The organism is Vibrio sp. RM-69-4 (assembly GCF_024743775.1).
Taxonomy (GTDB): Bacteria; Pseudomonadota; Gammaproteobacteria; order Enterobacterales; family Vibrionaceae; genus Vibrio; species Vibrio anguillarum.
The window spans coordinates 57,672-288,357 of sequence record NZ_JAMQXI010000076.1; the positions used below are offsets into that span (position 1 = coordinate 57,672).

The following is a 230,686-nucleotide window of genomic DNA, read 5'->3' on the forward strand; positions in this document are numbered from 1 at the left end:
AACCCACTCATTTAAAAGAGAGGGATGGTAAAGGGTTTGCAGTCGTTGGCTATGGCAAAGTGGGGGGCTGGGAGTTGGGCTACAATTCCGATCTTGATATCGTGTTTCTCCATGACTGCCCAGTGGATTGTTACACTGATGGCGCAAAAGAGATTGATGGCCGTCAGTTTTATTTGCGCTTAGCCCAGCGCGTGATCCACATTTTTGCCACTCGTACCGCCTCTGGTATTTTGTATGAAGTTGATACTCGTTTGCGCCCGTCCGGAGCGTCCGGTTTGTTAGTTAGCCCCGCTGAAGCGTTTGATGAATACCAGCGCAATGAAGCGTGGACGTGGGAACACCAAGCCTTAGTTCGTGCCCGAATGATTTATGGTGATGAGCCACTGCAACAGGCTTTCCATCGCACCCGTCATGAGATTTTGTCATTGGCAAGAGATGAAACCAAGCTCAAGCAGGATGTAGTCGCGATGCGGATAAAAATGCGCGATCATTTGGGGGGAAAGAAAAGTGGCCGTTTTATGCTTAAACAAGATGCTGGTGGCATCACTGATATTGAGTTTTTAGCTCAATATCTAGTGCTGCGTTTTAGTCATGAAAAGCCAAAGTTGACATTTTGGTCAGACAACGTGCGAATTTTTGAGTCACTACTGAACCAAGGTGTGATGGACAAAGAACAAGCGCAGGCTCTCACCGATGCCTATACTTCGATGCGCAATCAGATCCATCATCGAAACTTGCTTAACTTGGATGCGGATGTTGACGAAAGTAAGTTTGTTGACCTGCGAAAACGAGTCACAAACGCTTGGCAGCAGTGGCTAGGTTGAGTGTTTTAGAGACTCAATGAGCTGTGTTACACTCAGCGCAATAACAAAAATTGGAGATCCACAATGAAACCAATCCTACCTGACTACAATGATGCAGGTGTATTGATTATTGGCGATGTGATGCTTGATCGCTACTGGTATGGCCCAACCGGTCGCATCTCACCAGAAGCCCCCGTTCCTGTAGTAAAAGTAGAGAATAGCGAAGAACGTCCAGGCGGCGCGGCAAACGTTGCAATGAACATTGCTTCGCTGGGCGGTCATGCGCACATTGTTGGTTTAACTGGCGTGGATGAGCCTGCTAACGTTCTGACTGAAACGTTAACAGCGTTGAAGGTGAGTTGTGATTTTGTTGCTCTGCCAAATTATCCAACCATTACAAAATTACGCGTGCTAAGCCGAGGCCAGCAACTGATCCGTTTGGATTTCGAAGATAAGTTTGAGAACACCGATCCAGAACTGATTTTATCTCGCATGGAGCTGGCGTTACCGAAAGTGAAAGCGGTGATCTTGTCCGATTACGCTAAAGGTGCATTAGAGCATGTGCAGCAATTGATCCAAAAAGCACGTGCAGCCAACGTTCCCGTTTTTATCGATCCTAAAGGAGCCGATTTCGAACGTTATCGTGGCGCAACATTGCTCACACCTAACATGTCTGAATTTGAACAGGTCGTAGGCAAAGTAAAAACAGAGCAAGAGCTAGTAGAAAAAGGCTTTGCCTTGATTGAACAGTTTGATCTTGGCGCACTCTTGGTGACTCGCAGCGAACATGGCATGACACTGTTACAACGCAATCAGAAGCCATTCCATTTACCAACATTAGCCAAAGAAGTGTATGACGTAACGGGCGCGGGAGATACGGTGATTTCAGTGTTGGCGGCATCAGTTGCAGCAGGTAAACGACTTGATGAAGCGTGTGCATTAGCCAATGCGGCGGCGGGTGTTGTGGTTGGTAAACTGGGCACGTCAACCGTATCAACCATTGAACTAGCGGAAGCGGTTCACGGTAGCAAAGATACTGATTATGGTGTCATCAGTGAACAAGCCTTAATTGATGCGGTAAAAGTGGCTCAAGCTCAGGGCGAAAAGGTGGTGATGACCAATGGTTGCTTTGATATTTTGCATGCAGGACATGTTTCTTATCTTAACCACGCAGCCAAATTGGGCGATCGCCTGATTGTCGCGGTCAACACGGATGAGTCGGTTAAGCGTTTAAAAGGCCCAGGTCGCCCAGTCAATACAACGGATCGCCGCATGGCGGTACTGGCTGCATTGGGCGCTGTCGATTGGGTGGTTCCTTTTTCTGAAGATACGCCACAGCGTTTGATTGCGGCTGTACTACCTAACTTACTGGTGAAAGGTGGTGACTATAAACCTGAAGATATCGCTGGTGGTGAAGAAGTGATTGCTGCGGGTGGAGAAGTCAAAGTGTTGAACTTTGAAGATGGTTGCTCAACCACAGAAATTATTGAAGCGATTAAAGGCGGCAGAGGCTAACATCGCGCCATATCCTTTGGCATTTTGTATAAAATGAGCCAATCGCTACAAAAAAGCCGCTGAAAATTCAGCGGCTTTTACTTTTAGCTGTCTGCTTTTAAGCCAGCGTTGATATCTAAAATATCTTGCTCGCTCAATGTGCCTACCGCTTGACGCAATTGCAGTACGCTCAGTACATAGTCATAACGTGCGTTAGAGAGATTTTTATTCGCATCGTAGAGACGGCGCGTTGAATCAAGCACATCAACAATAGTTCGCGTACCGACATCAAACCCTGCTTCGGTCGCTTCCAGTGCTGATTTCGCTGAAATAACTGATTGTTCATAAGCACGTAAAGCGCCAATAGAGGCATTGATGTTGTTGTTAAATGCGCGTACATCTTTCACAACGCTGCGATACGTTTTTTCTAAATCTTGGCTTGCAGCAACGTACGCAAATTCAGCTTGTTTGGTTTGCGAAGTGGTTTTTCCGCCAGTGTACAATGGCACCGCAAGGTTAATACCGACATTAAAATCGTTATAATCTCCTTTAGAAGAGCCGCTGTTATTATTACTTTCATCACCGTACTTGTAGCCGCCATCAAGAGTCAGTGAGGGTAAGTGCCCTGAACTTGCTAATGAAATATTATCTTTCGCGACATCTTGAGCAATACGAGCGGTCAGCAAAGAGAGATTTTTCTGTTGGGCTTCTTCAAGCAGAGCATCAATCGGCTGTGTTGTTTTGCTGGCTGAAAAACGATTAGTATCCAACACACTTAAATCAGAATGTTCTTGCCCGGTAATTTCACGCAAGGTTTCATAACTATTAGTGAGGCTATTTTTTGCCAAAACTTCATCAGCAAGCACGCCATCGTATTGCGCTTGTGCGTCATGCACGTCAGTAATTGCAGAAAGACCGACTTCAAAACGTTGTTTCGTTTGCTCTAATTGACGAGCCACTGCCGCTTTTTCTGCACGGACAAATGCCAAGTTATCTTTGGCGCGAAGCACTTCAAAATAGGCTTGTGCAACGCGTAAAATCAGACCTTGCTGGGTAGCCGCATAGGCAGAATCCGCTTTGCGTGCATTCTTTTCTGCCGTGTCTAAAGAAACCCAACTTGAACGTTGATAAAGCTGCTGAGAGAAACTGATGCCTGCTGTGAGCTTATCACTTTCGCGTGCATCAATATCACTGCGGTTGATATTGTAACCAGCGGTCAGGTTGATTTGTGGTAACAGATCGCCACGGCTAGATGTTACCGCTTCAAATGCAGCATCACGTTGAGCAGCAGAGCTCAGTAACTGAGGATCATTTTCTTTGGCTTGATTATAGATTTCAGTAAGAGTATCCGCCCATACTGAAGAACTCAGGCTGCCTAATGCTGCGCTGATGAATAGTGGAAGCAGTTTTTTCATTGGTCCTATTCCCTGCCTTAATATGTAAGAAGGTTACTTTTAAGGAGTTTAACTTAAATTGGTGGTAATTCACTCGAAACTTTGCACTTTTTTACACATAACTGTCCATCTGTGCAATAAAATTCGATGCTCGTTTAAAAATAAATATAAAATTTATATAAAAAGTTGAGCAATATCCTTGGTGATGGATGAATTCCATGATTAAACTATGAGATTCACTGAGCGAGGTTTCAAATGCAGCAGTCTGACAAACAGTACAACATTTTTACGCCCCAAGATGTGGAGGTCATTTCAAAAGAAACACTGTTCCAAGGTTTTTTCCGCATGGTGAAATACCGCTTTAAACACAAGTTGTTTGAAGGTGGATGGAGTGAGGAGATTGAAAGAGAAATGTTTGAAAGAGGTCATGCTGCGGCTATGCTTCCTTATGATCCTGCGCGTGATGAAGTCGTGATTATAGAGCAAATTCGAGTTGGAGCACTAGAGCACGCCCATCCTTGGCAACTGGAGATTATTGCTGGAGTCATCGACCCTAATGAAACGTCCGAGCAGGTTATTCGTCGAGAGGCGATGGAAGAGGCGGGAATTGAAGTGAACCGAATCGAAAAAATTAGCTCTTATTATCCATCATCTGGTGGATGCTCTGAATTACTCGACGTCTTTGTTGGTGAAATCGATGCAACGCAAGCTAAAGGCGTACATGGGCTTGACTATGAAGGTGAAGACATCAAAGTTCATGTCATGAGCCGTGAAGAGGCTTACCGCTTAGTGAAAAACGGCCAAATTGAGAATGGTGCCTCAATTATCGCTTTACAATGGTTAGAGCTAAACTATCAACAGTTACAATTGCAATGGCAGAATTAGCATTGAAAAAACCATATCACGTTGATTTATCGGAACTAATGCGTGTGTACGAAACTAACTACGCGAAATTGAACGCTTTGTTACCAAGTCAGCCGAGCGTGGGTGACTTACGCTGTTATCAGGCTGCTCAAATGACCTATCAATTACAAGTGCTAGAGGTCACAAAGTACACAACTTTAGTGGAGATTTGTCAGAGTGATGACGTTTCAGTATTTCCATTACCGTCGATGTCTGTCAGGCTTTACCACGATGCACGTGTTTCCGAAGTGTGTGCAAGTGCGCGGATAAATCAGATCAAAGCTCGCTATGATTACCCGAATGAACAAATGATGCAAAAAGATGAGAAAGCGCAAATCAATCGCTTTTTAGGCGATTGGCTTACTTTCTGTTTAAAGTACGGGATTAGCCGAGCTCCAATTTAGTCTTCGTCATAGATGAAAATTAGTCATTCAATTTGGATTAATAAATTTTGAACGTGTCGCCAACTCTAGACAATTCAGACAGCATCAAGCTGCTACAAATTACCGATACGCATCTGTTTGCGCCGGATGATGGCAGCCTGTTGAGTGTTAATACGGTAGATAGCTTTCATGCTGTTGTGGCAGAAATTTGCGCACAACATGTTGAATTTGATGCAATTCTAGCCACGGGCGACATCTCGCAAGATCATAGTGCTGAGTCTTATCTTCGTTTCTCTCGTGGTATTTCCTCATTAGAAAAAACTTGTTTTTGGCTTCCCGGTAATCACGACTTTAAACCTAATATGGGCGCCGTATTCCCGTCAGAGCAGATTCAACAGTCGGAGCATGTATTACTCGGTGAACACTGGCAGATGGTGATGCTCGATTCTCAAGTGGTGGGCGTACCGCACGGACGGCTGAGCGATCAACAATTGGCTTTACTTGACGAAAAATTATCGACGCACCATCAGCGACACACCTTGATTGTGCTGCATCATCATCCTCTATTGGTGGGGAGCGCCTGGCTCGATCAACATAGCCTTAAAGACAGCGATGCTTTTTGGAATATCGTCACGCAACATCGCAATGTGAAAGCCGTCCTGTGTGGTCATGTCCATCAAAATATGGATAAACTCCATCACGGTGTCAGAGTGATGGCCACTCCCTCGACCTGTGTACAATTTAAGCCCAATTCAGATGATTTTGCTTTGGATCGCACTTCCCCAGGATGGCGTGAATTGACGCTATCTGCTGATGGTCAAATAGAAACTCAAGTCAAACGTTTAGCTAACGGCGCATTCCAACCGGATTTTAACGCTAATGGATACTGAGATGCCTACTCGTCAACCTATGCTGCTTTATATTCACGGCTTTAATAGCTCTCCGCTGTCGCACAAAGCACAAGTGATGGTGAAGTATTGCCAAATGCAGCGTCCTGATATCAAAGTGATGGTGCCTAAGTTACCCAGTTTTCCCGCGCAAGCTGCGGAATATCTACTTGATCTTATTCATCAACATCAAGATCAATATCGTATTGCGCTGGTGGGGAGTTCATTAGGCGGGTATTTGTCTATTTGGTTAAACCATTTGTTTGGTTTTCGTGCCGTGGTGATAAACCCAGCAATCAAACCGTATGAATTATTGGTCAATTTTTTAGGCGAACAAGTCAACCCCTACACGCAAGAGCACTATCGGCTAGAGGCGAAACATATTGAAGAGCTCAAAGCATTAGAGGTTAAAATTAATGACGTCACGTCATTTTGGTTGTTGCAACAAATGGGTGATGAAGTCTTAGATTACCGTCAAGCCGTCGCTAAATTGGCGGGAGCAAAACAGACGGTTGAATTTGGCGGCGATCATAGTTTTGTGAACTTTGAGCGATATCCGCGACAAATCATCGAATTCCTAGATCTCTGACCGATTCATTGAGGGGGGAGTCATAATTTTACCTGTAACTTACTTATCTCGCTTGACATAAGCAAGGCTCTTCCAGACTATGTTCTATCTATACTTTTGCAGTTTGTAATGCTGAAAAAATCAGCGTTGTTGTCGTTAATTAATCACAAGCACATCATTGATAAACTGCCGAAAAAGTAACGAATCATTTATCTATAAAAGCATTCCGTATTATGACTGAACAATATAATGCTGGGGCCATTGAAGTTCTTAATGGTTTAGAACCAGTACGTCGCCGACCTGGGATGTATACGGACACCGCGCGACCTAACCATTTAGGCCAAGAAGTTATCGATAACAGTGTCGATGAAGCGCTAGCCGGATATGCCTCCAAGGTACAAGTTATTCTCCACGCAGATCAATCACTTGAAGTGATCGATGATGGGCGTGGTATGCCTGTTGATATTCACCCTGAAGAGAAAATATCAGGCGTTGAGCTTATCTTCTGTAAATTGCATGCGGGTGGTAAGTTTTCAAACAAAAGCTACCAGTTCTCCGGTGGTTTACATGGGGTAGGTATTTCCGTAGTGAATGCCCTATCCAAGCGTGTGGAAGTGACCGTTCGCCGTGATGGGCAAATCTATGAAATGGCGTTTGAGCACGGTAATAAAGTCGAGGAATTGACGGTAACTGGCACCTGTGGTCGTCGCAATAAAGGGACAAGTGTCCACTTTTGGCCCGATACCAGCTACTTTGATTCGCCTAACTTTTCAGTGACTCGCCTAATCAATAATTTGCGCGCTAAAGCGGTACTTTGCCCGGGGCTCGAGATCACCTTTAGTGATAAGGTTAACAATCTTGAGCACCGTTGGTACTACGAAGACGGCCTAAAAGATTATCTCGCAGAAGGTGTAAAGGGCTACACCTTATTGCCCGAAGAGCCATTTACGGGTGAGTTTGTCGCTGAAACTGAAGCGGCCAACTGGGCAGTGATTTGGCTACCTGAAGGTGGTGAGATGATCACTGAAAGCTATGTTAACTTAATCCCTACCGCACAAGGTGGTACGCACGTTAACGGCTTACGCCAAGGGTTGCTCGATGCGATGCGTGAATTCTGTGAATTCCGCAACCTGTTGCCGCGTGGCGTTAAGTTAACTGGTGAAGATGTCTTTGACCGCTGTTCTTATGTGTTGTCGGTTAAGATGCAAGACCCACAGTTTGCAGGGCAAACCAAAGAGCGCCTTTCTTCACGTCAAACCGCGGCTTTTGTTTCAGGTGTGATAAAAGACTCCTTTAGTTTATGGCTGAATGAAAAACCACAACTCGCTGAATTACTTGCCGAAGTGTGCATAGCCAATGCGCATCGCCGCATGCGAGCCAGCAAAAAAGTGGTACGGAAAAAAATCGCATCAGGCCCCGCGCTCCCCGGTAAACTGACCGACTGTTCAGTACAAGACCTGAGCCGCACGGAAATCTTCTTTGTCGAAGGGGATTCAGCAGGAGGCAGTGCTAAGCAAGCGCGCGATCGTGAATTTCAAGCGGTTATGCCACTGCGTGGGAAAATTTTAAATACGTGGGAAGTGTCGGCAGACCAAGTGCTGGCTTCACAAGAAGTGCATGATATCTCTGTTGCGCTTGGGATTGATCCTGATAACGACGATCTCGATGGATTGCGTTACGGTAAAATCTGTATTCTCGCAGATGCGGACTCTGATGGTTTACATATTGCCACCTTGCTCTGCGCCTTATTTACCAAACATTTCCGAGCACTAGTCAAAGCGGGCCACATTTTTGTTGCTATGCCTCCTTTGTATCGGATCGACTGCGGCAAAGAGGTCTTTTATGCACTCGATGATGCTGAAAAAGAGGGCATTTTAGAGCGACTTAGCCAGAAAAAAGCCAAAATCAACGTCCAGCGATTTAAAGGTTTGGGTGAAATGAATCCGCTTCAATTGCGTGAAACAACGATGGATCCAAACACGCGCCGCTTGGTGCAACTGACCATTGATGATGCTGAAGCAACGGATGAGATGATGGACATGTTGCTAGGTAAAAAGCGTGCAGATGACCGCCGCGCATGGTTGCAACGTTATGGCGATATGGCAGAGGTGCAATAAATGTCAACTGAAATAACCTTTGATGGTGTTGAGAAACTGCCGCTGCGTAAGTTCACTGAAGACGCCTATCTCAATTATTCGATGTACGTCATCATGGACCGCGCACTGCCTTATATTGGCGATGGTTTAAAACCGGTACAGCGACGTATTATTTATGCGATGTCGGAGCTTGGACTCTCGGCGTCAGCCAAGTACAAAAAATCAGCGCGTACCGTTGGTGACGTGCTCGGTAAATACCACCCGCACGGTGATTCGGCCTGTTACGAAGCGATGGTATTAATGGCACAACCCTTTTCTTACCGCTATCCACTGGTGGATGGTCAAGGTAACTGGGGTGCTCCGGACGATCCAAAATCCTTCGCGGCGATGCGTTATACCGAAGCGAAACTGTCTAAATTCGCTGAAGTTTTACTGGGTGAGCTTGGACAAGGCAACGTTGATTGGCAGCCTAACTTTGATGGCACAATGCAAGAACCCCAAATGCTGCCGGCGCGTTTACCTCATATTTTGCTCAATGGCGTCACGGGAATTGCGGTGGGCATGGCGACCGATATTCCACCACACAATGTGCGCGAAATTGCCGATGCGACGATTCACCTGATCGATAACCCGGAAGCGCAACTGCATGATGTGATGCAGTACGTGCAAGGGCCAGATTATCCGACCGAAGCGGAAATTATTTCACCCAGAATTGAAATTGAGAAAATATATCGCTCAGGTCGCGGCAGTATCAAAATGCGCGCGGTTTGGCATAAAGAGGGTAGTGATGTTGTGATCACAGCATTACCTCATCAAGTCTCAGGCGCTAAATTGCTCGAACAAATCGCTAACCAAATGCGCGCGAAGAAATTGCCAATGGTTGAAGATTTACGCGATGAATCGGATCATGAGAACCCTACGCGTATTGTTATTGTGCCGCGTTCTAACCGCGTAGATTGTGACTTGTTGATGAGCCACTTGTTCGCATCAACCGATCTAGAGAAAAGCTTCCGTGTTAACTTGAACATGATTGGCTTAAACAATCGTCCTGAAGTGAAAGGTTTAGTGACCATTCTTTCTGAGTGGATTGAGTTTCGTCGCACCACGGTTCGCCGCCGCTTACAGTACCGTCTTGATAAAGTCATGGCGCGTTTGCACATCTTGGAAGGTTTGCTCATTGCTTATCTGAATATTGATGAAGTGATTGAAATCATTCGTACTGAAGATGAACCGAAAGCGGTATTGATGGCCCGGTTTGGTATTAGTGCTATTCAAGCCGATGCGATTTTAGATACAAAACTTCGCCACTTAGCCAAACTTGAAGAGATGAAGATTCGTGGTGAGCAAGATGAGCTTGCCAAAGAGCGCGAAAAATTAGAGCAGTTGCTTAGTTCTGAGCGTCGCTTGAACACATTGTTGAAGAAAGAGATCAAAGCGGATGCTGAGAAGTACGGTGATGATCGCCGTTCACCACTGATTGAGCGTGCTGAATCTAAAGCGTTGACTGAGCGTGACCTTGTGCCAAGTGAAGCGATCACCGTTGTGCTTTCGGAAAAAGGCTGGGTACGTCATGCCAAAGGGCATGATGTGGATTGCCAAAGTTTGAGCTACAAATCCGGCGACCAGTATTTGGCTCATGCTTGTGGTAAGAGCAATCAACAGGTCGTATTCTTGGGTAGCGATGGTCGAAGTTATTCGCTTGAAGCTCACTCGCTACCTTCGGCGCGCAGCCAAGGTGAACCGATTACGGGTCGTCTCAACATCACAGAGGGCTCGTCTATTCGCCAAGTAGTGATGGGGGAAGAGGAGCAACTCTGGTTAGTGGGCTCTGATGCCGGTTATGGTTTTGTGTGTAAAGGTGGTGAACTGCTGTCGAAAAACCGTAGTGGTAAAGCCTTAGTTAATTTGCCTGAGAACTCAGAGGTAATGACGCCGCAGGCCATCGGTAATTTGGAGTCTGATGACATTTTAGCGATCACGAATCAGGGCCGAATGTTGCTATTCCCAATCAAAGATTTACCACAGCTAACCAAAGGCAAAGGCAACAAAATAATCAATATTCCTGCGGCTAAGTCCAAAGAGCGTGAAGAGTTTGTGTCACACTTAATCTCCTTGCCTCAAGGAGCGGCTATTACGCTCTATGCCGGCAAACGCAAACTTGGTTTAAAAGCCAGCGATCTAGAAAACTTCCGTGGTGAGCGTGGACGTCGAGGTAGCTTACTGCCGAGAGGGTTACAACGTGTTACTGCGATTGAGATTGAATCAGAACTTAGTGATTCAGATCTTGAGCAAGAGTAAAAGTCTATAAATAAAAGCCCCCTTCGTGAGTTGGGGGCTTTTTTATGTCTCTTTGTTTTGTTTTTGGTGGCTTAGTTTTATTCGCGTAGGTCTTCAACAATTGTCACGGGAAGTGTCATCTCTTCACCCTTACGTAAGATGAGCACATCGACAACGGTACCTGGGCGCAAGTCAGTGACAATTTCCATCACACTCTTGCGACCATTAATTTTTTTACCGCCAATTTTTAGAATAATGTCCCGCTCTTTAAAACCAGCCGTTTCCGCAGGGCCATTGGGGTCAATGCCCAACACAACTATGCCGCCAATATGTTCACTGCCAAGTAGGCGAGATGTTACTGGAGTAATATCTTGCCCATCAATACCGATATAGCCGCGAATCACGCGTCCATCAGCAATGATTTTTTCCATAATGGTATTGGCTAATTTGTAAGGAATCGCGAATGATATACCATCGGTTTTCATTTCAGTTGCTTGTTGAAACGAAGCCGTGTTAATACCTACCAGCTCTCCTTGAGTGTTGACCAAAGCTCCACCTGAATTGCCTTCATTAATGGCCGCATCAGTTTGGATGAAAGCTTGACGTCCATCGGTACTGACTGATGAACGTTCAGTGGCAGAAATGATACCAAAAGTAGTGGTTTGTCCAAGGTTGTATGGATTGCCAATGGCCAGTACCACATCGCCAACTTTCACCGAGTAATTGGGATTTTGTGGAATAACGGGAAGGTTCGTTCCTTCGATTCGCAAAATTGCGATATCCGTGCGTCGATCTTTGCCTACTAATTGCGCTGCTGCGAGACGGCCATCTTGTAAGGCCGCTACGATTTGGTCGGCTTGGGCTACTACGTGATAGTTAGTAATGATGTACCCTTTCTCGCTCACAATCACACCAGAACCTAACCCTTGAATCGACAGTTTACTGCGATCGCTTTCGGTGTATTTTTGGTTGTAAATATTGACTACAGCAGGTGCGGCGCGGCGAACGGCTTGGTTAAACGAAATTTGCAAAGAGAGCGCATTGGGAGACTCTTCGGCCGCGATTTGCGGGAGAACATTTGAACGTAGCGAGGGAACCGCTAGTAAAATAACAATAGCAGCGAGAAGCCCAAGCCCCACTGAACGAAGTAAAAAGTTAAGCATATCTTCCCCAAACAAAACCCGCTATATACTCAGCTTATTTTACACCTGAGCTTGAGAGAGGAAGAATAGCACTACATGATTGAATAAGAAAAGGGCAGCATTTAAATGCTGCCCTGATCACTCGACAAGAGATTCTCACTAATTAGCGAATAACCAAGTAAATAGTTCTATCACCTCGTTGGATATTCAGCGCAAGTATGCTCGGCTTTTTCTCCAAAATTTCGCGTAATTGTGCGAGGTTTTTCACTCGTTGGCGGTTAACACCAATGATGATGTCCTCTTTTTGTAGTTGATACGCTTCTGCCGCTGACCCTTTCTCTATAGCAGTCACTTTAACGCCAGCGATTGGGTCTTGATCCGTCGTATTGGTCAGTGCCGCACCAGTCAACCCCGAGTGCAGTTGCTCTGCTTTGGTTGTGGTGTTGTTTTCACTCAAGGTTACGTCGAAGGTTTTGCTTTTACCATCGCGGATAACATCGATTGTGATTTTTTTACCTGCACCTAATGTTGCCACTTTGGCTCTTAATTCGTTGAAGGTAGAAACGTTTTTTCCATTAATAGCTGTGATGACATCACCCGCTTTGATCCCTGCTTTATCGGCGGCGCTATCTTTGATAACTTGGCTAACAAACGCCCCTTTACTTGACTCATAGCCTAGCGCTTCAGCCAGTTCAGAGGTTATTTCCCCCCCTTGAACGCCGAGCACTCCACGTTTTACCTCACCAAATTCTAAGATCTGTTCGGTCAAGTTTTTCATCATATTTGATGGTATTGCAAAACCGATCCCAACGTTGCCACCATTCGGCCCAAGAATCGCGGTATTAATCCCAATCAATTCACCATTGAGATTGACTAAGGCACCACCAGAGTTGCCACTGTTAATCGCGGCATCGGTCTGAATAAAGTTCTCAAAGTTTTCAAGATTAAGTCCACTTCGTCCTAGCGCAGAAACAATGCCGGAAGTCACCGTTTGACCAAGACCAAACGGGTTCCCGATCGCGACAGTGAAATCACCTACACGCAGTTTGTCTGAATCCGCGATACGAATTTGGGTTAAATTTTTTGCTTTTTTGAGTTTGATCAGCGCGACATCGGACATTTTATCGCCACCGACGAGCTCCGCATCGTATTCTCGGCCGTCGTATAGTTTGACGCGAATCTTATCAGCGCCATCGATGACGTGATAATTAGTCACAACATAACCTTTGTCTGCGTCAGTAATGACACCAGAGCCTAATGCTCTAAATGGCCGCTCTTGCGATTGGTCGATTGGGAAGTCAGGACCAAAGAAAAATCGAAACTGCTCGGGTAAACGTTGATGGGAGACTTGAGTTCCCTCAACTGAGATACTCACAACCGCCGGTGTCACTTGCTCTAGCATCGGTGCTAAGCTCGGCAATGGCTCACCACTGACAGAAAAGGGTAGCGCTGCCATTGCGGGTAGTGGGGTGATGATTGAACTTAAACTTAACGATAGAGCGGTTAAAAGAAGTAAAGGTTTTTTCATCATAAGCTCCTTTGGAATAACTGTGTTCGAAGTTTAATATTTGTACGAAAGACAAAACTTCAACACTCTCGTGAGGTTTATGACTCAAAAACCTTTATAAAGTTCATGAATTCAGATTAAACGGCTTTCACCTTAACCACGTCTGCAGAATGAATGATCTCTTTTTTAGGGGTATTAAAAAGCCCTGTTGCGCCATTGGCATAATCTTTCGGTGGCTGTTCCAAAATGTCATCGTTGCTTTTCTCTGTATCATTATGCAGAGCGATTTTTTTGATAAATGGGTTATCTTGCTCTGGCATATTCGGCAGAATTTCGGACGATGTTTTGGCCATGTGTTGATACAGTTTTGTATAATCTTTACCTAGGGTATCGAGTATTTCTGCCGCTTGAGCAAAGTGATCCGACAATTCTTGGCGTTGTTGTTCCAAACTAAATTTCGCGTTATCTAATTCTTTTTGTAGAGACTTTTGGTTTTTATATTGAGGCGTAGTCAATCGTGAAATGACCATTCCCAACACGGCCCCTACTAGCAAGCCTACAATGGCATATATCCAAGGCATAACAGCTCCTTATTGTTGTTATTTAACATGTTTTTTACCTGTTGGTTACACACGTCGCTTGGACATGTTACTATGACTGCTCTAGCCAATAAAGCGAAATACACGAAATAGCAGTTTCCATTTTCTTTAGTGCAGTAGGCGGTCATGACACCAAAACAGCGATATGAACACGATGTAAAAAAACTCGGTTTTCAACGAGACTCTGCTCAAGAAAGCGCCGTCGATGCGCTGGATTTACTCTACCATCAGTTTCAGGATTATCTTAACCAACCAGTTAAGCCCTCCGCGGTTTGGACCAAATGGCTTGGTCGCCAACCTGAACAGCCTAACTTACCTAGAGGGCTCTATTTTTGGGGCGGTGTCGGGCGAGGAAAAACCTATCTAATGGATACGTTTTTTGAGGCTCTGCCAACCACTTGCAAAATGCGAGTGCATTTCCACCGTTTTATGTACCGAGTTCATGATGAGTTGAAGGCGCTGGCTGGAGTTGAAGAGCCTTTAGAAAAGGTTGCCGATATTTTTAAGTCTGAAACGGAAATTATCTGTTTTGATGAATTTTTTGTATCAGATATTACCGATGCGATGATTTTGGGTACCTTGTTTCAAGCACTGTTTAAGCGCGGTATTATCTTAGTGGCGACATCGAACATTCCACCGCACGACTTATACCGCAACGGCTTGCAGCGAGCACGCTTTCTCCCTGCAATTGCTTTGATTGAATCACACTGTCATGTGTTGAACGTCGATAGTGGCATTGATTATCGCTTAAGAACATTAGAGCAAGCGGAAATTTACCACTATCCATTGGATGAAGCAGCAAGCCACAATTTACAACATTACTATCGGCAATTGGTTGGTGACGAGAAAAAAGAAGCACGCAGTGAGATTGAAATCAACCATCGCACCCTCCCTGTTGTAAAGGCTAGTGATGGTATTTTACATGCGACATTTGAACAGTTATGCCAAACGGCGAGAAGCCAAAACGATTACATTGAGTTGTCCAAAATTTACCATACAGTACTGTTGGCTGATGTGAAGCAAATGGATCGCGCCATCGATGATGCAGCGCGGCGTTTTATTGCGTTGATTGATGAATTTTACGAACGACATGTAAAAGTAATTATCTCCGCCGAAGTGGCGCTGGACGATCTGTATCTGCATGGGCAACTTGAGTTTGAATTCAAACGTTGTCAGTCGCGGTTAATTGAAATGCAAAGTCATGAGTATTTATCAAGGGAACATCTGGCCTAGCTCAATCCGAACACTTTTAAAGCAAAATAAAAAATTCGTGATTTTGTTCAAAAAGAGGTGATTTTTTCTACTGACTTCCCTATAATCCTGCGACCCACCGTTACTGCAGGCCTGTTTCTGTGAAACGAGAGGCCGAGAGAAACCAAACGCTCGAAGGGGCAACTTTGGACTCTTAGACAGTGGGGGCATTTTAATGCTCCTTTTAGTGTAAATTTTATTTAACGGGTTATTATTAGCATGAAAACTTTCGTTGCTAAACCAGAAACTGTAAAACGCGACTGGTATATCGTAGACGCTGAGGGTAAAACTCTAGGTCGTCTAGCAAGTGAAATTGCATCTCGCCTACGTGGCAAACATAAAGCTGAATACACTCCTCACGTGGACACTGGTGATTACATCATCGTTGTAAACGCTGAGAAAGTTACTGTAACTGGTAACAAAGCAGCAGCTAAAACTTACTACCGTCACACTGAATTTCCAGGCGGCTTAAAATCAATCACTTTCGACAAGCTGATTATTCGTAAGCCAGAGATGGTTATTGAGCTAGCGGTTAAAGGTATGCTACCACGTGGTCCTCTAGGCCGTGCTATGTACCGTAAGCTGAAAGTTTACGCTGGCGCTGAGCACAACCATGCTGCTCAACAACCAAAAGTACTAGACATCTAATTGGGGATTTCGAAAATGGCAGAGAATCAATACTACGGCACTGGCCGTCGCAAAAGCTCAGCTGCACGCGTTTTTATTAAACCAGGCAGCGGCAACATTGTAATCAACAAGCGTAGTCTTGATGTTTACTTTGGTCGTCCAACTTCTCGCATGGTTGTTAAACAACCTCTTGAGCTAGTTGAACTAACTGAGAAACTAGATCTATACATCACTGTTAAAGGTGGTGGTATTTCTGGTCAAGCTGGTGCTATCCGTCACGGTATCACTCGCGCTCTAATGGAATACGACGAATCACTACGTCCTGTTCTACGTGCAGCTGGCTACGTTACTCGCGACGCTCGTTGCGTTGAACGTAAGAAAGTTGGTCTGCGTAAAGCACGTCGTAAACCACAATTCTCTAAGCGTTAATCTTTTTTCAAAAGATTCGCTTCCAGTGTTACTGGATTGTGGTTCAAAAGCCCGGTATTTATACCGGGCTTTTTGTTTTTTGGTGTTAGCAAACACTCATTTTTTTAATCACATCATTTGGTTGTTGCTCTTTAATCTTCCTTTTGTGACCTCACGTGCGATTTACTTCACGAATGTTACGAAAAGGTAGCTTTATCTTGTCAAAAAGTAGGGTTTTATTTATGATTTGCCATCAAATAAATACAACTAGATTCGTATTTTGTTAGCCATGCTCTTGATAAGCGGAATAATAATAATCCACAGGGAGCAAATGGGAGAATGTTTGGATGAGCAATGCGCCTTTAAATAACGGTCGCAGACGTTTCTTAACCGCGACAACAGCCGTTGTCGGAGGGTTAGGAGCCGCTGCTGTCGCCGTTCCTTTTATTAAATCTTGGAACCCAAGTGCCAAAGCCAAAGCGGCTGGAGCCCCCGTTGAAGTTGAAATCGGTAAACTTGAAGAGGGGCAAATGGTTCGTGTTGAGTGGCGAGGAAAACCTGTTTGGGTTGTTCGTCGTTCTCAATCAGTGGTCGATGGGCTAAAAGATATCGAAAACCAACTTCGAGATCCTCAATCGGATGAGCAGCAGCAGCCTAATTATGCGCAAAATGCTTATCGATCGATTAAACCTGAATATTTCGTTGCTGTGGGTATTTGTACTCACCTTGGCTGTTCACCTACTTATTTGCCTGATTCTTTTAGTGAACAAGTTCAAGGGGTTAAATCTGGTTTTTTCTGTCCTTGCCATGGTTCGAAATTTGATATGGCGGGTCGAGTTTTTCAAGGTGTTCCGGCACCACTAAACTTGGTTATCCCTCAATATATGTATCTTAGCGATACTCGTATTGTCATAGGATTAGATGAGACCGGGGAGGCTGCATAATGCAAGTTTTACTTGATTGGGTAGAAAAGCGTTTACCTGCAATGAACGCTTACAAAAAACACCTATCTGAATATCCAATGCCGAAAAACTTTAACTTTTGGTATTTGTTTGGATCGTTAGCCATGTTGGTTCTTGTTAACCAACTGCTCACTGGCGTGTGGCTAACCATGAACTATGTGCCATCAGGTGAAGGGGCTTTTGCATCTGTTGAATACATAATGCGTGATGTTGAGTATGGTTGGTTACTGCGCTATATGCACTCCACTGGCGCTTCAGCTTTCTTTGTGGTGATTTATCTACATATGTTCCGTGGCTTAATTTACGGTTCCTATCAGAAGCCTCGTGAACTGCTATGGCTATTTGGCATGCTGATCTTCTTAGTGTTGATGGCCGAAGCCTTTATGGGATACTTGCTACCATGGGGACAAATGTCCTACTGGGGAGCGCAAGTTATTATCTCTTTGTTCGGTGCAATCCCCGTTATCGGTGATGATTTAACTCTATGGATACGTGGTGACTACGTTATTTCAGGTGCCACTCTGAACCGTTTCTTTGCACTGCATGTGATTGCTTTACCTATTGTTTTATTGTTGCTAATTGTTCTCCATATATTAGCACTGCATGAAGTCGGCTCTAATAACCCTGACGGTATCGAAACCAAAGTACCAAAAGGGTCGATGGGCGATGATTATAAAACGCAGTTTAAATTTCACGACTACTACACCAAGAAATACGACATCATTGATTCGATTCCATTCCATCCTTACGGGACAGTGAAAGATCTTATTGGTGTAGCCGGTTTCTTAATCCTGTTCTGTTATGTGTTGTTCTTTAACCCAGAGATGGGGGGCTACTTCCTTGAGCCGCCTAACTTTGAAGCGGCAAACCCACTAAAAACGCCAGCACACATCGCACCTGTTTGGTATTTCACGCCTTTCTATGCAATTTTACGTGCTGTTCCTGATAAGTTAATTGGTGTGGCTGCGATGGGTGCATCGATTGTGGTGTTGTTCTTATTGCCATGGCTGGATCGTTGTAAGGTTCGTTCTTACCGTTATCGTAGTAAGTTCCACTTAATCAATATTATTCAGTTCACTATCTGCTTTATTGCGTTAGGTGTTTTAGGTGCGTTACCTGCGACAGCCACTTACACAATGCTTGCACGTATATTTAGCGTTGGTTACTTCATGTTCTTTGTTTTGTTGTTCTTCTACAGCAAAAATGAAGCAACGAAACCATTACCAGAGAGGGTGACATTTAAATGAAAAAGTGGATTGTAATTTTGTTTGCAATGCTGCCATCTCTTGCTTTGGCAGCTGGCGCAAATGTACATTTAGATAAAGCAAATAATGATTTAACAGATCAAGCATCACTGCAGCATGGTGCAAAGCTATTCATGAACTACTGTTTTGGTTGCCACTCAACTCAGTACCAGCGTTATGAGCGTGTAGCGAATGATTTGAATATTCCCTCGGATTTGATGAAAGAGAATTTGATTTTTGATCCGAATGCCAAAATTGGTCAACTGATGGAGAATGCGATTCCAGATAAGTCGGCAGCGAAATGGTTTGGTGCACCACCACCAGATTTAACGCTTGTGGCTCGTGTTCGAGGAACAGATTGGTTGTATACTTACCTTCGTTCATTTTATGCCGATCCTAGCCGGCCCTTTGGCGTAAACAACATCGTATTCCCAAGTGTCGGTATGCCTCATGTGCTTGAAGAGCTACAAGGGATCCCACAACCAGTTTATGGTACTCATCTTGTCAATGGCGAGGAAGTCAAGGCTGTTATTGGTGCCGAGTCTGATGGAACGGGTGAGCTGAGCCAAAGTGAGTATGATCAAGCGGTCCGTGACATTGTTAACTTCCTTGAATATTCAGCAGAACCAGTCAAGCTTGAACGTCAAACTTTAGGTTGGTGGGTAATGGCATTCCTTGTGCTATTTACTATCGTGGTTGTTCTATTGAAGAAAGAATATTGGCGTGATGTGCATTAATTGTGCTACCATGCGGCGTTAATTTCTAATTTTTAGAATCTTCAATGGAGGCTTGGCCTCCATTGTTTTTATATCTGTAAGTGTGCTGGAGGGCTCCATGGCTGTAGCTGCCAATAAACGTTCTGTGATGACGCTATTTTCGAGTGCATCTGATATGTATAGTCATCAGGTACGTATTGTTCTAGCGGAAAAAGGTGTCAGTGTTGAAGTAGAATTAGTTGATGAAACCAATCTGCCAGCTGACCTTATTGAGCTAAACCCATATAAGACAGTACCAACGTTAGTTGATCGTGAGCTTGCTCTTTATGACTCAAAGATCATCATGGAATACCTAGATGAGCGTTTCCCTCATCCACCGCTGATGCCTGTTTATCCTGTGGCTCGTGGTAATAGCCGTTTGATGATTTACCGTATTGAGAAAAACTGGTACTCACTGGCTGAGAAAGTCGTGAAGGGTAATGCGGAAGAGTCAGAAGCAGCTCGTAATAAATTACGCAATGATCTGCTTACTCTTGGTCCTGTGTTCGCGGAATACGAATATTTCATGAGTGAAGAGTTTAGCCTCATTGACTGTTATTTAGCTCCATTACTATGGCGCTTACCTATTTTGGGTATTGATCTGATTGGTCCTGGCTCTAAAGAGCTTAAAGTATATATGAATCGTGTTTTTGAGCGTGATTCATTCTTGGCTTCTTTAACAGAAGCTGAACGTGAGATGCGTTTAGTTCGTTAAGGCAGTTTGATGGATATCTCTCAAATGACTCCTCGCCGACCTTATATGCTTAGAGCATTTTATGATTGGCTATTAGAAAATGAATTGACTCCTCATGTTGTTGTGGATGCTACTCTTACGGGTGTACGAGTGCCGATGGAGTTTGTGCAAGATGGACAAATTATCCTTAATCTTGCCCCAAGAGCGATAGGTAACCTTGAGCTTGGCAATGAAGCGATTACGTTCAATGCTCGCTTTGGCGGACGTCCTCATTCGGTCATAGTGCCTTTGTACGCAGTACAAGCTATCTATGCACGTGAAAACGGTGCAGGTACTATGTTTGAACCTGAAGAGGCCTATATCCCTTATCTAGAAGCGGGCATAACAGAGGAATCTGAACAAGAGCCGATGTTAAGCGTTGCTTCTCAAGAAGATGAGGAATTATTAGAGACTCGAGCACAAGAAACCTCTCGGCCGAAGGGAAAACCAAGCTTAAGAGTTATTAAGTAACTCATTTTCACACATTAAGCAGTCATGATCGAAAAAGCAGCGATATTCGCTGCTTTTTTTCTAAAAAAAAACAAAGGATAACCGAGGTTATTCGCTGTATTGAAATGCCTTAATCACCTGTTTTACGCCTGATATGTTTCGGGCAATATCACTGGCTAGATTAGCCTGTTCTGCCGAGACATAGCCAAGTAAAAATACTTCTCTATTTTCTGTGATTACTTTGATTTTGATTGTGTTCAGTTCAGAATTGGCCAACAGCGCTGATTTTACTTTAGTCGTAATCCAACTGTCGTTACTGATTTCGCCAATTGATAAAGGCGCTTTTATTCTGACTTGATTATGAATGGTTTTGACCCCTTTTGTCTCACGTGCTTTATTTTCAAACTCATTGAGTAATCCGGAGTTTTCAGCTTGTCCCATCAACACGACAATCCCTTGATAAGAACTGGCCGTAATGCGAGTTTTTCCGTTAAAGGGGGCTTTATTGGCGATACCTGCTACTTCAAATTCGATGTTATTATCATTCCAAATTTCTTGAGTGGTTCGAGGGTCTGTTACTAGGCTCGCTGTTGTTGCCGCGCCAGCAAGAATAACTCCTGCACAACCTGATACAGCAAAGCTCAACAGTAGAATGAGTGAAAGTTTTAATCTATTCATTGTCTATTCTTCATGAGAAGGGAAAAGGACTTGATCAATCAAGTCACATAAGCAGTGTAGGGTGACCATATGAACTTCATGGATTCGAGCCGTCCGCTGCGAGGGGATGCGGATCTCCACATCATTTTCACCTAGAAGACCAGCCATTTCTCCACCGTCTTTGCCTGTGAGAGCGATAATCGTCATATCACGAGTCACAGCCGCTTCCATCGCTTTAATGATGTTTTTGCTGTTACCACTGGTTGAAATAGCCAACAAAACATCACCAGGTTGACCAAATGCACGTACCTGTTTCGAGAATATTTCTTGGTAGTGATAGTCGTTAGCAACTGCGGTTAACGTAGTATTGTCTGCGGTTAATGCAATGGCGGGTAAACTCGGACGTTCAGTTTCAAAACGGTTCAGTAAGCAAGAAGAAAAAAGCTGGGCATTGGCCGAAGAGCCACCATTACCGCAGCAGAGAATTTTATGACCGTTAAGTAGCGTTGCCACCATGGCTTGTGCAGCATGCGTGATCGCATGGGGTAGTGCTTCAGCAGCCGCAATTTGAATTTGGATGCTTTCGGTAAAACTGTCTTTAATGCTGTCGAGCATCGTTTATCCTTGAGTTATTGCGTTTTTAATCCACTCAATGTGGTGCACATCTTGGTGGATGGCGATCACATCGAAACGAAAATCGGTGTCATAGGGCGATAGGCCATGTTTCAGTAGTCATAAATTCGCGGTTTTCATCAACTTTGCCATTTTTGCGGTAGTAACCATTTCTGCGGCATGCCCATGACATTGGTTTTTTCTGTATTTAACCTCTACGAACACTAAGGTGTTTTTATCTCGCATAATGAGGTCGATTTCACCGACTTTGGTATTGAAGTTTTGTTCAATAAAAGCCAAACCACAACCTAATAAATAGTGTTTGGCTGCAGTTTCATACTGTTGACCAACTGCGCGGCGACTAAAGAGCGCCATGCACCGCCCAACTGATCTCTCTCTGTACCACGCATTGCTCATCAATACTTAATGTGCCTGTTTTGCCATCGATACTATACCCCTCGACGACTTTCATTTGTGGTAACTCAATCATTAACTGATAAGCATCCATACCTAATGCTTGTAAGCGTCGCTCGCTATTGGAGTTCTTTGGCCACAATTGGTTCATTTCATTATCCAGCATTGAATTGGGATGAATGAGTAATGGAATATCGCTATAAGTTACACCAGAGAGGTCTTCATACTGTGTGTTACCACTGTTACTACGAGAGTTTGAGAACAGTTTAGGTGGCTTAGTGTCAGGGTTAATTGCGACCTCGATAAAGGGTTTAATTAAAGTCAATTCTGCGCTGTTAGCCACGATATAAACCGAATCGATATCACGACGACTGCGGGGCAGGCTTTGTAAATCAATACCCATCAACGCATCCATTTGCGCGATATTTTGTTGGCTATCTTGCAGACCAAATACTGAGTTAATGTTGCGTTGCAATTGACGCTTATCACCAAATAGGTTCACCGATACTTTATTCTTGCTGTATTTTTGCCATTCTGCGTTAAACGCTTCTACTACACGCTGGCCGTAATTACCTTGAGGAGCGAGTATTAAAGGGTACTGATAGCCTTGGCTAAACAGATACTTAGCGGCTTGTTCAACCTCTTGCTCTGGCGAAAGTGCAAGATAGCAAGTGTTAGGATGATCTTCAATTTGGTCTGGAATATTCAACGCCAGCGTAGGGATAGAAGCTAAGCGTGCTTGTTGAAGCTTATGTAGATTCTCGATGTTCTCTTTGATGAGTGGCCCAACAATGAAATCAATGTTTTTTTCAATCAATTGCTTGTCTATGAGCGCGGCGTCTTCGGCATTGGTATCAATCACAGTCAAGGTAGCATTGAGGTCACGGTTACGGTCATTCATCATCGCCATGATAAAGCCATCACGGATCAACTGAGCTTGCGTGGCAAACTTTCCTGAAAGAGGAAGTAACAACGCGGTGTTAGTGGGCTTGATGATTTCCAGCGCTAAAACATCTTGTATCGCTTTAGGCGTATAACGAGCCGCTGGGTGATTGCTGTTTTCCGCAAGCCATTTTTCGAGCGTATTCTTCAACTGCGGAATATTACTATTGAGCGTTTTCATATATACAGCCAGTTGTAGCCAGCCATCGAGCACGTTTTCGTTAGGCTCTGGATTTAATTGGGTAATTTCACGTTCGCTATAGTGATTGAAATTGAGCCAAATTTGATCGGCAATCGCCTCTTGCTCGGCATCATCAACGTAAGTGCTTAATGCAATAAGCTCCCTACTTGAATCAAAAGGGCGGCTGAGCGCGGTAAAAATATCGGCGCGCATTTGATGGTATTGAGCCCATGTTTCAGGGCTTAGCTTCCACCAAGCCTGAAAATTAAGCTGAGAGAGCGCTTGTGAAAACTGTTCCGCATTACTCAACAACTGCGCCTTAGCCATTTGCCATTCAGCTTGTTGCGCTTCAGAGAGCGACTGTTTGGCTAAGCGCATAATCAACAGTTGCGCTTGTTCGCTGTTGTTTTCGTTAATGGCGGCTTTAAGAGCCATGATCAACCAATCATTTTGCAGTGAACCTTGGCTACTATCTGCTTGCATCAAGTAAGTTTGCGCTGACTTGGTAGGATCTTGCGTAATATCGACTGAGGTGGGCGTCGACGGTGAAGACGAACACGCCGCCAAAGCCATTGCTAATGCAACGGGCGTGAATAAGCGTGGTACACTGAGTCTCGGATGGTTCTTCATAGCCATGAGTTCTTTCGTTATTCCGTGTAAAATTGTCTCTATATTAATCGTTGAAGTGATGGTAAACAAATGACAGATAGCAAAACCTTGCCAGCAGAGATCCCAACTCTCTACATTGTTCCTACGCCAATTGGCAATTTGGGTGATATTACCCAGCGAGCCATTGAAGTACTCTCAAGTGTTGATGTTATCGCTGCGGAAGATACACGCCATACTGGCAGACTTCTCGCTCACTTCAATATCCAGACTAAAACCTTTGCCTTGCATGATCACAACGAACAGCAAAAAGCACAAGTGTTAGTCGATAAATTATTATCAGGGCAATCTATTGCGTTGGTTTCTGATGCAGGAACGCCACTGATCAGTGATCCAGGGTACCATCTTGTCAATCAATGTCGTCAAGCTGGTGTGAGAGTTGTGCCACTTCCGGGCGCCTGTGCTGTGATTACTGCGCTCAGTGCATCAGGCTTGCCTTCTGATCGTTTCAGTTTTGAAGGTTTTTTGCCGCCGAAAAGCAAAGGGCGTAAAGATAAATTCCTAGAGATCGCTAAGGCTGAACGCACCTGTATTTTTTATGAGTCACCACACCGAATTAGCGAATCACTGCAAGATATGTTAGCTATCTTAGGGCCAGATCGTAACGTGGTGCTAGCCCGCGAGCTCACCAAAACCTTCGAGACGATTCAAGGTTTGCCGTTAGGCGAACTGATTAATTGGATTAATGAAGATGAGAACCGCAAGCGTGGTGAAATGGTGTTACTGATCCATGGTTACAGAGAAAGCGTGGACGATAGCTTGCCGGACGAAGCATTGCGCAGTTTAGCGATTTTGACAAAAGAGCTGCCTCTGAAAAAAGCGGCCGCATTGGCGGCTGAAATTTATAACCTTAAGAAAAATGCCCTTTATAAGTGGGGGCTTGAAAACCTATCTGCTTAATTAGCCAGCGGCATCTTGATGTTTTAAATCGATGGATAATTAAACGCTTAAGCGTGAATTAAACACAGAAGTTGTTTGAGCCTAGACAGTACCTATCTTTCTCTATACAATCCGCCCTCGGAGTTGACTGGGTAGTCGCTGCTTCATTGATGTCCTTTAGCCTTGTGTTGGGGAGACTGATGGAGGGGAGGAAAGTCCGGGCTCCATAGAGCAGGGTGCCAGGTAACGCCTGGGGGGCGAAAGCCTACGACAAGTGCAGCAGAGAGAAGACCGCCGATGGCCCAATTTCTTCGGAATGGGCACAGGTAAGGGTGAAAGGGTGCGGTAAGAGCGCACCGTGCGTCTGGCAACAGTTCGTAGCAAGGTAAACTCCACCCGGAGCAAGACCAAATAGGCTTCCACATTGCGTTGCTCGCGTAAGGAAGCGGGTAGGTTGCTTGAGCCAGTGAGTGATTGCTGGCCTAGACGAATGGCTACTGCCGCGCAAGCGGAACAGAACCCGGCTTATACGTCAACTCCACCTATTGCAGACCCATCATAACTCTTGCGGTTATGATGGGTTTTTTGCTTTTTATTGACGAAAATTATTTCGTAAGCACTAAACTTAGCGCAATATCACGTGATGCCAACGTCAAGTGGTAGCGATGCGGCGTTAAATCAGTAAACTGAATACTTGCGCCGTAGCCGATTGCTATATTTCAGCTTTAGCCCGATGAGAAAACGATGACTGAACCTTTTCAACACATTTCTGTACTACTGAATGAATCCATTGATGGCCTTGCTATCAAACCAGACGGTATTTATATCGACGGCACGTTTGGCCGTGGTGGTCATAGTCGTACAATTCTCTCTAAGTTGGGTGACAATGGTCGGCTTTACAGCATAGACCGCGATCCACAAGCGATTGCTGAAGCTGGAAAAATTAACGACCCGCGTTTTACTATCATTCATGGCCCATTCTCTGGCATGGCACAATACGCTGAGCGCTACGATCTGGTTGGGAAAGTGGATGGAGTGCTACTTGATTTAGGCGTTTCCTCGCCGCAGTTGGACGATGCCGAGCGCGGGTTTAGTTTCATGAAAGATGGCCCGCTTGATATGCGTATGGACCCGACGTCAGGGATCCCTGTCTCGCAGTGGCTTGCGCAAGCCGATTTGGACGACATTACTTGGGTGATTCGTGAATTTGGTGAAGACAAGCACGCGCGCCGTATTGCCAAAGCGATTGTCGCTTACCGTGAAGACGATGAAAAAGAGCCTCTGACGCGCACCAGTCAATTGGCTAAACTGATTTCAGAAGCTGCGCCGAAAAGCTTTAAAGAGAAAAAACACCCGGCTACGCGCTCATTTCAAGCATTTCGTATCTATATCAATAGTGAATTAGAAGAGATCGACACTGCATTAAAAGGTGCAGCCAAGATTTTAGCCCCACAAGGGCGCTTATCGGTGATCAGTTTCCATTCGCTTGAAGATCGCATGGTCAAACGCTTTATTCGTAAAGAGAGTAAAGGCCCAGAGGTTCCACATGGTTTGCCGTTAACAGAAATACAAATTCAGGCATTGGGCTCAGCCAACTTAAAACCAGTTGGGAAAGCGATTATGCCAACTAAAGAAGAAGTGGAACTCAATCCCCGCTCACGCAGCTCAGTATTACGAGTTGCTGAAAAACTGTAGTCCATGTCTAAGTCGCCGCCTAACTTAACCAAACTGATTGCACTTGACCTGTTTACGGTGGGTCGAGTGCCGCTTATTTTGTTAATGTTAATTTTTGCCAGTGCGATGGGAGTGGTGTTTATTACCCATCATTCTAGGCAGGCGATTTCAGAAAAAGATCAAACCTTAGTTGAGCGCGAGCGGCTCGATAATGAATGGCGTAACCTCATTCTTGAGGAAACGGCCCTCGCAGAACATAGCCGCGTGCAGAATCTTGCCAAACAAGAGCTGGAAATGAAGCGACCTGATTCTGATAAAGAAGTGGTGATTACGCTCAAATGAAAAAAAACAAAGACAAAGCCCAAGCGGCACCTCGTCAAGAAAAAGCGACATCTCCTATTTTGATCCGTTGGCGATTCTATCTCATCCTCTTTTTTGTATTCGTTGCTTTCGCTTTATTGGTTGGGCGTGTTGCCTTCATCCAAATTATCGAACCGGATAATTTGATCCGCGAAGGGGATATGCGCTCTGTCCGAGCCAAAACCTTGCCATCGGCACGCGGAATCATTTCAGATCGTAATGGTGAACCTCTCGCAGTCAGTGTTCCTGTTGATGCAGTATGGGCTGATCCTGTGGCTATTTTTAAAGCCGGCGGCTTAGTTGAACGTGAACGTTGGTACGCACTGGCTGATGTGTTAGGCATTAAGCGCAGTGAGCTGCTGAAAAAAATTGAAGAGAACCAAACCCGCCGTTTTATCTATTTGCAGCGTCAAGTGAGCCCTGCAATGGCCAATTATATTCGCGAACTTAAATTAGCGGGTGTGGGGCTCAAGGCCGAATCTCGCCGTTACTATCCAGCCGGTGAGGCGAGTGCGCACTTAATTGGTGTGACGGGCATCGATGGCCACGGTTTAGAAGGGGTTGAGCGCAGCTATGATAAATGGCTGACGGGGGAAGCTGGCAAACAGGTGATCCGCAAAGATCGGTATGGCCGAGTGGTGGAAAATATCTCGCTTGAAGAGCGTGAAGAGGGCAAGCCACTGGCGTTGACCATTGACCAACGTTTGCAAGCGATCGCCTTTCGTGCGGTCAAGCAAGCTGTAGCGGACTATCGTGCCACTTCGGCATCGGCCATTTTGCTCGACGTGAAAACGGGTGCAGTATTAGCGATGGTTAACGCCCCTTCATACAACCCCAATAACCGTTCCGATTGGCAAAGTTTTAAAATGCGTAACCGCGTGATCACGGACGCCTTTGAACCGGGCTCAACTGTTAAACCTTTTGTAGTATTGGCCGCGCTTGAAAATGGCGTTGCAAATGACAAAATGGTGATAGATACAGGGAATGGCATCATGCAAATCGGCGGCAGTCGAGTGCGTGATACCTCAAAAGTCGGCAAAGCCGATTTAACCTTAATTCTGAAAAAATCGAGTAACATCGGAGTGGCTAAGCTGGCGCTTGAAATGCCTCTCGAAGCCTTATTAGGTATGTATACCTCTGTAGGGCTTGGTGAAATGTCCGGTTTAAACCTCGTCGGTGAGACTTTGGGTATTTTCCCGAATCGCCGCCGTTGGTCACCGTTTGAAATTGCCACCTTGGCATTTGGCTATGGTTTGTCAATTACCCCCATTCAGTTGGCTCATGCTTATGCTACTTTAGGCAATTTAGGTCAGTACCAACCAATCCATATTATTGACAGCAACCAGCAAGATTTGTCACGCCAAGTGGTTGATAAAACTAATGCTAAGAAAGTGTTGGAAATGTTAGAAACCGTTACCCAACCCGGTGGCACAGCAACTCAAGCCGCGGTTCCGGGCTATCGTATTGCGGCCAAGTCAGGCACTTCGCGCAAAGCGATTGCCGGCGGTTATGGTGATGAATATTTTGCTTACACGGCAGGAGTGGCTCCAGTGAGCGACCCTCGAGTCTCGTTAGTGGTGATGGTGAATGAACCTCAAGGTGACTTATATTATGGCGGCTCCGTTGCCGGCCCTGTCTTTGCCGAAATAATGAAAGGAGCGTTGCAGATCCTCAATGTCGCTCCTGATGAAAATCGATTCCAAAAATAATTAAGAGAGAAGCACAATGACGCCGAGTATGTGTTTACAAGATCTCATCGCCCCTTGGCTTGACCTCGATGGCCATTCTATTTCAACGTTGTCGGTGACTCGTTTAGTGCTCGATAGCCGTAAAATATCACCCAATGATACCTTTATTGCAGTGGTCGGCCATACCATCGACGGAAGGCAGTTTATTGATAGCGCCACTCAAGCTGGGGCGAATCTGGTATTGGCTCAAGCGTGTGAGCAGTATCTGCATGGTAGTATGGCTACCGTCAATGGCGTGTTAGTGATTTACCTTGCTGATCTAAACCAACATCTATCTCAACTGGCATCGCGGCTTTACCGCTCGAAGACCAGTACGTTGATTGGGGTTACGGGAACCAACGGTAAAACCACCATTACTCAATTAATCGCGCAGTGGATTGACTTGTTAGGCGAGAAAGCGGCGGTGCTGGGTACTACGGGGAATGGTTTTCTCAACCATTTACAGCCTGCCGCCAATACCACAGGTAATGCCATTGAGGTCCAAGAAACACTCTATCAATTAGCGCAGCAGGGCGCTCGCTATACTGCGCTGGAAGTCTCTTCGCACGGATTAGTTCAAGGGCGAGTTCAAGCACTGAAGTTCGCTGTGGGCGTGTTTTCTAACTTAAGCCGCGATCATCTCGATTATCATGGCACCATGGAAGAGTACGCCAAAGCAAAGCTCTCCTTATTTACCGCTCATCACTGCCAACACGCTGTCATTAATGCCGACGATGCGGTGGGTGCGAGTTGGTTAGCACAGCTGAAAGCACCGATTGCCGTCTCTTTAAAGCAGCAACCGCAATGCGCTAAAGCGCTGTGGGCGAGCTCGGTCTCTTACAGTGATAATGGTATTTCATTAACCTTCGACGGCTACTATGGTCAAGGTGAATTGAGCGTGCCGTTGATTGGCGAATTTAACGCCAGCAATCTTCTACTCGCTTTTGCCACTATGCTGACTTTAGGTTTTGATAAACAAGCCTTGATGACAACGGCTTCTCAACTGCAGCCAGTCTTAGGGCGAATGGAGCTCTTTCAAGCGCCAAATCGTGCGAAGATCGTCGTCGATTATGCACACACGCCTGATGCTTTGGAAAAAGCACTATTAGCACTTCGCGTTCATTGCCAAGGTCAGCTATGGGCGATTTTTGGTTGTGGTGGCGACCGTGATAAAGGCAAACGCCCGATGATGGCCGAAATTGCAGAGCGCTGCGCCGATAAGGTCATTTTGACCGACGATAACCCTCGTAGCGAAAAACCGGCAGACATTGTGCAAGATATGGTGGCAGGGCTTGAGTTTGCAAGTCGCGCACACGTTGAACACAATCGTTACGCTGCCGTGCAATACGCCCTGCAACATGCTGATCAGCAAGACATCATTTTATTGGCAGGCAAAGGGCATGAAGATTATCAAGTGATGGCCCATCAAACTATCCACTATTCGGATCGCGAAACGGCGCAAACCTTACTGGAGATAAGTGCATGATAGAAGTCTCTTTACAGCAATTGACGCACGTTTTGCATGCACAATTGGTTGGTTGTGATGTCACCGTGTCTGAGGTCTCGACCGACACGCGTCAAATCAAACCCGGTGCGCTCTTTATTGCCTTGGTCGGTGATAAATTTGATGCTCATGAGTTTGCTGCACAAGCGGTTGCGTCTGGTGCAAAGGCGTTATTGGTTCAGCGCCCTTTGGCGGTTTCGGTTCCTCAACTGGTGGTCACCGACACCAAACTGGCGTTAGGCCAGCTTGGCGCTTGGGTTCATCAACAGTGTCAAACACCGACTGCTGCGATTACAGGCAGTTGCGGTAAAACCACAGTCAAAGAGATGGTGGCAAATATTTTATCAGCCAAAGGGCGCGTGCTCTTTACTGCTGGCAATTTTAATAATGATATCGGCGTGCCGCTCACTCTGCTTCGCTCTGATCTTAATGATGCGTATGCGGTGATTGAGTTAGGGGCGAACCATATTGGTGAAATTGCTTATACCACCTCTTTAGTGAAGCCGGATGTCGCATTGGTGAACAATGTTGCCGCGGCGCATCTGGAAGGTTTTGGCTCAATTGAGGGTGTAAAACAGGCGAAAGGTGAAATTTATCAAGGCCTTGCTTCAGGTGCGACAGCCATTATTAATTTAGAAAGCCACGGTGGTGAGCGGTGGAGTGCTATTTTAGCGGACAAAACCGTTAAAACCTTTTCCAGCCGTCAAATGGCAGATTTTTACGCCCGTGGTATTAGGCTTAATGAACAAGGTGAAGCTCGGTTTGAAATGATCACACCCGTCGGTCATATTGACATTGGGCTCAATATTGTGGGTGAACATAACGTTTCCAATGCGTTGGCGGCGGCGGCATTAGCCATTGAGTTGGGTGCAAATCTTGAAGAGGTGCAGTACGGACTTGCGCATCTAGCTCAGGTGAAAGGGCGTGTTGATGTCACCCAATTGAGCACGACTGTGAAACTGATTGATGACAGTTACAATGCCAGTGTTCCAGCGATGAAAGCGGCGGTTGATCTACTTAACACTTTCTCTGCAAGGCGTTGGTTAATTTTAGGTAATATGGCTGAGTTGGGCGATGAAAGCCTTGCACTTCATCGTCAAGTCGGTGAACATGCTGCACCATTCCAGTTTGACTATGTCCTTACTTACGGTCGCGATGCAAAAGTGATCAGTGACCTATGCCATGGCCTCCATTTTGAAAGCCATGCGGACATGATTGCTTATATCGAGCAGCAATTATCACAATTCGATCAAGAGTCTCATACCTTACTCGTCAAAGGTGCAAACAGTGCGGGTATGAGTAAAATTGTGGCTGCTCTCAAGGAGAAATACTCATGATTATTTGGCTCGCGGATCTACTCCAGCCATACTTCTCTTTTTTTCGTCTGTTCGAATATCTCTCATTTCGGGCCATCGTCAGTATTTTAACCGCACTTGCTCTGTCGTTATGGATGGGGCCGCGCTTGATTAAACGTTTGCAACTACTGCAAATTGGTCAAGTAGTGCGTAACGACGGTCCAGAATCACATTTTAGTAAGCGCGGTACGCCAACCATGGGCGGAGTGATGATCCTCGCCTCTATCATTATTACCGTACTGCTGTGGACTGATCTCTCAAACCCTTACGTGTGGGCTGTACTCGCGGTGCTGCTTGGTTATGGCGTCGTCGGTTTTGTGGATGATTATCGCAAAGTGGTGCGTAAAAACAGTGATGGATTGATCGCGCGCTGGAAATACTTTTGGCAGTCGGCCATTGCGTTGATAGTGGCGTTTGCTCTCTATGCACATGGCAACGATACCGCTGCTACTCAGCTTGTGGTGCCTTTCTTTAAAGATGTGATGCCGCAACTGGGTTTGCTCTACATTGTGCTGACCTATTTTGTCATCGTCGGAACCAGTAACGCGGTGAACTTAACCGATGGTCTGGATGGTTTAGCCATCATGCCGACGGTTTTAGTTGCTGCCGGTTTTGCTGTGATTGCATGGGCAACTGGGAACGTCAATTTCGCCAGTTATCTGCATATTCCTTATGTTCCTTATGCCTCAGAGCTAGTGGTGGTGTGTACTGCAATTGTGGGGGCCGGTTTAGGTTTTCTGTGGTTCAACACTTATCCTGCACAAGTCTTTATGGGCGATGTGGGTTCACTCGCTCTAGGCGGTGCACTCGGTACAATTGCGGTGTTGGTTCGTCAAGAGTTTGTGTTAGTGATCATGGGCGGCGTGTTTGTGATGGAAACCTTGTCGGTGATTTTACAAGTCGGTTCCTACAAATTGCGTGGTCAACGCATTTTCCGGATGGCGCCTATCCATCACCACTATGAATTGAAAGGTTGGCCAGAACCACGTGTGATCGTCCGTTTTTGGATTATCTCAATTGTGTTGGTGTTAGTGGGTTTGGCTACACTAAAAGTGCGCTAGTGATAGAGCAAAACGGCGTTGAATGGAATGAAGATGGATCGTTGGCAAACTGTTAATAATGTGGTGGTCGTGGGGCTCGGTATGACGGGCCTCTCGGTGGTGAACTACCTTTTGAGTTTAGATCGCTCGCTCACGATTAAGGTGATCGACACGCGGGACAACCCGCCAGGTCGAGAACATTTAAGCTCGCAAGTTGAGCTACATTGTGGCAGCTGGAACCAAGCTTGGTTATTTGACGCTGACCTGATTGTTACCAATCCGGGCATTGCTTTAGCTACGCCAGAGATTCAACAGGCGTTAGCGCAACATATTCCCGTGGTGGGCGATATTGAGCTCTTTGCTTGGCAGGTGGATAAGCCTGTTATCGCTATCACCGGATCCAACGGTAAGAGCACAGTGACGGATTTAACCGGAGTGCTTGCTAAAGCTGCTGGGGTTAAGGTTGCCGTTGGCGGCAATATTGGTGTGCCTGCTTTAGATCTACTTCAGCAAGAGGCCGATCTTTATGTGCTGGAGCTCTCAAGCTTCCAGCTAGAAACGACCTCAAGTTTAAAACTCGTCTCTGCTGCCTTTCTCAATCTGACAGAAGATCATATGGATCGCTACGATGGTATGGAATCGTATCGCCAAGCTAAATTGCGCATTTTTAAGTATGCGCAAGCGGCGGTCGTGAACGCCGATGATAGCCAGACGGAACCTCCCTCATTTTCAGGTCACATCGCACGTTTTTCCGTTGAACATGACGCGGACTATTGCACGCAAATGATTGATGGCAAATCGTTCTTAGTGGCGAAAGGCACGCCATTGTTAGCAAGCGAAGAACTCAGCTTAGTGGGACGACACAATAGTGCTAACGTGCTCACTGTGCTCGCACTGCTCGATTTGGCGGGTGTTGATTACTCATCTGCGCTTGATGCATTGAAATCTTACCGCGGGCTGACACATCGTTGTCAGGTTGTTGCTGATAATCACGGCGTAAAATGGGTCAATGACTCGAAAGCGACCAATGTCGCAAGCACTCAAGCGGCGTTGTCGGGGTTAAATTGCCAAGGGATTTTGTATCTGCTTGTGGGGGGCGTTGGCAAGGGCGCTGATTTCTCGCCATTAGCACCGATACTAAAAACATTGAACGTAAAACTGTGCTGTTTTGGCGTTGACGGTGGGCAATTCATGCCACTGCATCCATCGGCTCAGTTCTATTCATCGATGGAAGAGATTATCGTATCGATCAAACCGCAGCTGCGTCGTGGTGATATGGTGATGCTCTCGCCTGCTTGTGCCAGTTTTGATCAGTTTAAAAACTTTATGGCCAGAGGTGACGCCTTTGCCGAGCTTGCGCAGCGTTACGCTTAATCAACAGGAAATTGCATTTTGTCCTTTTCAAGCCTCATCAAAATGACTCGTCAATGGTTTCAGAGCCAAGCGCCTGAAGCCTTGTTTGATCGTCAATTGGTATGGATTGCTTTAGGTTTGATGCTGACTGGGCTTGTGATGGTGACATCGGCTTCGTTTCCTATCAGTTCGCGTTTAACGGATCAACCGTTTCACTTTATGTTTCGTCACGCCATTTTCTTGATGCTGGCCATCGTGACATCGAGTGTGGTGTTGCAAGTGCCAATGAAACGTTGGATGCAATACAGCTCGGTGCTACTTGGCGTCTCTTTTATGCTGCTGATTGTGGTTTTGCTCGCGGGCAAATCGGTCAATGGTGCCTCGCGTTGGATCCCTTTGGGGTTATTTAACCTGCAACCTGCTGAGGTCGCGAAACTGTCACTGTTTATTTTCATGGCTGGTTACTTAGTTCGTAAACAAGATGAAGTGAGGCAAACCTTTTTTGGTGGTTTCATGAAACCGATTATGGTGTTTGGAACCTTGGCTATCTTGCTACTTGGTCAGCCAGATTTGGGAACCGTGGTTGTGATGCTTGTGACTCTGTTTGGTATGCTGTTTATTGCTGGGGCCAAACTGTCACAATTTATTGCGCTCATGGTGGCTGGAATTGTTGCGGTAATCGCACTGATTGCGGCAGAGCCTTACCGTATTCGCCGTGTAACTTCATTTCTTGACCCGTGGGAAGACCCGTTTGGCAGCGGTTATCAATTGACTCAATCTTTGATGGCCTTTGGTCGTGGAGAGTGGTTTGGTCAAGGGCTTGGTAACTCGATTCAAAAGCTAGAGTACTTACCTGAAGCGCACACTGATTTCGTATTTGCAGTGCTGGCTGAAGAGCTCGGTTTTATTGGCGTTGTACTGGTTCTACTGCTGATTTTTAGTCTAGTGCTTAAAGCGGTGTTTATCGGTAAAAAAGCCTTTGAGCATGATCAGCAATTTGGTGGCTATTTGGCCTTTGGTATTGGAATTTGGTTTGCATTCCAAACACTCGTCAATGTGGGTGCTGCAGCGGGTATGGTGCCGACTAAGGGCCTAACGCTGCCCTTGATCAGTTACGGCGGTTCAAGCTTAATTATTATGTCGGTTGCGGTGTCGATCTTATTGAGAATTGATCATGAATGTCGACTCAAAGATCGCAATCGAGTGTCTATAGAAAAAGAATCCAATGATAAACAATAAACGTTTAATGGTTATGGCTGGTGGCACGGGGGGACATGTTTTTCCCGGTCTCGCTGTGGCTAAACAGCTCCAACAGCAAGGTTGGGAGATCCGCTGGCTAGGGACTGCGGATCGGATGGAAGCAGAATTAGTGCCTAAACATGGTATTGAGATCGACTTTATTCAGGTCAAAGGTTTACGTGGCCAAGGCATAGGGCGTTTGCTGAAAGCGCCTTTTCAAATTGTGAACGCGATTTTTCAAGCGCGTCGTTATTTGAAGCAGTGGCAACCTGATGCGGTGCTCGGCATGGGCGGATACGTCAGTGGCCCCGGTGGCGTGGCAGCGTGGTCTATGGGAATTCCCGTTGTGCTTCACGAGCAAAATGCCGTAGCAGGGTTAACCAACCGTTGGCTTTCGAAAATTGCCAAACGCGTATTTCAAGCCTTCCCCGGAGCCTTTACTGAGGCGCAAGTCGTAGGTAATCCTGTACGTCAAGATGTCGCTACATTACCTGCACCGCAAGTACGCTTTGCTGAGCGAAATGAACCGATCCGCATTCTCGTGATGGGCGGCAGCCAAGGTGCGCAGATTCTCAACCGAACTTTGCCTGACGTACTAGCTGTGCTTGGCGATAATTACCAAGTTTGCCATCAAGCAGGCAAGAATAATCAACAGTCGGTTGAGCAAGCTTATCGCGCGCTTCAGATCAAAAATGCACACGTTACTGAGTTCATTGAGGATGTGGCTGGCGCTTATGCGTGGGCTGATTTACTGGTGTGCCGCTCGGGAGCATTAACGGTTTCTGAAGTGGCAGCGGCCGGTGTTGGCGCTATATTTATCCCTTTTATGCATAAAGACCGACAGCAAGCGCTTAACGCGGATCACTTAGTCGCTTGTGGTGCGGCCAAAATGATTGAACAGCCGCAGCTCACAGTAGAAAAACTAGCGCAAGAGATTGCTTCTCTTGAGCGTCATGATCTGCTGTTGATGGCGCAACAAGCGCGTGCAGCCGCACAACTGGATGCTGATAAAGTCGTTGCCGACGCTATCATCGCACTTACCCAATAACGAGAAATTTTTCATGACCATTAAACATACTCAAGATTTAGCTCAAATCCGTGCCATGGTGCCAGAGATGCGCCGCGTCAAGTGTATTCACTTTGTCGGTATTGGTGGGGCGGGAATGAGCGGAATTGCAGAAGTATTGCTCAATGAAGGCTACCAAATTACCGGCTCTGATCTTGCTTCCAACCCTGTGACTGAAAGATTGGCAAGTAAAGGGGCTATCATTTATATCGGTCATCAAGCCACTAATATTGAACTCGCCAGCGTAGTGGTAGTCTCTACTGCAATCGATGAGCTAAATCCTGAACTGAAAGCGGCGCGTGAGCGACGCATTCCTATTGTTCGTCGTGCAGAAATGTTGGCGGAATTAATGCGTTTTCGTCATGGCATTGCGGTGGCTGGTACGCATGGTAAAACAACGACTACGGCATTGGTTACGCAAATTTATTCTGAGGCTGGTTTAGATCCTACGTTTGTTAATGGCGGGTTAGTCAAAAGCGCCGGCACCAATGCGCGTTTGGGCTCAAGTCGAATTTTGATTGCTGAAGCTGACGAAAGTGATGCTTCATTCCTTCATCTTCAGCCTATGGTTAGTATCGTGACCAACATCGAAGCGGATCACATGGATACGTATGGCGGTGATTTTGAAACGCTCAAACAGACCTTCATCGATTTCCTACACAACCTGCCATTTTATGGTCAGGCGATATTATGTATTGATGATCCTGTTGTGCGTGAAATCATTCCACGTATCAGCCGTCAAGTGATCACCTACGGTTTTGCCGATGATGCAGATGTCAGGATTGAGAATTACCATCAGCAGGGGCAACAAGGCCAGTTTACGGTCGTCAGACAGGGACGAGCCAATCTGGATATCACGCTTAATATTCCAGGTCGTCATAATGCGCTTAATGCCTCCGCGGCTATTGCAGTGGCAACGGAAGACGACATCAGCGATGAAGCGATTTTAAAAGCGATGGCGAGCACCCAAGGTACGGGACGTCGTTTTGATCATCTGGGCGAATTTGATACGGGCAATGGGGTTGCGATGCTCGTTGATGATTATGGTCATCATCCGACCGAGGTGGGCGTGACTATTAAGGCGGCGCGTAGTGGTTGGCAAGAAAAACGGCTAGTGATGATTTTCCAACCTCATCGCTACAGTCGAACTCGCGATCTGTATGATGATTTTGCCAATGTACTGGAGCAAGTCGATGTGCTGATCATGCTCGATGTCTATGCAGCAGGAGAAAAGCCGATTGCGGGAGCCGATGGTCGATCGTTGTGCCGAACGATACGCAGTCGCGGTAAAATTGATCCTATTTTTGTTCCCGACAGCACCATACTGCCTTCGATTCTGGCTAATGTATTACAAGATGGTGACCTTGTGCTGACGCAAGGTGCTGGGGATATCGGCAAGGTAGCGAAACATTTAGCGGGACTCGAACTGAATATCAGTAAAATGCAACAGGTTTAATTTAAATGGCTTATTTGTGTATCAATATTGAATAACATGGTATCCAGTCCAGATTTATTACTTTCAATGTTTGATACTTTCAGCGACCTCAGTATAATCCGGAGGTTAAAGTCAGTGCTTTTACCTCTATTGTGAACCAAATAGGGCATGCGATTGCGATTTAGAAACAGGAACATCAGGCTTTGTTAATGAATGTGTTCGATGAAAGCCGAGCTGTGTCCCGTTCGCCACTCATAAAAGATCACGCCGCTGGCGCTATTTTTTTATTTGTGGTGTTGTTGCTGATAAGTTCACTCATTTATTCAACACTCAGTTGGATGTGGGACGAACAGAGGCTACCGCTTTCAAAAATTGTTCTACAAGGTGACTTGCAATACGTATCTTCGCTAGATGTGCAGCGCGCTTTTGCTCAGTTGGATCATATCGGTACTTTCATGTCGCAAGATATTAACGTACTTCAATCGAGTGTACAGGTCATCCCGTGGGTGGCCCATGCATCGATTCGTAAACAATGGCCTGACACAATAAAAGTGTTTCTGACAGAGTATAGAGCGGTAGCGATTTGGAATGGCAACGCTTTGTTAGACGGATATGGCACGGTATTTAATGGTGATATTGGTCAATTGAACGGCGATAGAGTGAAACTTTATGGCCCGCAAGGAACCAGTCACGAAGTACTGGATGTTTGGAATAAAACGAACCCTAAGTTTCAATCATTAAACTTAAATATATCGTCACTGTTACTCAACGATCGTCGAGCGTGGCAAATAATTTTAGATAATGGCATCCGCTTAGAGTTAGGTAAAGAATCACTAGATGAGCGAGTTGCACGTTTTATTTCGCTGTATAAGAATTTAGGTAATAAAGCTGAACAAGTTAGCTATATCGATCTTAGATATGATACAGGAGCCGCAGTAGGTTGGTTCCCTGAACAAGAAGCACAAGAGAGTAAAAATGACTAAGACCGCTGATGACAACATTATTGTTGGTCTTGATATAGGCACAGCCACCGTGTCAGCTTTAGTCGGTGAAATACTGCCTGACGGTCAAATTAATATTATTGGCGCTGGTACGAGCCCATCCCGTGGGATGGATAAAGGGGGAGTTAACGATCTTGAATCGGTCGTTAAGTCTGTCCAAAGAGCGGTTGACCAAGCAGAATTAATGGCGGAATGCCAAATTAGTAATGTGTTTCTCTCTCTATCTGGGCGACATATTGCGAGCCGTATTGAAAAAGGCATGGGAACTATTTCGGATGAAGAAGTTTCTCAAGAGGATATGGATCGAGCGATTCATACCGCCAAATCAATAAAAATTGGGGAAGAGCAAAGAATATTGCACGTCATTCCTCAAGAATTTACGATTGATTACCAAGAGGGAATTAAAAACCCGCTTGGTTTATCAGGTGTGCGCATGGAAGTGAGCGTGCATCTTATTTCTTGTCATAATGATATGGCGAGAAATATTATCAAAGCGGTAGAACGCTGTGGTTTAAAAGTTGAACAACTGGTTTACTCTGGTTTAGCGGCAAGTAATGCAGTTATTACGGAAGATGAGCGAGAGTTAGGTGTGTGCGTGATTGATATAGGCGCAGGCACTATGGATGTTGCTATCTGGACCGGTGGTGCGTTACGACATACTGAAGTGTTTTCTTATGCAGGAAATGCAGTAACCAGTGATATTGCTTTTGCGTTTGGCACACCAGTCAGTGATGCTGAAGAGATTAAAGTAAAATATGGCTGTGCGCTGAGTGAATTGGTAAGCAAGGATGATACCGTTAACGTCCCAAGTGTAGGAGGAAGACCTTCGCGAAGTTTGCAAAGACAAACCTTGTCGGAAGTGATTGAACCTCGCTACACTGAATTAATGGGATTAGTTAACCAAACTATAGATACTGTCCAAGACAAATTGCGCAAAAATGGCATTAAACACCATTTAGCGGCTGGTGTTGTTTTAACTGGCGGCGCTGCGCAAATTGAAGGTTTGGTTGAGTGTGCGGAACGCGTTTTTCGCAATCAAGTTCGCGTAGGCAAGCCTTTAGAGGTGAGTGGCCTTACAGATTACGTAAAAGAGCCGTATCATTCTACGGCGGTTGGTTTACTTCATTATGCGAAAGAGAGCCAAATTAATGACGACACGGAATACAGCGAACCGAAACGCCAATCCATGTCGAGCTTAATTGGTCGTTTGCGTAACTGGATACAAAAAGAGTTTTAACCTGAGTTGCAGGGAAAACGGAGATAACACATGTTTGAACCGATGATGGAAATGTCTGACGATGCTGTAATTAAAGTCGTTGGAGTTGGTGGTGGTGGCGGTAACGCTGTTGAACACATGGTGCGTGAGTCCATCGAAGGCGTGGAATTCATCAGTGTCAATACCGATGCGCAAGCACTTCGTAAAACAAGCGTAAGTAGCGTCATTCAAATTGGTGGTGATATCACTAAAGGTTTGGGTGCTGGTGCAAACCCGCAAGTTGGACGTGATGCAGCTCTAGAAGACAGAGAAAGAATTAAAGAAGTTCTGATGGGTGCCGATATGGTGTTTATCGCAGCTGGTATGGGCGGTGGTACAGGTACAGGTGCTGCTCCTGTTATTGCAGAAGTTGCCAAAGAACTGGGTATCTTAACCGTAGCGGTTGTCACTAAACCTTTCAGTTTTGAAGGAAAAAAGCGTTTGGCATTTGCTGAGCAAGGTATTGAAGAATTGTCAAAACACGTTGACTCTTTGATTACCATTCCTAATGAAAAACTACTGAAAGTGTTAGGTCGTGGTATTACCTTACTTGAAGCATTTGCGAGTGCGAATGATGTGCTTAAAAATGCAGTACAAGGTATTGCAGAGCTAATTACACGCCCAGGCATGATTAACGTGGACTTTGCTGACGTACGTACTGTGATGTCAGAAATGGGCCACGCGATGATGGGTAGTGGAGTAGCTCGCGGCGAAGATCGTGCAGAAGAAGCGGCAGAGATGGCAATTTCTAGCCCTCTTTTGGAAGATATTGATCTTGCAGGCGCTCGTGGCGTGTTGGTCAATATTACTGCTGGTTTGGATATGCGACTAGACGAATTCGAAACCGTCGGTAATACTGTTAAGGCGTTTGCTTCTGACAATGCGACAGTTGTCATCGGTACTTCGTTAGATCCTGATATGGCAGACGAAATTCGCGTGACTGTTGTTGCAACGGGTATTGGCAATGAGAAAAAGCCAGACATTACTTTAGTTGCAGGCGGTAAAGCCAAAGTCGCACCAGCAGTTCAGCCACAAATGGTTCAACAAGCAGCGAAAATCGAAGAAAAAACGGCACAGCCTTTGCAAGAAAGAGCAGAAGTGAAACCGCAATCAGCATCGTCGTCAACTGTTTCATCTTCTTCCGGTGCAAGTCAAAATACGGCACCGAAAGCAGATAAGGAAAATGGATATCTTGATATCCCAGCATTTTTACGTCGTCAGGCTGATTAACAATTAGACATAATTTGACACTGTTCAAAATTATGGTAGCATTCGCGGTCGGTGCTTTACCGACCGTGTTTTGTCGCACTGACATAGAGGCAAGTAGATGAGCAGACAACGAACTCTGAAAGAAATAGTGAAAACAACTGGGGTGGGCTTACACTCTGGTCGTAAAGTCACATTAACGCTTCGCCCTGCTGCTGCAAACACTGGGATCATTTACCGCCGTACTGATATCAATCCTCCAGTAGACTTCCCTGCGGATCCTGAATCTGTTCGCGATACCATGCTATGTACTGCTTTGGTCAACGATGAAGGTATTCGTATCTCTACTGTTGAGCACTTAAATGCAGCATTAGCGGGCATGGGAATCGACAACGTTATCATCGAAGTTGACGCACCTGAAATTCCTATTATGGATGGTAGTGCTAGCCCATTTGTTTACTTGCTACAACAAGCAGGCATTCAAACGCTGAATACACCAAAACGTTTTATTCGAATTAAGAAACCAGTTCGATTTGAAGATGGTGATAAGTGGGCGGAACTTGTACCCCATAACGGTTTTCGTATGGATTTTGAGATTGACTTTCAACATCCTGCTATCGATTCTGATGAACAACGCATGGTGTTTGATTTTTCCTCGCAAGGTTTCGTCAAAGAAATTTCAAGAGCTCGTACTTTTGGTTTCATGCGTGACATTGAGTACCTACAATCGCAAAACCTCTGTTTAGGTGGTAGCTTTGATTGCGCCATCGTATTAGATGAATACCGTATTCTTAATGAAGAAGGTTTGCGTTTTGCCAATGAGTTTGTCACTCATAAAGTATTGGATGCCATTGGTGACTTGTACATGTGTGGTCATTCCATTGTGGGTGAGTTCCGTGCTTATAAATCAGGCCATGGTTTAAATAACCAGCTACTGCGTGCGGTCTTAGCCGACCAAGAGGCGTGGGAATGGGCTACTTTTGAAGAAGAAGTTGGCTCTCCAGTGGCGTTTGCTGAACCAAATATGGTTCTCGCTTAATCGCAATTTTTAAATAAAAAGGCCAGACAACTGTCTGGCCTTTTTATTTGTACTAATTCATTGATGACGCTTATTTGGGCCTAGCCAATTTCGCTAAATTTTCCAAACGTTTTTTGACTTTAGGGGAAGCGCTACTCGCCACCATCAGTAATGCCTGGGCCGTATTTTCAGATAGTGGTGGGCGAGCGACCGTTTCTTTTTCTTCTTTCATACCACGATTACGATAGAGCGCTGGGTTTATCTTGAGCTCAATGCTGATCAATTTGGCAAATCCTTGGTTGCGTAACTGATTCAAAATGTGTAATCGGTCATAATCAAGCTTCATTTTTATTGATGCACTGGCCACTTCAACGATTAAGTGACCACCGCGCACATTAGCGGCTCGGACATGATCGGCCGTTCCTTTAGGAAGCAACTTATTGAGCACTTTATTTAAAGCGAGGATCTCGGTGGCATGTTGCTGTATTTTCTTTAGAGATGAATCGCTGATCAGCTCTTTCGTTAACGTGGGACGGTGATCGCGCATGGTGTCTCCCTCTTAAGTTGCCATTCAATTCTATTGTGGTGCCTATGATGCGTATAGTAATAAATCCATGTTATTGCTTAAACAGTGCTCAAAAAGCGTAAAAATATTAAGTGTGCTTCAAACAAATAGTTTTGCTATTGGTTGTTGCCGCAAAAATTCCTTACACTATGCGTTACATAATTATTTAATACCTTGAAAATAAACCTCACCGTCACAATATCTGTGATACATGATTTATCTCAGTATCCTTAGTTCAAAACTGGTAGAGACTGACGGCATTAAGAGTAGATCGAAAACGATCTAATAAAGAGAGATTCCTGACACATGATAACTAAGCTACTGACAAAGGTTATTGGCAGTCGCAATGACAGAACGCTGCGCCGCCTTAAAAAAATTGTCAAAGAGATCAACAGCTACGAGCCTACTTTTGAAGCACTAACTGATGAAGAATTAAAAGCCAAAACGGTTGAGTTTCGTCAACGTTTAGAGCAAGGTGAAACCTTAGACCAATTACTTCCTGAAGCATTTGCCACCGTGCGTGAAGCGTCCAAGCGCGTATATGGTATGCGTCACTTCGACGTACAGTTGATCGGCGGTATGGTTCTCAACGCGGGTCAAATCGCAGAAATGCGCACTGGTGAAGGTAAAACGTTAACCGCGACTTTACCTGCGTATCTCAATGCCTTGCCTGGCAAAGGCGTGCACATTGTTACTGTCAACGATTATCTTGCTAAACGTGACGCAGAAACAAACCGCCCACTGTTTGAATTTTTAGGCATGACGGTCGGTATTAACGTACCCAATATGCCACCACAAGAGAAAAAACTTTCTTATCAAGCCGATATTCTTTACGGGACCAATAACGAGTTTGGTTTCGATTACTTACGCGACAACATGGCTTTCCGTAAAGAAGATCGTGTACAGCGTGAACGTTTCTTTGCCGTAGTCGATGAAGTAGACTCGATTCTTATTGATGAAGCGCGAACGCCGTTGATCATCTCGGGTCCTGCAGAAGATAGTTCTGAGTTGTACATCCGCATTAATACCCTCATTCCACTTCTGCAAAAGCAAGATAAAGAAGATTCTGAAGAGTATCGTGGTGATGGTCACTACACGGTTGACGAAAAATCAAAACAAGTTCATTTGACTGAAACGGGTCAAGAATTTGTTGAAGAGTTGATGGTGAAAAATGGTTTGATGGAAGAGGGCGATACTCTTTATTCACCCACGAACATTAGCTTACTTCACCACGTCAATGCCGCATTGCGTGCGCATGTGTTATTTGAGAAAAACGTTGATTACATCGTGACAGAAGAGGGCGAAGTGGTCATCGTTGATGAGCACACTGGCCGCACTATGCCAGGTCGTCGTTGGTCTGAAGGTTTACACCAAGCTGTCGAGGCGAAAGAAGGTGTTAAAATCCAAAACGAGAACCAGACTCTTGCGTCGATCACCTTCCAAAACTATTTCCGTTTATACGAAAAACTTTCTGGTATGACGGGCACTGCCGATACCGAAGCGTTCGAATTCCAATCGATTTACGGTTTGGAAACCGTGGTGATCCCAACCAATAAACCTATGGTTCGTGATGATATGCCTGATGTGGTGTATCGCACTGAAGCTGAAAAATTTGCGGCGATCATTGAAGACATCAAAGCGCGTGTTGCAAAAGGTCAACCAACCCTAGTCGGTACGGTTTCGATTGAGAAATCTGAACTACTTTCTAATGCGTTGAAGCAAGCTAAAGTGAAACATAACGTGCTTAACGCGAAATTCCATGAAAAAGAAGCAGAAATTGTAGCGCAAGCGGGTATTCCGGGCGCGGTGACGATTGCGACTAACATGGCAGGTCGTGGTACTGATATTGTATTGGGCGGCAGCTGGCAGGCACAAATTGAGCAGCTAGATAATCCAACACAAGAGCAGATCGATGAGATCAAAGCGAAGTGGAAAGAGGTTCATAACCAAGTGTTAGCCGCTGGTGGTCTGCACATTATTGGTACTGAACGCCACGAATCTCGTCGTATCGATAACCAGTTACGTGGTCGTTCTGGTCGTCAAGGGGATGCGGGTTCTTCACGTTTCTATCTATCGATGGAAGATTCACTGCTGCGTATCTTCACCTCAGATCGTATGGCAAGCCTTATCCAAAGTGGTATGGATGAAGGTGAAGCGATCGAAAGTAAGATGCTTTCTCGCTCGATTGAAAAAGCACAACGTAAAGTCGAAGGACGTAACTTTGATATTCGTAAACAGCTTCTTGAATACGATGATGTTGCTAACGATCAACGTAAAGTAGTTTATGAGCTGCGTGATGAGCTCATGGAAGCAGACGATATCAGCGAAATGATTGAGCAGAATCGTCAAGATGTTCTGACTTCCGTTATTGACGAATACATTCCACCACAATCACTTGAGGATATGTGGGATGTTAAAGGATTGGAAGATCGTTTGAAAAACGATTTTGATTTAGAGCTGCCATTACAGCAATGGCTAGATGCTGATGATAAATTGTACGAAGAAGCGCTGCGCGAACGTATTCTTGAACAAGCGGTTAGTGTGTATCGTGAAAAAGAGAAAGCAGTTGGGGCTTCTGTTCTGCGTAATTTTGAAAAATCGGTCATGCTACAAACTCTGGATACCTTGTGGAAAGAGCATCTAGCGGCGATGGATCATTTGCGCCAAGGCATCCACCTACGTGGCTACGCGCAGAAAAACCCAAAACAAGAGTACAAGCGTGAGTCATTTGAGCTGTTTGAAGAACTACTGAATTCTTTAAAAACCGATGTGATTACTATCTTGTCGAAGGTGCGCGTACAGCAGCAAGAAGAAGTTGAACGTATGGAAGCACAGCGTCAAGCACAGGCGGAAGAAGCCGCGCGTCGCCAACAGTTCCAGCACCAAAGTGCCGACAGTTCGGTTGCAGATGAAGCTTCTGAAGATCAAGGGCACCAGCCTATGGTTCGTGAAGAGCGTAAAGTTGGTCGTAATGAGCCTTGCCCTTGTGGTAGCGGTAAAAAGTACAAACAGTGCCACGGACAGATCAACTGATCCCTTGAATGATCACCCCAAGAGTCGCTTAGGCGACTCTTTTTTTAACTCAATATTTCTCATCTTTATTTTCTAGGTTGGGAAGTCGGCGAATCGGAGTCTTTATGAAACGTGTTCATATTGTTGCGGCTATTATCTTCAATAGCGATAAATCAGAAATTTACATTACCAAACGACTAGATCATCTTCACAAAGGCGGTTTTTGGGAGTTCCCTGGCGGCAAAGTTGAAGCGGGAGAAACGATTGAACAAGCCATTTTCCGCGAGCTAGATGAAGAGATTGGTATTCATATTACTGAGCAATCTCCTTACCAATACCTTGAGTTTGACTATTCAGACAAGTCCTTAACTTTTGATTTTATTTGCGTGACACAATTTGATCATCAGCCGTATGGTAAAGAAGGGCAGCAAGGAGAATGGGTAGCGGTTTCTGAGTTGGCAAACTATTCATTTCCTGAAGCCAATACGCCCATCGTCGAGCGCGTCATGAAAGAGTTTGCCTAAGTCGCTAGCCACCACAAGCAAATGTTGATAGTTTACAGAAACACCTTGAACGAAGAGAAACGATGCAAGCTTAAGCTGATGTCGTCACAATGGAGAATAACGCAATGGTGAGAATTGCGATTGCAGGAGCGGCGGGTCGAATGGGCCGCAATTTGGTGAAAGCCACTTATCAAAATAACCATGCTCGAGTGGGTGCGGGCTCAGAGCGTCCTGAGTCCTCGTTGGTTGGTGTTGATATCGGTGAGTTATGCGGTGAAGGGCGATTTGATATCGCGTTGGTGGATAACCTAGAGAATGCCGTAGATAACTTCGATGTCATCATTGATTTTACAGCTCCTGTGAGCACCTTAGCCAATATTGAGTTATGTAAAAAACACGGTAAGAAGCTAGTGATTGGCACAACGGGCTTTTCTGAAGCAGAAAGAGCACAAATCAATGCTGCCGCACAACAGATTGCGATTGTCATGGCTCCTAACTACAGCGTTGGGGTTAACCTTGTTTTCAAATTGCTTGAAAAAGCGGCTAAAGTGATGGGTGATTATTGTGATATTGAGATCATTGAAGCCCACCATCGTCATAAAGTGGATGCTCCGTCAGGAACCGCAATTGGCATGGGAGAGGCGATCGCTAATGCTATGGGTAACCAACTGAGTGACGTTGCCGTCTATGCGCGAGAAGGTATTACCGGTGAACGTACTAAAAATGAGATTGGTTTTGCTACGATTCGTGCTGGCGATATCGTGGGTGAGCATACCGCGATGTTCGCTGATATCGGTGAACGTGTAGAAATCACCCATAAAGCGACGGATCGTATGACTTTTGCCAATGGTGCAGTGAGAGCGGCGGTTTGGCTTGCTGATAAACCTGCGGGTTTTTATAGCATGACTGACGTGTTAGGTTTGAACGATCTTTGATTACATAATTATGCGTCAGTGTTTGCTGGCGCATCTTTGTTACACCTCTTTTTACCGATTTAATTATCTCTCTTTATTTTCACTTTACTGACTTACTTTTGTTGTATTTTTAGTTGGTATTGCTTTCTTTTTGTTTTAGATCTCTGAAATTGTACTTATTCTCTGCTTGATTAACGTTTGCGTGATTTTGTTTATCGTTGATTGTTTAAAATGCATCAAAGAGTTTCAGTTTGCTGATTCTAATTCCTCCATTCTCATTTTTTTACTCATCAAACCTATTTTTTTACTGTCTTAGGTTCTCTTTTTATCTCTAACGCTTTAAATGTTGCCTTAATTTATTATGAAATGTTGACAGTAATCATGGTGGTCATTAGAATACCGCCAATTTGTCTAAATCACCCTATGGCGCGACTCTATGGCCTTAAGGAAGACAGATTTGCAGTTTAATTTATATTTTTTGCATTTTTATTCTGGAGGTTGTCTTGAGTAAGTCAGCACTGTTAGTCCTAGAAGATGGGACGGTGTTCCACGGTGTATCCATTGGCGCTGATGGAATATCCGTTGGTGAAGTCGTCTTTAATACCTCGATGACGGGGTACCAAGAAATCCTCACTGATCCTTCCTATTCTCAACAAATCGTTACTCTTACTTACCCCCACATAGGCAATACCGGAACCAATTCCGAAGACGAAGAATCCTCTTCTATCCATGCACAAGGCCTTGTGATTCGCGATCTCCCTCTTATCGCTTCTAACTTCCGTAATGAACTTTCCCTTTCTGACTACCTTAAATCACAAAATATTGTGGGCATTGCCGATATCGACACGCGCAAGCTAACGCGCATTTTGCGTGAAAAAGGAGCTCAGAATGGCTGCATTATGGCAGGTGACCATTTAGATGAAGCATTGGCGCTAGTAAAAGCCAAAGAGTTCCCCGGTTTAAAAGGAATGGATCTTGCGAAAGAAGTTACAACAAAAGAAGCGTACCAATGGAAACAAGGTTCGTGGACGCTCGAAGGTGGACTTCCTGAAGCGAAAGATGACAGCGAGTTGCCCTATCACGTTGTTGCCTACGATTTCGGTGCAAAGCGCAATATCCTCCGTATGTTGGTTGACCGAGGATGCCGCCTAACTGTGGTACCAGCACAAACCTCGACTGAAGAAGTTCTAGCGCTGAAACCTGATGGTGTCTTTTTATCAAATGGTCCTGGCGACCCAGAACCATGTACTTATGCGATTGAAGCAACCAAAGTGTTCTTAGAGAAAGGACTGCCTATTTTTGGTATCTGTTTAGGACATCAAATTTTGGCATTGGCGTCTGGTGCAAAAACAGTAAAAATGAAATTTGGCCACCATGGCGCGAACCATCCAGTGAAAGACTTGGATCGTAATGTAGTGATGATTACGGCACAAAACCACGGTTTTGCTGCTGATGAAGCAACGCTGCCTGTCACACTTCGTGCAACGCACAAATCGCTATTTGATGGTTCACTACAAGGAATTCACCGCACCGATAAACCAGCCTTTAGCTTTCAGGGACACCCTGAAGCGAGTCCTGGCCCGCACGATGCCGCCCCTTTGTTTGACCATTTTATTGAACTAATTAAAAAGCACACAGCGTAATTCGGAGTAGTAGACAATGCCAAAACGTACTGACATTAAAAGTATTCTAATTCTAGGTGCTGGCCCGATTGTAATCGGTCAGGCTTGTGAGTTTGACTACTCTGGCGCTCAAGCATGTAAAGCCCTGCGTGAAGAGGGTTACCGAGTGATTTTGGTCAACTCGAACCCTGCCACTATTATGACTGACCCAGAGATGGCCGATGCGACTTATATTGAGCCTATCCATTGGGAAGTCGTGCGTAAAATCATCGAAAAAGAGCGCCCAGACGCGGTATTACCGACCATGGGTGGTCAAACCGCATTGAACTGTGCACTTGAACTGGAAAAGCATGGTGTTCTGGCTGAGTTTGGCGTTGAGATGATTGGCGCAACGGCTGATGCGATTGATAAAGCGGAAGATCGTTCTCGCTTTGATAAAGCGATGAAGTCAATCGGCTTAGCTTGTCCTCGCGCTGATACTGCAAAAACGATGGAAGAAGCTTACCGCGTTCAAGAGATGGTGGGTTTCCCTTGCATTATTCGCCCTTCATTTACCATGGGTGGAACCGGCGGCGGTATCGCTTACAACAAAGAAGAGTTTGAAGAGATTTGCCGCCGTGGCCTTGATCTTTCGCCAACCAACGAGTTGTTGATTGATGAATCACTCATCGGTTGGAAAGAGTACGAAATGGAAGTGGTTCGCGATAAAGCGGACAACTGCATTATCGTCTGTGCGATTGAAAACTTTGACCCAATGGGTATTCACACGGGTGACTCGATCACGGTAGCTCCTGCGCAAACGCTAACTGACAAAGAATATCAGATCATGCGTAACGCATCGCTAGCCGTACTGCGTGAAATCGGTGTGGAAACGGGTGGTTCGAACGTACAGTTTGGTATCAACCCGAAAGATGGCCGCATGGTGATCATCGAGATGAACCCACGTGTTTCTCGCTCTTCGGCTCTTGCATCTAAAGCGACGGGCTTCCCTATTGCCAAAGTTGCAGCCAAATTGGCAGTAGGTTTCACACTTGATGAGTTAATGAACGACATTACTGGTGGTGCAACCCCAGCGTCGTTTGAACCAACTATTGATTATGTTGTGACGAAAATCCCTCGCTTTAACTTCGAAAAATTTGCCGGTGCTAACGATCGCTTAACCACGCAAATGAAGTCGGTGGGCGAAGTGATGGCGATTGGTCGTAACCAACAAGAATCGCTGCAAAAAGCACTGCGTGGGCTGGAAATTGGCGTAAACGGCCTAGACGAAATGGTTGATTTAGACGCACCAGATGCACTGACTAAAATTCGCCATGAGCTGAAAGAAGCGGGTGCTGAGCGTATTTGGTATATCGCAGATGCTTTCCGCGCTGGTTTGTCAGTGGATGGGGTCTTTAACCTGACTAATGTTGATCGCTGGTTCTTGGTACAAATCGAAGAACTGGTCAAAATGGAACAAGAAGTCAAAGCGGGCGGTTTTGCTGGCTTAAATGCGGATGTTCTACGCAAGATGAAGCGCAAAGGTTTTGCGGATGCGCGTCTCTCTTCACTGCTTGGCGTGGCTGAAAGTGAAATTCGTCGTATGCGTGACCAATATAATATTCATCCGGTTTACAAGCGTGTCGATACTTGCGCGGCGGAGTTTTCGTCTGATACGGCTTACATGTACTCCTCTTATGATGACGAATGTGAAGCACAACCGACCGATAGAGACAAAATCATGGTGCTCGGCGGTGGTCCAAACCGTATTGGTCAAGGTATCGAATTTGATTACTGTTGTGTTCATGCCTCACTCGCGCTACGCGAAGATGGTTATGAAACCATCATGGTTAACTGTAACCCTGAAACTGTTTCAACAGACTATGACACTTCCGATCGCCTCTATTTTGAACCAGTGACACTCGAAGATGTATTGGCGATTGTTCGTGTTGAAAAACCTAAAGGCGTCATCGTGCAATACGGTGGTCAAACACCACTGAAATTGGCTCGTGCACTTGAAGCCGCTGGAGTGCCTATCATTGGTACTAGCCCAGATGCGATTGACCGCGCCGAAGATCGTGAGCGTTTCCAACAAGCGGTTGATCGTTTAGGTCTGCTGCAGCCAGAAAACGCAACAGTGACCACAATGGAACAGGCGATTGAAAAATCGAAAGACATTGGCTTCCCGCTGGTGGTACGCCCGTCTTACGTTCTTGGTGGCCGCGCGATGGAAATCGTCTATGACGAACAAGATCTGCGTCGTTACTTTAACGAAGCGGTCAGTGTGTCTAACGAATCCCCAGTACTGCTTGATCGCTTCCTTGATGATGCAATTGAAGTCGATATCGATGCGATTTGTGATGGTGAGCGTGTCGTCATTGGCGGCATCATGGAGCACATTGAACAAGCGGGTGTTCACTCTGGTGACTCAGCTTGCTCTCTACCGGCTTACACGTTAAGCCAAGAAATCCAAGATGTGATGCGTGAACAAGTTGAGAAGCTGGCGTTTGAATTAGGCGTTCGTGGTTTGATGAACACGCAGTTTGCGGTTAAAGATAATCAAGTGTACCTGATTGAAGTTAACCCTCGTGCCGCTCGTACTGTACCGTTTGTGTCAAAAGCAACGGGTGCACCGCTTGCCAAAATTGCCGCGCGCGTGATGGCAGGGCAGTCTCTAGAGTCACAAGGTTTTACTAAAGAGATCATTCCTCCTTACTACTCAGTGAAAGAAGTGGTTCTGCCATTTAATAAATTCCCTGGTGTTGACCCACTGCTTGGCCCTGAAATGCGTTCAACGGGTGAAGTGATGGGCGTGGGTGCAACGTTTGCTGAAGCTTATGCAAAAGCGGAATTAGGTTGCGGTAATGTTTATCCTGAAGGCGGCCGAGCTCTGCTCTCTGTACGTGAAGGTGATAAACAGCGTGTGGTTGATTTAGCGTCGAAACTGGTGAAATTAGGTTATCAGCTTGATGCTACCCACGGTACAGCTGTAATTTTAGGTGAAGCCGGTATTAACCCACGTTTGGTGAATAAAGTGCATGAAGGTCGCCCTCATATTCTTGACCGTATTAAGAATAATGAATACACCTACATCATTAATACAGCCGAGGGGCGTCAAGCGATTGAAGATTCTAAAGTTCTTCGTCGTGGAGCATTAGCACAAAAAGTCAACTACACCACAACACTGAATGCTGCCTTTGCAACCTGTATGTCTCATACGGCCGATGCAAAGTCATCAGTTACGTCAGTGCAAGAGTTACACGCGCAAGTGCAAGCACACTTAGCATAAGCGTTAAAAAATAATAAATCAGTAGGTCTAAGACCTACATGACAACCTCATTGCCCGCTGAATTAAGCGGGCTTTTTTTATTCGGCCGAATTGAATCGTTTTACCAATGAAGAAGAGATTTGGCCTAGAGGATAGCTTTTTAATTGATGAAAAATGGGAATGGGTTGTTGTCTTGGCTTTCGCTGTTTTCACCTTTTAAGTGGTGTTATTGTTGGTTTTTATTGTTCAATGCGTTGATAAGAAATGGAACTTTCACTGGAAGTATTAGGCCTGTTGTTTTTGGTTGCAGGGATTGCAGGGTTCATTGATGCGATGGCTGGCGGTGGCGGTTTGCTTACTTTGCCGGCTTTGCTGGCAGTAGGCGTGCCACCGACTCAAGCGCTGGCTACCAATAAGCTGCAAAGCTCATTTGGCAGTTTCTCCGCCACTTGGTATTTTGTACGCAATGGCATTGTGAACCTAAAAGAGATGAAGTTGGCGATAGCTTGTACTTTTATCGGCGCTGCGTGTGGGGCTGAACTTGTGCAGCATATGGATGCCAGTTTGTTGACCAGCTTAATCCCGCTGTTGCTGATCGGTATTTCGCTCTATTTTCTACTTGCACCCGCGACGAAAACCCACAATGGGCCAGCTCCATTGTCTGAAACGGCTTTTGCTTTTACGGTCGGTTTTGGTATCGGCTTTTATGATGGTTTTTTCGGTCCGGGCACCGGGTCTATTTTTACGGTCTGTTTTGTCGTGTTAGGTCATTTTTCGTTGATTGAAGCGACTGCAAGAACCAAGGTTCTCAACTTCACTTCAAACATTGCTGCGCTGCTTTTTTTTGTTATTGCTGGCTTGCCGATTTGGAAGATAGGGCTGGTGATGGCCGTTGGTGGTTTTTTAGGGGCGAGAATGGGCGCAAAGATAGTGGTGACTAAAGGGCAGAAATGGATCCGCCCATTAGTTATTGTGATGTCGATGTTGATGGCAATAAAACTTCTTTGGCAACAGCATCAGCAATGGTTGTTATCAATCTTTTGACCCTTGGCGAGCGATAACTATTGCTGCGCAGACAGAGATGAACAGGCCGAACCAAAGGTTGTAGTTCATCAAAATCAAAGTAATAGCGAGGTTCAATGTTCAGCGCTTTAATCACTGAAAGTGGTACTAAAGCAGGCGTCATGCCTCCTAATGCCAATTGTGCTGCGGCCGTATACGAGTCCATTTCCATCTGTGGCGTGATGGCGAGTTTCGCCAATATATCGACTTGATAGGCGTTCGCTGGGTTGGATAAATCATTGGTAACGAGCTGTTTAGGTAACGAAGATAAGGGTGTTTGGCTGACGATGTAAAAGGGTTCATCTACCAGATGAAACGTCATTAGCCCATGATTAGCGGGTAAGTAGCCTGCGCAAAATCCTAATGTCGCTTTGCCTGATTGAACGTGCTGAACAATCCTCGGCGTATGGTTCGTGGTGATGGTGATGAACTTATCGTGCTTGAGGTACTGCCCCATGGTGGTATTAATATAGCCAGCGACTAACGTTTCTGAGCAGTCTATCCTGATCAGTGTGGCATCCGTAAAAGATTGCTGATCGAAAATCAAACCGCATAACTCACTAAAGCTCGGGCCGATAGTTTCAACCAAGGCCTGTGCATCTGTGGTTAATTTAATCTGTCGGCCATCAGGCTCAATCAGCTTTTTACCGACCCTTTTTTCTAAATTAGCAATCCGCTTACTAACGGCGGACTGGCTAATGTAGAGTAGGCTGCCCGTACGCCCCATGGTTTTTTCTTTGCTCAGCACCAGCAAAGTTTCGATACCTTCTAGCAACATAATTAATGACGATGAGGAATAGATTAGCTCATCTTATCGCAAAGCGACCATAACCCATAGCGTCTGTACATGTTACTGTTTGTGGTTTTGATGAAATCGGCTTTATTTATTCAGTGCAAAAGTGGGCAGTGATAAGTGCCAGCGGATCGCGCCAAGTCGAATGATTAAGGTTGAGGCCACTCCGGCCAGAAAGGCACTTGAGCTATCGTAGCCCATCGCCAGTGCTGTGGTATGAAACAGACCGCCGATGATACAAGCTGTAGCATAGACTTCGCTGCGTAGCACCATTGGAATCTCACGGGCCAGTACATCACGAATAATACCGCCGCCACAGCCAGTAATAACGCCCATGATTACCGCAACCATGGCCGAGTCTTGATAGTTCATCGCCTTTTCAACACCAATGCCAACAAACACGGCTAAACCGATTGCATCACAAACGGGTAAGATCCACCAAGCAACGCGTTTAGGCCTGCGAACCAGCAGCATGGTGAGTAAACAAGTGATGAAAATGACCCAAAGATAAGTGGTGTCTTTTATCCAGAAGACTGGCGTCGCACCCAATGCCATATCACGAATTGTTCCACCGCCAATTGCAGTAACGCTCGCAAGCACGACCACGCCAAACGGGTCCATTTTTAATCGACCAGCTAATAATACGCCAGAAATGGCAAAGATAGCCGTACCAAATAAGTCAATAAGATAGAGCAGCATGGAGTCCATGTTACTGGGTTCTCTTTAGTCGTTAATGGAACAAAATTCGGGCAGGAATTGTACGAGATTTTATTACGCAAGCGTTAGCGTTTTTGGCGAACGACGGAAAAGTACTCACACACTTCTTCTATCGCTTGCAGTGTTCTGGGCGTTGGTCGATTTAACCAATCTGAGGTTAGTGCCCACACAAACCCGTTTTGTACAGCGGGTAGTTGCTGTTGCCACTTTTGCCACATCGTGCCATTTTTTATCGCATGTTCAGAGGTGAAAATTACATCAGGTTTAGCCAGCAGCACTTGCTCAATCCCAACTTGAGGGTAGGGGGATGCGCTGTTGGCAAAAATATTTTCGCCACCACAAAATTCAAAGACTTCACTGGGCCAACTGCCTTTGGCCAGTGTGATGATCGGTTTTTCACTGAGTTGATAGAAATAACGAACTTTACTTTGGCTGCCATAACTCTGTTTCAGAGTGATGAGTGATTGACGAAAATCACGCGCCGCTTGCTGGCCGATACTCGGATCATCGGCAAATTGGCTAAGTGCTTCAATATTATTGGCAATGTCATCGAGTTTTTGAGTTTTTGTCGTATAAATCCTCAGCCCTAACTGCTCTAATTTATCGAGCTCCTTCGCCGGATTGCCCGCAGGCCAAGCAATCACTAAATCCGGTTTTAGGGTAAGAATGCGCTCTATATTCAACCCTTGGTAATTGGCCACTTTTTCGAGTTTGAGTGCTTGTGCTGGGTAGTCACTGTACTCGCTGACGGCCACCAATTTATCACCAAGGCCAGCCGCAAAGGCCAATTCCGTGGCATGAGGGGCTAAGCTAATGATGCGTTTAACTTGCGCTTCAACTGGAAAAGCCACGCACAGCGTGACGACAACATTGAGAAACAGTAAACGCATCTAAAATCCTTGATGGACGAGCAGCAGTATCACGCTCTCTAATGCTATCCACGCGAAAATACGCCAAGCTAGCAGTTTTTGGATTTGCGCAAGGTGGAAGGCTGATGGGGCGATACGTCCGCCTATTTTTACGCGCAGGGCTTTTTTATCACCGTAGATAGCTGGGCCACCTAAGGCCAGTGATAGTTTATTGCCGACGGCGGTTAACAGCCATGCAGGCCCCGGGAGTGGCCATAAGCGGCTTTGTTGTAACATGGCTGAGAAGGTGTTTGATGCGTTGCGACCAATGATAATCAATAGGCTAAATAGGCGCAGTGGCACAAAGTCAAGCACAGCCAGCAAGCGTACCGATGGAATACCAAAAGGATGAAACGCCGCTCGCGAAGGCGCCCAAGCTCTGGCGAGTTCAGCGATGAGACGGTACATCAACGCGCCAATACCGCCAAGACAGGCGTACCAAAATAGCACTGCAATCACGTTGCGCCCATAGCCAACAATGACGGTTTCAGCCCCCGCCTTACCTAACCCCAGCGCTGACAAGCTATCGGTTTCACGATTCACAAAAGGGGCAAGCACGCTGCGAGCGTATTTTTTGTCTTCTTTGCTGAGTGCGCCGATAAGCTGATTGGCTAATAATTCTTGGCTACGCCAATCAAATGCGAGTAATAGTAGCGCTAAATCAAATAGTTGAGGTTGCCATACCAAAGGTTTTAACGCGACTAAGGTGACCCATGCGGGTAGGCACATCAATAGCCAAGCCAGTGTGCCGGAAAGTAGGCTTTGTGAATAACTGCTACTGGTATTGACTTTATCCGCTAATATTTCCGCAAATTTTCGCCACAAAGTGACGGGATGAGCGTTACGCGGGATGGGTAAAATAAGATGAAAGGCAACCGCTCCCCACATAACGAGGAGCGTACCGTTGGCATACAAGTAGGTGATTAACTCGTCCATGTTGAGTCTGTCACTGCTTACTTAAGCAGTTCGACCATCTTAATCACCATTTCTGATGAGCTTTGTGCGGCAAGCGGTAAAAATTCATCAAAGGACATCGGAGACGCTTTATCGGCTACATCTGAAATGGCGCGAACGACCACAAAAGGCACTTTGAATTGGTGGCAAGTTTGTGCAATTGCTGAAGCTTCCATCTCAACCGCAATCACGGTTGGGAAGTGTTGGCGAATAAAGCTTTGACGCTCAGCGGTACAAACGAAAGCATCCCCGGTACAAATCAGGCCGCGTACCGCGTGCTTATCTTTGATGTGTGTGAGTGCTTGTTCTGCAACGCGGATCAATGCATCATCCGCTTTGAAAGCGGCTGGTTGACCGGCCATTTGCCCCATTTCATAGCCAAATGCTGTTACATCGGCATCATGGTGACGAACTTCGCATGAAATGACTACATCACCCATGGTTAAGCTTGAATCAAAACCACCTGCAGAACCGGTGTTAATCACTACATCTGGTTGGTATTCATTAAGTAAAAGAGTGGTGCCAATGGCTGCGGCGACTTTACCAATGCCAGATTGTAGCAGCACCACATCCACCCCATGGATTTGACCTGAAAAATAGGTGCAGCCCGCTTTGCTGACTTCTTGAACATTGTCGATTGCGTTTTTTAATATCGCGACTTCTTGCTCCATCGCGCCAATAATGCCGATTTTCATGAGGTTTCTCTTATTCGGTTAGTAGTAAATATTCGGTTAATACTAAATATCTGGTGAATATGCCCTTCCTACTTGAGGCCGCAGCGGTGTTGGCTACGTTCGCTCACCCCAATCACATAGTTTGCCTACGCTCATGGGGACTCACTCACTTGCCGCCTACCTGCAACTCCAAGTTGTTTGGGTATAGCAAAATTGGCCGAAGTTTAGCACGAAACTTTCCGCCAGTGCGATATTGAGCAACTATTCAATCAAGCCTGCTTTGGTGAGGTTTTCTCGCAGTGTTTCTGCTCGCTTACGATTGACGCCCATATCTGAATAACCAATGCGCGATTCAGATCGTACGATTAAACGCCCGTTCTCTATCTTAAGTTCAAGATCATCCACAAATCGCCAAATACGACTGGTGCATTCAATGCGGAGATAATTGTCCTCTTTCACCGCCGTTTTAGAGCGAGGAATAGAAAGCGCAACCGCTTCAATTTTATCTAAAGAGACGCCTGTTTTGAGGATAAAGGGAGAGAGCGAGAACGCGTTACGCTCATCTTGAGTCGAAACGCAATTCGGTTTATTTCCGCAAGGGGTCGCAGTGCGATCGGTCATAGTTGTCACTCCTTGGCTGCAAGCGGTTAGTGTGGCAAACATCAGTAAACTTAGTACTACGCGCATGATAGTCCTTATCAAATGAATCCTCATTACCAATCGCCAAAATACAAGCGAGCTGCAGTGTCGATGGCTGAAGGAAAATGGCCTAAGAAAAAAGGATTCACGTTACCATGAATCCTTCAAGGATATTAAGCAGTTAAGGCTTAAAGGCCTAAGTAGTCAAGTATTCCTTCTGCGGCTTTGCGCCCTTCGTCAATGGCAGTGACGACCAGATCGGAGCCGCGTACGGCATCCCCACCAGCAAAAATTTTTTCATTACTGGTTTGGTACTGGAACGATTGCTGCGACGCGGCCTTAATGCGTCCCCATTGATCAAGTTCAACACCGAATGGCTCAAGCCATGGCATGGCATGTGGCTGAAAACCAAACGCCATAATGACGGCATCGGCTGCCAACACATGTTCGCTACCCGCAACGGGCTCGGGCTTGCGACGCCCAGCGGCGTCAGGCTCCCCCAAGGCAGTTTGCACCACTTTAACGCCACTCACTTGGCCTTGTTCATTGACCTCAATGGCGAGCGGTTGCAGGTTGAACATAAATTCTACGCCTTCTTCTTTGGCATTTTTCACTTCTCGGCGTGAACCCGGCATGTTCTCTTCATCGCGTCGGTAGGCACAAATCACTTTGGCGGCATGTTGGCGAATAGAAGTGCGCACGCAATCCATCGCAGTGTCTCCGCCTCCAAGTACCACGACTTTTTTGCCCGCCATATCAATAAATGGTTGGGGTGATTCCAAACCCATCACTTTATAAGTATTTGACACTAAGAAGGGTAGAGCATCGTAAACACCGTTTGCTTCTTCATTTTCTAGCCCTGCGCGCATGTTTTGGTAAGTCCCGACACCGAGAAAAACAGCATCATATTCATTAAGCAGCGTCTGCAGTGTGATGTCTTTACCTACTTCGATGTTGAGCTGAAATTCGACTCCCATCTCACTGAAAATGCGGCGGCGGTTTTCCATTACGCCTTTTTCAAGTTTGAAAGAGGGAATACCAAAGGTTAGCAAGCCACCAATTTCAGGATAGCGATCAAACACCACGGGCTTTACTCCGTTGCGCACTAAAATATCAGCTGCGGCTAGGCCAGCTGGGCCTGCACCAATGATCGCTACTTTCTTATCTGTCCACTCCACGTGCGACATGTCTGGTTTCCAGCCCATCTCAAACGCTTTGTCGTTAATGTATTTTTCGATGTTACCTATGGTGACCGCACCAAAGTCATTGTTTAGAGTACAAGAACCTTCACAGAGGCGATCTTGTGGGCAGACTCGCCCACACACTTCGGGCAAGCTGTTAGTTTGGTGCGATAGCTCAGCGGCTTCAATAATGCGCCCTTCGTTGGCCAGTTTTAGCCATTGCGGAATGTAGTTGTGCACTGGGCATTTCCATTCGCAGTAAGGGTTGCCGCAATCTAAGCAGCGATCCGCTTGAGCGGTCGCTTGCTGTTTGGTAAAGGGTTCGTAGATTTCGACGAACTCGATTTTGCGAATAGTGAGCGGCTTTTTTGCCGGATCAACTCGATTCACATCAATAAATTGGTATACGTTCTGGCTCATTAATCTGGCTCCTTCCAATTATTGCGCTTGAACGCGAAGTTCGGCGGCACTGCGGCTTTGATGGCCGAGTAGGGTTTGCAGATCCGCCGCTTGGGGTTTGATGAGATAGAACTTTGGAATCCATTCATCAAAGTTCGCTAAGATCTGTTCAGCATGCACCGACCCAGTCTCTTCCAAATGCTCGGCAATTAAACCACGTAAATGTTCTTGGTGAATGTAGAGATCTTGCAATGAAATAGCCTCTACTGATTCACTGTTGACTCGACCTTGGAAATCACCGTTTTCATCCATCACGTAAGCAAAGCCACCCGTCATACCCGCGCCAAAGTTAACGCCTGTTGCGCCCAAAATGGCGACGATTCCGCCTGTCATGTATTCGCAAGCGTTATCACCAGCGCCTTCGATAACTGTGATAGTGCCAGAGTTACGCACACCAAAACGCTCTCCCGCTTTGCCAGCCGCAAACAGCTTGCCGCCCGTTGCACCATATAAACAGGTGTTGCCGATGATCGTAGCGTCGTTGCAGTTAAAAGCGGTACCAAGGTGGGGTCTGATGACCAGCTTTCCGCCTGCCATCCCTTTACCAACATAGTCATTGGCATCACCAGTAAGGTAAAGCTCAACACCACCCGCGTTCCATACACCAAATGACTGACCTGCTGTGCCATCGAGATAAATTTTAATCGGCGAGGCGGCTACGCCTTGGTTACCATAACGTTTGGCGATTTCACCAGATAGGCGAGCACCGAGCGAGCGGTCAGTATTTTGTACGTTGTAATACAAGCTGATCGATTGTTGTGCTTCAACTGCCGCTAAAGCGTCATCGACAAATTGTTGGTTAAGTTGTCCTTTATCAAACGGTGTATTGGGTTGAGTCCAGTAAAGCGGATGACCCTGAGCGGATACTGGCGCTTCCAATAAACCGGATAAGTCCAATTTGCTTTGCTTAGCGGTCATCCCTTCAAGTACTTCTAGTAAATCGGTGCGGCCAATCAGATCGGTGAGCTTTTCAACGCCCAACTGCGCCAAGTAACCACGGACTTCGTCGGCAAGACCGATGAAATAGTTCATCACCATCTCAGGTAAGCCTTTGAAATACTCTTTACGCAGCGTTTCATCTTGCGTTGCTACGCCTGTCGCACAGTTATTAAGGTGGCAAATCCGTAAGAATTTACAGCCCATCGCGACCATAGGAGCTGTGCCAAAACCGAAGCTTTCGGCACCTAAAATCGCGCCTTTAATCACGTCCAGTCCTGTTTTTAGACCACCATCAACTTGAAGTCGAATTTTGTGGCGTAGACCGTTTGCGACTAACGCTTGTTGGGTTTCAGCAAGGCCGAGTTCCCAAGGGCTACCAGCGTATTTTACCGAGGTGAGTGGGCTAGCCGCTGTACCGCCGTCATAACCAGAAATAGTGATAAGATCGGCGTAGGCTTTGGCAACGCCAGTGGCAATGGTGCCAACGCCCGGCTCTGAAACTAATTTGACCGAAACCAAAGCTTTTGGGTTAACTTGTTTGAGATCGAAAATCAGCTGGGCTAAATCTTCAATCGAATAAATATCGTGGTGCGGCGGTGGCGAAATTAAGGTTACGCCTTGTACTGAATAGCGCAACTTGGCAATTTCTGCGGTCACTTTATGGCCGGGAAGTTGGCCACCTTCACCCGGCTTAGCTCCTTGCGCCACTTTAATTTGCAGTACGTCAGCATTGGTGAGGTAATGCGGAGTCACGCCAAAACGCCCTGATGCGACCTGCTTAATACGGGAGTTACGTTCAGTGCCAAAACGGCGTGGATCTTCTCCACCTTCACCAGAGTTGGAGTAGCCACCTAAGCGGTTCATTGCGGTCGCTAACGCTTCATGGGCTTCTGGGCTTAAGGCGCCAATCGACATCGCCGCAGAATCAAAACGTTTAAATAGCTCCGTACTGGGTTCAATTTTTTCCAGTGCTAGCGGTGTCGCTGATTTTTTTAAGCGCAGTAAATCGCGTAGCATCGCGACGGGGCGTGCGTTGACCTGCTGGGCAAAGCTTTGGTAATCGGCGCTTTCACCTGATTTAACTGCGGCTTGTAAGGTGCCAACCACATCTGGGTTATAGGCATGGTATTCACCACCATGCACGTATTTTAATAAGCCACCTTGTTCGAGCGTTTTACGTTTGGTCCACGCTTTGCGCGCTAAATTAAATAGATCTTGTTGGAAGTCTTCGAAGTTAGCACCTTGAATGCGCGTGGTGACGCCTTTAAAACACAACTGAACTACGTCGCTATGTAGGCCAACCGCTTCAAACAGCTGCGAGCAGCGATAAGAGGCAACGGTTGAAATTCCCATTTTCGACATGATTTTCAATAAACCTTTGTCGATACCGTACCGGTAGTTTTGCATCACCTCGCGATAGCTTTTTTCCAACGTGCCATCATCAATCATTTTGCCGAGCGTTTCGTAGGCCAAGTAAGGGTAGACGGCGGTTGCGCCAAAGCCGATTAAGACTGCAAATTGATGAGGGTCACGTGCGGTGGCGGTTTCGATAATGATGTTTGCATCGCAGCGTAAATTGGCTTCGACTAAGCGAGTGTGTACTGCGCCCACGGCCATTGCCGCTGGGATCGGCAGTTTATCCTTATGCAAAGCGCGGTCAGACAATACGATCAATACCGATCCTTGGCGTACGGCCTCCTCTGCTTGTTGGCAAAGTTCGAGCAAAGCTTGCTTGAGATCCTTATGCTGTGGATCGTAATTGATGTCTAAAATGGTATTGCGATAGTGTTTGTCGCTGAGTTCCAATAGCTGTTGCATGTCGGAATAGAGCAAGATAGGTGAATCAAAGGTAACACGATAAGCGTGACCATCGGTTTCACAGAACACGTTCATCTCTTGGCCGATGCTGGTGGCCAGTGACATCACGTGCTTTTCACGTAGTGGATCGATAGGCGGGTTCGTAACTTGGGCAAATTTTTGGCGGAAATAATCGGTAACCAAGCGCTCTTTCGAAGAGAGCACCGCCATCGGCGTATCATCACCCATTGATCCCACCGCTTCTTGGCCTACATCTCCCAGTACGCGCAGTACTTGATCAATCTCTTCGTTGCTCATTGCAAACTGTTTTTGATAGGTTTTTAGCTCGTCATTGTCAAAGCTGCGCTCGCCCACCAAGTCGTCACTGAGTTCAGAAAATGGCGTTAATCGGTGGACGTTATTTTTCATCCACTCGCCATAAGGGTGACGGCTTTTGAGATCGTTATCAATTTCACTAGATTGCCACAATTTCCCATGGCGGGTGTCGATCACCAGCAGTTCACCGGGCCCAACGCGGCCTTTTTCAGCCACTTCATCGGGAGCGTAATCCCAAATTCCGACTTCAGAGGCGAGGGTGATGAGTTTATCTTTGGTGATCACATAACGCGCAGGGCGAAGGCCATTGCGATCAAGGTTACAGGCAGCATAACGGCCATCCGATAACACAATGCCAGCCGGGCCATCCCACGGCTCCATGTGTTTTGAGTTAAAGTCGTAAAAGGCACGAAGGTCTGGGTCCATATCAGGGTGATTTTGCCACGCCGGCGGCACTAACATACGCATGGCACGGAAAATATCCATTCCCCCCGCTAAAAACAGATCGAGCATGTTGTCTAAGCTTGATGAATCGGAACCTGTTTCATTGACAAATGGCGCGGCGGTTTGCAGATCCGGTAGTAGGGGAGAGGCAAATTTGTAAGCCCGTGCTCGCGCCCATTGACGGTTCCCTTCGATAGTATTGATTTCACCATTGTGCGCTAAATAGCGGAACGGCTGTGCCAGTGGCCAACGTGGCTGAGTATTGGTTGAAAAGCGCTGGTGGAACAAGCAAATGGCTGATTCCATCCGTAGATCAGCTAGGTCAAGATAAAAGCGCGGTAGGTCTGCAGGCATGCACAAGCCTTTGTAAACAATGACTTGAGTCGATAGTGAGCAAATATAGAAATCACGATCTTCGGTGATCTGTTTTTCAATGCGACGGCGAGCAATGTAAAGGCGTCGTTCAATGTCTCGTTCACGCCAACCCGCTGGAGCACTAATAAAGACTTGTTGAATATCAGGCACGGATTCGGCAGCAATAGGGCCAAGTACAGCTTGGTTCGTTGGTACGGTTCGCCAACCTGTCACTGTGAGTGTTTCTTGCGCCAGTTCTTTGTTGATAATATCGCGCGCTGATTGCGCTTTGACCGGATCTTGGCTGAAGAAAATCATACCAATCGCATACTGTTTGGCGAGCTTCCAGCCTTTTTCTTCAGCGATGAGTCGTAGGTAACTATCTGGTTTTTGTAGTAATAGACCACAGCCATCACCGGTTTTACCATCGGCTGCGATACCGCCACGGTGGGTCATGCGATCTAATGCTGAAATCGCGGTTCTGACTAATTTATGGCTGGTTTGGCCTTCCATGTGGGCGATCAAACCAAATCCACAGTTGTCTTTATCTAAACTTGGATCATATAGAGCCATTGCAATTCTCCCTTTGCTTCTCTGTCATCCAGACAGTAAATGACTAACTATTCTATTTTTGTTGTTTTAAGTGGGTAATTATGCGTTCATTCTCAATTTAAATTTTAACAAAAATGATTATTTTAATTTTCACTGACTTCACAACCTATAGCTTATGGTGCAAAAGGTCAAGTTGTTGGTGAAAAATCATGTTGCAATGGGATTTACCACCTAATCATCTAGATTAATATAATATATTCAATGAGATAGAATTTTTGTTGTTACAGTTTGTTAACGTGGGTAATCTCATGGAATAAGAATTAGCCATAAAAAAGGCCAGCATTAAATGCTGGCCAAAAAGTAGGACGTTGGAAGGAATCATCGCTGCTTAGCGCTCTGGATCACCTTGAACCAGCGAAAAGAGCGCGAGGCACTAGGCTGAAAGCATCAATGAGTAGGCTTTCGCTTCTAAGTTGGTGTTGCCCATCAAGTAAGCGTCGATCTCGCGTGCGCACTCGCGCCCTTCATTGATACAACGTACGACTAACGATTGTCCTGTGCGCATATCACCGGCAGCGAAAACACCTTTTTGGTTGGTCGCAAAACCTTGTGTTGCCACATTACCACGCTCATCTAACTTGATATCAAGCTGAGCAAGTACACCATGTGGTTCTGGATGTAAAAAGCCCATAGCAAGGAAAGCCATATCACACGCAATAATACGTTCACTGCCCGCGACTTCATCAAAGTTCGGGCGCTCACCCGGTTTTGCATCTTGCCAAACGATATCAGCAACACGTAGCCCCGTGACTTGACCTTGCTCGTTGCCGAGGAACTCTTTGGTTAGAATATTCCAATGACGTTCGCAGCCCTCTTCGTGGGAGGTTGAGGTGCGCAAAATCATTGGATATTGCGGCCAAGGCATATTGGCTGGGCGTTTATTGGCTGGGATCGGCATGATTTCAACTTGCGTGATGCTTGCGGCGCCGTGTCGGTTTGAGGTTCCGACACAGTCAGAACCAGTATCACCACCGCCAATCACCACCACATGTTTGCCCTTAGCGTGGATCTCGTCAGTTTTAAGATCCATGTTATTCGCGCGGCGGTTATTTTGTGCCAGAAACTCCATCGCAAAATGAACCCCTTTTAACTCGCGCCCCGGAATCGGCAGGTTACGAGGCACGGTAGAGCCACCAGTAAGCAAGATGACATCAAACTCTTGGCGCAGTTGCTGTGCGTTGATATCAACACCGATATGTGCGTTTACTTCAAACTTGACGCCCGCTTCTGCCATCAAATTGATTTTGCGATCAATAACGTCCATACCCAGTTTGAAATCCGGAATGCCAAAACGCAGCAGGCCGCCGACTTTTTCATCACGTTCAAACACAGTAACTGAGTGACCCGCGCTGTTCAGCTGCTCAGCTGCGGCCAAACCCGCCGGGCCAGAGCCAATGATAGCGATGGTTTTTCCAGTACGAGAACGCGGCTTTTTCGCTTTGGCATAGCCTTCGCGATAAGCCGTTTCCACGATGGTTTTTTCGATATTACAGATGGTAATGGGATCTTGGTTGATCCCGAGTACGCACGAACTTTCGCAAGGTGCAGGGCACACGCGACCAGTAAACTCGGGGAAGTTATTGGTTGAGCTTAAGATCTTCCAAGCTTCTTCCCAACTATCACGATAAACGGCATCGTTAAATTCAGGAATAATGTTACCGATAGGGCAACCGTTATGGCAAAACGGTACTCCGCAGTCCATGCAACGAGACGCTTGAGTATTAATTTTGCTACCAAACTCTTCGTTGAGGACAAACTCTTGGTTGTTTTGAATGCGAACCGTTGGATCGAGCTTTTTTGGCAGCTCGCGGCCATGTTCTAAAAATCCAGTAGGCTTACCCATTTATACGGCCTCCACTTCTTCCGTTTGTACTTGCGCAGCTGTAGCCTTGCGTTTTTGAAGAACCGCTTTGTAGTCACGCGGCATCACTTTCACCATTTGGGTAAGGTTTGCTTCAAAATTATCAAGGAATAACTGAGCCACTTCACTTCCTGTGAACTGAACATGCTTGTTGAGCATCTCACGTAGCAGATCGGTATCTTCTTGTTGCAGTGGGTCGAGATCAACCAATTCAGCGTTAAGCTTAGTTTCGAAGTCTCCATGTCGATTCCACACGTAGGCTACACCGCCGCTCATACCAGCCGCAAAGTTACGTCCTGTCGAACCTAGGATCACTGCGACGCCACCTGTCATGTATTCACAGCCGTGATCGCCGATACCTTCTACGACCACTTTGGCTCCTGAGTTACGCACGCAGAAACGTTCTCCAGCAAGGCCGCGAATATAGGATTCACCAGAAGTTGCGCCATAGAAACAGACGTTACCCACCACGATATTATCTTGCGCAATGATGGTTGAGCGCGTGTCAGGGTAGAGCACTAAGGTACCGCCAGATAAACCTTTGCCCCAATAATCGTTGGCATCACCTTCTACTTCAAACGTTACACCTTTAGCAAGGAATGCACCGAATGATTGTCCTGCGGAGCCGTTGAATTTAACTTTCATTGGCTGAGGTAGACCTTGGTCTTTGTATACCTTCGATATTTCGTTCGACAGCATAGTACCCGTGCTACGGTCAGTGTTGACGATAGGGAAGACTGCGTTAACCGCTTCGCCTTTCTCAAGCGCGGGGTTGGCTACTTGAATTAGCTGACGATCTAGCACGTTTTCTAGATGATGATTTTGTTTGGTTTGGCAATAAACACCATCTTCTGCACGAGGCTCTTGAATGTACAACACTGGTGATAAATCGAGGTTTTTGTATTTCCAGTGGTTGATGTTGTCACGCACTTTCAGTTTATGCGATTGGCCAACCATTTCATCGATAGTACGGAAACCCAGTTCAGCCATGATTTCACGTAAGCCTTGCGCCATATATTGGAAGAAGGTGACCACATCGTCTACGCGGCCATCAAAGCGCTCACGCAAGGTTTTGTTTTGTGTCGCAATGCCTACTGGGCAGGTGTTTTTATGACACTTACGCATCATGATACAGCCTTCAACCACTAGCGCAGCGGTGGCAATTCCCCACTCTTCTGCGCCTAACAATGTCGCCATTGCAAGATCTCGTGGTGTTTTCATCTGACCGTCACTTTGCACCACAATGCGATTACGCAGGCCATTTTTAAGCAAGGTTTGGTGCGTTTCAGCAAGGCCGAGCTCCCAAGGTAAGCCTGTGTGACGAATCGAAGACATCGGTGATGCACCCGTGCCGCCATCATAGCCAGCAATTAACACCACATCCGCTTTGGCTTTAGCCACACCGGAGGCGATAGTACCAACCCCGGCTTCGGAAACTAATTTCACGTTGACGCGGCCGGTACGGTTCGCGTTTTTCAAATCAAAGATCAGTTGCGCCAAATCTTCGATCGAATAGATATCGTGATGCGGTGGTGGTGAAATAAGACCGACTCCCGGAGTCGAGTGGCGTGTCGCGCCGATCCAATCATCGACTTTATCACCCGGCAGTTGCCCACCTTCACCTGGTTTCGCGCCTTGAGCCATTTTGATCTGTAGTTCATCGGCATTGGTGAGGTAGTAAGAGGTCACGCCAAAACGACCAGAAGCGACCTGCTTAATTGCAGAGCGTTCCCAATCGCCATTTTCTTTGCGTTCAAAGCGTGCTGGATCTTCACCGCCTTCACCCGAGTTGGATTTCGCGCCAATACGGTTCATCGCCACGGCTAACGTTGAGTGCGCTTCGTAGGAGATTGAACCAAATGACATGGCACCGGTTGCGAAGCGTTTTAAAATACGTTCAATCGGTTCCACTTCCTCAATAGGAATCGAACCGGCTGGATTTTTAACAAAATCAAGCTGGCTACGCAGCGTGGCAGCGTTGTCGCCTTGGTCATCTACCGCTTTCGCGTATTGCTTGAACTGCACATAATCTTTGTTGCGTGTTGATTGTTGCAGCAACGAAATCGTTTCAGGATTAAACAGGTGTTTTTCGCCACGCTGTTTCCACTGATAAACGCCGCCCACATCCAACACTTGCACTGGAACTTCGCGAGTCGGGTAGCCCACGCGATGGCGAACTAACACCTCTTTTGCGATGTCATCAATGGTCAAACCTTGGATGCGCGATACAGTGCCAGTAAAGTACTTATCTACCACTGATTTGCTGATGCCCAACGCTTCAAAAATTTGCGCACCGTGGTAAGACTGCAGTGTGGAAATGCCCATTTTGGAGAAGATCTTCAGTAGCCCGCCGTTGATGCCTTTGCGGTAATTGTCAAACAGATCTTTTGCTGCAATGGTCGGGTCGAGTTTTTTGACTCGTTGTAAATCGATAATGGTTTCAATGACTAAATACGGGTTAACCGCATTTGCGCCATAGCCAATCAATGTCGCAAAGTGGTGTGTTTCACGCGCGTCGCCGGTTTCTACCACTATGTCACATTTAGCTCGTAAGCCTTTACGGATCAGGTGGTGATGAACCGCACCGACAGCGAGCATTGCAGGGATTGCCGCATGGTTTGAGTTTACCGCGCGGTCAGTCAATAAAATAATCGAGTAACCATCGATAACCGCATCTTCTGCATATTGGCAAATGCGTTTCAGCGCGCGTTCCAATTTGCCTTGATCTTCACTGGCTTGAAATACGATATCTAAGGTTTTCGCTTGCAGATGTTCGTTATCAATAGCGCGCAGTTTCTCAAGCTCAGAGTTGGAAAGAACCGGAGATTCCAATTCGACTTTTAAGCAGTGCAGGGGGGTCTCTGTCAGTAAGTTCTGATCTTTACCGAGGTAAGTATTGAGCGACATCACCATTCTTTCACGGATCGGGTCGATCGGTGGGTTGGTGACCTGAGCAAACAGTTGCTTAAAGTAGTTGGAGAGATGCTGTGATTGATGCGAAAGCACTGCTAGAGGCCAGTCTGCACCCATGGCCGAAAGCGGTTCATAACCGGTTTTTGCCAAAGGAAGAATGATTTCATTCACCTCTTCTGAGCTGACGCCAAACGACTGTTGGCGTGACATTAGACGCTCAGGAGCAGGTTGGCTGTACTGGTTGCTCGCTTCAGGCAGCTTTTTCAAGCTGAGGAGGTTCTCTTCAACCCATTTGGCGTAGGGCTGCGCATTGGCAATACTGTCTTTCACTTCCTCATCAGAAATGATGCGTCCTTGCTCTAAATCCGCGACAAAGATACGTCCGGGCTGTAAACGGCCACGGTATTCCACGTTCTCTGGTGCAATTTCAACCACGCCAGATTCAGAAGCCATGATCAGAAAATCATCTTTAGTCACGGTATAACGTGATGGGCGCAGGCCGTTACGGTCCAGTGTTGCGCCAACTTGTACACCATCAGTAAAACATACTGATGCTGGGCCATCCCACGGTTCCATGACGTTAGCATGGTATTGGTAAAATGCGCGGCGGGTTGGATCCATATTTTTATTTTCTTGCCACGCTTCAGGGATCATCATCATCAGGGCGTGTGGCAGGCTGCGGCCAGACAGAATCAGTAACTCTAATGCCATATCGAAGTTGGCGGAATCTGAACTGCCTTCTTGGCAAATTGGCAGCAGCATGTCGATTTCAGCTTGTGTAAACAAATCTGATTCGAGGATCGCTTCGCGCGCTTTCATCCAGTTTAAATTGCCGCGAACTGTGTTGATTTCGCCGTTGTGCGCAATGTAACGGAAAGGCTGAGCTAAGCGCCATTTAGGGAATGTATTGGTCGAAAAACGAGAATGCACCAGCGCCAGCGCAGTCACCATGGTCGGATTTTGTAGATCAAGGAAGTAGTGTGGTACTTGCTCTGTGGTGAGCTGACCTTTATACACCAAGGTTTTGTAAGACATGGAGTTGATGTAAAAATCATCACCAATGTTGGACACACTTTCTAAGCAGACTCGAACGGTGTAATTACGCAGAACGTACAATTTACGCTCTAATTCTGCGGGGGTGGTACTTGGGCCACCGGAGATGAAAACGTGCTCAAATTGAGGCTCAGTGCTAAGTGGGTCTGCGCCAATCATGGAGTTATCGGTTGGCAAAACGCGATAACCCAGTACTTCTAAATCGAGTCTCTTGGCGTTGCGTTCTAAAATATCACGACACTGGGCGCGTTTGTGCTCATCTCTTGGAAACAGCACCACGCCGACGCCGTACTTTTCAAACGAAGGCAGTTTTAAGCCAAGTTTAACGGTCTCTTCAAGTAAAAACTCATGGGGTTTTTGTAATAAGATACCTGCGCCATCACCAGAACATGGGTCACAGCCTTGGCCACCACGGTGTTCCATACGAGCAAGCATGTCTAAAGCTTGAGTCACAACTTGGTGAGACTTACGGTTTTTCAGGTGGGCAACAAAACCGATACCACAAGCGTCATGCTCCAATTCAGGAGTATATAGACCTCGTGAATCCTGCTCTCTATCTACCATAGATACATCCTTCCAGTTCAATTTAGACGCACGTGTGCTAAGGCATACTTAGCGATGCGACTTGTCCTTTAATTGTTATCAATCTAAACCTGCCTGTGTTGGCGGGTTCGAATCCTTTCCGTCTCTCGCCGGAAAAATATGGCGAGAAAAACATTCCTTAGTGATATTCAATTTATTTATGCCACTTGCTAGTGGTTTGTATAGGAGGGGTGCGAATATCACCGATTTTTCCACAACTATTTATGTAAGGAATATCACAAAAAATAGGGCGGATGTGTAAGTATCCTACAATTTTGTTTATAGGAATTCCAACGAAAACTCATTTTAGTCGCCCATTTTTTTCGTTAAAAATGCATGTACCGTTTAACATTGGTGCAACATTAAGCAAATAACGCTGTTTTTATGAATGTTTATTGATTTTTGTTAGGTTGGAGAGTGTTTGATACGGCTACTCTTTGTGAATTTATTTTGCAGGGATGTAATTTAGTTACATAAATCTAACTGAGATTCATTACTATCTATAAGCGGTATTTCTTCAATGCAATTACATCAACTGGTTAACACGATCGGCCAAGATCTACAGCGCCGTTATGGCGAAAAAGTTCACAAGCTGACCCTGCATGGTGGTTTTAGCTGTCCGAATCGAGATGGCACGATTGGGCGAGGTGGTTGCACCTTCTGTAATGTCGCTTCTTTTGCTGATGAAGAAACACAAGCCCAAAGTATTGAGCAGCAATTGACAGAACGCGCTGGTGAAATCAAACGTGCCAAAAAATATCTCGCGTATTTTCAAGCTTATACCAGTACCTATGCGGAAGTGCAGGTGTTGAAAAATATGTATCAGCAAGCGCTTCAATCGGCTGACATTGTTGGGTTATGCGTCGGCACTCGGCCTGATTGTGTACCCGATGCTGTGCTCGATTTATTGGCCGATTATGTGCGACAAGGTTTTGAAATTTGGCTCGAACTGGGTTTGCAAACCGCCAATAATCAAACACTCAAACGGATCAACCGTGGTCATGATTTTGAATGTTATGCGTTGATCACTGAGCGCGCTCGAGCCTTGGGGATCAAAGTATGCACGCATCTCATTGTGGGGCTACCTAAAGAAACTCGTACCGATAATCTTCAAACCTTAAAGCAAGTCTTAGCGGTAGGCACTGATGGTATCAAGTTACATGGGTTGCATATTGTTGAAGGCAGTACGATGGCCAAAGCGTGGCGAGCAGGAAAATTACAAGCGCCAACGTTAGAAGAGTATGTTTCCATTGCGAGTGAATTGATTCAAATGACGCCGCCTGAGATCATTTATCACCGAGTCTCGTCAGCCGCCCGGCGGCCGACACTGCTTGCGCCACTGTGGTGTGAAAATCGTTGGCTTGCGATGACCGAAATAGGCCGAGCACTTAATCAAGGTGGCGCGCAAGGCTCACGCTTAAGTCGAGCGTTTGTCTATACGCTTCCAAACAGCTAAAGATTCAAGCAATTTCGCAAATCCTTGTGATTAACTTGGCTGACGAATCGACGTTAAACGCGTTAGACTAGTGGCACTGTTATTACATGGAAGTGTTTAATGAAACCCATGAAAAACCTTGCCCAGTACTATGTCGACCTATTGGTCAAACTGGGCATTCTTCGTTTCTCCATTCTTCTTGCGCTCGCTTTAGTGGCCTTGGCAGTGGTGGTGCAAGTTGGTATCACGTTGGTGCTCAATGGTTATGTTGATGATATCGACATCGTTCGTTCTGTCTTTTTTGGTTTATTGATCACGCCTTGGGCGGTCTATTTTCTTTCAGTGGTGGTCGATCAGTTAGAAGAGTCACGTCAACGCCTCTCGAAGTTGGTTTCTAAGCTCAAAGACATGCGCTCACGCGATCAAGAGCTCAATTATAAGCTTCAGCAAAATATCGAAAAACTCAACCAAGAAATTGAAGAGCGAATTAAGGCAGAGGAAGCGCGTGAAGAGGCGATGGCCGATTTAGAAAATGAGGTCTATCAACGCGAAAAAACGCAGCTTGAATTGGCAGAAAGAACCGCCTTATTGCGCTCTTTTATCGATGCCTCTCCTGATCTGATTTACTACCGTAATGCGAACGGCGTTTTTTCTGGCTGCAACCGAGCGATGGAAGAGCTAACGGGCAAGCGTGAGCATCAGTTGGTTGGGTTAACTCCGTGGGATGTCTATAGCAAAGAAGTCGCGCAACAGATCGTTGAAACTGACGAAAAAGTGTTTGCTGACAATCAAGCCATCACTTATGAGCAGTGGCTTGAATACCCTGATGGCCGCAAAAACTATTTTGAACTGCGTAAAGTCCCTTTTTATAGCAAAGATGGCCGCCACTTAGGGTTGGTGGGCTTTGGGCGAGACATTACCGAACGTAAACGCAATCAAGAGTCTTTGGAAAAAGCGAGCCGGGATAAAACTACCTTTATTTCAACCATCAGCCACGAATTGCGCACACCACTCAACGGTATCGTTGGTTTGAGCCGCATGTTGCTCGATAGTCCCATGACCCCAGAACAGCGTAAGTACATGCAGACCATTAATGTCAGTGCCATTACGTTAGGTAATATCTTCAACGATATCATTGATATGGATAAGTTTGACCGCCGGAAACTAGAACTACTGCCAGCGCCGTTGAATTTTGAAGAATTTGTTGCTGAAATTGAAAGCATCTCGGCGTTGATGGCAGAGCAAAAAGGGCTTAGGTTTGATCTCGAACGGCTCAGTGATTTACCTGTTGCGATTGAAGTGGATGCTACGCGCCTGCGTCAGGTATTGTGGAACCTGATAAGCAATGCGATGAAATTTACCAAAGAAGGTGGCGTCGTCATGACGGTCTGCGCTGACATTGAGGATAAGTTTGCGCGCATTACCATGGAAGTTGAAGACACAGGCATTGGTATACCAGAGGCTGAACTCGATAAAATTTTCGCCATGTATTACCAAGTTAAATCGGGTAAGGACAATTTGCACGCTGTTGGCACGGGGATTGGCTTAGCGGTATCTCGCCAGTTAATCAACTTAATGGATGGTGATATTTCTGTGAGCAGTGAAGAAGGCTTTGGTAGCACCTTCACCGTTTCAATTCGTGTGCCTTTGGCACAAGATGCCCAATTCAAACCAACGTTACCCGTTCCTCAAAAAAGTTTAGCCATTTTTATGGTTGAAGATATTGAGCTCAATATTACAGTTGCTCGTTCTTTGCTAGAAAGTTTAGGACACACGGTTACCGTCGCTATGACAGGTGAAGAAGCCAAACAAAAATTTGTGCCGCAAGAGTACGATCTGGTTTTCCTCGACATTCAACTGCCAGACATGACCGGGTTTGATGTCGCTGCGTTTTATCGAGAAACTTATGATAACCTTCCGCCATTAGTCGCATTGACCGCCAACGTATTGAAAAATAAAGCTGAATATCTAGAGAAAGGGATGGATGACGCGATCAGTAAACCATTGTCAGTACTGGCGATTCAAGAGGTGATTGCAAAATTCACCCATAGTGAGGCGATTCAACTTGCCGACGCTAAGGTTAAGGCTGCCTCAGAAGAACACAGTGAGTTGAACACGCATTTGCTCGATCTTGAAATGCTTGAGTCTTATATCGATATTGTTGGTCCGAAACCTGTGCTGGAAAGTATCCAAATGTTCGAGCAGATGATGCCCAGTTATGTTGAAGTGCTAGATTCCAATATGGTAGCAAAAGATCAAGCAGGCATTGTTTCAGAAGCACACAAAATCAAGGGTGCTGCGGGTTCAATTGGTTTGAAACACATTCAAAACGTTGCACAAAAGGCACAGTCGCCAGAGCTACCTGCTTGGTGGGAAAATATTGGTGACTGGATAGATGAAATTAAAAATGGGTATCAACACGATATTCAAGTCTTGAAACAATGGTTAACTCAAAGGTAATGGTATGAAAAAAATCGGGTTGGCTTCATTAGTCATGGCGCTACTATCTGGCTGTAGTTCACCGCAAGTGAATTGGCTGCAGGACAGCAGTGCCGTGATATCAAATATCACCATTGGGTTGAAAAGTAACCTTTGGATCAATCAAATGCCTACAGCTAATGAGAGCGAAATACCTCTTGTGCATGGGACATTAAGATTGGATTCGTCGGCAATATTACCTGCCAATTTAACGATTGACGCGTTGATGGTCCAGCAAAGGGATAAAAATTGGCTGGTGGGCAGTGAATCGTTAGATTTACGGACTCAAAGTGAAGATCAATGGGAAGTTGTGTTTGAATGGCCGATGCAGCTTAATGTGGATAAGCCCGTTAATGTAGCTTTGCAATTGAGCGATGGTACAACAGCGCAGTGGCTTATCGAAAAGAGCGTCTTCATCGACAAAGTCTATTAGATTTATAGAACGGCTCCACGCGCAGTAGTCAGCCATGAAAAAAGCCCTTTAACCTGAGGTTAAAGGGCTTCTAACTATCTGGGGGTAGACGCTTAGTCTTCTAGATCACCACAGAAGCGGTAGCCTTCGCCATGAATTGTGGCGATGATCTCTGGCGTACCTGAGACTGATTCAAAGTGTTTACGGATACGACGAATCGTCACATCTACTGTTCTGTCGTGTGGTTTCAATTCACGGCCAGTCATCTTTTTAAGCAAATCTGCGCGAGTTTGGATTTTTCCTGGGTTCTCACAGAAGTGCAGTAAAGCGCGGAATTCTGAGCGAGGAAGCTTGTAGCCTTCACCATCCGGATTCACTAAAGAACGGCTATTGATATCCAATACCCAACCGTTGAACTCATATTTTTCCACACTGCGTTTCTCTTCTTGAGTCGTATTGGTATTCATTGAACGACCTAGAAGATTACGAGCACGAATCGTCAGTTCACGTGGGTTAAATGGTTTGGTGATGTAGTCATCAGCCCCGATCTCTAAACCGAGGATTTTATCAACTTCATTATCACGACCAGTCAAAAACATCAGTGCAACATTAGCCTGTTCACGAAGCTCACGAGCTAACAGAAGGCCGTTTTTACCTGGTAAATTGATGTCCATAATGACCAAGTTAATGGGGTTATCAGACAGCACATGGTGCATCTCTTCACCGTTACTGGCCTCAAAAACAGCGTATCCCTCTGCTTCAAAAATACTCTTAAGAGTGTTACGAGTTACTTGCTCATCTTCAACGATAAGAATCTGCGGGGTTTGCATTGGCGGTACCTAAACTTGTGAAAAAATTGTGCTAATAGAATTAATTGTAGGCAAAAAATTGCAACATACAGGTAATCTGCTGCCGATAATAAACTAAAGTTTTGAAAAAAACACTTACTTCAGTTGCCCGCCGTCCTTAGGCATATCTTGCATTGAGGTCTCCATACCCTCGGTGTTCTACTAGTCTTTAAGGCGGATTCTATAATGTTAACAGCATGCTAACAACGGCAGAATGTTAATTCCAATCACTTTGTTGATTTACATCAAGAGTTCTAATGTAACAAATATTAATCGTCTTAAGCAGTTGTAAATTTACACCACATTACCCATGCAAATAGCATGCTTTTTGGGGATTTTCGCTGGGGATGGTAGCATTAGGCGCAATGGGCTTTACCTCACATAGAAATTTACCAGCAAAGAACTTGTTAACTCGATACTTGTCAAAAAATGGGAATTGCGTAAAAAATCAACGTTTACAGCGGGGGATATCGCACTATTATGGATGTCACCAATATGAATATTAAGTCTTTTAAATGCAGTTGGCCGCCAAGTTATGCTCATTCTCAGCGGATTTTTCTTTACATCGTTTGTATGAATAGGTGAGTAAAGTATCTGGCATTATGGTTCATTGAGCTGTGGTTTTACAGCGCGTCTAATGTGTCAGATGAAAATAATAAACAATAATCAAGGAAGAAGGATGATAGATATCACACCAGATATTTGCGATAAATTTGAATCGCAAATCAATATATTGGATTTGCCTTTGCAAACTTTTGGTTTAAGGAGTGCTTTTTGGGGGCAAATTGTCACCGTACGTTGCTATCACGATAACTCTAAAGTTCGTGACGTATTAAGCCAAAATGGTAAAGGTAAAGTTTTAGTCGTCGATGGTAACGGTTCGTGTCAAAGAGCGTTATTGGGTGACCAACTGGCGATCATGGCGATTGAAAACGGTTGGGAAGGGGTCATCATTTATGGAGCGATACGCGATGTTGCTGCGTTATCGCAAATGGATTTAGGCGTGAAAGCGTTAGCGAGTTGTCCACTTAAGACCGATAAGAGAGGTGCAGGCGAAATTAATGTGACGCTGACTATCCTCAACCAGATGATTCAGCCGGGTGACTATGTTTATGCCGATTGGAATGGTGTTTTAACGTCAACTCAAGCGCTAGACTGGCACTAGAATCTGAAACCCACCCCAAATTGAACGCCTTGCTGCCACTCTTGATAATCAAGGGTGGCATGTAAATCAACGTTTTCTGACAGTTGAAGTCGGCTAGATAGCTCCGCCGCCATAGCATCGGCACTGCTCGTATCATTCGGATTACTGGCGGCTGACCGTAAGGTGCTTTTTAGTGATAATTTGGGGGTTAGCTGGTAGCTAAGGCCACTTAAAAAACCACTTTCGGATCCGTAGTCGGAATTGTTTATCCTCGCTCCAATGTACAGATCTAAATTGTCAAAAAGGTTATAAGAATAACCGCCATCAATAGTCCAACTATCAAATTGTTGACCATCACTTTCGCTTGAAAGAAATAAGCGATGTGGAGATTGGCTCTGTGAAGAAGGAAGTGCAGGTAAGGTATTGGCCATGCTAGATAAAGAGACAAGCAGAAATAAACATAGTGCAACTTTTAGTTTCATCTGCCTCTCCTTATTCTTGTTTTGAGTTACTGCGTCCACTGCGGTAACAACAATTAAAGCACAAATTTCACACGATGACAGCGTTATGTATATAGCATTTTGTTATTTGCTTATGTGTAAAATGGTTGTGCTTAATGTGCAATAAGTATCTTATTTGTGTTGTGTTTTTTAATTTGATTAATTCGGAATGACTATAAAAAATAGCAGATTTTCGTTGACTAATGATGACGAAGTAAGGTAAACGTAAAGGCAATTAAACACACGAGTATTTAAATTTTTCTATGTTACAGCGCAGCCTAGTAGTAATGACAACCACCATTATTATTACCGACATGACACATGTTGGGGCGGGCCGCTGAGCGAAAAGTTTTTACAAAAAAGGCCTGTATCCCACCAGATACAGGCCTTTTTTTATACTAATTTGAACTGTTTTGGAGGAAGGGATGCGAGTATTAAAGTTTGGAGGTTCATCGTTAGCCGATGCTGATCGTTTTTTAAGGGCGGCAGATATCATCGTTAACAATGTACAGCAAGAAGAAGTCGCCGTTGTGCTCTCTGCACCGGGAAAAACCACCAATAAATTAGTGGCAGTTATTGAGAGTGCTTTGCGTAATGGCGAAGCAGAACGCCAAATAGCGGAGCTTGAATTCTCATTTTTCGATCTACTCGCTGGCATCAAAGCACAATTACCTAATGTGGATTCGGCCGCTTTTGACAATCAAGTAAAAACGTCACTGTCTCAGCTGCGTCAATTTGTACACGGCATTAATTTACTCGGTATGTGCCCAGACAACGTCAATGCGCGCATTATCAGTAAAGGTGAGCGAGTCTCTATCCAACTGATGAAAGCGGTACTTGAAGCAAAAGGACAAGCGGCTGCACTGATTGATCCAGTACAATATCTTTTTGCTAAAGGAGAGTACCTTGAGGCAATGGTTGATGTTGAGATCTCCACGCAAAATTTCAAGCAAAATCCACTTCCGCAAGCGCATGTTAACATTATGCCGGGTTTCACGGCTGGTAATGAAAAGGGTGAATTGGTCTGTCTAGGCCGTAATGGCTCGGATTATTCTGCAGCCGTGCTTGCGGCATGTTTACGTGCAGATTGTTGTGAGATTTGGACCGATGTCGATGGCGTTTATAACTGTGACCCACGTTTGGTTGCGGATGCTCGTTTATTAAAATCACTCAGCTACCAAGAAGCGATGGAGCTTTCGTATTTTGGCGCGTCAGTGTTACATCCCAAAACCATTGCACCGATTGCACAATTTCATATTCCGTGCCTTATCAAAAACAGTTTTAATCCTCAAGGCGCAGGCACGCTGATTGGTCAAGATACAGGTGAAGATAAGCTGGCTATCAAAGGTATTACTACACTCAATAATTTGACTATGGTCAACGTCTCCGGCCCTGGCATGAAAGGCATGGTCGGCATGGCTAGCCGTGTGTTTGGCGCGATGTCTGCCGCAGGCGTTTCTATTGTGCTGATTACACAATCTTCTTCAGAATACAGCATCAGTTTCTGTATTGAGGCGCAAGATAAAGCCCTTGCCAAAAGAGCATTATCGGAAGCGTTTGAACTGGAATTAAAAGATGGCCTACTTGAGCCTGTCGAGTTTATGGATGACGTTGCGATTGTCACTCTGGTTGGTGACGGCATGCGCACTTCGCGCGGAGTGGCTTCTCAATTTTTCTCATCGCTGGCTGAAGTTCACGTCAATATTGTTGCCATTGCACAAGGCTCTTCCGAGCGAGCTATTTCGGCGGTGATTCCAGAAGATAAAATTTCAGAAGCGATCAAGGCTTGTCATGAAAATCTCTTCAATTCTAAGCATTTCTTGGATGTGTTTGTGGTCGGTGTCGGCGGTGTCGGAGGCGAATTAGTTGATCAAATTCATCGTCAGCAAGCCAAACTAGCCGATAAAGGAATTGTGATTCGAGTGTGTGGCCTTGCCAATAGTAAGGCACTATTACTGGATAGCGAAGGCTTGCCGCTGGAGCATTGGCGTGATCGAATGCATAGCGCGAGTGAAGAATTTAGCCTCGCAAGGCTTATCTCTCTAGTGCAGCGTAACCATATCATTAACCCTGTCTTAGTTGATTGTACTTCCAGTGAAGTGATCGCCAACCAGTACGCCGAATTTTTGGCTGCGGGTTTTCATGTTGTGACGCCTAATAAAAAAGCCAATACCGCAAGCATGGCCTACTATCACCAGCTGCGTGAAGTGGCGCGCAACTCGCGCCGTAAACTGATGTACGAAACGACGGTTGGTGCTGGTTTACCTGTGATTGAAAACTTGCAAAATCTCATTGCTGCTGGTGATGAGTTGGAAAAATTCAGCGGTATTTTATCTGGCTCTCTCTCGTTTATTTTCGGCAAGCTGGATGAAGGTATGACACTTAGTCAAGCTACGCAGCTGGCTAAAGACAAAGGTTTTACTGAGCCTGATCCTCGTGATGATCTGTCGGGAATGGATGTGGCTCGCAAGTTGTTAATTTTAGCTCGTGAGGCGGGAATGCCTTTAGAACTGGATGACGTAAAAGTCGATCTTGCTTTGCCAGCGGGTTTTGATATTTCGGGTACAGTTGAAGAGTTTATGGCGCGCTTGCCGCAGGCTGATGCTTATTTCCAAGAGTTATCCACTAAGGCAGCAGCCGAAGGTAAGGTATTACGTTATGTTGGTGAAATATCAGAAGGCCAATGCAAGGTGAAAATTGCAGTAGTCGATGAAAATGACCCAATGTTTAAAGTCAAAGATGGTGAGAATGCACTGGCGTTTTATAGCCGTTATTACCAACCGATTCCATTGGTGTTGCGTGGTTATGGGGCGGGTACAGAAGTAACAGCAGCAGGGGTGTTCTCTGATGTGATGCGCACCTTAGGTTGGAAGTTAGGGGTTTAATTGATGAGTTCAAGTGACATGAGTGTGGTGGTGTATGCCCCAGCTTCAATTGGTAATGTGAGCGTTGGGTTTGATGTTTTAGGGGCGGCTGTGTCGCCAATTGATGGCAGTTTATTGGGGGATCGTGTTGAAGTTAAAGCGGGCAGCGAACCTTTTGTACTCGAAACAGCAGGTCGCTTTGTCGACAAGCTGCCAGAAGATCCAAAGCAGAATATTGTTTACGATTGCTGGCTTGTTTTTGCCAGAGAGCTTGAAAAAAAGAGCATTGCAGTAAAGCCGTTGCAAATGACGTTAGAAAAAAATATGCCGATTGGTTCAGGCTTAGGTTCCAGTGCTTGTTCAATTGTTGCAGCTTTAGATGCGTTGAACCAGTTTCACGGTAACCCACTTAATCAGACTGAGCTTTTAGCGCTGATGGGCGAAATGGAAGGTAAAATTTCAGGCGGTATACATTATGATAACGTTGCCCCCTGCTACTTAGGCGGCGTGCAATTGATGCTTGAAGAGCTAGGTATCATCAGCCAAGAAGTGCCTTGTTTTGACGATTGGTATTGGGTGATGGCGTATCCTGGGATTAAAGTTTCCACAGCCGAAGCGCGAGCGATCTTACCTTCACAATATCGTCGACAGGACATCATTGCGCATGGACGTCATCTTGCAGGTTTCATTCATGCTTGTCACTCAGGTCAGCCTGAGCTAGCGGCTAAACTGATCAAAGACGTGATTGCTGAACCGTATCGTGAGAAACTTCTGCCCGGCTTTTCGGATGCGCGTAAATACGCTGCATCAGCCGGAGCGCTTACCACTGGCATTTCCGGCAGTGGCCCAACACTGTTCAGTATTTGCAAAGAAAAAGAGGTTGCCGAGCGAGTTGCTCGTTGGCTTGAACAAAATTATGTACAAAATGAAGAAGGATTCGTCCATATTTGTCGCTTAGACAAAAATGGCTCGACCGTTACAGGAAGTGCTCTATGAAGCTTTACAACATAAAAGAAAATGATGAACAAGTCTCTTTTGGCCAAGCCGTACGCCAAGGATTAGGACGCAATCAAGGGCTATTTTTCCCAGCAGAGTTGCCTCAGTTTGAAGATATTGACGCGTTACTAGCCGAAGATTTTATCTCTCGTAGTACAAAAATTCTCAGCGCCTTGATTGGTGATGAATTACCAGCAGAGCAAGTGAATGCGATGGTTGATGCGGCTTTTCAGTTTCCAGCACCGATTAAGCAAGTGAAAGACGGCATTTATGCTCTAGAGCTTTTCCACGGTCCAACGCTGGCATTTAAAGATTTTGGTGGTCGCTTTATGGCGCAGTCACTGGCCGCCGTTTCAAATGGTGGACAGATCACCATTTTAACCGCGACTTCTGGTGATACTGGCGCTGCGGTGGCTCATGCCTTTTATGGAATGCCCGACATCAAGGTCGTGATACTTTACCCTAAAGGTAAGATCAGCCCGTTACAGGAAAAACTCTTCTGCACTCTGGGCAACAATATTCACACTGTCGCGATAAATGGTGACTTTGATGCTTGCCAAGCGTTAGTTAAGCAGGCTTTTGATGACGCCAAGCTTCGCCAAGAGATCGGTTTAAACTCTGCAAATTCAATCAATATCAGCCGTTTAATGGCACAAATTTGCTACTACTTTGAGGCCGCATCACAATTAAGTAAAGCGCAGCGTGAAAACTTAGTCATCTCCGTACCGAGTGGCAACTTTGGCAACCTAACCGCTGGTCTGTTGGCAAAAGCATTGGGCTTACCTATCAAGCGTTTTATCGCGGCAACCAATGCCAATGATACGGTTCCTCGTTACTTAGAAACGGGTCAATGGGATCCAAAACCCACGGTCGCGACCACATCGAATGCGATGGATGTGAGTCAGCCGAACAACTGGCCGCGCATCGAAGAGCTTTGTCGCTTAAAAGGCTGGGGGCTAGATACCTTAGGTAAAGGTGCGGTATCTGATGCACAAAGTGCGGATTCAGTTCGTGAACTTTACGCGCAAGGTTATTTGTGTGAACCGCATGGTGCCATTGCGTATCGAGTTTTGGATGAGCAGTTACAAGCGGGAGAAACGGGGCTATTTTTGTGTACTGCGCACCCTGCCAAATTTAAAGAAGTCGTTGACGATGTGCTAGGCACGGACATTGAATTACCAGCCCCTCTTGCAAAACATGCAGTGATGACGTTGCTTTCTGAAGAGTTAGACAATGATTTTGACGCTCTAAAAACGGTGTTAAGACGCGTTCAGCCTTAAAGAGATCCTGATTTCATCTTATTGAAGTCAGGATGATATTCCTCTAACGATAAAAATGGCGCTCATTGAGCGCCATTTTTGGATATGAATATTCTCATCAACGCTATGATTATAGCGTCTCAGTGAAAGTACGTGCGATAACGTCACGTTGCTGTTCTTGAGTCAATGAGTTGAAACGAACAGCGTAACCAGAAACACGAATCGTCAGTTGCGGATACTTCTCAGGGTGTGCAACGGCATCTTCAAGAGTTTCACGCTTAAGAACGTTCACATTTAGGTGCTGACCGCCTTCGATGCGAGGTGCTGTTTCAATCGCAACTTCACGGCTTTCATACTCACCAAGGTCGCTGACCGCGATAACTTGATCTGCTTGGTAGCCTGCGTTAGCGGCAACGCAACGTGCTTCATTCTTTTCATTATCGAGTAACCAGATAGAATTTAGTAGGTTGTCGTTTGCTGCTTTTGTAATTTGAATGCCTTGAATCATCACTATCTCCTAGTCCACTTAAGTGGCGTTATTGGTGTTTATTTTCTAACTTTGTTGAGTTGGTTATTATATAGCTAATATCCTTAAAATTAATATTGATTTAGGTCAAAAAACAACGATAAACATTGATAATATGGGGTTTATTTTATTGATTTAAATCAATAAAGCATTTAAAAACAATGAGTTCTACTTTTTTTTTAATACATAAAATATTTTTTATTTATTGTTTTGTTGTAATTTTACTACATTTTTAGCGCGTGTTTGACCTAAGTAACAGAAAATCAGACAATTGAAGTCCAATGTTGAAAGTACAAAGTGATTTAATGACAAATAGAATTCAGGGCCGTGGAATGAAATTTATTGGTGCTCATGTATCGGCCTCTGGCGGCGTTGACCAAGCCCCATTGAGAGCGAGAGAAATTGGAGCAAATGCATTTGCTTTATTCACTAAAAACCAGCGCCAGTGGGTTGCTAAACCGCTCGAAGAGACAACCATTCGCGCTTTTAAGGCTAACTGCCACATGCTTGGTTTTAAAAGTGAACACATTTTGCCGCATGATTCATACCTTATTAATCTGGGCGCGCCAGAAGCCGATAAGCTTGCTAAGTCACGCGAAGCTTTTATTGATGAAATGCAACGTTGCCAGCAACTGGGGCTGACGCTTCTGAATTTTCATCCGGGTAGTCACCTTAAACAAGTCTCAGAAAGTGAATGTCTTGCGACGATTGCAGAATCGATAAACCTTGCACATCAAGCCGTGCCTGAGGTCGTTGCTGTGATTGAAAACACCGCAGGGCAGGGGACGAATCTAGGCTGGCGTTTCGAACATTTAGCCGAAATTATCCAGCAAGTTGAGGATAAATCGCGAGTAGGTGTGTGCCTTGACACGTGTCATACTTTTACTGCAGGTTATGATTTGCGCACAGTTGAGGCGTGCGAGGCAACCTTTTCAGAGTTTGATAGCGTGGTTGGAATGCACTACTTACGTGCAATGCACATCAACGACTCAAAGGCAAAGTTTGCCAGCCGTGTTGACCGCCATCATTCTCTAGGGGAAGGCGAAATTGGTTGGCCATGCTTTGAATTTATTGCCAAAGATGCAAGGTTTGATGGTATCCCATTGATTTTAGAAACAATCGATCCAGACATTTGGGCCCAAGAAATTCAAACATTAAGAGATCTACACGCACAATCGGTAGATTCAGTAGCATCTTAAATAAGTTGGCATCTTTCTTTCATAAAGACAAAGGCATAGCGCGTCAAAATGAAGGAGGATGTCACTATGTTTCATATGATCTCACGTTCACCATCAATAGCTCGACCACCAGTCCGATTGCCTATACCTAACCGACATGTGAACGGTCAAGGGCATACACGAACGCCACAAAAATCACATTAACTGGCAAAAGCTCTGTGACATTGACTCATGCAGTGGTGGCTTTTTATGGTTACAATGCTGTCATTAGTTAATTTGCAGAGCGTTGTTATGACTCAATCATTGACTTGGCACGATGTTATCGGCCATGAAAAACAGCAGGAGTATTTTCAACAGACGATAGCGTTTGTTGAAAAGGAAAGGCTGGCGGGGAAAGTGATTTATCCACCTGCTGCTGACGTGTTTAATGCGTTTCGTTTTACCGAATTTGGCGATGTTAAGGTTGTGATTTTAGGGCAAGATCCTTATCACGGGCCAAATCAAGCTCATGGGTTATGTTTTTCGGTGTTACCCGGCGTTAAAACCCCACCTTCACTGGTGAATATCTACAAAGAGCTGGTGCAAGATATCCCCGGTTTTGTTACTCCTCAGCACGGTTACCTAAAAAGTTGGGCCGAGCAAGGGGTGCTATTGCTCAATACCGTATTGACTGTTGAACAAGGTATGGCGCATTCGCACGCTAATACTGGTTGGGAAACCTTTACCGACCGGGTGATTGAGGCGGTAAATCAGCAGCGTGAAGGTGTTGTTTTCCTGTTGTGGGGTTCACACGCGCAGAAGAAAGGCAGCATGATTGATCGCAGTAAACATCATGTATTAGTAGCACCGCATCCTTCTCCTCTTTCTGCGCATCGAGGCTTTTTGGGCTGTAAACATTTTTCAAAGACTAATCAATTACTTATTGAGCAGGGGAAAGCGCCTGTGAATTGGCAACCCGTATTGGATAAGTGATTAATTGATGTTTTTTCGAGCAGGGTCAAAACAAGCACGCTGAAGCTTTTATACACTTATCTAAAATAAGTGTAATGGAGAAGCACAATGATGATTGAAAGGATCCGTAGAGAACACGGGTATATGGCGCGTTTGCTTGCCATTTTGCGAGATAAACAACGGCAATTGAGTAATGAACAAAGTATCAACTACTCTTTAGTGAGAGAGATTATTGACTACTTGGCGACGCATTCAGAGTCAGTACACCACCCCAAAGAAGATATTCTCTATCACTATTATATTGATCATTATGGTCAACATAATGATATTCAAAATTTAGCGAGAGAACATGTAGAACTTTCTGAGAAAACTCATGCTTTTCTAGAGATTGTCGATATGATTTTGCAAGATGCAGTTGTACCACAGCACGTGTTCATCGAGCAGCTTGATGCATTTATTTCTTCCCAGAAGCGTCATCTGGAGTTAGAAGAACAATCGGTTTTACCCTTGATCAGCCGCACCTTTAATGTGACTGATTGGCAAGCGGTGGAGGCGAGCTGGCAACAATCCGAAGATGATCCAGTATTTGGTGAGACAATTGCGGAGCAGTACCAACAATTAGCTCACCGAGTTCGGCAAACCGCGCAAGAGTGCCAGTAATCTCTGCTGATTCAGTTAAACAAAAAGGCACTGTTGAAGTGCCTTTTTACTCAGAGTTTTATTTGATCAGCCTCGAAGCAGACATCCATCTCCATCAATTCTCTTTGTAACCGTTTTTGATCCTGAATCGCTTCAATTTCTCGCCACATTCTTTTGACTGGTTTAGTGCGACTAGAGCGGAGTTTTGTGATTTCCATTTCCAACATTTCGTCAAATTGCAAGCTTTCCATAAGCAACCTCTTGTTGTTGTTATTACGCCATGTCGTGCTCTCTAGATAGCACAGTTTTCGCTAGCCTAGCTATGATTTGTTTCTCATTTGTTTCCTTTTGATGAACCTTTTATTGGATTTTGACCAGAATTTCACAGTTTCAGTGGGATTCTTTAGTACAAAAAGGGAGCGGTTAAGCGACGCAAACGATTTTATTTGCATTTTGAAATGTTAAATAAATGTTGTTTTGAAAATTTACAATTGCCTGGTTGGTTGTTTTATGACCATTCAATAAAAAATTATCATAAATTTATGCAAGATTTAGTGGTGAAACTGATTAGCCCTTTATTCTCAAGGGGTGAGATTAAGTGAGTGCAACTGGGTTTTTATGGTTGTTTTTTATCTTTCAATGTTTCCAGTTTGGGTTGTTTTGGTTGCTAATCTGTTGCTGTGTTGGTTTGTTAAATGTTAATCAAAGGTGATTTTATAGTGAAAAATAACATTTTAACTAAACTTGTTGCATATTGATTTTTGTTCTTTCAGGTTGCATTATCCGCCCGTCAAAAATACGTTGCCCCTTCAAAAGTTGAGACTCCTCACTTTTTGGACGAATAAAATGCATTGCATAATATCGATAAAAACATGCTGGTTAGAACGTTGACTCGCAGCATGTGCATTTTTTCGTGAAGCTTTTCGCTTAGGTCAGCGCTATCACTCTATGAGAGGTTCTTGTGACAGACTTAATCAATTTAATGAATGATTTACTTTGGGGATCCATCCTTGTTTATCTTTTAGTCGGTGTTGGTGTGTACTTCACCGTTCGCCTAGGATTCATTCAATTTCGCCATTTCGGCCACATGTTTAGTGTGTTGAAAAACAGCCGCAAAGCAGATAAAGCCGGTATTTCTTCTTTCCAAGCACTTTGTACTAGCCTTGCTGCGCGTGTTGGTACGGGAAACATGGCCGGTGTAGCCGTTGCTTTAACGGCAGGTGGTCCAGGCGCGATTTTCTGGATGTGGTTGATTGCTATGCTTGGTATGGCGACTTCGTTTGCTGAAAGCACGTTGGCTCAGCTATACAAAACCCGTGACAAAGATGGTAACTACCGCGGTGGCCCTGCGTACTATATGGAAAAAGGCCTTGGTATGCGTTGGATGGGTGTCCTGTTTTCCATCTTCCTGATTATTGCTTTTGGCCTAGTATTCAATGCCGTTCAAGCTAATTCAATTGCAGGGGCTATGAAAAATGCTTTTGGATTTGATCCGCTGTATGTCGGTATCTTCATCGTTGCAATTTCGGCTTTCGTCATTTTTGGTGGTATCCGTAAAATTGCGCGTACCGCTGAGTTGATTGTACCTTTCATGGCATTAGCTTACTTAGCGATTGCGATGTTTGTCATGGTCACTAATATAGAAAAGCTACCAGCCGTATTAAGCCTTATTTTCAAAAGTGCATTTGGCCTTCAAGAAGCGGCCGCAGGCGGTTTAGGTTACGCGATTGCTCAAGCCATGATTAACGGCATCAAACGCGGTCTGTTTTCCAATGAAGCGGGTATGGGTTCAGCACCTAATGCAGCGGCTTCTGCAACGCCTTATCCGCCGCATCCTGCTTCTCAAGGTTACGTGCAAATGTTGGGTGTTTTTATTGATACGATTGTGATCTGTTCAGCAACCGTCGCCATTATTTTGATGTCGGGTGAATATGTACCGCACGGTGAAATTACCGGTATCGAGCTGACTCAGCGCGCATTAAGCTCACAAGTGGGCAGTTGGGGTGGGATTTTTGTTGCTTTTGCGATTTTCTTCTTCGCCTTTACTTCAATTATTGCCAACTACTCTTATGCCGAAACGAACCTGATTTTCTTAGAGCACAACAATAAGAAAGGGTTAACGTTGTTCCGTATTGTTTTCCTTGCCATGGTGATGTTTGGCTCATTGGCGACTTTGCCTACCGTATGGGCAATGGCGGATGTCTCGATGGGGTTAATGGCGATTGTTAACTTGGTGGCGATCATTCTGCTCTCTGGCATTGTGATTAAGCTTGCGAAAGATTATAACCGTCAGCTAGCCGCAGGTAAGGTTCCCACCTTCGATGCTAATGATTACCCTGAGTTAAAATCTCAGTTGGAAGATGGCATTTGGTACAACAACAAATAGCCTGTTATCGTTACTGACGATTAAATAGATTGAAAAAGCCATGCAGACACCGCATGGCTTTTTTTGTACTCTGTGAGTCATAAAATAAGAATAGAAAGGAAGGAATATCATGCTCATTGTTGTTTCCCCAGCCAAGACGTTAGATTACGAATCCCCGTTGGTGACAAGCAAATATACTCAGCCGGAGCTTATTGACCATTCAGCTCAGTTGATCGATGTTTGCCGTCAATTGACTCCTGCCGACATCTCAGCGTTGATGAAAGTGAGCGATAAAATCGCTGGGCTCAACGTGGCTCGCTTTGCGCAGTGGAGCCCAACCTTCACGTTGGATAATGCACGTCCCGCCATTTTGGCGTTTAAAGGGGATGTTTATACAGGATTTGAAGCAGAAACGTTATCGGATGCCGGATTTGAATATGCCCAACAGCATTTAAGAATGCTCTCTGGCTTGTATGGTGTATTGAAACCACTGGATCTAATGCAACCGTACCGTTTGGAGATGGGCACGAGATTGGGTAACCCGAGGGGGACTAACCTGTACCAGTTTTGGGGGGATATCATTACCGATAAACTCAATCAAGCTCTGAAAGAGCAAGGCGATGATGTGTTGATTAATCTCGCTTCCAACGAGTATTTTAAAGCGGTTAATCCGAAAAAGCTTAAGGGTAGCATCATTACTCCGGTATTTAAGGATTGTAAGAAAGGGCAATACAAAGTCATTAGCTTCTATGCTAAGAAGGCTCGTGGCATGATGGCGCGCTACATTATCGATAAACAAATCTCTTCTGTAGAGCAATTGGCTCAGTTTGACAGTGCTGGCTACTATTTTGTAGAACAGGAGTCATCAGCAACTGAGTTGGTCTTTAAACGCGAAGAGCAGTGATGTAAGAGAGGCGGTTATGTGGCAGTGGTTGAAAAAGCAGGTTGCGCGTTATGATCGTTGGTGTGAGAACATGGGTTTAACACCAGATAAAAAACGTAGCTGTGTTCCTTATCGTCAAGATCCTGTTCAGAGTAAAGAACGTGAGCGAGAATAAGAAGCTGCGTTTATTTGATACGCATTGCCATCTCGATTTTCCTATCTTTGAGCGTGAGTTTGAACACCATTTACATTTAGCTCGCCAGCAGGGGGTTGAGAAAATAGTGATTCCCGCCGTTGGTCCAAGTAACTGGCAACGAGTGGCCGAGCTTGCTAACGGTTATCCTGAACTCTACTTTGCTCTCGGTTTCCATCCCTGTTTTTTATCAACCTCTTCCCCTGCGGATATCGACGAGCTTGAGCAAAAGTTACTTCAAAAACCAGCTCAATGCGTGGCTCTGGGGGAGTGTGGCTTAGATTTTACGACGGATATTGCTCCCGCTTTGCAAGAAACAATGTTTGAAATGCAACTAGAGCTTGCGAAACGAGCCAGACTTCCATTGATATTACACAGCCGCAAAGCGCACAACCGCCTTATACAACTGTTAAAAAAACATCAATTTAGCCAAGGTGGAGTGCTGCATGCTTTTTCTGGCAGCGTTCAACAGGCAAACCAGTTTATTGAACTGGGTTTTAAGATTGGCGTGGGTGGTGTTATTACCTATCCAAGAGCCAACAAAACCCGTCTTACTATTGCAGCACTCCCCATCGAAAGTTTAGTGCTAGAAACGGATGCTCCTGATATGCCACTCAATGGTTTTCAAGGGCAAGCGAATCACCCACAAAAACTGCCGATTATCCTGCAAACGCTTGCGTTGCTGAAGAACCAATCAGAGCAAACAGTTGCTGATGTTTTGTGGAAAAACAGCCATTCTCTGTTCTTTCCGGTGTGAATAAATTCGAAATGAAATGTAGGTTTAATGATTCTAGTATCAGTAAATATTGAACGTGCTCACATAAATGAGTGAATGGGCAGTGAATCTTATAAGAAAGTGTGAGGCTGGCATTACTTTATCTTAGTGGTGATGAGTATAATCACCCCGCTTCATGAGCTCCATTTTATAACACGCCAACAATAACCTAATAAGGAAATCATAAACTATGAGCCTGTTTATGAGCCTAGTCGGTATGGCAGTTCTGCTAGGACTTGCAGTTCTACTGTCTGATAACCGCAAAGCTATCAATCTAAGAACAGTGGGTGGCGCTTTTGCTATCCAATTTATTATCGGTGGTTTCGTTCTTTACGTACCATGGGGTCGTGATCTCCTTGCAGGTTTCTCTGCGGGTGTTCAAAACGTCATCGACTTCGGTAAAGACGGTACTGGTTTTCTATTCGGCAGCCTAGTTAACTTTTCAGTTGACGGTATTGGCTTCATCTTTGCTTTCCAAGTTCTACCTACTCTAATCTTCTTCTCGGCACTTATCTCTGTGCTTTACTACATTGGCGTTATGCAATGGGTAATTAAGATTCTAGGTGGTGGTTTACAAAAAGCACTCGGTACCTCTCGTGCGGAATCGATGTCTGCTGCAGCCAACATTTTCGTAGGTCAAACAGAAGCGCCACTCGTGGTTCGTCCGTTTGTACCTAAAATGACTCAATCTGAGCTGTTTGCAGTAATGTGTGGTGGTTTGGCTTCAGTTGCGGGTGGTGTACTTGCTGGTTACGCATCGATGGGTGTGCCGCTAGAGTACCTTGTTGCGGCCTCTTTCATGGCAGCACCGGGTGGTCTACTGTTTGCAAAAATTATCAAACCAGAAACCGATACTCCAGATGAAGAACTGGGTAGCGATATGGATGGCAATGATAAACCTGCCAACGTAATCGATGCTGCTGCAGGTGGTGCTTCTGTTGGTCTGCAACTTGCGCTAAACGTAGGTGCAATGCTACTTGCCTTCGTTGGTCTAATCGCGTTAGTTAACGGTATGCTTGGTGGTGTGGGTGGTTGGTTCGGTATGCCTGAACTGACTCTAGAACTACTGCTTGGTTGGCTTTTCTCTCCATTAGCATTCCTAATTGGTGTGCCATGGGAAGAAGCAACGCTAGCGGGCTCTTTCATCGGTCAAAAACTGGTTGTAAACGAATTTGTTGCTTATCTAAACTTCGTACCTTACGTGGGTGAGAACGCACAGATCGTTGCTGCTACTGGTGCGGTGATGTCTGAGAAAACTCAAGCTATCATCTCATTTGCACTGTGTGGCTTCGCCAACCTTTCTTCTGTTGCGATTCTACTCGGTGGTTTAGGTGGTCTTGCTCCTAACCGTCGTCACGATATCGCGAAGATGGGTGTAAAAGCCGTTTGTGCTGGTACACTGTCTAACTTAATGGCAGCAACCATTGCTGGCTTCTTCCTTTCTTTCTAATTAAATAAGAGAAAGAGATATAGACGCCGTTTAACATCGCCCCGTAGCAAGAGATTGCTACGGGGCTTTTTTGTTTTGGCGAAAGGAATACTTTGATTCACTCTTTAGTCGGGTGGTCAGTGTTTATCACCTCAAGCTCTCTTTTATAAGTTAGCTTTTAATGGATAGATCAGAGTTTATCGGTAAACGAGATTATCGTTGACGCTGATCTTTTTTGAGATACAAACCGTTTGCTCTATGAATGACGCTACAGTTTTGTAGTGAAAATCTATACTGTATCAGTGAGATTCATTTTCAATAGAAGAGTGAAGATATCAGCTAGCGCCAATCAATACATGGAGTATGATTTGACGCAAAGGCAGCCCGTTTTATCATGTCGTGTTGCTTTGATATGAATTAGATACGGGTATAAGTTACACACGGATATACGTTAGACACGGCGATGAGTGCAAATAAGTGGCATATCATGGTTGTGCCATAGGCCAAATTGGTACTGTGCGGTGACAGGGATAGCAATTGAAATGCAAGTGCATTTCGAGTCTTCAAGGAACCAAGTCCGTTCATTTGTGGCTAGCAAGCCATCTCGCTCTCAACACTGAGCGTGGTTTACTAGTGAACTATTTGAATATATTGATCGGAGATAGAAATGAGCGATTTAAAAGCAGCCGCACTACGTGCACTGAAATTGATGGATTTGACTACGCTAAACGATGATGACACGGATGCGAAAGTGATTGCCCTTTGTCATGATGCCAAAACGGCTGTAGGTAATACCGCTGCAATTTGTATTTACCCTCGCTTTATTCCTATTGCGAAGAAGACACTTCGTGAGCAAGGCACGCCAGAGATTCGTATCGCAACCGTTACCAACTTCCCACACGGTAATGATGATATTGAGATTGCCGTTGCGGAAACTAAAGCCGCTGTTGCGTACGGTGCTGATGAAGTCGACGTTGTGTTCCCTTACCGCGCATTAATCGCCGGTAATGAGCAAGTCGGTTTTGATCTTGTTAAGCAATGTAAAGCCGCGTGTGGTGACATTCTGCTTAAAGTGATCATCGAAACTGGTGAGCTAAAAGAAGAAGCATTAATCAAAAAAGCGTCTCAAATCTGTATTGAAGCGGGCGCTGATTTCATCAAAACCTCAACGGGGAAAGTCCCTGTGAATGCAACACCAGAATACGCACGTATGATGCTAGAAGTGATTTGCGATATGGGCGTTGCCAAAACTGTAGGTTTTAAACCTGCGGGCGGTGTACGCACAGCGCAAGATGCTGCATTGTATCTCGCGATGGCTGATGAGCTACTTGGCGCAGATTGGGCCGACAGCATGCACTACCGTTTTGGGGCTTCAAGCCTGCTAACCAATCTTTTGAATACATTAGAAGTAACAGACCAAAAAGCCGATCCAGCTGCGTATTAATTATGCGCTGAAGTAGGACTGATAATAATAAGTCTGACTCGCGGAGCTGAGCCATCAGCTCCGCATTACCTCTTTACCTTACTGACCAAAGCATTATGCTTGGGAGGCAACTAATGTATTCAACTCAAACTTTTTTACCTCAAGAAATCATTCGCAAAAAGCGTGACGGCGAGATCCTCACCACCGAAGAAATTAACTTTTTTATTCAAGGTGTGGCGAATAATACCGTCTCTGAAGGCCAAATTGCGGCCTTTGCTATGACAATTTTCTTCAATGAAATGACTATGCCAGAGCGCATTGCACTGACGTGCGCCATGCGTGATTCTGGGATGGTGATCAACTGGGATGCGATGAACTTCGGTGGTCCTATCGTTGATAAACACTCAACTGGCGGCGTGGGCGATGTTACTTCGCTGATGCTTGGCCCCATGGTTGCAGCCTGCGGTGGTTTTGTTCCTATGATTTCAGGGCGCGGCCTTGGTCATACGGGCGGCACGCTGGATAAATTGGAGTCGATTCCCGGTTATAACATCACGCCAAGTAATGACGTATTTGGTCAAGTAACCAAAGACGCGGGCGTTGCTATCATCGGCCAAACGGGTGATCTCGCGCCAGCGGATAAACGCGTATACGCCACACGTGACATTACCGCAACGGTCGACAATATTTCACTCATCACCGCCTCGATTCTTTCTAAAAAATTAGCCGCTGGGTTAGATTCCTTGGTGATGGATGTCAAAGTCGGTTCTGGCGCATTTATGCCGACTTACGAAGCTTCTGAAGAGTTGGCTAAATCTATCGTCGCAGTGGCTAACGGCGCCGGTACGAAAACCACGGCTATTTTGACGGATATGAACCAAGTGCTGGCCTCTTCGGCAGGTAATGCCCTTGAAGTGCGTGAAGCGGTACGCTTTTTAACTGGTGAATATCGCAACCCTCGCTTACTGGAAATTACCTTGGCCTCTTGCGTTGAGATGTTGTTGTTAGGCAATTTAGCAAAAGACAGCAATGATGCTCGTGCGAAACTGATGTCCGTTCTTAATAACGGAAAAGCGGCTGAATGCTTTGGCAAAATGGTCAAAGGGTTAGGCGGCCCCGCTGATTTTGTTGAAAATTACGATCACTATCTTGAAAAAACCGAGCTGGTTAAGCCCGTTTACGCTCTAGAAAGTGGCGTCGTATCGGCAATGGATACTCGCGCGATTGGCATGGCCGTGGTGGAGATGGGCGGTGGACGTCGCGTCGCAACTGACACTATTGATTACGCGGTTGGGTTTGACCAATTTATTCGCCTAGGTGACGTTGCCGATAGCAGCAAGCCGTTGGCGGTGATCCATGCGCGTAATGAAGCGCAATGGCAACAAGCGGCCAAAGCATTACAAAGCGCCATTCAAATTGGCGGAGAATACACACCAACACCCGATGTCTACGGCCAAATTCGCGCAGAAGACGTATAAAAATATCGGTTGGAGAGAGCAATGAAAAGAGCATTTATTTTAGTATTAGATTCATTTGGTATCGGCGAAACCGCTGATGCACCACAATTTGGTGATGTTGGCGCTGACACTTTGGGCCACATCGCAGACCAATGTGCTAAAGGCGAAGCGAATAACGCGGATCGCCAGGGCCCATTGACGCTGCCAAACTTATCGAAACTGGGGCTTGCCATGGCGCATAAAGAGTCAACGGGGCGTTTTGCTCCGGGGCTTGATGCCAACGCTGATATTATCGGTGCGTACGGCCACGCCGCTGAGCTTTCATCAGGTAAAGATACTCCTTCGGGTCACTGGGAAATTGCTGGTGTTCCTGTGCTGTTTGAATGGGGTTATTTCAGCGATAAGCAAAATAGTTTCCCGAAAGAGCTGACAGATCGCATTATTGAACGCGCAGGTTTGGATGGTTTTCTTGGTAACTGCCATGCATCAGGCACTCAGGTTTTAGATGATTTGGGTGAAGAGCACATGAAAACGGGTAAACCGATTTTCTATACCTCAGCTGACTCAGTGTTCCAAATAGCTTGTCACGAAGAGACGTTTGGTCTTGATCGTTTGTTAGAACTTTGCCAGATCGCACGTGAAGAATTGGCGGATTACAACATTGGCCGCGTGATTGCGCGCCCGTTCATTGGCCCGAAAGCGGGAGAATTTGCTCGTACTGGCAACCGTCGTGATTTATCCGTTGAGCCGCCAGCGGCGACCGTGCTGCAAAAGTTGGTTGATGAGAAGCAAGGTAACGTGGTTTCTATTGGTAAAATTGCCGATATTTACGCCTACTGCGGCATCACTCATAAAGTTAAAGCGACAGGCATCCCAGCTTTATTTGATGCAACACTAGAACAAATCAAACAAGCGAAAGATAACACCATCGTCTTCACTAACTTCGTTGATTTTGATTCCGCTTATGGTCATCGCCGTGATGTAGCGGGCTACGCTGCGGCACTGGAGTACTTTGACAAGCGTCTGCCACAAGTGCTTGAGTTAATGGAAGAGGACGATGTACTTATTCTTACAGCGGACCATGGTTGCGATCCAACTTGGCCGGGTACGGATCATACGCGCGAGCATATTCCAGTCTTGATTTATGGGCATAAAGTGGCCCCCGGTTCATTGGGCCGCCGTGAGACGTTTGCTGATATTGGTCAGTCACTGGCGCACTATTTCGGTACGTCTGCGATGGATTACGGCACCAATTTCTTACAGTAAGCGTAGCGATTCATTTTTTGAGGATGAATAGAGAGATCACTCTCTATTCTTTGGTCAATTTAGATAAAGGATACTTTTAATGGCAACTCCACATATTAATGCTGAAATGGGTGCATTTGCAGACGTCGTTTTAATGCCGGGTGACCCACTTCGCGCAAAATACATCGCAGAAACTTTCCTTGATGATGTGGTTCAAGTGTGTGATGTCCGTAACATGTTTGGTTATACAGGTACATACAAAGGTCGTAAAATTTCGGTAATGGGCCATGGCATGGGGATCCCTTCATGCTCAATTTACGTGACGGAACTTATCAAAGATTTTGGCGTGAAAAAAGTGATCCGTGTCGGAAGCTGTGGTGCGGTCAGCGACGATATCAAAGTGCGTGATGTTGTGATTGGTATGGGTGCTTGTACCGATTCCAAAGTTAACCGCATCCGTTTTAAAGACCACGACTTTGCTGCGATTGCCGATTACAAAATGGTTAAAGCCGCAGAAGAAGCGGCTACGGCGCGTGGTATTAACGTGAAAGTGGGTAACTTGTTCTCCGCAGAGCTTTTCTACACGCCAGATCCAGAGATGTTCGATGTTATGGATAAATACGGCATTGTTGGTGTAGAAATGGAAGCGGCAGGAATCTACGGCGTAGCGGCGGAATATGGCGCAAAAGCACTGACGATTTGCACTGTCTCTGATCACATCAAAACTGGCGAGCAAACGACTTCAGAAGAGCGTCAAAACACTTTCAATGAAATGATTGAAATTGCGTTAGATTCAGTATTGATTGGCGACGCTCAATAATATTCTTTTATAAAAAACCTCAGTGTCGCAACTGAGGTTTTTTTATTTACAAAGCCTGCTAAGTCATATCATCCACATTCTGTAGCAGCAGGTTCTCACCACCACTTTTCGGTTTTCGACGCAGTAGTAGCAGCGTGAGCAATACACCGCTGACAAAGCTGGTTAGCAGCATGAGATACATGTAGCGATCACTTTTACGATAGTGGTGATCTGAAATCGCCGTGACGCGGCCAGTTTCAAAAGTAATGCGGATAAAACCAATAATACTGCTTTCATGATAGACAGGCTCAACCAGTTGCTGACGGCCAATGCTGGCCGTGCGCAGTGGTGTATCCAATCCTAATACTTCGCGTACGCTTAACGCGTTATCGCTGGCGGCTAATTTGACCCCTTCGGAATCATAAATAGTGGCATCAAACACCAGTTTGTCTTGAGCTAACTGGTTGGTGAGGGCTAGCAGGCGCTCTTGATCTTGCTCTGATATCATGCTGCCCGCAGATAATGATGCCTGTGAAATCAAAACCTTAGTTAATGTTTCTAGTTGGTTGGCCTGAATTCGTTCGTTACCTTTACTGATCACAACGCTGTTTTTTACGGTAAAGAAGAACATGCCTGCTAATAAAATGACGGTAAGCACACGAATTGCGACGCGAAATGAAAATAAAGAGCCGTCCATAACCCACCTGATTGGATAAATAAAAACTTTACTCATATTGAGACTTGCGTTTTTAAATTGCAATAGGGTAACGTCAGGGGCATACACCCATTTATTGATACTCGAGCATTGAATCGAGTTGATCCCATTTTGCTTGTGGTGCGTTTAAGCAGGCTGAAGGAAAAGGATTGATTAAGGAATGATAAACATGGATGCCCTCAAAACATTGCCGATCAAAAGGCACACAACGCTGCTCAACCGCTTGCCTGAAACTCGTTTCTCTTCACAATTTGACAAAGCAAAAGCAAGTTGGATTGTTTTTGCACCTTATCTCTCCACTCAACACTTTGATGATATTGACTTTTTTACCGGTTACTACAACGCTGTCCTCGATATGTGGAAAGTGGGGCATTATGAAGTGGCGCTGATGTCAGGTGAGCTGACGACAGAGCACGAGAAAATTTTACAAGGGCTCGAAATTGATTATGCCCGTTTGTGTGAAGTACCAGACCTTTCTAAACCGGGTTTGATTGTGATGGATATGGACTCCACGGCGATTCAAATTGAATGTATTGATGAGATAGCTAAGTTAGCGGGTGTCGGAGAGGAGGTGGCCGACGTCACTGAGCGAGCGATGCAAGGTGAATTGGATTTTGAGCAAAGCTTGCGTCAGCGGGTTGGAAAGCTTGCTGGTGCCGATGAGTCGATTCTTGAAGCGGTTCGCTCTACATTACCCATGATGCCCGATTTACGTGAACTGGTGGCGACACTGCATGCATTGGGGTGGAAAACGGCGATTGCATCCGGTGGCTTTACCTATTTTTCAGATTATTTAAAAAGCGAACTGCAACTTGATCATGCGCAATCCAATACGCTGGAAATTGTTGATGGCAAGCTTACTGGTCAAGTGCTAGGTGATGTCGTTTCGGCACAAACCAAAGCCGATATTTTGGTTGAGTTAGCACAACGTTATGAGATTGAATTGCACAATACTGTCGCGGTTGGCGATGGGGCGAATGATTTAGTTATGATGGCTGCGGCAGGGTTAGGCGTTGCTTATCACGCAAAACCTAAAGTGGAAGCAAAAGCGCAAGCGGCTGTGCGTTTTGCAGGCCTTGGCGGCGTGCTCTGTATTCTCTCTGCCTCATTGGTGAAGCAGCAAAAACTCAGTTGGAAAGTGAAACCTTAAGTTAAGTAAGGCCCAACCGTGAGAGATAAGAGAGTGGGCGATGCTCACTCTCTCTATTACAAAGTTAGTTCTAATCGAATTAATACTTCTTCTGTAATATCAATAATTTCACCATAACCAATGATCGAGGTGATCTCTTTTTCTAACGTACGAGCGTGATGAAGACTAATTTGTGCCAACTCATTGAGATCACTGCGCAGCAGCGTAGTGATTGGGTCAAAGACGGGTGCACTGCAAATCCTCAAGATGTAAATTTCACCCATGTGCTGCGCTTTTTGAATGAAATCAATACGCTCTTTAGTGTTTTCAAAATCACTTAATAATTTCGATTGGATTGATTGAATACGCGTGCCAAATTTGATTGCCGCAATATAAACGTCGTGATATTGCGGTATCGCTCCTTCAATGCGCCGCATCGGTTTAGCCAGTAGAGTATTGGTGTGACCTTTGAATATTGGCTCTAACGTGATGCGATTTTCTTGGCCTAATTTAGCCAGTAGCACAAGATGAGGCGGCAAGGGATAATTCACGCCAATCACTTTAGGGCGTAAATTTGCACCGTGTTTATCAACGAAAATTGGCGAACTTATCATCTTATCAAGCAAAATGTTGTGCAACCCTTCCAGCAAGTTATGACTTGGTAGCACTTCTTCTTTCTGTAACAACTTATCTTGATTGTTTTCAATAATGCTATTGAAAAAAGCGATTGTTTTGATGGTATGTATATTTTCTTCTATCACCAATTGTAAACGCCGACCTTCGGGCCCAATACGAATAACATTATAGGGAAGGCTATGCAGTGGCAGCTTTTTGTCGTAAAGCTGTAATTCGTGGTAATTGATGGTGACATTATCGCCTGCTTTCACGGGCACTGGTGTATCCACAATAATACTTAAACCACGTTTAGATAAATCAACCGTATGGCCAGTCGCATTTACCCCAGATCCTGAAGTGATAGTCAGCGGTGTCTTGAATTGGTAACGAGGCTCTTTTCTACGCGAGCGAGCATCAAAATAAATGCCTGTAGGTTGGCCAATGATCTGCCTTGGATGACGAAATTTATTGAGTTCGCTATTGGGTAAATTGGGTTTGTCAGTCAATAGGTAATCTTTTGCCGAATCCTCATCGCCAATTTCTTGTAAAACGCCACAGTGCGTTAAGTGGCTTGAGCGATCTGACAATTCATGGGCATGAACCGCAAGTTCTTGACGCTCTTCATCCGAGAGTTCAAAGATAAATAAGCGAAACGCTTTCCAACTTTGTCGACGAGCGCCAACATGCCAAAACATTTTTCTTTGTTCACGGTTGGCCTCTGGCATCATCATTGAAAAAAAGAGCGTTTTTTCCTGATGTTCATGCTTAAAAGCATAAAGCACATTATTGCTACCCCGCATCCCCGGCTTGGTTAACTGTTCCATCCGCTCTTTATTGAATAACGAACCGAGTGCTTGTTGATTACGCTCGTCGTGCCAGTATTGCCAGATCGGTTGGTTATTTTCAGTCAGCAGCACCAACTTCAATTCACTGCCACTAAAAAACACTGGTAAGTTACAGGTGTGTTTTAAATAGGTGTGCTCGTAACCACGGGTTCGAGCTCGGATGAGTTTATCTTGGTTATCGTGGCGCGCTTTTTGAGTGTTATTTTGCAGCGATTCAGTAATCACTTTTTCGATGATGTTAGTGTCGGAAAGTTTTAGCGTACGCAGAAATTTCACGGCATCGTTATCGTAAGACTCATCAATACCTAAAATACGATATTCAATGGCGTGGTGCAGTCCAACCACTTCTGACGTTTTGTTGAGTTCGGAAAAATAGACTTTGATCACCTCACCGAGTTTGTAGTTAAAAGCGGCGGGAACTTTAAATTTTGCACCCGAAACGGATAGATCAACACTGAGGCCATTGACCAACTGTTTACTAGGTAGGTGAATCTCAACTTGTGAGGTGACTTTTAAGCGATTTTCTTGACGCTTGAGATCATAACCAAGCTTAATTGGCTCAGCCTCAAAAAACGTACTGCCACCACCGTCTTTTTGTGGGTTTTGGGCACCACGTTGTTGCATCACACGGAAGTTGTTTGGCGTATTGTTTAATGCTTCCCATACACCTTCCGTGTACGCACCAAATTTTTTGACCCCTTTGTGATACGCGTTAAAGGCCACATCGTCGAACCAATGTTTGCGGCCATCTAATTCATATTCTCGGCATTCCCCTTGTACCCGACCTCGCAAGTCAATACTTTTAACACAAGGAGCCATGATGCGATTGAGCTCCATTTTGACCAGTAATTTTGCCGACGGTGATTCATCTTCTGTCATTTGTGAAAGAAGGTATTCAAAATCAGGTAAACGGTAAGCTGGGATCAAACGCTCTGCGATTGATAGAATTTCAGATTGCTGCATACTTTTCTGTTAGAGTGTCCGTCTCAAAGATTAATCGGCATCGTTATCATAATCTTTAGTTATCTGTTGCGAAGGTTCAACCTTTATTTAAACGTAAATCAACCTATATCACTTCATGATTACTTAACAGTTTAATCTTTAAGCTTGAAAAGTATAGGTTACCAACAAGAAACAGGAATTGTTGAGGAAGCATGGCAAAAGCAAAACGCGCCTATGTATGTAATGATTGCGGCGCAGATTTTCCGCGTTGGCAAGGTCAATGTAGTGCTTGTGGTGCATGGAATACCATCACCGAAGTACGCTTGGCAGCATCGCCGCAGGTTGCACGTAATGAGCGACTAGGTGGTTACGCTGGGGCAGTAACGGAATCACAAGTCCAAGTGCTGTCGGATATTAATCTGCAGGAAGTCCCACGGTTTTCTAGCGGCTTTAAAGAGTTGGACCGTGTATTGGGTGGTGGTGTCGTACCCGGCGCGGCGATTTTAATCGGTGGTAACCCTGGCGCTGGGAAATCGACTTTATTACTGCAAACCATGTGTCAGCTCGCGGCGTCAATGCCTGCTTTGTATGTCACGGGTGAAGAATCGCTTCAGCAAGTCGCGATGCGAGCCTCTCGTCTTGGTTTACCTAAAGATAAGCTTAAAATGCTGTCGGAAACCAATGTAGATCGCATTTGCCAAATCGCTGAAAAAGAGCAGCCCCGCATCATGGTCATAGACTCAATTCAAGTGATGCATGTGGCCGACGTCCAATCCTCTCCCGGTACGGTGGCACAAGTGCGCGAGTCTGCGACAACGCTCACACGCTACGCTAAGCAAAACAACGTTGCCGTATTTTTAGTCGGACACGTTACTAAAGACGGTTCTTTGGCTGGTCCAAAAGTGCTAGAGCATATTATTGACTGCTCGGTATTGCTCGACGGAGGGACTGATAGTCGTTTTCGTACATTGCGCAGTCACAAGAACCGATTTGGTGCGGTCAATGAACTCGGCGTTTTTGCCATGACGGGACAGGGCTTGCGTGAAGTGAGTAATCCTTCTGCCATTTTCCTTTCGCGAGGCGAAGAAGATACTTCGGGCAGTTCGGTGATGGTCGTATGGGAAGGAACGCGTCCACTGCTAGTGGAGATCCAAGCACTGGTTGACTATTCACAATTAGCGAACCCAAGGCGAGTCGCCGTTGGGCTTGAGCAAAATCGCTTATCTTTATTGTTGGCAGTGCTTCACAAGCACGGTGGCTTACAAATGTCCGATCAAGATGTGTTTGTTAATGTGGTTGGTGGCGTTAAAGTGACGGAAACAAGCGCCGACTTAGCACTTCTCATGGCACTGCTTTCAAGCTTCAGAGATAAACCACTTGCTAAAGATGTTGTGGTGTTTGGCGAAGTCGGTTTGGCCGGAGAAATTCGCCCAGTACCTAGTGGTCAAGAGCGATTAAATGAAGCATTTAAACATGGTTTTAAGAAAGCAATTATTCCGATGGCGAATATGCCTAAAGGTGGAATACCGGGCATGCAATTGCACGGTGTGAAGAAATTATCTGAAGCAATTGAAGCATTTGATGAGTTATAAATCTTAATTAAACTCGCCTCTTTTACGGTTATGACCTATATTTCACCGACAGTTCGTAACCGTACTATATTTTTTTTCAAGCAAGCGTATGCAAGGGTATCAGTCTTGACAGATTGTGATATACTCTGCGCGCACTTTATACCTTATTAACAGAGTAAGACAATGGCAGATTTATCAAAATACAGAAACATTGGTATTTTCGCGCACGTTGATGCCGGTAAAACCACTACCACTGAGCGTATTCTTAAGCTTACTGGTAAAATCCACCGTACAGGTGAAGTACACGATGGCGCTTCTACCATGGATTTCATGGATCAAGAAGCTGAACGCGGTATCACAATTCAATCAGCAGCGACGACTTGTTTCTGGAAAGATCACCGTTTTAACGTTATCGATACTCCTGGGCACGTTGACTTCACAGTTGAAGTTTACCGTTCTCTGAAAGTTCTTGATGGCGGTGTTGGTGTATTCTGTGGTTCTGGCGGTGTTGAACCTCAGTCAGAAACTAACTGGCGTTACGCGAACGATTCAGAAGTAGCTCGTCTGATCTTCGTAAACAAACTAGACCGTATGGGTGCAGACTTCTTCCGCGTTGTAGGACAAGTGAAGAAAGTTCTTGGCGCAAACCCACTTGTTATGACTCTTCCAATTGGTCGTGAAGACGAATTCGTTGGCGTTGTTGACGTATTAAACCGTCAAGCTTACGTTTGGGATGATTCAGGTCAGCCAGAAAACTACGAAATCAAAGAAATTCCAGCAGACATGGTAGAGCAAGTTGAAGAATACCGTGAAATGCTAATTGAAACTGCAGTAGAGCAAGACGACGAGCTAATGATGGCTTATATGGAAGGCGAAGAGCCAACTATTGAGCAACTAAAAGCTTGTATCCGTAAGGGTACTCGTGAATTAGCGTTCTTCCCTACATTCTGTGGTTCAGCATTCAAAAACAAAGGCATGCAACTTCTACTAGATGCCGTTGTTGATTATCTTCCAGCTCCAGCTGAAGTTGTACCTCAAGATCTGACTGATCCTGAAACAGGTGAGCCTACTGGTAAAGTTGCAACAGTTTCTGTTGACGAACCATTCCGCGCACTTGCATTCAAGATCATGGATGACCGTTTTGGTGCCCTAACGTTTATCCGTATTTATTCTGGTAAACTGAAGAAAGGTGACACCATTCTTAACAGTGCTACTGGTAAGACTGAGCGTATTGGCCGTATGGTTGAGATGCACGCGAACGATCGTAACGAACTTGATTCCGCTCAAGCGGGTGATATCATCGCTATCGTTGGTATGAAAAACGTGAAAACTGGTCACACTCTATGTGATCCTAAACACGAATGTACTCTTGAGCCAATGATTTTCCCAACGCCTGTAATCTCTATCGCTGTTGCTCCTAAAGACAAAGGCGGTTCTGAGAAGCTAGGTATTGCGCTAGGTAAAATGGTTTCAGAAGATCCATCATTCCAAGTTGAGTCTGATGAAGAAACTGGCGAAACCATCCTAAAAGGTATGGGTGAACTTCACCTAGATATCAAAGTTGATATCCTTAAGCGTACACACGGCATTGATCTTATCGTTGGTGCTCCTCAAGTTGCTTACCGTGAAACTATCACTAAAGCAATTGAAGACAGCTATACGCATAAGAAACAGTCTGGTGGTTCTGGTCAGTTCGGTAAGATCGACTACCGTATCAAACCAGGTGAGCCAAATTCAGGTTTCACGTTCAAATCAGTAGTTGTTGGTGGTAACGTACCTAAAGAATTCTGGCCTGCTGTAGAGAAAGGCTTTAAGTCTATGATGGACCAAGGTGTTCTTGCTGGGTTCCCTGTACTAGACGTTGAAGTTGAACTGTTCGACGGTGGCTTCCACGCAGTTGACTCATCTGCAATCGCATTTGAAATCGCAGCGAAAGGTGCATTCCGTCAATCTATGCCTAAAGCTGGCGCTCAACTTCTAGAGCCAATTATGCACGTTGACGTGTTTACTCCAGAAGATCACGTTGGTGATGTTATCGGTGACCTTAACCGTCGTCGTGGCATGATTAAAGATCAAGAAGCTGGCGTAACAGGTGTACGTATTAAAGCTAACGTTCCTCTATCTGAAATGTTTGGTTATATCGGTCACCTACGTACAATGACATCTGGTCGTGGTCAGTTCTCTATGGAGTTCTCACACTACGCTGCATGTCCTGCAAACGTTGCAGAGCAAGTTATTGCTGACGTTAAAGCACGTAAAGAAGCAGACAAGAAGTAATTCTTAAAAGCTAAGCTGAACGTAAAAAGCCCCACCAGTGAAAGCTGGTGGGGCTTTTTTATGTAGCAACGAAATAGAAAAGGGCATAAAAACCGATAAAAGCAGAGCCGATAAAAGTGGAAACTGCCGGGTGAAGGTAGCTTGCGCTACTCAATTCATATCGTTTAGTTAGCCCTTAAGGTTGATATAGATTTCTTCAACTTTAATACGTGCCCATTCAGTTTTACGTAAAAACTTCAAGCTTGATTTAATACTCGGATCCTTTTTAAAGCAGTTAATATTGACCATGTAGCTGAGCTCTTCCCAGCCATAGTATTCAACGAGATCCGTGAGTAGTTTTTCTAAAGTGACCCCATGCAGCGGGTTATTATCTTGTGTCATGATCCAATTATTCAATGGCGTTATTTAAGCTAAGTATAGCAGGCACAGGAGTTAAATTAGGACAAAATATTAGGCACTATAGGAGGTTGTTAGTGTGTATTGGCAGGTTAGAGGCTAAGTCCAACCTGCTCAATTAGAATGGATTACTCTTCCCAAACAACCAGTTGTCCTTTTGGCCAATTGTGCCCCATTTCATGATATTTCTGCTCTAATACATGCCGCTTGATTTTTAAGGTAGGAGTGAGCACGCCATTTTCGATTGACCATGGCTCCTTTATCATTAGCACGCCTTTGATTTGCTCATGCGATTCCAATTCCTCATTCATCCGCTTAATGACTTTTTGAGTAGTACGCTCATAACGAACGCGATCAAAATGAGGGAAATTATGTGGAACAACCAGCAAAATAGGGGCGGGAAGCCCTAAGCCAATCAGACACATCATCTCGACTCGAGTGTATTCGAACAGTTTATTTTCGATAGGTACGGGAGCCACAAACTTGCCTTTGGCTGTTTTAAAGGTGTCCTTTTTGCGCCCTTGAATGGTGAGATAACCTTCAGCATCAATAAAACCGATATCGCCAGTATGTAGCCATCCTTCTCTGTCGAAAGACTCTTGCGTTGCGATATCATTTTTATAGTAGCCTGAAAATAGCCCTTTGCTGCGGACCATAATTTCGCCATCGTTAGCGATTTTTAGCTCAATTCCCGGCCCCGTTTGTCCAACAGAACCTATTTTATCTGATCTAAACGGGTAGTTGAGAGTGCTGTAAGCAAAAGATTCTGTCATGCCCCAAGCTTCGGTAATGTTCAGACCAATTTGGTGATACCACTCTAATAACGCTGGTGATACGGGAGCCGAGCCACAACCAAGCACACGTGCTTGATCAAGCCCTAAGCCATCAGCAAGTTTCTTCTTAATCAGCGTGCTTACAAAAGGGATCTTTAGCAGAAAATTGAGCTTTTTCTGCGGTAATTTGTCTTGAATGCGTTGCTGAAATAGAGTCCATAACCTTGGTACTGAGATAAAGAGCGTCGGTCGCTGCATTTTGACATCTTCAATAAAGGTGTCTAATGATTCAGGGAAAGCCGTTTGTACCCCACCCATGATGGAAGAGCCAAAAATATAAACACGTTCAGTAATATGAGCCAAAGGGAGGTAGGAAAATAAACGGTCGTTTTCTTGAATGCCAATGTGGTTTATAAGCTGTTGAGCTGACCAGCTAAATGCACCGTAGGTCAGCATAGCCCCTTTCGGCAAGCCCGACGTGCCCGATGTATAGACTAAAGACATCAACTTGTTGTCATAATGTACAGGGCGTTCTGTGCTTGGCGGATAGTGCTCAATCAATTTTGTAAACAGGTGATCGCAAGTGGGAGCAGAATCATAGGGGAGCGCGATGCTAATTATATCGGGCAAATTGTTGAGCACTTGCTGAGTGGCTTGCCCGTTATCGAGTTTACCTACAATAACTATTTTTGTTTCACTGTGAGTGAGGCAATATTCGATGGTATCAGCGCCTGCGGTTGGAAAAATAGGTACGCTAATGAAGTCGCCGAGCATCATTGCGAGATCACACACAAACCATTCAGCGCAGTTTTTGGAAATGAGTGCAATTTTATCTTGGGGTTTTGCCCCTAGCGCTTGTAGCGCCGAGGCGAGCCTGAGTGCTTTGTCGGCCACTTCAGCATAGGTGTATTCAACAAATTTTCGGTTAATAATTTGTCTTAAATAAACTTGGTTGGGGCGTTCCGCTGCCCATTTCAAGATCATTTCATTCGGTGGTGGGAGAGCACAAGTTGCTTTGCTTAACTCGTTAGGCTGAATCATTCTCTAACTCCATGTTATTGGCAAAAATATTATTATTCTTATGTTAATGTTTTGTTAACTTTAGCATGGTGGAATGGTTAGGTAAAAGAAGATTGTAGTTACTAAACGTTAAAGTTGCGCGCTGGATTCACTTTCTTATTTTGACACTATTAACTCAGAGTGACGTTTATTTCTGTTCAGTTGAATCTATCCTTCGGGTCGATTTCTGGGTGAATATCAATCACATGTTTTAAGTAATCTTGATGATAGCGAAGGGCATTGACACAGTGTTTATCAAGCTTGCCGCTCACGACCATTTTTTCCAGTTCGAGAAGGGCAAAAGGAACAGACCAAGCTTGTTTGTATGGACGATGGCTTGTTAAGGCATCAAAGACGTTGGCAACAGCAATAATGCGTGCCGATATCGGGATATTGTCTTGCATTAGGCCGTAAGGATAGCCACTGCCATCCAAAAACTCATGATGATAAGCGACGATCTCTTTTAATATGGATATGCAAGGGTGATCAGGTGTACCTATGTCATCAATAATTTGATTAATGATTTCAATCCCTTTTTCTATGTGGCTATACAGTTGAGCACGCTCTGGTTTATCTAATGTATTTGGGTTAAGTAATAAGCTTGTCGGTAGGGCAAGTTTGCCTATGTCGTGATAGCGCGAAAACTGGATGATGTTATCAATGGTTTCATCATCCAGTTGATAAATGTCAGCAACTTCCGTAGCGATGACTTTGGCATAACAGCTAATACGTTCTTTATGCTCTTTCGATTCCAGTTGATGCTCTGGGGAGCGCGCTTGAGTCAAATTTACAGTCTCTAAAATAGTGTGGACTAAATCGTATTCAGAGCAAACTGCAAAGCGAATCATCTCAATAAAAGGTTCTACATTCTGCCTTACCTGTTCGGTAAACAAATGGCTTTGACACGAGTTGAGGAAAATAAAGCCAATAAATGCTTGCTGGTGGTAAGTCGGAATCGCCAGTGATGAACAATAACCTTGCTCAATTAGCCAGCGAGTATGAGGATAGTCTGGCTTCAATTGGATTGGGATATTTTCAACGCTACGACTCTGGCCGTTTTGTGCGCATTGCTTAAGGACTGGAAGCTCAGCAAGTGGAAACTCGTAATGTATAAGCTCGCCCCCGTGAAAGGTGCTGTCGGCGTAGGTTTTCAAATTGTCATGGTGATGGTCGTATAGCGCAAAAGAGATACGGTCAATCTCTGGGACTTTGACTTGCATTCGTTGGTGTATGTTAGCCAGTTGCTTATTGAGTGGACCAACATGTGGAAAATAGGCGTGCTCGCAACCTTTGCTATGCGTATCCATCGCGTGTTCCTCTGCGCTACAGGGTCTCCAAGGTTGAAATGGAGAGGTTCTTCTAATTGATAAGTTTAGAACAGATAAGCGATGTGTGCGTGAAATTTAACTAAAAAATGGGTTATATAACCAAGCAATATGAGGTGGTACTGGAAAGCCGTTGGGTGACGCTGGGTCACTAGATAAATACGGCTATTTGACGCCATGTTTAGTCACAAGGCGTATGGCCAGCTTCAGTTTAATCCAAGTGCAATACCACTGAGCATAAAGAATATAACCAGCCAGACAATAGGCAGTTTGAGCTGTTTTAGTAGGTAAAAACCGGTCAGAACGATCGCCATATCTAGATGATTGCTGACCGAGCTTGTAAATACAGGGTGATATAAGGCTGAGAGCAGCAAACCAACGACGGCGGCGTTAACACCGTTGATTGCTCCTGATACTGATCGATAGTTTGCTAAGGCTTGCCAATTTTTAAGCACGCCGAGCAGTAACAAAAACCCCGGCAAAAAGACGGCAATGGTCGCCAGCGTTGCGCCTAAGATTGGCGCTTGTGGTAGTAGAGCGTAGCCAATGTAAGTGGCGAAGGTAAACATTGGACCAGGAACCGCTTGTGCTGCGGCATATCCTGTTAAAAATAGATCCGGGTCAAGTGCGTCGCCAACCAAATTTTGCAGCAATGGAAGTACGACATGCCCGCCGCCAAACACTAAGCTACCCGCTTGATAAAAGTGGTTAAATAGAGCGATTTCAGGCATCAAGTGGGCGGAAAAAGGCAAACCGACCAGTAAGCCAATAAAGAGAGCGAAAGGGATGAAAGCGGGGACAAATGAACGTTCAGTGGCTAAATCTTGACTAGGGAGCCATTTCACTCCGATCAGCGCTGCCCCAATGAGAACTCCGATTTGCGTTCCAATACTGGGGGCAACAATCAGCATCACAGCGGTGGCCACACACAACCCAACAGTTAAGCGATTCTTACAGAAGTTTTTATACATTCCCCATGTGGCATCCGCGACAACCACAACGGCTAGCAGTTTTAAGCCGTGAATCACGTTTTGAAATAAGGGGGTTTGTAGTAATTGGCTGCTGGCGATGGCAAGGGCAACCATGATCAAAACCGAAGGGAGTGTAAAACCAGCAAAAGCGGCGCATCCACCCAGTAAGCCACCACGATGGTACCCTAGTGCAAACCCAACTTGGCTTGAACCTGGCCCTGGCAAAAACTGACTTAAGGCAACGATCTGTGCGTATTCTTTATCTTCAATCCATTTTAATTTTTCAACGAATGTATTGCGGAAATAACCAATGTGAGCGGCTGGCCCACCAAAGCTTATCCACCCAAGCAGAAAAAAAGTTTTGAAAATAGTAAACATGTGCATAAGCACTCTTAAAGAGACGTTGTTTCGCTACTTTAAAAGGATGTTTGAGCAGATTCAAATTTAATCCTTAACCATTTGTAAACCGCAGAAAAACGATAAACAGACAGGCATGGGTTAACTGAGTTTAAACTTAGTCCAAACCTTAGATCGCCAACGCCTAAACATGATGATGCCTCTGAACCATTCATCCACCGAAATGGCCACCCATGCACCCATAACTCCCCATCCCCAATGTAGGCCAAATAAGTAAGTTAAACCTGCGCCAAAAGTCCACATGCTTAATATGCCCATCTGCACTGGAAAGCGAATGTCTCCTGCGCCTTTGAGTGCGGCAATAAAAATTAGGTTAAACGTGCGCCCGGCTTCCATTGCAATGGAGCCAGCAATTAACCCTGCGACCAAGGCCGTTATCTCAGGATCAGAAGTGAAGAGGGCGATGATGTCAGCGCGCAGTAGATAAATTGAGATCGTCAATGTGCTGGAGACGAGAAAGCCAACCACAAAATATTGTTGAACTTTAGTCAGAATCTCATCCACCCAACCTTTACCAATGTAGTAGCTAGTTTGAATTTGCCCGGCTTGCCCAAGAGCTACTGAGAATGCAAAGGCGAGACGGGCAATATTTTGCGCATAAGTAAACGCGGCCAATGAAGCCGTGCCCATTTTTACAACGAAAAAAATCACCGTCAGTTGCATCATGTTATAGGAAAGAATCTCTCCCGCATTCATCATACCGATCTTGATGATCTTCTGGTATAGCGGCTTCGGGATGATTTTCCACTCTTTCACCGGTAGTGATATGTGGTAGTACTTAACGGTGTAGTACAGCAAAATAGTGCTGACAATTTGGCTGAATACTGTTGATATCGCAACCCCTTGTACACCGTAGACGGGCAGTCCAAAGGGTTGAAAAATAGCAATATAGTTACCGATGATATTCAATAATCCGGCAAATAAATTAATGAACATCGGCGCTTTGGAGTAGCCGTTACTGCGCAAAATCGTCGCCAGTACAATGCCGATGGTAACGTTTACTGTAAAGCTGCCACTGATAACCAGATATTCATAGCCATATTGTGCAACCTGCGCTTCTAGGCCGTAGGCATTCATGACTGAATTAGCGCTCAAATAAGCGGCTAAACTGAGCGATGAGCCAATGATTAATCCAAGCAGTAAACTGGCCACCCCAACATGTGCCGATTCACTTTGGCGGCCAGAGCCATTGTATTGCCCAATTAGGATCCCTGTACCACTGCTGACCATCATTGAGACAATCAGCAAGAAAAAATTGATTTGAGTGATAACCCCAACCGCTGATACAGCCTTGTCTGAATAACTACTCAGCATAAACACATCACTGGTGTTAATCGCCGTCCGTAATAAAATCTCAATAAAGATCGGCCAAGTCAAAGTGACGATATTCATTCGGTTATTCAGTTCTACACGGCTTTGGGTCATGGGCTAAAACTCAGCAAGGTAAGTCGAACTAGAGAAGATGATGGTGCAAGGTGGTGGGCTGCAAAATATCTCACTAGAGCCTACCTGTGCGTATTGTATACGTAATTTAAATAAAATCAGTTAAGTGAAGGGAATTGTTTTAGAGTTTTTGTGGAAACGTTTACATTGTGGTGTTTTGATCACAGATTAAAAGCGAGTAAGGCTGTTAGACTTTTTCAAAAGCGAAAATCAACCTCTATCGGTATCCCAATAGGAGAGTATGGTGAAAGTATTAGTGACGGGCGGCATGGGCTATATCGGAAGTCATACCTGTGTACAAATGATACAAGCGGGTATCGACCCCATTATCGTTGACAACTTATCTAACGCGAAGATTGAAGTGTTAAGCCGTATCCATGCACTGACAGATAAAACGCCCGTGTTTTATCATGGTGATATCCGTGATGAGGCCTTTCTCGATAAGGTATTTGCTGAACATAATATTGATGCTGTGATTCATTTCGCAGGTTTAAAAGCCGTCGGTGAATCCGTGATAAAACCGCTCGAATATTATGACAATAACGTCAATGGTTCGTTGGTGCTAGCGCGCAGTATGCGTAAAGCTGGAGTGAAAAGTATTGTATTCAGTTCATCGGCGACAGTGTATGGCGATCCTGAAATCGTGCCGATAACTGAAGATTCTCCAACCGGATCAACCACCAATCCTTACGGTCGTAGCAAATATATGGTTGAGCAGTGCCTGTCGGATTTAGTGGTTGCTGAGCCAGATTGGAGTGTGACCTTACTGCGTTACTTCAACCCTGTGGGGGCTCACCCTTCTGGCACTATGGGCGAAGACCCGCAAGGTGTGCCGAATAATCTGATGCCGTTTATTGCCCAAGTTGCGGTAGGTCGCCGCGAGAAGTTATCCATATTTGGTAGCGACTACCCCACACCGGATGGTACGGGTGTGCGTGATTACATTCATGTGATGGATCTAGCCGATGGCCATTTGGCCGCTTTAAATACGGTTGCGATGAAAGCGGGAAGGCATATTTACAACCTTGGATCGGGTAACGGATCGAGTGTGTTAGAGATAGTTTCAGCCTTTGCTCAAGCAAGTGGTGTTCCTATTGCTTATGAGATTTGCCCACGCCGCCCGGGTGATATTGCCGAGTGTTGGGCTAGTACCACAAAAGCGGAGCGAGATCTGGCTTGGAAGGCGACGCGCAGTATCGATGAAATGGCTGCTGATACATGGCATTGGCAATCCAATAACCCGCAAGGGTACTAGTTTTATCCGGCGTGACGCGTCGGACTATCAAATAGCATAATTGAGTAAGCAATATGTCGAATGTTGAATTTAACCCAGTGGATCATCCACATCGTCGCTACAACCCACTCACGGGGCAGTGGATTTTAGTCTCACCACATCGCGCTAAACGCCCTTGGAGCGGGGCTGATGAAAAGCCAGCGGTAGATGAACTGCTAAGTTATGATGAGAAGTGTTTTCTTTGTCCGACAAACGAGCGTATTTCTGGTGATGTCAACCCAGACTACCAAGGTACGTACGTATTCAACAACGACTTCGCAGCATTGATGGTAGATTCACCAGATGCACCGGAGTCCGATAGCCCTCTATTCAAAACTCAAGGTGTGCGTGGTTTGAGCCGAGTGATTTGTTTCTCTCCAGATCACAGCAAAACTCTGCCAGAGTTACCCGTGGGCAACATTCGCAGCGTGATTGATACGTGGAACGATCAAATCGAAGAGTTAGGTAAAGAGTACGTTTGGGTGCAAGCGTTTGAGAACAAAGGTGAAACCATGGGGTGTTCCCAGCCTCACCCACACGGCCAAATCTGGGCTAATAGCTTCTTACCCAATGAAATTGAACGCAAGGAGCACAACCTAAAAGCGTATTACCAACAACAGGGTAGTAACCTGCTGGTGGATTATGTGCAAGCTGAGCTGAAAGATGGCTCACGCATTGTGCTGGAAACAGAGCATTGGGTGGCTGTTGTGCCTTACTGGGCTGCATGGCCATTTGAAACCATGTTGCTGCCAAAAACGCATATCCGTCGCATGAGTGAGTTGAGTGAGGCGCAACGTGACGATCTCGCCGTTGCGATCAAAAAACTGACCAGCCGTTACGACAACCTGTTCCAATGTTCTTTCCCTTATTCTATGGGCTGGCATTACGCGCCTTTCTTTGAAGAGGGTACGAACATTGACCATTGGCAACTGCATGCACTGTTTTACCCACCACTGCTGCGCAGTGCCTCGATTCGTAAGTTTATGGTGGGTTATGAAATGTTGGCTGAAAGCCAACGAGATTTAACCGCAGAACAAGCGGCGCAGCGTCTGCGCGAGCTAAGTGATGTTCACTACAAAGAGCAGTAACGTCATCTGTGCAGTTGTAGCCTTGTTGCTGCGTAAACGCACCCTAAGAACATAGGTAATCTATGTTCATTGGCTGAATTTACTTATCACCTCGCTGCGCCTCCAACGACTTGGGCTTAACAAAGTTTTTTTCATAGCGCTAAGTGGTTAATGGGAAATGAAAACCAGTTTATGAGTTTAGGAATGCAAATGTTTGATTTAATCCAAAATGTGAAAGCGTCTTTTGAGCAAGTGTTGGGCTACGCGCCTAGCTATATCATCCAAGCGCCAGGCCGTGTAAATTTGATTGGTGAGCACACCGACTATAACGACGGTTTTGTGCTCCCCTGCGCAATTAACTATCAAACCGTGGTAGCGGCTGCCAAGCGTGAAGATAATTTAGTGCGCATCGTATCTGTTGATTATGGCAATGCACTTGATGAGTTTGACCTCACCCAAGAGATTACTTTCCAACAAGACAAAATGTGGGCGAACTACATTCGCGGCGTGGTGAAATGTTTGCTTGCGCGTGGGTACTCGTTTACCGGGGCGGATATTACTGTCAGCGGTAATGTTCCACAGGGAGCGGGGCTTAGCTCTTCGGCTGCGCTTGAGGTCGTGATCGGTCAAACTTTTAAAGAACTTTATCAACTGGATATTTCTCAAGCGGAAATTGCACTAAATGGTCAACAGGCCGAGAACGAATTTGTCGGCTGTAATTGCGGTATTATGGATCAAATGATTTCGGCGCAAGGTCGTGAAAACCACGCGCTACTTTTAGATTGCCGTAGCCTAGAAACACAAGCGGTTTCAATGCCAGAAGAGATGGCCGTCGTGATCGTCAACTCCAATAAAAAACGCGGCTTGGTGGATAGCGAATACAACACCCGCCGCCAGCAGTGTGAAGAGGCTGCGCGTATTTTTGGCGTCAAAGCGCTGCGTGATGTAAGCATTGAACAGTTTAACCAAAAAGTTTCTGAGCTTGATGAGTTGGTGGCTAAACGTGCTCGTCACATCATTACTGAAAATGACCGTACTGTTGAAGCGGCCCAAGCGTTGCGCGCCCACGACATGAAGCGCATGGGCGAGCTGATGGCTCAATCGCACGCATCGATGCGTGATGATTTTGAAATTACGGTCAAAGAGATTGATACCTTGGTTGATATCATCAAAGAGGTGATTGGTGACCAAGGCGGTGTGCGTATGACTGGGGGCGGCTTTGGTGGCTGTATTGTGGCACTTGTCCCACCGACATTGGTTGATGCAGTGAAAGCGGCTGTCGATGAGAAATATGAAGTGGCGACTGGCCTCAAAGCGTCGATTTACGTCTGCCAAGCAAAAGAGGGCGCTGGTCTAGTGGAGGCTTGCTGCACATCTTCACTGGTTTACACTATGACTCAGCAAGTAGCCTATGATGGCCGCCCGGCACAACTTGTCAGTTTGACTAACCGCATTGGTAGCCGCGTAGTATTAATGGATATTGGCGCAACATGGCTCAGTTGTGAGTTGGCGCTTAAGGATGGGGAACGCAGAGAAGTTCTGCTGGGTGTTTCCACCATGAGCGACTTCCAGAAACAACAAAGCTATATCGGCGTCACTGTGGGACGTTATGCCAACCGGATCGCTAAAGGCCAATTTGAATTAAATGATCAACGCTATCAAGTGACGACCAACCAAGCTGGAAATAGTTTGCATGGCGGTCTTGAAGGGTTAGATCAGCGCCGTTGGACTATTGCTCACAAAAGTGCTCAACAAGTGACGTTTTCAATCCATTCATCGGATGGTGACCAAGGTTTTCCCGGTAATGTTGACATTGCCGTGAGCTATGAACTGAACGATCAGAATCAATTGATCCTGCGCTATTTAGCGACCACAGATAAACCAACGCCGCTTAATTTAACCAACCACGCCTATTTTAATTTGCTAGGCGCAGAGAGTGATCATACGATTTTAGATCATTCACTTTTTATAAAAGCCGATCAATTTTTACCCACAGATCCACATGGAATCCCATTGTCAGGGCCAAAATCTGTCATTGACACGGGCTTTGATTTTCGCGTTGCAAAATCAATAGGTCGTGACTTACTCAAAGATGAGCAGCAACAAGCAAGCAAAGGGTATGACCACAGTTATTTATTGCCTGATAAAGCTGATTTAACCGTGTGCGCCGCGCAACTGAAGTCACCAGATGCAAAGGTAACCATGAGCGTATTTACGACTAAGCCTGCCATACAACTTTATAGTGGAAATTGGTTATCGGGGACGCCCAATCGGCGCGGTGGGGTTTATCAAGGCTATGCGGGGGTCGCATTAGAAACTCAATACTTGCCGGATGCTCCCAATCATCCCGAATGGCAGCAACCCAGCTGTATTACTCTGCCAGGGCAAGAATATACTCATACCACCATTTACCAATTTGACGTTTAAGGTGGGTGCGTCGCTTAGATGTTGAGTATTGATGCCCAAAGTGGCGAGTGAAAGTGTAACCTGAGTGCGTCAGATTTTTTCTACCGAATCTCGACGCACCAAAGTCGGTGAGAAAATCATCGGTTCTTTTTCTATCGTTTCGCCACGGGCTAATTGGAGTGCCAGTTTAGCGGCTTTTTCAGCCATCATCTCGATTGGGTAGCGGATGGTGGTGAGCCTTGGGCGAATGTAGCGTGCGATCAACGCATCATCAAAGCCGATCACTGAAATTTGCTCAGGGCTTTTTACACCATTCTCCTCAAGCACATTTAACGCGCCCGCTGCCATATTATCGTTGTAGGCGACCACGGCAGTCATGTCGATCGAACGGATCAGCAAGTGAGTCATCGCTTGCTCGCCACCTTCGCTGTGTGGTTCGGCCAACTCGATGTAATTAGGAGCGATCTCAATACCGTGATCTTTCAACGCGGCTTGATAACCAGCTACGCGATCTGTAGCGTCTTCAATTGAATGAGAAGAGCCAATACAAGCGATTTTTTTATGACCGTGGCGGATCAAAAACTCAGTCGCCAAATAAGCACCTTTGTAGTTATCCAATGAGATGCAGCGGTTAGCCAGTTGCGGGATATGACGGTTGATCAATACCATCGATTTCACTTCGGCGGCGTAGTCGATCAATTCTTGATCCGATAAACCTTTCGAGTGAATCACCAAAGCATCACAACGGCTGTTGATCAACAGTTCAATCGCTTGGCGCTCTTCTTCTGCACGGTGATAACCATTGCCAATCAACAGATGCTTGCCATTGTCATGAGCCACATTATCAACCGCTTTCACGAGCATGCCAAAAAAAGGATCGGAAACGTCACTGACTAGCACGCCTATGGTGTCGGTACTTTGGCTGACTAAAGCTCGTGCGGCGGCGTTAGGCCGATAACCAAGTAAACTCATTGCGGCGGTGACCGCTTCAATCGATGTTTTACTCGCTTTAGGGGATTTATTGATGACTCGTGAAACCGTTGCCACTGACACACCGGCTTCGCGAGCTACATCTTTTATGGTAGCCATATTACACCTCTTGCTATTGCTCGCTGTATTTAACAATGGTGGTGTAAATAAGGCAAACGAACAATGCAATCAATGTGATAATTACGACTTTCTATACAGGTAAATCAAGGCTTCTAATTAATGTAAACGTTTAAAATTGGAATAAAAGCTAAGGCACTAACGGACCGTAGCCATCAGCTCATCAATGATCGCATGATGACAGGGTTCTACCCCTGCTAAATTACCGTATTTCGGCGCGAGGCGATCGTTAATCAGCGGATGTTGCCAGCCAACCGTGTGCTCGACAAAATGGCGCGCAAAGGTTTCTGAAAACTCTAAACAACCAGCCAGCACGGTATCGACATAGGTTTGTACGATAGGGCTTCGCTCGCAGGGAGGCTCTGGTGCCTCTTTGACATAAACCCAAATCGGCCATTGGAGGTTAAAAGCGTGATCACTCTCGATTTGATTGGTGTTGAGGGGGACTCGCTCATAACCACGTTCTCGACGGTCAAATTCTGCCAAAGCGGTTTCATCGATCTCCAGCAGTACGCCGTTGACTTGCCCTTGTCCTTCATTTACCACCAAAGGTGACAATATGTAGCTCTCATCAATTTTTCCCCAGCAACGAACTAAACCATGCGCGACTACGGGAATCGCTCTTCCTGTTTGCCCTGTTAACTGGCGAGAAGCGGAGTTGATCAAGCTGCCATAACCAAAAATATACATCATCAGTGAATTACGACTCCTTATTGAAAAAACGTAACCGATGCAAAATCCAAAACTCTAAACCAAAAATACCAACCAGTGCGATGCAAAAGAGAGCAAAAGCAACGGGGGATTCAGTACCGGGAATACCGCCTACATTAACTCCAAGTAAGCCAGTTAAAAAGCTTGTGGGTAGGAAGATCGCCGCAATCACCGAGAATAAATAGGTGTTTTGGTTCATCTTCTCTGCATGATATTGACGTAATTCCCCTTTGATCAGTTCGAGCTCTCCAAGGTAAAAATCGAGGGTTTCATTAATGCGTGTGATGGTGTTAACGCTGTGGCGCAGACGCAAGTTTTTATCATTTGCCAGCGAGACTTTGGAATCACTGAAATCATCGATGGCGTATTGCTGAGGTTTGATAAAACGTTTGATTTTGAGCAGCGCTTTATGTGTCTGCATCAGCTCGTCACTGAGTTCAATTTCGTTATCGTATTGGGTGATTTTCGCTTCAATGCTGTTTAAGTAGTTATCGATGTTTTTGTTTAAACCATCAATGATCTGCACGAGTACATCTGAAAGGGTTTGCGGGCCTTGCCCGGCCTGCAGTAGGTCACGGATTACATTGACGGCTTTTGACGGAATTTTGCGGGTTGAAAACAGCGCGCCATTGAAATAGAGAATGCGAACGCTCAACATATCTTCAGGGTTGGCGTTGTCGTTCATGTTGACGCCACGTAAAATCAGTAAAAAGTTATCATCATCGTATTGCTCAAACAGTGGGCGAGTGTCCTCTGCTAAGAGGCTGTCGACAATTGAAGTGGGGATCTGATACTGCAGCAACCACTCTTTTAAACCGGGAATATCGCGTTGGCAGTGATACCAATTCCCGGCTTCAATCAGTGAAGCACTATTGAGTTTTTGCTGCGGAGCGGATGCAGAAAAATGCCACTGATCGATCAAAAATTCCATGAATATCCTTATAACTTGCTCCTCAATGACTCAGCATTGAGGAGCAGTAGATTATACCAATTGAGATCAGAAGCCGCGCATTTGAATACGGCGCAAAAACTCAGTCATGATCCTATCGTAAAGAAGATCGCCTAAAAACGCATCCTCAACTTGGTGATCAATACTAGGGTTATCGTTCACTTCGATTACGTAAACTTGGCCATCAATCTCTTTCAAGTCAACGCCGTACAGGCCACTGCCGATAAGGTTTGACGCTTTTAAGGCAACATCAACCACGTTTTTAGGTACTTGTTTTAAATCCAAGGTTTCAAAGCCGCCAGAAGATACTCGGCCACTGTTGTGGTGTTGATAAATTTGCCAGTGGCCGCGGCTCATCATGTATTTGCAGGCGAAGATGGCTTGGCGGTTCATTACACCGATGCGCCAGTCAAAGTCAGTTGGCATGAAGGCTTGTGCCAAAATCAGAGCACTTTTTTCAAACAGTGCGCCGGCTTCGCGTTCCAGCTCTTGCTCGTCGCGTACTTTGACCACGCCACGTGAAAATGCGCCATCTGGAATTTTTAATACCATGGGAAAGCTCAACTCCTGCATGACATTGCTTTTCCATTGCTCATCAAAACTTTGCAAAATCACGCCTTTTGGCGCAGGCACTTTGTTGCGTTGCAACAACTCAGTTAAGAACACTTTATTGGTGCATTTCATGATCGATTCAGAATCATCCATCACCACCAAGCCCATTTTCTCAGCCGTTTTTGCAAAGCGGTAAGTGTAATTACTGATGTTCGTGGTGGCGCGAATAAACAAGCCATCAAATTCACCCAAACGCGATAAGTCATCCGGTGAAATGGTTTCTAGGTTGACTCCTAAACGGTTTGCGGCGCGGCGAAAACGTTTTAATGCTGAGGGATCAGAAGGTGGCATTTTCTCTTCTTCGTCCACCAGCATGGCAATATCGTAACGGTACTTTTTCTCTTGCTTTGGTTTACGCCAAACTTTGGTTGAAAACAGTTCTAATGATTCGACGAAGAAATCTTGCTCTTGGTCGTTCAAATCTTGGAATGGGAAAGGGCCAATTTTGCTGATTTGCCACTGCCCTTGAACGCGGTTCATTTCCAACTCAATAACGGGCACCATAAACTGTTCAAACAGGCGGCGAGCCAGTTTATCCAAGCCTTTTTCTGCGGTGCGGCCAAAATAAATTTTGCACTGTATAAAATCGGTTTGGGCGCACAGTTTATTGAGTTTCAATAAGCCAGAAGAGAGTAAAAAGGGTTGATTGATGTCGTTGATTGCCATCACTCGAGGGATAACGCGGTGGCCGCGTGCCTCTGCCATCAGCGAGCAGTAATAGCCGCTGCTCATGTAGCCATAATCGCGACACAGGTTGACCACTTGCAGACTGCGATGAGTATGGGTGCCATTACTGTTGAGGTATTGGTCTACACTTACCACTTGCTCTGAGGGGAAATATTGTTGCCAGTCACTGGACTGGTCGGTCACGATCAAAAGGTTTGCCATTGCTATTCTTTTCCTTAATCAATAGGAATAATATTGAGCCGCAATCTTGCCAACCACTTAAGGACGTCGTATGGACTTTCGTCTTGCGAAAAGTGCTGATCTCACTGCTCTTAATGCGTTAGAACAACAGCTGTTTGACGGAGATAAAATCTCTCCACGTCAAATGAAGCGTTTTTTACATTCCAACCAAGCGGTGTTGTTTGTGGCCGATTCCGGCACAGAGCTGGCTGGATATGCATTGCTACTATTTCATCAAGGTACACAGCTATCAAGGTTGTATTCGATTGCCGTAAAACCTGATTTCAGAGGCCGGAGGATTGCTCAAAATTTGGTCGAGCAATGCGAGCGTGCTGCTCTTGATCAAGGTGCCACTACATTACGATTAGAAGTGCGTGAAGACAATACGGCAGCGATAAATTTATATGAAAAAATGGGCTATAAAACCCTGAAATTTCTTATCCATTATTACGATGATTTGTGTAATGGACGCCGGATGCAAAAACGCTTGTCGCCACAAGGGCCTAAGGTGCAATTGCCAATGCCACTTTATGTTCAGACTACGCCATTTACTTGCGGTGCGGCATGCTTGCTGATGAGCTTTTCTTGCTTGTCTAAATCGTTTGAGCCGAGTCGCACCGCTGAGCTGCAACTGTGGCGAGAAGCGACAACGATTTTTATGGCGGCGGGGCACGGTGGGTGTAGCGGGCAAGGGTTGGCATTGGCTGCTAGTCGACGCGGTTATCATGTGGAGCTGTGGAGCCAATCCAAAAGCACGCCTTTTATTGATAGCGTGCGAGATGCCAATAAAAAACAAGTTATCGAATTGGTTCATCTTGATTTTTGTGAGCAGCTTAGTCATCAAGATGTGGCGATGATTGATGCACCACCGAGTCAAGAGCAACTAGAAGCGTGGGTGACGGAAGGGGCATGTGTGCTGCTACTCATCAGCACTTATCGTTTCGATGGTAAGAAAGAGCCGCATTGGATCGTACTCAGTGGTATGAGCGATAAATTCTTCTTCATTCACGATCCACATGCAGAAACAGAAGCGGATGCGATGGCTTCGGCCTTCATTCCGGTCGGCAAAAAAGCGCTGTCACAAATCATCGGTTTTGGTAAACAAAAACAGACGGCTTGTGTGGTGATTAGCTCGAACCGCAGTGCCATGCGTGTAACCACTGGTTAGGATAGAGTTTAAGTGAATTCATTGAGTCATAATGACTGTTTTTTCTTGAGTTGTTATGACTCTTTTTTTTGAGTGATATTTCTTATTTTATTGTTTTTATTGGGTATTTTTATTGGCTTGAATTGTGCTTGTGGTGTTGGTCGTCTGTCATGATATCCACCACCGCCGTAAGAGGTCACAGTGCTCAATATTACCGATATAAAAGTAGAACAACGCATACCCGCTTGGTTGCGCCTTGGTTTTCGTCCCTTTTTCCTACTTGGTAGCGTATATGCCGTTTTAGCGGTGACGTTATGGGTCTGGATGTTTCAAACAGGTCAACCATCGGCATTGCAAGTTCCTGCGCTGTGGTGGCATGTACATGAAATGCTGTTTGGTTTTGCTATGGCAATTGTGGTCGGTTTTCTATTGACTGCCGTACAGAACTGGACTGGCATTAATGGCACGAAACATTATCGCTTAGCCGTGTTAGTCGCCTTGTGGTTAGCGCCTCGAATCTTATTGTGGACGCCGACACCTTTGTGGGTCATCTCTTCTGTCGAAGCGCTTTTTTTGGCGGCTTCGGCTTATGAAATTGGCCGCCGAGTAGTGCAAGCGAAAGGCTGGAAAAATCTCTTTTTTGTACCGCTGTTTCTTTTAGCGATCGGCGCGAACTTTGCGAGTTATGCCACCATTAAAGGAATGCCGCCCTTTAGCTCTGCGGCGGTATGGCAGGCGATGTTGTGGTGGTTCACATTGTTGCTATCAGTCATGGGAGCACGCGTGATCCCTTTCTTCAGCGCAAGGCGTTTTAACTTTGAAAAAGCACAGCCATGGGTATGGCTCGATTGGTTAGCCAATGCACCCATTGCGGCCTTGTTTATTTTGAGTTTCTTCCCGCTGACGATGGTGCAGATTGGTCAGCCTATCATGTTACTGGCTGGGTTAGCGCAGTGGGTACGTTGGATGCGTTGGAAACCATGGCTAACATTGAGTGAGCCTCTGGTTTGGTCGCTGCACGCTGCGTATGCCTGCATTCCTTTGAGCTTATTACTGCGCGGGTTAATTGATGATGTATATGTCACTCATAACCTGATCCATCTCTTTGCCATTGGAGCCATCTCAGGCTTGATTTTATCGATGATTGCACGCGTGACTATGGGGCATACCGGCAGGGCGATTTATCAAGGGCCTAAAATGAGTATTGCGTTTGCGGCTTTGATGATGTCGGCATTGGTACGCAGCCTCGGTGTGGCGTTTTTCCCAGCACAACTCTTTTTGATGGTGAATATCAGCGCCGCACTCTGGATATTGGCTTTTACTCTGTTTGTGTGGAAATTCGGCACGATGTTACTTACGCCGAGAGTCGATGGCCACCCGGGATAACGGTTTGGCTCGTAACGTGGAAGTAGCAAAATAAAAAAGTAGAAAGTAGCCTAGCAGTAGAAAGCGCGCAAAAGAAAAAGGCTTGGCACATCGCCAAGCCGTTTTATCAGAAAAACTGGATCAGTTATGGCTGTGCAGCATGCTGTTCAGTTCAACGGCTGATTTATTGGCTAAACACTCAATTTGACCTGTGATCGAGTTGCGACGGAAAAGTAGATCCGATACACCAGCTAAATCACGTGCTTTAACGATCTCCACTTCTTGGCCTTGGTTATCGAGCATACGCACTTTAGTACCAGCAGTTACATATAAACCTGATTCTATCGTGCAGCGATCGCCGAGTGGGAAACCTAAGCCTGCATTTGCGCCAAGCAGTGAGTTTTCACCGATAGAGACCACGACCTTACCGCCGCCAGAAAGCGTACCCATGATAGAAGCGCCACCGCCGATGTCCGATCCATTACCAACAACTACACCAGCAGAAATACGCCCTTCAACCATGCTCACGCCTGTTGTACCAGCGTTGAAGTTGATAAAACCTTCATGCATCACAGTGGTACCTTCGCCCACGTGCGCGCCAAGGCGAACGCGCGAGGTATCCGCAATACGGATGCCCGCTGGGACAATGTAATCAACCATTTTCGGGAATTTATCGACACAATCTACCGTTAAAGCACGGCCTGCAAGGCGAGCTTCAATTTGACGATCCGCTAGTTCAGGTAGGTCGATAGGGCCTTCATTGGTCCATGCGATGTTGTGCAGCAGGCCAAAAATACCATCAAGCACAGTACCGTGTGGTTTCACTAAACGGTGTGAAATCAGTTGTAGCTTCAAAAAACCTTCAGCGACCGATTGAGGCTGTTGGTCGGAAGCTAAAATAACCAGCACCAGTGGTTGTGAGGCGTTAGCGGCTTTATCGGCAAAACTGGCATTGTTAGCCTGATCATGTCGAGCAAATATCGCGGCGAGTTGGGCGCTTTGCTCAGTTGAGATGTCGATATACTGGTTGCCTTCGCCATAACCAGAGACTTGAGCAAGCTCGCTTACTAGTGCGTCACTTGGGTTGAGAATTGGCGCTGGAAAAAACGCTTCAATAATTTTTCCATCACGGTTTTTGGTTGCCGTGCCAAAGGCAAGTGCAAAGTAAGCCATTTTGATATCTCCATGTTGTCACTATTGATGCGCTCGCCAGCGTAGGTTGAGCATCATTGCGGCGCACTCGATTTATCAAGCATCATAAAGAGTGAGGCAGGGGTAGGAAAGGGCAAAAGGGGAGAAAGTCCGTAAAACGATACCTTTTGTCTTTTTAGCGATGTATTTCTTTAGACAGAAATACAAAACCGCTGACGAAGCAGCGGTCTTTTCACGTTCTATTATCTTAAGTTAAGCGTTTAATCGCCTTAAGCTGCATCTTCTTCTGGTGCTTCGTCTTTTACCGCTTTGGCTTTTTTAGGCTTAGCCGGTGCAGGCTTGCGCTTTGCGCCAAGTGCGTAAAGCACTTCTTCTTTATTTTGCGCTAAGAACATCGCCAAAGCTTCTTGCTTGGCTTCATCTTCTAGCAACTCACTTTTCCCTAACAGTTCGAAAAGCTCATCTGCCATATCGAGCATTTTGTCATAAGCGTCAGCGTCTGCTTTAGAGGTAAAAGTCATCTTTTCTTCTCCGTTGCGTTCCACCACGTACTTGACGATTACAGCCATGGTTAATCCTCTAACTTAGTCATTAATTCTACTGGCTGTTTATACAGTTTTTAAACCATGAAGTCTAGGTGAGCAGGAAAAAGTGAGAGGTGGATGGCTACTCTTTGTTCCATTGATAACAAAATTCAATAAAGTGTTTGAGCAGTGGGCTTTGGTATTTTTCTTTATGCACCAATAGCCAAAAACGGCGTTTCATGTCCAGCGGAACATCGAGTCTTTTAACCCGGCCATCTTGCAGTGCTGAATGCGCAGCAAGGGTGGATAAACAACCCAAACCTAACCCTGCCGAAACACTGTTGATTAAGGCTTCAGTGGTATTCAATTCAAAGGCTTCATGCCACTGCTCAAGTCGTGGTGCGATAGCCCGTAAGAAAAACTCTCGCGAGCCAGAACCCGCTTCGCGCAATACCCATTGGCTCTGTTCGAAATCATTTAGGGTGAGCTGATTTATCATTGTGAGTGGATGTTCGGGTGCGCAAATAATACACATTTCATCGTGTGAAAAAGGCGTTGAAATCAGCTCTGGGTGCAGTGTTTTTCCTTCAATCAACGCAAGATCCAGTTCGTAATCGACCAACTTTTGGCAAATCAGCGCCGAGTTGGAAATAAACAAACTTTGCGAGATGTGTTGGGTTTGCTGGCGAAATTGACTGAGTAGATAAGGCGCAACATGGTTGCCAATCGTATCACTGGTGCCAATGCGCAATTGGCCTGCGAGGGTTTGCTCACTGTCAAACAGTTGGTTAATGTTGCTCGCACGGCTTAGCAGTTCATCGGCGAGCGGCAACAGTTTTTGTCCCTCTTGATTGAGGATTAAACGGTTATTGACCCTATCGAACAGCGCATGCCCAAGCTGTTTTTCCAGTTCAGACAGTGACATGCTCACGGCCGCTTTTGACAAAAACAGCGCCTCTGCGGCTTGGGTCAAGGTTTTATGTTGCGTAATCGAAGTGAATACTTTCAATTGCTTAAGAGAAATATTGGCAGCCATAATTTTGTTTAATTAATCTGAACGTGTGTTCTATATATTTAGATATATCAGAACAAAAGGCAAGCGTATGATAGCGACATTGAACAACTACTTTGTTAGTTCTGATGAGAGGTCAATATGATTCGAGCAGCAAAAGCGAAAGTTATGGGTGCGCCAACCCCTATGGCGGGTTTAGCTCTAGGCATCGCAAGCTTGGGTTGGAGTTGGGAAAACTTTGCACCATTACAAGGTTATGGACAATTAAGTGGGGCCGTTATTGCCAGCGTGTTACTGGTGGTTCTTGCGTTTAAATTTCTCTTTCATGGCCACTTATTACGCCAAGATCTCGCTCATCCGGTCGTGGGCAGTGTTGTGCCTACTTTTGCGATGGGCACCATGGTGGTTTCCAATTCATTAGGCCATTTTTACCCAATGGCTGGTGATGCGTTATGGCTATTTGCTGTGGGTTTACACATCATCTTCTTGGTCAGTTTTTTGTACCATCGTGCGCAGTCTTTTGAACTTCACCACATGGTGCCAAGTTGGTTCGTTCCACCTGTGGGTATTATTGTGGCCGACGTGGCGTTTTCTGGAAACCCAGCACTTGCACCAATCGCAAATGCAACCATGATGTTCGGTTTAGTCGCTTATGCGGTGATGCTGCCGATGATGATTTACCGTTTTATGTTCACACATGAAGTTCCAGATGCAGCAAAACCAACTATGGCTATTTTGGCGGCGCCAGCGAGCCTCTCATTGGCTGGTTACTTAACTGTCACGGCTAACCCATCGCCAGTGATTATCGGCATTTTATTTGGTATTGCCGTGTTAATGACAACGATTATCTACTTAGCTTTCTTTAAATTATTACGCTTGCCTTTTAGCCCAGGCTACGCAGCGTTTACCTTCCCAATGGTGATTGGTGCAACGGCGCTATTTAAACTCACACATTGGATGGAAACCGTTGGGGTGAGTGCTGAGTATGTACAGCAAGTGCATTGGTTAGCTGGGTTAGAGTTGATTGTGGCAACTATTGTGGTGGGTTATGTTGCTATTCGTTACTTAAATTTCTATCAACCTCATCGCGTGCTACTCAGCAGCATGAATGAGCTAGAAGAGCAAGATGAACACGCATTGAACTGTGAAATGAAATAGCCTGCAGTTTAGGCAATTCAAAACATAAAATTCTCAAGTATAGAATGCACTTATGCTAATCTCAGTCCTTATTGTGACAAGAAAAGCGTGAGTGCATTTTGTTTACTGTCTACCATTCCAATAAAGTCGATACCTTAAAGATCCTACTCGTGCATTTGATCAAAAGTGCACCGTTAGCCAACCCCTTTGAGAAAGAGCAGATCTTGGTGCAAAGCCCGGGGATGTCGCAATGGCTCAAAATGGCCTTAGCGAAAGAGCTCGGTGTGGCGGCGAACCTTGAGTTTCCTCTACCGGCGACCTTTATCTGGGACATGTTTACTAAAGTGCTACCTGATGTACCTAAGCGCAGCGCTTTTAACAAAGAAGCGATGACGTGGAAACTGATGCATCTGTTGCCAACCTTGCTCACTCTCGAACCCTTTGCTCCTCTGCAGCGTTATCTTGAACAGGATGATGACCATTCCAAGCTCTATCAGTTGGCCGAGAAAATTGCCGATATTTTTGATGGTTATTTAGTCTACCGCCCCGATTGGATTGCCAAGTGGGAGGCGGGCGATGACGTGAGCGAGATTGGTGATGAGCATCCATGGCAGCCGATATTATGGCAAGCCTTATATCAATACACGCTAGATCAAGGCCAGTCGCACTACCACCGTGCCAATCTCTATCAAAGTTTTATTGATCAGCTTGCGCGTGGCTCGGGTGATTTAACCAAACTGCCCAAACGTTTGTTTATTTTCGGTATTTCGTCACTGCCGCCTCGTTATATGGATGCACTCAAAGCGTTGGGTGAGCAGATTGATGTTCACTTGATGTTTACCAACCCTTGTCAGCATTATTGGGGCGATCTTCGAGATAGAAAAACGCTCGCCAGACTGCACAGTCAGCAACGTAAAACGTTCGCCTTACAAGGTGATGAGATTCAGTTTGAAGGGCAACGCTCGCCGCTTAAAGGTGACATTGAAGCTAACCTCGTGGATGAATTGCATACCGAAGCTGCGGTTGGCAATGAGTTATTGGCCTCGATGGGGAAACTTGGGCGCGATAATCTTTTTTTGCTCTCCCAAACGGAAAATGAAGAGCACGAATTTTTTATTGATCTGCCACGCGATAACTTATTGCATCAGTTGCAGGCCGACATTTTACATTTGCAAGAGCATCGAGATGATAGTCAACTGGACAGTAGCGACCACAAACAAGTGATTGCTTTGGATGATCCATCGCTCACTCTTCATGCTTGCCATAGCCCGATGCGAGAAGTGGAAGTGTTGCACGATCAATTGCTGGCAATGTTTGATGCTGACCCTGAACTGAAACCGCGCGATATTATTGTGATGGTGGCGGACATCAATGCCTACAGCCCAGCCATTGCGGCAGTATTTGGTAACGCGCCGGGTGAGCGCTTTATTCCTTACTCCATTTCAGACCGTACGGCAGATCAAGAGAGCCCGATCTTAGCGGCATTTATGCAATTAGTGCATTTACCCGATTCTCGCTGCCTAGCATCAGAGTTATTAGAGCTGCTTGAAACTCCGGCGATGATGGCAAAATTTGAGCTTAATGAGCAAGACTTTACGCAAGCCAAATTGTGGGTAGAAGAGTCAGGCATTCGCTGGGGGCTCAATGCGAGCACCGCGCAACAATTTGAGTTGCCACAGACCGAGCAAAATACTTGGCAATTCGGGATTGAGCGCATGTTACTTGGTTATGCCATGCCTGCCTCAGCAGGTTTATTTACGCAAGGCGAAGTGACGCTCGCGCCTTATAATGAAGTGCAAGGCATGAACGCTGAGTTGGCGGGTAAATTAGCGCACTTTATTCAGCAAGTGAGCCATTACCGCGAGCAGTTAGCGCAAACCCAAAGCGTGGACGAGTGGCGCCGCTTGCTCGGTGAGATGCTTGGCGCTTTTTTCAAGGTTGAGCTGGAAGGGGAGCTCGCACTCAAGTCGATTCGCGACACCTTGTCGCAGTTAAAAGATCAACTGGCCGAGGCCGGTTATGAGCAAGCACTTGCGCCAAGTATTATTACTCAATATTTGCAAAACAAATTGTCAGGTACGCGCATCAGCCAGCGTTTTCTGGCGGGACAAGTCAATTTCTGTACTTTAATGCCAATGCGTTCCATCCCTTTTAAAACCGTTTGTTTACTAGGAATGAACGATGGCGTTTACCCGCGCACTATGCCAGCCGAAGGGTTTGATTTGATGAACGGTCGCACCCGCGCTGGCGATCGCTCGCGGCGTGACGATGACCGCTATTTGTTCTTAGAAGCGATGCTCTCGGCGCAGCAAACCTTGTACATCAGCTACGTCGGACGCTCAATTCAAGATAATACCGAACGCGTTCCTTCAGTGTTGGTCTCTGAGCTTTTAGAGTATTGCCAACAAAACTACTGTTTGGTCGGGGATGAAGCGCTTGGCAGCGATCAATCGGCCAAAAATTTAGCCTGTGCTTTAACGACCACTCACGCCATGGTGCCTTTTAGCCCTAATGCTTTTTTGAGTAAAACTGGTAGCTATGCCAAAGAGTGGCTACCTGCCGCCAGTCGGCAAGGGCGAGCCAGTGGTGAGTTTAATCTCGCCCTGAGCGATTATTTACAAGGGGCGAGCTTTCCTGTCAGTTTAGATCTGGTTGAGCTGCAACGGTTTTGGCGTTTGCCTGTGCAATATTTCTTTAACCGTCGCCTTAAAGTGACGTTCGAGCCTCCGTTACCGGTAATGGAAGATGATGAACCTTTTGTCTTAAATGGCTTAGAGAGCTACCAGTTACGCGATGAACTGCTAGAGTTGCTGCTTGATCAACCCAATTCACCGCATGCCCTTGAGAGATTCATCGACCAGCAGCGCGCGCAAGGAAAGTTACCGATTGGTGCTTTTGGATCCTTGGAATTTGAAACTAATCGCGTGCAAGCACAAGAATTGGCGCAAAGAATCGCTTTCTTATGCCATTCGCCACTTGATGACCAAGAGATCGATCTGCGATTTGAATTGTTTGGTGAAGGCAAAAACGTACAACTGACGGGGTGGCTGACTAAGCGCTATCAATCCGGTTTAGTGCGCTACCGCAGTGGTTCGATTCGCGCGCAGGACTATTTAGCCGCGTGGATTGATCATCTCTCACTAGCGGCGATGGGCGAAAGTCAACCTACTCATTTGATGGGCTACGATCGTAAAGAAGGTGTGCAGCATTTTATTTATCCGCCCATGCCCGATACCGAACAAGCCAAAGCGTTGCTCGCAGAACTGGTGGGTTTGTTTTATCAAGGTATGACAGCGCCGCTCGCTTACTTTCCAAAAACCGCGTTAGCCTGTGTGGAAGCTGGCTTCAGCCGTGGTCAATGGGTTGATGATCGCGATAAATCGCTCAAGAAAATGGCCGATACCTTTAATGAAAGTTACATGAGCCACGGTGAAGGAAGCAATGTTTACATCGCGCGTATTTGGCCGCAGTGGAATGAAGCCTTAGCTGAGCAGGTGCGTTTATTGGCAACGTTGGTGATGCAAGGGCCACGATTGTGGGTTCAAGTGGCGCAGGATGTTTAGCGATGGATAACTGCTTGGAAAGTAAAGTGGCCGCCAGTCAATCATTATTGTGTAGGGCGTTTTCTGTACGGCCACAGGTCAGAGGGACCATGATTTGGTTGGTTCGCATCATCGTGAGATTGACGAAACACGTGGCGCGGATAGTAAAGGCTGCCCGTTTGGCGAACCGTGAGAAAGATCTCACAACGTCTTAATTTATAAACTTATTTTGATTATTCATACCATTATTCAAGCGCGATCACATTCGCTTGCGTATTCAAAGGCTAACTGTTTATGAGTATGACCCCGGCTACGGTCACAACACCATTAAATACCCTTACGTTCCCGCTGCACGGTGCAAGGCTTATCGAAGCGTCGGCGGGCACAGGTAAAACCTTCACCATTGCAGGTTTGTATTTGCGCCTGTTACTTGGGCATGGTGATGCAAAGTCACGTCATCAAGTGCCACTGACGGTCGATCAAATTCTAGTGGTGACCTTTACGGAAGCTGCCACTGCTGAGCTTCGTGACCGTATTCGGCGGCGCATTCATGAGGCGCGTATCGCTTTTTCGCGCGGTTTCAGTGATGACCCTGTTATCAAACCGCTACTTGAGCAAACTAGTCATCACAAGCAAGCGGCGCAAATATTACTGCAAGCGGAACGGCAGATGGATGAAGCGGCAGTCTATACCATTCACGGCTTTTGCCAGCGTATGCTCACCCAAAATGCGTTTGAATCGGGAAGCCGTTTTAATAACGAATTTGTGACCGATGAAAGCCATCTAAAAGCGCAAGTGGTCGCGGATTATTGGCGTCGTCAGTTCTATCCGTTGTCGATTCAGCTTGCTGCGGAAGTGCGCCGTTTATGGTCATCACCAGCGGCGCTGCTTGAAAAAATCAGTGGCTATTTAACTGGCTCGGCGCTAACGCTCTCTGTTGAAGCGATGAGTGGCGATTTAAGCGCGCTTTATCAATCGTGCCTGTCACGCATAGAGTCGTTAAAAAAGCAGTGGCTTGATTCATGCGATGATTTACCGCCGTGCATTGAAGCTTCAGATTTGCATGCAGCAACCAAGAAAGCGTTACTGAAACGGCTAGAAGGGTTAGCGTTGTGGGCGAGCAACCCGCAGCATGAATTGAACCTACCGAGCGAATTACAAGAGTTTGCACAAAGCGCGTTGGAGGCTAAGTCGAAAAAAGGTCAACCCCCGCAACATGCGCTGTTCACGACCATTGAGCTCTTTTTGCAACAACCCATCAGCTTAGAAGCGCCACTTCTGGCGCACGCTATTACTCATTGCCGAGCCATGCTTGCCAAAGCGAAAGCACAAAAGCAGTGGTTATCGTTTGATGATTTGCTCACTCAGCTTTCTGCCGCGATAGATAATGATGAGCTGGGCATACTGACTGAGCGGATTCGCAGCCTTTACCCCGTTGCGATGATCGATGAATTCCAAGATACCGATCCGCTGCAATACAGTATTTTTAGCCGCATTTATCTGCCTAAGGCTGAATGCGGTTTGTTTATGATTGGCGACCCAAAGCAAGCGATTTACGCGTTTCGTGGTGCAGACATTTTTACCTACATCAAAGCGCGTAAACAGGTGAGCGCACACTACACCTTGGGGACCAACTGGCGTTCTAGCGCGAATATGGTCAATGCCGTCAATCAGATTTTTAGTACGCCTGATAGTGCTTTTATCTACGACCAAGACATTCCCTTTTTACCCGTTGAAGCCAGTCCAAATGCGCAGCAGCGTCAATGGTGGCTTAACGGAACCGTGCAACCAGCGCTCACCTATTGGCTGCAAGAAACGCAAGACAGCCCGTTGCCAAAAGGCGAATACCTGCAATGCATGGCCAAAGCGTGCGCCAGCCAAATTCAGAGTATTTTGAGCGCCGCGCAGCATCAACAAGCGTACTTTGATACTGCTAAAGGGCAAAAGAGCGTGCAAGCCGGTGACATCGCAGTCTTAGTACGGACGGGTAATGAAGGTCGTATGGTGAAAGAGGCGCTCGCCACGCAAGGCATTGCCAGTGTTTATCTCTCGAACCGCGATAGTGTTTTTAGCAGCGAGGTAGCACAAGATGTACAGCGTCTATTGCAAGCAGTACTGACTCCTGAACATGATCGCGCCTTGCGGGCTTGTTTGGCCTCACCACTTTTCGCTTTAGATGCTGCCAGCTTGGATGATTTAAACAACGACGAATCGGTATGGGAAAACGCGGTTAACGAATTTAAACAATATCGCCAATTGTGGCTTGAGCGCGGCGTGCTTCCTATGTTGCGCAGTGTGATGAGCAAACGTCACGTCGCTGAACGTTGGTTGGAAGAGCCGCAAGGTGAGCGCTCACTGACCGATTTTATGCACATCGGTGAGCTACTACAGCAAGCGCGACAAGAGATTGATAGCGATCACGGTTTGCTGCGCTGGCTAGCACAAGCTATCAGTGACGCCGAGCATGGCCTAGGGGGCCGTGATGATCAAATTCAACGTTTGGAATCCGAACGCAACTTGGTGCAGATCGTCACTATCCACAAATCGAAAGGTTTGGAATACGACTTAGTGTTTCTGCCGTTTGTGGTCAGCTATCGAGAGGCAAGTGAAGGCAAATATCATGATGCCGTGAATGAGGAAACTGTACTGGATATTACCGCCAGTGAAGCTTCTCTCAAGCAAGCAGATAAAGAGCGGCTTGCGGAAGATCTGCGCTTGATTTATGTAGCGCTGACTCGTGCTGTGTATGGCTGTTTTATCGGCATTGCGCCGCTGCGTAATGGCCGCTCCACCAAAGATCCAACCGGTGTGCATTTAAGTGCCATTGGCTATCTGCTGCAAAATGGTCAAGCCGCAGGCATTGCCGATCTTAACGCTGCGCTGCACGCTCAATCTAATCAATACATTCGTGTTTCTGAGCCACCAGCCGAGCAACCAGAGCCGTTTAAAGCGTTGAGCGTCGAGACGCCGGTATTGAGTGCCAAAACACTGCAAGCGCAGATTGACCGTTTTTGGCGAATGACCAGCTATTCTGGGTTGGTAAAACAAGGTGTGAAACACGCTAGCCACGACGCGAGTTTAGAAGTCTCAGGCTTTGATATCGACTCTGCTGATGAGCAAGCGGAAGCTTTACTGGTTGAGCCAGAACGTTCCATTTTCACTTTTCCACGCGGTGCAACGCCCGGTACTTTTTTGCATTCTCTCTTTGAAGAGGTTGAGTTTACTGAGCCTGCTAGCAGCGATGCTAACCACAAAGTGATACTGGATTTACTGGTGCGAGAACAAATCGATATTGAATGGTTACCAGTATTACAAACGCTGGTCGATACCGTGTTACAGACACCTTTAGATGGCAAAACGTTGCGTTTGAACCAAAAAACCGTCACTCAGCGCTTGGTTGAAATGGAATTTCTATTACCGATAGAAGTACTGAGTGCTCCTGCACTGAACCGTGTCATTCAACGCCATGATCCACTGTCGGCTAAAGCTGGAGATCTTGGTTTTTACACTGTGCAGGGCATGCTGAAGGGCTTTATTGATTTGCTGTTTGAGCATCAAGGAAAGTATTACGTGCTGGACTGGAAGTCGAATCATTTGGGGGATGATGTGAGCGCCTATCATGGCGAGCGTTTGAAAGCGGCGATGGCAGAGCATCGCTATGATTTACAATATCAACTCTACGCATTGGCGCTGCATCGATTCTTACGCAGCCGTCTAGCAAACTATGACTACCATCGCCATTTTGGCGGAGTCTATTATCTCTTTTTGCGCGGCATGGATGGCGAGTCTGAGCATGGGATTTTCTCAACCAAACCGAGCTTTGAACTGCTTGATGAGATGGACAGATTGATTGATGGAGAAACCGTAGATACTCGCGCGACCGATGCAGGGCAAATGGAGTTAGATTTATGAGCAGTACGCTAATGACAACGCTTAAGCAGTTAGCGGAAAAAGGCGCTATGCGTCAGTTAGATTACCAATTCGCGCGTTTTATCGAACAAAAAAGCCAGCAGCAACTTGGCGCTGAACATAGCCAAGCGCTCGGATTTATTGCCGCGGTGGTCAGTGCTGAATTGGCCAAGGGACATATCTGCTTACCTTTAGTGGATGCTTCTACGGCGCAGGGTGTTGATCTCGCGGCTAAGTTAGGCTTGTTTGGTGAGGCAGCATTGGCGGTCAATCAGCACCTATTGGCGATTGATTGGCCTTGGCTACTCAACCGTTCAGACTTAGTCGGACAACAAGGGGAAGCGGTGCCTTTAATGTTTGATGGGCAACGTTTATACCTACACCGTTATTGGCATTATGAAGTTACCTTAGCACAGCGTTTAATCAGCTTTGGGACACCCATGAGCCTAAAGCCTACTGATGTCCAAAAGCTAAAATTGCTGCTCGATACACTGTTTGCGCGTCAATACCACTTTCTGCTCCATGCGCTTCGCCAATTGCCAGAGACAGCCAATGCATCAGCACGCCAGCAACAAGTGTGTGATTTTCTGGATGTGGTCAACGCCGATGAACTTAATTGGAATGAGATTGATCAAGTCATTAGCCAAGCACGTACGGCGAAAGAACTCGAAGCATTAGAGACGCTGATCCCGCAAAGCGTTTGCATCAACTGGCAAAAAGTCGCAGCGGCAGTGGCACTGACACGCCGCTTTGCCGTGATTTCTGGCGGGCCGGGAACCGGTAAAACCACCACGGTTACCAAATTACTAGCCGCTTTGATTACCCAAGCCCAACAGCAAGGTGAGACGCCCACCATTAAATTGGTCGCACCAACGGGTAAAGCTGCGGCACGTTTAACGGAATCGATCGGTAAAGCGGTGGCTGAACTGGCGGTTGAGCCGGCGTTGAAAGCGGCGATTCCCACCGAGTCGAGCACTCTTCACCGTTTATTGGGCGTCATACCTAACAGTGTTGAGTTTCGTCACCATCAGCGTAACCCGTTGCATTTGGATATATTGGTGGTTGATGAAGCATCGATGGTCGATTTACCGATGATGGTCAAGTTAATCGAGGCATTACCCAAACACGCACGCTTGATTTTACTGGGTGATAAAGACCAACTCGCGTCAGTCGAAGCGGGCGCTGTGCTGGGGGACATTTGTTCATTTTTGACCTTAGGCTACAGCCGAGCGCACAGCGAGTACCTAGCTAAGTTAACAGGCTATCAAACACTGATTGCTCATTCACACCCTAACGCAAGCCCGATTTCAGACAGCTTATGCATGCTGCAAAAAAGCTACCGCTTTGATGTCCGATCAGGCATTGGTCAATTAGCAAAAGCGATCAATGCTGGGCAAGTGGCTATGGTGGATGAGGTGTTAAAACGTAATTATGCTGATATTACGCACCACTCACTCAGCAGTGAAAGCTATAACCTAATGCTGAAAACCTTAGTCAAGGAGTATGGCCGTTATCTCACGCGCATCGAGAGTTCTGGTGCTTATACTGCGGAAACTCAAGCCCAAAAAGCCAAAGCCGTATTGGATTGCTTTAATCAATGCCGTTTGCTTTGCGCTATTCGTGAAGGGGATTTTGGGGTAAGTGGTTTGAATCAACGTATTGAACGTGCGCTGGTCGCACGTAAGTTGATCAAGACTCAAGATGAGATTTGGTACCACGGCCGACCCGTGATGGTGGCGCGTAATGATCATGGGCTGGGTTTGTATAATGGTGATATCGGCATATGCATGCTTGATACGAGCGAGCAAGAACCGCGTTTGAAGGTGTATTTTGAGCTGCCAGATGGTAGCGTGAAAGCTATTTTACCAAACCGCGTACCAGAGCACGAAACAGCCTATGCGATGACCATTCATAAATCACAAGGCAGTGAGTTTGATCTAACGCTGATGATTTTACCGCCTGATTTTAGCCCGATATTGACCAGAGAGCTTATCTATACTGGCATTACGCGCGCCAAGAAGCAGCTGATGCTTTTTGCTGACATGGGAACGATGAAACGAGGGCTCAAGATAAAAACGCAGCGAGCCAGCGGCTTAGTTACGAGATTAGACAAGAGACTAGCGTAAATCAGCAACTAGGATAAACGAGTTTGAGCAGTCCCCACACAGTTTGAAGTTTACATGGTATGTTGAATTCATTCCGTTGTTTAGGGGAAGCTCAATTACTGATTTAGTGTGCTGCTATGCGAAAGCATGAGTAAAAGAGATGTTTCTGATTTTATAACGATCTTGCGAGCTGAGTATAAAGACTCGTAGCTTGTCGTTAACGGGAAATACGCAATGCACATGTTGGCCTTCAAGGAATTGGTTATCAGCCATATCCCAAAAGCTTTGAAGTGAGTTACAAATAACAGTTTTCATAGAATTTTTGCTCTTAAGTACGTGTCGTAGTAAAAGCAATCCGTGCAAGCCGACCTACTGGTATCTGACCAATCGGTATAAAGCCAAGTTCCTGTGTTGTTCATTAAATGTACATCATTAATGATGTCGGCGGATTCTACACATAATATTAAGTTAAATAAAGCGCTTATTTTGTATACAAAATAATGAAAACGTTTGCACTTGATCAAAGATAAACTATTCACCATAACTTAACGAATAAATACAATATCCTGACGTTAGAGCGTCAGTACTAAAATTTTTGAACGGCGTTGATAGTTGTACAAACTCTGTTTAGTTATCGGTAACGATTCCACACCGACTTCATAAAAACCTTGTTCTCTAAACCAATGCAAACTGTGCGTTGTCAAAACAAAGAGGCGATCTAAACGCATCGATTTTGCCTGTTGCTTCATGTGATTGAGTAACAATAAACCGCGGTTGCCGTCCCGATACTCCTGGTGAATAGCGACACACGCCATTTCTGCCATGCCCTCTTCTGGGTAAGGGTAAAGTGCGGCGCAACCAATCAATAAGCCATCTTTATCAATAATCGTGAATTTGTGGATCTCTTGCTCTAACTGCTCACGTGAACGCCGTACTAATATTCCTTGTTCTTCTAACGGGCGGATTAAATCGAAAATTCCGCCGATATCATCGATCTGTGCCTGACGGACTTGTTCGGCACTTGCCATGACAATCTGAGTACCGATCCCGTCAAAAGAGAACAACTCTTGGATCAAAGCACCATCTTGTTTGTAACTGACTAAGTGGCTACGTGGCACACCTGCACGGCACGCTGAAACGGCGGCACGCAGAAAGCGTGAGGTACCTGAGCTATTATCCTGAACTTGGTCGGTATCTGCTTCAATACGCTGCATTATCCTTTCAACATCAGATGGGAACAGTTCAGCAATCGCGTTGCCTTGCTCATCGATAATGCCTTGCTCTGAGCAAAAACCGATCAGCTTATCTGCTTTTAGGCGTATTGCGACTTGTGTGGCTACTTCTTCAGAGAGCAAATTAAAACATTCGCCAGTGACGGAACTCGCAATAGGCCCCAGTAGCACGATCGAACCTTGGTCAAGCATACGGTTGATGCCTTCAATATCAATACGGCGAATGCGGCCACTGTGGCAATAATCGACACCATCATCTATACCTAATGGTTGAGAGATAACAAAATTGCCACTAACGATATTAAGCTGAGTACCAGCCATTGGCGTGTTATTTAAGCTCATTGAAAGGCGTGCTGTGATAGCGAGTTGGAGCTGCCCCGCGGCTTGCATGACTAAGCTGAGCGCTTCCTCATCAGTGACTCGAATGCCTTTGTGATAAGGAGTGGAGCAATGATGTGTCGCCAGAATCTGGTTGATTTGTGGGCGAGCACCGTGCACCAAAACAATTTTGACACCAAGGCTATGCAGCAGTGCGAGATCGCTGATGATATTAGCGAAATTTTTATCGGCAATCGCTTCACCGCCGAGCATGATCACCATGGTTTTACCACGGTGAGCGTTAACATAGGGAGCAGATTGTCTAAATCCTTTAACGAGAGCTGTACTGCGAATTTTCACTCTGAGAGTACCTTGGTGTTTAAATATGTTCAAATAATGACTTTTTATTCACGTATCGGCAAGTGGTTTTTTGAGTTTGGTGCAATTATTCAATCGCCGATTTTATCTCTGATTTAGGACACGTTAGACTGCTTGCCAATAAAGGCGAAATATGGCCAAAACCAACGAGTTGAGTCGCATGAAAATGACAAAAAACGTAGGCCTTACGGCTACGCCTCAGTTCACAAACTTGCGAAGACGTAAGTACATTGAACGAGGCTTGATGCTGGTTGTGATGATTGGCTTGCTTTCCGTAGCGTCGCTATACGGTGATCTCTTTACTCGGTTGGAAAACTATTTTTCGCCAAAGGATGAGGTGTATGGGGTTTGGGTTGAGCAGTATGTTGCCCCTTATTCAGCCAAACGAATTGAATTGGGGAAAGCAGGCGTGATCAGTAGTGGCCGAGTACTCACCACTTCATTTGAGTTTGATGGTCATTTTTTAGAATACCAGATTGGTGATACGAGCTATCGTTACAAAATGCGTGATGATAACAATACCGAAATGACACAAATGTCGTCGTCGCACTACAATCCAACCTTCCGATTGTCAGGGAAATACCAAAAAAACCTCCGTTAACAATTCGCTGATTGCGGTTTAGGCGCGAGTTTGTCATGCTTTTAGCAACTCAAATAACGGATAACTTCTGTGATTAAGCAAATTTTTCCTCTTGCGGCAGTACTGCTGCTGTTTGGTTGTGCGCAACCAACCGACCGTGCTCAGCAATATTTGGATGGTGATTTCTCTAAAGCGCTCAACAAAGTAGACACGGTGCAGTCCAATACGCCACGTGACTTTACGCAATTTTCCAAACAGAGCGAACAAGTGGTGACTCGCTCGGCGTCGATGGCAGCGATTTATCAACCTTTGTATCAACAGATCAGTGAATGGATTTTGCAAAGTGGTGATCCACAAGATTTGGCGAATTTTGGAATACAAGCGGCGCAGCTTGGTGGTGGCGATAAAAAAGGTAATGTGCTTTTCACTGGCTATTTTTCTCCGGTAATGGAGCTTCGCCATCAACCGGATGAAATATTCAAATATCCCGTATTTGGTTTGCCTGAATGTTCGGCAGATTGCCCAACGCGTGCGCAAATTTATGATGGTGCGTTAGCTGAAAAAGGGCTTGAGTTAGGTTATGCGGCGAACCTGATTGACCCTTTCATTATGGAGGTGCAAGGCAGTGGTTTTGTGCATTTTGAAGATGACGATACGCTTGAGTACTTCGCTTACGCGGGTAAGAATAACAAAGCCTACATCAGTATTGGCAAAGTCTTGATTGAACGAGGTGAAGTGACACGAGAGAAAATGTCACTCAAAGCGATCAAGGAATGGGTGCTAGCCAATGATGAACCGACGGTGAGAGAGCTGCTAGAGCAAAATCCTTCCTATGTCTTTTTTGCGCCCAAAGCGGCAGCCCCTGTCACTGGCTCTGCCGGTATTCCACTACTGCCGATGGCATCGGTGGCCGGAGATCGTTCCATCTTTCCAATGGGCACACCTATTTTAGCAGAAGTGCCGCTGCTCAATGCAGATGGTACATGGAGTGGCGCTCATCAGTTGAGAATGTTGATTGTGCTAGATACGGGCGGCGCGGTAAAAGATAACCACCTCGATCTGTACCATGGCATGGGCGAGCGCGCCGGAACGGAAGCTGGGCATTACAAACATTTTGGTCGCGTTTGGAAACTGGGGTTAGAAAACTCAGCCACACAAGCGCCTTGGGCATTGCCGCCTGAAAAGCTACAATAGTGACACAGGTTTCGACCTAGACTTTTAAATAAAGAGTGCGTATAAATCGCACTCTTTATTTTTCTATCGCTTTCAATCGGACTTTTAATTATGCGTGAACTCGATACCCCCGCTTCAGATAGCTACAACCAACGCTTCGGAGGCACTCGTCGCCTTTATGGAAATCGTGAGGTTGAAATACTGCGTGCTGCGCATGTGTGTGTGATTGGTATCGGTGGCGTTGGCTCGTGGGCAGTCGAAGCATTGGCGCGCACCGGCATTGGCGAGTTAACGCTGATTGATATGGACGATGTGTGCGTCACCAACATCAACCGTCAAATCCATGCGATGAGCGGTACGGTTGGGCAAAGTAAGATTGAAGTGATGGCCGAGCGGGTCAAGCTCATCAACCCTGAGTGTGTGGTGCACTTAATTGATGACTTTATCACGCCAGATAACCAGCACCACTATTTGAGTCAAACGTTCGATTACGTGCTTGATGCGATAGACAGTTTGAAAGCGAAAGCTTCACTACTGGCTTATTGCCGTAGCAATAAAATTAAAGTGATTACCGTCGGTGGTGCGGGTGGTCAAGTTGACCCAACTCAAATCAAGGTCGCGGATTTAACCAAAACGATTCAAGACCCATTGGCAAAAAAACTCAAAGATACGCTTCGTCATCGCCATAATTTCCCTGTAAACCCTGCGCGTAAGTTTGGTATTGATTGCGTGTTCTCGACAGAGCAGCTCAAATATCCGCAAGCCGATGGCAGTGTGTGCGCGGTGAAATCAACCGCAGAAGGGCCAAAGCGGATGGATTGCGCCAGCGGATTTGGCGCTGCGACGGTTGTTACCGCAACCTTTGGTTTTGTTGCCGTAGCACGCATTGTTGAAAAGTTAATTCAGAAACATAAGGTGTAACGTTAATGACTCCTTTTCCTGCCTCCCCCTTTGGTCGTGAGATTAGCGCTGATGAGATTGTGGCAACCATGCAAAATTTTACTGGCTGGGAAGATCGCTATCGACAAGTGATCCAGTGGGGGAAGTTATTGCCCGCGATGCCTGATGCTTTGAAATCGCAGCAAGTCAGTGTTGCAGGCTGCGAGAGTCAAGTATGGTTAGTGGGGCAGGAGCACCAAGGAATATGGTCTTTCTGTGCCGATTCGGATGCGCGGATTGTGCGTGGTTTAATTGCTTTAGTCCTTGCTGCGTATAACGGCAAGACCTACGCACAAATTCAAGCGTTTGATGTGGATGCTTATTTTGAAAAAATAGGCTTGATTGCCCATTTAAGTCCTTCACGTGGTAATGGCCTTAAAGCCATTGTCGATAAGATAAAAAATATCGATCCAAGCTGAGCATCTCCCCCTTTTGATGAAAGGGGGAATTATTACAGCATATCAACCGTTTTAGTGATGGCGGCGATCAACTGTTCAACCTCTTGTTCGGTATTGTAAATACCAAACGAGATTCTCACGGTGCCAGTTAATCCGAGCGCATCCATTAATGGGTGAGCGCAGTGATGGCCAGAGCGAACCGCGATGCCTTGCTGATCGAGTAAGGTGGCTATGTCTTGATGATGAACGCCATCCATCACAAAACTGAGAATACTGGCATTCGGTTGATAGCCGATCACGCGAATATCATCGAGCTGTTGCAGAGCTTGATAAGTGCGTGCTTGCAATCTATGCAGGTGAGTTTCTACGGCCGCCCGATTGCAGTTTTGTAACCATTCGATTGCTTTGGCAAGGGCTATCGCCCCTGCGACATTCGGTGTGCCTGCTTCAAATTTCCCCGGCAGTTCGGCAAATGTTGTGCCTTCAAACGAGACTTTTTCTACCATCTTGCCGCCGCCATGCCATGGAGGCATTGTTTCAAGCAGCGCTAATTTTCCGTACAGAACGCCAATGCCAGCGGGAGCGTAAAGCTTGTGCCCAGAAAAGAGATAAAAGTCGGCGTCGAGTTCGCGCACGTTGACAGTTTCATGCACAATTCCTTGCGCGCCATCAATCACGACCACCGCGCCGACTTGGTGCGCTAGTTTAATCACAGTTTCAATCGGTTGGCGCGTACCCGTTACGTTGGTGGTATGGGCTAGGGCGACAATTTTGGTTTTACTCGATAATCGTGTTTGAAAAGCCTCAAGATCAAAGTGGCACTCTGGCGTGATGGGGACTTTGACGACGCTTGCTCCGGTTTGAGCCGCGACGATTTGCCAAGGCACTATATTGGCGTGGTGTTCCATTTCACTGACCAGAATCTCATCACCGGCTTGCAATGTATTACGTGCGTAAGTCTGCGCGATCAGGTTGATCGCTTCGGTCGCTCCGCGAGTCCAAATAATCTCTTTGCGAGATGATGCGCCAATAAATTGAGCCATAGCGTCACGCGCCGCTTCAAAATCGCTGGTCGCTTTGGCCGTTAAGCGATGGCTACCACGATGTACATTGGCATTTTGCGTACTGTAGTAATGGCTAATGGCATCTATCACCACTTGCGGCTTTTGCGTGGTAGCGGCGCTGTCTAGATAAATCAGAGTCTCGCCATCCACGGCTTGATTGAGCGCGGGGAATTGGTCGCGAATGGTCTGCACGTCAAACATTATTGCTCACCTAACTTGTGATAATTCAATGCTGCCTGTGTCACCATTGGCTGTGCAACTGACCATGCGTGTGCTTTACCTGAGAGTGATATGATGATCTCCATCGCGAACTCAAGTGCTGTTCCCGGCCCTTGGCTGGTGATTAATTGATGGTTTGTATCGATGGTTACGCGTTGATCTCGCCATAAATCAGTGGGGATATGATCGCGAAAAGCCGGGTGCCCTGTCATGATCGCTTGCGGGAAAAACTGATGATGTTGCAAAACTAAGGCTGGCGTGGCACAAATAGCCGCCAACCATCGACCATGGTTATGCTGTTGCTTGAGCATTTCGATTAGCACTGGATTGTCACGAAAGATCTCAGCGCCTCCAACGCCACCGGGCAGCGCAATCACGTCAAACTCTTCATCGATCACATCCAGCAGTTTACAGTCTGCGGTTAATGTCACTCCGCGTGAGGCTTTCATCATCAATTGCCCGTCGAGATTAGCGCTGGCAACCACGACTTGATAGCCAGCTCTGACCATCATATCAATCACGGTGATCGCTTCCATCTCTTCGCAGCCTGTTGCTATCGGGACTAAAATTCGTTTACTCATTGGCTTTTCCAGCTGTGTTCTATCTGTTGAATAGCGTGATATAACTTACTATTTTCTGGTGTTGCGAGCTGATGTTGCTCTGCTTTCTTCAGTAAATAGCCCGTAATAAAGTCTATCTCAGTCTTGCGTTGATAAAAAATATCTTGATGCATTGATGAATAATTCTCGGCTGTGGCTTGAATCACCTGCTTAACCTTAGCAAGCAGTGATGATTGAGTGATCGCAAAGCCTTCTGCGCTCATGACATCGGCGACTTCTGCAACAATATTTGCCAACGGCCGTTGGAAGCGTTCATCGGCTAACTCACCATTGCGACATTGCTCTAATGCGGTGAGCGGGTTAATCGCGCAGTTAATTGCAAGCTTATGCCACAGTGCTTCTTCAATCGTGTTATTCCACATTACGTCTGGCAATGTATGCTGTAGTACATCCACTAGAAACTGACACTGCTTGCCTTGGGCGTTGTAAGCCCCTAATTGAGTTACGCCTTTGCCAGTATGCAATACTTGATTCATTGACGGCTTGAGTGCACCGTGCGTGGTGGTTGAAAGCACAATAGGAAAGTCATTCAGTTGATCCTGCATCGAATCAAGCGCGCCCATGCCGTTGTGCATAAATAGCAAAATGGTGTCACGATTGAGTGTCTTCAGCAGTGGAGTGAGCGCCTGCTCAACTTGCCAAGCCTTAACGGTAATCAGTAAGAGATCGGCATGGCAGAGCGCGCTGTGATCATTGCAGGGCAGGGTAATAGACGCCTGTTTATCTAAAGCAATGGAAAGTGAAGATTGAGCTTGTCTGCCCCATAATGAAACGCGGTGTCCAGCAGCATGCAGCTTTGTCGCCCAAAGCAACCCAACTGCGCCTGGCCCAAGCACGACGATATTCATAAAACCTCTCCATTGTTGACTTTGCGCCAAGGATAATGAGGTAGAAATGGAAAGCAATAAAAATGGCGCTCGAGAGCGCCATTTAGCCAAAACTTAGGTTCGATTAGAACTTGTAAGTCACAGCTAGGTAGTGACCAAAGCCAGTTGACTTGAAGGCATCAGTATCTTTGATACCGTAGATATCTTTGTAACCTTTTAGACCGTAACCCACAGCAAAGCGGTCTGAGTGCCAGTAGATACCGTTAAACATAGCACCGCCATCGCTAGATGTTGCGTATCCTTTACCTGTTTCCATACCAAATTGGTAATCGATGTAACCTTGGTAAGAGATAAATGAGCCGTTTTCAAAGAAGTAGAAAGGCTTGAACCAGTTGGTTGAGATTTGGAAACCATTCCAATCTTTCTTATTTGAATCGTAAGTACCGTACAGGTTTAAACCTACTTTACCGAGCCAAGGCACATTCACATCAGAGCCAAGGCCCACTTTTTGAGTGTTAACGCCAGAGTTACCACCCCATTCCATTAGCGTAGAGACATACAACTCTTGCACTGGCCCGAAAGACAAATCTTTACCTGTAAGTGCATCTAGTGACATACGAGGTGCAAATTTCATAAAGATTTTTTCTTTACCTTCTTTGTCACTGCTTGGGTTGCTTAGCAGGTTAAAGATATCAACGTAACCGTACAGATCAAAAATCCCTGAGCGGCCGCCAAATTCCATCTCTAAGTAATCATGTGATGACTCACCTGGTAATTCATCGATTGCAGCCATTAGGTTAAATTGCATCCATTTGTAATCGTTTTTATGGATGTCGCCATCTGAATAGTCAGCGGCCATAACTGGAGCAGAAGTTGCAGCCATTAGGCCTAGAGCTAGAAGTGATTTACGCATAAGGGGGGACTCTCTATGTTTTGTCATAATTCAGCACACGTATATTTCTGATGTGCGTTCAATTGGCCCGAATAATAACGATAAAAATCTCAATTAAAAGTGATTGCGAATGCAAAAGTGAACAAATTTGGTGACTTAAGTCACGATAATGAATATTTGCGCGGAACTAAATTAATATTTCGTTCGTTTGCATCTTTAATGTGATTTTAATCACTTAAACGTTTGCTTTGGTATTGTTTTATGCAAATCGATAAACCAACATTTTTAGTTAGTGATCGTTTTGTAATCTTCAACGTATTTATTGACGGGCATGATGAAGAGTGATGAATGATGAAGAAATTGATGCTGTTTCCTTTAGCTTCAATCGTTTTACCAGAAGGGAAAATGAAGCTACGGATCTTTGAATCAAGGTATAAGAGGATGGTCACTCAATCCAGCCAGTCTGACTCTACATTTGGGATTTGTTTGATTGATAACAAAAAAGGCAATAAAGCAAATCAGTTATCTAAATTTGGGATGTTGGTTAAGATTGTTGATTTTGAAGCGCTCGACAATGGGATGTTAGGATTAACCGTGATGGGAATGGAGCGCTTTAAAATAGAGTCAGTAGTGAGCGAATTTGATGGCCTGCGAGTTGCTCAGGTCACGTCATTGCCCAGTTGGCCAGTAAGAGATTTAGAACCTCACGAATGGTATTTAAGCCACCAGCTACAAGCGGTTTATCAGCAATTCCCTCAGCTTGGCGAGCTCTATTCGCACTGTTTTTTTGATGATGCCAGTTGGGTGGCGCAGCGATGGCTAGAGCTGCTCCCTATCTCGATTCAACAATTTGATGATTTAATGAGGCAGGATGACGCGCACAGTGCGGTTGACTTTTTATTGCAGGTAATCGAAGTCTCACACTAACTTTGAAAGCGTGTAGTAAACTTAAACGAGAAGTCGCTCTGTAGTAGTGGCTCTGCATAAAAAAGAATACGACGAGTGATCGATGTATGCATTACTCACGTATAAAGGTTTATGGCTACTGTATGCCAATAACAACGGTTACTCCTAAAGGAAAAGCGCAGCATGAGCAGTGATTCTCAGCATAGTGTGTCGCTAAGCCCAAGCTACACCAAGCAAGACTGGGCTGAATGCATGGAACGTGTCAAGCAACGTGATAAGCAGGCGTTTGCCTTAGTGTTTCGTTATTTCTCTCCTCGCTTACAACAGTTTGCGTTTAAGCATGTAGGCAGTGAGCAAGTGGCGTTAGAAATGGTGCAAGAAACTATGACCACGGTGTGGCAGAAATCGCATCTATTCGATAACCGAAAAAGTTCGCTTTCGACGTGGGTTTACACGATTGCACGCAATTTGTGTTTTGATCTCCTGCGTAAGCAGCGCGGACGAGAGTTACATGTTTATGCCGATGATATTTGGCCAACTGACTACTGCCCACCTGATTTGGTTGAACATTATTGTCCTGAACATGACATGTTAAAAGAGCAAATATTAAAGTTTGTGGCGTTGTTGCCTGAAGCTCAGCAAGCCATCGTGAAGGCGGTGTATCTTGAAGAACTGCCCCAGCAGCAGGTTGCGGAGATGTTCAATATTCCTCTCGGTACTGTCAAATCGCGTTTACGACTAGCCGTTGAAAAACTTAGACATTCTATTCAAGCGGAGCAATTATGAGCCACCATCCAAGCAACGAAGTACTGCAGCAGTATGCCAATGGTTCAATTGATGCGGCGCATGGCATTATGATTGCCACTCACCTTGAACTTTGTACTCAGTGTCGTCAACAGGTTCAATACTTAGAAACTCGGGCCGCCGAAGCATTGCTGAGCCAATCGTTGCCGCAACAAAGAATAGCCGTTTCTAATGATGATCATTTAAACCAGATGTTTGAAACGATCACGGCGCTGGATACTCTACACCCATCGACCTTGCGTAAGCCTGAGCCGATAGAAATTAAAGTCAATGATCGCGTTGTGATGCTGCCTAGTACACTGAGCCAACTGATTCGTTTTAAAGGCGAGTGGCGCAGCTATGGTGGTAAAGTTTTTAGTGCCCATCTAGATATTGCTGAAGACTCTCGCATGAACCTGATGTACATCAATCACAACGTGCAGATCCCTCAGCATACACACAAAGGGGTTGAGTCGACCTTGGTGCTCCATGGTGGCTTCAGTGATGAAGATGGGCATTATAAAGTGGGTGATTTCATTCAAAGAGATGCGAGTATTAAACACAGCCCATTTACCAAAGTGGATGAAGATTGTTTATGCTTAACGGTGCTAACTGAGCCGATGCTGTTTACGCAAGGTGTTGCGAGAGTTTTTAACTTATTTGGTAAAGGTCTCTATCCGTAGTCCATAGCAGGCACATCAAATTAAAAAAGGTCGTATTGTACGACCTTTTTTTCATCTAACGCTTATCAATGCCTTGCTTGGCAATATCATCGATGTCTCTCTGCCGAGCTTTTTGCAGTAAATCAGCAAAATAATGGCGCAGTGAGTAGAGCATGATAAGGCTTGGTACTACCATCAGTGCGGTAATAATAAAGAATAGTGACCAATTATTGAGATAGTCGACCAACTCCCCGCTAAAGGAAGCCAGCGTGGTGCGGCCAAAGTTTCCTAGAGAGGCCAATAGCGCATATTGCGTTGCTGAAAATGCCTGCCCTGTTAACACAGTAAGAAACGAAACAAAGGCCACGGTGGAAAACGCAGTGGTAAAGTTATCGACAATTATGGTCGCCAAAAACAGATGCTCATTAGGGCCAACTTGAGCGATCCACGAAAACATCAAATTACTGGCAGACATCGCGATGCCACCAATCATCAAGCCGCGAACAATACCAAATCGCACGTTAAACATACTGCCAATCAAAGTGAAGAATAGGGTTGCTCCCCAACCAATTAACTTCGAGTAGTGGCCAATTTGTTCGTTGCTAAAGCCAATTTCTTTGTAAAATGGAATCGACATTCGGCCAAGAAAAGCTTCGCCAATCTTGAATAAAAAGACAAACAACAGCAGGGTTAGTGCTACTTGCGTGCCATTGCGTTTGAAGAAATCGAGAAATGGTTCGATTACGGTAACGGTGAACCACGCGACGACTTTCGAACCAACTACTTGATTGTGTCGCAGCTCCGCTTGATGCTGTAGTGCTTCGCGATGTGTTTTTGGTTCTCCCACCAAGAGCGTGAAAAGCATTAACAGCCCGACACAGAGTGCCATGCCATAATAAACGGCATTCCAACCGATACTATCGGCGTTTACAAAAGCGAGATAGCCCGGCAGAGAATATCCAGTCCACCACCCCATGATGGCCATGGCGGAGGCTTGTGGCAGCTTATTGGCTTGTGATTTGGGGAAAGTATCGATACGAAAAGCATCAATCGCGATATCTTGAGTGGCAGAAGCGATCGCAATGCCCAAGGCAAGCATTGAGGTAAACATCAAATTTTGGGCTGGATTGACACCCGCAATCAGCAACGTACAGATCAAAATGATCGATTGGCACAAAAATACCCAACTGCGGCGTTGACCTAATAATGGCGTCAGAATGGGTAATTTGACGCGATCCACCAATGGGGCCCATAGAAAATTAATCGCGTAAACTGCGAAGACACTGCCAAAATAACCAATAGCAGCGGTGGTTAAGCCTGCATCTTTTAGCCATCCTGACATATTTGAACCAATCAAAACCCACGGGAAACCGCTCGAACACCCCATCATAAATACCCACAATAGGCGTTTATCAAGATAGCTACGGATAGTTTCCATCCAAGTGAGAGAGGAGGAGGTTGATGGCATACAGCGAATCCTTGTCAGTAAAGCAGCTTAGGTCGAAAGGCGACCCAATAAAATCAAACGCCGATAAATCGGCGTTGGTATGGTTATTGTTCTAGTGTGACATTCGTAATAACGATTGGTTCGATGGGGACGTCTTGCATTCGCCCTTTCGTGCTGGTCGGCTGTTGAGCCATTTTTTGCACAACATCAAACCCTTGCGTGACTTTACCAAAGACTGCATAACCCGGTGGGCGAGCGTTGTAGTTGAGAAAATCATTATCGACCAAGTTAATAAAGAATTGGCGAGTAGCTGAGTTAGGATCATTGGTACGGGCCATTGCGATCGTCGCGGTGTCATTAGTCAACCCATTGCTCGCTTCATTTTTGATGGGAGCGTAAGTGGTGAGTTGTTTTAAATCCGCATCAAATCCGCCGCCTTGTGCCATAAAGCCTGGGATAACGCGGTGGAACTGGCTGCCAACATAACTGCCATCTTCAACATATTTTACGAAGTTTGCGACAGTCGTTGGCGCTTTCTCTGTATTAAGTTCAACAGTAAATGACCCTAAGTTCGTCTCAATTAGGACGTTGGGCGCCGAAAACGCAGTGCAACTGACGAGCGCTAATGTCGTAACGAAAGAACGTAACATTAAAAGCGCTCCTGTAAATAACCATTAAGTTCGCTGTCATTGGCAATTTCTTTAAGTACCAAGTTCATGACATCGTTGAGTACCATCTCAATCTCATCATTTGAAGCGCTGAGTGTACCGGAGCGTTTTGCCGTTCCGTTGAACGTTTTTACCAATTTGCCTTTTGGTGTTTCAGCTGTGATTTCAAGTGTGACACTGCCATCCATTTCATTCGACATGACGCTGTGTTTTACCGTCACTAGTGCTTCTGCAATTTCAACGGTGACATTGTTTTCGCTGTTCACTGTTAAGCGATAGCCTTGAGAGCTAAATTGTTCTGCCAACGCATTCTCAACCGCAATGCGAACATTTTGTTTGGCATGAATTGGCTCAATATTAGAGCGGCCACTATCCACTAAAGCCACATATTGCGCCGATCGAACATCTTTGCTGACCAGAGTAAAGGCTTTATTGTTGACGACCGTATTTTGGCTGGTCGTTGCAGTAGGCATAAAGTTGATTTGCTGTTGCTGAGGTGCGGCACAAGCGGTGAGTAATGCGATTGAGGCTGCGAGAACCAGTTTTTTCATGGTCATTTCCTTTCTTATCCTTGCCTATTTAGTTGCTTGTAAGATAACAAATTTATGGTTGGTCGCGACAGTTTTTACCTGCCCTTGGCCAAATAATCTTGCTAGTTTTACATCGTAGCCGAGGTGGCGATTGCCGATCACTAATAATCGTCCCCCTTTTTTAAGAACATGCTTTGCATCACAGAACATCTGCCAAGCAATGTGATCCGTGATAGCTTGTTGTTGATGGAATGGTGGGTTACACAATATTAAACAGGTACTCTCTTGTTGAAAACCATCTAAGCAGTTATTGGCAATGCATTGAATATTGCGATCTTCTCCCAAATTCTCCAGCAAATTTAGCTTTGCAGACTCGACGGCCATCAAGCTTTCATCAACGCAGGTCATGCGTACTTGAGGATTGAGTTGGCCCATCTTGATTGATAACACCCCGTTGCCGCATCCAAGGTCGATGATGTGCTGTAACTTAGGATCTGGTGGAAGATGCTGTAGAAAAAAGCGTGCGCCGAGATCCAATCCCTCACCTGAGTAGACATTCGGCAGATTTTTTAGACGGATGGATTCGCTTTCTACGGCCCATTCAGTTATGGGTTCCACCGTTTCAATCGGTGATACGTTCGGTGCTGAAAAAATGAGGCGGTGTTTTTTCCATGCAAGAGAAGTGCTTGTTGAACCTAAATACTTTTCAAATAAGTTTAAGGTTGATGTGTGGATCTCTTTCGCTTTGTTGACCGCTATCACAGGGCAATCTTGGGCAAGGGACTGACGGAGTTGGCTTAATTGCCAAACCAAGTGGCGATTGCTCTTGGGCAATTGAAAAAGCACCAGATCGACCGATTCAGGGATGGCATCCATTGTTGAGAGCAATTGCACGTTGCGGCACTGATTGCGCTGAAGATTGTTTAACGTACCTTGTTGCGAAATAAAAGAGTCGCTCATCATGGTGACGTGATGCTTATCTGCAAACCAACACGATAGAGCGCCAAAGTGATCGTTTAAAATAAGGATGCGTTTGCCTATTGCTAAATTCAACGCTTCAATATGATTAATCATATATTCATCGCCCGCATCCCAAGCTTGTAATGTTTCGTTTGAACGATGTGGGAAACGGTGCAAGCTCAACGTTCGATCATGCAGTGCCAACTCTGTTTTCATAATTTTTTATAGGTCGTAGTGAGAATTACGGATGCATTGTCTCAAATGGCGTAGAAACAAGGAACCAAAACCTTTCGCTATTCTATAAGGCTAGTTAAACTTAAATCTCTTTACACTCGTATATGTTCTCATGCTCTTATTTGAGGAAGAAAGGCAACGGTATGATCCAACCCATAATCGAACAAAAATTGCATCAAGCATTTCACCCTGATTATTTGAAAGTCGAAAATGAAAGCTACATGCACAATGTGCCTTCAGGATCTGAAAGCCATTTTAAAGTCATTGTGGTGAGTGACAGTTTTGAAGGAATGCGTTTGATTGGCCGTCACCGACAGGTTAACCAAGTGTTGGCAGAAGAGTTAGCGAACCACATTCATGCACTCTCGATTCATACCTACACACCACAAGAGTGGCAGGCGCAAATTAGTGGCGTACCTGATAGTCCTATGTGTATGGGCGGTGGAAAATAACTCGTTCAGAACCGTCTGAACATGCCGTTCTCTTGTTCTGTTTTTGAGCGGAATGTTAACAGTATTTAAACAAATTGACGAGATGAACAAGTTGAGAGAAATTGTTTTAGGTAGTGAATAAAAATAAATACTCATAAGGGGTAAGGAATAGGTTATTTGTGCGATGCTTCAAAGTTATGACTATTCGCTAGCCTTTATGATTCAAATCCTTCCAAATAAAACGACTTATCAGAGGATTGGTCATGGCATCAGGTTCCGAAAAAATGCTAGACTATTGCACCTAATGGATCTCATACCATACTTGTGATGAGGTTATTAAAAGGATGTTGCGGTTCTGGCGTTTAAAACAAGCCAAAATCGGACACAGAAATGTCGTGTCTAAGGCTGGTTTAACTTTCATTTGGCCTCTTATCAAGAACGACCATGAAAGATAAACAAGCCTTGAACTTACGCAATTAAAAGAATCTTTTTCCCGATAAAATAGTGCAAGTGCGTATGATTACAATAAAAAGGGGTTTGGACCTTCCTATTGCAGGAACTCCTTCCCAGGTGATTAATGATGGTAAGACCATCACTAAAGTCGCCTTGCTTGGCGAAGAGTACGTTGGCATGCGTCCTACCATGCATGTTCGCGTAGGCGATGAAGTAAAGAAAGCTCAAATTCTTTTTGAAGATAAAAAGAATCCGGGTGTTAAATTTACTTCACCAGCAAGCGGTAAGGTTATCGAAGTCAATCGTGGCGCCAAACGTGTCCTACAATCCGTTGTGATTGAAGTGGCAGGTGATGAGCAAATCACGTTCGATAGCTTTGAAGCTAGCCAACTAGCAAGTATTGACCGTCAAACGGTTAAAACTCAGTTAGTTGAGTCTGGTCTTTGGACTGCGTTGCGTACTCGTCCGTTTAGCAAGGTTCCAGCAATTGAGTCTTCAACTCAGGCTATTTTTGTGACAGCAATGGATACCAATCCATTAGCGGCAAAACCTGAGACGATCATTAATGAGCAATCTGAAGCATTCGTCGCTGGTCTCGATATCCTTTCAACTCTGACTGAGGGCAAGGTTTACGTCTGTAAATCTGGTACTAGCTTACCACGCTCTTCACAGCCAAACGTTGAAGAACATGTGTTTGATGGCCCACACCCTGCAGGTCTTGTAGGGACTCACATGCATTTCCTCTATCCAGTAAATGCAGTCAATGTGGCGTGGAGCATCAATTACCAAGACGTGATTGCGTTTGGTCAATTGTTCTTAACCGGTGAGCTATACACACAACGAGTGGTGTCGCTTGCAGGACCCGTAGTCAACAAACCTCGTCTTGTCCGTACTCAGATTGGTGCTAGCCTCGAAGAGTTAACGGATAACGAATTGATGCCGGGCGAAGTTCGTGTCATCTCTGGTTCTGTACTTTCTGGTGTGAAAGCGGCGGGGCCTGTAGCTTATCTTGGTCGTTACCACCTCCAAGTATCGGTTCTGCGTGAAGGTCGTGACAAAGATTTTCTTGGTTGGGCAATGCCTGGCAAGAACAAATTTTCAGTCACTCGCTCTTTCCTTGGTCATCTATTCACAGGTCAGTTGTTCAACATGACAACCACAACCAATGGTAGTGATCGTGCGATGGTACCTATTGGTAACTATGAAAAAGTGTTGCCACTAGATATGGAACCAACGCTCCTACTTCGTGACCTATGTGCAGGTGACATCGATAGCGCTCAACGTCTCGGTGCCCTTGAACTGGACGAAGAAGATCTCGCATTGTGTACCTTTGTATGTCCTGGTAAATACGAATATGGTCAGCTACTTCGTGAGTGCCTAGACAAGATTGAGAAGGAAGGGTAATTTTCATGGGCCTTAAAAAGTTTCTTGAAGACATCGAGCATCATTTTGAACCTGGCGGCAAACATGAAAAATGGTTTGCCTTGTATGAAGCAGCCGCAACGCTTTTTTATACGCCTGGTTTAGTTACAAAACGAAGCTCACACGTTCGTGATAGCGTTGACCTCAAACGCATCATGATCATGGTTTGGCTAGCGGTATTCCCAGCGATGTTCTGGGGTATGTATAACGTTGGTCACCAATCGATTACTGCACTTAACCATCTGTATTCTGGCGCTGAATTGGCGACAGTCATCAGTGGTAACTGGCACTATTGGCTAACTGAAATGCTTGGCGGTACATTAAGTACGCAAGCCGGTTGGGCAAGTATGATGCTGCTTGGTGCGACTTACTTCCTACCTATCTACGCCACGGTATTCTTGGTCGGTGGCTTTTGGGAAGTGCTGTTTTGTATGGTGCGTAAGCATGAAGTTAACGAAGGTTTCTTTGTAACTTCAATTTTGTTTGCTCTGATTGTTCCACCCACACTGCCTTTATGGCAAGCCGCTTTAGGGATTACCTTTGGCGTGGTTGTTGCCAAAGAAATCTTTGGTGGTACCGGGCGTAACTTCCTAAACCCAGCATTAGCCGGTCGTGCTTTTCTATTCTTCGCCTACCCAGCACAGATCTCTGGTGACGTTGTTTGGACAGCTGCAGATGGTTTTTCAGGTGCAACGGCGCTAAGCCAATGGGCTCAAGGTGGTAACGGTGCTCTGATCAATAAGGTCACTGGCGAAGCCATTACTTGGATGGATGCGTTTGTTGGTAACATTCCTGGCTCTATCGGTGAAGTGTCGACGTTAGCACTGGCGATTGGCGCGGCATTTATTGTCTACATGGGCATTGCTTCATGGCGCATTATTGCGGGTGTTATGGTAGGTATGATTGCCATATCAACGCTGTTCAATGTTATTGGTTCAGACACAAATGCAATGTTTAATATGCCTTGGCATTGGCACCTGGTACTTGGTGGCTTTGCGTTTGGTATGTTCTTCATGGCAACCGACCCAGTATCGGCTTCATTTACTAACAAAGGTAAATGGGCATACGGTATTTTGATTGGTGCAATGTGTGTGATGATTCGTGTGGTTAACCCAGCTTACCCAGAAGGTATGATGCTGGCGATCTTATTTGCGAACCTATTTGCACCTTTGTTTGACCATATTGTGATTGAGAAGAACATCAAGCGGAGACTAGCACGCTATGGCAAGTAATAACGATAGCATTAAAAAAACGCTGTTTGTTGTTATCGCATTGAGCTTAGTGTGCTCAATCATCGTATCGACAGCAGCGGTTGGCCTGCGTGACAAGCAAAAAGTTAACGCAGTACTTGATAAGCAAAGCAAGATTGTTGAAGTTGCAGGCATTAACGAGTCTGGTAGCGTGCCAGAGCTTTTTGCTAAATACATTGAACCTCGTTTGATTGATTTTAAAACCGGGAACTTTGTTGATGGCGATGCAACGGCCTATGATCAACGCAAAGCTTCTAAAGACCCAGCTCAATCTATCAAGCTAACAGCGGAACAAGATAAAGCGAAGATTATTCGTCGTGCCAATACTGGGGTTGTTTACCTAGTGAAAAGTGGCGACGAGATTTCTAAAGTGATTGTTCCCGTTCACGGTAATGGTTTGTGGTCAATGATGTACGCATTTGTGGCTGTAGAAACCGATGGTAATACCGTTTCCGGCATTACTTACTACGAACAAGGTGAAACTCCGGGATTGGGTGGTGAAGTTGAAAACCCATCATGGCGAGCTCAATTTGTTGGCAAGAAATTGTTTGATGACAACCACCAACCTGCAATTAAAGTTGTGAAAGGTGGCGCTCCTGCCGGATCTGAGCATGGCGTTGATGGACTTTCTGGCGCAACACTGACCAGTAACGGTGTTCAACACACTTTCGACTTCTGGTTAGGTGATATGGGCTTTGGTCCATTCCTAGCAAAAGTTCGTGACGGAGGTTTGAACTAATGTCTAGCGCAAAAGAGATTAAAAAGAGCATTCTAGCGCCAGTGTTGGATAACAACCCAATTGCACTTCAAGTGCTTGGTGTCTGTTCTGCCCTTGCGGTAACCACTAAATTGGAAACGGCGTTTGTTATGACGCTAGCCGTTATGTTTGTAACGGCTTTCTCTAACTTATTCGTTTCGTTAATTCGTCACCACATACCTAACAGTGTGCGTATCATCGTTCAGATGGCGATCATTGCTTCATTGGTTATTGTTGTTGACCAGATCCTACGTGCTTATTTATACGATATCTCGAAACAGCTATCGGTGTTCGTAGGGTTGATCATTACTAACTGTATCGTAATGGGCCGTGCTGAAGCATTTGCAATGAAGTCGGCACCGATTCCTTCCTTTATCGATGGTATCGGTAATGGTCTGGGTTATGGTTTTGTATTGATCACTGTTGGTTTCTTCCGCGAACTTCTTGGTTCAGGCAAGCTATTTGGAATGGAAGTTCTACCTCTTGTGAAAGATGGTGGCTGGTATCAACCTAACGGTTTGATGCTGCTAGCACCTTCGGCATTCTTCCTAATTGGCTTCATGATTTGGGCGATTCGCACGTTCAAACCTGAACAACTAGAAGCGAAGGAGTAAGGGCGTTATGGAACATTATATCAGTTTGCTTGTTCGATCGATTTTTATCGAAAACATGGCACTCTCTTTCTTCTTGGGTATGTGTACATTTCTTGCTGTATCTAAGAAAGTAAAGACATCGTTTGGTTTAGGGATTGCGGTTACTGTTGTTCTGACCATTTCAGTACCAGTGAATAACTTGGTTTATAACTTGTTACTTAAACCAGGTGCATTGGGTGAAAATATTGATCTTACATTTCTAAATTTCATTACCTTTATCGGTGTTATTGCCGCATTGGTACAGATCTTAGAGATGATATTGGATCGTTTTTTCCCACCTTTGTATAATGCGCTGGGCATTTTCTTACCTTTAATCACAGTGAACTGCGCCATTTTTGGTGGTGTATCTTTCATGGTGCAGCGTGATTATAACTTTGCTGAATCCGTCGTTTACGGTTTCGGTTCGGGTGTGGGTTGGATGTTAGCGATTGTCGCTCTTGCCGGTATCCGTGAGAAAATGAAATATTCAGATGTACCTCCGGGTTTACGTGGTTTAGGGATTACCTTCATCACGGCGGGTCTAATGGCGTTAGGCTTTATGTCTTTCTCTGGTGTTCAACTGTAAGTCGGGTAAACCGCAACAATTAAGGAATAGTCAATGGACATTATTCTTGGTGTAGTGATGTTTACCCTGATTGTTCTAGCACTCGTTTTGGTAATTCTATTTGCTAAATCTAAGCTAGTTCCAACAGGTGACATTACAATTTCAATTAACGGTGATGCAGATAAGTCTATTGTGACTAATCCAGGTGGCAAGCTACTGAGCGTACTTGCAGGTTCTGGTGTCTTTGTATCATCGGCGTGTGGTGGTGGCGGCTCTTGTGGTCAATGCCGTGTAAAAGTGAAATCTGGCGGTGGTGATATTCTTCCTACTGAACTTGATCACATTACTAAAGGTGAAGCTCGTGAGGGTGAACGTTTAGCGTGTCAAGTGGCTGTGAAAACAGACATGGATATTGAACTTCCTGAAGAAATTTTTGGTGTTAAAAAGTGGGAATGTACCGTTATCTCTAACGACAACAAAGCCACCTTCATTAAAGAGCTTAAACTTCAGATCCCTGATGGCGAGTCAGTACCTTTCCGTGCTGGTGGTTACATTCAGATCGAAGCGCCAGCACACCACATCAAATATTCAGATTTTGACGTGCCAGAAGAGTATCGTGGCGATTGGGACAAATTTAACCTGTTCCGCTACGAGTCAAAAGTTGATGAAGACATTATTCGTGCTTACTCAATGGCGAATTACCCTGAAGAGTTCGGTATTATTATGCTAAACGTGCGTATTGCTACGCCGCCGCCTAATAATCCCAATGTGCCACCGGGTCAGATGTCTTCTTACATTTGGTCACTGAAAGAAGGTGATAAATGTACTATTTCTGGTCCATTTGGTGAGTTCTTTGCCAAAGATACGGATGCAGAAATGGTCTTTATCGGTGGTGGTGCGGGCATGGCTCCAATGCGCTCACACATCTTCGATCAGCTTAAGCGTTTAAAATCTACCCGTAAGATGTCTTATTGGTATGGTGCGCGCTCTAAGCGTGAGATGTTCTACGTTGAAGATTTTGACGGCCTTGCCGCTGAAAACTCGAATTTCGTATGGCACTGTGCGCTTTCTGATCCAATGCCTGAAGATAACTGGGATGGATACACAGGTTTCATCCACAATGTATTGTATGAAAACTATCTGAAAGACCATGAAGCGCCTGAAGATTGTGAATACTACATGTGTGGTCCACCGATGATGAATGCGGCTGTGATTGGCATGCTGAAGAACCTTGGTGTAGAAGATGAGAACATCCTTCTTGATGACTTCGGTGGTTAATTCACTGAAGTAAGTAAAACCTATGGCTGGCTCTGATGAGTCAGCCATTGTTTTTTTAGTTTTAGTTTTGCCTTGTGGCTTTGAATTCCAACTCAGTTAACATAGAAAATAGGTGTAGGAATTTCTTTTCTATAACCACTTCTTTTCTATATTCACTTTATTCACTTTCATTTTTAGGAGTAAACAAGTGAAAAAATGGCTTGTTGCGTTAGCTTCTCTATTCATCTTGGCGGGTTGTGAAAAATCGGTTGAGCAAGTTCATCTCAGTGGCCCTACTATGGGCACGACTTACAATATTAAGTACCTGAAAGCTGAAGGTATCCCTAGCTCTGAGGCTCTCCAAAAGGAAGTTGATCGGTTATTGGAAGAAGTGAACGATCAAATGTCGACCTATCGTAAAGATTCCGAGCTCAGCCGTTTTAATCAATATCAAGGAACGGAACCTTTTACAGTCTCTTCTCAAACCGCAACCGTGGTGAAAGAAGCGCTGCGTCTTAACGGTCTTACTTTAGGTGCATTGGATGTCACTGTTGGTCCTTTGGTTAACCTATGGGGTTTTGGCCCTGAAGCTCGTCCTGATGTGGTGCCAAGCGATGCAGAATTGGCTGAGCGTAAAACCAACATAGGCATTGAGCATCTTAGCGCAACCGATACTACGTTAAGTAAAGATCTTCCTAATCTCTATGTGGACCTTTCAACTATTGCGAAAGGATGGGGAGTCGATGTGGTTGCTGACTACATTCAATCACAAGGCATTGCCAATTACATGGTTGAAGTCGGTGGTGAGATGCGCTTAAAAGGCGTAAATCGAGAAGGCGTACCTTGGCGAATCGCTATAGAAAAACCGACAGTTGATGAACGTACCGCTCAAGAGATCATTGAACCTGGTGATCTGGCAATTGCCACTTCAGGTGATTACCGCAATTATTTTGAGCAAGATGGTGTGCGTTATTCTCACATTATCAATCCAATCACTGGAAAACCCATCCATAATAAAGTGGTATCAGTTACCGTTTTGGATGCATCTTCAATGACGGCAGATGGCCTAGCGACTGGATTAATGGTACTAGGAGAGACGAAAGGTATTGAGGTTGCAGAGCAATACAACATTCCTGTGTTCATGATTGTGAAAACAGAACAAGGTTTTGAAGAGATTGCCTCCAGCGCATTTAAGCCATTTCTAAATAAAAAGTGAGTTAAGTTATGAATACTTTTTTCATTACATTCAGTGTATTTCTGTGTGTCATTGCCGCGATGGCGGTTGGCTATGTCTTTCAAAAGAAAGTAGTCAAAGGCAGCTGTGGTGGATTAGGTGCTGTTGGCATTGAAAAAGTGTGCAATTGCCCAGAGCCTTGTGATGCACGTAAAAAACGCGAAGCTAAGGCCGCAGCAAGAGCTGAAAAGTTAGCGCATTGGGAAAAAGATCGTATCGCCTGAGCTACGATTAAAGAGCCTGTTTTGTGCAGGCTCTTTAATTTTTAAAAGCAATTCATTTCAATCCATAGAAACCAAGAATATACTGTTTATGTATACAGTCTTTTGATGGCTTTGAATTGGAAAATAAAATCAAAAAAATTATCCATATTGATATGGATTGTTTCTACGCTGCGGTAGAAATGCGTGATAACCCCGAATATAGGCATCGCCCTCTAGCCGTTGGTGGTCATGAAAAGCAGCGTGGTGTGTTAAGTACTTGCAATTATGAAGCGAGGAAATTTGGCGTTCGTTCCGCTATGCCGACCGCTCAAGCTTTAAAATTATGCCCCAATCTGCTGGTCGTTCCGGGGCGAATGTCGGTATACAAAGCTATCTCCATTCAAATCCGACAGATATTCGAACGTTATACTTCCATTATTGAGCCGTTATCATTAGATGAAGCATTTCTTGATGTGAGTGATTCACCGCTATGTCAAGGAAGCGCAACATTGATAGCTCAAGCCATTCGCCATGATATTCACAACGAACTTCAACTGACCGCCTCTGCAGGTGTAGCACCTGTAAAATTTTTGGCTAAAGTGGCCTCTGATATGAATAAGCCTAACGGCCAATTTGTAATACCACCCGATAAAGTACAGCAGGTGGTCGATTCATTGCCGCTAGAGAAAATACCCGGTGTCGGTAAGGTTAGTCTGGAAAAGTTGCACCAAGCGGGTTTTTATAAGTGTGAAGATATCAAGCTAACGGACTATCGAGAGCTACTTCGTAACTTTGGCAGATTAGGCGCTTCACTATGGAAGAAAAGTCATGGAATTGATAATCGCGAAGTCGTGACAGAGAGGGAGCGCAAATCATTAGGTGTCGAAAGAACATTTAGTCAAAATATCTCAAGTTATGAAGAGTGCTGGCAGGTGATTGAACATCATCTCTACCCAGAGATAAAAGCGAGGTTAGACAGAGCGAGTGTTGATGGTTCGATTGTCAAACAAGGGATCAAAGTCAAGTTTGCCGATTTTCAACTTACGACGATTGAGCATCTTCATCCACAGTTAGAGCTCAATGATTTTCGAACCCTTTTGGAGAATATTTTGTTGCGGCAAAATGGGCGAGAAATTCGCTTACTTGGTTTACAGGTGATGTTAAAGCCAGAAATGCTCAATAAGCAGCTCAGTTTTTTTTAAATTAGTGAAACAAACTAACATTTATGTCATTAAATTGACGGTTTTTAGGTTGAAATCATTTATATTGCTAGCGAGAAATACTAACTCATCAAATATCCACACCTGATATGGTTAGTCATAAAACGATCGATGAGAGAAAACAATGAAAAAAGTAGTGTTAGTCACTTTAATGTTGTTGAGCTCCCCTTTGTGGGCAGCGCAGTGCCGAGTTGATGTTAACCATGAAGTTCACCTTGATGGTGATAAGGTTGAAATTCTCAAAACGAGCACCGACACTGTTTTGATGGATAAACAGAATAATCTCTATATCCGTGGTGAAAAGATGGAGCTCGATAGTGAGCAGAAAACGGCTCTTGAGCAGTATAGAGAAAGCATGAATGCTTCATTGCCTAAAGTAAAACAGATGGCGAGTGATGGCTTAGCGTTGGCGAATGATATTTTGGATGATGTTGCGAAAAGTATTGAATCTCCCAACGCCTTCGATAGCGCCAAGCAATCCATAGCCACTTTTTTTGCCAATATTGAATCTCGTTATTACAAAGATGGTGAGCTGGTTCTCCCTGCGCAGACTTTTGAATCAATGACGCAAACTTGGGCCGATGATTTTGAAAAAGCGAAAGCTTTATTTAACAAAGAGTTTATATCCGGCGCCTTCGATGCCCTTTCACTGAAAATGAGAGAAGAGGGTGGCTTAAACATCACAAAATTGACCGATACAATGGCGGACTTAAAAGTTAAGTTAGCCGAGCGAATTCAAGAAAACGCCGCCACAATTCAAAAAGAGAGTCGTGATTTTTGTGAGTCTCTTAATGATATGGTTGAGCAGGAACAACAACTGCACCAAAAAATACCAGTATTAAAAGATTATCAAGTCTTTACCATCTAAACTTAAAGAGCACATTCGGTGCTCTTTATTTGTCTCTATGATGTTAGGTTAATTTACTGGTATGGATGTTGTTTAATAATTTTAGTTTGAGACGGTTAACAGCATTAGTTTCAATAGCCTTCGTTGTGCTGTTTATTTTGTGCTATCTGCTATTTAAGTTTATGTGGTCTTATGATCGCGCCGTTGAAGATGCTCTTTCCTTGCAACGAGGTGAGGTTAACCGAGTTCGAACTGTTCTTAATATGCAAAAAACGGACATGGGGGCATCATTGGCTGATTATGCCGCATGGAATGAAATGGCCGATTTTATTGCTAAGCCTAATGATGATTTTATTCGCGACAGTATTGGTACTCACACCTTTGAATCCAAGTCATTAGACGGTATTTTTATTTTTAATCCAGATGTGCAATTAGTTTGGGGCCAGCGCTACGACTATGAGACTGGCCATGAAGCCAGTTATGATGCGATTCGATATAATTTTGGTGATATTTTAGCGGACGCGATGAAAGCACCAAAAGATTTCATCAAACCGAATCTCAGTTTTATCGTGATAGACGACAAACCTTTTATCGTTGCAACCTCTCGGGTTTGTAATAGTGACGCAAAGGAGTGCGACAAAGGTTATTTACTTTTTTTAAAAAGGATCAGTGAGCAGTTTATCAACGAACTTGTGACTGCTACTGGGGTGAATGTGGAAGTGATGTTGATCAAGAAGCGTAATGATCAACCGATTGTAGCGCCACACAATGACAATATCTCCTACCTTGAAATGCTTGATTATCGTAATCGCCTCACTGTATTAATTAGAATAAATCATACGGTTAAAGTGCCACCATTTATTCAATGGCAGGAGCTTTCAGGGCTTGCTACTTTCTCTATCCTGATGTTTTTCTTGAACCTGCTTGTAGCGAATAAAGTGGTCAAGCCAATCAATGATGCCAATCAAGTTCTGGAGCAATTTAAAGCATCGGGTGGAAAGATGCCTAGTGAGCGATCCTTCATATCAAAGGAAATGAAAGAGTTTTCTCGTACGATGAACCAAATAGTATGGGAGCTGGAAACCAGTCGACGCGAACTAAAATGGCAATCAGAGCACGATCCACTCACACGTATTGCGAACCGCCGTCGTTTAGAAAAGGTCTTTAAAAGCTATATTGTTGATTATCAATTTAGACATATCGTATTGTTTTTAATTGATATTGACTATTTTAAATTGTTCAATGATCACTACGGCCACTTAGAGGGTGATGAAGCATTGAAATCTGTTGCGACCAGCTTAAAAAAATTGGATTTTGGCGGTGAAAAACTGGTTGCTCGCTTTGGTGGAGAAGAGTTTTGTGTAGTTTTGGCGAGCGACATCGAAATTGATGGTCAAGCTTATGCTAAACGACTGATCGAATCGGTTGAATCACTGCGCATTACCCACCAATTTTCCCCGGCTAAGAAGACGCTTTCAATCAGCGTTGGAGGGGTTGAAATTGATACCCCACAGTTGAATCACTATCTAGATTTCTTTCATGTGGCTGATAGAGCACTTTATGCAGTCAAAGCACAAGGAAGAGGTCGTTATCTCGTGCAAAAATTCACCTCTAATCTCCCGTTAACATTGCCTGTTCAATAATCTTTACGCAGTAAATTCTGTTTATTTTTGCAATGCTTGTTTAATAAATAAGCAGTGGAATTGCTCTATTTGATTGCCTGTATTACCGTACTAGCTAACTAGTCTATTGATATTCGTGTGAGTGGTATGACACAGTCTGATTCTCGTGAACATTTTGGTTCACGTCTTGGTTTTATTCTTGCGGCGGCGGGTGCGGCAGTTGGCCTAGGTAATATCTGGGGCTTTCCAACCCAAGCGGCAAGCAACGGCGGCGGCGCATTCTTATTGGTTTATTTGGTGATGATCATGGTCGTTGCCTTCCCTATGTTAGTGGTTGAAATGGCGATAGGCCGTTTTGGGCAAGCAAACCCTGTTGATAGCATGCGCTCATTAACGCCTCATCCACTAGGTAAAATTGTCGGTGGCTTTGTTGGTTGGATTGGCTTGAGTGTTCCGAGTGCGGTACTGGCGTTTTACAGCATCGTCGGTGGCTGGCTAATCTGCTTTTTACTCGGTGCGATGACAGAGTTATTGGGTTTTGTGGAAATCACAGCTTGGTTGAAAGGGTTTAGTGTTGAGCGTAACTTATTCGGAACCTTAGTGTTTTATATTTTGACGATTCTAATCGTGCAAGGTGGTGTTAAAGACGGGATTGAGAAATGGTCAACGCGTTTAATGCCTGCATTGTTTGTACTGTTTGGTGTGCTGTTTGTTTACATCATGATGCAAACTGGTGCGATGGAAGGTTTACAACACTATTTGGTCCCTGATTTTTCAAAGGTGTTTGACAGACATCTCTTACTGGCGGCAATGGGGCAAGGTTTCTTCTCATTAACCATTGGTGGCTGCTCGATGCTGATTTACGGATCTTATCTGAGTAAGCAAGAAAACCTGCCGAAGATGGCACTAAATGTGACTTTAGTTGATACCGCCGTGGCTTTCATTGCTGGCCTTGTTGTGTTGCCTGCGATGTTTGTTGCGATGCATAAAGGGGTGGAAATCTATGCCGCTGATGGTTCTTTACTAAATTCAGACACGCTCGTTTTTACTGTGTTGCCATTGATGTTTGATAGTCTTGGTTGGATGGGGCAGGTGTTTGCTATCGTATTTTTCACTTTACTGACGATCGCCGCGTTAACCTCTTCTATCTCTATGCTGGAATGCCCTGTAGCCTTAGTCAGCGAGCGTTTTAATACGAAACGCGCACCAACAAGCTGGGTATTAGGCGCGTTAATTGCGCTAGTCAGTGTCGTTATTGTTTATAATTTTGGTGCGCTATTTGGCTTAGTGGCAACGGTTGCGACGCAATATTTGCAGCCGACAGCAGCGCTAATGTTCTGCCTATTTGGCGGTTGGGTATGGCGTCGTCACGCGAAGGTCAAAGAGTTAGAACAAGGTTTCCCTGAGTTCCAATTGGGTTGGTTTGGTAAAATCTGGCCTTGGTACGTGAAATTTGTCTGCCCTGTATTAGTGGCTACGGTGATTTGGGCTTCGTTCGGTTAATGAATTACTTTCTTCATCCCACTCACGCTTAAACAGCATAAAGCCCTTTGAATAAGGGCTTTATTATTGAACTTATGTGTCTCTATTGTTTAGACTTATCGACAATTTAGACCATCGACGGTGGCATCAAGTGTCCCGTGGTTAGAGGTTCTAAATCGCTGTCTGCGACCTCTTCAATAAAATCGCCCACGACTTGCTCAACCATCTCATCGCTTTGCGAGAAGTAGGCGAGATGGAATACGGCATCTCCTTCATTAACAAGAGGCAGAGTTTGTTGCCCAATCACAATACCACCCTTATTGGCTCTTAATTCGACTTCGACATGACCAAGCGGTGAGTTGATATAGGCAAGCACTTGTCCTTTTTCGACCTTGTCACCAAGAGTCACCACAGTGCGCAAGATGCCATCGCTTTCGGCTCTGAGCCAACTGGTTGATTTTGCGATGATCGATGTCGGTACGGCCTTGCGACTTTTGCGCATCATACCAATGGCTTGCATGGTGCGTTTCACACCGACAATACCCGCATTGATGGCAATAGGTTCAAATTTTAGCGCTTCACCTGCTTCATAAGTTAATACTGTGATGCCTGATTTCTCTGCTTCACTTCTGAGCGAGCCATTACGCAGTGGAGAGTCGATGATCACTGGGGTTGCAAATGCTTGGGCAATACGCAAGGTTTCAGGATTAGTGAGATCGGCGCGGATTTGTGGCAAATTCGTGCGATGAATAGCACCAGTATGCAGGTCGATGATGTAATCACAACGTAAAGCGACTTGGGAAAAGAAAGTATGTGCAATGCGAGAGGCGAGGGAGCCAGTTTCACTTCCAGGGAAGCAGCGATTGAGATCGCGTCGATCAGGAAGGTAGCGAGATTTATGAATAAAGCCAAAGGCATTGACGATGGGGACAACAATCAGTGTCCCTTTTAGTTTTTGCGGGTCGATGGAGTTGATCAGTTGACGGACTATTTCAACGCCGTTCAGTTCATCACCATGGATGGCGGCATTGACCATTAAGGTTGGGCCAGTGGATATTCCATTAATGATTTCGATAGGGATAGAGAGTGGCGAGTGTGTATAAAGCTTAGCCGCTTCTAGCTCCATTGCCTTGCGCGTTCCTGGGGGAACTGAATCCCCCAGGAAATGAAATGCTGTGTTTTTCCTAACCTTTGCCACGTGTTTTTGTCCCTTTCGTTGCCGCATTTTTTTCAATAAATTCGACAATCAACCCGGCGATATCTTTACCAGTAGCGGCTTCAATACCTTCAAGACCTGGCGATGAATTGACTTCCATCACTAATGGGCCACGTTCCGATCGCAAAAGATCCACACCCGCAACATTGAGACCCATAATCTTCGCCGCATCGATAGCCGTCTTACGTTCTAGAGGGGTGATTTTTACCAAAGAGGCCGTTCCGCCGCGGTGTAGGTTAGAGCGAAACTCACCATCGGCACCTTGCCGTTTCATGGCTGCGATAACTTTGTCGCCAATAACGAAACAGCGAATATCGGCGCCACCAGCCTCTTTGATGTACTCTTGCACCATGATATTGGCTTTCAAGCCCATGAACGCTTCGATCACACTTTCTGCTGCTTTGCGTGTTTCCGCTAACACTACACCGATGCCTTGAGTTCCTTCAAGTAATTTAATTACTACCGGTGCTCCTCCGACCATGTCGAGTAAGTCTTTGACATCATCGGGTTTGCTGGCGAAACCAGTAATTGGCATACCAATGCCGCGACGAGACAATAGCTGCATTGAGCGAAGTTTATCTCTGGAACGGCTAATAGCCACAGATTCATTGACGGGATAAACCCCCATCATTTCAAATTGGCGTAATACCGCAGTACCGTAAAACGTAACGGATGCACCAATACGAGGAATGACTGCATCAAAACCCGCTAACTCTTCACCTTTAAAGTGAATTTCGGGTTTTTCAGAATTGATATTCATATAGCAACGCAGCCCATCAATCACTTTGACTTGGTGGCCACGGCTTTTACACGCTTCAATCAGACGCTTGGTTGAATACAACGAAGCATTACGTGACAGAATACCAATTTTCATTATTTGCTCTCCTCGAAAGCGATTAAAAACGATTTAGTTGGATTAACTAAAATTCGACGGTGCATTGCGGTGCGACCTAATAGCATACGAAAACCCATATTTTCGCGATTGGTTAACGTTATTTCAATGGGCCAAGTTTGGCCGCCCAAACTGACGTCTGATTGAATAACGTAACGTGACTCTTCATGGCCACCGGAATCACGGACGATTCGTTCATCAATGACTTTAGCTTCGCACACAGTGACCTTGTCATTATTGCGCTGCACAGGGTGGATCCAAAAGCGAACCCAAAGAGTCTCTTCCTTGGTGAAGCTCTCTACCTTAAATGCGTGTAAGCACGACGTGCGGGCTCCGGTATCGACTTTGGCATTAATTTGCTCAATACCTAACCCTGGAAGGCTGAGAGTTTCTCGCCATCCGACAATCATTTTTTCTTTCATCGCAGTTTCAATATTTTTGGAGAATGTAAGACGCCGCTAAGGAGTAGCCGCATCCCCGATACAACTTTTAAATGGTGTTATCGCTTGAAGAGAGTGTGGTGAATAACTCTAGGAACTTCAAGGGGGCGAACTCTAGCAGTCACAAAAAATGTGCGCTAATGAAATTAATTTGCCTTATCGATAAAATTAATTGATAGAAAAAGAGGTAAGGATTGATGCCGAATTCCGCTGCCAAAGCAAGATATTCATCAACTTGCTATTACACGCTGGTTGAAGAATTCGACATCAGAGTGGGTTAAACTTTCGCTGGAATATGCTCTAGTAGGGCAACCATTTGCTCCCAGAAAAGATCGACGGTGTCGATCTTCACTTTCTCATCCGGTGAGTGAGGGAATTTAATGGTTGGGCCAAACGAAACCATATCCATTTCTGGGTAAGGTTTTTTGAAAAGACCACATTCTAGGCCAGCATGGATCACCATGATATTCGGTTTATGACCGTAAATACCTTGGTACATGTCTCTGAAAATAGCCATGATCTCTGAATCGGCATCTGGTTTCCAGCCCGGATAAGCACCAGTAAAGGCAATTTCCGCATTCGCTAGCTCAGCAACGGATTTGAGCATGCTTTCAACCTGTTGGCGACCTGAATCAATCAGAGAACGAATAAGGCATAACACAGTCACAGAGTTTTCTTGTGTAGTAATCACACCGACATTCAATGAGGTTTCAACTACGCCTTCAATTTCATCGCTCATCCGGATCACACCGTTTGGACACGCGTTTAATGCGGCAATAAAACGTTGTTGATCAACAAGAGCGAAGACATTTTCTGCATTTTCTTGCGGGTTGTTGAAAGTGACAATTCCTGTTTCGACGCGTCCAAGCTCTTCTTTCACTAGCTGGGTATAGGTGCTAAATAGCTCATCCAGTTTTACCCCGTTTTCGGCAGGAATGGCCACGGTGACAAACGCTTCTCGAGGAATGGCGTTACGTAGGCTACCACCGCGAAACTCGATCAAACGTAAATCAAGTTCTTGTGCGTGACTAGCAAGAAAGCGAGCCAGTAGCTTGTTAGCATTCCCACGGCCAGTATGGACGTCACACCCAGAGTGACCTCCTTTTAACCCTTTCAAAATCAATTGATGTGTTACGTAACCAGCAGGCATGGCTTGTCGTTGGATATTAAAAGTCATTGCGCCATCAATACCACCAGCACAGCCCATATATACTTCGCCCTCTTGTTCTGAATCAGTATTGAGCAGGATCTCTCCTTCTAACCAACCCGCTTCAAGGCCAAAAGCACCAGTCATACCCGCTTCTTCATCAATCGTCAGTAACACTTCAATAGGACCGTGCTTGAGCTCTTTTGACGCGAGAACAGCCAAACATGCTGCCATACCCATGCCGTTATCGGCACCTAAAGTGGTTCCTTTGGCTGTTACCCATTCGCCATCGATGTACGGTTGGATAGGGTCCTTAGCAAAGTCGTGTTGCGTGTCTTCGTTTTTTTGCGGCACCATATCAATATGAGCTTGTAGAACCACACCTTTCTTATGTTCCATGCCAGCTGTCGCTGGTTTTTTTATGAAAACGTTGCCGGTTGGATCTCGGCGTACCGCTAAACCCTGCTCTGTCGCCCACTGGATGATGTATTGGGCTAAGGCTTCTTCATGCTTAGACGGGTGAGGTATGGAACAGATTTTATCGAAAAATTGCCATACGGGTGCCGATGACAATTTACTGATTTCAGAATAGAACTCAGACACGGAATACTCCTTTTATTCGAGCTTGCCAGATCATGAACAGGCGAAATGTTTCTTTGGTAGCGATATCGACTAGATCTGAGCATGACTTGTAGTGGTGGACAGCATACCACTCTCGACAATCAGCGAGTAGCCTCACCGCTTGAGAATTGTTTTATTGGTGTCACATTAAATCGACTGTAGCGTATAGAAGAGATGACACAATCGGCGATGAGATTCTTCCCCTTACCGCCTAATAATCATTTTTTGCTGATATTTGTGTAATTTAATTACCTAAATCTGTTGATGTAGATCATTAAAATAAAGTTATGTGATTTTTATCACGCTAAATGTTGTAATTTAATTTCTTGGTGGTATATTTGTAACCAACTTCGAAAGCGAAGAAAAAATGCTCAAAGGATGAGTCCGTTTATCGCCTCCACGGAACCGAGAAATCAAATTTATGTTCAATTGATTTTATAAGGTGATAGTTATGAAAGGTTTACCATCTGCAATGTTCTGGACAAACAAGTCTGTTTACACTGGCAACTTTGCTTACCCAACAAGCTTTGGTTATTAAGACTTTAAGCATGTTATTTGAACTGTATGTTCACCCCCTAGATATTGGAATTTTTTTGTAGTCAGTTTGGCTAAAATGATTCGCCGCCACCTCAGATGAGGTGGCGTTTTTTTATCTCAATGTTCAAGACTTCCTTTACGGCTCAATGGCAATACGATATGGAAATCCGCTTTTTCTTTTTGAAGAAATGAAGCGCGACTAGGTTCATAAGCCATTAATAAAAGCATATTACAGCCTTAATTCTATCTGGAATTTGTGATCTGATCTCTCTATAATCCACAGCCAATCGATTACGCAACCGTTTACTTTTTACCCTTATAGGACTCGATCATGCTCGAAAGGCTATTTAAACTTAGTGAATATGGCACAAACGTGCGCACTGAGGTTATCGCAGGAATAACGACATTTCTCACGATGGCATACATTATCTTTGTTAACCCTGCGATCTTAGCGGATGCCGGCATGGACCGTGGTGCAGTATTTGTTGCTACGTGTCTTGCGGCGGCTATTGGCTGTTTCATCATGGGCTTTGTCGCCAACTACCCAATTGCGCAGGCTCCGGGTATGGGGTTAAACGCATTTTTTACTTACGCCGTTGTGCTCGGCATGGGATATACATGGCAAGTTGCGCTGGCGGCGGTATTCGTTTCTGGTGTGCTGTTCATTTTTCTTAGTATCTTTAAAATCCGTGAGTGGATCATCGGTTCGATTCCGATGTCATTACGAACGGGGATCTCGGCCGGTATTGGACTTTTTCTTGCCTTTATTGCCCTGAAAAATGCAGGCATTGTGGTTGATAACCCTGCAACTTTGGTTTCTGTCGGCGCAATTACTTCTCTTCCTGCTGTACTCGGTGCGATAGGTTTCTTCCTGACGATTGCTTTGGTTCATCGTGGTTTAAAGGGTGCTGTAATGATCGCGATTCTTGCGGTTACTGGCCTTGGTTTAGTGTTTGGTGACGTTCAGTGGCATGGCATTATGTCGGCACCACCAAGTATTGCGCCAACTTTTTTGCAGCTTGATTTCTCCGCCGTTTTTGAAGTGGGTATGATCTCAGTGGTGTTTGCGTTTCTGTTTGTCGATCTATTTGACACGGCTGGCACCTTAGTTGGTGTGGCGCAAAAGGCAGATTTGATTGGCAAAGATGGTAAAATCCCACGTCTAAATAAAGCATTGCTTGCCGATTCTACTGCTACGTCAGTCGGTGCCCTGCTAGGTACATCAAACACAACCTCTTATATTGAAAGTGTGGCGGGTGTTGCTGCTGGCGGGCGCACAGGGCTGACTGCAGTCGTTGTTGGCATTTTGTTCTTACTTGCATTATTCTTCTCGCCATTAGCTGGAATGATCCCTGCGTACGCTACGTCTGGTGCATTATTTTACGTGGCAATTTTGATGCTTTCTGGTTTGGTCAGTATTGATTGGCGCGATTTAACAGAAGCGGCTCCTGTCGTCGTTACCTGTTTATTAATGCCGCTGACATTCTCTATCGCAGAAGGTATTTCTCTTGGTTTCATTGCTTATGCGGCTATCAAACTATTTAGTGGCAAAGGGCGCAGTGTATCGATGAGTGTGTGGGTGATGTCAGCCATCTTCATCTTTAAGTATATCGCCTCTGCAATGTAATGAACGACACAGATTATTTAAATAATTAGGTTTACAACAATGAGCAATAAATTCGTTATCACTTGGGACAACATGCAGACTTACTGTCGTCAATTGGCAGAAAAACAGATGCCTGCAGAGCAATGGAAAGGTATTTGGGCGGTGAGCCGTGGTGGTCTGGTTCCTGGTGCCATATTGGCGCGTGAATTAGGTATTCGCCATGTCGATACGATTTGCATTTCAAGTTACGATCATGATCATCAGCGTGACATGACAGTGATCAAAGCACCTGAAGGTGACGGCGAAGGTTTCTTAATTGTTGAAGATTTGGTCGATAGTGGTGATACCGCACGTAAGCTACGTGAAATGTATCCTAAAGCGAAATTGATTGCGGTGTGTGCGAAGCCTTCTGGCGTCAGCTTGTTAGATGATTATGTTGTGGATATTGCTCAAGATACGTGGATTGAGCAGCCATGGGATATGACTATTCAATACGCAGAACCGATTAACCGTAAACAAAAGTAATGCTTTTCTTGCGTTTATTTGAAAATGGCCCTTTATCGGGCCATTTTTTTTATTACTATTAGAGCACCGCTCTCAATTGAATCGACTTATGTCTGAACCTAACAGCCAAAATCTTTCTGAAACCTTGTTCCAGAAACACAAGCAAGCTCAAGAAACCTCGGCATTGACCCGTTATATGCCAAGCAGCCAAGAAATTTTGGACCTAAAAAAACAGCAAGAAGGGTACGTTTGGTATCGAAATCTCAGGCGGTTACAGTGGATATGGCAAGGTGTTGATCCTGTAGAGCAAGAAGAAGTTCTCGCCCGCATTGCCTCTTCGAAACATTCGCGAACCGAAGCGGATTGGCTAGATACGGTTATGGGCTATCACAGTGGTAACTGGGCATACGAGTGGACTAAGCTGGGTATGCGTCACCAAAAGCGCGCTAATGACAAGCAAGACGAAGAGGCGGCCAATGAACTTTTTTCCGCGTCGCTCTGCTTTAGCATTGCTGGTTATCCGCATCTAAAAAATGATAATTTATCCTTACAGGCACAGATACTGTCAAACAGCGCTTATAACGAAGCGGCCAAATTGACTCGTTATGTGATTAAGCAGATTGAAGTACCCTATAAGAACAAAAAAATAGTCGCTAATTTGCATTTGCCCAATACCGATAGGCCTCATCCGGTCGTTTTGGTTAGCGCCGGTTTAGACAGTTTGCAGACGGATATGTGGCGTTTGTTTAGAGATTATCTCGCGCCTAGAGATATTGCGATGTTAACCATTGATATGCCCTCCGTAGGTCATAGCTCCCATTGGCCTTTAACTGAAGATTCTTCATGTCTGCATCAAGCCGTACTCAATGAACTGGAAAGCTTGCCTTGGGTTGATCATCGAAAAGTGGGGCTTGTTGGATTTCGATTTGGTGGTAACTCCATGATCAGGCTCTCTTTTCTAGAGCAAGATAAAATCAAGGCTTGTGTTTCATTAGGCGCACCTATCCACGATATTTTAGCTTCGCCAGAAAAATTGAAAAAAATGCCCAAAATGTATATTGATGTGCTGGCGTCTCGTTTAGGTAAAGACGTGGTGGATATTAATAGCCTTGCTGGGTTGATGCGAGCGTGGTCACTGAAAGTGCAAGGTTTTTTAACCAGTAGGCGAACTAAAGTTCCGATTTTGGCTTTAGGATTAGAAGGTGATCCCATTTCACCCTATTCAGATAATCAATTAGTTGCAATTTTTAGTGAATACGGCAAAGCGAAACAGATAAAAAGCAAAACAATTACACAAGGATATGAGCAATCCCTCGATTTAGCGATAAAGTGGTTAGAAGATGAGCTATTTAGGTGACTTTTCTACTAAATTAGTTAAGCATGATATTGGTATGCGGTAACAAGCATATGATTAATAAAAATAATGATCGTTCTTAACATTGAAATGGAGAGTCAATATGTCAGAAATGACCCACACCCCGACTCATTATCGCTTATTGTCTGCTTTAAAAGCTATTGGACCTTATTTACGAGAAGGCCAATGTCGTGAGGATCACTACTTATTTGATTGCCTTGCGTCTTGCGTTAATGACAAAAAATCCCCAGAGAAACGAGAGTTTTGGGGCTGGTGGCTGGAACTTACTAAGAAAGAATCAGGGTTTGAGGCTAAGTATCATACAGGACGTTACAACTTAGCTGGCACGTGGGATGCCGACGCGATTCCTAAATCCGTATTTTCTGAAGTCAAACGTACCCAAGAAGAGTTTCATGCCAAACTGGTAGCGAGTCTCTATGAGCGCTTTGAATTGAGTGTTGAGATTGCACAAGATTCCGCTGAATTCGTCTGATTTTCGTTATCCCCTTATCCTCGTGATGAAAAAGGTGCTTTTTAGCACCTTTTCTACTTGTGAATTATTGCTTTGATTGCTAAAACATCAGCTCTTATGTGTTTTCCATTTCAGAAGAAATCATGACAACGAATCAACAAAGCGGAAAAGCGGTGCAACTTCAAACAATCGTTGTGAAGCTAGGAACCAGTGTATTAACCGGTGGTACTTTGGCGTTAGATAGAGCTCATATGGTTGAGCTTGTCCGTCAATGTGCTGAACTGAAAAAGCAAGGCCACTCAGTGGTGATTGTATCGTCGGGCGCAATTGCCGCTGGTCGAGAGCACTTAGGTTACCCCGCACTCCCCAACGCAATGGCTAGCAAACAGTTGCTTGCTGCGGTTGGACAGAGTCAACTGATTCAAGCATGGGAATCTCTTTTTGCCATCTATGGGATTAAAATAGGTCAAATGCTACTGACTCGTGCCGATCTGGAAGACCGTGAGCGTTTTTTGAATGCACGAGACACCATTAATGCTCTGGTCGAACACGATATTATTCCTGTGGTCAACGAAAACGATGCCGTGGCAACCAGTGAAATCAAAGTGGGCGACAACGACAATTTGTCAGCCCTGGTCGGTATTTTATGCGGTGCCGATAAACTATTGCTGCTCACTGACCAAAAAGGGCTCTTCACCGCAGACCCGCGTAAAGATCCTAACGCTGAACTAATTAAAGAAGTCAAAACCATTGATGATACCTTGCGTAAAATCGCTGGGGGTAGTGGTACTACGCTTGGCACCGGAGGTATGGCAACTAAGCTTCAGGCCGCTGATATTGCTCGTCGTGCAGGGATTGAAGTCATTATCGCCGCAGGGCGTGCCAGCAACGTTATTTTTGATTCTTTAAGTGATGCGCCGCAAGGCACCCGTTTCTTGCCATGTACCGAAGCGTTAGAAAACCGCAAACGCTGGATTTTAGCGGGTCCTGCCGCTTCTGGTGACATTGTCATTGATGGCGGAGCCGTCAACGCTGTAGTCGCGAATGGCAGTAGCTTATTAGCGAAAGGGGTAGTGAATGTCAGTGGTACTTTTGCACGTGGTGAAGTGGCGCGAGTAACCGATAAACAAGGCGTATTAATTGCCCGTGGCATCGCCGCTTATTCCAGCCAAGACTTAGCCAAAATCGCGGGCAAACACAGCAAAGATATCGGAGGCATTTTAGGTTACGATTATGGCTCAGAAGTCATTCATCGCGATGATCTTGTTGTGATCCAAGAATAGTAAGGAAAAGAAAGTGGATTTAACCATAATGGGTAAAGCCGCCAAACAGGCCGCTTTCCAGCTCGCTACCGTTTCAACGACACAAAAAAACAATGCATTAACGATCATTGCCGATGAACTGGAGGCGCAGAGCGCCGCGATTTTAAAAGCGAATGCCCAAGATATCGAACTGGCCCGCCAAGCCGGGTTGAACGATGCCATGCTTGATCGCCTATTGCTCAATGAATCGCGCCTGCAAGCCATTGCTAATGACGTGCGTAATGTGATTAATCTCAATGATCCTGTCGGTAGTGAAATCGATAGCCGAGTGCTTGAAAACGGATTGTCATTGTCTCGCCGCCGAGTACCGTTAGGTGTGGTGGGCGTTATTTATGAAGCGCGTCCGAATGTAACCATTGATATTGCGGCATTGTGTTTAAAAACGGGTAACGCCAGTATTTTACGGGGAGGGAAAGAGACCTTTTTCTCCAATATGGCGCTAGTCAACGTTATTCAATCGGCGCTAGAAAAAGCACAACTACCAGCGGCTGCGGTGCAGTATATTGAAAAACCGGATCGCGAACTGGTTTCACAGCTGCTCAAGCTGGATGAATATGTTGATATGATCATTCCGCGCGGCGGCGCTAGCCTACATAAAATGTGCAAAGAAAACAGCACGATTCCGGTGATTATTGGTGGTTTTGGCATTAGCCATATTTTTGTTGACCAATCGGCGGATCTGGACAAATCAGTCGAGGTAATTGAAAACGCCAAAATTCAGCGCCCTTCTGCGTGCAACGCACTGGATACTTTGCTGGTTCATCAAGCGATTGCGAGTGAATTTTTGGCAAAACTGGTGCTACGACTTAATGATCAAGTGACCTTCGTTGTTGAGCCAAAAGCCCAAGCCTGCATGAGCCATGCGAAACAGTTGAGAGAGGCCGTTGAAGGCGATTTTGACACCGAATGGCTAAGTTACACTTTGGGCGTCAAAGTGGTCGATGACGTGCAGCAAGCGATTGAACATATGCGTGAACACAATGCAAGCCATTCGGATGCGATCATGACAAATGACCTATTTAATGCAGAGCTGTTTATTAATTCCGCGGGCTCTGCTGCAGTGTATGTCAATGCTTCGACGCGTTTTACCGATGGCGCTCAATTTGGTTTAGGCGCTGAAGTGGCCGTTTCGACCCAAAAATTGCACGCTCGCGGGCCGATGGGCTTAGAAGAGTTGACCAGTTATAAGTGGGTTGGCAAAGCCAATTACTTATCACGTTGTTAAGTTCTTTTCGTTATGGATAACGCAAAGTGTGGTTGTTAACAAAATAGAGATTGAAAAGGGGCTGATGCCCCTTTTGCGTTCAACTTGCGTACTAATTCCGGTACACTGATGCTCATTGCTATGGAGGTGATATGCATTGTCCTTTTTGTTCAGAGAACGATACCAAAGTGATTGATTCTCGTCTTGTCGCTGATGGTCATCAAGTGCGCCGTCGCCGTCAATGTTTGGCATGTAATGAACGTTTTACCACGTTTGAATCGGCCGAGCTCTTGATGCCAAGAGTCATCAAATCAAATGGAAATCGTGAACCGTTTAACGAAGATAAAATGGTCGGTGGTATACAGCGAGCATTAGAAAAACGCCCCGTCAGCGCCGATGCGATTGAGCTTGCAATCAGTATGATTAAATCTCAGTTGCGAGCCACTGGTGAGCGAGAAGTCCCAAGTAAAATGATTGGTAACTTGGTGATGGAGCAGCTCAAAGTACTCGATAAAGTCGCTTACATCCGCTTTGCCTCCGTGTATCGCAGTTTTGAAGATATTCGTGAGTTTGGTGAAGAAATCGCGAAGCTGGAAGATTAATCGCTTATGTTTACTCCTTTTGATTATCAAATGATGTCGCGAGCCATTGAGCTTGCCAAAGGTGGCGTTTTTACCACTCAACCTAACCCCAATGTCGGCTGCGTGATCACTCAAGGAGAGCAGATTGTTGGTGAAGGTTTTCATGCGCGTGCTGGTGAGCCGCATGCCGAAGTACACGCCTTGCGCATGGCAAACGAGCAAGCGCAAGGCGCTACCGCTTATGTCACTTTAGAGCCTTGCTCGCATCATGGCCGTACACCGCCTTGCGCTGAAGGCTTGATTAACGCCAAAGTGGCGAAAGTGATTTGCGCAATGCAAGATCCGAATCCTCAAGTCGCTGGGCGTGGTATTCAAATGCTGCGTGACGCTGGGATTGAAGTCGAAGTCGGTTTGTTAGAAGCGGATGCCATCGCGCTCAATCCGGGTTTTATTAAACGCATGACAAGTGGGATGCCCTTTGTCCAATTGAAAATGGCCGCAAGTCTTGATGGACAAACGGCACTCAATAATGGTCAGAGTCAATGGATCACTTCAGCGGCCGCGCGGCGAGATGTGCAAAAATTTCGCGCCAAAGTGGGTGGGATTTTATCGACCAGCAAAACAGTGATTGAAGATGATGCTTCATTAACTGTGCGTTGGGATGAACTGCCTCCATCAGTGCAAGTGAACTACCCACAACATCAGTTACGCCAACCGGTGCGAGTCATTCTTGACAGGCAAAACCAACTCCATGATGGTCTAAAGCTGTATCAACATTCCGGTGAAGTATTGGTGCTTGGCACTGAACATACGTCATTGCTCAATAGCAACCAGACACAATTTGAGTTAACGGATACCTTAGCTTATTTAGCTGAGCAGTCACAAATGAATCATCTCTGGGTAGAAGCTGGTGCCACACTGGCTCGTTCACTGATCCAAGCCCAATTGGTCGATGAGATCATTTTGTACTTAGCGCCTAAAATCATGGGTAGTGATGGTCGGGGGCTATTTGGTGCTTTGGGGCTATCTTCCATGGCGGATACGCTAGAGTTAATCATCAAAGATGTACGACAAGTTGGGCCGGATATTCGGATCATTGCCGTACCTAAAATAAAAGATAAATAGCATGTTTACAGGAATTATCGAGGCGGTAGGTACACTTGCCGCGATTACGCCCAAAGGTGAAGACATCAGCGTGACCGTGAAAGTCGGTCATCTTGATATGAGCGATGTCAAACTTGGTGACAGTATTGCCACAAATGGTGTCTGTTTGACCGTGGTAGATTATAACAGCACTCAATATACAGCGGATCTCTCACTAGAAACGCTCAACAAAACCGGGTTTGCTCACTATCAAGTTGGTGACAAGGTCAACCTAGAAAAAGCCATGTTGCCCACCACTCGTTTTGGTGGACACATTGTTTCTGGGCACGTTGACGGTGTTGGTGAAATCATTGAACGTAATCCCGTTGGTCGTTCGATAGAGTTTTGGGTAGCGATCCCACCGGCATTGAATAAATACGTGGCTGAAAAAGGCTCAATTACAGTAGATGGTATCAGCCTCACTGTGAATGATTTAAGAAAGAATGCCTTTAAGCTGACCATAGTGCCTCACACTTCTGCCGAAACGACCATTGATGCATTTCATGTTGGGCGTAAAGTGAATTTGGAAGTGGATGTACTCGCGCGTTATATGGAGCGTTTGCTGCAAAACCAGCAAGATGAAGAGACACCAGAGTCGAAAATTAGCTTAGCATTTTTACAACAAAATGGTTTTGCGTAAACCGCGCATTGTCCCATGCCACCACGGTCGTGGATAAATCTAAGTCAGGGACTGTGCGGAAAATAGTTCAGCGATAGGAAAATAGAGTATGCCAATAAGTACCCCGCAAGAGATCATTGAAGATATTCGTCTTGGGAAAATGGTCATTTTAATGGATGACGAAGATCGTGAGAACGAAGGTGACTTGATCATGGCCGCCGAGCACGTTACTCCTGAAGCGATTAATTTTATGGCTAAATTTGGTCGTGGCCTGATCTGCTTAACCATGACTAAAGCTCGTTGTCAGCGTTTAGGCTTGGCTCCTATGGTGCAGGATAATAATGCTCAATACACCACCAATTTTACCGTCTCGATTGAAGCGGCCGAAGGCGTAACCACCGGCATTTCAGCGGCCGATCGCGCCGTGACGGTACAAGCTGCGGTGGCGAAAGAGGCGAAAGCTTCAGACTTAGTGCAACCTGGGCACATTTTCCCACTGGCTGCGCAAGAGGGGGGCGTTTTAACTCGCGCTGGGCATACGGAAGCCGGTTGTGATTTGGCGCGCCTTGCGGGATTAGAGCCCGCCTCTGTGATCGTCGAAATTTTAAATGATGATGGCACCATGGCGCGTCGCCCTGATCTTGAAGTGTTTGCCGAACAACATGGTTTAAAACTCGGTACGATTGCTGATCTGATTGAATATCGTAATAACACAGAAACGACCATTGAGCGTGTTGCACAGTGCAAGTTGCCGACAGAATACGGTGAATTTGAACTGATCACTTACCGCGACGTGATTGATAATCAGATCCATTACGCATTGCAAAAAGGCACATTGGATGGTCAAGCGCCATTGGTGCGAGTTCATCTGCACGATACCTTTACCGATTTGCTGCGCAGTGATCGCAATGCTGAACGCAGTTGGACTTTAGATAAAGCGATGCAGCGTATCGGCCAAGAGGGCGGCGTATTGGTCATTTTAGGTAATGAAGAGTCGAGCGACTTATTGATCCATCGCGTTAAGATGTTTGAGCAACAAGACAAAGGCCAAGCGCCTACTTTAGCGAAAAAACAAGGTACTTCACGCCGTGTGGGGATTGGTTCACAAATTCTGGCGGATTTAGGTGTTCGTGACATGCGTTTACTCTCTTCAGCCAATAAAAAGTATCACGCTTTAGGCGGTTTCGGCTTGAATGTGACTGAGTATGTTTGCCAATAATGTCATCTCGTTTTAGCGCTTAGAACCTAACGTCACATTTAAAAATACACCGTAATAAAACCAATAAAGGAAGCCCAACGCTTCCTTTATTATTTCGCTGATTAGCCGCTTGGTTTGCCGTCTAAGCCGAATTTCCATTAGATATTGCTCACAAAATTGTGCTAGAATCCGGCGATTCTCACTTGTGTATATAGTTAAAGGAAGGCTTATGAAAGTGATCGAGGGTGGTTTCCCCGCACCAAATGCAAAAATTGCTATCGTTATTTCTCGTTTCAACAGTTTTATTAACGAAAGCCTGCTTTCTGGTGCAATCGATACTTTAAAGCGTCACGGACAAGTTAGCGATGACAATATTACTGTTGTTCGCTGCCCTGGTGCTGTCGAATTACCTCTTACTGCTCAACGCGTAGCAAAAACGGGTAAATACGACGCTATCGTGTCTCTTGGCACTGTGATTCGTGGTGGTACGCCACACTTTGATTATGTGTGCAGTGAATGCAATAAAGGTTTGGCGCAAGTGTCTCTGGAATACAGCCTTCCAGTGGCATTTGGTGTTCTAACTGTTGATACCATCGATCAAGCCATTGAACGCGCGGGAACCAAGGCTGGTAACAAAGGTGCAGAAGCTGCACTAAGCGCGCTTGAGATGATTAACGTTCTTTCAGAAATCGATTCCTAATGGGGGCCAGTGTGAAACCAGCCGCACGTCGTAATGCACGTCAATTTGCGCTACAAGCAATTTATTCTTGGCAAATTACAAAAGAAAATGTTGCCACTATCGAAGAGCAATTCCTCTCGGGTGGTAAGTATGATGAAGAAGAGCATCATGCTGCTGAGCCAGCGTTAGCGGCTCCAGAAACCGACGTTGCATATTTCCGTGATCTACTCACGGGTGTAGTGCTAAGCCACACAGAGCTAGATAGCAAATTGCGTCCTTTCGTGTCTCGTCCAATGCAAGACTTAGACATGATGGAATTGGCGTTACTTCGTTTAGCCATGTACGAAATGACTCGTCGCGATGATGTGCCATATAAAGTGGTCATCAATGAGGCGATTGAGTTAGCAAAAGTATTTGCTGCTGAAGATAGCCATAAATTTGTGAATGGCGTGCTTGATAAAGCCGCCCCACATGTACGCAAAAAATAATAAGTCGTTTTAAAATAAAAGGTCAGCATTCGCTGACCTTTTTTATGACGGATCTTTCTCCGCAAAAGCCCTAAGCGATGAGAAATGATGTACATAATAAAAACTCAGGGCAGGGAATTTTTTATGTTCGGTGAATTCAATTTAATCGATACCTATTTCTCTAACCGTCAGTCACAACGTAAAGATGTCTCTCTTGCTCTAGGAGATGATTGTGCATTGGTCAAAGCACCAGAAAATGTTCGGATCGCCATCAGTACCGACACCTTAGTCGCAGGCACTCATTTTTTAACCGATGCGAATCCGGCTTGGGTGGCTCATAAAGCATTGTCATCTAACATCAGTGATTTGGCTGCGATGGGGGCAACGCCTGCTTGGGTATCGCTCGCACTCACTCTACCTAGTGTCGATGAAGCATGGCTAAAACCCTTTTGTGATGCTTTTTTCGAACTTGCGAATTACTACAATATTCAGCTAATTGGTGGGGATACAACCAAAGGACCACTGAGCATTACCTTGACAGTACAAGGTTTTGTGCCACAAGAATTGGCGCTGCTGCGCAGTGGAGCCAAAGTGGGAGATTGGGTTTACGTCACTGGCGAGCTTGGTGATAGCCAAGCAGGGCTCGATGTGATTCTTGACCCAAGCTTACGCCATAAACCTTTTGCCCAAGAGCTTGAAAAGCGTCACTATCTCTCAACGCCAAGAATTCTTGCTGGCCAAGCATTGCTTCATTTGGCTTCTTCTGCAATTGATATTTCCGATGGTTTAGTGTCTGATCTCAAACATATTTTGCATCGTTCAAATGTTGGGGTGAGTTTAGATGTTGGTGCGTTGCCTATCTCGCAAGAGCTGTTGCAGTTTGTGGGCGAGAGACAAATAGCACAGCAATATGCACTAACCAGCGGTGAAGAGTATGAGTTGTGTTTCACTGTTCCAGAGCATAACCGAGGTTCCATCGAAAGTGCGCTTGCTCATTGCGGTTGTAAGGTGAGTTGCATTGGCCAAATTCGCCCGCAGGGTATTTTTGAGCTTCAGCATCAAGGAAAAAAACTCAATTGGCAGTTAAGCGGCTATGATCATTTTAAGGTGAACGGATGACAAACCCTATCGCATTAATCTCATTAAAGAACCCTTGGCATCTTTTGGCCACGGGTTTTGGCAGTGGCCTATCGCCTATCGTGCCCGGCACAATGGGAACGCTTGCCTCAGTGCCTTTTTATTTACTGTTAGTACAGCTCCCTATCACAGTGTATTGTGCTGTGGTTGTGCTGGCTTGCTTGGTGGGCGTGAAAATTTGCCAAGTGACTTCTGACGACATGAAAGTGCATGACCACGGTTCGATTGTGTGGGATGAATTTGCCGGTTTTTGGATAACAATGCTAGTCGTGCCAGTGCTTGAACTGCCTAGTTTAGATTGGAAATGGCTGGTGGCTGGATTCGTGCTGTTTCGCTTTTTCGATATGCTCAAACCGTGGCCGATCAGTTGGTTAGATAAACGAGTGCATGGTGGTTTGGGGATTATGCTCGATGATATCGTGGCAGGTGTTGTATCCGCGATTGCGCTGTATTGGGTCGGCTTTTGGGCGGGTTGGTTATAACATGGTCAGCGTTCAATATTGATTGACGGCTTAGGCTTAGTAACAAAAAAGGTTCCTTTGGGAACCTTTTTTGTCAGTGAAGAGTTATCTGAAACAGGGTTATTCGATGCTCTGGGTATCTAAAGTTACTTTACCGTCTTGAGACTATTTTAGCTTCTCTAAGTCAGCTTCAATTTCAGCGATTTTGCTCGTGACCACTTTTTCCAAATGGCGCAAGTCAGTCAATATTTTTTGCTTCAGATCGAGATCACTCATAGGAACCGGCTTAGTGATTTTATTTAGTTCATCAATCACCAAGGTTAAATTACGGTTGATCTCCGTCACCTCTTTGTATTGATGGCTGCCGCTATCGACCAATACATTTTTTACTTGTCGAGGGTATTTAAATTTCACGCTTTTAGCGAACAGCTCGCCTTTCTGCTTATGAAAGTAAATCTTCAACACATCTTTATGGGCTTCTTGACGAAGTGAATAGCGCTCAATCTGTTTAGGATCTTGAATGCCTAAACCGGTGAGGTAGGGATACATAGGCAACCTCTATTGTATTTTGTGACACATCAATGAACCATTTCAATGTAGCAGTCCATGCTCGCCCGAGATAGTTCATCGTGATATCAATGGTTCAAGTTGTGGACCAGATCGCTTTCCTTTTCCGTTTAATTTGGCGCGAGTTCAGAAACATTTTTAATCAGCATTTCACGTAACGTGCACTCTTCTTCTTCACTCAATTTTCCGCCTTGCGAACCGGTGAGAATAAATAAATCTTCTGCTCGTTCGCCAATGGTGGTGATTTTTGCACCATGCAGGTTAATGTTTAAGTCAGCAAATGTGGCTCCGACCGTTGCCAGCAGTCCCGGAGTATCAAGTGCGACTAATTCCATTAAGGTTCGTTTATTGCTTTTGGTGGGTAAAAAATCGACTTTAGTTTTGACTTTAAAATGTTGCAAGTTACGTGGCGTGCGGCGCAATTTCAGTTTGTTCTGCCAACCCGTTTCTAGCCCACTGAGTAGGTGTTTGATCAACGATGGGTGACACTCTTCGTCAATTGCATGGCCGTTTTGATCCAGTACCATGAAGGTATCAAGGACGTAGCCATCTTTACTCGACATGATCTGCGCATCATGAACATTGAGATTTCGACGGTCCAGTTCAGCAACCACAGTCGCAAAGAGGGCAGGTTGATCTTTAGTATAAACAAACAATTCAGTGCCGCCACGAGTGGCTTTTTTGCTCATCAGGATCAGCGGTTGGCTTGGGTCGCTATGTTTGAGTAGGTGCTCACAATGCCAAGCGATCTGCTTGTGAGTGTGACGCAAAAAGTAATCGGCTTTAAAGCGCTGCCAAAGCACTTCAATTTCACGTGCGCTGTAGCCTTCTTTACGAAGTAATGCGGATGCCATTTGTTGGTTGTGGCGAATGCGATCGCGCACATCTACCGGGTTTTCAAGCCCACGCCTAAGTGCCCGCTGTGTTGAGTGATATAGCTCTGCCAGCAAGGTGCGTTTCCAACTGTTCCAAAGCTCAGGGTTAGTAGCGCAGATGTCCGCGACAGTTAGGCAAACAAGATGTTCGAGATACTCTTCATCGCGCACTTTTTTTGCAAATTCGGTAATGACATCTGGGTCGTAAATGTCGCGTCTTTGCGCCGTTACCGACATCAAGAGGTGGTTTTGTACCAGCCAAGAGACTAATTTTGCTTCAGGCTTTGATAAACCGTGTTCAATACAAAAATCATAGGCTTCTACCGCACCGATTTCAGAGTGATCGCCGCCACGCCCTTTGGCAATGTCGTGAAAAATAGCGGCCAGAATCAGCATCTCCTTTTTCTGGAGACGTGGGTAGACTTCGCAACAGATGGGGTGTTTATCGTGATTTTGTGCGTAGCTAAAGGTATTGATGTGTTTGAGAAGACGAATGCTGTGTTCATCGACCGTATAAACATGGAATAGGTCGAACTGCATTTGTCCAACAATTTGGCTCCATTGGGGAAGATAAGCGGCGAGCACGCCTAATTTATGCATCAGGCTGAACGCACGATGTAGTGCGTTAGGGTGACGTACCAATGCCATGAATTTCTCACGCGCTTCGGGAATGGTGTGCAGGAATTTATTGAGCCGCCTTCTGGCTGTACGCAACTGGCGCATGGTTGTGGGTGCGACGCTTTCGATGCTGGAATCATTGGCGATATGAATAAACATATCTAAGATCGTTTCAGGGCGAGCTTGGAAAAGCGCGGGTTTACGAGCTTCTATTAAGTTGCCACGACGTTGAAAATCATCATCTAAAATTTCTGCCACGGCTTCTTCGCCGTTATTGAGTATGGCTTGATCAAACAGACGCAGGAGCATTTTGTTGAGTTCCGCAACACGACGTAGCGTACGGTAGAACTCTTTCATCATCATCTCGACTGCGCGATTCCCTTCACCCGTAAAGCCCAGATGTTCTGCCACTTGAGCTTGATGAGCAAAAATAAGCCGATTGTCATAGCGTTTTAATTCAATGTGCAGCGCAAAGCGCACGCGCCATAAAAAGTCTTGGCACTCTACTAGCTCACGATATTCAGCATCAGTTAAAAAACCAAAACGACTCATTTCAAGCAGTGATGTTGCACCAAAGTGGCGTCTAGCCACCCAGCTTAAAGTATGAATGTCCCTTAAGCCTCCAGGAGTCGATTTGATATCGGGTTCAAGGTTATAAGTGGTGTCATGGTAACGAGCGTGTCGGTCGCGCTGCTCTTGAATTTTGGCGCGGTAAAAGGTTTCGCTTGGCCAAAATGATTCGGAATGAATCAACATCTTGAGTTTATAAAATGTCTCTTCGCTGCCACATAATAACCGAGCTTCTTGTAAGTTTGTCGCGACGGTTAAATCTTCACGGCCAATTTCAGCGCACTGCTGCACGGTACGCACGGCATGGCCCACTTCTAAACGCAAATCCCACAACAAGGTAATGAATTCGCTAATTTTACTGCCGAGTTCAGCGGGTAAAGTATGATTGGAGACGACCAGAATATCGATGTCCGAAAGAGGATGAAGTTCACCGCGGCCATAGCCTCCGACGGCCACTAAACTGATGTCTGGAACCTGCGAAAATGAATAATGTTCCCATAACCTGTAGAGCAGTTGGTCCATATATTCAGAGCGGCCTAGTACCAGGTCGTTGACCGGATGGTGGTGCAAAAATTGATGTTTCTGATACTGAGTGAACTGTTCAAGTTGTTGTTTAAGCTCGCCGATAGTGAGTTGTGTGTCAGTAAAGGTGAGGGGAGACTGAAAAGGCATAACGGCAATCCATGCTAGTGATATGTCACAACGTAGACTGACTGTATCAAATCACTGCAGATAAAAAAATATCCCTGCAAGAGGGATATTGATTGATAAGGTTTTGGTTCGATGTAATTAGGCGTTATGCATCAGACGCGGAATGGTTTCTTCTTCACGCAGCGTCAGCACTTCACAGCCAGTGGCGGTAACCAAAATGGTGTGTTCCCACTGCGCTGAGTTTTTGCCATCGGCGGTGTAAACCGTCCAATTGTCTTCATCATCAAGGCGGCAACCAAATTTACCCGCATTAATCATTGGCTCGATAGTGAAAATCATCCCTTCACGCAGTACGGTTCTGTCGCCGTTTTTATAGTGAACCACTTGTGGTTCTTCATGAAATTGAGCGCCAATACCGTGGCCGCAATAATCTTTCACAATCGAAAATTTAAGGCGTGGGTTATTTTTATTATTGGTTTTAATGTGTTTTTCGATCGCAGTACCAATCTCACCCAATTGAACACCGGGCTTGACCTTTTTCATGCCGATATAAAGACACTCTTGCGCAACAAGACATAGGCGCTTATCTGCTGGCGACACTTCACCGACAAAGAACATCTTTGAGGTGTCACCGTGGTAGCCATCTTTAATAACCGTGATATCAATGTTCAGAATATCACCCTCTTTCAGTACCGCTGGACGCTGTAATTGCCCATACTGCGTATCTTGAGTTGCCGGAATGCCGTGACAAACAATGTGATTAATAGAGGTACAGATCGATTTAGGAAAACCGTGGTAATTCAATGGTGCTGGAATAGCTTGCTGTACTTCAGTGATGTACTTGTGGCAGATCTGGTCAAGTTCTTCAGTGGTGATGCCCACTTTTACATGCGGTTCAATCATCTCAAGGACATCGGCAGCCAGTTTACCCGCGACGCGCATTTTGGCTATTTCTTCAGCAGTTTTGATTTTTACAGACATCGGCTTTCTCTATGCATTAATTCTTAAGCACTTAACTGTGCGAATGGGCGTTATTCTAGCAGTGCATGGATGAATCGCAAGGGATCCCTGTCGGTAAGTAAGAATTGTTTGCATAACTACAGCTTACCTAAGCCATGATGTGTCGTATTTTTTTCTAGCCAGAGAAGGGCTAAATATGGTATAAAGCGCGCCGGAATCGAAGTGCGTTTTCTTCTGAAATGACGAAGCCCACCTTCCTTTCTAAACACATTATCTTTAAATCACACACATTCCGACACGTGTTCCGGGGTGCTCCAACAATAAAACTATCGGCAACAACCGAATAGATGTTAGGGGTCGGATACATGGGGAATGTGGAGGCCTAACCCCATAGAGGATTTTTAAATGGCAACTGTATCAATGCGCGACATGCTAAAAGCTGGTGTTCACTTCGGTCACCAGACTCGTTACTGGAACCCAAAAATGAAGCCATTCATTTTTGGTGCTCGTAGCCGTGTTCACATCATCAACTTAGAAAAAACTGTTCCTATGTTCAACGAAGCTCTAGCTGAGCTACAAAAAGTTGGTGAGAAAAAAGGTAAAGTTCTTTTCGTTGGTACTAAACGCGCAGCATCTGAAGCTGTTAAAGAAGCGGCTATCGCAAGCAACCAATTCTACGTTAACAACCGCTGGTTGGGCGGCATGCTAACTAACTGGAAAACTGTTCGTCAGTCAATCAAGCGTCTAAAAGAGCTTGAAATTCAAGCAACAGATGGCACTTTTGATAAGCTAACTAAGAAAGAAGCTCTAATGCGTACTCGTGAAATGGAGAAGCTAGAGAAATCTCTTGGTGGTATCAAAGATATGGGCGGTCTACCTGACGCACTATTCGTTATCGATGCAGATCACGAGCACATTGCAGTTAAAGAAGCAAACAACCTAGGTATCCCAGTTTACGCTGTTGTTGATACTAACTCTAACCCAGATGGCGTTGACTACATTATCCCTGGTAACGACGACGCAATCCGTGCAATCCAGCTTTACCTAAATGCTGTTGCAGAAACGGTTAACGAAGGTCGTAACAAAGATGCAGCTGCGCTTGCTGCTGCAAAAGACGGTTTCGTAGAAGCAGAATAATAGCGGCTCTGAGTCACACTTGATTATATGTGTCACACGATTGATGCATTGAACAAGTTATAGTTAGCATCAGGGGCCAAACAATCGGCCCCTGATTTTTACCACCAGAATCAACTGAGGAATAGAGAATGGCAACTGTAACTGCTGCTCTAGTAAAAGAACTGCGCGAGCGTACTGGCGCAGGTATGATGGAATGTAAAAAAGCGCTTGTAGAAGCAAACGCTGACATCGAACTAGCAATTGAAAACATGCGCAAAAGCGGCGCAGCTAAAGCAGCGAAAAAAGCAGGTAACATCGCAGCTGAAGGTACTATCCTAATTAAAGAAGCTGATGGTTTTGCAGCACTTCTAGAAGTGAACTGCCAAACTGACTTCGTAGCAAAAGATTCAAGCTTCCTAGCGTTCGCTAACGAAGTTCTAGAGGTTGCACTTGCTGAGCGTCTAGATATCGCAGCACTTCAAGCTAAATTTGAAGAAGCACGTATTGCTCTTGTTGCTCAAATTGGTGAAAACATCACTATCCGTCGCGTTCATTACATCGAAGGCGCTAAAGTTGGTTCATACCGCCATGGCGACCGTATCGGCGTTGTGGTTGCTGGTGAAGCGGATGAAGAGACCATCAAACACGTAGCAATGCACGTTGCTGCTGCAAAACCTGAGTACGTGAACCCTGAAGATGTACCAGCAGAAGTTGTGGCTAAAGAGCGTGAAATCCAAATCGAAATCGCAATGCAATCTGGTAAGCCAGCAGCAATTGCTGAGAAAATGGTTGAAGGCCGCATGACTAAGTTCACAGGTGAAGTATCACTTACTGGTCAAGCGTTCATCATGGATCCTTCTCAAACTGTTGGCGCAATGCTGAAAGCTAAAGGCGCAACCGTTACTAACTTCGTACGTCTAGAAGTTGGTGAAGGTATTGAGAAAGCTCAAGAACTTAGCTTCGCTGAAGAAGTTGCAATGGTTCAAAAAGGTTAATCCTAGCGATTTTGCCTAAAAAGAGACCGTAGCCAAGGCTGCGGTCTTTTTACGAATGGCATATTGAGACTAATTGTGATGATTTAGAATTCAGTATTCAGTTTTAAATCATGACTGTTAATTAACAACTCTCTATTTGGAAGGTAAGCTCCATGACTACGAACCCTAAACCAGCCTATCAACGTATCCTGTTAAAACTTAGCGGTGAAGCGCTACAAGGCGAAGAAGGTTTTGGTATTGATCCTGCGGTGTTAGATCGCATGGCACAGGAAGTAAAAGAACTGGTTGAACTGGGTGTTCAAGTGGGTGTTGTCATCGGCGGCGGTAACTTATTCCGTGGCGCAGGTCTTGCTGAAGCGGGCATGAACCGTGTTGTGGGCGACCACATGGGAATGCTGGCAACCGTAATGAATGGTTTGGCAATGCGTGATGCTTTGCACCGTGCTTATGTGAATGCGCGCGTGATGTCTGCCATTCCTCTTAAAGGTGTGTGTGACGATTACAATTGGGCCGATGCTATCAGCCAACTACGTCAAGGCCGTGTTGTGATCTTCTCTGCGGGTACTGGTAACCCATTCTTTACAACTGATTCTGCTGCCTGTTTGCGCGGTATTGAAATTGAAGCGGATGTGGTTCTAAAAGCGACAAAAGTAGATGGCGTATTTAGTGCAGACCCAGTGGCAAACCCAGACGCAGAACTGTATGATAAGCTGTCTTATACAACCGTGCTTGAAAAAGAGCTAAAAGTGATGGACTTGGCCGCGTTTACGCTAGCGCGTGACCATAAAATGCCAATCCGCGTATTTAATATGAACAAACCGGGCGCACTACGTCGCGTGGTAATGGGTGAAGCGGAAGGTACACTAATTAGCACCGCTGACTAATCACTCCAAAACAAAAAAACAAGTAGGTGATATTTGTGATTAACGAAATCAAGAAAGACGCTCAAGAGCGTATGGATAAGAGCGTAGATGCCCTGAAAAACAACCTTTCTAAGGTACGTACTGGTCGCGCTCACCCAAGTTTACTCTCCGGCATTTCTGTCGATTACTATGGTGCTTCGACACCGCTGAATCAAATCGCTAACGTTGTAGCTGAAGATGCACGTACTCTCGCGATCACTGTTTTTGATAAAGAGTTGACGCCAAAAGTTGAAAAAGCGATTTTGATGTCTGATTTGGGTCTAAACCCAATGTCTGCAGGTACGGTTATTCGTGTACCACTGCCACCACTGACCGAAGAACGTCGTCGTAATTTGGTGAAAATTGTTCGTGGTGAAGCTGAAGGTGGTCGCGTTGCAGTTCGCAACATTCGTCGTGATGCCAATGGCGACTTAAAAGCTCTACTGAAAGATAAAGAAATCTCTGAAGACGAAGATCATAAAGCGCAAGAAGAGATTCAAAAACTTACCGATGTAGCGATTAAGAGAATTGATGAAGTTCTTGCTGCAAAAGAAAAAGAGTTAATGGAAGTTTAATTCGCTCTTTTTAGCCTTTCTAAAACGCTGTGCTCACAGTGCAGCGTTTTTTTATGCTATTTTGCCCTATCAGTTTGGTAATCAATTAATTTCTTATGCAAAACTCATCCCTCTCATCTGATGTATTACCCCAACACATCGCAATCATTATGGACGGAAATGGCCGTTGGGCTAAAGCACAAGGTAAACCTCGTGTATTTGGTCATAAGAATGGTGTAGCAGCGGTCCGAAGAACGATTTCTACTGCAGCGAAATTGGGTATTAAAGCCGTTACTTTGTTTGCCTTTAGCAGTGAAAATTGGCGACGTCCGGAAGCTGAAGTAGGCGTGTTGATGGAGTTATTTATTACTGTGCTATCCACAGAAGTAAAAAAGCTGCATAAGAACAATCTGCGTCTTAGGGTCATTGGTGATAAAACACGTTTTAGCTCACGCTTACAAACAAAAATCGCTCAGGCAGAAGAGTTAACCTCATCAAACAGTGGCATGGTCGTTAATATCGCCGCAAACTATGGCGGAAAATGGGATATCACAGAAGCAATGCGCTCTATCGCGGTCAAAGTGGCGAGCGGTGAGCTTTCTCCTGATCAGATTGACGAGACGCTGATTACACAGTCGCTAACGATGTCTGATATTCCTGAAGTGGATTTGCTCATTCGTACCAGCGGTGAATGTCGTATTAGTAATTTTATGTTGTGGCAATTGGCCTATGCAGAGATGTACTTTACGCCGATTTACTGGCCTGAGTTTGGTGAAGAAAGTTTAATTGAAGCAGTGACTTGGTTTGTTAACCGTGAACGCCGTTTTGGCTGCACAGGGGAACAGGTTAAGGCATTGATGGAACAGAAATAAAGGATCCATTAGTTTGAAGCAACGAATTATCACGGCGCTCATATTAGCTCCACTGGTGATGCTGGGCATTTTTGAACTGCCACTCCCCCTATTTATGGCCGTTTTGGCCCTTGTGGCGCTCGTCGGTGTATGGGAATGGACGCAGTTTATCGATTCGACATCTAGGCATCTGGCGCTGTTACCCGCCATTATCATTGGTGGAGCAAGTTACCTACTGATTTCCCCTGATGCCGTTAGCCTAGCCAACATGAACTCGAATCACTATGTGATATTAAGTGTTGGGGTGGCTTGGTGGCTGTTTTCTAGCTTTTTAGCTATTACCTATCCTAAATCCCGTCCATGGTGGGAAAAATCCAATCTACTTAGGCACCTTTTTGGTGTGCTTACGCTACTTCCTTTTTTCTGGAGCGTCCTTTTTTTACGCGCAGAAGCCTTTTTGAGTGAGCCATACCACGGTGCTAAGTTGGTGCTATTTGTCTGCTTAATTGTTTGGGCTGCAGACAGTGGCGCTTATTTTGCGGGCAAAAGTTTTGGTAAGCACAAAATGGCACCAGCAGTCAGTCCAAATAAAACCATTGAAGGGTTGATTGGTGGCATTATTACGGCATTGATTGTGGCGTGGTTTACTGCTGATTGGTTTGATATCCGGTTTACAAACACGCTGTCGATGGTCGGTATTACATTAGCGACTGTGATTATCTCTGTGCTCGGTGATCTGGTCGAAAGTATGTTTAAGCGCGTTTCAGGAATTAAAGACAGCAGTAATATTATTCCTGGGCATGGCGGCGTTTTGGATCGTATCGATAGCCTGACGGCTGCATTTCCTGTTTTTGCTCTACTGTATTTCATTTTCTAATGCTTGGGTTAAGCTGTCTTACCCCAATCTTAATTCACGGTTGTTGCTATGCGTAAGTTAACGATTCTCGGGGCCACAGGTTCAATTGGGGCAAGCACATTAAAAGTCGTGGCTCAAAATCCCGAACACTTTTCCGTTGTGGCTTTAGCCGCGGGAAATAATGTCAATAAAATGCGTGAGCTATGCCAGCGTTGGCAGCCAGTTTATGCGGTAATGGCAAACCAAAAGGCGGCGGATGAGCTTTTAGCTCAATTGCAGTCATTGAACTTAAAAACAACCGTATTATTTGGTGAAGACGCCATGTGCCACGTCGCCGCATTAGATGAGGTGGATACGGTGATGGCGGCGATTGTTGGTGCAGCAGGTTTGTTACCAACCATGGCCGCGGTAAAGGCGGGCAAGCGTGTTTTGTTGGCAAACAAAGAAGCCTTGGTGATGTCTGGCCAGTTGTTTATTGATGCGGTCGAAAAACACGGTGCGGAATTGCTCCCTGTCGATAGCGAACATAACGCGATTTTTCAATGCTTACCCCCTGAAATTCAAGGCTCTTTGGGTCGCTGTGATTTACAAGAACATGGTGTGCAACATATTCTGCTCACGGGCTCTGGCGGCCCTTTTCGCTACAGTGATTTATCCACGTTAGCAGATGTTTCACCACAGCAAGCGATTGCTCATCCTAACTGGTCGATGGGGCCGAAAATTTCGGTTGATTCCGCCACTATGATGAACAAAGGTTTGGAATATATTGAAGCTAAGTGGCTGTTTAATGCATCGAAACAGCAATTAAAAGTGTTAATCCACCCACAATCGGTGATCCACTCTATGGTGCAGTACCGCGATGGTTCGGTGCTTGCGCAAATGGGGGAACCCGATATGTCCACGCCAATTGCTTTAACTCTCTCTTATCCAGAACGCATTACTGCGGGGGTTCCGGCACTGGATTTTACCAAATTAAGTAATTTGAGTTTTATGGATGTGGACTACGAGCGTTATCCTTGTTTGGGATTGGCGATTGATGCTTGCTATCAAGGGCAACATGCCACCACCTCTTTAAATGCAGCCAACGAAATAGCCGTTGAAGCTTTTTTAAATAAGCAAATTCGTTTTACCGATATCGCACAAGTTAATGAACGTGTATTGTCAAAAGTGTGTGCAGCACATACTCAGTTACATTGCTATGACTTGGAAAGCTTGTTAGAGCTCGATAGAATGGCGCGCACTATTGCCCAGCAAATCATACAAGAGCATTTATTATGAGTGGTATTTTGTGGAATTTCGTCTCTTTCATCATTGCGTTAGGTATATTGGTTGCTGTGCATGAATTTGGTCATTTTTGGGTAGCACGTCGCTGCGGAATTAAAGTCGAAAAATTTTCCATTGGCTTTGGTAAATCACTTTGGAGCCGAGTAGCCAAAGATGGCACCGAGTACAACCTCTCAATTATTCCTCTCGGCGGCTACGTTAAAATGCTCGATAGCCGTGTTGATGATGTTCCAGCTGAATTAAAACCCTTAGCTTTTGACCAAAAACCATTGTGGAAACGTGTCGCTGTCGTGAGTGCTGGGCCTGCTTTTAACTTTTTCTTCGCCATTTTTGCCTATTGGCTCGTGTTCTTAATTGGCGTCCCAGCGGTAAAACCTGTGATTGGCGAAATTGCCCCGCAATCGATCGCCGCTCAAGCGGGTTTAGAGTCAGGAATGCAGATCAAAGCAGTCTCAGGAGTGAATACCTTAGATTGGGAATCGGTCAATATGGGGCTGATTAGCCATATTGGTGATGAACAATTAACGCTCACCGTCGGAACCAATAATGAAATTGGTGTGGATGAAATCAAAACATTAGATATCCGTTCTTGGAACTTTAACCCAGAAACAGAGTCTGCTATGGGAGCGTTAGGTTTTAAACCATTTGTTCCTGAAATATCGCTGACGCTAACCAATGTTTCTCAAGGTAGCGCCGGAGAGAAGGCCGGGTTAGAAGTTGGGGACACCTTGATCGAAGCCAACGGTGCGAAGATAAACCATTGGCAGCAAGTTGTGGAGTTGATACAAAGCCACCCCAATCAGCCAGTTTCATTGGTTGTTGTGCGTGATGAACAACGCTTGACTATCGAGCTTACGCCTGACGTTCGTGAGTTACCGCAAGGCAAAACGATAGGTTTTGCGGGAATCGCTCCTAAAGTCGCAGAATGGCCGGAAAGTTATCGATTTGAGCTGCAATATGGTGTATTTGAATCAGTCGGAAAAGCGGTTGAAAAAACACAGCAAGTGATCAACTTAACCGTCAGCATGTTGAAAAAACTGGTGGTCGGTGATGTGGGGTTGAATAATCTGAGTGGGCCGATTTCGATTGCCAAAGGAGCTGGAACTACCGCTGACTATGGTTTGGTCTATTTCTTGGGTTTTCTGGCTCTGATTAGTGTCAACTTAGGCATTATCAATCTAGTACCACTGCCAATGTTAGATGGCGGACACTTACTGTTTTTTGCAATTGAAGCCGTTATTCGTCGTCCTGTCCCAGAGAAGATTCAAGAAATGGGATACCGAATTGGTGGGGCGATCATCTTTTCTTTGATGGCTGTGGCAATATTTAATGATTTTAGTCGCCTGTGATTTGTAACCATTAGGCAGAAGTTGTAGCAAGGAATAACAAGAATAAATATGGCAATGAAACAGATCCTTTTCGCGACACTATTGGCAACCAGCCTCTCAGCACATAGTGCCGAGAATTTCGTAGTGCAGGATATTCAAATTGAAGGGCTTCAACGCGTTGCGCTCGGCGCTGCATTGCTTAAAATGCCCGTTCGAATTGGCGATACCGTTGATGCACAAGATGTCGCGGATATTATCAAAGCACTTTACACTTCGGGCAACTTTGAAGACATCAAAGTATTACGAGACAACAACGTTCTGATCGTTCAGGTTAAAGAACGTCCAACCATTGCAAGTGTTTCCTTCTCTGGAAATAAAGCGATCAAAGAAGAGCAGTTGCAGCAGAATCTTGATGCATCCAATATCCGCATCGGTGAAGCGCTTGATCGTACGACCTTGAGCAACATTGAAAAGGGGTTGGAAGATTTTTACTACAGCGTGGGTAAGTACAACGCGACCGTAAAAGCGGTGGTGACACCTTTACCTCGCAACCGTGCTGACCTTAAATTTGTGTTCAGTGAAGGGGTTTCTGCGAAAATCCAGCAAATCAACTTTATTGGCAATGAAGTGTTTAGTGACCAAGATTTACTGTCACGCTTCAATTTGAATGTCGATGTGGCGTGGTGGAATTTCCTCTCTGATGATAAATACCAAAAGCAGGTCTTAGCCGCTGATATTGAAGCTTTGCGCTCTTTCTACCTCGACCGTGGCTACTTAAAGTTTCAAGTCGATTCCACGCAAGTTGCTATTTCTCCTGATAAAAAAGGCGTTTATATCACTTTAGGCATTAGCGAAGGTCAGCCTTATAAAATCAAAGACGTTAAATTCCGCGGAGAGCTGATTGGCAAAGAGGCTGAATTTACCGCTTTGATCCCGTTTGAAGCCGAGGAAACCTATAACGGCTCACTGGTGACCAAGCTTGAAGAAGATGTAAAACGAGTATTGGGTGAAGCTGGCTATGCTTATCCTCAAGTTCGAACCATCCCAGAATTTAATGATGAAACGCAAGAAGTTTCCTTGGTTGTTCATGTGGAAGCGGGTAAGCGTATCTATGTCCGTGATATTCGCTTTGTCGGTAATAACTCAACCAAAGATGAAGTTTTGCGCCGCGAAATGCGTCAAATGGAAGGCAGTTGGCTGAGCTCTAAAGCGATTGATACGGGTAAGAGCCGTTTGAACCGTCTTGGCTTCTTTGAAACAGTGGATGTGCAAACCGTACGTGTACCTGGCAGTGAAGATCAAGTCGATCTGGTGTACAACGTGAAAGAGGCCAACTCAGGTAGTGTTAACTTTGGTGTCGGTTATGGTACAGAATCAGGCGTGAGTTTTCAGGTTGGTTTACAGCAAGATAACTTCATTGGTTCAGGTAATCGAGTTGGCATCAATGCCATGATGAACGACTATCAAAAGAACATCAGTTTAGATTACCGTGATCCCTATTGGAACCTTGATGGTGTCAGTTTGGGTGGTAAGATTTTCTATAACCAGTTTGAGGCTTCTGAAGCAGGTATTGTTGATTATACCAATGAAAGTTACGGCACAAGTTTAACGTGGGGTTTCCCATTTGACGAATTAAACCGTTTTGACCTCGGTATCGGTTACACGCACAACAAGATCGGTAATATCGATGAGTATGTGCAAGTTAGTCAGTTCTTACAGTCTCAAGCGAGTAATCGTAGCGATGATGGCAGTTTGATCACCAATGACTTTGACGTCAACATCTCATGGACGCGCAATAATTTAAACCGAACCATTTTCCCAACGGCGGGGAATCACCAACGCGCTTTCTACAAGATGACCGTGCCGGGCTCAGACGTAAAGTATTTCAAAGCGCAGTACGATGTCCGCCAGTATTTCCCATTAACCAAAAAACATGAGTTTTCACTCTTGCTAAGAGGACGCTTAGGGTATGGTAATGGTTACGGGAAAACGGATGGTAACGATAACTTGTTCCCATTTTATGAAAACTATTATGCAGGTGGCTTTACCACGTTACGTGGTTTTGGCTCTAACTCGGCTGGACCGAAAGCGATTTATAACGATGCGACAGGCTGTAATGGCAATAATGGTGGCAACAACCGCTGCTATAGCGCAACAGATGACTCTGTCGGTGGTAACGCGGTCGCGCTAGCCAGTGTAGAGCTGATTGTACCGACGCCATTTGCCTCTGATGAAACTCGTAGCCAAATTCGCACCAGCATCTTCTTCGATATGGCCAGCGTTTGGGATACAGAGTTCGATTACAAAGATGGGAAACTCGGTTATGGTGATCAGTATTATTACGATTACTCAGATCCAATGAATTACCGTTCCTCTTATGGTGCGGCACTACAGTGGATGTCACCTATGGGGCCATTGGTATTTTCAATTGCCAAACCTATTAAAATTTATGAAGGTGATAATGAAGAGTTCTTCACTTTCACGATCGGCAGAACATTCTAATTAGAGGAAAGTATTTTGAAAAAAGCGATTCAAGCGGCAGGATTGGGCCTAGTTGTACTGAGTTCATCATTTTTTGCGCAAGCCGCTGAGGCGGCGCAGAAAGTAGGTTACATTAATACCGCGCAAGTATTCCAAGCATTACCTCAACGAGAAGTTGTGCTGCAAAAATTACAAGAAGAGTTTAAAGATAAAGGGGCAGAGCTACAGTCAATTCAAGCTGAAGCAAAAACCAAAATTGAAAAACTTAAACGTGATGGCGAACTGCTAGGTCAAGATGAGATCGAGAAGCTGCGTATTGAAATTGGTCAATTAGACAGCAAGTACAAAATCAAAGCGCAAGCGTTAGAGCAAGCTTCAGCGCGTCGTGAGAGTGAAGAGAAGCAAAAACTCTTCATGGTGATTCAAGACGCAGTGAAGAAAGTTGCGGAAAAAGAAGGTTATGACATCGTTGTTGACGTGCAAGCTATGCAATATGGTAAGTCGGACTACAACCTATCAGAGAAAGTAATTAAACAACTAAAATAATATTATTATGGCAAAACTGACTTTAGCCGAATTGGCAACCATCACCGGGGGAGAGCTGTTTGGTGATGGCTCTGCGACAGTTTCCGCTGTCGCACCTATGGATAAGGCGCAGGAAGGTTACGTAACTTTCCTCTCTAATCCCAAATATACCAAACACCTTGGTCAATGCCGCGCAACGGTGATTATGGTCAAGGCTAGTGAACGTGAATTGTGTACAACCAATGTATTGGTCGTCGCTGATCCATACGTTGCTTTTGCAAAGGTGGCGCAAGCGCTGGACACGACACCGCGACCTGCGAGTGATATCAGCTCTTCTGCGGTTGTGGCACCGGATGCCCAGCTAGGGCAGAACGTTTCTATTGGTGCAAACGCGGTCATTGAGACGGGCGTACAACTGGGCGATAACGTCTCCATTGGTGCCGGCTGTTTCATCGGTAAAAACGCCAAAATTGGCGCTAACACCCAGTTGTGGGCAAATGTCAGCGTTTACCACGAAGTGGAAATTGGCTCGGCGTGCCTTATTCAGTCAGGTGCTGTGATTGGTTCTGATGGTTTTGGCTATGCCAATGAGAAAGGTGAGTGGATTAAAATTCCACAAATTGGCACAGTCCGGATCGGTAATCGAGTTGAAATCGGTGCCTGCACGACAATTGATCGTGGCGCATTAGATGACACGATTATTGAAGATAACGTTATTATCGATAACCAATTACAGATCGCACATAACGTATATATTGGCTATGGCACGGCAATTGCCGGTGGCACCATCATCGCGGGTAGTACTCGTATAGGTAAGTACTGCATTATTGGTGGTGGTACTGTCATCAATGGCCATATCGAGATTGTGGATGGGGTCACCATTACTGGCATGGGGATGGTAATGCGTAGCATCACCGAGAAAGGCATGTTCTCTTCTGGTATTCCGTTGCAACCGAACAAAGAATGGCGTAAAACGGCCGCTCGCGTTCACCGTATCGAAGATATGCACAAGCGACTTAAAGCACTTGAAAAGTACTTAGAGCAGGAAGCGGAATCCTAATTCTACTTTTTCCCGATTAGACTCGCCAATTGCGAGTCTTTTTCGTCTATAATGCCAAATAATTTTTGAAAGTTTTACTGTATAGGAATATGACTTTGACGACTGAAACGAAAACGATGCACATCACTGAAATTCAGAGGCTGCTTCCTCACCGTTACCCATTTCTGTTGATTGACCGTGTAATTGACTTTGAAGAAGGCAAATACCTTGTTGGCTTGAAAAATGTGTCAGTTAATGAACCCCAGTTCACTGGTCATTTTCCGCAGTTACCTATTTTTCCAGGTGTACTGATTTTAGAAGCAATGGCACAAGCAACGGGCCTATTAGCATTCAAAACCTTTGGTGCACCGAAAGATAACGAATTGTATTACTTTGCTAGTATTGATAATGCGAAGTTTCGTAAACCTGTAGGCCCTGGCGACCAACTGATCATCGAAGTGCAGTTCATTAAAGAGCGTCGTGGTATTGCGTTGTTTAATGGCGTAGCGAAAGTTGATGGTGAGGTTGTGTGTTCAGCTGAAATGAAATGTGCTCGTAGAGAGTTTTAATATGATTCATGAAACTGCACAAATCCACCCAAGTGCGGTGGTTGAAGATGGCGCTATCATCGGAGCTAACGTTACTGTTGGTCCATTTACTTACATCACCTCTGGGGTAAGCATTGGCCAAGGTACGGAAGTGATGTCGCATGTGGTCATCAAAGGAAACACCGTCATTGGTGAAGAGAACCGTATTTTCCCTCACGCCGTCATTGGCGAAGAGAACCAAGATAAGAAGTATGGTGGTGAAGATACGCGAGTCGTCATTGGTGATCGCAATGTTATTCGTGAAGCAGTGCAAATTCACCGTGGTACGATGCAAGATAAAACGCAAACAGTTGTTGGCAACGACAACCTATTGTGTGTGAATGCCCATATTGCGCACGATGTGATTGTTGGTAATCATACGCACATTGGTAACAACGCAATTCTTGGCGGTCATGTGACGGTCGGAGACTATGCTGGTGTTATGGCATTGTCGGCGATTCATCCTTTCTGTAGCGTTGGTGCTTATGCCTATATCGGTGGTTGTTCTGCTGTGGTACAAGATGTACCCGCTTACGTGTTAGCACAAGGTAACCATGCTTCACCATTTGGCCTTAACCTTGTTGGTTTGAAGCGAAATGGTTTTGAAAAAGCCGAAATTCGCGCGTTACAAAAAGCGTATAAAGAAATTTACCGATCAGGTAAAACGCAAGCAGAGGTCTTACCTATATTGGTTGAGATGGCGAAAGAGTACCCATCGATTCAGCGTTTTACTGATTTACTAGAAAAAACTGAGCGTGGCATTATTCGTTAGTTCGCCACTGAGTTTTGATTAATATCCGAAGATCGCTACTTGTTTAGCGATCTTTTGTCTTTTTGACGCCGCATAACGGCTGAGCGGATTCTGTTAGGAAACGATATGCACTCACATGAAAATCCCCTAAGAATCGGTATTGTTGCCGGAGAGCTTTCTGGCGATACATTAGGAGAAGGCTTCATTCAAGCCATCAAGCAGCAATACCCCAATGCACAATTTGTCGGTATTGGTGGCCCTAAGATGATTGCTCAAGGTTGTGAATCTTTATTTGATATGGAAGAGCTAGCCGTGATGGGGCTGGTTGAGGTGCTTGGCCGCTTACCGCGTTTACTGAAAGTTAAAGCGCAGTTGGTGAAGTATTTTAAAGCCAATCCGCCGGATGTGTTTGTTGGTATCGACGCCCCAGATTTTAATTTACGACTAGAGCTTGATCTCAAAAAAGCGGGTATCAAAACCGTTCATTATGTTAGCCCATCTGTATGGGCATGGCGTCCAAAACGTATTTTTAAAATCGATGCGGCGACAGATCTAGTATTGGCATTTCTTCCGTTTGAAAAAGCGTTTTACGACAAGTATCAGGTTGCGTGCGAATTTGTCGGCCATACACTGGCCGATGCCATTCCACTGCAACCTGATAAAATCGCCGCTCGTGAACTGTTGAAATTAGAGACAGATAAACAGTGGCTAGCTGTGCTGCCCGGTAGCAGAGGGGGGGAAGTTGGTTTAATTGCCAAGCCATTTATTGAAACCTGTCGACAAATTAAACAGAAATACCCTGATATCGGTTTTGTGGTTGCTGCGGTCAACCCCAAACGTAAACAGCAGTTTGAAACCATTTGGCAGGAGATCGCCCCAGAGCTCGATTTTGCTATTATTGAAGACACCGCGCGCAATGTCATCACGGCCGCAGATGCTGTGCTACTTGCCTCTGGCACAGTCGCACTGGAATGCATGTTGCTCAAACGGCCGATGGTGGTGGGATACAAAGTGAACTGGCTCACCGGATGGTTGGTTCAGAAGCTTGCGATAACCGAATTTGTTTCACTGCCCAATATTTTAGCCGGAGAAGAACTGGTTCCTGAGTTCATTCTTGATGAATGCGACCCACAACATCTGTTTCCTGCGGTCGATAGCATGCTCAGCCGTGATAATTCCTCTTTAATTGAACGTTTTACTGAAATGCATCACTGGATCCGCAAAGGCGCCGATCAACAAGCCGCCAAAGCGGTTTTAAGCTTGATTAACCGTTAACGATTAAAAAGAGCGATTGAAAAATAACGAGAGGAAAATAGACAAGATGGCAGAACAAACACTGACTCCTTTTGAATACCCTAAGGGCTATGTTTTGATTGCAGGAGTGGATGAAGTTGGTCGAGGTCCATTAGTGGGCGACGTAGTGACTGCCGCAGTAATCTTGGATCCGAATAATCCGATTGAAGGTTTGGCCGACTCGAAAAAGTTATCAGAAAAAAAACGCCTAGCGCTTTTTCCTGAAATTCAACAAAAGGCGCTCGCTTGGTCTGTTGGCCGCTGTTCACCAGCTGAAATTGATGAGCTTAATATTCTTCAAGCGACTATGGTGGCGATGCAACGCGCGATTGCAGGTCTAGCGATTCAACCTGATTTGGCTTTAATTGATGGCAACCGTGTCCCACAATTACCGATGCATGGTATCGCGGTCGTCAAGGGGGATATGCGTGTGGCGCAAATCAGCGCAGCCTCAATCATTGCCAAAGTGGTACGCGATAAAGAGATGGAAGCGCTCGATAAATTGTACCCACAATTTGGCTTTGCTCAACATAAGGGCTATCCAACTAAAGCGCATTTTGCCGCGATCGAACAGCATGGCGTCATCGCAGAGCACCGTAAAAGCTTTAAGCCAGTGAAACGCGTGCTGGGAATTGACTAATTGCGGGTGTCAGCCACGAGCAGATTCGCGTAGAATAACCGCCAAATCTTGTACCAAACCTAGCATCTAGGATTTTATTGCATGCCAGAACCAAAGTTTGTCCACCTCCGTGTCCACAGCGACTTTTCTATGATCGATGGCTTGTCCAAAGTGCCACCGCTTGTGAAAAAAGTGGCCGAGATGGGGATGCCTGCCGTAGCGTTGACCGACTTCACGAACTTATGTGGTTTGGTCAAATTTTATGGTACCGCTCATAACTGTGGGGTAAAGCCGATTATCGGTGCAGATTTTGTCATGCAATCTGAGGAGTTTGGTGATGAGCTCACCAAGCTGACGGTTCTAGCGAGTGATAATGTTGGCTACAAAAATCTGACCTTACTGATCTCTGATGCTTATCTACGCGGTCATGTGCAACACCTGCCTGTGATTGATAAAGCGTGGCTAGTGAAATATGCCGAAGGCTTGATTGTGCTTTCGGGTGGAAAAAGTGGTGAAATAGGCAAAGCACTGCTTAAAGGTAATCAGGCGTTAGTCGATAAATGTGTCGAGTTTTATCAAACTCATTTTGTCGATCGTTTTTACCTTGAATTGACTCGCACAGGGCGAGCCGACGAAGAGAGCTATCTGCACTTTGCTCTAGAATTGGCTGAAAATAACGATCTGCCCGTCGTTGCAACCAATGAAGTGGTGTTTCTCAGCGAAGAGTTTTTTGAAGCGCATGAAATTCGAGTAGCGATTCATGATGGCTACACCATGGAAGATCCTCGTCGGCCAAAAAATTATAGCCCACAGCAATATTTGCGCACCGAAGCTGAAATGTGTGAGCTGTTTGCCGATATTCCTGAAGCGCTGCAAAACAGTGTTGAGATTGCCAAACGGTGTAATGTTACCGTCCGTTTGGGGGAATATTTCTTGCCCGCCTTCCCAACGGAAGGAATGAAAGAAACCGAATACTTGGTGATGAAATCACAAGAAGGCCTTGAAGAGCGTCTTGAATTTCTGTTCCCCGATCCTGAGGTTCGTGCACAACGTCGCCCTGAGTATGATGAACGGCTGCAAATTGAGCTCGAAGTGATTAATAACATGGGATTCCCCGGTTATTTCTTGATTGTGATGGAGTTCATCCAGTGGTCAAAAGATAACGATATTCCGGTGGGACCGGGGCGCGGATCGGGTGCGGGTTCATTGGTGGCCTACGCGCTCAAAATCACTGATTTAGATCCACTACAATATGATTTACTTTTCGAACGTTTCTTGAACCCAGAACGGGTTTCAATGCCCGATTTTGACGTCGATTTCTGTATGGATAAACGTGACCAAGTTATTGATCACGTTGCTGAAATGTATGGTCGTGATGCGGTATCACAGATCATCACCTTTGGTACTATGGCTGCCAAAGCGGTCATTCGTGACGTGGGACGCGTGCTTGGTCATCCGTTTGGATTTGTCGACCGTATTTCAAAGCTTATTCCACTAGATCCAGGAATGACACTCGAAAAGGCGTTTAAGGCTGAACCCGCGTTACCTGAGCTGTACAACAATGACGAAGACGTCAAAGAGCTGATTGATAAGTGCCGAATTCTAGAAGGTTGCACGCGTAACGCCGGTAAGCATGCGGGTGGGGTGGTGATCTCCCCAACCACAATTACCGACTTTTCGCCGATTTATGCGGATGCTGAAGGGCATTTCCCCGTCACTCAATTTGATAAGAACGATGTTGAAACCGCAGGCTTGGTCAAGTTTGACTTCTTAGGTTTACGCACCTTAACCATTATCGATTGGGCACTAGGGCTGATTAACCCGCGCTTACAACGAGAAGGCAAAGAGCCCGTTCGTATTGAAGCTATCCCGTTAGAAGACCCAGTTTCATTTCGTATATTGCAAAATTCTGAAACCACCGCGGTATTCCAGTTAGAATCGCGCGGCATGAAAGATCTGATCAAACGTCTCCAGCCAGACTGCTTCGAAGATATCATTGCACTAGTGGCCCTGTTTCGCCCTGGGCCTTTGCAATCGGGTATGGTGGATAACTTTATCGACCGTAAACATGGCCGAGAGGCGATCTCCTACCCAGATGAAAAATGGCAACATGAGTCATTAAAAGAAATTCTAGACCCAACCTACGGCATCATCTTGTACCAAGAGCAAGTGATGCAGATCGCCCAAGTCCTAGCTGGATACACACTAGGCGGTGCGGATATGCTGCGCCGTGCGATGGGTAAGAAAAAGCCAGAAGAGATGGCCAAGCAGCGGGCGATTTTTGAAGAAGGTTCGATAAAAAACGGCGTGGATGGCGAATTGTCGATGAAAATCTTCGACTTAGTAGAAAAATTCGCCGGTTACGGGTTTAACAAATCGCACTCTGCGGCTTATGCTCTGGTTTCTTATCAAACCTTATGGTTAAAAACCCACTACCCAGCCGAATTTATGGCGGCAGTAATGACGGCCGACATGGACAACACCGAAAAAGTGGTTGGCTTAGTGGATGAATGTTTACGCATGAATCTTAAAGTGTTACCACCGGATATTAACGCCGGCTTGTACCGCTTTAACGTCGATGAAAATGGCGCGATTGTCTATGGTATTGGCGCGATCAAAGGTGTGGGTGAAGGGCCGATTGAAGCGATTTTAGAAGCGCGCACAGCAGGCGGCTATTTTAAAGATTTGTTTGATTTTTGCGCCAGAATTGATCTTAAAAAAGTCAATAAGCGTGTGATTGAAAAGCTTATTTATGCGGGTGCTTTGGATCGTTTAGGCCCACACCGTGCTGCAATGATGGCCTCATTAAATGATGCTGTGAAAGCGGCCAGCCAATTCCACCAAGCTGAAGCCTTTGGTCAGGTTGATATGTTTGGTGTATTGACTGATGCGCCAGAAGAAGTAGAACATAAATATACGCAAGTCCCCGAGTGGCCTGAGAAAGTTTGGCTTGAAGGTGAGCGCGATACATTGGGCCTTTATTTGACCGGGCATCCAATAAACGCACATATTAAGGAACTTGCGAAGTACACCAGTTGTCGACTAAAAGATGCCACGCCAACGCGACGCGATCAATCCGTCACTTTAGCGGGGTTAGTGATTGCTGCTAAAGTCATGACCACCAAGCGTGGTACGCGGATTGGCATCATGACGTTAGATGATCGTTCAGGACGTATGGAAGTGATGTTATTCTCTGATGCGTTAGAGCGGTATGCAGAGCTGTTAGAAAAAGATAGAATTTTAGTGATTTCTGGACAGGTCAGCTTTGATGACTTCAATGGTGGCCTTAAAATGTCGGCGCGCGAAGTCATGGACTTGGGCAGTGCGCGTGAAAAATATGCCCGTGGCTTGTCGATATCGATTGAACAATCACAGATAGACAGCCAGTTTTTTGAGCGCTTTAGTCAGATCTTAGAGCCTCACCGAGCAGGGACTATACCTGTCAATGTATACTACCAACGCGCAGAGGCGAGAGTGCGACTCACTCTTGGTACGCAGTGGCGTGTAACCCCAAGTGATACATTGTTAGACGAATTGAAACAGCTACTTGGCAAAGATCAGGTAGAACTCGAATTTAACTAAAATTTGGCGTCAAATATGTTGAACGCTGAGTATAAAAGGATCGGTAGATGAGCCTAAATTTTCTAGAATTTGAAAAACCAATTGCTGAACTTGAGGCTAAAATTCAGGCGCTACGCGACGTGTCTCGCCATGGTGGTGATAAGTCCGTTGATCTCGACAAAGAGATCGAACAGCTAGAAAAGAAAAGCTTAGAGCTTAAGAAGAAAATCTTTGGTGATTTAGGGGCATGGCAAGTAGCTCAATTGGCACGCCATCCACAACGCCCTTACACGCTTGATTACATCAACCATGTCTTCACTGAGTTTGATGAGTTGGCTGGTGATCGCGCTTTTGCTGATGACAAAGCGATTGTCGGCGGCATTGCTCGTTTAGAGGGACGTCCGGTGATGGTGATTGGTCACCAAAAAGGACGTGAAACGAGAGAGAAAGTAAGACGTAACTTCGGAATGCCAAAACCAGAAGGTTATCGTAAAGCACTGCGTTTAATGAAAATGGCTGAACGTTTTGGCATGCCTATTATTACCTTCATTGATACCGCAGGTGCTTATCCTGGTGTTGGCGCTGAAGAACGTGGCCAATCTGAAGCGATTGCTACAAACCTAAAAGTGATGTCAGGCTTGAAAGTGCCAGTTATTTGTAATGTTGTCGGTGAAGGTGGCTCTGGTGGCGCTTTAGCGATTGGCGTGGGTGACTACGTGAACATGCTGCAATATTCCACTTATGCGGTAATTTCGCCAGAAGGATGTGCTTCAATCTTGTGGCGAGATTCAGATAAAGCGCCGCAAGCGGCTGAAGCTATGGGCTTAGTCGCTCCTCGCTTAAAAGAGCTTGAGCTGATTGATGAAATTATCGAAGAACCATTAGGTGGCGCGCATCGCGATCCAATACAAATGGCCGCCAACATGAAAGCAACACTGCTAAAACAGCTTGCTGATTTAGAGCCGCTGAATGAAGAAGCATTATTGGCTCGTCGTTATCAACGTTTGATGAACTACGGCTACTGCTAAACAGCAGAGCGGACAATAAATAAAAAGGGTTGGATTCTGTCCAGCCCTTTTTTATCGGCCCGATTTCAAGGCTGGTTTGCTTGGTGCGTTTCAAGGTAAACTTGCATCAATTCCTCTTAGCGCTGAAAACCCATGTCTGAACTTTATTCGCTATTTTCACACGTTATCAATCGTCATCGCTTAGCAAGCAGCCAATTAGTCTTGGGTTTTAGTGGTGGCATGGACTCGCGGGTGATGCTTGAACTACTGGCGCAATATCGTGACGAAACCTCCTGCGAGTGCTGCGCTGTTTATGTTCATCATGGATTAAGCCAGCATGCCGATGAGTGGGCCAAACAGTGCCAGCGCTGGGCCCAACACGCCGCGATCCCTTTTTTTATTGAACGGGTGCAACTCGATACCGCTAGCGGTGAAAGTGTGGAGTCATTGGCGCGTATGGCGCGTTACCAAGTTTTAGCGAAATACATTAACACTGACGATTTGTTGCTAACTGGACAGCATAGCGATGATCAGATCGAGACATTTTTTCTCGCGTTAAAGCGTGGTAGTGGACCCAAAGGACTTTCTTCGATGGCACAAGCGATGCCATTTGGCGCGGGGAAAATCGTCCGTCCTTTGCTTGCGGCGACTCGCGTACAGATCGAAAGCTTTGCCGTAACCCAGAATTTGGATTGGGTCGAGGACGAAAGCAACCAAGATACCCGTTTTGATCGTAATTTTATCCGCCATCACATCACGCCAGTTCTTACGCAGCGCTGGCCGCATATTCACCAAGCGGTTGCTCGTAGTGCGACATTGTGTGCTCAGCAGCAGGTGTTGCTTGAAGAGCTGCTACAAGAGGCAATGCAAGAGGCAAAAATGCCTGATGGTAGTTTATCAATTACCGCGCTTTCTCATCGCAGCGAATTAGCACGCTATCAATTGCTAAGAATGTGGCTTGCTCAATTGGGGGAGCCAATGCCGACTCAAGAACATTTAGCGATGATTTGGCAACAAGTGGCGTCTGCGCGTATTGATGCGAATCCTCGTCTTAAACTAGGGCAAAGTGAGATCCGCCGCTTTGACCAAAAGCTATATTGCATCCAAACTTATCAAGACATTTCAGATTGGCAGGCGATGATCGTGCCCGATCAATCATTAACCTTGCCTGATGGACTAGGAAATCTGAGGTTATCGTCTCATGGTGGTAGCAAGGAAATAGCCTTGCCTGATAATTGCCATCAATTAAGCGTTACGTTTAATCCTGAAGGGCTGGCAGCATGCCCTGTCGGACGAGTGGGAAGTCGAAAGCTAAAAAAATTGTTCCAAGAGTATGGCGTGCCCAGTTGGTTACGACGAAGAACGCCAATATTGATGCATCGGAATCAAGTGGTTGCGATTGCAAATTTATTTGTTGATCGTGACTTCAGTGGGCAAGATTGTGAACTCATCTGGGACAAATGAACGCTTTTCATGCAAAATTCGTATAAAACATACCATGAATATGGACATAAAGGTGGAGCAATGAAAAAAGTCGCGATTGGAATAGTTATGGGTTTTACGTTGTTAGCGGGAAGCGCGTTTGCTGGAGATCCAGCCGCAGGGCAAGCCAAAGCGGCTATCTGCGCGGCGTGTCACGGCGCAGACGGGATAGCCCTTATTCCGGGATATCCAAATCTAAAAGGGCAAAATGAGCAATACCTTATCTCATCAGTTAAAGCCTATAAGAATAAAGAGCGTAATGGTGGTTTAGCCGTCGTAATGCAAGCGCAAGCGGCAATGCTCAGTGATGCCGATATTGAAAACTTAGCGGCCTATTTCGCAAGTCTTAAGTAAATGGCAGTGAACGGGTTTCAATCAGCCCAGGCGTTGCTTGGGCTTTTTATTGATTGTTTTTTTTTGCTAGCAGATAATGCCACCAATTGACGAAAGTGTAAGGGATGAACATGAAAAAAATCGAAGCCATTATTAAGCCATTTAAACTTGATGACGTCCGCGAAGCGTTAGCTGAAGTCGGGATCACGGGTATGACTGTTTCTGAAGTAAAAGGATTTGGTCGTCAGAAAGGGCATACTGAATTGTACCGTGGCGCTGAGTACATGGTGGATTTCTTACCTAAAGTGAAGCTTGAAATTGTGGTGACTGACGATGTCGCTGATCGCTGCGTTGACACCATTATTGAGACGGCGCAAACGGGAAAAATTGGTGATGGTAAAATTTTCATTACCAATATTGAACGAGTGGTACGAATTCGTACCGGTGAAGAAGACGAAGACGCTATTTAGCCGTACACCGAGAAGAAGGGAGCCAATGGCTCCTTTTTTGTCTCTTTATTAATACATCCCTACCAATTTTGTTGAACGTTATGAAAAGAAAATATCTGCTTGTTTTGCCGCTGTTGCTGATTACCGCGGCTGTGATTAGTTTTTTCTCTATTTTTACTATTCCTTCAACGCCGCAATTGTTGACTATTGATGGGAAAAACGCTTCATCTCCACTGATTTGTTACGATAATCCAAACGCTCGCGCAATTGATGTGCGTGGTCAGCTTAATGTACTGGTTTGGAATATCTATAAACAAAATAGAGCAACATGGCAAAGTGAGCTGGATAAATTCAGCCAAGATGCTCAATTGGTGTTGCTACAAGAAGCGAGCATGACCTTGTCATTGAAAGAGTGGATCAGCCAAAAGCAGTGGGGGGGGACGCAAGCGGATGCTTTTCGTGTTTTTGGTGAATCAGCCGGAGTGTTAAATCTTGGCAGGCAGATGCCAGTATTAGCGTGTGCTTACACCGAATTAGAGCCTTGGTTGCGCTTACCCAAATCGGCGATTTACGCCCTGTATCGTTTAAGTGATGGTCAGACTCTGGCGGTTGTAAACCTGCATGCAGTGAACTTTACCTATGGAACGCAAGAGTATACCAATCAGCTGGAAGCGTTACTCGTTCAATTAAAAACACATCAAGGGCCGGTGATTGTCGGTGGCGATTTTAATAGCTGGAGTCAAGCAAGAATGGACACATTAACCGCTGCATTAAATCGTGTGGGTTTAAAGGAAGTGTTGTTCGAACCCGATCACCGTGTTCAGTTTGTGACGGGCTTGGTGCTTGATCATCTTTTTTATCGTGGTTTAACACTGCTCAATGCAAAAGCGCCCGTAACGGACGCTTCTGATCATAACCCACTATTGGCGAGTTTTAGTTTATAACCACTTTCTAACTGATGGCGATGTACAGCGCCCAAATCAGGTAATAGCCAATCCAAGGCAGCGCCGAAATCACCAGAGCTTGGCCGCGTTCCAGCTCTGTCCATGCGCCCACCGCCGCGTAGCCAAGTACTATGTACCAAGGCAAAAGCAGTGGGAAGGAGCTGGCAAATTGAGACCAATCATTAGTCAGTGGCAACTTAATTAGGCCATTTAAACTGTTAAGGTCAGCAGCGTAAGTCATCACGTGGCCATGTTTGAGTAATAAGCTCGCGTAACTGGCGAGATCGCCCAACACGGCTGGGAAAGTGATGACAGCACTTGCGGCAAACCAACGCCAGAAACCGTGCTGATGTTGGCTCTGCTTGGTCGCCAAATTGAACCACAATGCCAACATGAAAATCGTTAGCGTGCGGCCTACCACATCACTGATAATTTCGCTTGCCATCAAGGTGTTGGCATCTAACATTTCAAGCTGAGCGGGGTTGATCATAGCCAACTGCGCCGAGAGCCCAGCTTTTAACCATTCAAGGTTAACCACGTCAAAATAAGCCCCCCAAAATAGAAAGGGACTCAGGATTAAAAAGAGATAAGGTTGCCAACCCCACATGCCGCGTTGATAAAGGGCTAAAAAACAAGACGTGGGGGAACGGAAAATATCCACCAACATGATTAACGGGTTACTGGAAGGATTCATACACTGACCTTAGTGACATCGACGTAGAGCTTGAGTTTTTGACCCGGCTTTAAGTACTTTTGGTTTGCAAGCTCGTTCCATTTTACAATGTCGAGGCTTTTGACTTTAAACTTATTAGCGATGGCGCTGAGTGTATCGCCGCTACGCACTTGATAAAAGACGGTGCGAATGATGGCACCCTCACTGCTATTTTTCCAAATGACCAGTGTTTGGCCAATCTTCAATGTGTCTCTTGGCCCCATACCGTTCCATTTTGCTAAGGACTGATGGGAAACATTGTGCTGTTTGGCAATGCTCCATAAGCTATCACCTTTGGCTACCGTATGAGACAGCTTATACTGACCACGGGCCATCGCTTGCGTTTTTGCTAAGCGGTTACTGGCACTGAGTGCGTATGCTTTTTCGTCTTTTACGGATGTTGGGATCATTAAATACTGCCCAACGCGAATGACGTTGCCATTGAGATTGTTGGCCGTCTGAATCACTTTGCTGGTGGTATTGTGCTGTTGAGCAATCACACTCAAGCTATCGCCGGATTTTACCTTGTAGCGTACTAACTTCATCCCCTTACCGCGATTCTCTTCAACTTTCTGAGCAAAGCGTTCCACTTTATCTACTGGGATAAGCAGTTGATGAGGTCCCGTTGGCGAGGTCGCCCATTGATTGTAAGCTGGGTTGTAACTTTGCAACTCTTTCACGCTCATTCCGGCGTAATTGGCGGCAATGGCAAGATCAAGCTGTTCTTGAGGGTCGACTAACGTTAGCACTGGTTTGTTAGCAATCGCTGGGATTTCAATGCCATATTTTTCTTGATTGGCAACAATATCGGCCAGTGCGAGTAATTTAGGGACGTAGCCTGTGGTTTCATCGGGTAAGTCGAGTGAGAAAAAGTCGGTTGGTTTACCAGCCTTGTGATTTTTACGAATCGCGCTAGAGATCCGCCCACCACCGCTATTATAGGCGGCAATCGCATGGCTCCAATCACCATCAAAACGCTTATTTAATGCAGTGAGATAATCCAAAGCCGCATCGGTGGCGGCGTCTACATCTCGTCTTCCGTCATACCAAAAATTTTGCTCTAGGCCATACATCTCTCCCGTGCTCGGCACAAATTGCCACAGCCCCGCAGCGCTACCGTGTGAGTAGGCAAAGGCATCAAACGAGCTTTCAACAATGGGTAAGAGTGCTAACTCAAGTGGTAAGCCGCGCTGCTCAATTTTTTCAGTGATAAGGTAAAGAAATGGCTTTGCTCGCTCGGCAACAGTTTGTAGGTGATTAGGGTGTTTAAGATACCAAGTTCGATAATAATTCACTGATTTATGATCCGGGATATCCATCGACAACTGCATTGCGATGCGCTGCCATACGTCCGCTTGCTCTTGTGGCGTGATCACTTTCGGCGTTGTCTTTTTTGCAGATGACGACTTTTGTTTAGCCATCTCTTTTTGTGTCTGAATCTGAGGGCTATTTGCCTCTTTGGCATTTGGCGCTGTTGTTTGGTCTGTTGGCTGAGTGATTTGGCACCCCGCTAACAAGAGCACCATCACCCAGCTAAATTGAAATCGCATCTATCTCAGCCCTTTGACTTAATGGCTGCTGATAATACTTGGCACTTTATTGCTATGACAAGCAGCAAATCGTCAAAATTCGTTCTTCCACTCACGTAACGCGGTAAAAATTGATAGAGGATCGGTTTGTTGAGTACGATTCGCGACGGATTTCATCACACTCTCTTGCTGGGTCCGCAAAAATGGATTGATCCATTTTTCTTGGAGGATCGTGGTCGGTAATGTCGATTTCTGCTGGGCTCGGAGCCGGTTGACGGTATCTCGATACTGTTGAAGTTGGTCATTATCGGGCTCAACGGCTAAAGCAAATGCGACGTTACTTGCGGTATATTCGTGCGCGCAATAGACCTCAGTCTCTTCTGGCAATGCGGCAAGTTTACACAGTGACGTAAACATTTGCTCCATTGTGCCCTCAAAAACACGGCCACACCCTGCGGAGAACAGTACATCGCCACAAAACAGTTTATTGTCACCGACATAGCCAATGTGACCTTTTGTGTGTCCTGCGAGATCAAGCACCATAAAGATTTCATCGAATAGTTCTAGCTGATCGCCAGCTTCAACCGCGTGCGTTAAGGTAGGAATAGGTTCATGAGCGGGACCAACAACGTTAATGCTGGGAAACTGGCGAACCAGTTCTGCAACACCACCAATGTGATCATGGTGATGGTGGGTAATTAATATTGCTTCGAGCGTTAATTGATGCTTCGAGAGGTACTCAAGCACTGGTGCTGCATCACCGGGATCGACCACAGCACAACGCTGATCGCTATTTTGGATCAGCCAGATGTAATTATCATTAAATGCGGGTATGCTTTTGATCTGTAACATGAGTATCTCCAATCACCGAGGTGAAATAGGTTATCGATGAAGCCAGCGCGTAGCGAAAAAAAATTAGATAAGCCTCATTCTTGGTCCCAACTTAAAAATGGCCAGTGGGTTAGTGATTCTATTCAGACTCGGCTTGATGAATGGTGCTCTAAATTATTTGGCTATCATATGCTTAAGCTCGGTGGTTTGAGTTGTGAGCTTGCCAGTTGCAACTGCAATATTCAACACCAAGTTCATCTTGATATTGAAAACCCACTCCATACGGTGATTGCCGATAGCTACGAACTGCCTTTTCTCGAAAAGAGTTTTGATGTGGCTATTTTAGCGCACCAACTGGATTATTGTGGCGATCCGCACCGTATCTTACGCGAAGTTGATCGCGTGATGATGGATGATGGCTACATCATTATTACGGGGTTTAATCCAATCAGTTTTACGGGGATCGCAAGTTTGATGCCTTGGCGAAAACATAACTTACCTTGGAGCGGTCGTATGTTTACCGCTAACCGGATTAAGGACTGGCTGAGTGTCTTGAACTATCAAGTGATTGACTGTGACCAATATGCCCTTTTCCCGATGCAAAAATATCAACCCATGTGGGCGTGGTTGGAAAATGGTATTGGCGACTGGGCCGCTCCATTTGGTAGTCTGTATTTCATCGTAGCGCGCAAACGTACTTATCCCTTGAAACCGATTAAACCTCATTGGCGTTTTAAACGGCGTCTTTCGCCAGTTAGCCTGAACTACCGTTTATCAACTCAGAACCAAGATAAGGCCTGTGACCCTTATTCGGATGCTTGATACCCAATATCGTCTTCGGTTGGGTTTTCTGCTGCATTGCGTGCTAATTCATCGCACATTTCATTTTCACGATGACCCGCATGGCCTTTCACCCAGCGCCAGTCAATGGTGTGGCGGGCGCTTTCTTTATCAAGTGCTTGCCATAAATCGGCATTCTTCACTGGTTTTTTATCCGATGTTTTCCAACCGCGTTTTTTCCAGTTGTGGATCCACTGAGTAATACCTTGACGAACGTATTGGCTGTCTGTGGTGAGAATAACATTACATGGCTCTTTCAGTGTTTTCAGTGCAACCACTGCCGCTAACATTTCCATTCGGTTGTTAGTGGTGAGTCGGTAGCCTTTGGCTAACGTTTTTTCGGTTTCTTTGTAACGAAGGACAACCCCATAACCACCCGGGCCAGGATTACCTAAGCAAGATCCATCAGTGAAAATTTCCACCTGTTTTGTCATGATTTGATACTATTAGGTTACGCACATTATTGGCATAGTCTGACATACATATCCTTATGAATACTAGCAGCAATTCCCAATCCCAACGTATCGTCGTTCTCGATACGGAAACCACGGGTATGAACCGTGAAGGCGGCCCTCACTATGAAGGACACCGCATTGTTGAAATCGGTGCCGTTGAAATTATCAACCGCAAGCTGACAGGCCGCCACTTCCATGTCTACCTGAAACCCGATCGTGAGATTCAGTTAGAAGCGATCGAGATCCACGGTATTACCGATGAGTTTTTGATGGACAAACCGCAATATCGCGATGTGCATCAAGAGTTTTTAGATTTCATCAAGGGGGCTGAGCTAGTGGCGCACAACGCTCCCTTCGACGTCGGTTTTATGGATTACGAGTTTCGCAAGCTCGACGCTAAAATCGGTAAGACGGAGCAGTATTGCAAAGTGACCGATACGCTTGCTATGGCAAAGCGTATTTTCCCCGGCAAACGCAACAATTTGGATATACTTTGTGATCGTTATGGTATCGATAACTCACATCGTACCTTACACGGTGCATTGCTCGATGCGGAGATATTAGCGGACGTTTATCTGCTGATGACTGGCGGGCAAACCTCGTTACAGTTCAGTGCCGGAACGCGCAGTGATGGCAGTGTGGGAGGAGAGTCAATAAAACGAGCTGTCGCAGGTCGGAAAAAGCTAAAGGTTTTGCAGGCTTGTGCCGATGAATTACAAGCACACCAAGAAAGATTGGATCTAGTCGAAAAGAGCGGAAGCTGCCTTTGGCGTCAGTAGGAGAAAATATGTTGAGGATAATGGCAGCAGTGATTGCGCTGATGTGGAGTACAGGCGTTTTTGCGGTGAATTCCTCCTCGATGTCGCTGCTCGACAATCGTTTCCGTGTGGATCCAACCATTTCACAAATTACTTTTGTTGTGTATCGCGAAAAGTCATCCCAACCCGTTGTGCTTGTGCGGCCTGATGGTAAGAAATATTACGCTTGGCAACATAGCGATAATGTGCGTTGGTATCAAGAACCCACAATGGATATTATTTCAATTGATAAGCCAATGCCTGGCCCTTGGCAGGCTATAGGAAAGGTTTCGCCACAAAATAGCATTAAGCTAATCTCACACTTGCAATTGGATACAGATGTATTTCCTAGCCGTTTGTATCATGGTGAAGAATTAAAATTTACAGCTCGCTTAACCTCCGACGGTAAGCCTTTATTGTTGAGAGACTTTCTCGATAGAGTCAACTTAAAAGTGACTTTTACTAAGTTCGTTGAAAATGAAGAAGAACTGATCAAAGAGGCGCGTCCATTACCTGAGGTTATTGGTGAATTTGCTGATGATGGACGTGGTTTAGATGAACGTCCTGGTGATGGTGTATTTACGGTTGCGTTGTCTATCACTCCAGTTCCGGGTAAGTATCGCGTTAGGATCACCTCTGGTAACGGTGTGTTTTTACGCGCTCAAGAGCAAGAAGTGTTAGTTTACCCTACGCCAGTGTCGACTACCTTTATCCAGTCCCGAGTAGATGGCGCGCCGCACCAAATTGTCTTTGCAGGTGAGTTAGGCATGGTTGAACCCGGATCGATAGCGGCGCATGTTGAGCATGCCAATATTTATGATGATATTTTTGCTACTGAAGGACTATCCGGAAAAGAGTCACTCAAGCTTAATTTGGAAATTCCATACAAAGGGGATAACGGTAACTATCGTTGGTCTGGAAGGTTATATGCAACAGAACTCGCTAGCCAGCGCCCACTTTATTTCCCACTTTCAGAGCGTACTTACAGCGTGGTGGATGATGTTAACATTGAGGAGACTCGCCGTTTGCAGATGGAAGAAGAGATTAAGCAGCGTAGGCTTGAACAGGAGCAACTGATTATTCAGATGAGAGAAGAGGCAACGAGTCGCAGTATTATGTTCATCGTGATTGGTAATATTGTTGCAATATTCATAGGTCTTCTAGCGTGGTTTGTGATGCGTAAGATTAAAGCGAAAAAGGCGTTGCAACCCGAATTACAGTTGAATATGCCGAAGAAATAACAAGGGATGTTGCCGAGTTGGCAACCTCTTGATTCTGTATTCTAGTCATAGCAAAGGGCGCTTAAAGCGCCCTTTGACATTCAATAGATTGACTTACGCAACATCATTTATTGCCGGATATTGAGGCTTTGCGGCCAGTTCCTGTGGCGCAAAATCATCGACATTAATGGTATACAAACGATGAGCCTCAGCTTCCGTTAATAGCTGTGCTTCTTGTTCGGTTAGAATTTTTTGTTGTAAGCCAATGGCGGCCACTTCATCTAAACGCAAAAATGGACGGCGTTGATTGGTGACGCTGCACACTTTATCGAACAAAGGCTCTGCACGTAAAATGATGTCCAGTGCTTGTTCAATCTTACCCGCCGCATTATGCGCCGTTGGGGCGAGATATTGGTTGCGACCGATGCGTGAACGAGTTTCACTCGGTGTTTGTAGGATCTGCGCAACTTGGCTATCTAATTTATCGCTAGGTGCTTTGCGTACTCGACCAATCGGCATCAACAATATACGAAGTACCTTACCAATCGCTTTATTCGGGAAGTTGGCTAAGAATTCATCAATGGCGACTTCCGTCTGCTTCAAACTGTCTTGCAGACCCCAATGAACCAAAGGAAGATCCTCCACGGGACGACCATCATTTTCAAAACGCTTAAGTGTGGCAGAACTGAGGTAGAGTTGGCTCAAAATATCGCCAAGGCGTGCTGACAAACGCTCTTTACGTTTGAGAGAGCCTCCCAATACAGCCATCGAAATATCAGAAAGCAGTGCTAAGTTAGCGCTGTAACGGTTTAGTTGTTGATAGTAGCGTTTGGTTGCATCATTAGTCGGTGCAGATGAACCCAAACCATCGGTAACACCAAACCAAATACTGCGCACAAGATTACTCATGGTGAAGCTGACGTGACCTGCAAGAGCGGCGTCAAATTTCTCAACGGCATCAGAATCTTGTGAATAAGCGGCGTTCATTTCTTCTAAAACATAAGGGTGACAACGGATAGCGCCTTGACCAAAGATGATCATTGAGCGAGTCAGAATATTGGCCCCTTCGACGGTTATGGCAATCGGTGCACCTTGGTAGCTGCGAGCTAAAAAGTTAGCAGGACCAATACAAATGCCTTTCCCGCCCACGATATCCATTGCATCAATAATGCTGCGTTGACCACGGTGGGTACAGTGGTATTTGACTATAGCGGAAATGACCGAGGGTTTTTCGCCCAGATCAATACCAGCTACGGTTAAATTGCTCGCCGCATCCATCACATAAGCGTTACCACCTAAACGTGCTAATGGCTCTTCGACACCTTCCATATGGCCAATTGGTTGCTTAAATTGACGACGAATCCGAGCGTAAGCTCCTGTTGCTAGCGCCGCAGTTTTAATTCCGCCCGTCGAGTTAGAAGGTAACGTAATGCCACGTCCAACCGATAAACACTCTACAAGCATGCGCCAGCCTTGCCCTGCCATGCTTGGTCCGCCAATAATGAAATCAAGCGGCACAAATAAGTCGTTAGCTCGTGTCGGACCATTTTGGAATGGAACGTTCAATGGCATGTGGCGATTGCCAATTTCAACTCCTTTTAAGTGGGTTGGGATGAGCGCACAAGTGATGCCAAGCTCTGTTTTATCCCCAAGTAAGCCGTCAGGATCGCGCAGTTTGAATGCTAGGCCTAATACGGTTGCAACCGGGGCGAGCGTGATGTAGCGCTTGTTCCACGTTAGGCGCATCCCTAACACTTCTTTTCCTTCCCATTTCCCTTTACATACCACGCCAAAATCAGGAATTGAACCTGCATCGGAACCTGCTTCTGGGCTGGTTAATGCAAAGCAGGGAATCTCTTTACCTTCCGCTAAACGTGGCAGGTAATGGTTTTTCTGATCTTCAGTACCATAATGTTGTAAAAGTTCGCCCGGGCCTAAAGAGTTCGGTACACCAACGGTGGATGAAAGCACTCCAGATACACCCGTTAGCTTTTGTAGCACAATGGATTGTGCATAAGCTGAAAATTCCAAGCCGCCGTATTGTTTTTTAATGATCATGGCGAAGAATTTATGATCTTTTAAATATTGCCAAACCTCAGGAGGTAAGTCGGCTAATTCATGCGTAACTTGATAATCGCTAACCATGGCACACACTTCGTTGACTGGTCCATCAATAAAGGCTTGCTCTTGTGCACTTAATGTCGGCGCTGCAATTTTGTGTAGTTTGTTCCAGTTCGGTTTGCCTTTAAACAGTTCAGCTTCCCACCAAACGGTTCCTGCATCTAATGCCTCTTTTTCGGTTTGTGACATTGCAGGCAGCACTTTTTTGAACAGTGTTAATGCTTTTTCGCTAATAACGCTTTGACGGATAGAGGGAACGGCTAATAAAGCGATAGCCGCTAAATACAGCAACCATCCAATCACCCCGGTGTAATCCAGCAGGGTAAGAACCACCATGGTTACCGTTAGCGCAACTAATGCGCTAAAAAGTGACATTCTGTGGTAGAGGCACACACCGAACACGGTGAGAAAACCAAGTATAGAGAGCAAGATGTCCATAATTTCATTCCTTTGAGACTGTATTCACGCCATTGCGGCTGATTTTTCTCAGTGCATTGGAAAGTGTTGTTAGTCGTCTCGTTTGTGTAAGTGGTCTAACCAGTGCTAAGTGTAATCAAATTATTAACGAAATGTAAAACCTTGTATTGTTCAAAAAGTGATCCATGTAGGGCAAAACCTCAAAATAAATAACCCATAGAGGGCTTTCTGGAGTGGGAAGCGGGAGAAAACAACAATTCTTGAAGTCGAACTATCGACAGAAAGGATGGTTTGGGTAAACTCAAGCCTGTTACTGGCTCTTGATTGATGGAGCCTATCGGTAAACAGATTAAAAAGAGAATATATCTATGTACCAGGATTTAATTAAAAGTGAATTGACCGAAGCGGCTGACGTGCTAAACAAATTTCTTAATGATGAGCATAACATCGCTCAAATTGAGGCCGCCGCAAAACTGATTGCCGACTCATTTAAGCAAGGCGGGAAAGTGCTCTCTTGCGGCAATGGCGGTTCCCACTGTGATGCAATGCACTTTGCTGAAGAGCTAACGGGGCGCTATCGCGAGAATCGTCCGGGTTATCCTGGTATTGCTATTTCAGATCCAAGCCATTTGTCTTGCGTTAGCAATGATTTTGGTTACGATTTTGTATTCTCTCGCTATGTGGAAGCGGTGGGTTCAAAAGGCGATGTCCTGTTTGGCCTATCGACTTCTGGTAATTCAGGGAACATTTTGAAAGCGATTGAAGCGGCCCAAGCTAAAGGGATGAAGACCATTGCACTGACCGGTAAAGATGGTGGGAAAATGGCAGGTTTAGCGGATATCGAGATTCGTGTCCCGCACTTCGGCTACGCGGATCGTATCCAAGAAATCCATATCAAGATCATCCACATCGTTATCCAACTGATTGAAAAAGAGATGGCGTAAGAAGTTCAACACCGTTCTTTTCTTTTAATGTGTTTGTGGTTGCAAAAGGGAGTGCATTAAACCATGTGTGAATTGCTCGGTATGAGTGCCAATGTGCCGACTGATATTTGCTTTAGTTTTACTGGGTTGATTCAGCGTGGCGGCAACACGGGGCCGCATCGTGATGGTTGGGGAATCACTTTCTATGAAGGGAAGGGGTTTCGCACCTTTAAAGACCCTAACCCTAGCTTTCAGTCAAAAATTGCAGAGCTTGTGCAGAGTTACCCTATAAAAAGTCGGGCAGTGGTTAGCCATATTCGTCAAGCAAATCGGGGTGGGGTGAATTTGGAAAATACTCACCCATTCACTCGAGAATTGTGGGGGAGATATTGGACGTTTGCTCACAATGGACAATTGGCGGATCACCAGCAGCTAGAAACTGGGCGCTATCGCCCTGTTGGTGAAACGGATAGCGAGCAAGCTTTTTGTTGGTTGTTAAAGCAGTTAGAAGCGCGTTATCCTGAACCGCCTCAAGATATGCTCAGCATGTTTCAATTCGTTGCGAAGTGTTGCGATCAACTTAAGCAGCAAGGTGTGTTTAATATGCTACTTTCTGACGGTGAGTTTGTGGTGACCTATTGCACGAATCATCTGTACTGGATTACTCGACGCGCCCCCTTTGGGAAAGCAAGTTTACTTGATGAAGATGTCGAGATTAACTTCCAAGAAGAAACAACGCCTGATGATGTTGTGTCAGTGATTGCGACTCAGCCACTGACGGGAAATGAAACTTGGCAACGAATGAAGCCAGGCGAATATGCGATTTTCCATTATGGCGAATACGTTGATGGCAATGCGCAGTCCTTAGCTGACATTCCGTTTGCCGCGGCAAAGCCAGGCTGCCAAGCACCTATTTAAGGTTTTTATTCTTAAGCTTGTTCTATTTACTGCTGTTTGAATTGTATTTGAGATGACAATAAAAAAGGTTGCTGTTGAGGCAACCTTTTTCGCACTATTTAGAGATACGATTTATTCATCGAAAGCATAACCATGCATGCCAAGTAATTGGCCATCTAAATAGGCTTTACCTTCACGCATTTCCAAGCGTCCTTCAACGAACCATTGTGCCACTAGTGGGTAAATTCGATACTCTTGAGCTTGGACACGTTGAGTCAAAATCTCAACAGTATCTTCATCAAAAATAGGCACTTTTGCTTGTAGAATGACTGGGCCACCATCAAGTTGTTCAGTCACAAAATGCACACTGGTGCCGTGCTCTTCATCACCTGCGTGAATCGCGCGTTGGTAGGTATTCAACCCAGGATATTTAGGAAGTAAAGAAGGATGAATATTGAGCATCCGTCCTAAATAGTGACGCACAAACTCACCACTCAGAATACGCATGTAGCCAGCAAGAATGATTAAGTCAGGCGCGTATTGGTCAATTTTCTCCATCAATACCGCATCAAACGCATCTCGCGTGTCAAAGGCATTTGGGTCAATATGCACCGCCGCCGCACCTGCTTTTTTAGCTCGTTCTAAGCCATAAGCAGTTGCTTTGTTTGAAAAAACAGCCGTTACTTTGCCATCTTTAATTTTCGTTTCACACGCATCAAGGATAGCCTGTAAGTTGGTGCCATTTCCTGAAACTAAAACAACAATACTTTTCATCAGTTATTTGATCTCTACTTGCTCTTCATCGAGTTGAGCTTCAGCAATATGACCGATAACCCACGCATTTTCGCCTTCCGCTTGCAGTAATTGAACCGCCGCTTGTGCTTGATCCATTGGAAGCGCAACAATCAGGCCGACACCACAGTTAAATGTGCGGTACATTTCATGAGTGGTTACATTCCCTTTTTCTTGCAGCCATTGGAAAATAATTGGCCATTCCCAGCTATTGCCGTCAATCACCGCTTTCGTCCCTTGCGGAAGAACGCGAGGAATGTTTTCCCAGAAACCACCGCCAGTAATGTGTGAAATGGCGTGAATATCGTGCTCGGCGATCATTTTAAGCGCTGATTTGATGTAAATTTTGGTTGGTGTCAGTAAGTGCTCACCAATCGTTTTGCCAGCCAAGTCTTCATTTTTGTCGGCACCTGATACTTCGAGGATCTTGCGAACTAATGAATAGCCGTTTGAGTGGGGGCCGCTAGAGCCAACCGCAATCAGAGCATCACCTGCTGCTACTTTTGAGCCATCGATGATCTCTTCTTTTTCAACCACACCGACACAAAAGCCAGCGACATCGTAATCTTCACCTTCGTACATACCCGGCATTTCAGCGGTTTCACCACCGATCAAAGCGCAACCTGCTTGCACACAACCATCGGCAATACCCGACACCACATCAGCAGCAGTATCTACATCCAATTTGCCCGTGGCGTAGTAGTCCAAAAAGAAAAGCGGTTCAGCACCTTGAACAATCAAATCGTTAACACACATTGCAACCAAGTCAATGCCAATGGTGTCGTGCTTATTCATATCCAATGCGAGGCGAAGTTTTGTGCCAACTCCATCGGTGCCAGAGACTAAAACAGGATGTTTATATTTGGTTGGTAGCTCGCAAAGCGCGCCAAAACCACCAATGCCACCCATAACTTCAGGGCGACGAGTGCGTTTGACGGCGCCTTTAATTCGTTCAACAAGTGCATTGCCTGCATCAATATCTACGCCAGCATCTTTGTAACTAAGAGAAGTGTTATTACCGCTCACGGGGAAGTCCTCGGTCATAAGTTGGATATGAAAACGGCGCTATTCTAACAGGGCTTAAAACAAAAAGGAAAACGTTTGCGTCAGTTTTTTTGTTTATAATTGGCACTGAAATTAGCATAAAAAGTGTGTACAATTCGAAGGTTTGTTTAAATGTCGTCGGAGATGAAAATGAAAGTTGTTGAAGTTAAACACCCTCTAGTTAAGCATAAACTTGGGTTAATGAGGGAAGGGGATATCAGCACTAAGCGTTTTCGTGAGTTAGCTACAGAAGTGGGTAGCCTACTAACTTATGAAGCAACCTCAGACTTTGAAACAGAAAAAGTGACGATTGAAGGCTGGAATGGCCCAGTTGAAATTGATCAAGTCAAAGGTAAAAAAGTAACGGTAGTACCTATTTTGCGTGCTGGTCTTGGCATGATGGACGGCGTTTTGGAGCACATTCCAAGTGCGCGGATTAGTGTTGTTGGCATCTATCGTGATGAAGAAACGCTTGAGCCTGTCCCTTATTTCAACAAACTCGCTTCTAATATTGAGGAGCGAATTGCGCTTGTGGTTGACCCAATGCTGGCAACTGGCGGTTCCATGATTGCGACGATCGATTTGCTCAAGGAGCGCGGCTGTAACCAATTTAAAATTCTCGTTTTAGTTGCAGCGCCTGAAGGCATCGCGGCGTTAGAAAAAGCGCACCCTGATGTTGAGCTCTATACGGCGGCAATTGATGAGAAATTGAATGATAAAGGTTATATCGTTCCTGGTCTTGGCGATGCTGGTGATAAGATTTTTGGTACGAAATAAGCGTTAATTTTATACTGTCTTAAAGGAGAAACGAAAGTTTCTCCTTTTTTATAGTTGCTTCAGTTTTTTATAGTTGCTTCAGTGATGCGTCATTACGGTCATTTTATTACTCAACAGAATTAACGCATTGTTCGATGATTATTTTTTAAGACTTAACGTACTGCTTTTTCTGTGGCTATTAGCTGGCGCACCTTGTGATGAATTTGTGGGTCGGCGCGGTGCTCTTTTTGTATTTGGAGCATGGCGAAACTCATCGGCATTGCGTCCTTGGAACGTTTTTGGCTTTTGATTTCTGCGTGCCGTCGAGGTTTGATTTTGCTCACGACTATCATACAGTTTTGCATCGGTAGCTTTGCGAATACGCTTACCCGTCACATCAAGCTTGGACGCGCCTTCCGTACCGCAAGAACTCTCACACATTGCTAATATTTCAGCGACTTCCTCGTCGCTTAAATAACGCCATTCACCATTAGGGATGCCGTCTAGGCTGATATTCATAATACGAACTCGGCGTAGTTTAAACACTTCGTAACCTAAGGCCTCACACATACGACGAATTTGACGGTTTAACCCTTGTGTTAACACAATTCTAAAGGAGAACTTCGTTTCTTGGGTTACTTTGCAAGGCAGTGTCACCGTATCAAGAATTTCCACACCAGAGGCCATCTTATGTAGAAATTCGTCGGTGATGGGTCTATCTACTCGGACGACGTACTCTTTTTCATGGTTATTACCAGCACGTAATATCTTATTGACTATGTCACCATCGTTAGTCAGAAAGATCAGTCCATCTGATGGTTTATCTAATCGACCTATCGGGAAAATACGTTTGTGGTGGCCAATAAAATCAACAATGTTACCTGGAATATCGCGCTCTGTTGTGCAGGTGATTCCAGTCGGTTTGTTAAGGGCAATGTATATCGGTTTTTCTTTTGATTTTAATGGATTACCATCAATATACACCTCATCGTTTGGCGTGACTTTAGTGCCCATTTCCGGCAATAGTCCATTGATGGTTACTCGGCCTTGTTCAATTAACTTATCGGCCTCTCGACGAGAACAGAAACCAGTTTCACTGATGTATTTGTTTAAACGGATGGTGGCTTGTTGTGACATAGGTTGCTCTTACGTTTCCCAACGGCGGTGAATAAAAAGAAAGCAACACTCTGAGTGTTGCCTATTAACGTTGCGATATTTTAGCAGTTAATATTAATTAACCAAGGCGTTTTTAATGACACTCATGGTTTCCAGCCTTTCCCCATCACTTTTCCTCAACAAGATATAGACGGCATTGACGTCTTTATTTATGCGAAGAGGGAATGCTTTTATTTGTATGAGAAAATGGAAACTATTTTGAGACAGGTGTTCTTATTGAACCGATCTTGAGTAGCCGAATGATGCCATTCATCAAGAAGATAGAGTTATTAACGCGATAAAAAACCGGAGCAGACAGATAATCCACCCCGGTGCATAGCGTCACACTATTTTTCAATAGGTGCTAAGCGATCTAGTGAGGAGATTTGTCATTCATCACTTTATAAATGAAGAAACCGCCATAAAACAGCATAAGACCAAAAGCACCAAAGATTACTATCATTGAAGACAGTCCCACAGCATTACCAAATAGGAGATCAAGCCAAAAGTCCATGTTTCCTCCAAAGTTTCGAAGACACAGCCAAGTTAAAGTTTGCTCTGTTTGTTGACACTGATCTGGATCAATTATGTTGCATAGGTTAACTTGATGTTTCTATTGGTGTGTAATTAGTCACGTTTTTATGTGTATTTGATGGTGATTTAGCCAATGAGTTTGTTATTTGATGGAAATAAGATTAAAGGCTTGCGTCTTAGTTTTAGATGAGTAATATACGCATCCGTTCTAGGCAAAAAGCTCGGAACTGCTCGCTAAGTGCAGAGCAAAAATTTCGGTGAATAGCGCAGCTTGGTAGCGCATCTGGTTTGGGACCAGAGGGTCGGGGGTTCGAATCCCTCTTCACCGACCATATTTAAAAGCCTCGCAGTAATGCGGGGCTTTGTTACATTTGGAAGCGGTAAGTTTTTTCGTTACCAAAGAGAAAGGGGTTCGCCTCTTTCATTATCTGGCTCTTCACCGACCACATTAAAAGCCTCGCAGTAATGCGAGGCTTTGTTGCATTTGGAAGCGGTAAGTTTTCGTTACCAAATAGAAAGGGGTTCGCCTCTTTCACTATCTGGCTCTTCACCGACCACATTAAAGGCCTCGCAGTAATGCGGGGCTTTGTTGCATTTGGGAGCGGTAAGTTTTTTCGTTACCAAAGAGAAAAGGGTTCGCCTCTTTCACTATCTGGCTCTTCACCGACCACATTAAAGGCCTCGCAGTAATGTGAGGCTTTGTTACATCTGGATGTGATCATTTTCATTACCAAAGAGAAAGGGTTTTCCTCCTTCACTATCAGGCTCTTTCACTGTCCACCCTTCTCCGAGCAAATTCAACTATTGAAAATAGCAGTCAATATTCCACGATAATAAATAGCATTAGGATGTGTAAAAAACGTCACTTTAGCGCATTTTGACGTTTGATGAGTCATTACAATTTATGACCTATATCACGATTTAACCTGCCAAATCCCTTTAATGAACTTCTCGCCTTGTAGTGAGTAGTGATCTCTATTCATAAATTCATTTTTGTTATGCATTTTTATGTGATCTTTCTCAAGTTAAACTCGTCAAATAATAAATTACGGTTTTGACGTCAAGTTTAATCTATTGATTTTAAATGGTTTTGTTTTGATTGTATTTTAGAGGATTTGAACTGGATCACTTCGTGTAGCTAATTATTTTACGCTTAGAAATAACTCCTTGTATGGTGAATGCCTTAGGTCACAAGCCTTTATGCTTGTTGCTGTTTTGAGTCCTTTTAACAGGATATTGGGTTTTTATTTTAAAGGTAAGGTGAGTCAAATGTTGAAACCTAGTTTGATTGCTGTTTCGGTTATCGCCACATTATCAGGTTGCTCTTTGTTGCAATCACCAGAGCAGAAAGTAGTCGATGCGCTGGCGGAAAATTTGGATATTCATTACACCGTATTAACGAATCACGGGGCAGATGAAGGATTGGCATGTCAGGCTCTCGAAGCAGAATGGGCATCGTGTAATAAAGTGAACATGACCTTGGTTAACCAAGGTGAAGCTGTGAATTCAAAGCAGTGGGCTATCTATTTCCACAGCATTCGACTGATTCTGGATGTTGAAAATGATCAATTCAAAATTACCCGTTTAACGGGTGATTTACACAAATTTGAACCTACTGATAAATTTGATGGTTTTGCTGCGGGCGAAGAGGTTGTTTTGCCTCTGGTCGCTGAGTATTGGCAGTTGTTTGAAACGGACTTTATGCCGCGTGCATTCGTTGCGGCGCCCAATACAGAGCCTAAACTTATTGTATCTCTTAACACAGAGGATACGTCGTCATTTGTGCGTGGGCTTGAGGGCGACAATATAAAACGCACTACCAGCGATAATAATGTGTTTGCCACGGCCATCAGCCGATTTGAGAGAAATAGCGATGTATCACTGCAAGATGTATCAACGGCTCTGTTACCAACGCCTCTAAAAACAACGCTTGGTCAAGGTGTTGTTGACATTACTCGTGGCCTTAAGCTTGATGTGAAGGACTTTGCGACGGATCAGTTTTCAGCATTGCAGGCGCGTGCTAAAACGATTGGGCTGAAGCTTGATGGAGAGTTGGCGGTTGGTGTTGCGATTACACCGAGCGAATTTTCTGACCAGATGGCGACATCGGGTGCTTATGAGTTGGAGATTGCACCGAATGCTATCTCTATTCGTGCATTTGATGAGGCGGGAGCTTTCTACGCCGTTCAATCTATTTTGGGTTTAGTGGATAGCCAGAATGTCACAGCGCTGCCAGCGATCCGCATCGAAGATGCTCCACGTTTTGATTACCGTGGTGTGATGGTGGATGTCGCACGTAACTTCCATTCTAAGCAAGCGATTTTGGCCACGTTAGATCAAATGGCGGCTTATAAGATGAATAAATTACATCTTCATTTGACCGATGATGAAGGTTGGCGTTTAGAAATTCCGGGCTTACCTGAATTGACCGATATTGGTGGACAGCGCTGCTTTGATTTAGATGAGAAAAACTGCTTGCTGCCACAGCTTGGCTCCGGTCCAAATTCTGATAACTTTGGCTCTGGTTATTTTAGTCGAGCTGATTACATTGAAATCCTCAAGCACGCTAAAGCGCGCAATATTGAAGTGATTCCTGAAATTGATATGCCAGCCCATGCTCGCTCTGCGGTTGTTTCAATGGAGGCTCGTTTTGATCGTTTGGCCCAAGAGGGGAAAACCGAACAGGCTAGCCAGTATCGCTTGATGGATCCTCAAGACAGTTCCAATGTTACGACGGTTCAGTTTTATGATAAGCAGAGTTTTATTAACCCTTGTTTAGACTCGTCTAAACGTTTTGTGGACAAGGTGATCACTGAAGTGGCCTTGATGCACAGTGAGGCGGGCATGCCTTTATCGACTTGGCATTTTGGTGGCGATGAGGCGAAAAACATCAAATTAGGTGCGGGTTTCCAAGATATTAATGCGACGGAAAAAGTCAGTTGGAAAGGTAACTTAGATCTTTCACAACAAGATAAACCATTTGCGAAATCGCCACAGTGCCAAGCATTAGTCAGCCACCAAGGAGTAGTAAGTGACTTTGCTCATTTACCGAGTTATTTTGCTGAGCAAGTGTCGGAAATTGTCGCCGATAAAGGGATTGAGAATTTCCAAGCATGGCAAGATGGCTTGAAATACAGCGAGGGAGAATCCTCTTTTGCCACGCGCAATACACGTGTGAACTTTTGGGATGTCCTCTATTGGGGCGGTACAAGCTCTGTTTATGAATGGGCAAAACAAGGTTACGACGTAATTGTTTCTAACCCTGATTATGTCTACATGGATATGCCTTATGAGGCGGATCCTAAAGAGCGCGGTTATTACTGGGCCACCCGTGCGACCGATACGCGCAAAATGTTTGGTTTTGCACCGGAAAATATGCCGCAAAACGCTGAAACTTCATTAGATCGTGATGGTAATGGTTTTGTCGGTAAAGGAGAGGTGACGTCGAAACCATTCTACGGCTTGTCAGCTCAATTGTGGTCAGAAACGGTTCGTAATGATGAGCAGTATGAATATATGGTTTTCCCTCGAGTGTTGGCTGCCGCTGAACGTGCTTGGCATAAAGCGGAGTGGGAAAACGACTATAAAGTAGGGGTTGAATATTCTCAGCAAACGAACTTAGTCAATAAGTCTGCACTGAATCAAGATTGGACTCGTTTTGCTAACATTGTTGGGCAACGTGAGCTGGCGAAACTGGAAAAAGCTGGCATTGATTATCGCCTGCCAATTCCTGGAGCTAAGATTGAAGCGGGTAAATTGTCGATGAATTCGTCATTCCCAGGCGTTGAGCTGCAATACTCATTAGATGGTCAACAATGGCTTCCTTACTCGAGCATCGAACAACCGAAGGTGTCCGGTGAGGTCTGGATCCGTTCTATCTCTGCTTCAGGCGAGCGAGTCAGCCGAGTAACTAGCGTTAAATAACTGTAGCCATATCAAGGCACCCCAATGAAAGCCTCCGCATCTGTCGGAGGCTTTATTACATAAAATCAATTACCTTCGTGGTGAGCAAACTCAAACACCTGACCTTGCTCGTTAAAAGCAAAAACCGAATAGGCTTCTTTCTTATCACCAGATTCCATACCTGGAGAACCGATTGGCATGCCGGGCACGGCTAACCCTTTGGCATTTTTCGGTGGATTAGCGAGAAAGGCTTGAATGTCTGTGGCTGGAATGTGACCTTCGAAAACATAGCCGTCGATAACGGCTGTATGGCAAGAGGCGAGCTTGGGTGTAATGCCCAATTGTTGTTTTATCGCCGTCATATCTCCTTGCAATTGCTCGTTAACCTTAAATCCTGCTTGTTGCATGTGAGTGGACCACTCAGTACAGCAGCCACAATAAGGGGATTTGTAATTGGTCACCTCGGTCACCGTGGCGAATGCGGAGTAGCTCATAAGAGACAAGGTGCTAAGCATAGCGGCTGTGATCATTTTCATTTTTATCTAACCTCTAAGAGTGAAAAGGGGATTTAAATAGACGCAAGCGGTTAGCGTTGCTCACGACTGTGATTGAGGACAAAGCCATTGCCGCTCCTGCAACTACAGGGCTGAGTAAAAAGCCAAAAGCGGGATAAAGCACACCAGCGGCAATGGGAATTCCGAAGGTGTTATAAATAAACGCGCCCAATAGGTTCTGCTTCATGTTTTTTACTGTCGCTTTAGAAAGAGCGATAGCATTGACTACGGCAAGCGGTGAGGAGTTGAGCAATGTCATTTGCGCACTCTCTATTGCGACATCACTGCCACTGCCCATTGCGATACCAATATCGGCTTGCGCAAGGGCTGGCGCATCATTAATACCATCACCGACCATGGCGACGATTTGGCCTTTCTCTTGTAACTGCACGATTTTTTGTGCTTTTTGATCCGGAAGTACTTGAGCAATCACTTGCTGTATGCCTAGCTGTTTGGCTATTGCAGTGGCCACGCTTTGGTTATCTCCGGTTAGCATCACGGTACGAATGTTCATTTTGTTCAGTGTGCTGATAGCTTGTGCAGCGTTAGGTTTGATTGGATCAGCAATTGCGATGAGACCTTTGAGTTCACCGTTAATGGCAACCGCGACCGGTGTCCAAGCTTGTTCTGCGTAGTGTTCAATGGTCGTTTGTGCTTGAGTAAGAGGAACGTCCAGTGACTCAAGGTGCGATAAAGAGGCAACGACGACGGAATCACCGCCAATATTTGCCATTAGCCCTTTGCCTCTTAGGTTGGTAAATTGCTCGACTTCGGCGCTGGTTGATACCAGCGGTTGCGCATAATGGCAGATAGCCTTGCCAAGAGGATGTTCAGAGCGCAGTTCCAAAGCGTAAACAAGGGTTAACAATTTGCTATCTTCAATTCCCCACGTGACTAAGTTCTGAACGGTTGGCTTGCCTTGAGTGAGCGTACCTGTCTTATCAAATACTACAGTGGTGATTTTGCTTGCCGATTGCAATACATTGGCATCTCTGATCAAAATACCCATTTCAGCGGCTTTACCAACTCCTACTGTAACCGAGAGTGGAGTAGCTAGACCCAAGGCACAAGGGCAGGCAATGATCAATACTGTTGTCGCAACCACTAGCATATAACTGGCCTTAGGTTCAGGGCCTACAAAGTACCAAATCAGAGCGGAAAACAGGGCAATTATAACCACAGTCGGTACAAAAATAGCGGATATCTGGTCTGCCAGTTTGGCGATGGCTGGTTTGCTGCTTTGCGCCTGACGAACCATTTGGATGATGCGCGAGAGCATGGTTTGCGCCCCTACGCCGGTGGCTTCGATGACTAAGCTGCCATCATGATTGATGGTGCCTGCCGCAATGGCATCGCCTGCCACTTTTAGGACGGGGGTCGGCTCGCCAGTGAGCATGGACTCATCAACATAAGATTCACCGCTGAGGACTTTGCCGTCTATCGGCACTTTTTCTCCCGGTTTTATGCGCAGTTGCATACCAAGTTGTACTAATTCAACCGCAATCTGTTGATCGCCTTGCGCTGTGATGCGTGTTGCTTGTTGTGGCTGCAATTTAATTAAGGCTTGCAAGGATTGAGTTGTCTTCGCTTTGGCTTTCGCCTCAATGTAGTGGCCCAGTGAAATCAAACCGATAATCATCGCGCTGGCTTCAAAATAAACATGACGCGAGGCGACGGGAAACCAAGTTGGGTAAATCACTACCAACATTGAATAGGCCCAAGCCGCTCCTGTTCCTAGGGCAACTAAGCTATCCATGGTGGCACGCTTATGGGTTAACGCAAGCCAAGCATGGCTAAAAAAGTGGCGGCCAGCGGTGGCTAATAGGGCTAAGCACACAATGCCGATAACGCCCCAGTATATTTGTTGCTGAGTGGTCACAATCATCATGCTGCCACCAAGAAGGCCCCAAAGCATTAACGGGATACCTATCATTAAACCTAGTAGTGCATTGGTTTTATGCTGCTTCTGTAAATCACGTGATTGCTGTTTTTGTTTTTCTTGTTGTTGGGCTGGGTCATCGACTCGCTCTGCACGGTAGCCTGCATGAGTAATGGCATTGAGCAATTGCCGTTCAAGGTCAGCGATATCTGCTTGCGAGAGCACTAAGGCGCTTTGTTCAGCTAAATTGATTTGCGCTTTTTGTACACCGTTAACGCTTAGAAGTGCTTTTTCCACCGAAGAGACACAGCTTGCGCAAGTCATTCCTTGGATCAGTAAGTGGGTACTAACCAAACCCGTTGTTGAGACTTCTGTCTCTTGTGCGAGTGGCTGTGTATCGCTAACCAAGGTTGTGGGTTGCGACGAGGGCAGAGGATCGCTGTTCGTGCTGAGCAAGGCTTGATAGCCTAAGGATTCGATAGCGGCGATGAGTTCACTTAAAGAGGCCGAGGTGCTCAGTTCGATGAATGTGGGTGACAGCTGGTGGATTTGTACCTCAAATTCTTGCTTGAGATGCTGCTCAAGTTTCTTCGCGCAACCCATGCATTTCAGCCCTGATAAAGGCAATTGAAAGCGTTTCATTAATAAATTCCCCGTAAACCAACTCAATAGCTAGAAGCATAAACCTTACCTTTAGGGCAAGGTCAAGTTCCACTAAAGGAAAGTTAAGCGAATTTTAAGCGTTATTCTTGAGCGCAGAAAAACGAAAGGCAATCGAGGATTGTAGATTTAGCCGTCAGTGGTAAAATGTCGCCACTTTTTATCCTGGTACTTGCAGTGGACATGTTCTCCGCTGTCTTTTTATCCCTAAGGAAATCAAATGACGGTTAAAACTCGTTTTGCTCCTAGCCCGAC

Annotated in this window: 196 protein-coding genes, 1 tRNA gene, 1 other RNA gene, 2 pseudogenes and 1 other annotated feature (2 of these 201 only partly in view); of the genes and pseudogenes, 135 read left to right on the forward strand and 65 right to left on the reverse strand. The window is 45.4% G+C overall.

What is annotated here, in order from left to right; translation table 11 throughout:
* Together glnE and hldE are read left to right on the forward strand one after the other, a co-directional pair.
* A protein-coding gene (glnE, locus tag NB504_RS12440; RefSeq protein ID WP_258429002.1) for a bifunctional [glutamate--ammonia ligase]-adenylyl-L-tyrosine phosphorylase/[glutamate--ammonia-ligase] adenylyltransferase crosses the window boundary here: on the forward strand, positions 1–824 show its end. The gene continues 2,023 nt to the left of window position 1, outside the view; the window shows 824 of its 2,847 coding nt (coding positions 2,024–2,847); its start codon lies beyond the left edge, outside the window; its stop codon occupies positions 822–824.
* Between the two features lie 63 nt (positions 825–887).
* On the forward strand, positions 888–2,318 hold the full coding sequence (gene hldE, locus NB504_RS12445; protein WP_017046498.1) for a bifunctional D-glycero-beta-D-manno-heptose-7-phosphate kinase/D-glycero-beta-D-manno-heptose 1-phosphate adenylyltransferase HldE: 1,431 nt from the start codon (positions 888–890) through the stop codon (positions 2,316–2,318).
* Positions 2,319–2,401: 83 nt separating this feature from the next.
* On the opposite strand, the gene tolC is transcribed toward hldE, so the two are convergent.
* A complete protein-coding gene (gene tolC / locus NB504_RS12450; protein ID WP_258429003.1) occupies positions 2,402–3,712 on the reverse strand; it encodes an outer membrane channel protein TolC in 1,311 nt (436 codons plus the stop codon).
* A 234-nt stretch (positions 3,713–3,946) separates the two neighbouring features.
* Here tolC and nudF point away from each other — a divergent pair, with 234 nt between their 5' ends.
* The 6 genes from nudF (at position 3,947) to parC (ending at position 10,826) form a co-directional block, all read left to right on the forward strand.
* Positions 3,947–4,576, forward strand: a complete 630-nt coding sequence (nudF, locus tag NB504_RS12455; RefSeq protein WP_258429004.1) for an ADP-ribose diphosphatase — start codon at positions 3,947–3,949, stop codon at positions 4,574–4,576.
* Positions 4,564–4,998, forward strand: coding sequence for a DUF1249 family protein (locus tag NB504_RS12460; RefSeq protein WP_258429006.1), 435 nt, complete (start codon positions 4,564–4,566; stop codon positions 4,996–4,998). The genes nudF and NB504_RS12460 overlap by 13 nt, the downstream gene beginning before the upstream one ends.
* A 47-nt stretch (positions 4,999–5,045) precedes the next feature.
* Positions 5,046–5,867, forward strand: coding sequence for a 3',5'-cyclic-AMP phosphodiesterase (cpdA, locus tag NB504_RS12465; RefSeq protein WP_013856058.1), 822 nt, complete (start codon positions 5,046–5,048; stop codon positions 5,865–5,867).
* The gene (yqiA, locus tag NB504_RS12470; RefSeq protein WP_013856059.1) at positions 5,857–6,453 is read left to right on the forward strand and encodes an esterase YqiA; all 597 of its coding nucleotides are present in this window, start codon (positions 5,857–5,859) and stop codon (positions 6,451–6,453) included. The genes cpdA and yqiA overlap by 11 nt, the downstream gene beginning before the upstream one ends.
* Positions 6,454–6,665: 212 nt before the next feature.
* Positions 6,666–8,549, forward strand: a complete 1,884-nt coding sequence (gene parE, locus NB504_RS12475) for a DNA topoisomerase IV subunit B (RefSeq protein WP_017042666.1) — start codon at positions 6,666–6,668, stop codon at positions 8,547–8,549.
* The gene (parC, locus tag NB504_RS12480) at positions 8,550–10,826 is read left to right on the forward strand and encodes a DNA topoisomerase IV subunit A (protein WP_258429008.1); all 2,277 of its coding nucleotides are present in this window, start codon (positions 8,550–8,552) and stop codon (positions 10,824–10,826) included. It begins immediately after the preceding gene.
* 77 nt (positions 10,827–10,903) lie between these two features.
* Here the strand turns inward: parC and degS are convergent, their stop codons facing one another.
* The 3 genes from degS to zapG all read right to left on the reverse strand — a co-directional run bounded on the left by degS (position 10,904) and on the right by zapG (position 14,035).
* Entirely contained in the window at positions 10,904–11,968 is a 1,065-nt protein-coding gene (degS, locus tag NB504_RS12485; RefSeq protein ID WP_026027947.1) for an outer membrane-stress sensor serine endopeptidase DegS, read from the reverse strand.
* A 142-nt stretch (positions 11,969–12,110) separates the two neighbouring features.
* On the reverse strand, positions 12,111–13,475 hold the full coding sequence (locus NB504_RS12490; RefSeq protein ID WP_026027948.1) for a Do family serine endopeptidase: 1,365 nt from the start codon (positions 13,473–13,475) through the stop codon (positions 12,111–12,113).
* A 116-nt stretch (positions 13,476–13,591) separates the two neighbouring features.
* Entirely contained in the window at positions 13,592–14,035 is a 444-nt protein-coding gene (gene zapG, locus NB504_RS12495; RefSeq protein ID WP_017046504.1) for a Z-ring associated protein ZapG, read from the reverse strand.
* Positions 14,036–14,179: 144 nt separating this feature from the next.
* On the opposite strand from zapG, the gene zapE reads away from it, so the two are divergent.
* From zapE to sspB, 8 genes are all read left to right on the forward strand, one after another.
* Entirely contained in the window at positions 14,180–15,286 is a 1,107-nt protein-coding gene (zapE, locus tag NB504_RS12500) for a cell division protein ZapE (RefSeq protein ID WP_258429009.1), read from the forward strand.
* A 237-nt stretch (positions 15,287–15,523) separates the two neighbouring features.
* Positions 15,524–15,952 carry a 50S ribosomal protein L13 gene (rplM, locus tag NB504_RS12505; RefSeq protein WP_013856066.1) on the forward strand — a complete coding sequence of 143 codons (429 nt, stop codon included), beginning with the start codon at positions 15,524–15,526 and terminating at the stop codon, positions 15,950–15,952.
* Positions 15,953–15,967: 15 nt separating this feature from the next.
* Positions 15,968–16,360, forward strand: coding sequence for a 30S ribosomal protein S9 (gene rpsI, locus NB504_RS12510; protein WP_010318040.1), 393 nt, complete (start codon positions 15,968–15,970; stop codon positions 16,358–16,360).
* 326 nt (positions 16,361–16,686) lie between these two features.
* Entirely contained in the window at positions 16,687–17,283 is a 597-nt protein-coding gene (gene petA / locus NB504_RS12515) for a ubiquinol-cytochrome c reductase iron-sulfur subunit (protein ID WP_010318038.1), read from the forward strand.
* Positions 17,283–18,548 (forward strand): cytochrome bc complex cytochrome b subunit, encoded by a 1,266-nt coding sequence (locus NB504_RS12520; protein ID WP_017046505.1) that lies wholly within the window; start codon positions 17,283–17,285, stop codon positions 18,546–18,548. The genes petA and NB504_RS12520 overlap by 1 nt, the downstream gene beginning before the upstream one ends.
* Positions 18,545–19,282, forward strand: a complete 738-nt coding sequence (locus NB504_RS12525; protein WP_017046506.1) for a cytochrome c1 — start codon at positions 18,545–18,547, stop codon at positions 19,280–19,282. The genes NB504_RS12520 and NB504_RS12525 overlap by 4 nt, the downstream gene beginning before the upstream one ends.
* 97 nt (positions 19,283–19,379) lie before the next feature.
* On the forward strand, positions 19,380–20,015 hold the full coding sequence (gene sspA, locus NB504_RS12530; RefSeq protein ID WP_026027272.1) for a stringent starvation protein SspA: 636 nt from the start codon (positions 19,380–19,382) through the stop codon (positions 20,013–20,015).
* 9 nt (positions 20,016–20,024) lie between these two features.
* Positions 20,025–20,504, forward strand: coding sequence for a ClpXP protease specificity-enhancing factor (gene sspB, locus NB504_RS12535; protein ID WP_026027949.1), 480 nt, complete (start codon positions 20,025–20,027; stop codon positions 20,502–20,504).
* Positions 20,505–20,591: 87 nt separating this feature from the next.
* On the opposite strand, the gene NB504_RS12540 is transcribed toward sspB, so the two are convergent.
* From NB504_RS12540 to NB504_RS12555, 4 genes and pseudogenes are all read right to left on the reverse strand, one after another.
* Positions 20,592–21,161: a BON domain-containing protein gene (locus tag NB504_RS12540; RefSeq protein WP_017042658.1), complete on the reverse strand. Its 570-nt coding sequence runs from the start codon at positions 21,159–21,161 to the stop codon at positions 20,592–20,594.
* 3 nt (positions 21,162–21,164) lie between these two features.
* On the reverse strand, positions 21,165–21,755 hold the full coding sequence (locus NB504_RS12545; protein ID WP_010318025.1) for a phosphoheptose isomerase: 591 nt from the start codon (positions 21,753–21,755) through the stop codon (positions 21,165–21,167).
* 3 nt (positions 21,756–21,758) lie between these two features.
* Positions 21,759–22,127, reverse strand: a pseudogene (locus tag NB504_RS12550) (YraN family protein).
* Complete coding sequence (locus tag NB504_RS12555; protein WP_258429393.1) at positions 22,114–23,919, reverse strand: penicillin-binding protein activator; 1,806 nt, start codon at positions 23,917–23,919, stop codon at positions 22,114–22,116. Before NB504_RS12555 ends, NB504_RS12550 begins: the two are co-directional and overlap by 14 nt.
* A 69-nt stretch (positions 23,920–23,988) precedes the next feature.
* Here NB504_RS12555 and rsmI point away from each other — a divergent pair, with 69 nt between their 5' ends.
* From rsmI to lpxC, 16 genes are all read left to right on the forward strand, one after another.
* On the forward strand, positions 23,989–24,855 hold the full coding sequence (rsmI, locus tag NB504_RS12560) for a 16S rRNA (cytidine(1402)-2'-O)-methyltransferase (RefSeq protein WP_013856074.1): 867 nt from the start codon (positions 23,989–23,991) through the stop codon (positions 24,853–24,855).
* A gap of 119 nt (positions 24,856–24,974) precedes the next feature.
* Positions 24,975–25,378, forward strand: an RNA gene (rnpB, locus tag NB504_RS12565) — RNase P RNA component class A.
* A 200-nt stretch (positions 25,379–25,578) separates the two neighbouring features.
* Positions 25,579–26,529, forward strand: a complete 951-nt coding sequence (gene rsmH / locus NB504_RS12570) for a 16S rRNA (cytosine(1402)-N(4))-methyltransferase RsmH (RefSeq protein WP_010318016.1) — start codon at positions 25,579–25,581, stop codon at positions 26,527–26,529.
* Between the two features lie 3 nt (positions 26,530–26,532).
* Entirely contained in the window at positions 26,533–26,850 is a 318-nt protein-coding gene (gene ftsL / locus NB504_RS12575) for a cell division protein FtsL (protein ID WP_010318013.1), read from the forward strand.
* Positions 26,847–28,577 (forward strand): penicillin-binding transpeptidase domain-containing protein, encoded by a 1,731-nt coding sequence (locus NB504_RS12580; protein WP_258429010.1) that lies wholly within the window; start codon positions 26,847–26,849, stop codon positions 28,575–28,577. The genes ftsL and NB504_RS12580 overlap by 4 nt, the downstream gene beginning before the upstream one ends.
* Positions 28,578–28,593: 16 nt before the next feature.
* Complete coding sequence (gene murE, locus NB504_RS12585) at positions 28,594–30,081, forward strand: UDP-N-acetylmuramoyl-L-alanyl-D-glutamate--2,6-diaminopimelate ligase (protein WP_258429011.1); 1,488 nt, start codon at positions 28,594–28,596, stop codon at positions 30,079–30,081.
* Positions 30,078–31,436, forward strand: a complete 1,359-nt coding sequence (gene murF / locus NB504_RS12590; RefSeq protein ID WP_088721282.1) for a UDP-N-acetylmuramoyl-tripeptide--D-alanyl-D-alanine ligase — start codon at positions 30,078–30,080, stop codon at positions 31,434–31,436. Before murE ends, murF begins: the two co-directional genes overlap by 4 nt.
* Positions 31,433–32,515: a phospho-N-acetylmuramoyl-pentapeptide-transferase gene (gene mraY / locus NB504_RS12595; RefSeq protein WP_017046513.1), complete on the forward strand. Its 1,083-nt coding sequence runs from the start codon at positions 31,433–31,435 to the stop codon at positions 32,513–32,515. The genes murF and mraY overlap by 4 nt, the downstream gene beginning before the upstream one ends.
* 27 nt (positions 32,516–32,542) lie before the next feature.
* On the forward strand, positions 32,543–33,868 hold the full coding sequence (murD, locus tag NB504_RS12600; protein ID WP_405054811.1) for a UDP-N-acetylmuramoyl-L-alanine--D-glutamate ligase: 1,326 nt from the start codon (positions 32,543–32,545) through the stop codon (positions 33,866–33,868).
* Positions 33,869–33,910: 42 nt separating this feature from the next.
* Positions 33,911–35,086 (forward strand): cell division protein FtsW, encoded by a 1,176-nt coding sequence (ftsW, locus tag NB504_RS12605; RefSeq protein ID WP_038198341.1) that lies wholly within the window; start codon positions 33,911–33,913, stop codon positions 35,084–35,086.
* On the forward strand, positions 35,073–36,134 hold the full coding sequence (murG, locus tag NB504_RS12610; protein WP_258429013.1) for an undecaprenyldiphospho-muramoylpentapeptide beta-N-acetylglucosaminyltransferase: 1,062 nt from the start codon (positions 35,073–35,075) through the stop codon (positions 36,132–36,134). Before ftsW ends, murG begins: the two co-directional genes overlap by 14 nt.
* Positions 36,135–36,147: 13 nt before the next feature.
* Positions 36,148–37,608 carry a UDP-N-acetylmuramate--L-alanine ligase gene (murC, locus tag NB504_RS12615; RefSeq protein ID WP_013856083.1) on the forward strand — a complete coding sequence of 487 codons (1,461 nt, stop codon included), beginning with the start codon at positions 36,148–36,150 and terminating at the stop codon, positions 37,606–37,608.
* Positions 37,609–37,796: 188 nt separating this feature from the next.
* Positions 37,797–38,570 carry a cell division protein FtsQ/DivIB gene (locus NB504_RS12620; RefSeq protein WP_088718004.1) on the forward strand — a complete coding sequence of 258 codons (774 nt, stop codon included), beginning with the start codon at positions 37,797–37,799 and terminating at the stop codon, positions 38,568–38,570.
* Positions 38,563–39,825 carry a cell division protein FtsA gene (ftsA, locus tag NB504_RS12625; RefSeq protein WP_010317995.1) on the forward strand — a complete coding sequence of 421 codons (1,263 nt, stop codon included), beginning with the start codon at positions 38,563–38,565 and terminating at the stop codon, positions 39,823–39,825. Before NB504_RS12620 ends, ftsA begins: the two co-directional genes overlap by 8 nt.
* 30 nt (positions 39,826–39,855) lie before the next feature.
* Positions 39,856–41,073 carry a cell division protein FtsZ gene (ftsZ, locus tag NB504_RS12630; RefSeq protein ID WP_017042647.1) on the forward strand — a complete coding sequence of 406 codons (1,218 nt, stop codon included), beginning with the start codon at positions 39,856–39,858 and terminating at the stop codon, positions 41,071–41,073.
* Between the two features lie 97 nt (positions 41,074–41,170).
* Positions 41,171–42,088 carry a UDP-3-O-acyl-N-acetylglucosamine deacetylase gene (gene lpxC, locus NB504_RS12635; protein ID WP_258429014.1) on the forward strand — a complete coding sequence of 306 codons (918 nt, stop codon included), beginning with the start codon at positions 41,171–41,173 and terminating at the stop codon, positions 42,086–42,088.
* A 70-nt stretch (positions 42,089–42,158) separates the two neighbouring features.
* Here the strand turns inward: lpxC and NB504_RS12640 are convergent, their stop codons facing one another.
* Complete coding sequence (locus NB504_RS12640; protein WP_017046518.1) at positions 42,159–42,614, reverse strand: DUF721 domain-containing protein; 456 nt, start codon at positions 42,612–42,614, stop codon at positions 42,159–42,161.
* A 324-nt stretch (positions 42,615–42,938) separates the two neighbouring features.
* Between NB504_RS12640 and secA the strand changes: the two genes are divergently transcribed.
* The 6 genes from secA to NB504_RS12670 all read left to right on the forward strand — a co-directional run bounded on the left by secA (position 42,939) and on the right by NB504_RS12670 (position 52,974).
* Positions 42,939–45,665: a preprotein translocase subunit SecA gene (gene secA / locus NB504_RS12645; RefSeq protein ID WP_258429015.1), complete on the forward strand. Its 2,727-nt coding sequence runs from the start codon at positions 42,939–42,941 to the stop codon at positions 45,663–45,665.
* 104 nt (positions 45,666–45,769) lie between these two features.
* Positions 45,770–46,168, forward strand: coding sequence for an 8-oxo-dGTP diphosphatase MutT (gene mutT, locus NB504_RS12650; RefSeq protein ID WP_258429016.1), 399 nt, complete (start codon positions 45,770–45,772; stop codon positions 46,166–46,168).
* Positions 46,169–46,272: 104 nt separating this feature from the next.
* Positions 46,273–47,082 carry a 4-hydroxy-tetrahydrodipicolinate reductase gene (gene dapB, locus NB504_RS12655; RefSeq protein WP_026027267.1) on the forward strand — a complete coding sequence of 270 codons (810 nt, stop codon included), beginning with the start codon at positions 46,273–46,275 and terminating at the stop codon, positions 47,080–47,082.
* Between the two features lie 482 nt (positions 47,083–47,564).
* Complete coding sequence (gene carA, locus NB504_RS12660) at positions 47,565–48,704, forward strand: glutamine-hydrolyzing carbamoyl-phosphate synthase small subunit (protein WP_258429017.1); 1,140 nt, start codon at positions 47,565–47,567, stop codon at positions 48,702–48,704.
* A 16-nt stretch (positions 48,705–48,720) separates the two neighbouring features.
* The gene (gene carB, locus NB504_RS12665; RefSeq protein WP_258429018.1) at positions 48,721–51,951 is read left to right on the forward strand and encodes a carbamoyl-phosphate synthase large subunit; all 3,231 of its coding nucleotides are present in this window, start codon (positions 48,721–48,723) and stop codon (positions 51,949–51,951) included.
* 243 nt (positions 51,952–52,194) lie between these two features.
* Positions 52,195–52,974: a TSUP family transporter gene (locus tag NB504_RS12670; protein WP_017047462.1), complete on the forward strand. Its 780-nt coding sequence runs from the start codon at positions 52,195–52,197 to the stop codon at positions 52,972–52,974.
* Here the strand turns inward: NB504_RS12670 and NB504_RS12675 are convergent.
* The 10 genes from NB504_RS12675 to gltB (NB504_RS12720) form a co-directional block, all read right to left on the reverse strand.
* Positions 52,898–53,770: a LysR family transcriptional regulator gene (locus NB504_RS12675; RefSeq protein WP_017047463.1), complete on the reverse strand. Its 873-nt coding sequence runs from the start codon at positions 53,768–53,770 to the stop codon at positions 52,898–52,900. The genes NB504_RS12670 and NB504_RS12675 overlap by 77 nt on opposite strands.
* Before the next feature lie 102 nt (positions 53,771–53,872).
* Positions 53,873–54,493, reverse strand: a complete 621-nt coding sequence (locus NB504_RS12680) for a TRIC cation channel family protein (RefSeq protein ID WP_013856095.1) — start codon at positions 54,491–54,493, stop codon at positions 53,873–53,875.
* Positions 54,494–54,567: 74 nt separating this feature from the next.
* Positions 54,568–55,392 (reverse strand): vitamin B12 ABC transporter substrate-binding protein BtuF, encoded by an 825-nt coding sequence (gene btuF, locus NB504_RS12685; RefSeq protein ID WP_258429020.1) that lies wholly within the window; start codon positions 55,390–55,392, stop codon positions 54,568–54,570.
* Positions 55,393–56,346, reverse strand: a complete 954-nt coding sequence (locus tag NB504_RS12690) for a cobalamin biosynthesis family protein (protein ID WP_017050448.1) — start codon at positions 56,344–56,346, stop codon at positions 55,393–55,395. It abuts the gene before it with no gap.
* A 17-nt stretch (positions 56,347–56,363) separates the two neighbouring features.
* On the reverse strand, positions 56,364–57,059 hold the full coding sequence (mtnN, locus tag NB504_RS12695) for a 5'-methylthioadenosine/S-adenosylhomocysteine nucleosidase (RefSeq protein ID WP_258429021.1): 696 nt from the start codon (positions 57,057–57,059) through the stop codon (positions 56,364–56,366).
* A 240-nt stretch (positions 57,060–57,299) separates the two neighbouring features.
* Positions 57,300–57,725, reverse strand: coding sequence for a DUF1499 domain-containing protein (locus tag NB504_RS12700; protein ID WP_081244961.1), 426 nt, complete (start codon positions 57,723–57,725; stop codon positions 57,300–57,302).
* A gap of 140 nt (positions 57,726–57,865) precedes the next feature.
* Complete coding sequence (locus NB504_RS12705) at positions 57,866–59,278, reverse strand: FAD-dependent oxidoreductase (RefSeq protein WP_026027954.1); 1,413 nt, start codon at positions 59,276–59,278, stop codon at positions 57,866–57,868.
* Positions 59,279–59,296: 18 nt separating this feature from the next.
* Positions 59,297–63,760: a glutamate synthase large subunit gene (gene gltB / locus NB504_RS12710; protein ID WP_258429022.1), complete on the reverse strand. Its 4,464-nt coding sequence runs from the start codon at positions 63,758–63,760 to the stop codon at positions 59,297–59,299.
* A 412-nt stretch (positions 63,761–64,172) separates the two neighbouring features.
* The gene (locus NB504_RS12715; RefSeq protein ID WP_258429023.1) at positions 64,173–65,642 is read right to left on the reverse strand and encodes a glutamate synthase subunit beta; all 1,470 of its coding nucleotides are present in this window, start codon (positions 65,640–65,642) and stop codon (positions 64,173–64,175) included.
* Positions 65,643–70,190, reverse strand: a complete 4,548-nt coding sequence (gene gltB / locus NB504_RS12720; protein ID WP_258429024.1) for a glutamate synthase large subunit — start codon at positions 70,188–70,190, stop codon at positions 65,643–65,645.
* Positions 70,191–70,728: 538 nt separating this feature from the next.
* Here gltB (NB504_RS12720) and NB504_RS12725 point away from each other — a divergent pair.
* The 3 genes from NB504_RS12725 to NB504_RS12735 all read left to right on the forward strand — a co-directional run bounded on the left by NB504_RS12725 (position 70,729) and on the right by NB504_RS12735 (position 74,554).
* The gene (locus tag NB504_RS12725; protein WP_064625857.1) at positions 70,729–71,664 is read left to right on the forward strand and encodes a TIGR01212 family radical SAM protein; all 936 of its coding nucleotides are present in this window, start codon (positions 70,729–70,731) and stop codon (positions 71,662–71,664) included.
* Between the two features lie 99 nt (positions 71,665–71,763).
* Positions 71,764–74,103, forward strand: a complete 2,340-nt coding sequence (arcB, locus tag NB504_RS12730) for an aerobic respiration two-component sensor histidine kinase ArcB (RefSeq protein WP_013856106.1) — start codon at positions 71,764–71,766, stop codon at positions 74,101–74,103.
* A 4-nt stretch (positions 74,104–74,107) separates the two neighbouring features.
* On the forward strand, positions 74,108–74,554 hold the full coding sequence (locus NB504_RS12735) for a hypothetical protein (protein WP_013856107.1): 447 nt from the start codon (positions 74,108–74,110) through the stop codon (positions 74,552–74,554).
* 92 nt (positions 74,555–74,646) lie between these two features.
* On the opposite strand, the gene arcA is transcribed toward NB504_RS12735, so the two are convergent.
* Positions 74,647–75,363: a two-component system response regulator ArcA gene (gene arcA, locus NB504_RS12740; protein ID WP_013856108.1), complete on the reverse strand. Its 717-nt coding sequence runs from the start codon at positions 75,361–75,363 to the stop codon at positions 74,647–74,649.
* A 697-nt stretch (positions 75,364–76,060) separates the two neighbouring features.
* On the opposite strand from arcA, the gene NB504_RS12745 reads away from it, so the two are divergent.
* Positions 76,061–76,546, forward strand: coding sequence for a putative 4-hydroxy-4-methyl-2-oxoglutarate aldolase (locus tag NB504_RS12745; protein WP_010318275.1), 486 nt, complete (start codon positions 76,061–76,063; stop codon positions 76,544–76,546).
* Here NB504_RS12745 and NB504_RS12750 read toward each other — a convergent pair.
* Positions 76,543–77,046 (reverse strand): hypothetical protein, encoded by a 504-nt coding sequence (locus tag NB504_RS12750; protein WP_017043071.1) that lies wholly within the window; start codon positions 77,044–77,046, stop codon positions 76,543–76,545. The two genes, NB504_RS12745 and NB504_RS12750, sit on opposite strands and share 4 nt — an antisense overlap.
* A 242-nt stretch (positions 77,047–77,288) precedes the next feature.
* On the opposite strand from NB504_RS12750, the gene thrL reads away from it, so the two are divergent.
* From thrL to thrC, 4 genes are all read left to right on the forward strand, one after another.
* Entirely contained in the window at positions 77,289–77,366 is a 78-nt protein-coding gene (gene thrL / locus NB504_RS12755; protein ID WP_100208354.1) for a thr operon leader peptide, read from the forward strand.
* Positions 77,304–77,421, forward strand: a sequence feature (Thr leader region). Its footprint overlaps the gene before it by 63 nt.
* A 29-nt stretch (positions 77,422–77,450) precedes the next feature.
* Positions 77,451–79,910 (forward strand): bifunctional aspartate kinase/homoserine dehydrogenase I, encoded by a 2,460-nt coding sequence (gene thrA, locus NB504_RS12760; RefSeq protein ID WP_088721271.1) that lies wholly within the window; start codon positions 77,451–77,453, stop codon positions 79,908–79,910.
* 18 nt (positions 79,911–79,928) lie between these two features.
* Positions 79,929–80,885: a homoserine kinase gene (thrB, locus tag NB504_RS12765; RefSeq protein ID WP_129532837.1), complete on the forward strand. Its 957-nt coding sequence runs from the start codon at positions 79,929–79,931 to the stop codon at positions 80,883–80,885.
* Complete coding sequence (gene thrC / locus NB504_RS12770) at positions 80,882–82,165, forward strand: threonine synthase (protein ID WP_017047475.1); 1,284 nt, start codon at positions 80,882–80,884, stop codon at positions 82,163–82,165. The genes thrB and thrC overlap by 4 nt, the downstream gene beginning before the upstream one ends.
* Before the next feature lie 109 nt (positions 82,166–82,274).
* Here the strand turns inward: thrC and grcA are convergent, their stop codons facing one another.
* Positions 82,275–82,652: an autonomous glycyl radical cofactor GrcA gene (grcA, locus tag NB504_RS12775; protein ID WP_026027385.1), complete on the reverse strand. Its 378-nt coding sequence runs from the start codon at positions 82,650–82,652 to the stop codon at positions 82,275–82,277.
* 299 nt (positions 82,653–82,951) lie between these two features.
* Here grcA and nfo point away from each other — a divergent pair, with 299 nt between their 5' ends.
* The 3 genes from nfo to NB504_RS12790 all read left to right on the forward strand — a co-directional run bounded on the left by nfo (position 82,952) and on the right by NB504_RS12790 (position 85,459).
* Positions 82,952–83,869, forward strand: coding sequence for a deoxyribonuclease IV (gene nfo / locus NB504_RS12780; RefSeq protein ID WP_258429025.1), 918 nt, complete (start codon positions 82,952–82,954; stop codon positions 83,867–83,869).
* A gap of 270 nt (positions 83,870–84,139) precedes the next feature.
* Entirely contained in the window at positions 84,140–84,820 is a 681-nt protein-coding gene (ung, locus tag NB504_RS12785) for a uracil-DNA glycosylase (RefSeq protein ID WP_026027958.1), read from the forward strand.
* 87 nt (positions 84,821–84,907) lie between these two features.
* Positions 84,908–85,459 (forward strand): hemerythrin domain-containing protein, encoded by a 552-nt coding sequence (locus tag NB504_RS12790; RefSeq protein ID WP_017047477.1) that lies wholly within the window; start codon positions 84,908–84,910, stop codon positions 85,457–85,459.
* 50 nt (positions 85,460–85,509) lie between these two features.
* Here NB504_RS12790 and NB504_RS12795 read toward each other — a convergent pair whose 3' ends face one another.
* The gene (locus NB504_RS12795; protein WP_010318284.1) at positions 85,510–85,689 is read right to left on the reverse strand and encodes a DUF3545 family protein; all 180 of its coding nucleotides are present in this window, start codon (positions 85,687–85,689) and stop codon (positions 85,510–85,512) included.
* A gap of 710 nt (positions 85,690–86,399) precedes the next feature.
* On the opposite strand from NB504_RS12795, the gene NB504_RS12800 reads away from it, so the two are divergent.
* From NB504_RS12800 to deoD, 9 genes are all read left to right on the forward strand, one after another.
* A complete protein-coding gene (locus NB504_RS12800; RefSeq protein WP_013856119.1) occupies positions 86,400–87,824 on the forward strand; it encodes a sodium:alanine symporter family protein in 1,425 nt (474 codons plus the stop codon).
* Positions 87,825–87,933: 109 nt separating this feature from the next.
* Entirely contained in the window at positions 87,934–88,707 is a 774-nt protein-coding gene (yaaA, locus tag NB504_RS12805; protein ID WP_064625852.1) for a peroxide stress protein YaaA, read from the forward strand.
* 16 nt (positions 88,708–88,723) lie between these two features.
* Positions 88,724–88,861, forward strand: a complete 138-nt coding sequence (locus tag NB504_RS12810; protein WP_013856121.1) for a DUF5363 family protein — start codon at positions 88,724–88,726, stop codon at positions 88,859–88,861.
* Positions 88,848–89,636 carry a TatD family hydrolase gene (locus NB504_RS12815; protein ID WP_094125663.1) on the forward strand — a complete coding sequence of 263 codons (789 nt, stop codon included), beginning with the start codon at positions 88,848–88,850 and terminating at the stop codon, positions 89,634–89,636. Before NB504_RS12810 ends, NB504_RS12815 begins: the two co-directional genes overlap by 14 nt.
* A gap of 208 nt (positions 89,637–89,844) precedes the next feature.
* On the forward strand, positions 89,845–91,104 hold the full coding sequence (locus tag NB504_RS12820; RefSeq protein ID WP_013856123.1) for a NupC/NupG family nucleoside CNT transporter: 1,260 nt from the start codon (positions 89,845–89,847) through the stop codon (positions 91,102–91,104).
* Positions 91,105–91,750: 646 nt separating this feature from the next.
* Positions 91,751–92,527 (forward strand): deoxyribose-phosphate aldolase, encoded by a 777-nt coding sequence (gene deoC / locus NB504_RS12825; protein WP_258429026.1) that lies wholly within the window; start codon positions 91,751–91,753, stop codon positions 92,525–92,527.
* A gap of 95 nt (positions 92,528–92,622) precedes the next feature.
* Entirely contained in the window at positions 92,623–93,984 is a 1,362-nt protein-coding gene (gene deoA / locus NB504_RS12830) for a thymidine phosphorylase (RefSeq protein ID WP_258429027.1), read from the forward strand.
* A gap of 21 nt (positions 93,985–94,005) precedes the next feature.
* Entirely contained in the window at positions 94,006–95,229 is a 1,224-nt protein-coding gene (locus tag NB504_RS12835; RefSeq protein WP_026027379.1) for a phosphopentomutase, read from the forward strand.
* A 79-nt stretch (positions 95,230–95,308) separates the two neighbouring features.
* A complete protein-coding gene (deoD, locus tag NB504_RS12840) occupies positions 95,309–96,028 on the forward strand; it encodes a purine-nucleoside phosphorylase (RefSeq protein ID WP_013856127.1) in 720 nt (239 codons plus the stop codon).
* 58 nt (positions 96,029–96,086) lie between these two features.
* Here the strand turns inward: deoD and NB504_RS12845 are convergent, their stop codons facing one another.
* Positions 96,087–96,704 (reverse strand): YtjB family periplasmic protein, encoded by a 618-nt coding sequence (locus NB504_RS12845; RefSeq protein WP_026027378.1) that lies wholly within the window; start codon positions 96,702–96,704, stop codon positions 96,087–96,089.
* A gap of 187 nt (positions 96,705–96,891) precedes the next feature.
* On the opposite strand from NB504_RS12845, the gene serB reads away from it, so the two are divergent.
* A complete protein-coding gene (gene serB, locus NB504_RS12850; protein ID WP_258429028.1) occupies positions 96,892–97,872 on the forward strand; it encodes a phosphoserine phosphatase in 981 nt (326 codons plus the stop codon).
* Between the two features lie 56 nt (positions 97,873–97,928).
* Here serB and NB504_RS12855 read toward each other — a convergent pair whose 3' ends face one another.
* Positions 97,929–100,274, reverse strand: coding sequence for a PilZ domain-containing protein (locus tag NB504_RS12855; protein WP_258429029.1), 2,346 nt, complete (start codon positions 100,272–100,274; stop codon positions 97,929–97,931).
* Between the two features lie 191 nt (positions 100,275–100,465).
* Here NB504_RS12855 and radA point away from each other — a divergent pair, with 191 nt between their 5' ends.
* Entirely contained in the window at positions 100,466–101,845 is a 1,380-nt protein-coding gene (gene radA, locus NB504_RS12860) for a DNA repair protein RadA (RefSeq protein ID WP_013856131.1), read from the forward strand.
* A 162-nt stretch (positions 101,846–102,007) separates the two neighbouring features.
* Positions 102,008–104,101 (forward strand): elongation factor G, encoded by a 2,094-nt coding sequence (gene fusA, locus NB504_RS12865; protein WP_017043055.1) that lies wholly within the window; start codon positions 102,008–102,010, stop codon positions 104,099–104,101.
* Positions 104,102–104,269: 168 nt separating this feature from the next.
* On the opposite strand, the gene NB504_RS12870 is transcribed toward fusA, so the two are convergent.
* The 5 genes from NB504_RS12870 to NB504_RS12890 all read right to left on the reverse strand — a co-directional run bounded on the left by NB504_RS12870 (position 104,270) and on the right by NB504_RS12890 (position 110,434).
* Positions 104,270–104,482 carry a VF530 family DNA-binding protein gene (locus NB504_RS12870; protein WP_013856133.1) on the reverse strand — a complete coding sequence of 71 codons (213 nt, stop codon included), beginning with the start codon at positions 104,480–104,482 and terminating at the stop codon, positions 104,270–104,272.
* 143 nt (positions 104,483–104,625) lie between these two features.
* Positions 104,626–106,311 carry an AMP-binding protein gene (locus tag NB504_RS12875; protein ID WP_258429030.1) on the reverse strand — a complete coding sequence of 562 codons (1,686 nt, stop codon included), beginning with the start codon at positions 106,309–106,311 and terminating at the stop codon, positions 104,626–104,628.
* A gap of 176 nt (positions 106,312–106,487) precedes the next feature.
* Positions 106,488–107,636, reverse strand: a complete 1,149-nt coding sequence (locus NB504_RS12880; protein ID WP_088721265.1) for an HD-GYP domain-containing protein — start codon at positions 107,634–107,636, stop codon at positions 106,488–106,490.
* A gap of 224 nt (positions 107,637–107,860) precedes the next feature.
* The gene (chrA, locus tag NB504_RS12885) at positions 107,861–109,009 is read right to left on the reverse strand and encodes a chromate efflux transporter (protein ID WP_258429031.1); all 1,149 of its coding nucleotides are present in this window, start codon (positions 109,007–109,009) and stop codon (positions 107,861–107,863) included.
* 114 nt (positions 109,010–109,123) lie between these two features.
* The gene (locus tag NB504_RS12890) at positions 109,124–110,434 is read right to left on the reverse strand and encodes an MATE family efflux transporter (protein ID WP_017046555.1); all 1,311 of its coding nucleotides are present in this window, start codon (positions 110,432–110,434) and stop codon (positions 109,124–109,126) included.
* A 292-nt stretch (positions 110,435–110,726) separates the two neighbouring features.
* Here NB504_RS12890 and galE point away from each other — a divergent pair, with 292 nt between their 5' ends.
* The 4 genes and pseudogenes from galE to galM all read left to right on the forward strand — a co-directional run bounded on the left by galE (position 110,727) and on the right by galM (position 115,252).
* Positions 110,727–111,740 (forward strand): UDP-glucose 4-epimerase GalE, encoded by a 1,014-nt coding sequence (gene galE / locus NB504_RS12895; RefSeq protein ID WP_258429032.1) that lies wholly within the window; start codon positions 110,727–110,729, stop codon positions 111,738–111,740.
* A gap of 53 nt (positions 111,741–111,793) precedes the next feature.
* Complete coding sequence (locus tag NB504_RS12900) at positions 111,794–112,846, forward strand: UDP-glucose--hexose-1-phosphate uridylyltransferase (protein WP_258429033.1); 1,053 nt, start codon at positions 111,794–111,796, stop codon at positions 112,844–112,846.
* Positions 112,847–113,035: 189 nt separating this feature from the next.
* A pseudogene (gene galK / locus NB504_RS12905) lies at positions 113,036–114,187 on the forward strand (galactokinase); the annotation flags it as partial.
* A 30-nt stretch (positions 114,188–114,217) separates the two neighbouring features.
* Complete coding sequence (galM, locus tag NB504_RS12910; RefSeq protein ID WP_258429394.1) at positions 114,218–115,252, forward strand: galactose-1-epimerase; 1,035 nt, start codon at positions 114,218–114,220, stop codon at positions 115,250–115,252.
* A gap of 69 nt (positions 115,253–115,321) precedes the next feature.
* Here galM and NB504_RS12915 read toward each other — a convergent pair whose 3' ends face one another.
* From NB504_RS12915 to NB504_RS12930, 4 genes are all read right to left on the reverse strand, one after another.
* Complete coding sequence (locus NB504_RS12915) at positions 115,322–116,320, reverse strand: substrate-binding domain-containing protein (protein ID WP_026027964.1); 999 nt, start codon at positions 116,318–116,320, stop codon at positions 115,322–115,324.
* Positions 116,321–116,476: 156 nt separating this feature from the next.
* Entirely contained in the window at positions 116,477–117,028 is a 552-nt protein-coding gene (locus NB504_RS12920; RefSeq protein ID WP_258429395.1) for a gamma-glutamylcyclotransferase family protein, read from the reverse strand.
* A gap of 10 nt (positions 117,029–117,038) precedes the next feature.
* Positions 117,039–117,980, reverse strand: coding sequence for a zinc transporter ZntB (locus tag NB504_RS12925; protein ID WP_017046560.1), 942 nt, complete (start codon positions 117,978–117,980; stop codon positions 117,039–117,041).
* 66 nt (positions 117,981–118,046) lie between these two features.
* Positions 118,047–119,498, reverse strand: a complete 1,452-nt coding sequence (locus NB504_RS12930; protein ID WP_017046561.1) for a RimK family protein — start codon at positions 119,496–119,498, stop codon at positions 118,047–118,049.
* 70 nt (positions 119,499–119,568) lie between these two features.
* On the opposite strand from NB504_RS12930, the gene NB504_RS12935 reads away from it, so the two are divergent.
* Together NB504_RS12935 and NB504_RS12940 are read left to right on the forward strand one after the other, a co-directional pair.
* A complete protein-coding gene (locus tag NB504_RS12935) occupies positions 119,569–120,684 on the forward strand; it encodes a GNAT family N-acetyltransferase/peptidase C39 family protein (protein WP_258429034.1) in 1,116 nt (371 codons plus the stop codon).
* A gap of 180 nt (positions 120,685–120,864) precedes the next feature.
* Positions 120,865–122,049 carry an NnrS family protein gene (locus tag NB504_RS12940; RefSeq protein ID WP_094500451.1) on the forward strand — a complete coding sequence of 395 codons (1,185 nt, stop codon included), beginning with the start codon at positions 120,865–120,867 and terminating at the stop codon, positions 122,047–122,049.
* Positions 122,050–122,169: 120 nt separating this feature from the next.
* On the opposite strand, the gene dapD is transcribed toward NB504_RS12940, so the two are convergent.
* From dapD to NB504_RS12955, 3 genes are all read right to left on the reverse strand, one after another.
* The gene (gene dapD, locus NB504_RS12945) at positions 122,170–123,201 is read right to left on the reverse strand and encodes a 2,3,4,5-tetrahydropyridine-2,6-dicarboxylate N-succinyltransferase (RefSeq protein WP_013856147.1); all 1,032 of its coding nucleotides are present in this window, start codon (positions 123,199–123,201) and stop codon (positions 122,170–122,172) included.
* 248 nt (positions 123,202–123,449) lie between these two features.
* The gene (locus tag NB504_RS12950) at positions 123,450–123,749 is read right to left on the reverse strand and encodes a YebG family protein (RefSeq protein WP_010318120.1); all 300 of its coding nucleotides are present in this window, start codon (positions 123,747–123,749) and stop codon (positions 123,450–123,452) included.
* Positions 123,750–123,846: 97 nt separating this feature from the next.
* The gene (locus NB504_RS12955) at positions 123,847–124,740 is read right to left on the reverse strand and encodes a LysR family transcriptional regulator (RefSeq protein ID WP_013856148.1); all 894 of its coding nucleotides are present in this window, start codon (positions 124,738–124,740) and stop codon (positions 123,847–123,849) included.
* A gap of 117 nt (positions 124,741–124,857) precedes the next feature.
* On the opposite strand from NB504_RS12955, the gene NB504_RS12960 reads away from it, so the two are divergent.
* From NB504_RS12960 to recD, 4 genes are all read left to right on the forward strand, one after another.
* Positions 124,858–125,874 carry a TDT family transporter gene (locus tag NB504_RS12960; RefSeq protein ID WP_013856149.1) on the forward strand — a complete coding sequence of 339 codons (1,017 nt, stop codon included), beginning with the start codon at positions 124,858–124,860 and terminating at the stop codon, positions 125,872–125,874.
* Between the two features lie 98 nt (positions 125,875–125,972).
* Positions 125,973–129,416, forward strand: coding sequence for an exodeoxyribonuclease V subunit gamma (recC, locus tag NB504_RS12965; RefSeq protein ID WP_258429035.1), 3,444 nt, complete (start codon positions 125,973–125,975; stop codon positions 129,414–129,416).
* Between the two features lie 273 nt (positions 129,417–129,689).
* Positions 129,690–133,307, forward strand: a complete 3,618-nt coding sequence (recB, locus tag NB504_RS12970; RefSeq protein WP_405054812.1) for an exodeoxyribonuclease V subunit beta — start codon at positions 129,690–129,692, stop codon at positions 133,305–133,307.
* Positions 133,304–135,430, forward strand: a complete 2,127-nt coding sequence (recD, locus tag NB504_RS12975; protein ID WP_258429036.1) for an exodeoxyribonuclease V subunit alpha — start codon at positions 133,304–133,306, stop codon at positions 135,428–135,430. Before recB ends, recD begins: the two co-directional genes overlap by 4 nt.
* A gap of 114 nt (positions 135,431–135,544) precedes the next feature.
* On the opposite strand, the gene NB504_RS12980 is transcribed toward recD, so the two are convergent.
* Both NB504_RS12980 and argA read right to left on the reverse strand, forming a co-directional pair.
* A complete protein-coding gene (locus tag NB504_RS12980; protein ID WP_013856153.1) occupies positions 135,545–135,724 on the reverse strand; it encodes a hypothetical protein in 180 nt (59 codons plus the stop codon).
* Positions 135,725–135,981: 257 nt separating this feature from the next.
* Positions 135,982–137,319, reverse strand: coding sequence for an amino-acid N-acetyltransferase (gene argA, locus NB504_RS12985; RefSeq protein WP_026027647.1), 1,338 nt, complete (start codon positions 137,317–137,319; stop codon positions 135,982–135,984).
* 151 nt (positions 137,320–137,470) lie between these two features.
* Between argA and NB504_RS12990 the strand changes: the two genes are divergently transcribed.
* The 4 genes from NB504_RS12990 to csdE all read left to right on the forward strand — a co-directional run bounded on the left by NB504_RS12990 (position 137,471) and on the right by csdE (position 140,448).
* Positions 137,471–137,938 (forward strand): DUF2850 domain-containing protein, encoded by a 468-nt coding sequence (locus NB504_RS12990; RefSeq protein WP_013856155.1) that lies wholly within the window; start codon positions 137,471–137,473, stop codon positions 137,936–137,938.
* Positions 137,939–138,007: 69 nt separating this feature from the next.
* Positions 138,008–139,111 carry a murein transglycosylase A gene (gene mltA / locus NB504_RS12995; RefSeq protein WP_013856156.1) on the forward strand — a complete coding sequence of 368 codons (1,104 nt, stop codon included), beginning with the start codon at positions 138,008–138,010 and terminating at the stop codon, positions 139,109–139,111.
* A 90-nt stretch (positions 139,112–139,201) separates the two neighbouring features.
* Complete coding sequence (tcdA, locus tag NB504_RS13000; protein ID WP_013856157.1) at positions 139,202–140,011, forward strand: tRNA cyclic N6-threonylcarbamoyladenosine(37) synthase TcdA; 810 nt, start codon at positions 139,202–139,204, stop codon at positions 140,009–140,011.
* A 5-nt stretch (positions 140,012–140,016) separates the two neighbouring features.
* Positions 140,017–140,448, forward strand: a complete 432-nt coding sequence (gene csdE, locus NB504_RS13005) for a cysteine desulfurase sulfur acceptor subunit CsdE (RefSeq protein ID WP_258429037.1) — start codon at positions 140,017–140,019, stop codon at positions 140,446–140,448.
* Positions 140,449–140,480: 32 nt separating this feature from the next.
* Here csdE and csdA read toward each other — a convergent pair whose 3' ends face one another.
* The 4 genes from csdA to NB504_RS13025 all read right to left on the reverse strand — a co-directional run bounded on the left by csdA (position 140,481) and on the right by NB504_RS13025 (position 144,070).
* Positions 140,481–141,692, reverse strand: coding sequence for a cysteine desulfurase CsdA (gene csdA / locus NB504_RS13010; protein WP_258429038.1), 1,212 nt, complete (start codon positions 141,690–141,692; stop codon positions 140,481–140,483).
* Positions 141,692–142,291, reverse strand: a complete 600-nt coding sequence (locus tag NB504_RS13015; protein ID WP_258429039.1) for a DJ-1 family glyoxalase III — start codon at positions 142,289–142,291, stop codon at positions 141,692–141,694. Before NB504_RS13015 ends, csdA begins: the two co-directional genes overlap by 1 nt.
* Complete coding sequence (panE, locus tag NB504_RS13020) at positions 142,288–143,178, reverse strand: 2-dehydropantoate 2-reductase (protein ID WP_258429040.1); 891 nt, start codon at positions 143,176–143,178, stop codon at positions 142,288–142,290. Before panE ends, NB504_RS13015 begins: the two co-directional genes overlap by 4 nt.
* Positions 143,179–143,281: 103 nt before the next feature.
* Complete coding sequence (locus NB504_RS13025) at positions 143,282–144,070, reverse strand: outer membrane protein OmpK (RefSeq protein WP_064625829.1); 789 nt, start codon at positions 144,068–144,070, stop codon at positions 143,282–143,284.
* A gap of 330 nt (positions 144,071–144,400) precedes the next feature.
* Between NB504_RS13025 and NB504_RS13030 the strand changes: the two genes are divergently transcribed.
* The 3 genes from NB504_RS13030 (at position 144,401) to NB504_RS13040 (ending at position 146,421) form a co-directional block, all read left to right on the forward strand.
* The gene (locus tag NB504_RS13030) at positions 144,401–144,976 is read left to right on the forward strand and encodes an LON peptidase substrate-binding domain-containing protein (protein WP_026029151.1); all 576 of its coding nucleotides are present in this window, start codon (positions 144,401–144,403) and stop codon (positions 144,974–144,976) included.
* A 162-nt stretch (positions 144,977–145,138) separates the two neighbouring features.
* Positions 145,139–145,741 (forward strand): RNA polymerase sigma factor, encoded by a 603-nt coding sequence (locus NB504_RS13035; RefSeq protein ID WP_013856164.1) that lies wholly within the window; start codon positions 145,139–145,141, stop codon positions 145,739–145,741.
* Positions 145,738–146,421: a ChrR family anti-sigma-E factor gene (locus tag NB504_RS13040; RefSeq protein ID WP_019282325.1), complete on the forward strand. Its 684-nt coding sequence runs from the start codon at positions 145,738–145,740 to the stop codon at positions 146,419–146,421. The genes NB504_RS13035 and NB504_RS13040 overlap by 4 nt, the downstream gene beginning before the upstream one ends.
* A 55-nt stretch (positions 146,422–146,476) precedes the next feature.
* On the opposite strand, the gene NB504_RS13045 is transcribed toward NB504_RS13040, so the two are convergent.
* The 4 genes from NB504_RS13045 to NB504_RS13060 form a co-directional block, all read right to left on the reverse strand.
* Positions 146,477–147,868 (reverse strand): AmpG family muropeptide MFS transporter, encoded by a 1,392-nt coding sequence (locus tag NB504_RS13045; protein ID WP_029388243.1) that lies wholly within the window; start codon positions 147,866–147,868, stop codon positions 146,477–146,479.
* Between the two features lie 83 nt (positions 147,869–147,951).
* On the reverse strand, positions 147,952–148,497 hold the full coding sequence (locus NB504_RS13050) for a peptidylprolyl isomerase (protein WP_258429041.1): 546 nt from the start codon (positions 148,495–148,497) through the stop codon (positions 147,952–147,954).
* Positions 148,497–149,066 carry a YajG family lipoprotein gene (locus NB504_RS13055; protein WP_081245035.1) on the reverse strand — a complete coding sequence of 190 codons (570 nt, stop codon included), beginning with the start codon at positions 149,064–149,066 and terminating at the stop codon, positions 148,497–148,499. Before NB504_RS13055 ends, NB504_RS13050 begins: the two co-directional genes overlap by 1 nt.
* A gap of 24 nt (positions 149,067–149,090) precedes the next feature.
* Entirely contained in the window at positions 149,091–150,221 is a 1,131-nt protein-coding gene (locus tag NB504_RS13060) for a methyltransferase (RefSeq protein WP_258429042.1), read from the reverse strand.
* Between the two features lie 161 nt (positions 150,222–150,382).
* On the opposite strand from NB504_RS13060, the gene NB504_RS13065 reads away from it, so the two are divergent.
* From NB504_RS13065 to NB504_RS13125, 13 genes are all read left to right on the forward strand, one after another.
* Positions 150,383–150,691 carry a BolA family transcriptional regulator gene (locus NB504_RS13065; RefSeq protein WP_026027643.1) on the forward strand — a complete coding sequence of 103 codons (309 nt, stop codon included), beginning with the start codon at positions 150,383–150,385 and terminating at the stop codon, positions 150,689–150,691.
* 495 nt (positions 150,692–151,186) lie between these two features.
* Complete coding sequence (locus NB504_RS13070; protein ID WP_026027642.1) at positions 151,187–152,527, forward strand: Na(+)-translocating NADH-quinone reductase subunit A; 1,341 nt, start codon at positions 151,187–151,189, stop codon at positions 152,525–152,527.
* A 5-nt stretch (positions 152,528–152,532) separates the two neighbouring features.
* The gene (locus tag NB504_RS13075; protein ID WP_013856172.1) at positions 152,533–153,777 is read left to right on the forward strand and encodes an NADH:ubiquinone reductase (Na(+)-transporting) subunit B; all 1,245 of its coding nucleotides are present in this window, start codon (positions 152,533–152,535) and stop codon (positions 153,775–153,777) included.
* Positions 153,767–154,534, forward strand: coding sequence for a Na(+)-translocating NADH-quinone reductase subunit C (locus tag NB504_RS13080; protein ID WP_013856173.1), 768 nt, complete (start codon positions 153,767–153,769; stop codon positions 154,532–154,534). Before NB504_RS13075 ends, NB504_RS13080 begins: the two co-directional genes overlap by 11 nt.
* Positions 154,534–155,166 carry an NADH:ubiquinone reductase (Na(+)-transporting) subunit D gene (locus NB504_RS13085; RefSeq protein WP_013856174.1) on the forward strand — a complete coding sequence of 211 codons (633 nt, stop codon included), beginning with the start codon at positions 154,534–154,536 and terminating at the stop codon, positions 155,164–155,166. The genes NB504_RS13080 and NB504_RS13085 overlap by 1 nt, the downstream gene beginning before the upstream one ends.
* 7 nt (positions 155,167–155,173) lie before the next feature.
* Complete coding sequence (nqrE, locus tag NB504_RS13090) at positions 155,174–155,770, forward strand: NADH:ubiquinone reductase (Na(+)-transporting) subunit E (RefSeq protein WP_013856175.1); 597 nt, start codon at positions 155,174–155,176, stop codon at positions 155,768–155,770.
* A 33-nt stretch (positions 155,771–155,803) separates the two neighbouring features.
* Positions 155,804–157,027 carry an NADH:ubiquinone reductase (Na(+)-transporting) subunit F gene (nqrF, locus tag NB504_RS13095; RefSeq protein WP_013856176.1) on the forward strand — a complete coding sequence of 408 codons (1,224 nt, stop codon included), beginning with the start codon at positions 155,804–155,806 and terminating at the stop codon, positions 157,025–157,027.
* 187 nt (positions 157,028–157,214) lie between these two features.
* Positions 157,215–158,222: an FAD:protein FMN transferase gene (locus tag NB504_RS13100; RefSeq protein ID WP_088729111.1), complete on the forward strand. Its 1,008-nt coding sequence runs from the start codon at positions 157,215–157,217 to the stop codon at positions 158,220–158,222.
* 8 nt (positions 158,223–158,230) lie between these two features.
* Positions 158,231–158,464, forward strand: a complete 234-nt coding sequence (gene nqrM, locus NB504_RS13105) for a (Na+)-NQR maturation NqrM (RefSeq protein ID WP_013856179.1) — start codon at positions 158,231–158,233, stop codon at positions 158,462–158,464.
* A 116-nt stretch (positions 158,465–158,580) separates the two neighbouring features.
* Positions 158,581–159,645, forward strand: coding sequence for a DNA polymerase IV (dinB, locus tag NB504_RS13110; RefSeq protein ID WP_017046582.1), 1,065 nt, complete (start codon positions 158,581–158,583; stop codon positions 159,643–159,645).
* A 142-nt stretch (positions 159,646–159,787) separates the two neighbouring features.
* A complete protein-coding gene (locus NB504_RS13115; protein ID WP_013856181.1) occupies positions 159,788–160,531 on the forward strand; it encodes a YggN family protein in 744 nt (247 codons plus the stop codon).
* Between the two features lie 65 nt (positions 160,532–160,596).
* Entirely contained in the window at positions 160,597–162,153 is a 1,557-nt protein-coding gene (locus NB504_RS13120) for a diguanylate cyclase (RefSeq protein ID WP_258429044.1), read from the forward strand.
* A gap of 126 nt (positions 162,154–162,279) precedes the next feature.
* Positions 162,280–163,635 (forward strand): sodium-dependent transporter, encoded by a 1,356-nt coding sequence (locus tag NB504_RS13125; RefSeq protein ID WP_258429045.1) that lies wholly within the window; start codon positions 162,280–162,282, stop codon positions 163,633–163,635.
* A gap of 106 nt (positions 163,636–163,741) precedes the next feature.
* Here the strand turns inward: NB504_RS13125 and NB504_RS13130 are convergent, their stop codons facing one another.
* The 4 genes from NB504_RS13130 to NB504_RS13145 all read right to left on the reverse strand — a co-directional run bounded on the left by NB504_RS13130 (position 163,742) and on the right by NB504_RS13145 (position 167,912).
* Positions 163,742–164,839: a succinylglutamate desuccinylase/aspartoacylase family protein gene (locus tag NB504_RS13130; protein WP_088718002.1), complete on the reverse strand. Its 1,098-nt coding sequence runs from the start codon at positions 164,837–164,839 to the stop codon at positions 163,742–163,744.
* Entirely contained in the window at positions 164,799–165,704 is a 906-nt protein-coding gene (gene rimK, locus NB504_RS13135) for a 30S ribosomal protein S6--L-glutamate ligase (RefSeq protein ID WP_010320145.1), read from the reverse strand. Before rimK ends, NB504_RS13130 begins: the two co-directional genes overlap by 41 nt.
* Entirely contained in the window at positions 165,704–166,144 is a 441-nt protein-coding gene (locus NB504_RS13140) for an ATP-dependent zinc protease (protein WP_017049719.1), read from the reverse strand. The genes rimK and NB504_RS13140 overlap by 1 nt, the downstream gene beginning before the upstream one ends.
* A gap of 295 nt (positions 166,145–166,439) precedes the next feature.
* Entirely contained in the window at positions 166,440–167,912 is a 1,473-nt protein-coding gene (locus tag NB504_RS13145) for an aminoacyl-histidine dipeptidase (RefSeq protein ID WP_019281102.1), read from the reverse strand.
* 886 nt (positions 167,913–168,798) lie between these two features.
* On the opposite strand from NB504_RS13145, the gene NB504_RS13150 reads away from it, so the two are divergent.
* The 14 genes from NB504_RS13150 (at position 168,799) to pgpA (ending at position 181,235) form a co-directional block, all read left to right on the forward strand.
* Complete coding sequence (locus tag NB504_RS13150; protein WP_013856188.1) at positions 168,799–170,094, forward strand: NCS2 family permease; 1,296 nt, start codon at positions 168,799–168,801, stop codon at positions 170,092–170,094.
* A 39-nt stretch (positions 170,095–170,133) separates the two neighbouring features.
* The gene (gene tet(34), locus NB504_RS13155) at positions 170,134–170,598 is read left to right on the forward strand and encodes an oxytetracycline resistance phosphoribosyltransferase domain-containing protein Tet(34) (RefSeq protein WP_010320141.1); all 465 of its coding nucleotides are present in this window, start codon (positions 170,134–170,136) and stop codon (positions 170,596–170,598) included.
* 88 nt (positions 170,599–170,686) lie between these two features.
* Positions 170,687–171,934 carry an esterase FrsA gene (frsA, locus tag NB504_RS13160; protein ID WP_258429047.1) on the forward strand — a complete coding sequence of 416 codons (1,248 nt, stop codon included), beginning with the start codon at positions 170,687–170,689 and terminating at the stop codon, positions 171,932–171,934.
* A 100-nt stretch (positions 171,935–172,034) separates the two neighbouring features.
* Positions 172,035–172,424, forward strand: coding sequence for a sigma factor-binding protein Crl (gene crl, locus NB504_RS13165; RefSeq protein ID WP_026028531.1), 390 nt, complete (start codon positions 172,035–172,037; stop codon positions 172,422–172,424).
* Between the two features lie 122 nt (positions 172,425–172,546).
* Positions 172,547–173,686 (forward strand): glutamate 5-kinase, encoded by a 1,140-nt coding sequence (gene proB / locus NB504_RS13170; protein ID WP_038148735.1) that lies wholly within the window; start codon positions 172,547–172,549, stop codon positions 173,684–173,686.
* 13 nt (positions 173,687–173,699) lie between these two features.
* Complete coding sequence (locus tag NB504_RS13175) at positions 173,700–174,950, forward strand: glutamate-5-semialdehyde dehydrogenase (protein WP_258429050.1); 1,251 nt, start codon at positions 173,700–173,702, stop codon at positions 174,948–174,950.
* A 131-nt stretch (positions 174,951–175,081) separates the two neighbouring features.
* Entirely contained in the window at positions 175,082–175,531 is a 450-nt protein-coding gene (gene nrdR, locus NB504_RS13180; protein WP_010320136.1) for a transcriptional regulator NrdR, read from the forward strand.
* 6 nt (positions 175,532–175,537) lie between these two features.
* A complete protein-coding gene (gene ribD, locus NB504_RS13185) occupies positions 175,538–176,635 on the forward strand; it encodes a bifunctional diaminohydroxyphosphoribosylaminopyrimidine deaminase/5-amino-6-(5-phosphoribosylamino)uracil reductase RibD (protein WP_258429053.1) in 1,098 nt (365 codons plus the stop codon).
* Between the two features lies 1 nt (position 176,636).
* Positions 176,637–177,293, forward strand: coding sequence for a riboflavin synthase (locus NB504_RS13190; protein WP_010320134.1), 657 nt, complete (start codon positions 176,637–176,639; stop codon positions 177,291–177,293).
* A gap of 88 nt (positions 177,294–177,381) precedes the next feature.
* Positions 177,382–178,491 carry a bifunctional 3,4-dihydroxy-2-butanone-4-phosphate synthase/GTP cyclohydrolase II gene (gene ribBA, locus NB504_RS13195; RefSeq protein ID WP_013856195.1) on the forward strand — a complete coding sequence of 370 codons (1,110 nt, stop codon included), beginning with the start codon at positions 177,382–177,384 and terminating at the stop codon, positions 178,489–178,491.
* A 208-nt stretch (positions 178,492–178,699) separates the two neighbouring features.
* Positions 178,700–179,170: a 6,7-dimethyl-8-ribityllumazine synthase gene (ribE, locus tag NB504_RS13200; RefSeq protein ID WP_026027639.1), complete on the forward strand. Its 471-nt coding sequence runs from the start codon at positions 178,700–178,702 to the stop codon at positions 179,168–179,170.
* On the forward strand, positions 179,170–179,637 hold the full coding sequence (gene nusB, locus NB504_RS13205; RefSeq protein WP_013856197.1) for a transcription antitermination factor NusB: 468 nt from the start codon (positions 179,170–179,172) through the stop codon (positions 179,635–179,637). Before ribE ends, nusB begins: the two co-directional genes overlap by 1 nt.
* 123 nt (positions 179,638–179,760) lie before the next feature.
* A complete protein-coding gene (thiL, locus tag NB504_RS13210; protein ID WP_026027917.1) occupies positions 179,761–180,735 on the forward strand; it encodes a thiamine-phosphate kinase in 975 nt (324 codons plus the stop codon).
* Positions 180,732–181,235 (forward strand): phosphatidylglycerophosphatase A, encoded by a 504-nt coding sequence (pgpA, locus tag NB504_RS13215; RefSeq protein ID WP_258429054.1) that lies wholly within the window; start codon positions 180,732–180,734, stop codon positions 181,233–181,235. Before thiL ends, pgpA begins: the two co-directional genes overlap by 4 nt.
* Before the next feature lie 144 nt (positions 181,236–181,379).
* On the opposite strand, the gene NB504_RS13220 is transcribed toward pgpA, so the two are convergent.
* The 3 genes from NB504_RS13220 to map all read right to left on the reverse strand — a co-directional run bounded on the left by NB504_RS13220 (position 181,380) and on the right by map (position 185,476).
* The gene (locus NB504_RS13220) at positions 181,380–181,763 is read right to left on the reverse strand and encodes a DUF3461 family protein (RefSeq protein ID WP_026027637.1); all 384 of its coding nucleotides are present in this window, start codon (positions 181,761–181,763) and stop codon (positions 181,380–181,382) included.
* A gap of 128 nt (positions 181,764–181,891) precedes the next feature.
* Positions 181,892–184,516, reverse strand: coding sequence for a bifunctional uridylyltransferase/uridylyl-removing protein GlnD (glnD, locus tag NB504_RS13225; RefSeq protein ID WP_017046598.1), 2,625 nt, complete (start codon positions 184,514–184,516; stop codon positions 181,892–181,894).
* A gap of 117 nt (positions 184,517–184,633) precedes the next feature.
* Positions 184,634–185,476 (reverse strand): type I methionyl aminopeptidase, encoded by an 843-nt coding sequence (map, locus tag NB504_RS13230; RefSeq protein ID WP_017044011.1) that lies wholly within the window; start codon positions 185,474–185,476, stop codon positions 184,634–184,636.
* Between the two features lie 384 nt (positions 185,477–185,860).
* On the opposite strand from map, the gene rpsB reads away from it, so the two are divergent.
* The 21 genes from rpsB to NB504_RS13335 all read left to right on the forward strand — a co-directional run bounded on the left by rpsB (position 185,861) and on the right by NB504_RS13335 (position 208,412).
* Positions 185,861–186,592, forward strand: coding sequence for a 30S ribosomal protein S2 (rpsB, locus tag NB504_RS13235; protein WP_013856204.1), 732 nt, complete (start codon positions 185,861–185,863; stop codon positions 186,590–186,592).
* Positions 186,593–186,720: 128 nt separating this feature from the next.
* The gene (gene tsf / locus NB504_RS13240; RefSeq protein WP_258429056.1) at positions 186,721–187,566 is read left to right on the forward strand and encodes a translation elongation factor Ts; all 846 of its coding nucleotides are present in this window, start codon (positions 186,721–186,723) and stop codon (positions 187,564–187,566) included.
* A gap of 152 nt (positions 187,567–187,718) precedes the next feature.
* Positions 187,719–188,450 (forward strand): UMP kinase, encoded by a 732-nt coding sequence (gene pyrH / locus NB504_RS13245; protein ID WP_010320123.1) that lies wholly within the window; start codon positions 187,719–187,721, stop codon positions 188,448–188,450.
* A gap of 35 nt (positions 188,451–188,485) precedes the next feature.
* Positions 188,486–189,043, forward strand: a complete 558-nt coding sequence (gene frr / locus NB504_RS13250) for a ribosome recycling factor (RefSeq protein ID WP_010320122.1) — start codon at positions 188,486–188,488, stop codon at positions 189,041–189,043.
* A 95-nt stretch (positions 189,044–189,138) separates the two neighbouring features.
* Positions 189,139–189,894, forward strand: coding sequence for an isoprenyl transferase (locus tag NB504_RS13255; protein WP_013856207.1), 756 nt, complete (start codon positions 189,139–189,141; stop codon positions 189,892–189,894).
* Between the two features lie 13 nt (positions 189,895–189,907).
* Positions 189,908–190,750, forward strand: a complete 843-nt coding sequence (locus NB504_RS13260) for a phosphatidate cytidylyltransferase (protein ID WP_258429058.1) — start codon at positions 189,908–189,910, stop codon at positions 190,748–190,750.
* A 48-nt stretch (positions 190,751–190,798) separates the two neighbouring features.
* Complete coding sequence (gene ispC / locus NB504_RS13265; RefSeq protein ID WP_019282312.1) at positions 190,799–192,007, forward strand: 1-deoxy-D-xylulose-5-phosphate reductoisomerase; 1,209 nt, start codon at positions 190,799–190,801, stop codon at positions 192,005–192,007.
* Entirely contained in the window at positions 192,004–193,362 is a 1,359-nt protein-coding gene (gene rseP / locus NB504_RS13270) for a sigma E protease regulator RseP (RefSeq protein WP_013856210.1), read from the forward strand. Before ispC ends, rseP begins: the two co-directional genes overlap by 4 nt.
* Positions 193,363–193,410: 48 nt before the next feature.
* A complete protein-coding gene (gene bamA / locus NB504_RS13275; RefSeq protein ID WP_017046601.1) occupies positions 193,411–195,843 on the forward strand; it encodes an outer membrane protein assembly factor BamA in 2,433 nt (810 codons plus the stop codon).
* Between the two features lie 15 nt (positions 195,844–195,858).
* The gene (locus NB504_RS13280) at positions 195,859–196,368 is read left to right on the forward strand and encodes an OmpH family outer membrane protein (RefSeq protein WP_170906922.1); all 510 of its coding nucleotides are present in this window, start codon (positions 195,859–195,861) and stop codon (positions 196,366–196,368) included.
* Between the two features lie 7 nt (positions 196,369–196,375).
* Complete coding sequence (gene lpxD, locus NB504_RS13285) at positions 196,376–197,407, forward strand: UDP-3-O-(3-hydroxymyristoyl)glucosamine N-acyltransferase (RefSeq protein ID WP_258429064.1); 1,032 nt, start codon at positions 196,376–196,378, stop codon at positions 197,405–197,407.
* Positions 197,408–197,523: 116 nt separating this feature from the next.
* On the forward strand, positions 197,524–197,955 hold the full coding sequence (gene fabZ / locus NB504_RS13290) for a 3-hydroxyacyl-ACP dehydratase FabZ (RefSeq protein ID WP_026027636.1): 432 nt from the start codon (positions 197,524–197,526) through the stop codon (positions 197,953–197,955).
* A 1-nt stretch (position 197,956) separates the two neighbouring features.
* Positions 197,957–198,745, forward strand: a complete 789-nt coding sequence (gene lpxA / locus NB504_RS13295) for an acyl-ACP--UDP-N-acetylglucosamine O-acyltransferase (protein WP_010320113.1) — start codon at positions 197,957–197,959, stop codon at positions 198,743–198,745.
* Between the two features lie 105 nt (positions 198,746–198,850).
* The gene (gene lpxB, locus NB504_RS13300; RefSeq protein WP_170898782.1) at positions 198,851–199,999 is read left to right on the forward strand and encodes a lipid-A-disaccharide synthase; all 1,149 of its coding nucleotides are present in this window, start codon (positions 198,851–198,853) and stop codon (positions 199,997–199,999) included.
* A 46-nt stretch (positions 200,000–200,045) separates the two neighbouring features.
* On the forward strand, positions 200,046–200,657 hold the full coding sequence (gene rnhB, locus NB504_RS13305; protein ID WP_026027914.1) for a ribonuclease HII: 612 nt from the start codon (positions 200,046–200,048) through the stop codon (positions 200,655–200,657).
* A gap of 81 nt (positions 200,658–200,738) precedes the next feature.
* A complete protein-coding gene (gene dnaE / locus NB504_RS13310; protein WP_258429068.1) occupies positions 200,739–204,218 on the forward strand; it encodes a DNA polymerase III subunit alpha in 3,480 nt (1,159 codons plus the stop codon).
* 47 nt (positions 204,219–204,265) lie between these two features.
* Positions 204,266–205,225 (forward strand): acetyl-CoA carboxylase carboxyl transferase subunit alpha, encoded by a 960-nt coding sequence (accA, locus tag NB504_RS13315; protein WP_013856219.1) that lies wholly within the window; start codon positions 204,266–204,268, stop codon positions 205,223–205,225.
* Between the two features lie 132 nt (positions 205,226–205,357).
* A complete protein-coding gene (tilS, locus tag NB504_RS13320) occupies positions 205,358–206,668 on the forward strand; it encodes a tRNA lysidine(34) synthetase TilS (protein WP_258429069.1) in 1,311 nt (436 codons plus the stop codon).
* Between the two features lie 60 nt (positions 206,669–206,728).
* Positions 206,729–207,040, forward strand: a complete 312-nt coding sequence (locus NB504_RS13325) for a cytochrome c (protein WP_026027913.1) — start codon at positions 206,729–206,731, stop codon at positions 207,038–207,040.
* 110 nt (positions 207,041–207,150) lie between these two features.
* Complete coding sequence (gene glnB, locus NB504_RS13330) at positions 207,151–207,489, forward strand: nitrogen regulatory protein P-II (RefSeq protein ID WP_010320105.1); 339 nt, start codon at positions 207,151–207,153, stop codon at positions 207,487–207,489.
* 80 nt (positions 207,490–207,569) lie between these two features.
* Complete coding sequence (locus NB504_RS13335) at positions 207,570–208,412, forward strand: endonuclease/exonuclease/phosphatase family protein (RefSeq protein WP_199867249.1); 843 nt, start codon at positions 207,570–207,572, stop codon at positions 208,410–208,412.
* Between the two features lie 7 nt (positions 208,413–208,419).
* Here the strand turns inward: NB504_RS13335 and NB504_RS13340 are convergent, their stop codons facing one another.
* From NB504_RS13340 to gloB, 3 genes are all read right to left on the reverse strand, one after another.
* A complete protein-coding gene (locus NB504_RS13340) occupies positions 208,420–209,106 on the reverse strand; it encodes a YIP1 family protein (protein WP_013856224.1) in 687 nt (228 codons plus the stop codon).
* Positions 209,103–210,674 (reverse strand): LysM peptidoglycan-binding domain-containing protein, encoded by a 1,572-nt coding sequence (locus NB504_RS13345; RefSeq protein WP_017043992.1) that lies wholly within the window; start codon positions 210,672–210,674, stop codon positions 209,103–209,105. Before NB504_RS13345 ends, NB504_RS13340 begins: the two co-directional genes overlap by 4 nt.
* Before the next feature lie 72 nt (positions 210,675–210,746).
* Complete coding sequence (gene gloB, locus NB504_RS13350) at positions 210,747–211,505, reverse strand: hydroxyacylglutathione hydrolase (RefSeq protein ID WP_258429071.1); 759 nt, start codon at positions 211,503–211,505, stop codon at positions 210,747–210,749.
* A 36-nt stretch (positions 211,506–211,541) separates the two neighbouring features.
* On the opposite strand from gloB, the gene NB504_RS13355 reads away from it, so the two are divergent.
* Positions 211,542–212,306 carry a methyltransferase domain-containing protein gene (locus NB504_RS13355; RefSeq protein WP_013856227.1) on the forward strand — a complete coding sequence of 255 codons (765 nt, stop codon included), beginning with the start codon at positions 211,542–211,544 and terminating at the stop codon, positions 212,304–212,306.
* Here the strand turns inward: NB504_RS13355 and rnhA are convergent.
* A complete protein-coding gene (gene rnhA, locus NB504_RS13360; RefSeq protein ID WP_258429073.1) occupies positions 212,291–212,758 on the reverse strand; it encodes a ribonuclease HI in 468 nt (155 codons plus the stop codon). The two genes, NB504_RS13355 and rnhA, sit on opposite strands and share 16 nt — an antisense overlap.
* A 56-nt stretch (positions 212,759–212,814) precedes the next feature.
* Between rnhA and dnaQ the strand changes: the two genes are divergently transcribed.
* Positions 212,815–213,558 (forward strand): DNA polymerase III subunit epsilon, encoded by a 744-nt coding sequence (dnaQ, locus tag NB504_RS13365; RefSeq protein ID WP_013856229.1) that lies wholly within the window; start codon positions 212,815–212,817, stop codon positions 213,556–213,558.
* Positions 213,559–213,566: 8 nt separating this feature from the next.
* Positions 213,567–214,817 carry a TIGR03503 family protein gene (locus tag NB504_RS13370; RefSeq protein ID WP_258429074.1) on the forward strand — a complete coding sequence of 417 codons (1,251 nt, stop codon included), beginning with the start codon at positions 213,567–213,569 and terminating at the stop codon, positions 214,815–214,817.
* Positions 214,818–214,910: 93 nt separating this feature from the next.
* Here the strand turns inward: NB504_RS13370 and fadE are convergent, their stop codons facing one another.
* The gene (gene fadE / locus NB504_RS13375; RefSeq protein ID WP_258429075.1) at positions 214,911–217,355 is read right to left on the reverse strand and encodes an acyl-CoA dehydrogenase FadE; all 2,445 of its coding nucleotides are present in this window, start codon (positions 217,353–217,355) and stop codon (positions 214,911–214,913) included.
* Positions 217,356–217,702: 347 nt separating this feature from the next.
* Here fadE and lpcA point away from each other — a divergent pair, with 347 nt between their 5' ends.
* Positions 217,703–218,278 carry a D-sedoheptulose 7-phosphate isomerase gene (lpcA, locus tag NB504_RS13380; RefSeq protein WP_010320095.1) on the forward strand — a complete coding sequence of 192 codons (576 nt, stop codon included), beginning with the start codon at positions 217,703–217,705 and terminating at the stop codon, positions 218,276–218,278.
* 63 nt (positions 218,279–218,341) lie between these two features.
* Complete coding sequence (locus NB504_RS13385) at positions 218,342–219,175, forward strand: class II glutamine amidotransferase (RefSeq protein ID WP_010320094.1); 834 nt, start codon at positions 218,342–218,344, stop codon at positions 219,173–219,175.
* Positions 219,176–219,286: 111 nt separating this feature from the next.
* On the opposite strand, the gene purN is transcribed toward NB504_RS13385, so the two are convergent.
* Positions 219,287–219,928 (reverse strand): phosphoribosylglycinamide formyltransferase, encoded by a 642-nt coding sequence (gene purN, locus NB504_RS13390; RefSeq protein ID WP_017047307.1) that lies wholly within the window; start codon positions 219,926–219,928, stop codon positions 219,287–219,289.
* A 3-nt stretch (positions 219,929–219,931) separates the two neighbouring features.
* Positions 219,932–220,972 carry a phosphoribosylformylglycinamidine cyclo-ligase gene (purM, locus tag NB504_RS13395; protein ID WP_010320092.1) on the reverse strand — a complete coding sequence of 347 codons (1,041 nt, stop codon included), beginning with the start codon at positions 220,970–220,972 and terminating at the stop codon, positions 219,932–219,934.
* Between the two features lie 168 nt (positions 220,973–221,140).
* On the opposite strand from purM, the gene upp reads away from it, so the two are divergent.
* Complete coding sequence (upp, locus tag NB504_RS13400) at positions 221,141–221,767, forward strand: uracil phosphoribosyltransferase (RefSeq protein WP_026027908.1); 627 nt, start codon at positions 221,141–221,143, stop codon at positions 221,765–221,767.
* A gap of 138 nt (positions 221,768–221,905) precedes the next feature.
* Here upp and rluF read toward each other — a convergent pair whose 3' ends face one another.
* Positions 221,906–222,883, reverse strand: a complete 978-nt coding sequence (rluF, locus tag NB504_RS13405) for a 23S rRNA pseudouridine(2604) synthase RluF (protein WP_258429076.1) — start codon at positions 222,881–222,883, stop codon at positions 221,906–221,908.
* Positions 222,884–223,274: 391 nt separating this feature from the next.
* Positions 223,275–223,415, reverse strand: coding sequence for a DUF3149 domain-containing protein (locus NB504_RS13410; RefSeq protein WP_010319399.1), 141 nt, complete (start codon positions 223,413–223,415; stop codon positions 223,275–223,277).
* A 275-nt stretch (positions 223,416–223,690) separates the two neighbouring features.
* On the opposite strand from NB504_RS13410, the gene NB504_RS13415 reads away from it, so the two are divergent.
* Positions 223,691–223,767 (forward strand) — tRNA-Pro (locus NB504_RS13415).
* Positions 223,768–224,704: 937 nt separating this feature from the next.
* Positions 224,705–227,359, forward strand: coding sequence for a beta-N-acetylhexosaminidase (locus NB504_RS13420; RefSeq protein ID WP_258429078.1), 2,655 nt, complete (start codon positions 224,705–224,707; stop codon positions 227,357–227,359).
* 65 nt (positions 227,360–227,424) lie between these two features.
* Here NB504_RS13420 and NB504_RS13425 read toward each other — a convergent pair whose 3' ends face one another.
* Positions 227,425–227,874: a DUF411 domain-containing protein gene (locus NB504_RS13425; protein ID WP_405054813.1), complete on the reverse strand. Its 450-nt coding sequence runs from the start codon at positions 227,872–227,874 to the stop codon at positions 227,425–227,427.
* Positions 227,875–227,887: 13 nt separating this feature from the next.
* Entirely contained in the window at positions 227,888–230,413 is a 2,526-nt protein-coding gene (locus NB504_RS13430; RefSeq protein ID WP_258429079.1) for a heavy metal translocating P-type ATPase, read from the reverse strand.
* Positions 230,414–230,651: 238 nt separating this feature from the next.
* Here NB504_RS13430 and gltX point away from each other — a divergent pair, with 238 nt between their 5' ends.
* On the forward strand, positions 230,652–230,686 hold the beginning of the coding sequence (gltX, locus tag NB504_RS13435) for a glutamate--tRNA ligase (RefSeq protein WP_194662490.1). Its footprint extends 1,393 nt past the window's final position; only the first 35 of its 1,428 coding nucleotides appear in the window; its start codon is at positions 230,652–230,654; the stop codon falls past the right edge of the window.

Bases quoted from the DNA above. Each gene is read 5' to 3' on its own strand.
- hldE (WP_017046498.1), top strand. From the start codon at position 888: ATGAAACCAATCCTACCTGACTACAATGATGCAGGTGTATTGATTATT.
- tolC (WP_258429003.1), bottom strand. From the start codon at position 3,712: ATGAAAAAACTGCTTCCACTATTCATCAGCGCAGCATTAGGCAGCCTG.
- nudF (WP_258429004.1), top strand. From the start codon at position 3,947: ATGCAGCAGTCTGACAAACAGTACAACATTTTTACGCCCCAAGATGTG.
- NB504_RS12460 (WP_258429006.1), top strand. From the start codon at position 4,564: ATGGCAGAATTAGCATTGAAAAAACCATATCACGTTGATTTATCGGAA.
- yqiA (WP_013856059.1), top strand. From the start codon at position 5,857: ATGGATACTGAGATGCCTACTCGTCAACCTATGCTGCTTTATATTCAC.
- parE (WP_017042666.1), top strand. From the start codon at position 6,666: ATGACTGAACAATATAATGCTGGGGCCATTGAAGTTCTTAATGGTTTA.
- parC (WP_258429008.1), top strand. From the start codon at position 8,550: ATGTCAACTGAAATAACCTTTGATGGTGTTGAGAAACTGCCGCTGCGT.
- degS (WP_026027947.1), bottom strand. From the start codon at position 11,968: ATGCTTAACTTTTTACTTCGTTCAGTGGGGCTTGGGCTTCTCGCTGCT.
- NB504_RS12490 (WP_026027948.1), bottom strand. From the start codon at position 13,475: ATGAAAAAACCTTTACTTCTTTTAACCGCTCTATCGTTAAGTTTAAGT.
- zapG (WP_017046504.1), bottom strand. From the start codon at position 14,035: ATGCCTTGGATATATGCCATTGTAGGCTTGCTAGTAGGGGCCGTGTTG.
- zapE (WP_258429009.1), top strand. From the start codon at position 14,180: ATGACACCAAAACAGCGATATGAACACGATGTAAAAAAACTCGGTTTT.
- rplM (WP_013856066.1), top strand. From the start codon at position 15,524: ATGAAAACTTTCGTTGCTAAACCAGAAACTGTAAAACGCGACTGGTAT.
- rpsI (WP_010318040.1), top strand. From the start codon at position 15,968: ATGGCAGAGAATCAATACTACGGCACTGGCCGTCGCAAAAGCTCAGCT.
- petA (WP_010318038.1), top strand. From the start codon at position 16,687: ATGAGCAATGCGCCTTTAAATAACGGTCGCAGACGTTTCTTAACCGCG.
- NB504_RS12520 (WP_017046505.1), top strand. From the start codon at position 17,283: ATGCAAGTTTTACTTGATTGGGTAGAAAAGCGTTTACCTGCAATGAAC.
- NB504_RS12525 (WP_017046506.1), top strand. From the start codon at position 18,545: ATGAAAAAGTGGATTGTAATTTTGTTTGCAATGCTGCCATCTCTTGCT.
- sspA (WP_026027272.1), top strand. From the start codon at position 19,380: ATGGCTGTAGCTGCCAATAAACGTTCTGTGATGACGCTATTTTCGAGT.
- sspB (WP_026027949.1), top strand. From the start codon at position 20,025: ATGGATATCTCTCAAATGACTCCTCGCCGACCTTATATGCTTAGAGCA.
- NB504_RS12540 (WP_017042658.1), bottom strand. From the start codon at position 21,161: ATGAATAGATTAAAACTTTCACTCATTCTACTGTTGAGCTTTGCTGTA.
- NB504_RS12545 (WP_010318025.1), bottom strand. From the start codon at position 21,755: ATGCTCGACAGCATTAAAGACAGTTTTACCGAAAGCATCCAAATTCAA.
- NB504_RS12555 (WP_258429393.1), bottom strand. From the start codon at position 23,919: ATGAAGAACCATCCGAGACTCAGTGTACCACGCTTATTCACGCCCGTT.
- rsmI (WP_013856074.1), top strand. From the start codon at position 23,989: ATGACAGATAGCAAAACCTTGCCAGCAGAGATCCCAACTCTCTACATT.
- rsmH (WP_010318016.1), top strand. From the start codon at position 25,579: ATGACTGAACCTTTTCAACACATTTCTGTACTACTGAATGAATCCATT.
- ftsL (WP_010318013.1), top strand. From the start codon at position 26,533: ATGTCTAAGTCGCCGCCTAACTTAACCAAACTGATTGCACTTGACCTG.
- NB504_RS12580 (WP_258429010.1), top strand. From the start codon at position 26,847: ATGAAAAAAAACAAAGACAAAGCCCAAGCGGCACCTCGTCAAGAAAAA.
- murE (WP_258429011.1), top strand. From the start codon at position 28,594: ATGACGCCGAGTATGTGTTTACAAGATCTCATCGCCCCTTGGCTTGAC.
- murF (WP_088721282.1), top strand. From the start codon at position 30,078: ATGATAGAAGTCTCTTTACAGCAATTGACGCACGTTTTGCATGCACAA.
- mraY (WP_017046513.1), top strand. From the start codon at position 31,433: ATGATTATTTGGCTCGCGGATCTACTCCAGCCATACTTCTCTTTTTTT.
- murD (WP_405054811.1), top strand. From the start codon at position 32,543: ATGAAGATGGATCGTTGGCAAACTGTTAATAATGTGGTGGTCGTGGGG.
- ftsW (WP_038198341.1), top strand. From the start codon at position 33,911: ATGACTCGTCAATGGTTTCAGAGCCAAGCGCCTGAAGCCTTGTTTGAT.
- murG (WP_258429013.1), top strand. From the start codon at position 35,073: ATGATAAACAATAAACGTTTAATGGTTATGGCTGGTGGCACGGGGGGA.
- murC (WP_013856083.1), top strand. From the start codon at position 36,148: ATGACCATTAAACATACTCAAGATTTAGCTCAAATCCGTGCCATGGTG.
- NB504_RS12620 (WP_088718004.1), top strand. From the start codon at position 37,797: ATGAATGTGTTCGATGAAAGCCGAGCTGTGTCCCGTTCGCCACTCATA.
- ftsA (WP_010317995.1), top strand. From the start codon at position 38,563: ATGACTAAGACCGCTGATGACAACATTATTGTTGGTCTTGATATAGGC.
- ftsZ (WP_017042647.1), top strand. From the start codon at position 39,856: ATGTTTGAACCGATGATGGAAATGTCTGACGATGCTGTAATTAAAGTC.
- lpxC (WP_258429014.1), top strand. From the start codon at position 41,171: ATGAGCAGACAACGAACTCTGAAAGAAATAGTGAAAACAACTGGGGTG.
- NB504_RS12640 (WP_017046518.1), bottom strand. From the start codon at position 42,614: ATGCGCGATCACCGTCCCACGTTAACGAAAGAGCTGATCAGCGATTCA.
- secA (WP_258429015.1), top strand. From the start codon at position 42,939: ATGATAACTAAGCTACTGACAAAGGTTATTGGCAGTCGCAATGACAGA.
- mutT (WP_258429016.1), top strand. From the start codon at position 45,770: ATGAAACGTGTTCATATTGTTGCGGCTATTATCTTCAATAGCGATAAA.
- dapB (WP_026027267.1), top strand. From the start codon at position 46,273: ATGGTGAGAATTGCGATTGCAGGAGCGGCGGGTCGAATGGGCCGCAAT.
- carB (WP_258429018.1), top strand. From the start codon at position 48,721: ATGCCAAAACGTACTGACATTAAAAGTATTCTAATTCTAGGTGCTGGC.
- NB504_RS12670 (WP_017047462.1), top strand. From the start codon at position 52,195: ATGGAACTTTCACTGGAAGTATTAGGCCTGTTGTTTTTGGTTGCAGGG.
- NB504_RS12675 (WP_017047463.1), bottom strand. From the start codon at position 53,770: ATGTTGCTAGAAGGTATCGAAACTTTGCTGGTGCTGAGCAAAGAAAAA.
- NB504_RS12680 (WP_013856095.1), bottom strand. From the start codon at position 54,493: ATGGACTCCATGCTGCTCTATCTTATTGACTTATTTGGTACGGCTATC.
- btuF (WP_258429020.1), bottom strand. From the start codon at position 55,392: ATGCGTTTACTGTTTCTCAATGTTGTCGTCACGCTGTGCGTGGCTTTT.
- NB504_RS12690 (WP_017050448.1), bottom strand. From the start codon at position 56,346: ATGGACGAGTTAATCACCTACTTGTATGCCAACGGTACGCTCCTCGTT.
- mtnN (WP_258429021.1), bottom strand. From the start codon at position 57,059: ATGAAAATCGGCATTATTGGCGCGATGGAGCAAGAAGTCGCGATATTA.
- NB504_RS12700 (WP_081244961.1), bottom strand. From the start codon at position 57,725: ATGCGCGTAGTACTAAGTTTACTGATGTTTGCCACACTAACCGCTTGC.
- NB504_RS12705 (WP_026027954.1), bottom strand. From the start codon at position 59,278: ATGAGCCAGAACGTATACCAATTTATTGATGTGAATCGAGTTGATCCG.
- gltB (WP_258429022.1), bottom strand. From the start codon at position 63,760: ATGGCTCTATATGATCCAAGTTTAGATAAAGACAACTGTGGATTTGGT.
- NB504_RS12715 (WP_258429023.1), bottom strand. From the start codon at position 65,642: ATGGGTAAGCCTACTGGATTTTTAGAACATGGCCGCGAGCTGCCAAAA.
- gltB (WP_258429024.1), bottom strand. From the start codon at position 70,190: ATGGTAGATAGAGAGCAGGATTCACGAGGTCTATATACTCCTGAATTG.
- NB504_RS12725 (WP_064625857.1), top strand. From the start codon at position 70,729: ATGCAATTACATCAACTGGTTAACACGATCGGCCAAGATCTACAGCGC.
- arcB (WP_013856106.1), top strand. From the start codon at position 71,764: ATGAAACCCATGAAAAACCTTGCCCAGTACTATGTCGACCTATTGGTC.
- NB504_RS12735 (WP_013856107.1), top strand. From the start codon at position 74,108: ATGAAAAAAATCGGGTTGGCTTCATTAGTCATGGCGCTACTATCTGGC.
- arcA (WP_013856108.1), bottom strand. From the start codon at position 75,363: ATGCAAACCCCGCAGATTCTTATCGTTGAAGATGAGCAAGTAACTCGT.
- NB504_RS12745 (WP_010318275.1), top strand. From the start codon at position 76,061: ATGATAGATATCACACCAGATATTTGCGATAAATTTGAATCGCAAATC.
- thrL (WP_100208354.1), top strand. From the start codon at position 77,289: ATGTTACAGCGCAGCCTAGTAGTAATGACAACCACCATTATTATTACC.
- thrA (WP_088721271.1), top strand. From the start codon at position 77,451: ATGCGAGTATTAAAGTTTGGAGGTTCATCGTTAGCCGATGCTGATCGT.
- thrB (WP_129532837.1), top strand. From the start codon at position 79,929: ATGAGTGTGGTGGTGTATGCCCCAGCTTCAATTGGTAATGTGAGCGTT.
- thrC (WP_017047475.1), top strand. From the start codon at position 80,882: ATGAAGCTTTACAACATAAAAGAAAATGATGAACAAGTCTCTTTTGGC.
- grcA (WP_026027385.1), bottom strand. From the start codon at position 82,652: ATGATTCAAGGCATTCAAATTACAAAAGCAGCAAACGACAACCTACTA.
- nfo (WP_258429025.1), top strand. From the start codon at position 82,952: ATGTTGAAAGTACAAAGTGATTTAATGACAAATAGAATTCAGGGCCGT.
- ung (WP_026027958.1), top strand. From the start codon at position 84,140: ATGACTCAATCATTGACTTGGCACGATGTTATCGGCCATGAAAAACAG.
- NB504_RS12790 (WP_017047477.1), top strand. From the start codon at position 84,908: ATGATGATTGAAAGGATCCGTAGAGAACACGGGTATATGGCGCGTTTG.
- NB504_RS12795 (WP_010318284.1), bottom strand. From the start codon at position 85,689: ATGGAAAGCTTGCAATTTGACGAAATGTTGGAAATGGAAATCACAAAA.
- yaaA (WP_064625852.1), top strand. From the start codon at position 87,934: ATGCTCATTGTTGTTTCCCCAGCCAAGACGTTAGATTACGAATCCCCG.
- NB504_RS12810 (WP_013856121.1), top strand. From the start codon at position 88,724: ATGTGGCAGTGGTTGAAAAAGCAGGTTGCGCGTTATGATCGTTGGTGT.
- NB504_RS12820 (WP_013856123.1), top strand. From the start codon at position 89,845: ATGAGCCTGTTTATGAGCCTAGTCGGTATGGCAGTTCTGCTAGGACTT.
- deoC (WP_258429026.1), top strand. From the start codon at position 91,751: ATGAGCGATTTAAAAGCAGCCGCACTACGTGCACTGAAATTGATGGAT.
- deoA (WP_258429027.1), top strand. From the start codon at position 92,623: ATGCTTGGGAGGCAACTAATGTATTCAACTCAAACTTTTTTACCTCAA.
- NB504_RS12835 (WP_026027379.1), top strand. From the start codon at position 94,006: ATGAAAAGAGCATTTATTTTAGTATTAGATTCATTTGGTATCGGCGAA.
- deoD (WP_013856127.1), top strand. From the start codon at position 95,309: ATGGCAACTCCACATATTAATGCTGAAATGGGTGCATTTGCAGACGTC.
- NB504_RS12845 (WP_026027378.1), bottom strand. From the start codon at position 96,704: ATGGACGGCTCTTTATTTTCATTTCGCGTCGCAATTCGTGTGCTTACC.
- serB (WP_258429028.1), top strand. From the start codon at position 96,892: ATGGATGCCCTCAAAACATTGCCGATCAAAAGGCACACAACGCTGCTC.
- NB504_RS12855 (WP_258429029.1), bottom strand. From the start codon at position 100,274: ATGCAGCAATCTGAAATTCTATCAATCGCAGAGCGTTTGATCCCAGCT.
- radA (WP_013856131.1), top strand. From the start codon at position 100,466: ATGGCAAAAGCAAAACGCGCCTATGTATGTAATGATTGCGGCGCAGAT.
- fusA (WP_017043055.1), top strand. From the start codon at position 102,008: ATGGCAGATTTATCAAAATACAGAAACATTGGTATTTTCGCGCACGTT.
- NB504_RS12870 (WP_013856133.1), bottom strand. From the start codon at position 104,482: ATGACACAAGATAATAACCCGCTGCATGGGGTCACTTTAGAAAAACTA.
- NB504_RS12875 (WP_258429030.1), bottom strand. From the start codon at position 106,311: ATGATTCAGCCTAACGAGTTAAGCAAAGCAACTTGTGCTCTCCCACCA.
- NB504_RS12880 (WP_088721265.1), bottom strand. From the start codon at position 107,636: ATGGATACGCATAGCAAAGGTTGCGAGCACGCCTATTTTCCACATGTT.
- chrA (WP_258429031.1), bottom strand. From the start codon at position 109,009: ATGCACATGTTTACTATTTTCAAAACTTTTTTTCTGCTTGGGTGGATA.
- NB504_RS12890 (WP_017046555.1), bottom strand. From the start codon at position 110,434: ATGAATATCGTCACTTTGACTTGGCCGATCTTTATTGAGATTTTATTA.
- galE (WP_258429032.1), top strand. From the start codon at position 110,727: ATGGTGAAAGTATTAGTGACGGGCGGCATGGGCTATATCGGAAGTCAT.
- NB504_RS12900 (WP_258429033.1), top strand. From the start codon at position 111,794: ATGTCGAATGTTGAATTTAACCCAGTGGATCATCCACATCGTCGCTAC.
- galM (WP_258429394.1), top strand. From the start codon at position 114,218: ATGACTCAGCAAGTAGCCTATGATGGCCGCCCGGCACAACTTGTCAGT.
- NB504_RS12915 (WP_026027964.1), bottom strand. From the start codon at position 116,320: ATGGCTACCATAAAAGATGTAGCTCGCGAAGCCGGTGTGTCAGTGGCA.
- NB504_RS12920 (WP_258429395.1), bottom strand. From the start codon at position 117,028: ATGTATATTTTTGGTTATGGCAGCTTGATCAACTCCGCTTCTCGCCAG.
- NB504_RS12925 (WP_017046560.1), bottom strand. From the start codon at position 117,980: ATGGAATTTTTGATCGATCAGTGGCATTTTTCTGCATCCGCTCCGCAG.
- NB504_RS12930 (WP_017046561.1), bottom strand. From the start codon at position 119,498: ATGGCAAACCTTTTGATCGTGACCGACCAGTCCAGTGACTGGCAACAA.
- NB504_RS12935 (WP_258429034.1), top strand. From the start codon at position 119,569: ATGGACTTTCGTCTTGCGAAAAGTGCTGATCTCACTGCTCTTAATGCG.
- dapD (WP_013856147.1), bottom strand. From the start codon at position 123,201: ATGGCTTACTTTGCACTTGCCTTTGGCACGGCAACCAAAAACCGTGAT.
- NB504_RS12950 (WP_010318120.1), bottom strand. From the start codon at position 123,749: ATGGCTGTAATCGTCAAGTACGTGGTGGAACGCAACGGAGAAGAAAAG.
- NB504_RS12955 (WP_013856148.1), bottom strand. From the start codon at position 124,740: ATGGCTGCCAATATTTCTCTTAAGCAATTGAAAGTATTCACTTCGATT.
- NB504_RS12960 (WP_013856149.1), top strand. From the start codon at position 124,858: ATGATTCGAGCAGCAAAAGCGAAAGTTATGGGTGCGCCAACCCCTATG.
- recB (WP_405054812.1), top strand. From the start codon at position 129,690: ATGAGTATGACCCCGGCTACGGTCACAACACCATTAAATACCCTTACG.
- recD (WP_258429036.1), top strand. From the start codon at position 133,304: ATGAGCAGTACGCTAATGACAACGCTTAAGCAGTTAGCGGAAAAAGGC.
- NB504_RS12980 (WP_013856153.1), bottom strand. From the start codon at position 135,724: ATGAAAACTGTTATTTGTAACTCACTTCAAAGCTTTTGGGATATGGCT.
- NB504_RS12990 (WP_013856155.1), top strand. From the start codon at position 137,471: ATGGCCAAAACCAACGAGTTGAGTCGCATGAAAATGACAAAAAACGTA.
- tcdA (WP_013856157.1), top strand. From the start codon at position 139,202: ATGCGTGAACTCGATACCCCCGCTTCAGATAGCTACAACCAACGCTTC.
- csdE (WP_258429037.1), top strand. From the start codon at position 140,017: ATGACTCCTTTTCCTGCCTCCCCCTTTGGTCGTGAGATTAGCGCTGAT.
- csdA (WP_258429038.1), bottom strand. From the start codon at position 141,692: ATGTTTGACGTGCAGACCATTCGCGACCAATTCCCCGCGCTCAATCAA.
- NB504_RS13015 (WP_258429039.1), bottom strand. From the start codon at position 142,291: ATGAGTAAACGAATTTTAGTCCCGATAGCAACAGGCTGCGAAGAGATG.
- panE (WP_258429040.1), bottom strand. From the start codon at position 143,178: ATGAATATCGTCGTGCTTGGGCCAGGCGCAGTTGGGTTGCTTTGGGCG.
- NB504_RS13025 (WP_064625829.1), bottom strand. From the start codon at position 144,070: ATGCGTAAATCACTTCTAGCTCTAGGCCTAATGGCTGCAACTTCTGCT.
- NB504_RS13030 (WP_026029151.1), top strand. From the start codon at position 144,401: ATGAAGAAATTGATGCTGTTTCCTTTAGCTTCAATCGTTTTACCAGAA.
- NB504_RS13035 (WP_013856164.1), top strand. From the start codon at position 145,139: ATGAGCAGTGATTCTCAGCATAGTGTGTCGCTAAGCCCAAGCTACACC.
- NB504_RS13040 (WP_019282325.1), top strand. From the start codon at position 145,738: ATGAGCCACCATCCAAGCAACGAAGTACTGCAGCAGTATGCCAATGGT.
- NB504_RS13045 (WP_029388243.1), bottom strand. From the start codon at position 147,868: ATGCCATCAACCTCCTCCTCTCTCACTTGGATGGAAACTATCCGTAGC.
- NB504_RS13050 (WP_258429041.1), bottom strand. From the start codon at position 148,497: ATGTTACGTTCTTTCGTTACGACATTAGCGCTCGTCAGTTGCACTGCG.
- NB504_RS13055 (WP_081245035.1), bottom strand. From the start codon at position 149,066: ATGAAAAAACTGGTTCTCGCAGCCTCAATCGCATTACTCACCGCTTGT.
- NB504_RS13060 (WP_258429042.1), bottom strand. From the start codon at position 150,221: ATGAAAACAGAGTTGGCACTGCATGATCGAACGTTGAGCTTGCACCGT.
- NB504_RS13065 (WP_026027643.1), top strand. From the start codon at position 150,383: ATGATCCAACCCATAATCGAACAAAAATTGCATCAAGCATTTCACCCT.
- NB504_RS13070 (WP_026027642.1), top strand. From the start codon at position 151,187: ATGATTACAATAAAAAGGGGTTTGGACCTTCCTATTGCAGGAACTCCT.
- NB504_RS13075 (WP_013856172.1), top strand. From the start codon at position 152,533: ATGGGCCTTAAAAAGTTTCTTGAAGACATCGAGCATCATTTTGAACCT.
- NB504_RS13080 (WP_013856173.1), top strand. From the start codon at position 153,767: ATGGCAAGTAATAACGATAGCATTAAAAAAACGCTGTTTGTTGTTATC.
- NB504_RS13085 (WP_013856174.1), top strand. From the start codon at position 154,534: ATGTCTAGCGCAAAAGAGATTAAAAAGAGCATTCTAGCGCCAGTGTTG.
- nqrE (WP_013856175.1), top strand. From the start codon at position 155,174: ATGGAACATTATATCAGTTTGCTTGTTCGATCGATTTTTATCGAAAAC.
- nqrF (WP_013856176.1), top strand. From the start codon at position 155,804: ATGGACATTATTCTTGGTGTAGTGATGTTTACCCTGATTGTTCTAGCA.
- nqrM (WP_013856179.1), top strand. From the start codon at position 158,231: ATGAATACTTTTTTCATTACATTCAGTGTATTTCTGTGTGTCATTGCC.
- NB504_RS13115 (WP_013856181.1), top strand. From the start codon at position 159,788: ATGAAAAAAGTAGTGTTAGTCACTTTAATGTTGTTGAGCTCCCCTTTG.
- NB504_RS13120 (WP_258429044.1), top strand. From the start codon at position 160,597: ATGTTGTTTAATAATTTTAGTTTGAGACGGTTAACAGCATTAGTTTCA.
- NB504_RS13125 (WP_258429045.1), top strand. From the start codon at position 162,280: ATGACACAGTCTGATTCTCGTGAACATTTTGGTTCACGTCTTGGTTTT.
- NB504_RS13130 (WP_088718002.1), bottom strand. From the start codon at position 164,839: ATGCGGCAACGAAAGGGACAAAAACACGTGGCAAAGGTTAGGAAAAAC.
- rimK (WP_010320145.1), bottom strand. From the start codon at position 165,704: ATGAAAATTGGTATTCTGTCACGTAATGCTTCGTTGTATTCAACCAAG.
- NB504_RS13140 (WP_017049719.1), bottom strand. From the start codon at position 166,144: ATGAAAGAAAAAATGATTGTCGGATGGCGAGAAACTCTCAGCCTTCCA.
- NB504_RS13150 (WP_013856188.1), top strand. From the start codon at position 168,799: ATGCTCGAAAGGCTATTTAAACTTAGTGAATATGGCACAAACGTGCGC.
- frsA (WP_258429047.1), top strand. From the start codon at position 170,687: ATGTCTGAACCTAACAGCCAAAATCTTTCTGAAACCTTGTTCCAGAAA.
- crl (WP_026028531.1), top strand. From the start codon at position 172,035: ATGTCAGAAATGACCCACACCCCGACTCATTATCGCTTATTGTCTGCT.
- proB (WP_038148735.1), top strand. From the start codon at position 172,547: ATGACAACGAATCAACAAAGCGGAAAAGCGGTGCAACTTCAAACAATC.
- nrdR (WP_010320136.1), top strand. From the start codon at position 175,082: ATGCATTGTCCTTTTTGTTCAGAGAACGATACCAAAGTGATTGATTCT.
- ribD (WP_258429053.1), top strand. From the start codon at position 175,538: ATGTTTACTCCTTTTGATTATCAAATGATGTCGCGAGCCATTGAGCTT.
- NB504_RS13190 (WP_010320134.1), top strand. From the start codon at position 176,637: ATGTTTACAGGAATTATCGAGGCGGTAGGTACACTTGCCGCGATTACG.
- ribBA (WP_013856195.1), top strand. From the start codon at position 177,382: ATGCCAATAAGTACCCCGCAAGAGATCATTGAAGATATTCGTCTTGGG.
- ribE (WP_026027639.1), top strand. From the start codon at position 178,700: ATGAAAGTGATCGAGGGTGGTTTCCCCGCACCAAATGCAAAAATTGCT.
- nusB (WP_013856197.1), top strand. From the start codon at position 179,170: ATGGGGGCCAGTGTGAAACCAGCCGCACGTCGTAATGCACGTCAATTT.
- thiL (WP_026027917.1), top strand. From the start codon at position 179,761: ATGTTCGGTGAATTCAATTTAATCGATACCTATTTCTCTAACCGTCAG.
- pgpA (WP_258429054.1), top strand. From the start codon at position 180,732: ATGACAAACCCTATCGCATTAATCTCATTAAAGAACCCTTGGCATCTT.
- NB504_RS13220 (WP_026027637.1), bottom strand. From the start codon at position 181,763: ATGTATCCCTACCTCACCGGTTTAGGCATTCAAGATCCTAAACAGATT.
- glnD (WP_017046598.1), bottom strand. From the start codon at position 184,516: ATGCCTTTTCAGTCTCCCCTCACCTTTACTGACACACAACTCACTATC.
- map (WP_017044011.1), bottom strand. From the start codon at position 185,476: ATGTCTGTAAAAATCAAAACTGCTGAAGAAATAGCCAAAATGCGCGTC.
- rpsB (WP_013856204.1), top strand. From the start codon at position 185,861: ATGGCAACTGTATCAATGCGCGACATGCTAAAAGCTGGTGTTCACTTC.
- tsf (WP_258429056.1), top strand. From the start codon at position 186,721: ATGGCAACTGTAACTGCTGCTCTAGTAAAAGAACTGCGCGAGCGTACT.
- pyrH (WP_010320123.1), top strand. From the start codon at position 187,719: ATGACTACGAACCCTAAACCAGCCTATCAACGTATCCTGTTAAAACTT.
- NB504_RS13255 (WP_013856207.1), top strand. From the start codon at position 189,139: ATGCAAAACTCATCCCTCTCATCTGATGTATTACCCCAACACATCGCA.
- ispC (WP_019282312.1), top strand. From the start codon at position 190,799: ATGCGTAAGTTAACGATTCTCGGGGCCACAGGTTCAATTGGGGCAAGC.
- rseP (WP_013856210.1), top strand. From the start codon at position 192,004: ATGAGTGGTATTTTGTGGAATTTCGTCTCTTTCATCATTGCGTTAGGT.
- bamA (WP_017046601.1), top strand. From the start codon at position 193,411: ATGGCAATGAAACAGATCCTTTTCGCGACACTATTGGCAACCAGCCTC.
- lpxD (WP_258429064.1), top strand. From the start codon at position 196,376: ATGGCAAAACTGACTTTAGCCGAATTGGCAACCATCACCGGGGGAGAG.
- fabZ (WP_026027636.1), top strand. From the start codon at position 197,524: ATGCACATCACTGAAATTCAGAGGCTGCTTCCTCACCGTTACCCATTT.
- lpxA (WP_010320113.1), top strand. From the start codon at position 197,957: ATGATTCATGAAACTGCACAAATCCACCCAAGTGCGGTGGTTGAAGAT.
- lpxB (WP_170898782.1), top strand. From the start codon at position 198,851: ATGCACTCACATGAAAATCCCCTAAGAATCGGTATTGTTGCCGGAGAG.
- rnhB (WP_026027914.1), top strand. From the start codon at position 200,046: ATGGCAGAACAAACACTGACTCCTTTTGAATACCCTAAGGGCTATGTT.
- dnaE (WP_258429068.1), top strand. From the start codon at position 200,739: ATGCCAGAACCAAAGTTTGTCCACCTCCGTGTCCACAGCGACTTTTCT.
- accA (WP_013856219.1), top strand. From the start codon at position 204,266: ATGAGCCTAAATTTTCTAGAATTTGAAAAACCAATTGCTGAACTTGAG.
- tilS (WP_258429069.1), top strand. From the start codon at position 205,358: ATGTCTGAACTTTATTCGCTATTTTCACACGTTATCAATCGTCATCGC.
- NB504_RS13325 (WP_026027913.1), top strand. From the start codon at position 206,729: ATGAAAAAAGTCGCGATTGGAATAGTTATGGGTTTTACGTTGTTAGCG.
- glnB (WP_010320105.1), top strand. From the start codon at position 207,151: ATGAAAAAAATCGAAGCCATTATTAAGCCATTTAAACTTGATGACGTC.
- NB504_RS13335 (WP_199867249.1), top strand. From the start codon at position 207,570: ATGAAAAGAAAATATCTGCTTGTTTTGCCGCTGTTGCTGATTACCGCG.
- NB504_RS13340 (WP_013856224.1), bottom strand. From the start codon at position 209,106: ATGAATCCTTCCAGTAACCCGTTAATCATGTTGGTGGATATTTTCCGT.
- NB504_RS13345 (WP_017043992.1), bottom strand. From the start codon at position 210,674: ATGCGATTTCAATTTAGCTGGGTGATGGTGCTCTTGTTAGCGGGGTGC.
- gloB (WP_258429071.1), bottom strand. From the start codon at position 211,505: ATGTTACAGATCAAAAGCATACCCGCATTTAATGATAATTACATCTGG.
- NB504_RS13355 (WP_013856227.1), top strand. From the start codon at position 211,542: ATGAAGCCAGCGCGTAGCGAAAAAAAATTAGATAAGCCTCATTCTTGG.
- rnhA (WP_258429073.1), bottom strand. From the start codon at position 212,758: ATGACAAAACAGGTGGAAATTTTCACTGATGGATCTTGCTTAGGTAAT.
- dnaQ (WP_013856229.1), top strand. From the start codon at position 212,815: ATGAATACTAGCAGCAATTCCCAATCCCAACGTATCGTCGTTCTCGAT.
- NB504_RS13370 (WP_258429074.1), top strand. From the start codon at position 213,567: ATGTTGAGGATAATGGCAGCAGTGATTGCGCTGATGTGGAGTACAGGC.
- fadE (WP_258429075.1), bottom strand. From the start codon at position 217,355: ATGGACATCTTGCTCTCTATACTTGGTTTTCTCACCGTGTTCGGTGTG.
- lpcA (WP_010320095.1), top strand. From the start codon at position 217,703: ATGTACCAGGATTTAATTAAAAGTGAATTGACCGAAGCGGCTGACGTG.
- NB504_RS13385 (WP_010320094.1), top strand. From the start codon at position 218,342: ATGTGTGAATTGCTCGGTATGAGTGCCAATGTGCCGACTGATATTTGC.
- purN (WP_017047307.1), bottom strand. From the start codon at position 219,928: ATGAAAAGTATTGTTGTTTTAGTTTCAGGAAATGGCACCAACTTACAG.
- upp (WP_026027908.1), top strand. From the start codon at position 221,141: ATGAAAGTTGTTGAAGTTAAACACCCTCTAGTTAAGCATAAACTTGGG.
- rluF (WP_258429076.1), bottom strand. From the start codon at position 222,883: ATGTCACAACAAGCCACCATCCGTTTAAACAAATACATCAGTGAAACT.
- NB504_RS13410 (WP_010319399.1), bottom strand. From the start codon at position 223,415: ATGGACTTTTGGCTTGATCTCCTATTTGGTAATGCTGTGGGACTGTCT.
- NB504_RS13420 (WP_258429078.1), top strand. From the start codon at position 224,705: ATGTTGAAACCTAGTTTGATTGCTGTTTCGGTTATCGCCACATTATCA.
- NB504_RS13425 (WP_405054813.1), bottom strand. From the start codon at position 227,874: ATGAAAATGATCACAGCCGCTATGCTTAGCACCTTGTCTCTTATGAGC.
- NB504_RS13430 (WP_258429079.1), bottom strand. From the start codon at position 230,413: ATGAAACGCTTTCAATTGCCTTTATCAGGGCTGAAATGCATGGGTTGC.